This is a genomic window from Halopseudomonas oceani (assembly GCF_963677335.1).
Classification (GTDB): domain Bacteria; phylum Pseudomonadota; class Gammaproteobacteria; order Pseudomonadales; family Pseudomonadaceae; genus Halopseudomonas; species Halopseudomonas oceani.
This window is the reverse complement of record NZ_OY781932.1, coordinates 1015001-1230000: the sequence shown is the minus strand read 5'-3', so window position 1 is coordinate 1230000 and position 215000 is coordinate 1015001. Positions and strand designations below refer to the sequence as shown.

Genomic DNA, 215000 nt, shown 5'->3' with positions numbered 1-215000 from the left:
TATGGATGCAGTTCCCAGGTTAAGCCCGGGGATTTCACACCCATCTTATCAAGCCGCCTACGCGCGCTTTACGCCCAGTAATTCCGATTAACGCTTGCACCCTCTGTATTACCGCGGCTGCTGGCACAGAGTTAGCCGGTGCTTATTCTGTTGGTAACGTCAAAGTTGCAGCGTATTAAACTACAACCCTTCCTCCCAACTTAAAGTGCTTTACAATCCGAAGACCTTCTTCACACACGCGGCATGGCTGGATCAGGCTTTCGCCCATTGTCCAATATTCCCCACTGCTGCCTCCCGTAGGAGTCTGGACCGTGTCTCAGTTCCAGTGTGACTGATCATCCTCTCAGACCAGTTACGGATCGTTGCCTAGGTGAGCCATTACCTCACCTACAAGCTAATCCGACCTAGGCTCATCTGATAGCGTGAGGTCCGAAGATCCCCCACTTTCTCCCGTAGGACGTATGCGGTATTAGCGACCCTTTCGAGTCGTTGTCCCCCACTACCAGGCAGATTCCTAGGCTTTACTCACCCGTCCGCCGCTAACTCCAGGAGCAAGCTCCCTTCATCCGCTCGACTTGCATGTGTTAGGCCTGCCGCCAGCGTTCAATCTGAGCCATGATCAAACTCTTCAGTTAAATACTGATTGGGTTTTGAGAAAACCCTAAACTTGGCTCAGCTTTACAAAAAACTCTAGAATTCACAGAGTAACTTGCTTGGCTGATAATCTTTCTGATCATCGAGCACATTCAGCAAGCACCCACACGAATTACTTGATTCAAATTGTTAAAGAGCGATTCGGTCAGCGTTTCCGCCTAACCAAGGCCGCGCATTCTACGCTAACCTCATGTTCTGTCAAGCTTTTATTTGAAGTTTTTAACCGCTTCAAAACCCGCTTGAACAACCCAAAACAGCTTCCGCTTTCCGGGTCAGGGAGGCGCATTCTACAGGATCAAACCCCGCTGTCAACACCTTCCAAACAACCTGATGAGAACTTCTCATCGCACTCGAATTGGCGTCTTTCGAACACCCCTTCCGAGGCGGCGCATTCTACGCCATCTCGCCGGACTGTCAAGCTTCATTTTCGAGCTAACTTATTGATTAATAAGCGCTTTAGGCGAAGCATCCTGCCCGACGAGGAGGCGAATTATAGGCCCGTCAGATTTTCCGTCAAGCCCTAATTACTGTTTTATTACAAAGCAGTCCGAAATCACTCAGCAGAAGTAGACTTAGTGCGCTGACGCAAGCGCCAAAGCGACATGACCGGCCCGGAGATGGTGTACCCAACAAAGATTGCCCACAGTATCCGCGACGGGTCAGACGAAATGACCGCAAACCCCAGAACCACCACCAGAATGACAAAGAACGGAACCCGCCCCTTGAAATCCAGATCCTTGAAGCTGTAGTAGCGGAAGTTACTGACCATCAACAAGCCGCCAAGCGCCGTGAGAATGCCAACCAACAGAGAAATATCATTGCCGTCAACACCGAAGTCACTCAACGACCAGACCATACCGGCGACGAGCCCCGCTCCCGATGGACTCGGCAACCCGGTAAAGTAACGCTTATCGTCATCACCAATATGCGTATTGAAGCGAGCCAGACGCAGTGCAGCGCCCGCTACGTAGATGAACGCAAATACCCACCCCACTTTACCCAAATCAGTCAACGCCCAACTGAACACAACAACAGCCGGGGCGATGCCAAAAGCGACCATATCCGACAACGAGTCGTACTCGGCACCAAAGGCACTCTGGGTGTTGGTCAGTCGCGCAACGCGGCCGTCCAGGCCATCAAGCACCATGGCAATGAAAATGGCGACCGCCGCATGGGTAAAGTTGCCGTCCATCGCGCTGACAATGGCGTAAAAGCCGGAAAACAGCGCCGCTGTAGTGAACAGATTGGGTAGCAGATAAACTCCTTTGTGACGGACCTTACGGCCGTCAGGCCCTGATACCTCTTCAACGTGCTCATCAATCGGTAGCAACGCATGCGCGCCTTCCACCTCGGTGCCGTGATCGTTGTTTTGATGCTCTGTCATGGGATTACCTTGCAACATTGCCGGGCTGAACAGTGTGGCAATTTGACAAGCAAATAACCAGCTCAGCTCCGCGTTCGGACATAAAAAAACGCGGCTTAAAAGCCGCGTTTTTCACTATCGCTCGACTTAGTTTTTGGCCTTGTCGACGATCTTATTGGAAGCGATCCACGGCATCATCGCGCGCAGCTTCTCGCCAACCTGCTCGATCGGGTGAGCAGCGTTGTTACGGCGGGCAGCAGTCATCGACGGATAGTTGTGAGCACCTTCAGCGATGAACATCTTGGCATACTCGCCATCCTGAATACGCTTCAGAGCATTGCGCATGGCAGCACGGGACTCATCGTTGATGACTTCCGGGCCAGTCACGTACTCACCATACTCCGCGTTGTTGGAGATGGAGTAGTTCATGTTGGCGATGCCGCCCTCGTACATCAGGTCAACAATCAGCTTCAGCTCGTGCAGGCACTCGAAGTAAGCCATTTCCGGCGCATAGCCAGCTTCAACCAGAGTCTCAAAACCGGCCTTGACCAGTTCAACCGCACCACCACACAGAACAGCTTGCTCACCGAACAGGTCGGTTTCAGTCTCGTCCTTGAAGGTGGTTTCGATGATGCCGGTACGACCACCGCCTACACCGCTGGCATAGGACAGAGCGACGTCCTTGGCGTTGCCGGACGCATCCTGGAAGATCGCGATCAGGTCAGGAATACCGCCGCCCTTGACGAACTCGGAACGTACAGTATGGCCCGGCGCTTTCGGCGCGATCATGATGACGTCAAGGTCAGCACGCGGAACGATCTGGTTGTAGTGGATTGCGAAGCCGTGAGCGAAAGCCAGGGTAGCGCCCTGCTTCAGATTCGGCTCGATCTCGGCCTTGTACAGCTGAGACTGGAATTCGTCCGGGGTGAGGATCATGACTACGTCGGCTGCTGCAACAGCGGCCGGAACATCGCTGACTTTCAGGCCGTGGGCCTCAGCCTTGGCGATGGAGCTGGAACCAGGACGCAGACCAACGGTCACGTCAACACCGGAGTCTTTCAGGTTGCACGCGTGCGCATGGCCCTGCGAACCGTAGCCGATGATGGCAACTTTCTTGCCCTGGATGATGCTCAGATCACAATCTTTATCGTAATAGACTTGCATGAAATTCCCCTGCTTACTGAGCGGGCCGTCTGACCCGCGACCAATTAGTTTAGATACTCAAAACCTTTTCACCACGAGCGATACCCGACACCCCGGTGCGCACAACTTCCAGTACCGACGTCGGACCGATGGCCTCGATGAAGCTATTCAGCTTGTCACTGGTGCCGGTCAGCTGCACGGTATAGACACTCGGTGACACATCCACGATCTGGCCGCGGAAAATATCGGTAGTCCGCTTGACCTCAGCGCGCTGCGCGCCGGTCGCCTTGATCTTGACCAGCATCAGCTCGCGCTCGATGTGGGCACCTTCGGACAAGTTGACCAGTTTCACGACTTCGATCAGCTTGTTGAGGTTCTTGGTGATCTGCTCAATCACGTCATCCTGACCGACGGTTGTCAGCGTCAGACGCGACAATGTCGGATCTTCAGTCGGTGCAACCGTGAGCGTCTCAATGTTGTAGTTACGCTGGGAGAACAGCCCAACCACACGAGACAACGCGCCCGGTTCGTTTTCCAAAAGAACGGAAATGATATGTCTCATGATCAGGTGCGCTCCGTTTTGCTCAGCCACATATCTCGCATCCCACCACCACGAATCTGCATCGGGTAGACGTGCTCACTGGTATCAACCGCAATATCCAGGAAGACCAGACGATCCTTCATGGCAAAGGCTTCCGCCATCTTGCTCTTGAGCTCCTTCGGATCGGTAATGCGGATACCGACGTGACCATAGGCCTCAGCCAGCTTGACGAAGTCCGGCAGCGATTCCATGTAGGAGTGCGAATAACGGCTGTTGTATTGCATGTCTTGCCATTGGCGAACCATGCCCAGCGCACCGTTGTTCAGGTTGACGATCTTGACCGGCATATCGTATTGCAGACAGGTCGAGAGCTCCTGAATATTCATCTGAATACTGCCTTCACCGGTAACACAGGCAACAGTCGCCTCCGGGAAGTTCAGTTGTACCCCCATAGCTGCGGGGAAACCGAAGCCCATGGTGCCTAGGCCACCGGAGTTGATCCAGCGGTTAGGCTTATCGAAGCGGTAGTACTGAGCCGCGAACATCTGATGCTGCCCGACATCGGAAGTAATGAAGGCATCGCCGCCAGTCACTTCCCACAACGCCTCGATTACAGCCTGGGGCTTGATGATGCTGCCGTCGCCTTTGTCGTAAGGGAACAGCGCACCATCGCCACGCCACTCATCAATCTGCTTCCACCAGGTCGCCTGTGCCTCAGCATCGGGTGTCTCACCGATCTCCTTGAGAATGGCAACCATCTCGGTCAGCACACTTTCAACCGGACCAACAATCGGAATATCAGCCTTGACCATTTTGGAGATGGACGCAGGATCGATATCGATATGAATAATCTTGGCGTTCGGGCAGAACTTGGAGGCGTCCTCGCCATTGATGACGCGGTCATCAAACCGTGCGCCGACCGCCAGGATTACATCAGCGTGGTGCATGGCCAAGTTCGCTGTATAGCTGCCGTGCATACCGAGCATGCCAACAAACTGTCGATCGGTACCCGGGAACGCACCCAGGCCCATCAGTGTATTGGTAACCGGTACATTCAGCGCCTTGGCCAGCTCGGTCAGCGGGCGCGATGCGCCACCCAGAACAACCCCGCCACCGGAGTAGATGATCGGGCGTTTTGCCGCCAGCATCATCTCGACAGCTTTGCGTATCTGGCCGGAGTGACCACGAGTAGCCGGGTTGTAGGAGCGCAGCTTGACCTTCTTCGGGTAGCTGTACTCAAACTTGTCGGCAGGGTTGGTCATGTCTTTCGGGATATCGATGACGACCGGGCCGGGACGACCGCTTTGCGCCAGATAAAAGGCCTTCTTGATGACCTCGGGAATCTCGCGCGGATCCTTGACCATGAAGCTGTGCTTCACGATGGGACGGGATACGCCGACCATATCGGTTTCCTGGAAGGCATCAGAGCCGACCATGTTGCTTGCCACCTGACCGGAGATGACAACCATTGGAATGGAATCCATGTAGGCAGTCGCGATACCGGTAACGGTATTGGTTGCACCGGGACCCGAGGTCACCAGAACCACACCGGGCTTGCCGGTGGCGCGCGCGTAGCCATCAGCCATATGGGCTGCAGCCTGTTCGTGGCGAACCAGAATATGCTCTACGTCGTCCTGCCGGAAAATGGCATCGTAGATATGCAGAAGGGCACCGCCCGGGTACCCGTAGATGTATTTAACACCCTCGTCACGCAATGAGCGGACGACCATCTCAGCGCCGGATAAAAGCTCCACTTTTGAATCACCTCTAGCATGCCGACCACCAACACGGCGGGCAGCAGGATACCTGTTTACTGCTCGGCAGCGCAGAACAACGGTGGTTGTACTGCATCAGCTTTGACTACGTGCGTGGAGGCGTATTCCTGCTGTTTCGGAATCACCTCACCCAGCGCGAGGTAGCGCGTGCGGGTGCCAGGCCGAGGACGACGGGTTTCGTCTCCCGGAATGAGCAACTAAAGTCAGCCGTCTCGGATGCGGGGTGGGCTCCGAAAACAGCTGTCTCATGAGAACCACGAATTGTTTACACTCAAGGCGTACAAGTCAAGCCAAGTTGCAGAAAACCCCTACCAAGGGATATACCTTGTCAAGAGTGCCCGCACGAGTTGTCGGGTTATGATTGTTTCGCCGCACTACAAGGACGCTAGCACCATGCGCAAGTTAATGATCACCACCCTGCTCACCCTGGCCTGCAGCAGTGCCATGGCCACCCAACTATACAAATGGGTAGACGAAGATGGCGTAACCCAGTTCAGCCAGCAGCCACCGGCCGACAATCAGTATCAACGTATGAATGTCGCGCCACCGCCACAGCCGAGTTCGCCGACGCCGCAGGCGCCAGCGGAGGAAGAGACCACAGCGACTGCGGGAGAGCCTGCTCAGAAACAGATTGCAAACCCCGAATACGAGGCGGAACTGGCCGCCTACTGCGAGTCGCTGCGCAATCGGCTGACGACGATGGAAAACAACCCGCGTCTGCGACAAACACGAGAAGACGGCACAGTAGAGAGAGTTACAGAAGAAGATCGGCAGGCAATGATTAGCAAGGCAAAAGCTGACCTGCAGGCCAACTGTCAGAACTGAGCAACGTCTTTAGCCAGCATGGCAGCGCAATGGTCAATCTGACCAAGCGCTGCCAATAGCCCGCCGCGCCGCCGGCCAAGATGGGCGAATGCTTCCTCACCCATTGGTTGAATACAGCACTCACCCGGCAAAGTTTCGCCACGCTCCAACAGACTGATCACTTGCGGGATAAACACCCACTGCAACCACTGCTCAAAGGCCAGCGTATCCACGCAAAATGGCACTTCGCTTTCCAGACGCCACCGTACCGGCGGCTCCCGTGACCACAGCCCCAGCTGCCGCAACTCCATCTCGAGCTGGAGCACGGCATCAGCCAGAGCGGACCAGCCAGCGGGCATCACAGCGAGACGCGGGCTCGCTGACGCGCCTGCTCGGCCCCAGCGTTGTTACCCTGAGCCTCTCTGGCCTGCGCAACCAGCTCCCACAATCCGGCCTGCAGCGCAGGGCGGCCAGCGGCGTAGGTGAGGCCACGCTGGGCCAACTGCTCTGCCTGGGCAGCGTCACCCTGGTGCAGGCGCACCTGAGCCAGACGATAGAGTACCTGCGGCTCGCGCGGCGCGATCCGCATCGCGCGCTCCAGACTCGCATTGGCTCCGTTGAGGTCACCACTGCCTTCCTGCTGCCGGGCCGTCGTTAGCAGCGCCAGCACCGGACCCGACAATTGCTCGTCCTGTTGCAGCACCGAGCCGCCAGCAGCACCCGGCGCGGCACCACCGGTCGCATTACCGCCGTTATCCGTAGAGAACACCGGCTGACTATCCAGCGGATAGGACTGAACGGCGCTGGAGCCACCATTGCTATCGGGCACCATGACGACAACGCCAGCGTCCTGCGGCGAATTGGTCTGGGGGGCGTTACTGATGACTCGGCCGGCACCGGTACGCATATCCTCGTTGGACACCGGGCGCCCCGAGTCGACAACAGGGATATGGCCGCCGGAGCCTGCGCAACCGGACAGCACAGCCATTGTCGCCGCAACCAGGGCTGCCTTTTTGATAGTCATCACGTTTGATCCTCTACTCATTCATCAAAGCTGGAAGTACGACAGCATACTGAGCGATGCTCAACGCAGCCAGTCGCGAATGGTATCCAGCACTCGATTCGCCCCATCCTGCAGCACCTCGGTATCAATCACCGGACGACACCCCGGCCCAGGCAGGGGCTCGTATCCTGCCCGGAAATGCACTTCCACACTGCCCTCACAAGACGGGTCACTGCCAAGTCCGGTAGCCGGATCAGCCCATGCCGTTACGATTTCTGCCGGCGGCACCGCCGACAGACTTTGCGGATGTGCCTGCCCCATGAACGCATTCCACACCTGCAGCGCCCCTGTGGCACCGGTCAAACGTGTCCGATCATTGTCGTCACGGCCAACCCAGGAAACCGCAACCAAGTCGTCGGAGAAGCCGGCAAACCAGCTGTCGCGCAGATCATTGGTGGTCCCCGTCTTGCCCGCCAGTCGCACATTGGACGGTACGAAACGATAGGCGGAGCGACCGGTCCCCTCGGTCATGACATGACTCATGGCTTCCTGGATAAGAAAGATGGTCGCCGAATCAAAGCGCTGGCGCACCTCAAACGGATAGCGCTTAAGCGGCTCCCCCTCGGCCGTCAGCACATTGCGGATCGCTCGCAGCGGTGTATTGAAGCCGCCATTGGCGATTGTCTGGAACATGTCCGCAACCTGCATCGGAGTCATGGATCCTGAGCCCAGGAGCATGGCGGGATAGGCCGGCCAGTCATGATCGACGCCCAACCGACGCACCGTATTCAGGACGTTGTCCACTCCGACATCCATACCAACTCGCACCGCCGCCTGGTTATAGGACTTGGCCAACGCCAAATAGAGCGGCACCAGACCATGGCTCTGGCGATCGTAGTTCTGCGGCGTCCAGGTATTGCCGGGCTCGGCGTCCAGGGTAATCGGCTCATCATCAATCGGGGTGATCAGCGAATAGCGCTCTGGCTTCTCCAGCGCCGTCAGATAGATTGCCGGCTTAATCAGCGACCCGATTGGCCGCGAGGCATCAAGCGCCCGGTTGAAGCCGGAAAAACGCGGGTTGCTACCCCCGACCAGCGCCAGCACCTCACCGGTCTGCGCGCCAGTCACCACCATTGCTCCCTCCAGCGGTTGCTTATCCGGCGTTTCGCCAAATCGCTTGAGGGTGGTCTGAACAGCGTCCTCCGCCTTTTTCTGCAGCAGCGGATCGAAACTGGTAAAGATGCGCAGCCCCTCGCTGGTCAAGTCCTCGTCACGGTAGTCTTCGCGCAGCTGACGCTTGACCAGGTCCATGAACGCCGGGTAGCTGGTATTGGCCATACTGCCACCAACGGTCACGTCAAGCGGCTTGGCCTTGGCATCATTTGCCTGCTGCTGGCTGATCATGCCTTGCTCTGCCATCAGGTCCAGCACCAGATTGCGCCGCGTGGTGGCGCGCTCGGGGTTGCGGCGCGGATTGTAATAGGACGCGCCCTTAACCATCCCGACCAGCAGCGCGACCTGATGAAGCTTTAACTCCTGCAATGGCTGAGCAAAGTAATACTGACTGGCCAGACCAAAACCGTGCACTGCCCGGTTGCCATCCTGACCGAGGAAGACCTCGTTCAAATACGCCTCGAGAATGTCTTCCTTGCTGTAGTGCACCTCCAGCAGCACCGCCATCATCGCTTCAAGCCCCTTGCGGACGATGTTGCGGTCTGCCGACAGGAAGAAGTTCTTCACCAGTTGCTGAGTGAGCGTACTGCCGCCCTGCTGCAAGCTGCCGGTGGTCAGGTTGACGAACATCGCGCGGGCGATGCCCTTCGGCGAGACACCGAAGTGATTGAAGAAATCACGATCCTCAACCGCAACCAACGAGTCAACCAGATAGGGCGGAGCCTGATCCAGCCGGATCAGAATGCGATCTTCGTTATGCGCAGGGTAAATGCCGCCGATCATCAGCGGCTCCAGCCGCGCCATAACCAGATCGCCATTGCCACGGATGCTGCTGATCGTCGACCCGTTAAACTGGACACTGACCCGCTGGGCAGGTTCGGCCCCCTCGAAGAACTGGAAGCCACGGGTGTACACATCGATGCGGCTGCTGCCGACCGACATTTGGCCTGGTCCATCAGCCGCGTTGGTTTGCCGGTACCCCAACGCACGCAGCTCGGTCAGAAAGTCATCACGCGTCAGCGCGCGCCCGGCATACAGCTCAAGTGGCCTGGCAAACACTTTGGCGGGGACCGCCCAGCGCTTGCCTGAGAATTTCTCCTGCACAATGGCATCCAGATAAACCGCCAGCGCCCCGAGCAGCACCATTCCAACCAGCCCCAGCTTGAGCAACCAACCCCAGAGCCGACTTCTGCCTTTGGCCTTTCCCTTGCCTCGCGATCTGCGTTTATTAGCCATCTTTATCTGTGTTACTCCGCATCCGTTGTGCCCGTAGCCTGTGCTTCGGGTCATTGCCCATGGTTGGCCTCGGACCAGCCAACCCGCATAATGTTCGCATTGCCGACCAAACAAGGAAACGTCGTGAGCCAGACCCTGTTAACTGCGCTGCAGAACCCTGACCTGTATGACCACCCGGTGAGCGGTTTTACTCTGATCGAAACCCATATTTCCTGGGTGCTGCTGACCGGCGACTATGTCTACAAGGTCAAGAAGCCCGTCAACTTTGGCTTTCTGGACTTTTCCACCCTGGCCCAACGCCAGCACTTCTGCCGTGAGGAAGTGCGCCTCAACCGCCGTCTGGCCCCCGAACTCTACCTTGGCGTCGTCCCCGTTACCGGCAGCGAACAGGCGCCGGTCATCGGGGGGGACGGCCAAGCCATCGAATACATGGTCAAGACTCGACAGTTCCGCCAGGAAGACCTACTCGGCAACCTGCAACGCGCTGGCGGCCTGACAGCATCGCACATTGATCAACTGGCGGTGGTCTTGGCCCGTTTTCACGGCCAGATCGACCATGCCGAACTCGATACCCCGTTCGGCGCCCCGGAACAGGTACATGCCCCGGTTGCGCAAAACTTTGAGCAGATCCGTCCCTTTCTGAGCAGCACCCAGGACCTTGAGCAGCTCGAGGCGCTTGAACAGTGGGCGAATACTACCTATCAGCGGCTGATTCCCCAAATCGCAGAACGCAAAGCCACCGGCATGGTTCGCGAATGTCACGGCGACGTCTACCTGGACAACGTTACCCTGATCGACGGTCAAGTGACCCTGTTTGACTGCATTGAGTTCAACGAGCCGTTTCGCTGGACCGACGTCATGGCCGACGTCGCCTTCATGAGCATGGACCTTGAGGACCGCGGCCTGCACACGCTGTCGAACCGCTTCCTCAGCGCCTACCTGGAGCAGACTGGAGACTACCAGGGGCTGGCCGTACTCAACTACTACAAAGCCTATCGCGCCATGGTGCGCGCCAAGGTTGCCCTGTTCGGCCTGCACGACGACATGACCGCGGAGCAGCGTGCCGCTGCCATGCAGCGTTACTACGGCTATGCCGCGCTGGCTGAGCGCTACAGCGAACTGGCTCCGCGCTTCGGACTGCTGACCTTCGGCGTCTCCGGCAGCGGCAAGAGCACACTGGCCGTCAAGCTGGTCGAGCAGCTCGGCGCCATCCGCCTTCGCTCCGATGTCGAGCGCAAGCGCCTGTTTGGCGGTGAAGAGAGCGCCGAACTGGACTCGGGACTGTACAGCCCCGAGCGCAGCGAACAAACCTACCGTCGCCTGGCCAACCTGGCCGCCCAAACGCTGGGCAACGGTTATCCGGTTATTGTTGACGCCACCCACCTGATGCGAAGCCAGCGGCAAATGCTGCGCGACGCCATTGAGGGCCAGGGTGCTCCCTGCCTGGTACTACACTGCGACGCACCGCAGCAGACCGTCGAGCAGTGGCTGGTAGAACGCCAGCAACAGGGTACCGATGTGTCAGATGCCGGCATCGATGTCATGCGCCATCAACTGCAATCAATGGAACCTCTGACCGACGAAGAAAAGCGACTTTCGCTGAGCATCGACACCAGCAGCGAAGACGCCATGAGCGGCATTGCCGAGCAACTCCGCCAACGCCTGTAAGGCCCATCAGCCGTCGGCTGTACGGATAGGACATGGCGTTCTACACTGGGGTTCGGGAACTCTAAGAACAAAAGCCGAACCCGACGCCATGCCGCAAAAACAACTGCGCCCGGTCCCAGCACCGGGCTCCCCTCTTCGCTTGCCCGCCCAGCGCATGTGGGCACCATCCAGTAACAGCAACCAGAGCGGGAGCTGAATCATGGAAACGGACGAACTGCTGGGCCTGCGCAACCTCGGAAAGACGTCGGCGCAGTGGCTGCACGCCACCGGCATCCACACCCTTGACCAACTCCGCCAGCTGGGCCCTGTTGATGCCTACCGGGCTGTTCGCGCCCGTGGCTTTAACGCTTCAAAAGCACTGATGTTCTCTATTGCCGGAGCCCTGCAGAATGTCCACTGGAACGAGCTGGACCCGGGCTACAAGCAGCAACTGCTAGAGCAACTGGAAGGGCAGTCCGACATCGACGGCAAGCCGGATTAAGCGACCTGGCTCACACTGGCACAGCGATCATCTTGCGCCGCTTAAGGGCCGGCTTTTATGTTGGCGTCATACAGCCAGACTGCGTTAATGTAGGGCCGTCCTGCAGCGATGAGACGTCCGTCAGACCAAGGGACACCAGCAGTTCGTCGGGACAACAACAAAAGGAATTCAGCCATGTATCTGATAGGTGACCAGCCCCCGTACGCCGAAAAGCTCATCAGCTCGCTTCAGCGTATCCCGGAACTTTTGCTCGAAGGACTCGAGCCATGCGGCGAGCCTGTCGAACTGGGAGCAGTAGACGACCTCTACGAACACGTTAGCGGAGCTCAGCTCTATCTGCTCAAAAGCGGTCTGTTGCACGCCCTTATCGACGGTAAACCCCTGTTCTACATCCAGGAAGGTGACCTGATCGGCCTGCGCCAAGGGCTTAATGCGGCCCCCTGCACCTATCTCAGCGAGGAGCCGCTGGTTCTGGTGCCCTACGACCGCGAAGCGCTGTTCAAGCATATCCACGCAGACAGTCGCCGCCAGGAGCAGTTTACCCAGTACATTCTTGGCCAGGCGGCCTTGATGTCTGATGCACTCGCTCACACCAAGCAGCCAGAAGTGCGCCCGGTTACCGGCTTCCAACACTTCGCCCCAGGTGCCGAGCTGATCCGTCAGGGCGACGAAGCCGATCACGTTTTCATTATCACCGAAGGGCACGCCGAGGCCTTTGTTCAAGGCATCAAGGTTGGCGATGTCCAGAAGGACGAAATTTTCGGCGCCATGGCCCTGTTTACCCGGGAGAAGCGCTCGGCCACCGTCATTGCCAGCGTACCGACTACCGTCATGATGATTCCCAAGGAGCAGTTCCTTGCCCTGATGCAGAGCAACCCGCGTATCGCTCACAGCCTGATCGAAAGCATGGCGCGCCGCATCGACCTGATGAACAAGGAACTGACCCACTATAAGCAGCAGGCAGCAAAATAATTCGCATTTGAGCTTGACACTCAAATGATAACGTTTATCATTAGCAACAAGTCATCGCGAGATGGCTGTGATAACAGGATTGTCGCGAGACAAACGGTTATCTCCTCATCAGGCTAATCACGGATTTCGCCCGCTCACTGAGCGGGCATTTTTTTGCCTGCAGAACACAAACAAAAACGCCGCCCAACCAATGTTGGGCGGCGTTTTTTCCTACCTACCGTCGCCTAGCCTTCTGCGCTGACGGCCTGCTCGGTTCCAAGCTCGGCGAAGTCGCCACCACCCAACGCCTTGTACAGACTGATTTCACTGAGCAGCTGGCCCAGGCGATCCGAGATGACACTCTGCCTAGCCTCGAACAGCTGACGCTGGGCGTCGAGCAGGGTCAGGTAGCTGTCGACCCCGATGTTGTAACGCCGATCAGCCAGTCGGTAATACTCCTCCGACGCCTCCAGCAGCGCACGCTGCGCGGTCAACTGTTCGACGTAGGTCTTGCGCGCATCCAGACCGTCGGCCACTTCACGGAACGCGCTCTGGATAACCCCCTCGTACTGCGCAACCTGCTGGTTACGGCTGATCTCGGCATAGTCCAAACTTGCCTTCAAAGCGCCGGCCCGGAAGATCGGTACGCTGATACTCGGCGAGAACGTCCAGTACTCAGAACCGCTACCAAACAGATCAGACAACTGACTGCTTGCTGTACCAGCGGCACCGGTCAAGCTGATACTTGGGAAGAACGCCGCCTTGGCCGCCCCAATGCTTGCGTTCACCGACAGTAGTTGGTGCTCGGCCTGCAGCACGTCAGGCCGGCGATAGAGCACCTCGGAAGACAAGCCAACCGGCAGCTCGGCCAATACCTGCTCATCCAGCAACAGCGGGTTATCGGCGGTGGCGGACCACGGCTGGCCGACCAGCACGGTCAGCGCATTTCGGTCCTGGGCAACCTGGCGCTCATAGCGCGACAGCGCCACTCTGGCCGACTCGACTGCGGTACGCGCCTGCGCCAGCTGTAGACTGGATGCCACTCCAACCTCGTTGCTGCGCTTGGTCAACGCGTAGCTTTCTTCAAAAGCCTTCAGCGTATCGGCGGTTACATTCAGCAGCGCCTGATCGGCCTGCAGTGTCAGATAAGTACTGGCAACATTAGCTACCAGACTGATCTGCACACCGCGCCGCGCTTCGTCGCTGGCGAGGAAATCCTGCAGCGCCTGCTCGCGCAGACTACGAATTCGACCAAACAGATCCAGTTCCCAGGAGACACCAAGTGTGGCCGAGTACTGGGAGCTGATACGGTGCTCTCCACCATTGGACAGATCACCTGGCGTGCGTGTGCGGGTCCCGTTGCCATTGGCATCGACCTGCGGGTACACCTCGGCACCCTGGATGTCATACAGCGCGCGGGTGGCCTGCACGTTCAAGGCTGCCACACGCAGGTCACGGTTATTCTCCAGCGCCACACCGATCAGCCGTTGCAGCTCCGGATCCCGGAAGAAACTGCGCCAACCAATAAGCTGAGTCTGCTCGAGACTCTGATCGGCGCCTTCAGTCCAGTTGGCGGGCACCGGCGACGCCGGACGCTCATACTCGGGAATCAGCGAGCAGCCGCTCAGTGCGGTCAGAACCGCCAGGCTCAATACGCAGCGTTTCACTGTTCATCCTCCGCATTTTCAGTCTTGCCTTTTCTTTCGGTAAACCACTGGGTTACCAGCACATAGAACAGCGGCACCCAGAAAATCGCCAACACCGTGGCCGTCATCATGCCGCCGATCACACCAGTACCAATCGCGTGCGAGCTGCCAGCCCCGGCACCGGAAGCCAGCGCCAAAGGCACAACCCCCAGGGTGAAGGCCAGCGAGGTCATGATAATTGGCCGCAGACGCAGACGGCAGGCCTCTACCGCAGCCTTGCTGATACTCATCCCCTGTTCATGCAGATCCTTGGCGAACTCAACGATCAGAATCGCGTTCTTGGCGGTCAGACCGATGGTCGTCAACAGGCCGACCTGGAAGAACACATCATTAGACAGGCCACGCCCCAGCGTTGCCAACAGTGCACCGATGACACCGAGCGGCACCACCAGCATAACCGCCAACGGAATCGACCAGCTCTCGTAAAGCGCTGCCAGGCAGAGGAATACGACGATCAGCGACAGTGCATACAGCGCCGGAGCCTGATCACCGGACAGGCGCTCTTCGAACGACAACCCGGTCCAGGACAGGCCAACACCCTTGGGTAACTGCTGCCCCAGGCGTTCAATCTCAGCCATTGCATCACCGGTACTGAACCCCGGAGCCGGCTCCCCCTGAATCTCCATCGCCGGTACACCGTTGTAGCGCGACAGCTTTGGCGAGCCGTAGACCCACTCGCCAGTAGCAAAGGCGCTGAACGGCACCATATCGCCGCTGCTGTTGCGGACGAACCACTTCTGCAAATCCTCCGGATTCATCCGCGCGTCAGCCTGGCCTTGGAGATAGACCTTCTTGACCCGGCCACGGTCGATGAAGTCGTTGACATAACTGGAGCCCCAGGCAATCGACAGCGTCTGGTTGATGTCAGCCAGCGACAGGCCCAGTGCACTCGCCTTCTCGTCGTCGATCAGCAGCTGAAACTGCGGCTGGTCGTCCTGACCGTTCGGGCGCACATTCGCCAGTATGTCGCTTTGCGCAGACATACCCAGCAACTGGTTGCGCGCCTGCATCAGCACATCATGACCAACCCCGGCATTATCCTGCAGATAGACGTTGAAACCGGATGCGGTTCCCAGTTCCATCACTGCTGGCGGAGCAAAGGCAAACACCATCGCATCACGGAAACCGAAGAAGTGCTGTTGTGCCCGCTGTTGCAGGGCAAACACACTCAGCTCAGGTGCCTGTCGCTCTTCCCATGGTTTCAGGCCGACAAATGCCAGGCCCGCACTCTGACCACGACCAGCAAAGTTGAAACCGGTGACCGTGAACACCGAACTGACCGTGTCAGATTCCTGCTCCAGCAGGTAGGTACGCATGGCGTCAACCGTCTGCTGAGTACGCTCAGCACTCGAGCCAACCGGCGCCTGGACCTGCACATACAACACGCCCTGGTCTTCGTCAGGCAGGAAGGAGGTGGGCAGGCGGGTAAACAGGAACGCCATCAGGCCGACGATCACCAGATACAGCAGCAGATACGGTGCTTTGCGCTGCAGAATCGAGGCCACGCTGCTCTCGTAACGCTTCACACCGCGATCGAAAGTGCGGTTGAACCAGCCAAAGAAGCCACGCTCGGCTTGGGTGTGTCCCTTCTGCACCGGCTTGAGGATGGTCGCGCACAGCGCCGGCGTGAAGATCAGCGCCACCAGCACCGACAGAATCATCGCCGAGGCAATGGTGATCGAGAACTGTCGGTAGATGACCCCGGTGGAGCCGCCGAAGAACGCCATCGGCAGGAATACCGCCGAGAGCACCAGACCGATGCCGACCAGCGCCCCCTGAATCTGCCCCATCGAACGGCGTGTCGCTTCCAGCGGCGACAACCCTTCTTCGGCCATGACCCGCTCAACGTTCTCCACCACCACGATAGCGTCGTCCACCAGCAGCCCGATCGCCAGCACCATGGCGAACATGGTCAGGATGTTGATGGTGAAACCGAAGGCTGACAGCAGACCAAAGGTGCCCAGCAAGACGACTGGCACGGCCAGCGTCGGGATCAGCGTCGCGCGGAAGTTCTGCAGGAACAGGTACATCACCAGGAACACCAGAACCACCGCTTCGAACAGGGTATGCACAACCCCCATGATCGACTCGGAGACCACTGGCGAGGTGTCGTACGGGAAGACGACCTTCATGCCTTCAGGGAAGAACGGCTCAAGGTCTGCAATGGTCTTACGGATCGCCTTAGCGGTTTCCAGCGCGTTGGCACCAGTTGCCAGCTTGATCGCCAAACCGGAAGCAGGCATACCGTTATACAACGCAGAAATACTGGCATCCTGAGCCCCCAGCTCAACAGTCGCCACGTCACCGAGACGCACTTGGGAGCCGTCGCTGTTCACCTTGAGCAGAATGTCGCGGAACTGCTCAGGCGTCTGCAGTCGGGTCTTGCTCAGAATGGTCGCGTTCAACTGCTGGCCAGGCACCGCCGGCAAGCCGCCGAACTGCCCCGCAGACACCTGAACGTTCTGCGCCTTGACCGCAGTACTGACGTCACCCGGCGTCAGGTTAAAGCTGTTGAGTTTGGCCGGATCCAGCCAGATCCGCATCGCATAGGGCGCACCGAATACCTGAAAGTCACCGACACCCTGGGTCCGCGAAATCGGATCCTGAATGTTGGAGACGATGTAATCAGCCAGGTCAAAGCGGTCCATGCTGCCATCTTCGGAGACAACGCCGATAACCATCAGGAAGTTGCGCACCGATTTAGTCACCCGGATGCCTTGCTGCTGAACTTCCTGCGGCAGCAACGGTGTCGCCAGCTGCAGTTTGTTCTGCACCTGAACCTGAGCAATATCCGGATCAACCCCCTGATTGAAGGTTACGGTGATCGACATGCTGCCGTCGGAGTTGCTGTCCGAGGAAATGTAGCGCAACCCGTCGATCCCGTTGAGTTGCTGCTCAATAACCTGAACAACGGTGTCCTGAACCGTCTGCGCCGATGCCCCCGGATAGGAGACGGAAATCCCCACCGCCGGTGGGGCGATGCTGGGGTACTGGTTGATAGGCAGCTTGAGAATCGCCAACCCACCTACCAGCATGATGACCAGTGCGACCACCCAGGCAAAGATCGGGCGGTCGATGAAAAATCTCGACATGGTTCGCTTCCTTACTGATCAGCGGTGGGCTGAGCGGCGTTGTCCTGTTGCTCGGCGACATTGCCCGCCGGCTTGACGGTTACCGGCGCACCTGGACGGATATACTGCAGACCCTCGGTGATCAGTTGATCACCCTCGTTCAGACCCGACACGATCAGCCAGCGGTTGCCAACGGTGCGATCGGTCACAACGTCACGCTGCTCAACCTTGCCATCGGCGTTGACCACCATGGCGGTAGCGTTACCGCGTGGAGTGCGCGTAATGCCCTGCTGCGGAGCCAGAATGGCGTCACTCTTGGCCCCCGCAACCAGCTTGGCATGAACGAACATGCCCGGCAGCAACAAACGATCAGGGTTGGGGAAAACGGCTCGCAGCGTCACCGAGCCGGTACTTTCATCAACGCTGACTTCAGAGAATTCCAGCTTGCCCTCTTCACTGTAGGTACTGCCGTCCTCCAGTATCAGAGTGACACTTGCAGCGTTGTCGCCAGCGCGCTGCAGGCGGCCCGCTTCAAGATCACGACGCAAGTTCAGCATTTCGCGCGACGACTGGGTGATGTCCACATAGATTGGATCAAGCTGCTGAATGGTCGCCAGTTGCTGGCTCTGGCCACTGGTTACCAGCGCCCCTTCACTGACCGCAGAACGGCCGATACGGCCACTGATCGGCGCAAGAACCTTGGTGTAGCGCACATTGATGCGCGCCTCATCCAATGCAGCCTGTGCTTGCAGGCTGGCGGCGCGCGCTTCATCAAATTCCTGCTGGCTGACCGCATTCTCCTTGACCAGGATGCCGTAACGCTCTGCCAGTGAACGGGTTGAAAGACTGCTGGCTTCTGCACTCTTCAGCGCAGCACGGTAGATATCGTCGTCGATCTGGTAGAGCTGCTGTCCTTCCTCAACCTCAGCGCCTTCGCTGAACAGACGCTTTTCCAAAATACCGTTCACCTGGGGACGGACCTCCGCAATCCGATAGGCTGTAGTGCGGCCCGGCAGGTCGCTGGTCAGCACAAAGTGCTCAGCCTTGAGCGTTACCACACCAACCGGCGTAGCCTGCTGTTCCTGCTGCTCGCTTGGCTGCTCGGATTCCTGGCAGGCGCTGATCAACAGAGTGGAGACTAGAAGTGGAAGAAGAGCCGCGCGAACTGGCTTCATCGGCATGGGGAGTCCTCGTAAAAAACCGTAGTGACTGAATTCTGCGAACGCCCCTGCAACCCATCCGGGAGAGGCACGAGTGATTGGCGCACAATATACTTACATTCACACCTGTCTGTAAATTGTTTTAGCCTTACGCTAACATTAGCTCACAACTTGGCCCCCAGCGGCTTCCCAGACCAGAGACTTGCATGGCCAGACGCACTAAAGAAGAAGCCTTTGAAACCCGAGAAAGCATCCTGGATGCTGCGGAAAAGTGCTTTCACGAAAAAGGGGTTTCGCGCACCTCGCTGAGCGAGATCGCGCAGGCTGCAGGCGTTACCCGAGGCGCAATCTACTGGCACTTTCAGGACAAGGCCGACCTGCTAGATGCTCTTTTTCAGCGCATCCAGCTGCCTATGGCACCGCTCAATCAGGCCGCTCATGATGCCAGCGCAAGCAATCCGCTCGAACGCTTCCGAGAGCTGCTGGTTACCGTCTTAAAGCGTCTGGAGTCCGACCCGGCCGCGCGGCGAGTCAACGAGATTCTGCTACTCAAGTGCGATTACGTAGAAGCTCCCAGCACACAAAAGAAACACCTGCAGAGCATGAACAAGCACCATGACGACAACCTGCGCACATCGCTGCTGCTGGCTATGGCCAGTGGCGAGCTTCCGGCCGACCTGGATCTTGAGATGGCACTATTCTGCGCCCACTCCTTCATCTACGGCATTCTGCATCAATGGTTGATGCAGCCCCAGCAACTCAGCCTGGTTGAGCGTGCCGATGACATTGCCGCCACCCTGCTGGACATGTTGCGTGACAGCCCTCACCTGCGCAGCAAAAGCCCTTAATCCTCCCTCCCTTGACGCATCTGCTCACAGTAATCCTGCTCTGGCAGCGATGGCGCCAGCCAGATGTAATCAGACTGGTCTCGACCAGACAGCGCAGTGCCCACCTCTGACAACAGCACCACCACCGGCTGCGGCCCCCAGGCTGACTGCCAGTGCAATGGCACACCCAGGTCCCGGCGCGCATGGTAAGCCCCCGAAATGAGCAGTGCCGGCGCTGGAGCCTGTGCGAGGATCTCGGCCATACGTACATCTCGCGCATGCTGGATGCTGAGCATCGGTGCGACCTGCGCCGGTTCGATCAGGCCGCAATGGCTGTCGACAATGATCTGTTCAAGTTGCTGACGGACCGCTGCCGAATATCCCAGGACCTGCGTCTGGGGATCGCGGTAAAGGGTCATCAACTGGTCACGATCCAGATTGGCCGCGAGCAGACGTTGCGGTACCGCCAGCCCCCAGCGCACCAGAGGCCCGTACAGTTTCCAGTCCCAGCCCGGCTGCCAGTCAAGCCGCTCGTTCAGCTCGGCATCGGCCGGCAACAAGGCGCCTTGCAGTGCGTCTACCCGTGACTGTTGTGACGGTTGCAGCATTTCCATCACCAGCGCACCCTGCTCGCGACGTGCCCGCAATTGCTCCAGCAGCCAGAGCTGGAGCGCATGATGGTCCGGGTGATCGTGACGCTCACCGACAATCACCCGCGGCTGCTCTGCCAGCAGGTCAACCAGTTGGCTCGGTTCCAGCCAACGCTCGGCACGGGTATCCCAGACCTGCCCCAGATGCGAATCGTCGTGTCCGCCAGCCGCCTGCCAGGCGGGTAACACATCGGCGAACGCCGAGTAACTGCACAGCAGCGCGAGGATCAGTGCCAGTACTTTCATAACCACCTCAGAGAATGATCATTGGACAATCCTGCAATGGGTGCCGCTGTACCTGCACGGATACCCCGAACACCCGCCCGATACGCTCAGCCTCAAGCACCTCCCAGGGCTTCCCCAATGCATCCAGCTGCCCCTGATGTAGCAGCAGCACCCGATCAGCGAAGGCTGCTGCCAGATTCAGGTCATGCAGCACCACCAGCACGCTGAGCCCCTTAGCGGCCATAGCTCGGGCTTGCTGCATGATCAATTGCTGATGGGCAAGGTCCAGTGATGCGGTCGGCTCATCGAGCAGCAAGCACCCCTGCTCGCCGGCGTCCCAAACCTGCGCCAGCACGCGGGCCAGATGAGCTCGCTGCCGCTCGCCACCGGACAGGGTCAGGTAACTGCGCCTGGCCAGATGACTGACATCTGCTGCCGCCATCGCCTGCCCGCAGATGAACCAATCCTGCTGGGCACCCGCGGCATGGGGCATCCGGCCCAGAGCCACCACTTCCTCGACCCGAAAGGGAAACACCAATTCGGACTGCTGCGGCAGTACTGCCAGACAACGCGCACGCTCAAGCGCGGGCCAGTCGTCCAGGGCACGCGCACCCAGCTTCACCCGGCCGCTATCGGGCCTAAGCTCACCGCTCAGCGCTGCCAGCAGCGTGCTTTTGCCCGCACCGTTGGTGCCGAGCACAGCCATCACCTCTCCCGCCCGCAGATCAAACGACAGCCCCGCCAGCACGGGCCGGCCGCCGCGGCTGCAACTTAGCCCCTCTACGCCAATCATCAGAAAGCTCCCTGGCGCCGCACGCGCATCAACAGTGACAGGAAGAACGGCGCCCCAAGCAGCGCGGTGATGATTCCCAATGGCAGTTCGGCCGGCGCCAGCAGCAGCCGTGCAACCACATCCGACAGCAACAGCAAAGCCGCCCCCAGCAGCATCGAAGCGGGCAACAGCCAGCGATGATCCGGACCAAGCAACAAGCGCACCAGATGCGGCACCACCAGGCCGACAAAGCCGATCAGGCCGCAAGCGGCCACGCAAGCACCCACCCCAAGCGCCGTCAGCAGCACCAGCTCACGCTTGACCCGCTCCACTTCAACCCCCAAGTGGCGCGCCTCGGACTCGCCCAGCAGCAGCGCGTTCAAGGCCGGCGCCAGCCGCGGCAACCGCCACCACACCGGTGCACAACAAAGCGCCAGCAACCCGACTCGCGCATAGTCAGCACCGGCCAGGCTGCCCATATTCCAGAACGTCAGCGTGCGCAGCATGCTGTCATCCGCCAGATAGCTGAGCAAGCCGACCAGCGCACCGCTGATGGCGGTAATGGCGATGCCAGCCAGCAACATGCTGGCTACCGAGGTCCCTTGCATGGACTGGCCCAGCCGATAAACCAGAGCGGTACAGGCGGCACCACCAGCAAAGGCACCCAGCACGGTCAAATAGGGCTGCCAACCAGCAACCAGTGAGCCAGCAAGCACGGAACCGAGCACAATGACCGCTGCAGCACCCAGCGCCGCGCCACTGGAGATACCAATCAAGCCAGGGTCGGCCAACGGGTTGCGAAACAGGCCCTGCATGGCTGCCCCAGTCAACGCCAGCGTGGCCCCGGCAACCGCGCCCATCAGCAACCGCGGCAGGCGAATCTGTTCGACGATCAGTTGCTGGTCCGCAGGCACCGCGCTGGCTCCCAGTCGCCAGAACAGCGCCCGCAGCGTATCCGCCGGCGCAATGCTGACCGGCCCAAGCGCCAGCGATAGCAGGCAGGCCAGCAGCAGCAGAATCAATAACAATGTCAGTACCAGCCGCTTGTTGCGTGGCTGCAGCACCATGGCTAATTCCTGTTACGAGTCAGTGGCGAGCGCGCCACCGGTGAGAGGTCTGCCAGCATACCGGGCGCAGACACGTCCGTCATGACGACAACTGGCTTTCCCTTGGCTGCCAACGGATAATCAGCGCCATGTCTGACGATGACGTTAAACCACAGCCCCTGTGCCACCTGGACGACCTGCCCCTGCGCGGCAGCAAGGGTGTAATCCACCAGGGACATTCACTGTTTCTAGTCCGCCAGGGCGAGCAGGTCTATCTGTACGAGAATCGCTGCCCGCACCGCGGCATCAGCCTGGAGTGGGTACCGGACCAGTTCCTCGACAACTCCGGTCGCCTGATTCAGTGCGCGACCCACGGCGCACTGTTTCTACCGGAAAACGGCGAGTGCGTTGCCGGTCCCTGCGTTGGCCAGTCACTGCGCCAGCTGCACTGCCACATCAGCAACGGTCACATCTGGCTGGACGACGAGCAGCCGTCATAACAGCACCGGCAGCGCGCCACGCACCTGCATTCCATCCGGCTGCGGCCAGACCGACCACGCCAGCACTTCGACACCGGCTGCCGCCGCCTCGCGCAGCAGTCGGCCGTACTCCGCGTCAACCTCATCCGCAGGGCGCACCTGTTCAATGCCAGAGTGCATAACGCAGAACAGCAGACAGGCACGCCGCCCCCCCTGCACCACATCCATCAGCTCGCGTAGATGCTTCTGGCCTCGCGCGCTGACCGCGTCCGGGAAGGCGCCCACACCGTTGCCCAACGCCAGGGTTACGCTCTTCACCTCAACAACACACGCCGGCTGGGCGCCGCCTGACAACAAAAAGTCGAAGCGGCTGGTACCGCCGGGCAAACGGACCTCGGCACGCTGCTCAGGGTAGCCCGCCAACGGTGTGATTACCCCCTGCTGCAGCGCCTGCCCGACCACACGGTTGGCCCGCGCGCTGTGAATGCAGGCCAGTTGGCCTGGGCCGATCTCAACCAGTTCCCAGGTACCCGGCAGCTTGCGCCCGGGCTTGTAGTCCAGCGTGACCCAAACCCGATCGCCGGGCTGACCGCAATTACGCATCGAGCCCGTGTTCGGGCAATGCACTGTCAGCTCCTGGCCGTCCGGCAAACGAATATCTGCCAGAAAGCGCTTGTAGCGACGCAGCAGCGTTGCCTCCTGCAACGGCGTCTCGAACGGAATCAACATGCCGGCGTCCAGCTGTCCAACGCTCGGGCAATGCGCTCTACCGCCTGCTCCAACCGCTCCAGCGAGGTGGTGTAGGCCAGCCGCAAATGCTGTTCTGCAAGGTGATGACCAAAGTCCAGGCCGGGGGTCAACGCGACAAACTCGCGCTCAATCACATGTTGGCAGAATCTCGCGCTGTCGCCGCCCAAGGCCTGCATGTCAGCATATAAATAGAAGGCTCCCTGTGGCGTAACCGGCACCTTGAAGCCAAGTTCACGCACCGCAGGCAACAGGAAATCGCGCCGTGCCTGAAAGGCCCCACGGCGAATTTCACAAATCTCACGGCTCTCTTCATTGAAAGCAGAAAGGGCCGCCTGCTGCGCCATGTGTGGCGCACAGATGTAGAGGTTCTGCGCCAGTTTTTCCAGCTCGGGTACCGCAGCTTCTGGCGCCACCAGCCAGCCAAGGCGCCAGCCGGTCATACCAAAGTACTTGGAGAAACTGTTAAGCACAAAGGCGTCATCAGCCACCTCCAGCACCGACGACGCGTCAACGCCGTAGGTCAGGCCGTGGTAGATCTCATCAACAATCAACTCGGCGCCAAGGCGACGGCAAGTCGCGGACAGGGCAGCCAACTCCTCTCGCGACAGCAAGGTGCCGGTCGGATTGGCCGGCGATGCCGCCAGCACGGCAACACAGTCGCTGTCCCAGTGCTGCTCGATTAGTTCCGGTGTCAGCTGATAGTTGGTTTCCGGCCCGGTCGGCACCAGTACCGCGCGCCCTTCAACCAGCCGCAGAAAATGACGATTACACGGATAGGCCGGATCCGCCATCAACACTTTGCGGCCCGGCTCGACCAGCAGTGCGCTGACCAACAGCAACGCTGCCGAACCACCAGGTGTGACCACCACCCGCGCCGGGTCCAGCTCCAGGCCATGGCGCTGGCGATACAATCCGGCAATAGCGTCACGCAATGCAGGGAGCCCCAGAGCGGGGGTATAACCGGTGCAACCATCGGCCAGCGCCTGCTGACCCGCACGGATGATCGGCGCTGGCGTGGTGAAATCCGGCTCGCCAATTTCCATGTGAACGACATCACACCCCTGAGCCTCCAGCGCCCGGGCCCGCGCAAGCACGGCCATGACATGAAAAGGCTGAATTTCCTGAACCCGATGAGCCCAGCGCTGCTGCGACATAGAAAAATCCTGAAATGACGGCAAAAACGCCGATGATACCCTGCCAGAGCAGGGCTGACAGCGACGCTACATGCGCCGCCAAGCCTTCTGGCGGCAAACAGTAGCGCAGGCCATCAGGTTCTGGTAGTTTTGCCCGCTTGCAGGCTTTTGGCCGACGCACGTCAGGTTGAGTGGGTGGGACCTGAAACAGGAAGATAGAGCAACAAGTGAGGGGTTCTCATGCCCAGCAATGCCAAGCAGAAAACATCAATGTTGATCCGCGGCTTCGTTCCCTATCAGGAAAAGAAGGGCGAGGAATACATGAACGAGCAGCAGCTCGCGCATTTCGCCAACATCCTCAACGCCTGGAAACAGGAGCTGATGGAAGAAGTCGACCGCACCGTGCACCACATGCAGGATGAAGCGGCTAACTTCCCTGACCCCGCCGACCGGGCCAGTCAGGAAGAAGAGTTCAGCCTCGAACTGCGTGCCCGCGACCGCGAGCGCAAGCTGATCAAGAAAATTGACCAGACCCTGCAGCGCATCGAAGAGGATGACTACGGCTTCTGCGACTCCTGCGGCGTCGAGATCGGTATCCGTCGTCTGGAAGCACGTCCGACTGCAACTCTGTGCATCGATTGCAAGACCCTGGCAGAAATCAAGGAAAAGCAGGTCGGCAGCTGAGCCGGCCCGCTGTATTGCAGGCTGCCCCGCAGCCTGCAACACCCTTCCCCGCATGACCTCTCCCTACGTCGGGCGCTTCGCTCCCACCCCCAGCGGCCTGCTGCATTTCGGCTCACTGGTTGCCGCCCTCGCCAGCTATCTTGATGCCCGTCACGCCAACGGCCGATGGCTGATTCGCATCGAAGACCTGGACCAGACGCGCAGCCAACCTGAAGCAGAAGCCCAGATACTCCGCGCCCTGGAAGACTTTGGCCTTGAGCACGACGGGCAGATTGTGCGTCAGAGCGAGCGCCTGGAGCTGTATCGCACGCAGACCGAGCAGTGGCTGAATGAGGGGTTGGCGTACTACTGCGATTGCCCGCGTAAGACGCTGCTGCAACACGGCCCGATCTATCCCGGCACCTGCGCCAAGCGTCAGCTGCCTGCGGCGGCTGATCACGCAGTCCGAGTGCGGGTCAGCGATCGCCCCATAACCTGCATCGACCGTCTGCAGCCACCGTTGACCCAAAACCTGGCCAGGGAGCTCGGCGACTTCATCATCCGCCGACGCGACGGGGTATACGCCTATCAGTTGGCGGTCGTGCTGGACGACATCAATCAGGGCGTGACCGATGTCGTGCGCGGCGCCGACCTGCTGGATTCGACTCCACGACAGCTTTGGCTGTATCAGTTACTCGGCCACGCACCACCGCGTTACCTGCATGTGCCGCTGATTGTTCGCCCTGATGGCGAGAAGCTGAGCAAGCGCCTGGGTTCCGCCGCACTCCAGCGTGAGCATGCCCCGACGACGCTCTGGCGCGCGCTGCGCGCCCTGGCCCAGCCAGTCCCAGAGTCACTGCGCGGTGCACCGGTGTCGGAGCTGCTGGCGTGGGGCATCAGCCACTGGCAACCCGAGCGCCTGCCACCCACCAACAGCCTGCTGGAAGCAAACCTGCCGAGTTGATTGCTTGGCAAGCCGGGTCGCTCTGATTACCATCACGGGCTGAACCGCGACACGCCCCCTCGGGACGTTGCCTCAACAGACGGATACCCATGTACATCTATCGACTGGTACTGCTGCTGGTAATCGGCATCTACCTGTTCTCCCCAGCCATCATGGACTGGTGGATAGAACCGCAGGGTGCCTGGTACCGACCCTACGTGCTATGGCTGATTCTGATCATTGCCGGCATGCTGCTACAGAGCCCAAAAGATGCCGACGAGCTTTGATCTCAGCCAACTGCTGCTGATCAGTATTGTTTATCTGATCCTGCTGTTCGGCGTCGCCTGGGCGACTGAAAACGGCCGCGTTCCGCGCGCCATTTTGCGCCACCCTGCGGTCTACACGCTGTCCCTCGGTGTCTACGCCAGCGCCTGGGCTTTCTACGGCACCGTCGGACTGGCCTACCAGTATGGTTACGGCTTTCTGACGTACTATCTCGGCGTCTGCGGCGCCTTTCTGCTGGCACCCGTGCTGCTCAACCCGATCCTGCGCATTACCCGTACCTACCAGCTGTCATCGCTGGCGGACCTGTTTGCCTTCCGCTTCCGCAGCACCTGGGCAGGAACGCTGACGACTATCTTCATGCTGGTCGGCGTGCTGCCCCTACTCGCCTTGCAGATTCAGGCCGTCGCCGACTCGGTGCAGATTCTGACCCAGGAATCCGGCCAGGGCACGGTGGCACTCGGCTTCTGTGTGCTGATCATTCTGTTCGCCATTCTATTCGGAGCCCGCCATATCTCCGCCCGTGAAAAACACGAAGGGCTAGTGATGGCGATCGCTTTCGAATCACTGGTCAAGCTGGTCTCCATCGGCGCGATAGGCCTGTACGCCCTTTACGTAGTGTTCGACGGCCCGCAGGGCCTGCAGCTCTGGCTCGACAGCAATCAGGAGGCCCTGATCACCCTGCACACCCCTCTGCAGGAAGGCCCCTGGCGCACCCTGCTACTGGTGTTCTTCTCCGCTGCCTTCGTGATGCCGCACATGTATCACATGGCTTTCACCGAGAACCTCAACCCCCGGGCGCTGGGCACAGCCAGTTGGGGGCTGCCGCTGTTTCTGCTGCTGATGAGCCTGGCGGTGCCGCCGATTCTCTGGGCTGGCCTGCACCTCGGCGTGCGCACCAACCCCGAATACTTCTCCCTCGGCCTGGGTGTCGCCGGCGGCTCCGAGTGGCTGTCACTGGTAGCCTTTATCGGCGGCCTGTCCGCAGCCAGCGGCCTGATCATCGTCATCACCCTGGCGCTGTCGGGCATGGTACTGAACCATCTGGTGCTGCCGCTCTATCAGCCGAGTGCCGACAACAACATCTACCGCTGGCTGTTGTGGACCCGGCGCACCCTGATCGCCGCGATCATCATGGCCGGTTACGGCTTCTACCGCCTGCTTGGCGCCGAGCAGGACCTGGCCAACCTGGGTATCGCCTCCTTCGTCGCCACTGTGCAATTTCTGCCGGGTACCCTGTCAGTGCTCTATTGGCCACAGGCCAACCGCCGCGGCTTCATCGGCGGCGTCATTGCTGGCATGCTGGTCTGGGCAGTCACTCTTCTGCTGCCTCTGGTCACCGAACTGCCAGGCCTCAAGCTATTCGGCATCACCCTGACCTTCAACGCCGACACCTGGCACCTAGCTGCCATCACCTCGCTGGCGGTCAACGTGGTGGTACTGGCACTGGTCTCACTGTTTACCCAACGTTCCAGCGAGGAGCAGAGCGCCGCCGAAGCCTGTTCTGTCGACAACGTCAGTCGCCCCCAGCGGATGCAACTGATGGCGTCCTCGCCTCAGGAGTTTGCCCAGCAACTGGCCAAACCGCTCGGTAACAAAACCGCCCAGCATGAGGTCGAACAGGCACTGCGTGACCTCAAGCTGCCGTTTGACGAGCGCCGTCCCTATGCGCTGCGCCGTCTGCGCGACCGGCTGGAGGCCAACCTGTCCGGCCTGATGGGCCCATCGGTAGCGCAGGACATCATCGAGACCTTCCTGCCGTTCAAGATGGGTCGCGATGGCTACATGACCGAAGACATTCACTTCATCGAGAACCGGCTGGAGGACTACCACAGCCGACTGACCGGTCTGGCGGCAGAGCTTGACGCCCTGCGCCGCTATCACCGTCAGACGCTGCAGCACCTGCCTATGGGGGTCTGCTCATTGGCGCAGGACAACGAGATCCTGATGTGGAACCACGCCATGCAAGCGCTGACCGGCATCGATGCCGACAGCGTGATCGGTTCGCGCCTGAACAGCCTACCCACCGCCTGGCGCGAGCTATTCGAGCGTTTCGTCGATGATCAGGCCTCACACCTGCATAAGCAGAAACTGTCGGTCAACGGCCATACCCAGTGGCTGAGCCTGCACAAGGCGGCCATTGACGAACCGGGCTACGTCGGCGGTAGCGGCCTGGTACTGCTGGTCGAGGATCAGACCGAAAACCAGATGCTGGAAGAGGAGTTGATGCACTCCGAGCGCCTGGCCTCAATCGGCCGTCTGGCTGCCGGCGTCGCCCACGAGATTGGCAACCCGATTACCGGCATCGCCTGTCTGGCGCAGAATCTGCGTGACGAGTCAGAACAGTCTGAGTCACGCGAAGCGGCGGAGCAGATTCTCGACCAGACCCGGCGGGTCTCGCGCATCGTGCAGTCACTGGTCAATTTTGCCCACGTTGGCAGCCGCCACCAGAACCCCAACGAACCGGTCGACCTGGCCTCCTGTACCAACGAAGCCATTCACCTGCTTTCGCTCAATCGCAGGGGGCCGGAGGTCAAGTATGTTAACCTGTGTCGGCCTGAGCATCTGGTCGCCGGTGACTCACAACGTCTGGTGCAGGTGCTGATCAACCTACTGGGCAATGCCCGCGATGCCAGTCACAGTGGTGACACCATCACCATCGCCACGCAGGAAAACGAACATCAGGTGCTGTTGCAGGTAGAAGATCAGGGCGGCGGCATCGACAAGGAAATCATGGACCGACTGTTCGAGCCGTTCTTCACTACCAAGGAACCAGGGACAGGCACCGGGCTCGGATTGGCACTGGTCTACTCCATCATCGAAGAGCATTATGGCCAGATAACTATCGACAGCCCGGTCGACCAGACAACCCAGCGTGGCACCCGCTTCACCATTACCCTGCCGCGCTATAGCATGAGCGGTAACGGCGCCCCTGCCTGAAGCTGTAACAGGCGCCGTCACCTGTGAGGTAACTATGTCAGACATTCTGGTTGTTGAAGACGAAGCCATCATCCGCACGGCGTTAAAGCGGTTGCTGGAACGCCACCACTACCAGGTTGAGGAAGCCGGCTCGGTCAGCGAGGCCGTCGAGCGACACGACCTAGACAGTTTCAAGCTGATCATCAGCGACCTTCGCCTGCCGGGAGACCCCGGCACCGAGATGATCCGCCGCGCGCCAAATACGCCCGTCCTGATCATGACCAGTTACGCCAGCCTGCGCTCAGCCGTGGACTCAATGAAAATGGGCGCGGTCGACTACATCGCCAAACCGTTCGACCACGACGAGATGGTCGAAACCGTGCAGCGCATCATTGCCGCTGGCAGCGAACGCAAACAACAGGCAACGAGTGCACCGGCCGCCAGTCCACCGCCAGAGCAACCGAGCAAGGACGACACCGGCGGCACCGACATGGGAATCATCGGCGCCTGCGACGCCATGCAGACCCTGTTCAAGCGCATCCGCAAAGTTGCCCCGACCGACTCTACCGTCTTGATCCAGGGCGAGTCCGGCACGGGTAAGGAACTGGTCGCCCGCGCTATGCACGAGCAATCCCAACGCGCCAAGGCACCGCTGATTTCGGTGAACTGCGCTGCCATTCCGGAAACCCTGATCGAGTCCGAGCTGTTCGGCCACGAAAAAGGCTCCTTCACTGGCGCCACCAGCAACCGCACCGGTCTGGTCGAAGCAGCCGACGGTGGCACCCTGTTCCTTGACGAGATCGGTGAGTTGCCACTGGAAGCGCAGGCGCGTCTGTTGCGGGTGCTGCAGGAAGGCGAGATTCGCCGGGTTGGCTCGGTGCAATCGCACAAGGTGGATGTCCGCCTGGTAGCGGCGACCCACCGGGACCTCAAGACCATGGCGCGTCAGGGCCTGTTCCGCGAAGACTTGTATTACCGTCTGAACGTCATCGAACTGCGACTGCCGCCGCTGCGCGAGCGGGGCCGTGACGTGATGCTGATCGCCGAGGCGCTGCTGCAGCGCGCGGCACGCAACATGAATATGGAAGGCCTGCACTTCAGTAAAGATGCCGAGCGGGCGATCCTCGCCTACAGCTGGCCGGGCAACGTACGGGAGCTGGAGAACGCTATTGAGCGCTCAGCCATTCTCTGCGACCACGAGGAAATCACCGCCGACCTGCTGGGGATCGAGCTGGATGCCGAGATCGAACGTGCCTCGGAAGCCGCAAACGCGCTGGAAACCATGAAGAATGAGGTGACTCCTGGGCAGGAACCGGCCGAGGACCTGTCTCTGGAGGACTATTTCCAGCATTTCGTGCTCGAGCACCAGGACCATATGACCGAGACTCAACTGGCGCACAAGCTCGGCATCAGCCGCAAATGCCTGTGGGAGCGCCGCCAACGCCTGGGCATTCCCCGCAAGAAAACGGCCAACACCTGATCCCACCTCTCCCGCAATCGGAGGGCGCAAAAACCCTTGCGCCTTCCTCTGCGCAGCACCACCGTCACACCAATGTGTTACCTGTTACCAGGAAAGTTCCCACAAAACTGTTACCCCTAACCCACACAGAGGTAACACTTTAGTCGAATCCGCGGTAACACCTTTGGGGTAACACAGAGACCAAAAATCGCAAGCCATTGTTTTTAAAGGAATTTAAAAAGTTGGCACGGCGAATGCTTTATATCTGGCACAACAACAATAAAAACCAAAACTCATAACAAAAATAACATTCGACTCCACACACAATAAAAACAAGACGTGAGAGACGCAGCAAACTGATTTTTTTGGAGAATAGCAGTCGGATCGCGAACAGGATGTTCGATTGGGCAGAGAAGAATAAAAGTTGCTAAAGCAACCCACCGTCCAAAGCCACAAGAAGGCCGTTTCGAACCTAAGCTTCCAAAGCAATCCGTTTGTTTTGGACAACCCGAGATGGGTCAGTCGGAAAGCGGCGTTTGCCGCTTCAAACAAAAAAGAAGAACAGCTCTGATAAAAACAATAATAAAAAACCATTAGGGGGAGTTCACTACTCCCCTTGAGCTTTCTCCCCCCAAGCGCTTCATCCCGAATTATCCCCTTCCTTACCTTTCAAGACATTTCAGGCTAGAATGCACGTCAATTGCGGCCGACAGGCTATATTCGCGTTCGGCCAAGCAGCCTGTTGCGCGATCCCATTCATCAGCGCTACCGTGCAAGTCAACAGGCAGAGCAACAGCTCACGCTGATCGGCAGCCGGAACAACCCAACCCTATGATTCGAAAGCTGTTGCAGAAAATACCTTCACCCTTCGGCCATCCTCAGCGCCGTCGTACCACGCCGAGCGTTATCCCCGCCAGCCAGCACAAGTTGCGTCGAGAGCGCCTAAGCCGGCACGCCGTCAGTGTGGTCGAACGCCTGCAACAGGCAGGCTATCAGGCCTTCCTAGTTGGCGGCTGCGTACGTGACCTGCTGCTTGATATCACACCCAAAGACTTTGACGTCGCCACCAGTGCAACGCCTGAACAGGTTCGCGCGACATTTCGCAACGCGCGCCTGATCGGCCGGCGCTTCAAGCTGGTCCACGTACATTTCGGTCGGGAAATCATCGAAGTCGCCACCTTCCGAGCCAACCACGAAGCCGAGGCCTCGGAAGAACAATCGCGTCAGAGCGAGTCCGGGCGGCTGCTGCGCGACAACGTCTACGGCACCTTCGAGCAGGACGCCCAGCGCCGCGACTTCACCATCAACGCACTCTACTTTGATGTCAGCACCGGTCAGATTCACGACTTTGCCAACGGCGTGCACGACATCCGCAACGGCCTGGTCCGGCTGATCGGCCGCCCCGAACAGCGCTATCAGGAAGACCCAGTCCGCATGCTGCGCGCCGTGCGCTTCGCGGCCAAACTGAACTTCGAGATTGAGCAGCACACCGCGGCGCCTATCGAGTCGATGGCCCCGCTGCTGCATGACATACCTGCAGCACGGCTGTTTGATGAAAGCCTCAAGCTGTTGATGAGCGGCCAGGGTCTGGCGACCTTCGACCTGCTCTACCAGTACGATCTGGTCGCGCCGCTGTTCCCGGACACCGACGAAGCGATCCTCGAACGTCCTGACTACACCTTGCAGCTGGTCCGCCAGGCACTGCGCAATACCGACGAACGCATTGCCCAGGACAAACCGGTTACCCCGGCTTTTCTGTTCGCGGCGCTGCTCTGGCCAGCCCTGCCGCAGCGCGTGCAGCACCTGGAAGAACAGGGTATACCGGCAATCCCCGCCTACCAGCAGGCCGCTCACGAGTTGCTTGCAGAGCAATGCCTGCACACCGCCATTCCCAAGCGTTTCAGTATTCCGATGCGGGAAATCTGGGACATGCAACCGCGCCTTGAGCGTCGCAGTGGCCGCCGAGCTGATCAGCTGCTGGAGCATCCGCGCTTCCGCGCAGCCTACGACTTCCTGCTGCTGCGCGAAGCGGCTGGCGAGCAGACTGACGGCCTTGGTCTGTGGTGGACTCAGTATCAGGACGCCGGTCCAGACCAGCGCCGGCAGATGATTCGCGAACTCGGCGATGGCAACAAAAGCGGCGGCAAGCGCTCACGTTCACGCCCCCGCAGAAACAAGCCGCGCAAGCCGCAGGGCAACTGATGCCACGCTGTTATATAGCCTTGGGCAGCAACCAGGGCGATCCTGTTCAACAGGTCCAGACCGCCTGCCGGGCACTGCGCGCACTGCCGCAAAGCCAGCTGATCAGCTGCTCGTCGCTGTACCGCAGTGCGCCAATGGGGCCACAGGATCAACCGTCCTATATCAACGCCGTGCTCGCCCTCGACACCGAGCTGCCCCCCGAAGCGCTGCTCGACCAGTTACAGCGTATCGAGCAGGAGCATGGCCGGGTGCGCAAAGCCGAGCGCTGGGGTCCACGCACACTGGATCTGGACATCCTGCTCTACGGTGACCAGGTAATCCAAAGCAAGCGCTTGCAAGTACCGCACTATCATATGCACGCCCGCGCCTTTGTCCTTTACCCTCTGGCAGAAATCGCACCGACGCTGCAAATGCCCGACGGCACAGCACTGCATGACATGCTGCAGAACTGCCCACGCGGTGATCTGCAGGCATTGCCATTTTTTATACAACAGGCTGGTGCGCAAACGGACTTGACACCCCCGGGCTGACACGTAGGATGCGATTCCGGTGACCAGCCACGTGCTACCGGAAGCCTGCCTGGCCAAGGCTATACTCTCGCCACTGCACCCGGCGCGAGCGTCAACTTCAACGGTGCCGAAGCGCCCAGCAACAGCCACACACTGGAATCAGCCATGCCTGACGTTACTCTGACCACGCTGAACAAACTCAAGCAAAGCGGCGAAAAGATCGTTTGTCTGACAGCCTACGACGCGACCTTCGCCCACGTTGAAAGTGAAGCAGGCGTTGAAGTCATTCTGATCGGCGACTCGCTGGGCATGGTCCTGCAGGGCCACGACAGCACACTGCCAGTCAGCGTTGCCGACATGGCGTACCACACCGCCGCCGTCAAACGCGGCAACAAGGGCGCGCTGATCATGGCCGACCTGCCCTTCATGGCCTACGCCACCCTGGAGCAGGCGCTGACCAATAGCGCCGAACTCATGCGTGCCGGCGCTCACATGGTCAAGCTGGAAGGCGGTCGCTGGCTGGCAGACAGCATTGAAGTGCTGAGCCGCAATGGCATCCCGGTCTGTGCTCACATGGGCCTGACCCCGCAGACCGTCAATGTGCTGGGTGGCTTCAAGGTGCAGGGCCGTGACGAAGCGCAGGCCCGCGCCATGATCGAGGATGCCAAGGCATTGGAGGCCGCGGGCGCCGCCATGCTGCTGCTCGAGTGTGTGCCACCAGCCCTGGCCAATGCCATTACTGCGGCAGTCAACGTACCGGTTATCGGCATCGGCGCTGGCAGCGGCACCGATGGCCAGGTACTGGTGGTCCATGACATGCTGGGCCTCTCGCTCAGTGGACGCGTCCCGCGCTTCGTGAAAAACTTCATGACCGGTCAGCCCGACATTCAGTCGGCCATTCGCGCCTACGTGAATGCGGTCAAGAGCGTAGAATTCCCAGCAGCCGAACACGAGTTCTGAGCCCATGAACACTCTGCACACCATCGCGCAAGTGCGCGCTGCGGTAAGTCGTGCCCGCCAGGAAGGCAAGCGCATTGGTATGGTTCCCACCATGGGCAACCTGCACGCCGGCCATATCGCTCTGGTCGAGAAGGCACTGCAGCGCACCGATTACGTGGTGGTCAGCATTTTCGTCAATCCGATGCAGTTCGGGCCGGGCGAAGATCTGGACAGTTATCCGCGCACCCTCGCCGAAGACCAGAAGAAGCTGCTGGACGTCGGCGCCCACCTGGTGTTCGCGCCCACTGCCAGCGAGATGTATCCCGAGGGCATGGAGGGTCACACCCGGGTGAGCGTCCCCGTGGTTTCCGAAGGACTTTGTGGTGGCAGCCGCCCCGGCCACTTCGAAGGCGTAGCGACGGTCGTCAGCAAGCTGCTGAACATTGTTGGCCCGGACGTCGCCGTATTCGGCCAGAAGGACTATCAACAACTCGCCGTGATTCGCAAGATGGCGCACGATCTCTGCCTGCCGGTACAGATCATGGGCCACCCGACCATTCGCGCCGAGGATGGTCTGGCATTATCCTCTCGCAACGGTTACCTGAGCGCCGAACAACGGGCTATTGCGCCGATTCTGCAGCGGACGTTGCAGCAGATTGCCGCCGAGGTTCAGGGTGGTCGGAACGACTATGCCCAGATCATCACGGAGGCTAGCCAACGCCTCAGTGACGCGGGCATGCGTCCGGACTATCTTGACCTGCGCAACGCCGAAAACCTGGCACCCGTCAGCGACGATACGGCCGAACTGGTTGTGCTGGCAGCAGCCTATCTCGGCGCCACCCGCCTGATCGACAACCTCGAATTCAGCCGCTCCTGAGCGGCTGAATCCTTCTCCTGCGGCGTTGCGTTGCTTGCCAATAGGACCACTATTGGCTGCACATCGCGCCTTGCATCCGCACCCTTGAGCACTCGCAGAGGGCGTGTGGAATTGATCAGTGCTTCCCTAGCGGCCCGCCGATTTGACGCCACCCTCTCATACCAAAGAAGGGTTGTCTTGCCCCCCTCTGATGGCCGACGCTAAATAGCCTAAACTGACCGACCAACCCCAAGCGGTTTCGCCGGTCTGGAATCTCTGCTGCAGCACCGGACAGACCCTCTGCAGGGCCGGCTGACAAGAGACTGCCTGATTCAATAACAAGAGGGGAATACCCATGTACGCAATCGAAAACCACAAGGTGTCCGAGTCCGCTCGCGCGCACACGCATCTGGATGACGCGACCTATCAGCGTATGTACAAGCAGTCGCTTGAGCAGCCCGACCAGTTCTGGGCCGAGCAGGCCGAGCGCTTTCTGACCTGGGACAAGCGCTGGAGCAAGGTTCATGAAAGCGACCTGAGCAAAGGTCAGGCTGCCTGGTTTATCGACGGCAAGCTCAACGTTAGCGTCAACTGCATCGACCGCCACCTTGCCGAGCACGGTGACGAAATCGCCATCATCTGGGAAGGTGATGATCCGAGCGAAGATGCCCGCATCAGCTACAACGAGCTGCACGATAAAGTCTGCCGTCTGGCCAACGTGTTGAAGGAACGCGGTGTCAGCAAAGGCGATCGCGTTTGCCTGTACATGCCGATGATTCCCGAAGCGGCCTACGCCATGCTCGCCTGCGCACGCATCGGTGCGGTCCACTCCGTAGTGTTTGGTGGCTTCTCGCCAGACGCCCTGCGTGATCGCATTCTCGACGCCGACTGCCGCGCGGTGATCACCGCCGACGAAGGTGTGCGCGGCGGCAAGACTGTCCCGCTCAAAGTCAACGTCGAAAAGGCCCTGAAGGACTGCCCCGACGTTCACACCGTGGTAACCGTCAAGCGCACCGGTGCTGACGTTGCCTGGGATGAAAAGCGTGACGTCTGCTACACCGAAGCGACCACCGCAGCGAGCAACCAGTGCGCCCCCGAGCCAATGGACAGCGAAGACCCGCTATTCATCCTCTACACCTCCGGCTCCACCGGCAAGCCCAAGGGTGTACTGCACACCACCGGCGGCTACCTGCTGATGGCGGCAATGACCCACTACTACGTGTTCGACTACGTACCGGGCGAAGTCTACTGGTGCACCGCTGACGTGGGCTGGATCACCGGCCACTCCTATATCGTCTATGGCCCACTGTGCAACCGTGCCACTACCGTGCTGTTCGAGGGCGTACCGACCTACCCGGACGCGTCCCGCTGCTGGCAGGTGATCGACAAGCACCAGATCAACATTTTCTACACCGCTCCGACCGCCCTGCGCGCGCTGATGGCCAAGGGCGATGCGCCGGTCAAGTCGTCCTCGCGCGCCAGCCTGCGCCTGCTCGGCAGCGTCGGCGAGCCGATCAACCCGGAAGCCTGGGAATGGTATTACCACGTGGTCGGTGAGCAGCGCTGCCCGATCGTCGATACCTGGTGGCAGACCGAAACCGGCGCAGCCATGATCACCCCGCTGCCAGGTTCAACCATGCTCAAGCCGGGCTCAGCCACCCGTCCGTTCTTTGGCGTCGAGCCCGCACTGTATGACCCGGAAGGCAACGAGCTCGACGGCGCGACCAGCGGCAACCTGGTAATCAAGCGCTCCTGGCCGAGCCAGATCCGCACCGTCTACGGCGACCATCAGCGCCTGATCGACACCTACTTCAGCACCTACAAAGACGTTTACTTTACCGGCGACGGTGCCCGCCGCGATGAAGACGGTTACTACTGGATCACCGGCCGCGTGGACGATGTGCTTAACGTCTCCGGTCACCGCATCGGTACCGCCGAGGTGGAAAGCGCGCTGGTGCTGCACGACGCGGTCGCCGAGGCAGCCGTGGTCGGCTGCCCGCACGACATCAAGGGCCAGTGCATCTACGTCTACGTCACACCAATGAACGGGATTACCCCAAGCGAGGAGCTGGTCAAAGAGCTGAAGGCCTTTGTTGCCGATCAGGTTGGTGCCTTTGCCCGCCCCGAGTTCATGCAATGGGCGCCAGGCCTGCCGAAGACCCGCTCGGGCAAGATCATGCGTCGTATCCTGCGCAAGATCGCCTGCAATGAGCTGGACACTCTGGGGGATACCTCTACCCTGGCCGACCCGGCAGTGGTACAGGACCTGATAGCCAACCGGATCGCCCACGCCTGAGGGTGATCCAGCGTTCTGGTGCAGCCGAAAGGTTGTACCAGTGACGAGACAGCTTGTTCTGAATAGAGCGCCCCTCTATGCTTGTGCACTCGAAAAATAGTGCCTGCATAGAGGAGCCTGTTCATGCAAGAGGTCGTGATTGTTGCCGCCACCCGTACCGCCATCGGCAGTTTCGGGGGCCAGTTTGCCAAGGTGCCCGCCCACGAGCTGGGAGCCACCGTCATCCGCCGCTTGCTGGACGAGACTGAAATCGACCCTGCATCCGTCGACGAGGTCATATTCGGACAGGTGCTGACCGCTGGTTGCGGCCAGAATCCCGCTCGCCAGGCTGCCATCCACGCAGGCCTGCCGCACAGTGTTCCCGCTCTTACCCTGAATAAGGTCTGTGGCTCCGGCCTCAAAGCCCTGCACCTCGCCGCTCAGGCGATCCGCTGCGGCGATGCCGAGATCATGATAGCCGGTGGCCAGGAGTCCATGAGCCTGTCACCGCACATCATCCCCACCTCGCGCACCGGTCAGCGCATGGGCCACGGCCAGATGATCGACACAATGATCCAGGATGGCCTGTGGGACGCCTTCAACAACTACCACATGGGCATTACTGCCGAAAACCTGGTCGACAAGTATGGCCTCAGCCGTGAAGAACAGGACGCTTTCGCCGCAGCGTCCCAGCAGAAAGCCGTTGCCGCCCGCGACGCCGGCGTCTTTGACAAGGAAATCACCCCGGTCAGCATCCCTCAGCGCAAGGGCGATGCCCTGCTGATCACCCGGGATGAGCAGCCGCGCGCAGGCACCACCGCAGAGAGCCTCGGCAGCCTCAAACCGGCCTTCAGGAAAGAGGGCAGCGTTACCGCCGGTAATGCTTCTAGCCTTAACGATGGCGCCGCCGCCGTGCTGATGATGAGCGCCAGCAAAGCCGCCGAGCTGGGCCTGCCGGTACTGGCTCGCGTCGCCTCCTATGCCAACGCGGGCGTTGATCCAGCGATCATGGGTATTGGCCCAGTCTCCGCCACCCAGCGCTGCCTGGCCAAGGCAGGCTGGCAGGTTGCCGACCTGGACCTGATCGAAGCCAACGAAGCCTTCGCCGCCCAGGCGCTGGCCGTCGGCAAGGAGCTGCAGTGGGATGCAGACAAGGTCAACGTCAACGGTGGCGCCATCGCGCTGGGCCATCCGATCGGCGCCTCCGGCTGCCGTGTGCTGGTTACCCTGCTGCACGAAATGCTGCGCCGTGACGCCAAGAAAGGCCTGGCTACCCTGTGCATCGGTGGCGGCCAGGGCGTGGCGCTGGCATTGGCCCGCGACTGATCCCCGCCTCCCGCGGCGCCAATCACGGCGCCGCGCTTTTGTTTCTGTCTAGGCCCCCAGCTTATCTACACTGAACTGATCCGGGTCGGTCCGGTCATAGCCTGCGCAGCCCTCCTATTGCGGGAGTTCGCTCGGGCCTGCACCGCGCATCAGCCTGAATTGACGTTCAACCACATGAGCCCAGCATGGACAGCCAGACCAATCACTCTGCCTCCACGCCAGCCGATGTTCTTCTCATCGACGGCCTGCGTACCCCACAGATCAACGCCGCGACGTTGCAGAGCAGCGGCTTCGGCCTGCTCGACCTGGCCGTGCAGTGCAGCGCACCGTTGCTGCTGCGCTGCGCAGTTACCCCGCATCTGCTCGACAGCCTGATCCTCGCGGCTGAAGCAGAGTCACAGGTACAGGATCTGCGCAAACGTCTGCGGCTGGACACCGATACCGCGTTATACCAGTGCGACCATGGCCTGTCTGCCGTTGCGCTGGCCAGCCAGCAGATCCGCAGCGGCGATGCCGATCTGGTGTTGGTTCTCAGCAGCGACCTCAAGGCTACGCCTCAGAACGATCTGCTGACATCGACTCAACGCCTGGCCCGGCTGTTTGATGTACAGGATGAGGACGCCAGCGCCTTTGCCGAGGCCAGTCGGCTGCGCGCCGACGACGCCGAACAGGGCGGCCTGACGAACCGACACCGTACAACCCTGTTCGACAGTCAGGGCCACGCCTGCACCGAGGACCAACCGGATGCGGTGGCCGGAGCCTGCGCCCTGCTGCTGGCCTCACCCAGAGGACTGCAGCGCCTGAAACGCACGCCGCTCGCCCACCTTGGTGCCAGCAGCCATGCGCAGGCACCCGCCGAGTACCCGACATTGGCCCCCTTGTTGGCCGCCACGCGCCTGCTGGGCCAGCAGCAGCTGTCGCTGGCTGACATTGACCTGTGGGAGTTGCCGGAATCACCTGCGCTCGCGTTGCTGAGCCATCTGGCCGCCTGGCAGGACGCGGATTTCTGCCACCGCCAGCTCGGACTGGAGCAGCCGGTCGGCCGCCTCGATCCCTGCAGCCTGAACGTCCACGGCGGCAGCATTGCCCTTGGCGCACTGAGCGCCACCGACGGCTGCCGCCAATTACTGCAGCTGGCCGACAACCTGCAACGCAATCACCTTCCGCGCGGCATCGTCTGCGAGCAGCACGCAGGCGGCCACGCGCTGGCCTTGCTGATCACCCGCCCACAGGAGACCAGCGAATGACTCAAGCATCCGACACGCTCACGCTGCGCGAACGCGAACTCGGACCGTTCAACCACCTCGAATTGCAGCAGCCTGCGCAGTCGCCGTGGCAACACTGGCGCCTGCGCCGGGACGAACGTGATGTCGCCTGGCTGCTGTTCGACCATGCGGACAGCAGCGCCAACCTGCTGTCCTCTGCGGCGCTGATCGAGCTCGGGGACGTGCTGGCCAGCCTCCGCCGCGACATGCCAACCGCGCTGGTAATACGCTCGGCCAAACCATCAGGATTCTGCATGGGCGCTGACCTGAAGGACTTCCGTCAGCTCGACAACGAAGCCGATGCGGTACGGCAGCTGGTCGACGCGCACCTGCTGGCCCAGCAACTGATCGACCTACCCTGCCCGACCCTGGCCGTGCTGCATGGCGAGACCCTCGGTGGCGGCCTGGAGCTCGCACTGTGCTGCGACATGCGCCTGGCGACGCCGGACACCCGCACCGGCCTACCGGAAATTCTGGTCGGCCTGCATCCCGGGCTGGGCGCCACAGCGCGGCTACCTGACCTGATCGACCCGCTGCTGGCGATGCGCATGATGCTGACCGGCAAGGCGTTGCAAGCAGAGCAGGCTCACAAGGCCGGCCTTATTGATCACGTCGCGGCAGAGCACCAACTCAGGCCGCTGATTGATGATGCGCTGGCCGGACGCCTGCCTCTGCACCGACGCAACCTTAAAGGCCGCCCCTTCCGGCTGGACTGGGTACGGCGCCTGGCTGCGGCGAACATGCGCCGTCAGGCCAGTGCCAAGGCCGATCCACGTCACTATCCGGCGGCAGAGGCCCTGATCGAACTCTGGCAGCGCCACGGCGGCAAGCCCGACCTGTTGCTGCATCGCGAGATCTACTCGTTCGCCCGATTGATCAACAGTCCGACCAGCCGTCACCTGATTCAGCTGTTCTTCCAGCGCCAGCGGCTCAAGGATTTGACTGTTGCCAAGGAAAATCGCCGGCTCACCCACCTGCACCTGCTCGGCGACAGCGAAGACGGCATTCAGCTCGCGGCACTGGCCGCACTGGCAGGCCTACGCGTGAGTGTTGGCAGCTCGACCGCTGGCATGACGGCCTGTATCAAACAGATCAGCCAGCGGGCCCGCAACGAGGAACAACGACAACACGCACTGGATGCCCTGATCTTTGATCCGGAACACCACGGCGTAGCCGTGGCCGATGCCCTGATAGACGCCCAGCAGACTGCTTTAGAGCAACGGCGCGAGCAGCTGCAGAAACTGGAGTCGCGGCTGCGGGCACAGGCACTGGTGCTCAGCTTCGCCGAGCCAGTCGAGCCACTGCGCGCCGCACTCGGCGATGCCGGGCGCCTATTGGGGCTGCGCTTCGCCGCGCCGTCCTACGGCGCGCTGGTCGAGATTGCCGCGCACAGCACCAGCCGCAATATCAGCCAGCAACAGGCCCGCCAGTTGGTCGGCCAGCTTGGCTGTCTAGCGTTACCGGTCAGCAGCCAGCCGGGCCTGCTGCTGCGCCGGGTCCTGGCCCCCTGGCTGCTGGAAGCCATGCTGCTACTGGAAGAAGGGATCAGCGCCGATGCCATCGACCAGGCGGCGCTGGCGTTTGGCTGCAGCCGCGGGCCGCTGGCGATTGCTGAAAGCTGGGGGTTGGGCGACTGCCTCGCTCTGTTCGAGCGTTTGCACAACGAACGCGATACGCCGTTGGCGGAACCGCCCTTGATTTTGCGCAACGCGGTCGAGCAGGGGCGCACATCGTTACATGCAAAAAAACGCAGCCACTGGAAAGGCAATAAGGGCAGAGCCGCAAAACTGAACGCGGAACAGGCTGACCGGTTACTGCTCAGTCTGCTCAACAGCGCCGTACGCGCCTGCCGCCAGGGCATTGTCAGCGACGCCGACATGCTCGATGCGGCACTGGTCCTGGCCGGCTATTTCCCGCCCTTTCGCGGCGGCCCTTTGTGTCACGCACGCGAGACAGGGCATGCGGCGATCATGCAGCGCCTGCAAAGCCTCAGTACCGACCTCGGCCCCCGCTTTGCGCCGGACCCCGGCTGGCAGCCGGTGACCGAGGAAACAGACGCAGGCCAACCCTTACAGGCCGGGTAGCGGCTGGGTCTGCTGCTCGGCCCTGGCGAGCTTCTGTTCCATCTCCGCACGCATCTTTTCGGCCAGCGGTGCAGCCAGCAGACGGCGCAGGAAGGTCGGGTTCAGCCCCTTGCTGTGACAGTAACGAAAGACTTCGTTAATGCTGGGGCAGGCGCTGTCACCCGGAGTCACGACCACCGTCTGCCCAGCGCAGACGGTACCTTCCTTCAACACCCGGGCGTAGGCTCCGCAGCGCTCTGCCTTGACGAAAGCCTTGGCAAAACGGCTGTCACCAACCCGTGCCGCCAACGTTGAACAGGGAATACGCGGCGCGGTGATTTCCAGCACAAGGTCACCCAAGTGCAATTGATCGCCAATCCGCAGCTCAGGCCACCAGTGGGACAGGGTCAGATTCTCGCCAAAAAAACCGGGTTCAAGTGGACGCTGCAACTGTTCGCTCCACCAATCCATGTCGGCCTTGCTATAGAGGTAAAGCGCCTGATCCGGCCCGCCGTGGTGCTTCATGTCGGCGATAAAATCACCGGCAATACCATCGATACCGATCAGCACATCACCGCTGCGCGCCTGCTTGAAATGCCCGGTGCGGGTAAGACGCTCACCAATGCGAAGCGCCTGCGGCTCGGCAGCGTTGATCGACAACAGGGTAACGGCAGCTTCAGTCATGGCGGGCACTCATCCAGAGAAGAAGAAAGCCGTCAGTCGACCGGATTTAACCCGCAGCTGTCAACCACGCCGGTTACGGCGAACCAGATAATCCCGCGCCAGAAACAGAAAATGGGCACTGCCAATCAGCGGCAGCACCACCAGCATCAGATTCGCGGCTGGCGAGAGACTCCACTGAGTGTAAAACGTCAGCAGGCTCGCTACCCCGAGCAGCAACATGATCACGATAGCGCGTGGTGACGCTACCTCACGCGCCGGCAACGCAACCTTGGACACCAACTGGATCAACGCCCAGAGGCCGCACAGCCCGCCGAGCAACAACACGGTCAGTAGCCAGGCAAATGGCGTGTCCGCCTCGTCCGCAAAGGCCATCGGCAGCATCAACACACCCAACCCGATTAGCACTACCAGACTGCCGAAACACACCACCGCCTCCAGCAGATAGCCCCTGCCGCTGGAGCGCAGCAGACGGCGAAAAGCGCTCTCTCTCATCCCCCAAAGACCTCCGCCAGCGCGAGTAGTGTCATGGCCATCAGCACCAGCGCACCCACACTAAAGGCGCGCCGACGGGTCGGCACATGGTTGCTGCCGGTATGGACCCTTGCATGTATCACCCGACTGGCAACGAATAGCCAGGCCAGCAGTTGCGCCAGCACACCCGCAGCGCCCACACTCCAGAGCAACAGTACCAGCACGTAGAACAGCACTGGTAGTTCAAACTGGTTGCGGATGCAGTTGTTGATCTGCTGCACGGGCTCAGGCCAGGCATCATCGTAGAGAGCACGACGCGCCTCATCGACCTCGCCGGCCGCCTGCGCGCGATTCTTGGCCCGGGCAAGGGTGATGTAGAGCCAGAATGTCAGGGCAATCTGCGCCAGTACGGGAAGGAAAACCAGTTTTTCAGGCATAAGGCCGCTCTGCTCGTTGTTGTGCTCAGCGCTGCGGAGCACGGTAACGCTGTCGCGCCTGCCTGTCGACCCGCGCCACCGACGCCATATCGCAGGCACCGAACGCCTGCACATTCTTGCGGCCATCAGCCAGGGTAAGATGGTTCGGCCCGCTGACCTCCGTGGGGTCGCGTACACCGTCATCCTCCCAGAAACACACCGCGCAGATTTCGTAGCCACCCTCACTGCTGAGGCTGAAATAACCGCAGCAGGGGCAGGCAAACATCGGTTCAACCTCGTCGTCGATCCGCTCGATCACCAGTCCTCTTTCGGTCAACGCCTGAAGTAGATAATCGTTGGTCACTCCATACAGGTCTTCGACCAGGCTGGCCTGCACCAGCGGATCAAGCTGGCTGTCATTCGGGTCGGCGGGCTCGACACCGCGGCAGACCAGAGTACGCAGCGCATCAGGCAGCGCCGCGACCTGTGGATCAGCTTCAGAGAACCCGCAGAAGAACCAGAAGGCAACGACCTCGGCGCGCTCAGACGCTTCCATCTCCGCCATCATCAACCTGGCCAACTGCTGTTTTGCCTGCGCCCGCTGCATTCGCCGTCTCCCTGAGAAACATTTTCTCCAGCTCAAAGCGTAGCAGGCTGACGCGGTGGAGATAGTTCACGGGCCATGTCGGTCGCGGCAAACAACTTATGGCGCCCCACCATAGAGTGTGTCGACCCCATGACGCAGCTCCATCCCCTGCCGCACACCCCGCGGCAACCCTCGAACCACCAGGGCGTAGGAGCGATCAATCATTCGTTGCAGCTCCCCTACCGGCACGCTGCCGTCGTTACGCACGGTATTCCAGTGCCGTTTGTTCATGTGATAACCGGGGCTGACTGCAGCAAACAAGTCACGCAGACCGACAGCCTCTTCCGGGTCGCATTTAAGGTTGATGCACTCACACCCATCGCGCCGGAATACCAGTGCAAACAACTTGTTCTGAACTTTAAAGACTTGGGCGTCCGGCCCGAACGGATAGTCCTCTAGCGCCTCAGGCTTGCTGTTCAGATAGCGCTGCAGATCCATCTGCACCTCTCAGTTGACCAATTTGGGAATATGCAGGGTGAAGCAGGTACCCCGCGATGAGGAAACAAAGTCGATCTCGCCGCCCATCTGCTGTATCAGGCCACGGGCAATGGCCAATCCCAGGCCGGTACCGCCGGTCTTGCGTCGACTGGAACCATCCGCTTGCGTAAAGCGCTCGAACACCCGGGGCTGAAACTCTGGCGCAATCCCCTCGCCCTGATCAGCAACAGCCACACACCATGAACCGCCGCCATCCTCGGCATAAACGGAGATGCTGACCGTCGCACCAACCGGGGAGAACTTCACGGCATTGGACAACAGATTATCCAGCACCTGACGGAAACGGGTGGCATCAACCCTGACCCAGGCCTCAGGATGAGGATTGTCATAGACCCAGCTGATCTGCTGGCGGGAGGCAAAACCGTGGTTTTCCTCCATAGCCGCCTGTAGCAGGCTGTCGAGCCGATGGGGTTGCATGTCGAGCATGAGCTGCCCCGCCGCCAGTTTGTCGATATCCAGCAGATCATTAATCAGTCGCAGCAAGTGTTCGGCATTGCGCCGCGCCACACTGACCATGCCGTGTGCCTTGTCCGGCAACACCCCCGTCGCACCGCCGTCGAGCAGCCCAAGGGTACCTAGAATACTGGTCAGCGGCGTGCGCAATTCATGATTGATGGTAGAGATGAAGTCTGTTTTCAGCCGTTCATTCTCGGCCCACATCGCCTCGCGCTCGAGTTGCTGCCTGATCCCGTTGCAGCGCACATAGGCGATAAGCAAAAGGACCAACACCAGCACGGCGTAGAGCGCAAGGCGCAGGGTGCTCGCTTCCCGCACGGGCTTGCGGTTCTGCACCACCAGTCGCCAGATTACCCCCGGCAGATGGATTCGCATCATATGCCGGGGCTGATCGTCGTCTATCAACTCACCGCCCCAGATGGCAATCGGTTCGCCGCCAACCTGTTCGCGCTGCAGCTGGATACGCAAATCCTGCCAACGCTGTTCGGTATCCAGCATCCCCAGCACCCTGTCGGCACTCATGACTGTACTGACCAGTCCCCAGTACTCACCATCCATGATCACAGGCGCCCGGTAGATCAAGGCAGTGCTACCCTGTATCAGTTGCAGCGGGCCCGCGAGCATAGGTTCCCGGGTTTCCATCATATGCTTGACTGCTGCCCACTGCTGCGGCGATTCACGGTAGTCCAGCCCGAGCGCGGCTTCGTTGCCCTCAAGTGGGTAAATCAGCTCGATTCGATTGTTCGGCGCAATACCAATGTTTCGGATGTCGGTAGCGTCGGCGAGCATACTGGCCATCCAGCGCTCAAGGGCTTCCGGCTGGCGCAGCCCCTGCTGGCTTTTAAGGAAGGAAACCAGGCCTCGTGTCAGATAAATACCATCGCGCAAACGGGTTTCCAGTGCGCTGCGTACATCCGATGAGCGGATAATGAGGTCGTTCTCGATTTCCTCACGTTCCAGTGAGCGCAACTGCCAGGCCATGATTTCGACAATCAGCGCGCCCAGCACGGCCAACAGCAGCAGGCCGGCCGCCAGGCGCCGAAACGGCTGACCTACCGTAACCCCTAACGGCCATCTCATCGCGCCGCCTCAGGCAGGACGTACCCCCACTCGCGCGGTGTTAAAACAGATGCAATAGAGTCGGTAAACGACATCGGACGGTTTCCAGCGGTATCAGCATGGCCCTACTGTAAACCGAAACAGTCCAGCTGTGCTCAGTGCAGCCTCAGGTCGCGCCGGAAACGCGCAGGCGTCGTCGCCGTCCAGCGTCGAAAAGCCCGATTGAAGGCACTTTGCTCGGAAAAGCCCAGCAGCAACGCCACTTCGCCCAGTTGCAGCGCCGGATCGGCCAGATACTGCTCAGCCAGCTGCAACCGGGTTCGCTCAAGTAGGCCTCGCCAGCTTAGCTGGCGCTGCGCCAGCCGTCGTTGCACGGATCGCACCGACAAATGCAGGTCCAGCGCCACCTGCTTCAGCGCCACCTCCCCTTCCGGCAAACGGCGCACCAGCGCGTGCTGCAACGCTCGATCAAAGCTATCGGCAGCCGGCTGAGCCAACATCAGGGCACGCGCCTGCTGATCCAGCTGTTCACGTCCCGCCGGATCGCTGTGGGGTAAAGGTCGCCCCAACCAGGCAACCGGCAACGCAACCTCGGTCGCATCGGCAGCAAACCGAACGCGGCAGCCAAAAAAGGCATCATAGGCAGCACAGGCCGCCTCATCCGGAGCAGCGAAAACAAAGCTCACCTGCGCCATTGCCGACACGTCCGGCAGCAAGCGCCGCAGAAAACTGACCAGCGCGGCAATAGCTACCGTATCAGCCAGCGCCCCAGTGGTCGCCTCGGCGCTCCAGTACATGACGACCAGCTCACCTTGCCGCCGCACTCGGACCAGTTGCTGACCATAAAACAGCTGCTCATAGCGCTGATAGACCTGCATGGCCTCACCCAGTGTTCGGCTGGCCAGAGTCAAATAGCCAAGCACACCAACATGACGCGGACGCACCTGGGCACCAATTTCCAGCGCCGGTACAGGTTCCCCCGTCGGCAGTTCAACGGCCTGCGCCAGCAGCGACTGCCAGAATGCCAGCGGTACCGCTTCGTCTTGACGCCGGCTATCGAGCAGTAGTCGCAACGCCGGTGCCGCCAACTGGTGCACGTCGAGCCAGTCGGTCAGTTGCTGAACCCAGGCACCGGTAACCCGCATTGGTGTTGCCATGCCCTCTCCTGATTGGCGTATTTGGTCAAAAATGCGGCATAAATGGTCAATATGCAAGACTGCTGGAGCCGCATCATGCGAGTCATTACAACAAGGAGCGCACGATGGAACACCTGACCGACGCCTTCAGCCAGGTACTTGCAGAAAGCGGCCTGAGCAGCCTATGGCATAGCCTGCCTGCTTGGCTGGCGCTGGATGAGCGACAGCTGATCTTTGTCCTGGCCACTCCCGTATTCATCGGCCTTTTCGCCTGGGAATACCTGAAGATCCGCCATGATCACGCACTGGTCGATGCAGGTGAATCCGTGCGCAATTTCATGCTGGGTGCGGGCTACCAGACCACCGAGCTGCTGTTTGCCGGACTTATCGCCTTCCCGGTCCACGCGCTGGCGTATCAGCATCGGCTGTTCGATATTCCACTGACGCTCACCAGCGCTCTGGCACTCTGGGTGCTCACCGATCTGTGCTTCTACTGGATGCACCGCAGCTCACATCGGGTGCGTTGGTTCTGGGCTGCGCATGTCACCCACCATTCCAGCGAGCGAATGAACTTCTCCACCGCCATGCGCCAGAACGCGACCAACATCTTCAACGGCGGCTGGCTGTTCTATGTGCCGCTATCGCTGCTGGGCTTCAACCCGGTGTGGATCGGCGTCTGCTACGCGCTGTCACTGGTGTATCAGTTTTTCATCCACACCACCCTGGTGGGCAAGCTGCACCCGGCTATCGAGTATGTGTTCAACACGCCCAACCATCACCGTGTTCATCACGCCCGCAACCCCGGCTACATCGACACCAACTTTGGCGGCGTCTTCATCGTGTTTGACCGCCTGTTCGGAACCTTTGCCAGCGAGCGCGCCGATCAGCCAATCGAGTACGGCATCACCCGACAGATTCACAGCAAGAGCCTCTTGGTGAACTGGCTGCACGAATACATAGACATCGCTCGCGACATGCGCAAACCGGGGCCACTTGGCCTGCGCCTCCAACATCTGTGGCGACCACCGGAATGGGAACGCCCTGCCCGCAGCGAGTGACCGCAGACGCGGTATACTCCGCGACCATGAAACTCGACCGTTTTATCAGCAACAACACCCCGCACAGTCGGCAGGCCGCTCGCCTGCTGATTGCCAGCGGCCGGGTAACGGTTGCCGATGAGCGCGTCTGCGACCCGCGCTTTGAGGTCGACCAATTCGTTGCCATCCATCTGGATAACACACTGCTGCAATACCGGCCGGCGCTGTTCTTCATGCTGCACAAACCGGTTGGTTACCTGAGTGCCACTCGCGACCCGCAACACCCAACCGTACTGGAGCTGTTTCCTGCAGAGCTGCGCGAGGAGCTGCATATCGGTGGCCGCCTGGACCGCGGCTCCAGCGGGCTGCTGATTCTGACCAACGACGGCAGTTGGTCGAGGCGGCTGACCGAGCCTAGGGTCAAGCTGCCCAAGACCTATCGCGTCACGACACTGCGGCCTATCAGCAGCGACACCGCCGAGCGTTTTGCTGCGGGGATCTACATGACCACCGAGCAGCTAACAACCTCACCGGCGCAACTGGAGCAGCTCGGTGCGTGCGAATGCCGACTGACCATCTACGAAGGCCGCTATCACCAGATCAAGCGGATGTTTCATGCCGTTGGCAATCAGGTGGATACCCTGCACCGCGAAAGCATGGGTGCGATTCAACTAGACCCCGCGCTGCGGCCAGGGCAATACAGGGTCCTGACCGCAGCAGAAATTGCCTCGGTCGATCAACCGGCCGCCGGTTCCAGATCCTCATAGCAGTCCGGCACAAAACGCGGTGTGCACAGTGCCAAAAACACCAGCGCCTGCTCACCGACACAGCGGATACGCTGCGGGCAGCCAGCCGGAATGATCACCACATCACCGACACCCACCAGCCGCGCCGGCTGCTCTGCCAGCTCGAGCAGCCCCTCACCCGCCTCGATCAGATAACGTTCGGTCACCCCGTGCAACCGATGCCAACGAGTCTGCCCGCCCAGCGGCAGGCGCGCGCGAGCTACCGACAACAGCGGATCATCCGCCGCATTGGACAGTTCATGGATATAACACCCTTCGTCGAAGTAATACTCGGCTGCGGGGTCGTAACAACGAATTAATGGCTGCATCAGCCCTCCAATGGATAACGCGCCAGCACCGAGTAACGCGAGCCACCGGGGCCAGGATCACTGGCAAACAGGCAAAGCTCTGTCACCCGCCAGGGCGCCGACATCAGTCCCCGGTGCCGCTGCAGGAATCCTTGCAAAGGACCGCAGCCCGGGCCGCAGCGTGCCAGCGTGACATGCGGTACAAAGCGCTGTGGATCGGCGGCGCACCAGGGCGCGATCAGCTCGTCGACCTGCTCACGCAGCGCCTGCAGCGGCGCTGGCGCAACCACGCCGGCCCAGAGAATGTTAGGGCGCTGGGGCGAGCCGAAATAACCGACGCCGCGCAGCTGCAGTTCAAACAATGGAGCCCGCAGGGCCGTCAGCGCCAGCGACAGCTCGGCAGCCTGGACTTCACTCAGTTGCCCGATAAAGCGCATGGTCAAATGCAGCTGCGCCCGACATTGCCAGCGCAGGCCAGCAATCGGCTCACTCAGTGACAGCAGTTGTTGGCACTGCGATTCAGGCACTTCCAGGCCAAGAAAAAGACGCGGCATTCAGCCCTCCGGAAATTGAGTGCCCCAGTCTAGCCGTCACACAACCAGGCAGCACGACAGAAAATAATTGACTATATCAACCAACTCCAACATAGTTGACACAGTCAACATTATTGAAACCCAGCAAATGCAACGACCATCGCTCAGCCACGCCCTGCAACAAGTAGCCCACGCCTATCGCAGCCACATGGTGCAAACCATCCGTGACGCCGACCTGCCATTGCCCGGAACCCACGTTCGTGCCCTCAAGGCTGTCTGCTACATGGAAGGCTGTACCGCCCAGCGCATCGCTCAGCGCATGCGCCGGGACAAGGCACAGATCACCCGGGTACTCAACGACCTGCTTGAGGCCGGACTGATCAACAAAGCAAGCAACCCGGCAGACAAGCGCAGCCAACTGCTGCACCCAACGCCAGCAGGCGAGGCAATGATGCAGCGCATTCAGCAATTGGAAGAGCAGACGCTGGGACGCATGACCCGTGACCTGACCCAACAAGAGGTCGAGCACTTTATCCGTATCGCCTGGCATATGACCCAAAATCTGGAAGGCAACCTGCCACCAGACAGCTGATTGGAGAATTATCCATGGCCAAACCCACACCACGGACCTTGCAAGTCCTCCGCAAGCAGCCAGTGACGCGCAACATGCTGCGCGTCACCCTTGGCGGCGACGGCATGCTGACCTTCCCTGACGATCAGGCCGGCGCCTATATCAAACTCATGTTCCCCGGCACCGACGGCTCCTCCAGACTGATGCGCACCTACACCGTGCGCGCCCAACGACCGGGCGAAATTGATGTCGACTTTGTCCGCCACGCCGACGGCGGTCCGGCCTCACGCTGGGCAGAGCAATGCAGTCCCGGCGATACCATTCTGATTGGCGGGCCTGGGCCACGTAAGCCGCTGCTGCAAGACGCCGACGGATTTGTTGTAGTCGGTGACATGACGGCCCTGCCGGCTATCAGTGTCAATCTGGAATCCCTGCCGGACAGCGCCTGCGGAGTCGCCGTACTGGAGGTGATCGATTCGGCGGATATTCAGCCATTGAACGCGCCAACCGGTATCGAGCTGATCTGGCGGGTCAACCCCAAGCCCGGCAGCAACCCTGCGGCGCTGGTGGAGCGTCTGCGCCAGATAGACTGGCCGGCAGGTCGTGTAAACGTATGGGCCGCGTGCGAATTCGCCAGTATGCGCGCGCTGCGCCAGTTCCTGCGCGAGGAGCGCCAAATCGCCCGCGGCGACCTGTACATCTCAAGTTACTGGAAGCTCGGCGCCAACGAAGACCAGCACAAGCAGGAAAAGCGCGTCGACGCAGAACAGGACGATCAGCGCTCGACGTGACGCGCCAGCCGGTGCAGCAACGACTTGCGCACCGAGGGCCACTCGCTGTCGAGAATCGAGAACACCACGGTATCGCGCCGCGCGCCATCCGGTTCAAGTCGATGGTTGCGCAGCACACCGTCCTGCTTGGCACCCAGCCGGGCAATTGCCGCGCGCGACTGATGGTTATGCCAATGGGTACGAAACTCCACTGCGACGCAGCCCAACACCTCAAACGCCTGTTGCAGCAATGCCAGCTTGCACTGGGTGTTAAGGGCAGTGCGCTGACAGCGCGAGGCATACCAGGTGTAACCAATCTCCAGACGTCGATTCGCCGCATCGGCGTGACAATATCGGGTCGTGCCGACGACCTGGCCACTGGCGCGCTCGACGACCACAAAAGGCAGCGCACGACCGAGCTGCTGTTCTCGCAGCGCTTCGGCCACATAGCTCGCTACCGAATCGGCATCCGGCACCTGGGTGTACCACAGCTCCCACAGGCGGCCATCGCTGGCAGCTGACACCAACGCGTCCGCATCGTCCGCGTGCAGCGGACGCAGCAGCGCCAGCTCGGTTTCCAGGGCTACCGCTTGCAACCAGTCAGTCATCAACGCGCTCCTCGGCCGCCACGCTGCGCCAGGGTTTCAACACAGTGATCGATAAACGCCCGCACCGGCGGCAGCATGCCGCGCGGCGTAGTGAAAACCATATGAATCTGGCCTTCCAGTGCATGCCATTGGGGCAGAATGTGAACCAGCCGACCGGCACGAATCTCTGGCTCGCAAATATGTTCAGGCAACAACACCACGCCCTGCCCGGCGACCGCCGCCTCGCATATCAGCTGCAGATCACCACAACTGAAATGCGGAGCATGATGAAGATCGCAGGTCTCCCCTGCGTCATTAGCAAACTCCCAGCGATCCCGTTCCAGCATCTCGCCAACCGATAAGGTTGGGAAGCGGCTGAGATCCTCCAGCTGCGCTGGCGCGCCCCCCATTCGCTGCAATAGCGTTGGGCTGGCAGCCAGAATACGTGCGCCCACCCCAAGCGAACGCATTGCCAATGACTGATCAGTGTCGAAACGGGTTGCAACCCGGAAAGCGACATCAATGCGCTCGTTGATCAGGTCCACCCGCTGGCTGGACAACCGCACCTGCAAGCGCACTTCCGGATAGCGGGTCATGAAGTCGACCAGCGTGTCCCGTCCCAAGTACTCCAGCATGCCGGAGGACATGCTTACTCGAACCGTGCCGGACACCTCATCACGCGCTGTCATCGCCAGCGCCTCAGTCGCCTCCAGCCGCTGCAGTATTACTTCACACTCGCGATACAGCTCGCGCCCAAGATCGGTCACCCGAAAGCTTCGGGTAGAGCGCTCGATCAGCCGGGCTCCAAAGTGCGTCTCCAGTCGGGCAACGCGTTTACTGAGTTTGGACTTGCGCTCGCCAGTCGCACGCTCAGCGGCAGCAAAACCGCCAAACCGGACGACGCGGGCAAAGCACAACAGATCGTTCATATCCTGCATTGCACCCGCCAATAGCTTCCAAATTAGAAACAGTAAATCACGTATTCACGCACTACCGGAAAAGGCATCGACGCTCAGATAGGCATCAGTACCTCCAGCAGTCCATCGAGTAATCAGACGAAACGGCCCTAAAACTGGATCCCAGCAGTCGGATATCGACACCAACACCAATGGTTGTTTCCAAATTAGAAACTCTGTGTCATCAAAATCCTAGCTACTGCGACAGTTTGTCGCTCCCATATAGTGAGTTCAATGGCCTTGAGTACTAAGGAAAGCGTCAATCCCACGGATCTCAAAGATCAACGCCAGGGAAACAGTTTCAAAACATTTCCCGAGTATACGTTGTAATCAGGGCCACGCTCACCATCAGGAGACGCCATCATGAAAAATCTTTCTGCATTGATCGTTGCTTCATTCCTTGCCTCCAGCCCGGCAGTCCAGGCAGACGACAGCCGTCACCGCCAGCTCAATGCGAGCGATCGCACTACCAGCCAGAGCACCAGCGACTATTTTCAGGATCTGATTGCCGCCCAGGCCCAAGCCAACCTGGACAGCGACGATCCGCAGCAAGCTTGAACAGCATAAAGCACAGCCTGTCGGCGGACAGGCTGTGAAGATCAACCGGCCAACCCAGCCTGATCCAGGCGCCAACGCAGCGTATCAACCCGGTCCTGGCCAAAGAACGGCTCATCACGGAAAACAAACGTAGGCACGCCCCAATGGCCAGCCTTCTCCAACGCTCGCTGATTGGCTTCGATTTCAGTGAGTTGACTTCCCTCGGCGATTGCCGCTTCCAGCTCACCCAGATTCAAACCGGCCCGCGCCACCGCATCTGACAACAATGAACCCTGATCCCAGCCTGCAACACCACCCCAGATCAGACGCGCCACCTCGGCGGCGAATTCACACCCGAGCCCACGTCGCTGCGCCTCAACGCCCAACGCACTGAGCCGGTATATGTAGGGTTGATCCTGGGCCACCTGCAGGGTTTGACGATCTTGTACCACCGGGTCTGGCGATGGCCAGCCATGAGGCAGGCCCAAAAACTCAGCGCGACGCGCCCAGTCAAGCACGATATAACGCGCACGCTTGGCGCTATGCTCGGCAAACAGAATATCCGGGCTGCGCAGCGCGATGGGCAGCACGACTCTCAGGTTGACCTTGATACGGTAGTCACGTTGCAGCGCAAGCATGTCCGGGGTGGACAGGTACGAATAGGGGCTTCTGAAAGACCAGTACACATCAACCGCTTCCATTTGCGACTCCTGCTTATTGTTATTTTGCGGGTCGACCTGCTCAAGCAAGCAGGCGCAGCGATAGCATCAGGCCGACTGTAGCAGGCACCAGTACCAGCAACAGCACAGCCTGAGGATGCCGAGTGTGCCAAAGAGCTTTCCAGACCGCCCAGGGGGAGCAGGGGGAAGCTCCTTTCAGCCGCGGAAACAACACACTCTCCACCCCCGCGCGATCAAAAACGGCGTGCCCAGGCTGACCAAGAAATACCACCAGCTCAGGCGTTACCAGATGGCTGCGACTGTAGTGCACCTGATCCAGGGCAACGCGACATTGCCGCCCTTGCGCCTCAAGGAACAGCCATTCATCTGACACCCCTACGCGTTGCTGTGCCGCGGCCAACAGATCACGCATCATCAGCCATAATGACAATACCGCATACAGGGCCAGCACCAGCATTTGAAAGCGCAGCTGCCAGGGACCGTCGAGCAGCAGCACCCGCAGCAGCGCATAAGCCAGCGCAGCCACAACCAGCAGTATCAGCGGCACCTGCCATCGCAGGCGACGTTTGAGCCTGTTCTCCAACCAGTGAACCTGGCCACTCGGTATCGGTGCCGGTTCAGCTGCCACCAGCGGCGCGAGCGCGCGCCCGGACCAACCAGCAAACTGCGCACGCGTCTGCTCGCGTTCGAGCAGCCAGGCGGCGGCAAACCCGGCGAACAGCGACAAAACCATACCCGCGAGAAACAACCGGCCAAGCCATAGGTAACGAGTACGTTGATGCTGTGCCTGCAGCTCCAGCGACGTCAGGCTGGCGCTGCCCGTTTCGGCTAGCAGCGCCCCATGCACATCCATGCGGGACAGGTGTTGGCTCTGTGCATCAACAACCCATAGCAGATCGTTCCAAAGCTCGAACACCAGCGGGTCAACCAGCAGATCAGCAGCGACGCTGTCTACTACCTCACCTGCAGCGCTGAAACGATAAATCCGGCCATCGCGCATGCGATCATCCGCCAGATTGACCAACCAACCATCACCCTCAGCGGCAAACTGATGCGGCCACCGTAACGCTCCCTGGGGGCGCAGACTGACCTCCCGAATGACCTGACCGAAGGCCCTGCCATCACTTTCCAGCAACAGCAGCCGCCGGTTATTGGTATCGGCAACCCATAGACCCTCTTCGCTCAGGCGAATCTGATTGGGAAAGCGCAACATCCCATCGCCAATGCGCTCAGGCTGGTCGGCACCAGCGGCAAGACGGTAGATGTAAAACCCGGGGGTATCGGCGACAAACAGCGTATCGTCAGCTGCCAGCGCCAGGTGAAAGGCACTATCCAGTGCGGGCAACCCGCGACCAAAGGGTTCACATGCTAGGGCCGGCAACTCACAGCGATAGAACCCTTCTCCTACCCTCGGTGCACGTTCACTCTGTTTCCGCAACCGCAGGTAGCGGGCCAACCAATAGCTCAACCGGGCGCGCTCGGGGCGGTGATAAAGCAGCAGATCACCATTGGCAAAAAAGGCGTGATCGCCTGTCGGGACCAGGCCGGCATCAGCCAGATCAAGGTGCCGCTGCTCTCGCCCTGCAGCGTCCAACCAGATCAACTGCCGACCGAAGCGGACCGTCATCATTTCGCCCTGCGGCCGCAGAGAACCGTAACCGGGCACGTCCAGTCTGAGCTGATTCGCCCAGAGGTAGCCCAGCAGACACAACGCTGTGCACAGCACAACCACGCTTGCGGCAATCCATGACTTCCTGTCCATTTAGCATCTCGGTTTCACGCGCTCAGCCGCCAGCATCCCTCAAGCCGAATGCGAACGCAAACCTCGGGCTTTGCCGCAGGCGAAGGCTCGGCTAGAGTGGCCGGTGCTGGCACCAAGACCGGCCCCTATCCAGGAGAACAATCAGTGAACAGAATCATTGCGCTACTCGCCCTGCTGGTCAGCACCACTTGTCTGGCCAATGACAGCCAGCCGCTGCCTTCCTGGCAAGACACTGCGGCACGTCAGCAGATTATCGCCTTCGTCAGCGACGTAACCGATCCCGACTCAGCCCATCACATCCCGGCAAGTGAGCGTATCGCGGTATTCGACAACGACGGCACCCTGTGGGCAGAGCAACCGCTCTATAGTCAGTTGTTTTTTGTCGCAGACCGCATTCGCGCGCTCGCGCCCGAACACCCGGACTGGCAAACCGAAGAGCCCTTTGCGTCCATGCTCAAAGGCGACATCGCCGGCGCTTTCGGGTCCAGCCACGACGCCGCCGTTAAACTGGTCAGGGCCAGCCAGGCCGGACTCGATACCGACACCTTCGATCAGGTCGTACGTGACTGGATGCTGAACGCACATCATCCGGCCACCGGTAAGCCGTACAACCAGATGGTCTACCAGCCGATGCTGGAACTGTTGAGCTATCTGCAGAACAACGGCTTCAAGAACTTTATTGTTTCCGGCGGCGGTATCGACTTCATGCGCCCCTGGACCGAGTCTGTGTACGGCATTGCGCCAGAGCGCGTCATCGGCAGCCGCGTAGCCAAGCGCTTTGAACTGGTCGACGGCGTCGCCCGCGTGGTGCACGACGGCACGCTGGAATTCAACGACGACAAGGAGGGCAAACCGATTGGAATCAGCCAGCATATCGGCCGTCGCCCGATTGCTGCCTTCGGCAACTCCGATGGCGACCTGCAGATGCTGCAGTGGACCACCGCAGGTAGCGGCCCGCGTCTTGGCGTGATCGTCCACCACACCGACGCCGAGCGCGAGTGGGCGTACGATCGCGACTCGAGCATTGGCAAGCTGAGCGAAGCACTGGACCAGGCTCCGCAACGCGGCTGGATCGTGGTCGACATGAAGCAGGACTGGAAGCAGGTATTTCCGGATTGAGCAGCCCCGAAGCGCGACCATAAAAAAACCCGGCGCAAGCCGGGTTTTTTATTGCAGCGAGCAACGAAGGTCGATCAGACCCCGCTGGTCTCGGCAGCTTCAACGTCCTTCATGGACAGCTTGATACGGCCGCGGTTGTCCACGTCCAGTACCAGCACCTTCACTTCCTGACCTTCCTGCAGTACGTCGGTCACTTTCTCGATGCGCTCATTGGCGATCTGGGAAATGTGAACCAGCCCGTCCTTACCCGGCAGGATGTTGACGAAGGCACCGAAGTCGACAATACGCTCAACCTTACCGGTGTAGATCTTGCCGATCTCGGCCTCGGCAGTGATGGCGTCAACACGCGCCTTGGCAGCGTTGGCGGCGTCCTTGCTGGCGGCGAAGATCTTGACCATGCCGTCGTCGGTGATGTCAATGGAGGCGCCGGTCTCGTCGCAGATGCCACGAATAGTTGCGCCGCCCTTGCCGATCACGTCGCGGATCTTCTCGGGGTCGATCTTCATGCTGAGCATGGTCGGTGCGTTGGAAGAGATTTCCTTGCGCGACTCGGGCAGCACGTCGTTCATCTGCTTGAGGATGTGCAGGCGGGCTTCGTGCGCCTGCTGCAGCGCGATTTCCATGATCTCTTCGGTGATACCGTTGATCTTGATGTCCATCTGCAGCGCAGTAACACCCTTCTCGGTACCGGCAACCTTGAAGTCCATGTCGCCCAGGTGGTCTTCGTCACCCAGGATGTCGGTCAGAACAGCGAACTTTTCGCCTTCCTTGACCAGCCCCATGGCAATACCGGCAACCGGCGCTTTCAGCGGTACGCCAGCGTCCATCAGTGCCAGAGAGGCACCACAAACAGAGGCCATGGAGCTGGAACCGTTGGACTCGGTGATCTCGGAAACCACACGGATGGAGTACGGGAACTGCTCCATGTCAGGCATGACCGCCTGAACGCCACGACGGGCCAGGCGACCGTGACCGATTTCACGACGGCCAGTGCCGCCCATACGACCGCACTCACCTACCGAGTAGGGAGGGAAGTTGTAGTGGAACATGAAGGGCTCTTTGCGCTCGCCTTCCAGCATGTCGAGCAGCTGGGAGTCACGGGCAGTACCCAGGGTGGTCACAACCAGGGCCTGAGTTTCACCACGGGTGAACAGCGCGGAACCGTGAGTACGATCCAGAACGCCAACCTCGATGTTCAGCGGACGAACAGTTTTGGTGTCGCGGCCGTCGATACGCGGGTTGCCGTTAACGATGCTCTCGCGAACAGTGCGGTACTCGATCTCGCCGAATACGTCCTTGATTTCACCGGCAGCGAACTTGCCTTCCTCTTCACCAGCCAGTGCAGCAATAGCCTGGTCACGCAGCTCACCGAGACGAGTGTAGCGCTCCTGCTTGTTGACGATGGTGTAGGCGTCGGCAATACCGGCACCGAATTGACCCTTGATGGCGTTAACCAGCGCAGTGTTTTCTGCCGGAGCCTGCCAGTCCCAAGCCGGCTTGCCAGCTTCAGCTGCGAACTCTTTGATAGCGGCAATGGCGCCCTGGAATTCCATGTGGGCGAACAGTACCGCGCCCAGCATCTGGTCTTCAGTCAGCTCTTGCGCTTCGGATTCAACCATCAGTACCGCTTCTTCGGTACCGGCGACGACCATGTCCAGACGCGAGGTTGCCAGCTCTTCGTAAGTCGGGTTCAGCACGTAGCCGCGCTGATCGTCAAACGCAACACGGGCAGCGCCAATCGGGCCACTGAACGGAACGCCGGAAATCGCCAGAGCGGCGGAGGTACCGATCATCGCAGCGATGTCCGGATCGGTCGTTTTGTCGGTAGAAACGACGGTGCAGACAACCTGCACTTCGTTCATGAAGCCTTCGGCGAACAGCGGACGGATCGGACGGTCGATCAGGCGGGAGGTCAGGGTTTCCTTCTCGGAAGGACGGCCTTCACGCTTGAAGAAACCGCCGGGGATACGGCCGGCGGCATAAGTCTTTTCGATGTAATGAACAGACAAAGGGAAGAAGTCGCGGCCCGCTTCGGGCTGCTTGGCGGCCACAACGGTGACCAGAACGCTGACGGCGTTATCGATACTGACCAGAACGGCACCGGAAGCCTGGCGAGCAACGCGGCCTGTTTCCATGGTGACTGTGCTATTGCCTAACTTGAATTGCTTGATTACCGGTTTCACGGTGTCTTCTCTCTCTTCTTTTTGCCTTTGGGGGAAACTCTGGGCATGGCCGGGGATCGGACCCGGCCATGTCCAAACGGGGCTGGTCTTAGCGACGCAGACCCAGACTGCTGATCAGAGCGCTGTAACGAGACAGGTCTTTCGACTTCAGGTAGTCCAGCAGCTTGCGACGCTGGTTAACCATGCGAATCAGACCACGGCGCGAGTGGTGATCCTTTTTGTTTTCCTTGAAGTGGCCTTGCAGCTTGTTGATGTTTGCAGTCAACAGAGCGACTTGGACTTCGGGAGAACCGGTATCACCTTCAGCACGCTTGTACTCGGCAACGATTGCAGCTTTTTCTTCAACACTCAGTGACATCTCAAATTTCCTCTGAGGTAACAGGCCGGGACCAGTGTCCCGTGTTTTAAATCGAGGAATGACCATGCCTGTTGACAGCCACCCTCGTGGCGACCCGCTATCGGGTCAACTCCATGCCGAATCATACTCCCGAATGCCCGGGGATTCAGCCCAATTCTATGCGACTACTTGCCCGCGCAGACCGCAGGGTCTCAGGGCTCGAAGCGCAGTAAGCGCTTGGGCGCTACACGCGCATCGTCAGTCATTTCGCCGATGCCGAGGAAACGGCCACTGGCATCGCGCAGCCGTACTTTCCCAAACGCCGGACTGCCGGGCACGCGTACCGCCTGACCGTGGTTCAGGTAGTAGGCCGTCTGCTCGGTGAGATCCAAAATCGGCCAGTCTTCTAGACCGCTGTCCATCGGCAGCAGCAGATGATCCAGCGCCTCCGGGCCGCCCTCGGCATGCAGTGCCTCAAGCGCTTCGAGCGTGACCGACTGGGTCAGGTCAAATGGCCCTGCCTTGATCCGACGCAGCGCCGCGACATGCGCGCCGCAACCGAGCGCCGCGCCAATGTCTTCAACCAGACTGCGAATGTAGGTCCCCTTGCTGCAGTGTACTTCCAGCTGCAGACGGTCCCCTTCCAGACCAAGTACCTTCAGCTCGCTGATGGTAATGGTGCGGGCCTTACGCTCAATGGTTTCACCGGCGCGGGCCAGTTTGTACAGCGGCTGACCTTCATGCTTGAGCGCCGAGTACATTGGCGGCACCTGGTCAATCTCACCAGTAAAGCGCGGCAGCAGGGCTTCAACATCAGCCAGTGCAACATTGACCGGCTTCATCTCCAGCACGTCACCTTCAGCGTCACCGGTAGCAGTGGTCATGCCCAAACGCGCCTCGGTGACATACGCCTTGTCAGCGTCCAGCAGATACTGGGAAAATTTGGTTGCCTCACCCAGGCACAGAGGCAGCACGCCAGTAGCCAACGGATCAAGGCTGCCGGTATGGCCACCCTTGTTGGCGTTGAACAGCCAGCGCACCTTCTGCAGGGCCGCGTTTGAGCTCATGCCCAGCGGCTTGTCGAAAATCAGGATGCCGTCGATGGAACGACGCTTGCTCTTCGCTCCCGCCACGCCTTACTCCTTGTCGCTCTCGTCGTGCTGACGATCCTCGGCAACCGCACGCTCGATCAGCGAAGACAGGTGCACGCCACGGCGAATGCTCTCGTCATACTGGAAATGCAGGCTAGGAATGGTGCGCAGCTTCATCGCGCGCCCAAGCAGCATGCGCAGATAGCCAGCGGCGTCCTTGAGGATCTCAAGGTTCAGGGCGATTTCCTCGGCGCTGTCGCGGTTCATCAGGGTGACGAACACCTTGGCGTGGGACATGTCACGACTGACCTCAACTGCGGTCACGGTGACCATACCTAGACGGGGATCACGCACCTCGCGCTGAATCAGTTGCGCCAACTCACGCTGCATCTGATCCGCCACACGCTGGGTACGACTGTATTCTCTTGCCATATTAACCATCTCAAGCGACAAACTCCGGGCTGCCAGGCAGACCGGAGTTTGTCGCGAATGTCAGGCGGCGAGCCGGAAGCCCGCCGCTGTGCTGTTACAGACTGCGCTGTACCTGAACACGCTCGAAGACCTCGATACGGTCACCGGGACGAACGTCGTTGTAGTTCTTGACGCCGATACCGCACTCCATGCCGTTACGTACTTCGGCAACGTCATCCTTGAAGCGACGCAGGGACTCCAGCTCACCTTCGTAGATAACAACGTCTTCGCGCAGAACGCGAATCGGACGATTGCGGTGCACGGTGCCTTCGATAACCATACAGCCGGCCACCGCGCCAAACTTCGGCGAACGGAACACATCACGCACTTCAGCGACACCCAGAATCTGCTCGCGCACATCGCTGCCGAGCATACCGGACAGCGCCTTTTTGACGTCGTCGATGATTTCGTAGATGACGCTGTAGTAGCGCAGGTCCAGACCTTCGGTCTCGATAATCTTGCGAGCAGCCGCATCAGCACGAACGTTAAAGCCGAAGATCACCGCGTTGGAAGCCAACGCAAGGTTCGCGTCGGTCTCGGTGATACCACCAACGCCGCCGGAAACGATCTTGACCTGCACTTCGTCGTTGCCCAGGTCGACCAGCGACCCCTGCAAGGCTTCCAGCGAGCCACGAACGTCCGCCTTGAGCACGACGTTGAGGGTCTTCTTCTCGTCCTGGCCCATGCTTTCGAACATGTTTTCCAGCTTGGCCGAGTGCTGACGTGCCAGTTTGATCTCGCGGAACTTGCCCTGACGGAACAGAGCGACTTCGCGGGCCTTTTTCTCGTCGACAACGACGTTGAGTTCGTCACCGGCATCCGGCGTACCATCAAGACCGAGGATCTCGACCGGAATAGACGGACCGGCTTCCTTGATCGGCTGACCGTTCTCGTCGAGCATTGCCCGCACGCGGCCATAGTTGACGCCAGCCAGTACCACGTCACCCTGACGCAGAGTGCCGTTCTGAACCAACACGGTCGCAACCGGGCCACGGCCCTTGTCGAGGCGGGATTCGACTACTACACCACGGCCTGGAGCGGATGGCTGAGCCTTCAGCTCAAGTACTTCGGCTTGCAGCAGAACCGCTTCAAGCAGCTCTTCGATACCGGTACCGGCCTTGGCGGACACCGGAACGAACATGGTGTCGCCACCCCACTCCTCCGGAATAACCTCGCGGGCGGCCAGGTCGTTCTTGATGCGATCCGGGTCAGCGTCTTCCTTGTCCATCTTGTTGATCGCAACAACGACCGGAACACCAGCAGCCTTGGCGTGCTGAATCGCTTCCTCGGTCTGTGGCATCACGCCGTCGTCAGCTGCCACAACCAGAATCACGATGTCGGTCGCCTTGGCACCGCGGGCACGCATAGCGGTAAACGCCGCGTGACCGGGAGTATCCAGGAAGGTAACCATGCCGCGATCGGTTTCGACGTGGTAGGCGCCGATGTGCTGGGTAATGCCGCCAGCTTCGCCAGACGCAACCTTGGCGCGACGGATATAGTCGAGCAGCGAGGTCTTACCGTGGTCAACGTGGCCCATGACGGTAACAACCGGGGCGCGGCTGACTTCTTCACCTTCGTGAACCATGGACTCAACCAGCTTGTCTTCCAGATCGCTCTCGCGAACCTGCTTGACCTTGTGGCCCATGTCTTCGGCGACGATGGAGGCGGTGTCCTGATCCAGCACCTGGTTGATGGTCACCATGGTGCCGTTCTTGAACATGTACTTGATGACTTCGGCCGCCTTGACCGACATCTTCTGCGCCAGTTCGGCAACAGTGATGGTCTCACCAATTACAACTTCACGAACAACCGGACCGGTGGGTTTTTCAAAGCCATGCTGATTGCGCTTCTTGCCAGCTTTCAGCTTGCCACCGCCACCACGACGACGGGTTTCGGCTTCTTCATCAACCGAAATGCGCGGAGCGTGACGCGCCTTGTCTTTTCCACCATGACCGCCCGCACGCTTGCGACCGCGCTCTTCTTCCTCTTCGCGCGCCTTACGGCGGCTTTCTTCTTTCTTCTTGTGGTGCTCAGCAGCAGCCTGTGCAGCCTCAGTCGGTTGCGGGGCCGGAGCCGCCTCTACCGCAGCCACGGCCGGTTGCGCGACGGTAGCGGCCGCAGCCGCTTCTGCCTGACGCTTGGCCTCTGCCTCGGCTTCAAGACGCGCAGCTTCCTCAGCCTGGCGCTTGGCCTCAGCCTCGGCTGCTTGCTGACGGGCCTCTTCAGCGGCACGCAGCTGCTCCAGCTCGCGCTGGCGCTCGGCTTCCAGATCAGCCGGCTCACGTTTGACGTAAGTGCGCTTCTTACGCACTTCGACGTTAACTGTCTTGCTGCCGGCTACCTTCAGGGTGCTAACCGTTTTGCGCTTGAGGGTAATCTTGCGCGGCTCGGAGCCGGAATCACCATGGGCGCTTTTCAGGAACGCCAGCAGGGTTTGTTTCTCATCATCGCTGACCGCCTGGGCAGGGCCAGTCTGCGAGAGTCCCGCTTCTTGCATCTGTTGCAGCAGGCGCTCTACCGGAGTACCTACCTCATCAGCCAATTGTTTGACCGTCACTTCCGCCATTCACTTCTCTCCTCAGTCGGGTCCGTGCGTCACCGCAGGGGGGATCTCGTCGATTCCGACCGGTTATTCAAACCAGGGGGCGCGGGCTGCCATGATCAAAGCCGCAGCACGCTCTTCATCGATACTGTCGATGTCGAGCAGGTCGTCAACGGACTGCTCGGCCAGATCTTCCATCGTCAGGATGCCATTAGCCGCCAGCTGGAAAGCCAGCGCGCGGTCCATACCATCCATATTCAGCAGGTCGTCAGCCGGCTGCGCTTCTTCAAGCTTCTCCTCGTTGGCGATCGCCTTGGTCAGCAGACGGTCCTTGGCGCGTGCCCGAAGCTCATTAACGATATCTTCATCGAAACCGTCAATTTCGAGCAGCTCTTCCATCGGCACATAGGCCACTTCTTCCAGCGTGGTGAAACCTTCCTCAACCAGCATCTGTGCCACTTCTTCATCGACATCCAGCTCGTCAACGAAGTTACGCAGCACGTCGCCAGTCTCGGCTTCCTGCTTGGCACGGATGTCATCTTCGGTCATTACGTTCAGGGTCCAGCCGGTCAGCTGACTGGCCAGACGAACGTTTTGACCATTACGACCAATGGCCTGGGCCAGGTTGTCTTCTGCAACCGCCAGATCAATGGTCTGGGTATCTTCGTCCAGAATAATGGACGCTACCTCTGCCGGCGCCATCGCGTTGATGACGAACTGGGCCAGATTGTCGTCCCACAGAACGATATCAACGCGCTCGCCACCGAGCTCGCCAGACACCGCCTGGACTCGTGAACCGCGCATACCGATACAGGCACCTTGCGGATCAATGCGCTTGTCCTTGGAACGGACGGCGATCTTGGCGCGCGACCCCGGATCACGGGCAGCCCCCATAACTTCGATCAACTCTTCGGCGATTTCCGGCACCTCGATGCGGAACAGTTCGATGATCATTTCCGGGCAGGCGCGGGACAATACGAGCTGCGGGCCGCGATTCTCGATGCGGATGTCCTTGAGCAGGGCACGGATACGGGTGCCGGTGCGGAAGGTTTCACGCGGGATCATTTCTTCGCGCGGCAGCACGGCCTCAGCGTTGTTACCCAGATCAACGATAACGTTGTCGCGGGTCACTTTCTTGACAGTGCCGCTGATGATCTCGCCCAGACGGTCGCGGTAGGCGTCAACGACCTGCGCGCGCTCTGCTTCACGGACCTTCTGGACAATAACCTGTTTAGCGATCTGCGCGGCAATACGGCCGAACTCGACCGACTCGATTTTCTCTTCGACTTCGTCGCCGATCTTCAGATCCGCATCACGTTCCTGCGCCTGGTCCAGCGTCAGTTGAATAGCCGGATCGTCGAAGTTTTCGTCTGCCACGACCGCCCAACGGCGATAAGTGTCGTAGTCGCCGGTATGACGGTTGATCGACACGCGCACATCCACTTCGTCTTCGTAACGCTTCTTGGTCGCCGTTGCCAGTGCCAGCTCAAGCGCTTCAAAGATTACCCCGGGTGGAACACCCTTTTCGTTGGAAACGGATTCCACAACCAGCAACACTTCTTTGCTCATCGTATGCCTCGCCTAACGCCGTCCATTGGGCTTATGCAGCCCGAAATTTGTTCAATACCGCGGAATGATGTTGCCCTTATCGATCGAATCGATGGGCAGTAGGTATTCGTGCTCGTCCACTTGCAGGATGACTTCATCACCCTCCACTCCGCGAATCACACCCTGAAAATTGCGGCGGCCCTCATAGGGAGTACGCAGCCTGATCTTTGCTTGCTCACCGGCGCAGTCTGCATATTGCTGCAGGGTAAACAGCGGGCGATCCATGCCCGGAGAAGAAACCTCCAGGGTATAGTCACCGGAAATCGGGTCCTCGACATCCAGCACAGCGCTGGCCTGGCGGCTGACGGCGGCACAAGCGTCCACGCTAACGCCGTCCGGATGGTCGATATATACGCGCAGCAGGGTGTGCTTCCCCTGGGACAGATATTCAATACCCCAGCAGGTATACCCCAATGCCTCGACGACCGGGACCAGCAGGGTCTCCAACTCAGTCACTTTGCCGGACACGCTCACCGCCTATATTTGCCGCATGAATAAAAAATGGGCCTTAAGCCCATCGTGAGTCTGGCCGCTTCGCGCAGGCGAAGCCCAGAGACCGTTAACATCGCAGCCTGCACAAAAATAAAACTGCGATAGAAACCTAACAAAAAGCCCCTTAAAAGGGGCCTTTGATACTGGTTGCGGGGGCAGGATTTGAACCTACGACCTTCGGGTTATGAGCCCGACGAGCTACCAGACTGCTCCACCCCGCGTCGAATCTAGGGCGTGAATTATACGTCTGCCGAGCCAACAAGACAACCGGCACACCCATTCACCCCTGAAAAAGAAACAGGGGCCTGAGCATTCAGACCCCTGTAGATGGTGCGGAAGATGGGACTCGAACCCATACACCCTAAGGCACTACCCCCTCAAGATAGCGTGTCTACCAATTCCACCACTTCCGCAAAACTTTTACTGCCAGCACCGACGCTTATTCGGCTGCCGGCGGAACCTCTTCGCCGACCGTATCCGGCACATCCAGCGGAGCAACATCCTGCTCCAGAACCGGAACATCTTCATCGATCAGGGCCGGAGCCTGCTGTTCGACCTGCAACGCCGGAGCCGGCAAACCAGCCTCGACAGCAGCATCAGCTTTATGGCTGGCGTAATACGCCAGGCCCAGCGAGGTCAGAAAAAACACCGTTGCAAGAACCGCGGTTACGCGACTCAAAAACGTACCGGAACCCTGACTGCCGAATACGGTAGCAGAGGCACCGGAGCCAAAGGAGGCGCCAGCTTCTGCACCCTTACCCTGCTGCATGAGTACCAGGCCAACCACGCCAATGGCAACCAGCAGGTGCAGCACTACAATCACGGTCTCAATCATTACACTCGTCCAGCGGCGCGAGCTATCGCACCAAACTCTTCTGCGTTCAGAGAGGCTCCACCAATGAGCCCCCCATCGATATCCGGCATTGCGAACAACGCTTCGGCATTCTCTGCCTTAACACTGCCGCCGTACACGATGCGAACCTCCTGAGCCTGCTCATCATCAAGCATGGCCAGTCGCGCCCGAATCATTGCGTGCACATCCTGAGCCTGCTCAGGCGTTGCCGTCAAGCCCGTGCCGATAGCCCATACAGGCTCATACGCCACTACACCTTCAGCCAAACCACCCACGCCAAAGGCATCCAGAATCACTTGCAACTGCCGACCAACCACATCAGCAGTTCGACCTTCATCACGCTCTGCCTGGCTTTCGCCAACACACAGAACCGGCCGAAGACCACACGCCAAGGCCGCCGCAAACTTACGACGAACGATTTCATCCGTCTCACCAAACAGCGTCCGACGCTCGGAGTGCCCAACCAACACATAGGCACAACCTGCATCACGCAGCTGAGCGGGAGATATCTCACCGGTCAACGCTCCAGGCTCAGCCTGAGTTGCGCAGTTCTGGCCGCCCACCTTTACCGGGCAACCCTGCAACTGATCGACACAGCGATCAACATACAGCGCCGGGGGAGCAATCATCAGCTCAACCCCTTCAGGCCATTCCTGCTCTACCAGAGCTTTCAGCAAGGCATCTACAGACTGCCGTGAACCGTGCATTTTCCAGTTGCCGGCAACTAGCGGACGTCGCATGCCATACCTCTCTACCCAAGCGGGCGCCAATCTTAACCAAGTTGCATCAGCGACACAACCGCCTTTTTCATCCGTTTAATATCTGCGCAACAACATCTGCCAGAGCAGCCGCTTCGCGCTCAACCTGCGCGGCATCCTGCCCCTCAACCATCACCCGCACCAGCGGCTCGGTGCCAGACAAACGCAGCAGCACACGCCCGGCCTCACCGAGGCGCTGCTCTGCCTCAACTACCGCCGCCTTGACAGCAGACTGCTCCAGCGGCGACGTGGCGCCAGGTGCATAGCGCACATTGATCAGTTTCTGGGGGCACTTGTGCATGCTGGCACACGCCTGTGCCAGCGTCCTGCCGGAGCTCTGCAACGCCTTGAGCACCTGCAGTGCGGCTATGATGCCGTCACCAGTGGAGGTATGGTGCAGACAGACAATGTGCCCGGACGACTCACCACCAACAATCCAGTCACGCTCGCGCAGCTGAGCCATAACATAACGGTCACCGACATTCGCCCGAACGAACGGAATATCTCGCTCGCGCAGCGCCAGCTCAAGCCCGAGATTGGTCATCAGCGTTCCCGCCACGCCTCCCCTCAGCAAGCCACGCTCATGGAGATCCAGGGCAATGATGTACAGCAGCTCATCACCATCCACCTCGTTGCCAGCATGATCCACCATCAGTACTCGATCGCCATCGCCATCAAAGGCGATGCCCAGATCAGCCTCGTGCTCAACCACAGCCTGACTCAGGGCCGCCATATGCGTCGAGCCGACACCTTCATTGATATTCAGACCATCCGGGCTAGCACCGATCACCTTGACCTCAGCGCCCAGCTCGCGAAAGACGCTCGGTGCCACCTTGTAGGTCGCGCCGTGAGCACAGTCCAGAACCAGTTTGAAGCCCTTAAAGCTGGTACTGGTAGGCACACTGCTTTTGCAGAACTCGATGTATCGCCCGGAGGCATCCTCGACCCGCGAGACCTTGCCGAGCTGCGCCGAGTCGACAACCGTCATCGGCTCGTCCACCAGACGCTCGATCTCTAACTCCAGGCTATCGGGCAGCTTGCTGCCAACCGCCGAGAAGAACTTGATGCCATTGTCATAGAAAGGATTGTGCGAGGCACTGATAACGATGCCTACATCAGCCATGAAGGTACGCGTCAGATAGGCGATTGCCGGCGTCGGCATCGGTCCGAGCAATTGCACATGAGCACCTGCGGCCGAAAGCCCCGCTTCCAGTGCTGACTCGAACATGTAACCCGAAATGCGCGTGTCCTTACCGATAATGACCCGGCACCCACCATGGTGACGAAACGCTGTACCAACCGCCCATCCAAGCTTGAGCATGAACTCCGGCGTAATCGGCGAGCTGCCAACCCGACCGCGGATACCATCAGTGCCAAAGTAGCGTTTTTCCATGAACAGACTCTACTGCTTGAGATTTTTAGGATCGGCGGGCGCGGTTGACCACTTCCACCATGCGAACCACATCCGCGGTCTCGGCAACATCATGCACGCGCAATATAGCGGCACCCGCTTCTGTCGCCAGGGCAGCCAATGCGAGGCTGCCATACAAACGCTGATCCACCGGACGATCCAGCGCCTGCCCAATCATGCTTTTGCGCGATACGCCAACCAGCACGGGCAACCCCGACGGCCGCAAATCACGCAAGTGCGCGAACAACTGGAGGTTATGTTCCAGCGTTTTGCCGAAGCCAAACCCGGGATCAAGAATCAGCCGTTCCCGAGCAATTCCAGCCTCTTCGCACGCTTCAACCCTTGACTGCAGATAGGCATTCACCTCATCCAGCACACTGGCATAGCGTGGAGCCAACTGCATCATGTCTGGCTCGCCCTGGCGATGCATCAGGCACACCGGCAGACCGGTCGCCCGCGCTGCCTCAAGCGCACCTGGGCGCTCAAGTGCCCGCACGTCATTGATCATCCCGGCGCCAGCCGCCGCAGACGCAGTCATCACCTCAGGTGTGCTGGTATCAACCGAAATGACAACATCAAAGCGCGCAGCAATGGCCTCGACCACCGGCACCACGCGCTGCAACTCTTCCGCAACGGAAACCGGCTCAGCACCCGGGCGCGTCGACTCACCACCAACATCAATCAAGGCAGCGCCAGCCGCAATCATATGCTCTACATGCTGCAAGGCAGCATCAAGGCGATTGAAGCGACCACCATCAGAAAAGGAGTCAGGCGTAACATTGAGGATACCCATAATTCGGGTATGAGAAAGATCAAGCTCCCGAATGCCGCAAGGCAAACGGGAGCTTATGCTGTCAGAGAACATTCGAGCCTCAGTGCTCCCCGGCAGGTCCGCCGATGGGGCCAGAACCCTTGGAACTATCAACCTGACTGGACGTCGTGTCGTCTGGCGTGATCACCGCTCCCGGCCCGGACTTGTCGTCACCTTGCCAGTCTTTAGGCTCGCGGGGCACACGACCGGACATGATGTCGTCAATCTGCTGGGTGTCGATGGTCTCGTACTTCATCAGCGCCTCGGCCATCATGTCCAGCTTGTCGCGATTCTCCTCCAGCAAACGACGCGCAGTCGCATAGCTCTCATCGATAATGCGACGCACCTCTTCATCGATCTGCTTGGCGGTTTCGCCAGACACACCAGCCAGCCCACCACCATTGGAACGTCCCAGGAAGCCTTGATCCTCGTCCTCAGCGTACAACAGAGGACCCAGCTTTTCAGACAAACCCCACTTGGTGACCATGTTCTTGGCCAACTGGGTGGCACGCATGATGTCGTTTGACGCCCCTGTGGTGACCCCATCAAACCCGAGGGTCATTTCTTCCGCAATACGACCGCCAAACAGCGAGCAGATCTGACTGATCAGCGCCCGCTTGGACAAGCTGTAACGATCCTCTTCCGGCAGGAACATGGTCACCCCGAGGGCGCGACCACGCGGGATGATGGTGACCTTGTAGACGGGGTCATGCTCAGGCACCAGGCGACCGACAATCGCGTGGCCGGACTCGTGATAGGCCGTGTTGAGTTTTTCCTTGTCCGACATGACCATCGACTTGCGCTCGGCGCCCATCATGATCTTGTCCTTGGCCATCTCGAACTCGTTCATCTCGACCAGACGCTTGTCGGCGCGAGCTGCAAACAACGACGCTTCGTTGACCAGGTTGGCCAGATCAGCACCGGAGAAGCCCGGCGTACCGCGCGCGATCAGGGACGGATTCACATCCTCACCCAGCGGCACCTTGCGCATGTGCACCTTGAGAATCTGCTCGCGACCACGGATATCCGGCAGCCCCACTACCACCTGACGGTCGAAGCGGCCAGGACGCAGCAACGCAGGGTCAAGCACATCAGGACGGTTGGTCGCAGCAATTACGATGATGCCGTCGTTGGGTTCAAAGCCGTCCATTTCGACCAGCAGCTGGTTCAGCGTCTGCTCGCGCTCGTCATGACCACCACCCATTCCGGAACCCCGGTGGCGACCGACGGCATCAATCTCGTCGATAAAGATAATGCACGGCGCGTGCTTCTTGGCCTGTTCGAACATGTCACGCACACGGGACGCACCTACACCGACAAACATCTCGACAAAGTCGGAGCCGGAGATAGTAAAGAAAGGCACCTTGGCCTCACCGGCCACAGCTTTGGCCAGCAGGGTTTTACCGGTACCGGGCTGACCGACCATCAGGACGCCACGGGGAATATGACCACCCAAACGCTGGAACTTGCCCGGGTCACGCAGAAACTCGACCAGCTCACGCACATCTTCCTTGGCCTCGTCGCAACCGGCAACGTCAGCAAAGGTGGTTTTAACCTGATCTTCCGACAGCATGCGCGCCTTGCTCTTGCCGAAGCTCATAGGGCCGCCGCGGCCACCGCCGCCGCCCTGCATCTGACGCATGAAGAACATAAAAATGGCGATGATGATCAGGATCGGGAAGCTGGCAATCAACAGCTGGGTCCAGATGCTCTGCTGCTCCGGCTGCTTGCCTTCGATGATGACATCGTTGTCCAGCAGGTCACCGATCAGGCCATTATCCTGAATAGCCGGACGAACCGTCTTGAAGGTTTCACCGCTGCGCTCGCGACCGGTAATGATATAGCCGTCCACCGTCACGCGCTCGACCTGGCGGTTCTCTACCAGCTCCAAGAACTTGGAGTAATTCAGCGTATCCGGTTCCTTGGTACCGCTGAAGTTGTTCATCACGGTGACCAGCACTGCTGCAATGATCAACCACAGGATGAGGTTCTTCGCCATGTCGTTCAATTCGCTACCCTCTTGCCCCGCTGCACGACCGCGGGCGCCTTGCTGAGTCTTTTAACCACCTGCCAACATTACACCAGTTTAGGCCACCTCGGCATTGGCTTCAGTGTAACCCGCTATGTAACACCAGCCTCACTGACCGCCGCAGCGGGCTCCGGTTCCGGCTCGCGGAAATCGCATCACCCCTCGCCGCCCTTGTAACCACGGGCCAGCAGATAGGTCTCACGCGAGCGCCCACGCGACGCATCGGGCTTGCGCGTTACCAGCTTGTCAAACTGTCCACGCATCTCGCGAAAGTATTCGTCAAAGCCTTCACCGTGGAACACCTTGATCAAAAAGTCCCCACCGGGACGCAACACACGCCCAGCCATGTCGAGCGCCAGCTCGCACAAATACATGGCCCGAGGCTGATCAACCGCGGGCGTACCACTCATATTGGGGGCCATATCGGAAATAACAAGGTCCACCTGGGAATCGCCGATTGCAGCCAGAATAGACTCGAACACCGCATCCTCGGTGAAGTCCCCCTGAATAAAGGTCACATCAGGAATACTGTCCATGGCCAGGATATCCGAGGCAATGATCCGCCCCTTCTCGCCAATCAGGCGGGAGGCGACCTGCGACCATCCTCCCGGTGCAGCGCCGAGGTCAAGTACCGTTATCCCCGGCCTGAGAATACGGTCACGCTCCTGAATCTCCAGCAGCTTGTAACTGGCGCGCGAGCGATAGCCATCCTTCTGGGCCTGTTTTACGAACGGATCGTCAAAGTGCTCTTTGAGCCAACGCTTGCTTGTCTTGGACTGTGCCACGGAATACCTCGTGCAGCGGGCCACGCCGCCGGTTAAACTAGTGCATCAACACTCATTGAATCTTCATACGGAACATTATGGCGCTCAGCTCCGCACAGAAAAAAGACCTCAAACGCATCGGCCATCATCTCAAGCCGATCGTTATCATCAGCGAACAGGGCGTCAGCGAAGGCGTTCTGGCCGAACTGGACCGCGCTCTGAACGACCACGAACTGATCAAGATCAGAGTTACCGTCAGCGACCGCGATGCCAAACAGGCACTGATCGCCGAGGCCTGCGGCCAAACGGGCGCAGAACTGGTCCAAGTGATTGGCAAGATGGCGATCCTGCTGCGCAGGGCCAAGAAGCCCAACGCCAACCTGTCCAACCTGAAGCGCTTTCAGGGGCTCTAAAAAAGCAACGGGGCCACTCGGCCCCGTTTGCCTTACTTCTCGCCCGTTGACTCATCCGGTCGCGGCTGCACTGCCAGTACCAGTCCGGCAAACGCCACTACCAGGTAACTGATCATCGCCATCAGCGGCTGACCGACTTCGCGAAACAGAAAAAACGCGCCCACCGCTACGATCGCCAACACCATCACCTGAGCCCGCAAATCCTGCCAGATCGCGCTACGCATGCGCAGTGCCAGCATAACCAGCTGCGCCAAGATAGCCGCCGCACTGAGGCCCAGCACCGCCGGCCGCAACATAGCTGCGGCGTCATCCACCAGCAGCGGCGCCAGCCCGGACTGCTCCAGCGCCGGTAGAAAAACAAAGTGCAGACTCCAGACCGAACCAACCCAGAGGGTCAGCAACAGCTGCCAGGCCACGCGACCACCATCACGACGATCGCTACCGACAGCTGCCCGGGTCACAGGTGCTGGACCTCGACAATTTCGTACTCAACCACGCCACCCGGCGTCTTCACCGCAACGATCTCGCCTTCTTCCTTGCCGATCAGAGCGCGGGCGATAGGCGAATTGACCGACAGCTTGCGCTGCTTGATGTCCGCTTCGTCGTCACCAACGATCTGATACACCACCTCTTCATCGGTATCGACGTTGGCGATGGTTACCGTGGTTCCGAAGATGACCTTGCCGGTATGCGGGATGGTGGTCACGTCGATCACCTGCGCATTCGACAAGCGACCTTCGATGTCACGGATACGGGCCTCAACCATACCCTGCTGCTCACGGGCAGCATGGTACTCGGCGTTTTCCTTCAAATCGCCCAGCTCACGCGCCTCGGCAATAGCCTGAGTGATCTGCGGACGCAGCTCACTCTTAAGGTGCTTGAGCTCGGCTTCAAGGGCTTCGGCGCCCTGTTTGGTCATTGGATACTTCATGACTCAGATACCTTTGTGCAGATCCTGGAGGCGACGCACTGCGCGCTCCGGGCCGAATTTCAGAGCGGTACAGACAGCCTCACCGCCCGCTAGCGTAGTGGTCGAGTAGACCTTGTGCTGCAATGCATTGCGACGGATGGAGTAGGAGTCCGCGATGGACTGCCGGCCTTCAGTGGTATTGATGACCAGATCGATCTCGTCGTTCTTGATCATATCCACAATGTGCGGGCGACCTTCAGTCACCTTGTTCACACGACGAACCGGCAGATTGGCGGCTTCAAGCACCTTGGCGGTACCGGCGGTCGCAACCACCTCAAAGCCCAGCTCAATCAGATCACGAACCACATCAACCGCGAACGGCTTGTCGTCTTCACGCACACTGATGAATACCGTGCCACTGGTCGGCAGCACTTCACCGGAACCCAGCTGGGACTTGGCGAAGGCTTCACCGAAGCTGTCACCAACCCCCATGACTTCGCCGGTAGACTTCATTTCCGGGCCAAGAATCGGGTCAACACCAGGGAACTTGGCGAACGGGAACACCGCTTCCTTGACACTGAAGTACGGCGGCACCACCTCTTCGGTGAAACCCAGTTCCTGCAGCGTCTTGCCTGCCATGACACGGGCAGCAATCTTGGCCAGCGACTGACCGATGCACTTGGACACGAACGGCACAGTACGGGAGGCGCGCGGGTTGACCTCAATGACGTAGATGGTCTCGCCCTGCACCGCCATCTGGACGTTCATCAGGCCGACTACGCCCAGCTCCAGTGCCATCTTGCGCACCTGCTCGCGAATGTCGTCCTGAATATTCGCCGGCAGCGAGTACGGCGGCAGCGAGCAGGCGGAGTCACCGGAGTGCACGCCAGCCTGCTCGATGTGCTGCATGATCGCACCGATCACCACATCCTTGCCGTCGGATACCGCATCAATGTCGACTTCGATCGCGCAATTGAGGAAGTGATCCAGCAGTACCGGGCTGTCGTTGGACACCTTGACCGCTTCACGCATGTAGCGCTTGAGCTCTTCTTCCTGGTAGACGATTTCCATCGCCCGGCCGCCCAGAACATAAGACGGGCGCACCACCAGCGGGTAACCAATACGCTTCGACAGCGCCAGCGCTTCGTCTTCGCTGCGCGCAGTGGCGTTCGGCGGCTGACGCAGGGCCAGGCGCTCGACCATCTGCTGGAAGCGCTCACGGTCTTCGGCGCGGTCGATGGCCTCAGGACTGGTACCAATGATCGGCACACCCGCTTCTTCCAGCGCGCGAGCCAGTTTCAGCGGGGTCTGACCGCCGTACTGGACGATCACACCCTTGGGCTGCTCGACGCGGACGATCTCAAGCACGTCTTCCAGGGTCACCGGCTCGAAGTACAGACGATCAGAGGTGTCGTAGTCGGTTGAGACGGTTTCCGGGTTGCAGTTGACCATGATGGTTTCGTAACCATCTTCACGCATCGCCAGCGCGGCGTGAACGCAGCAGTAGTCGAATTCGATACCCTGACCAATGCGGTTCGGGCCACCACCGAGCACCATGATCTTGTCACGGTCGGACGGATTGGACTCGCACTCTTCCTCGTAGGTCGAGTACATGTACGCAGTGTCGGTAGCGAACTCGGCCGCACAGGTGTCAACGCGTTTGTAGACCGGCAGCACATTCAGCTTGTGGCGATGGCGACGCAGGTTCTTCTCACTGACAGCCAGCAGCTGCGCCAGGCGCAAGTCGGAAAAACCCTTGCGCTTGAGGCGGAACATCAGGTTGTAGTCGATATCCGCCAGTCCCAGCGTTTTGACTTTCTCTTCGTCTTTGATCAGATCTTCGATCTGCACCAGGAACCAGGTATCAATCTTGGTCAGATCAAACACCTGCTGCAGCGTCATGCCGGCGCGGAAGGCGTCAGCCACGTACCAGATGCGGTCAGCACCGGGCACGGTCAGCTCACGGGTCAGCTCGGTCATCACGTCATCCGCAGCCGGATCGACCTTGGGGTCAAAGCCGCAGACACCCACTTCGAGGCCGCGCAGCGCTTTCTGTACGGATTCCTGGAAGGTACGACCGATTGCCATGACCTCACCGACAGACTTCATCTGAGTCGTCAGACGCGCGTCAGCGTTGGGGAATTTTTCGAAGGCGAAACGCGGGATCTTGGTCACCACGTAGTCGATGGACGGCTCGAAGGACGCCGGCGTACGACCACCGGTAATGTCGTTCTGCAGTTCATCCAAGGTATAGCCGACAGCCAGCTTGGCGGCGATCTTGGCGATCGGGAAGCCGGTTGCCTTGGAAGCCAGGGCGGACGAGCGAGACACCCGCGGGTTCATTTCAATGACGACCATGCGGCCAGTATCCGGGCAGATACCGAACTGCACGTTAGAGCCGCCGGTTTCAACACCGATTTCACGCAGCACCGCCAGCGAGGCGTTACGCATGATCTGGTATTCCTTGTCGGTCAGCGTCTGCGCCGGAGCGACTGTGATGGAATCACCGGTGTGCACACCCATCGGGTCGAAGTTTTCAATCGAGCAAACGATGATGCAGTTGTCCTTTTTGTCGCGGACCACTTCCATCTCGTACTCTTTCCAGCCGATCAGCGACTCGTCGATCAGCAACTCATTGGTCGGCGACAGATCCAGACCACGGTTGCAAATTTCTTCGAACTCTTCGCGGTTATAGGCAATACCGCCACCGGTGCCGCCCATGGTGAAGGACGGACGGATGATGCACGGAAAGCCAACCTGCTCCAGCACACCATAGGCTTCAGCCATGCTGTGCGCGATACCAGAACGCGGGCACTCAAGACCGATAGCCTTCATAGCCTTGTCAAAGCGCGAGCGGTCTTCTGCCTTATCGATGGTATCGGCATTGGCGCCGATCATTTCCACACCGTACTGCTCCAGTACGCCGTGCTTTTCCAGATCCAGCGCACAGTTGAGCGCGGTCTGGCCGCCCATGGTCGGCAGCAGCGCGTCCGGACGCTCCTTCTCGATGATCTTGGCAACCGTCGGCCACTTGATCGGCTCGATATAGGTCGCGTCGGCCATGGCGGGGTCGGTCATGATGGTCGCCGGGTTGGAGTTGACCAGAATGACGCGGAAACCTTCTTCCTTCAGAGCCTTGCAAGCCTGGGCGCCGGAGTAGTCAAACTCACAGGCCTGACCGATAACGATAGGGCCGGCGCCGAGGATCAGAATGCTTTTAATGTCTGTACGTTTTGGCATAGTCGTTTACAAATCCTAGGGTGTACCGGGGTTCAGGCGCGTTTTTTCATGGCGTCGATGAAACGGTCGAACAGCGGTGCCACATCGTGCGGCCCCGGGCTCGCCTCAGGGTGCCCCTGGAAGCTGAATGCCGCTTTGTCGGTGCGCTCGATCCCTTGCAGGGTGCCGTCGAACAGCGACTTGTGGGTCGGTCGCAGATTGGCTGGCAGGCTGTTCTCGTCAACCGCGAAGCCGTGGTTCTGGCTGGTGATCATCACCACCCCGGTATCCAGATCCTGGACCGGGTGGTTAGCACCATGATGGCCGTGCCCCATTTTCACCGTCTTGGCGCCGGAGGCCAGAGCCAGCAGCTGGTGACCGAGACAGATACCGAACACCGGAATGTCGGTCTCCAGAATTTCCTTGATCGCGGCGATGGCGTAGTCGCACGGCTCCGGGTCACCCGGCCCGTTGGACAAAAAGACACCATCCGGGTTCAGCGCCAGCACCTCGGAGGCGAGCGTCTGTGCAGGCACCACCGTCAGGCGGCAACCGCGAGCGACCAGCATGCGCAGAATGTTGAACTTCACACCGTAGTCGAAGGCAACAACGTGATAAGGCAGATCGGCGTCGCTCAGCTCGGGATGGCTGTCGGTCTCGAGATTCCAGACGCTGGAGCGCCACTGATAACGTTCCTTGACCGACACTTCCTTGGCCAGGTCCATGCCCTTAAGGCCCGGAAAGCTGCGCGCCAGCTCAAGCGCCTTTTCCTCGGAGATATCATCGCCAGCCAGCAGACAACCATTCTGTGAGCCCTTCTCGCGCAGGATACGCGTCAGGCGGCGAGTATCAATGCCGGCGATGGCGACAATATTGTTATCCCGCAAATACTCATCCAGCGACTGCTTGCAGCGCCAGTTGCTGGCCAGCAATGGCAGGTCACGAATAACCAGACCGGCCGCCTGGACGGCGTCGGACTCAACATCCTCAGGGGTAACACCGGTATTGCCGATGTGCGGATAGGTCAGCGTCACGATTTGACGCGCATAGGAGGGATCGGTAAGGATCTCCTGATAACCGGTCATGGCCGTATTGAACACGACCTCGCCAACACTGGAACCGTCGGCGCCGATGGACTCACCACGAAAAATGCTGCCGTCGGCGAGTGCGAGAATGGCTGGCTTGGACAAGAAAACCTCCGAAAGAACTGACACATTTCACCAAACGCGGGCTGCACAAAAGCGGGAATGTAGTGCTGAACACAACATCCCGCTTGCAAAGGCATTGTCAGATACGCGCTGAATAGACAGATTAGCGCAATAGTTTAACCACTTGAGGTCAAAATATCCACACCGCAACCGCCCCTCACGCACCAACAAGGATCACCACCGCAGCCCCGCAATCTCTTCATTCTTAAACAACTCTGTGTTACAACAGCCGCTGAAGACCGACGGGCAGGAGCCCGCAGCAGACGGCGCAGACCGTCAAACCGGGCGCCTCTCAGCCCCCGGCATACACAAGAACAAGACAAAAAAGGACTCGGGGACTCTCACCATGCCAACGCTCTTGAAACGCCTGCTGGTGCTGCCACTGCTGCTCATCGCCTCACTATCCCATGCCGATCCGCAGCAGCTACAACAACTGCACGAATTCCGCAGCGAAGCCTTCAAGGCCGGAACCTACCTGCTGATCGACAACAACCTCTACGAACGCGTTCGCGAACCCGGCAACCGCGAAATTTACAATGGCGCGCTACAGCAGATGGATTCACTGCTGCGCCAGATGAACAACCCGGGCAACCTGCGCCAACTGTACAGCGACTTCGTTAAGCTGATTCGCGAACTTGAGGACCTGCCCGATGGCGAGGAGTACTACAGCCTGGCTACGGTGAACCGCATCATGATGGCGCACGGCAAGCTCGAGAACGCCGCCGCCGAACTGTACGAAGCCGAAGTCCCGGGCAGCCCGGCCAACCTGGTCGCCCTGCAACGTCAGAGCATCGATATCAGCCGCATTCTGCTGCTGTACGAAAACAACATGTTCAGCTCCGTTGGCGTGTACTTCCTGCCGAGTAGAGAGGGTCTGTTCGGCGAACTCGACACCCGCATCAGCGAGGGCTCAAATCAGCTCAAACAGCTCATGCCGGATCACAAGGACACCTTTGATCGACTGGACAAGCAATACAGTTTCATCCAGCCGCGCCTGATCAACTACCATTCTGACTGGGTACCCACCATCGCCGCGTTCTACCTGACCAAAAACACCCAGACCCTGGACGACCTCTCCCGCGAGCAAGCAAGCCTCGCCGAGGCCAGCGCCAGTACCAACTGAGTTTTCCGGCACAAAAAAAGGGTGGCCAACCGGCCACCCTTTTTTTGTGCCGAACTCGCATTCAGCCCTTGAGGCCAAGCACGTCCTGCATATCAAACAACCCCGCAGAACGGCCAGCCAGCCACATAGCTGAGCGGACCGCTCCCTTGGCAAACGTCATCCGACTGGACGCCTTATGGGTAATCTCAACGCGCTCACCCTCGGTCGCAAACAGCACAGTGTGATCACCAACCACGTCACCGGCGCGAACCGTCGCAAACCCGATGGTCTTGGGATCACGCGCACCGGTCTGCCCTTCACGCCCGTAGACCGCGACATCGGCGAGATTGCGACCCAGCGCATCAGCCACGACCTCCCCCATGCGCAGCGCCGTTCCGGACGGAGCGTCGACCTTGTGACGGTGATGCGCCTCGATGACCTCGATATCAGCATCATCCCCCATCACCCGCGCAGCCATGTCCAACAACTTGAGGCAAAGATTGACACCAACACTGAAGTTGGGCGCAAAGACAATTGAAATATCCTTTGCCGCCTCTGCCAACACCGCCTTTTCCTCTTCAGAAAAGCCGGTGGTACCGATCACCATCGACTTACCTGCAGCACGGCAGATCTGAAGATTGACCAGCGTCGTCGTCGGATGAGTGAAATCAATCAATACATCGAACTCATCAACCACTTGCTTGAGATCACCACTGATCACAACGCCCAGGCGGCCAACACCGGCCAGCTCACCCGCATCAGCGCCCACCAGCGAGCTGTCAGGGCGCTCAATCGCCGCCGTCAGCGCAGCGCCCTCAACCTGACCAATGGCTTCGATCAGCGTCTTGCCCATGCGCCCGGCAGCGCCAATTACCGCAATCCGTCTCATGTTGCGCCCTCGGCTCAGAATTTCATGTCTTCGAAGAAGTTCTTCACACCGTCGAACCAGCTCTTGGCCCGCGGCGACTGACTGGAACCCTCTTCCTCAAGAGTCTGACGCAGCTCCTCTAGCAGCTCGCGCTGACGCTTGGTCAGATTCACCGGGGTTTCTACCACCACACGGCACAGCAGGTCGCCGGCCGAACCGCCACGCACTGGCGTAACGCCCTTGCCACGCAGGCGGAACAACTTACCGGTTTGCGCCCCTTCCGGGATCTTCAACTTGACCCGGCCATCCAGGGTCGGCACTTCCAGCTCGCCACCCAGCGCCGCGTCGACGAAGCTAATCGGCACTTCACAATAGAGATTTTTGCCATCACGCTGGAATATCTTGTGCTCACGCACCGAGACAACCACATACAGGTCGCCTGCCGGCCCACCATTGACGCCAGCCTCACCCTCACCAGCCAGACGGATACGGTCACCGGTATCAACACCAGCCGGGACCTTGACCGACAGATTCTTTTGCTTCTCGACGCGACCGTTGCCGTGACAATCCTTGCACGGATCGGTGATCATCTTGCCGGTACCATGACAGCGCGGGCAGGTCTGCTGCACCGAGAAGAAGCCCTGCTGCATACGCACCTGACCATGACCACCACAGGTGGTACAGGTTGTCGGTGTGGTGCCCTTCTTGGCGCCGCTACCATCACAGGTTTCACAGGCAACCAGCGTCGGCACACGAATGGTTACCGTAGTACCACGCACAGCCTCTTCCAGGTCCAGCTCCAGGGTGTAACGCAGGTCACTGCCGCGCTGAACACTGGAACGACCACGACCGCCGCCACCACCAAAGATGTCGCCGAACACGTCACCAAAAATATCGGAGAAGTTGGCACCGCCGCCAAAGCCGCCCGCACCACCGCCCATATTCGGATCCACGCCGGCATGACCATACTGGTCGTACGCTGCGCGCTTGTTGGCGTCGGTCAGAACTTCATAGGCCTCGGTCGCCTCCTTGAACTTCTCTTCCGCATTCTCGTCATCCGGGTTGCGATCCGGATGGTATTTCATCGCCAGGCGGCGATAGGCCTTTTTCAGCTCGGCCTCGCTGGCGCCCTTTTCGACACCCAGCACTTCGTAATAATCACGCTTGGACATGTGTTCGATTTCCCTCAGAGAGACACTCGGCACAAACGGCAACGCGGGAGAAGCTCCCGCGTTGCCTGGCAGAGTGGTCTGACTGCACGCGAACGTACAGCCCGAACCGGTTCATCAAGGACTTACTTGTTGTCCTTGACCTCTTCGAACTCGGCATCGACCACGTCATCGGCATCATTGCCGGACTCGGCACCTGCCGCCCCTTCGGCCTGACCCGCCTGAGCCTGCTCCGCGTACATCTTCTGAACCAGCGGACCGGATGCTTCAGACAACGCGTTGATCTTGGCCTCGATCTCTTCCTTCTCACCGGTCTTGATCGCCGCTTCCAGATCAGTCAGCGCAGTTTCAATGGCCGCCTTCTCTTCGTCAGTCGCCTTATCACCCGCCTCGGTCAGCGTCTTGCGAGTAGCGTGGACCAGTTGATCGGCCTGATTGCGCACTGTCACCAGCTCTTCAAACTTGCGATCTTCCTCAGCATTGGCCTCGGCGTCGCGCACCATCTTCTCAATTTCATCGTCCGACAGGCCGGAGGACGCCTTGATCACGATGGACTGCTCTTTGCCAGTCGCCTTGTCTTTGGCAGACACGTTGAGAATACCGTTAGCATCGATGTCGAAGCTGACCTCAATCTGCGGCACACCACGCTGCGCCGGCGGAATGTCAGCCAGATCGAAGCGACCCAGTGACTTGTTCTGAGTCGCCTGCTTACGCTCACCCTGCAGCACGTGAATGGTCACGGCCGTCTGGTTGTCGTCAGCAGTCGAGAACACCTGCGACTTTTTGGTCGGGATGGTGGTGTTCTTCTCGATCAACGTGGTCATCACGCCGCCCATGGTTTCGATACCCAGCGACAGCGGGGTAACGTCCAGCAGCAGCACGTCTTTCACGTCACCAGCCAGAACCGCACCCTGGATGGAAGCACCGATGGCAACCGCTTCGTCCGGGTTAACGTCCTTGCGCGGCTCTTTATTAAAGAACTCGGCAACGGTTTTCTGAACCAGCGGCATGCGGGTCTGACCACCGACCAGAATCACGTCGTTGATGTCAGACACATCCAGCCCCGCATCCTGCATGGCGATGCGGCAAGGCTCGATGCTGCGCTTGATCAGGTCTTCAACCAGCGACTCCAGCTTGGCACGAGTCACCTTGACGTTCAGGTGCTTCGGACCGGACGCGTCTGCAGTGATGTACGGCAGATTAACGTCAGTTTGCTGGCTGGAAGACAGCTCGATCTTGGCCTTTTCGGCCGCCTCTTTCAGGCGCTGCAGGGCCAGCGGATCGTTGTGCAGATCAACGCCGTTTTCTTTCTTGAATTCGTCTGCCAGGTAGTCGATCAGACGCATGTCGAAATCTTCACCACCCAGGAAGGTGTCACCATTGGTAGCCAGCACTTCGAACTGGTGCTCACCATCAACTTCGGCAATTTCGATAACGGACACGTCGAAGGTGCCACCACCCAGGTCGTACACAACGATGGTGGAATCGCCACGCGCCTTGTCCATGCCATAGGCCAGAGCGGCTGCAGTGGGCTCGTTGATGATCCGTTTGACTTCCAGACCGGCGATACGACCAGCATCCTTGGTGGCCTGACGCTGACTGTCATTGAAGTAGGCCGGAACGGTGATAACCGCTTCGGTAACCGGCTCACCAAGGTAGTCCTCGGCAGTCTTCTTCATTTTCTTCAGTACTTCAGCAGACACCTGCGGCGGAGCCATCTTCTCGTCATTCACCTGAACCCAGGCGTCGCCGTTGTCAGCCTTGACGATCTTGTACGGCACCAGCTTGATGTCCTTCTGAACGACGTCTTCTTCGAAACGACGACCGATCAGGCGCTTGACCGCGTACAGGGTGTTCTGCGGATTGGTAACCGCCTGACGCTTGGCCGACTGGCCAACCAGGGTTTCACCATCGTTGGTGTAGGCGACGATCGACGGAGTGGTACGACCACCCTCAGCGTTCTCGATCACCTTGGCAGAACCGTTTTCCAGAATAGAGACACAGGAGTTGGTGGTCCCCAGGTCGATACCGATAATCTTGCCCATATGTTTCTCTCCAAGTCGTGCTACCGCGCTCAGTCAGCGGCATTGTTTATCTGTGCATGAGCCCTTGATGGGGGCTGCAAAATCAATTTCAAGCCTGCTCGTCAATCGAGGGTGCCGCGCCAGCCGCAGGCGCCTTGCTGACAACTACCATGGCCGGACGCAGCAGACGCCCACTCAGGGTGTAGCCCTTCTGAAACACCTTGAGCACGGTATTGGGCTCAACGGCGGTGCTTTCTTCCATCGCCATGGCCTGATGCAGCTCAGGATTGAAGGGTTCGCCCTCGGGCAGAACCGGCACTACCTGGAATCGCGCCAGGGTGTCGGCAAACATCTTCAGGGTCAGCTCAATGCCTTCGCGCATCGGCTTGATCGCCGGATCATCCGCACTGGAAAGCTCCAAACCGCGCTCCAGACTGTCGACGATCGGCAGCAGGTCATTGGCAAAACGCTCCAGCGCAAATTTGTGCGCCTTCTCCACATCCTGCTCGGCCCGACGACGTGCGTTCTGCACGTCGGCAGCAGCCCGCAGAGCCTGATCCTGAGCGGTAGCCAGCTGTTCCTCCAGACTTGCTACACGCGCTGCAAGATCGCCCTCGGGAGTCGCAACGGTCTGATCAACCATGTCGTCCTGATCCTGCAGATCCGGTCTCTGTTCCTCTGCCATGTCTTTCTCCTGTCATAGGCTGGGCGTGTGTTTGCGCGCAATCGCTGTACACGCAGTCAATATCGAACGACCGGTGCAACCGATCGGGTCTGGCAACCTATATGGGGACTGTCCACACGGCTTCAAGGGTCAATTTGCACAGGGATACAACAGAGGCGGGAGGGACTTGTCGTCCCGAAGCGAACTACTGTATAAACAACCAGAACAATTTTCTTCAGGAGCACGCGCCATGCTGGTCCATCTCGCGGTCAATAACTACGCCATCGTCGACAACCTTGAGCTCGAACTGGGTGGCGGCATGAGTGTAATTACCGGCGAAACCGGGGCCGGCAAATCCATCATGCTCGATGCACTCGCCCTGACTCTGGGCGACCGGGCAGACAGCGGCGCGGTGCGCCCCGGTGCGGACAAAGCCGACATTCTTGCCACCTTCGACATTCGCGACATCCCGGAAGCCCGCCAATGGCTTGCCGAACGCGACCTTGCACAGGACGACGAACAGGTCATCCTGCGTCGGGTGATCACCGCTGAAGGTCGCTCGCGCGGCTACATCAATGGCTCCCCCTGCCCCCAGCAGGATCTGCGCGCCCTTGGTGAAATGCTGATCGACATACACAGTCAGCACGAACACCAGTCACTGCTGAAAACCGATACCCACCGCCGCCTGCTAGACGAATACGCCGGCGCCGGCGAGCTGGCGCGCCAGGTGCAGCTTGCCGCCCAACGCTGCCGTCAAACGGAAAAAGCGCTGCGCCAGGCCAGCCAGCAGAGCGAAGATCAGACAGCACGCCAGCAATTGCTCACCTACCAACTGGACGAACTGGACAACCTCAGCCTGCAGGATGGCGAACTGAACGAGCTGGAAGCAGAACAGCGCCAACTGGCCAGCGCCGACCAGATCCTGCATTCCTGCCAGCAGGTCATCAACATCTGCAGCGAAAACGACTCCGGCAGCGTCCTTGAAGCGCTCACCGCCAGCCTAGGTAGGCTCGACGCATTCAAGACTCACAGCAGCCAACTGGGCGAAGCCAGTGACCTGATTGCCAGCGCGCAGATTCAAATTGAGGAAGCCGTTGGTGAGCTGACCCGCTACCTCGATCACTTCGAGGCCGACCCGGAACGCCAGCAGTATGTGGAGGAGCGTCTGAGCGCCATCTTTGAATTGGCCCGCAAGCACCGCGTCCAGCCACAGGAGCTGCCCGCGCTGCAGCAACAACTGATCGACGAACTGGAAGGCCAGCAACAGCAAGCCGCCGACGCCGAGCGCCTGCAGGAAGAACTGATTGCCTACCAGGCCCACTTTCGCCAACTGAGCGAAAAGCTATCAGCGCAACGCAGCAAGGGCGCAGCCAAACTCGCCAAGGCAGTAACCCAGGAAATTCAACGCCTCGGCATGCCAGGCGGACGCATTGAGCTGCAGCTGACTCCGCTGGACGCAGACAGCTACCCAATTACCGGACTGGAGACCGTCGAGTTCCTGGTCAGCGCCAATCCGGGGCAACCCGCCAAACCGCTGGCCAAGGTTGCCTCAGGTGGCGAACTGTCTCGTATCAGTCTCGGCATTCAGGTCATCACCGCGCAGACCTCACGCGTCCCGACGCTCGTATTTGATGAGGTGGATGTCGGCATCGGCGGTCCAACCGCCGAAATCGTCGGACAATTGCTTCGCCAGCTCGGTGCTCGCGGCCAGGTACTGACCGTCACCCACCTGCCACAGGTCGCCGCACAAGGCCATCAGCACTTGTTTGTACGCAAGCAGCAGACACGCAACAGCACCCGCACCTGCATCGACCAGCTTGACGACAACGCCCGCGTACAAGAGGTCGCCCGCATGCTTGGCGGCGTCGACCTGACCGACGAATCGTTGGCTCACGCCCGCAAACTGCTTAGCGTCACGCACTGAATAGCCATAAAAAAACCGGGCAGAGCCCGGTTTTCTAGCACGAGATCAGCGCTTACTTACCGCCGGCCTTGCGTACATAAAGCACCAGATTATGGTCGACCAGCTCATAACCGTGCTCTTTGACAATCTCGCGCTGACGCCGCTCGATTTCAGGGTCGAAGAACTCGACCACTTCGCCAGAGTCGACACAGACCATGTGGTCGTGATGCTCACCATCAGCCAGTTCAAACACGGCGTGGCCGCCGTCGAAATTGTGGCGCACTACCAGTCCGGCAGCTTCAAATTGCGTCAACACGCGATAGACAGTAGCCAGGCCAACGTCTTCGCCCGCCTCCATCAACGCCTTATAGACGTCCTCAGCGCTCATGTGGCGGTCGCTTGAACCGTCGAGCATTTGCAGGATCTTAACCCGAGGCAGAGTCACCTTCAGGCCAGCTTTGCGGAGTTCTTGATTTTCAACCATGTCACTATTCTCGTTCAGCGCTTCGCAGGGCGGGATGAGTCGGGTATGATCGTGGCAATACAGCCATTCCAAAGATAGCGGATGTTAGCACGTGACGCGAAAAAGCTTTAATCGAATCCTTTTCATGCTGTTATGCAGTGTCTCTATCGGTCTTCTCGGAGGCTGTGGCTTCGTCCCCGGCATCTACAAGATCGACATCCAGCAAGGCAACGTAGTCACTCAGGAAATGGTTGACCAACTACGCCCTGGCATGACCACCCGCCAAGTGCGCTACATCATGGGCACCCCGCTGATTCAGGACACCTTTCACCCCAATCGCTGGGATTACCTGTACAGCATGGAGTCCGGCCACAGCGAGCGTGTACAGGAGCGCATCAGTCTGAACTTTGAAGACAACCGTCTGGTTGGTCTGTCCGGCGACTTTATGCCGGGTCAAAGCCAGGACGAGGAAATCATGAGTTCTGACACCGTCGAAACCTACCCGGTTGATCTCGGCCCGCCGCTCGGCACCGGCGAGTAAGCGACAATCCGGGGAAGCCACCCGCGCTTCCCCGCTCTACTCTTCTCTACTTCCTACTCTTCAGCTTTTGCAGCCTTGGCCTTGGCCGCGCGCTGCTTACGAACTTCTTTCGGATCGGCAATCAGCGGACGATATATCTCAACCCGCTCTCCCGATTGCAGCACGCGCTCAGCAGGTTTAGGCACGGCCTTGCCGAAAATACCCAACGGAGCGCTATCGATATCCAGCTCGGGAAAGAGCTGATCGAGGCCCGACATTCGCACTGCATCAAGCACGCTGGTGCCCTCTGGCACATTGAGCGTCACGATCTTTTGCTTGTGCGGTAGCGCATAGGCCACCTCCACCACCATGGTCTGCTCAGCCACCCCAAGTCTCCTTGGCGCGCTCACAGAACGCATCCACCATCGCGTTGGCGGCCTGATTGAACAACGGCCCCAACGTCGCCTTGACCAGAGCTCCGGCGTATTCGAAATGCAGGTCCAAAGTAATCTTGCAGGCGGAATCGCCCAGCGCCTTGAACTCCCAGGCACCACGAAAATCGCTGAACGGGCCATCCACAAGGCGCAGCGTGATGCGCTCCCCCGGCACCAGGGCATTGCGGGTAGTAAAGGCCTGACTCATACCGGCCTTGGCAATGTCCAGACGGGCACACATCTCGGTGTCGGTCTCACTGAGAACGGTCGCACCGGAGCACCAAGGCAGAAACTCTGGATAATGTTCCACCCGGTTAACCAGGTTATACAGATGGCTCGCAGGGTATGGCAGCAGAGCCGAGCGCTGAATGTGGGTCATGCAATCTTCACTTGGTCAGTTCGGTAACGAGGATAATCAGGATCCCCGTCGGGGCCACATAGCGTAACAGCGAATAGATCAGCGGGAACAGGCGACGATGCTTGAGTGCCAGCTCATCACGAAATACCTCGCGATCCAGCACCCAGCCCGCAAACAGTACAAACAGCAGCCCGCCGAGCGGTAGCATGATACGACTGGTCAGATAATCGATCGAGTCAAAGAAGGTCATCCCGCCTTCGCTGGTCCAGCGGAACAGGTGCCAGCCATCGGCGTCGGAGACAAAGAAGCGGGCGTCAGCCAACAGGTTAAACGACAACACCGTGCCCAGACCAACCACCCAGCACAGCAGCGCAATTACCGTCGTGATCCAGACCCGGCTACGGCCGGTGCGCTCAACCCAGAACGCGACCGCCGGCTCCAGCATGGAAATCGCAGAACTCCAGGCCGCGACGGTAACCAGCACAAAGAAAACCACGCCGAACAGGTTGCCACCGGCAATATTGCCAAAGGCGATTGGCAGCGTGACAAACATCAGGCCCGGCCCCTCATTCGGCTGCAGGCCCGCCGCAAAGACCACCGGGAACAATGCCATGCCCGCCGTCAGCGCCACGATAGTATCGAGCAACCCGACCGTCAGGACGGTTGACCCGATCGACGCCTTGCGCGGCATATAGGCACCAAACACCATGATCGACCCGACACCCACACTCAGCGTGAAAAACGCATGGCCCATCGCAGCAAGAATGCCATCCGGCACCTTCGCCAGATCAAACTCAAAAAGGAAGTGCACACCTTCCATGAAGTGCCCTGTTGCCAGGCTGTAGCCCAGCAGAGCCACCAGCAGCACGAACAACATTGGCATCAGGATACGCAACGTGCGCTCCAGCCCGGCCACCACACCGCGTGCGATAACCCAGCCCGTCAGTAGCATGAACAGCGAATGCCAGACCGTAAGCCGCACCGGATCACTGACCAGACTGTCAAAACGCTGGCCAGCCCCATCACCATTGATGCCGGCAAACTCGCCGCGCAGCATCCCGACGATGTAATCCAGTGCCCAACCCGCCACAACACTATAGAAAGAGAGAATCAATAACGCGCCGGTCATCCCCATCACCGCGGCCCACGACCAGGCCGAAGACGCATTCGAGTAACGCGCCAGTGTTTTCAGGGTATTGACCGGACTCTGTCGCCCGCGACGCCCCAACAGGGTCTCGGCCAACATCACCGGCAAGCCGATCAGGCAGATACAGATCAGGTAGACCAGAACAAATGCCCCACCGCCATACACACCCGTCATGTAAGGGAACTTCCAGATATTGCCGAGGCCTACGGCAGATCCCGTCGCCGCAAGAATGAAGACCCAGCGGCTAGCCCAGATCCCGTGGATGGAGACAGTGTCTTTGCTCATGAAAATTCCCGGAGTACCCGAAAAAAGGAACGCATTGTCCAGATTTTAACCAACCACCACAAGGTCAAATCCCTGCGACCAAGAAACGCAGAAGCCTGCAAATCCGTCGATACACTATAGAAAACTACAGGTATACTGGCGCGCCTATGAGCAAGCAAAAGAAATCTCCGGCCAACAGCGGCACCATCGCGCTGAACAAAAAGGCCAAACACGACTATTTCATCGAGCAGCGCTTCGAAGCCGGCATCGCCCTGACCGGCTGGGAAGTAAAGAGCCTGCGCGAGGGTAAGGTGCAGCTGGTTGACAGCTACATCCTGCTCAAGAACGACGAGGCCTTCCTGCTCGGCGCACACATTACACCGCTGAAAACCGCCAGCACCCACGTGGTTGCCGACCCAACGCGCACACGCAAACTGCTACTGCACGCCCGCGAGCTGGACAAGCTGGTCAATGGCGTGCAAGCCAAGGGCTTCGCGTGCGTACCGTTGGCGCTCTACTGGAAAGGCCATCTGGTCAAATGCGAAATCGCTCTGGTACGCGGCAAAAAGGACTTCGACAAGCGTCAGTCCGAGAAAGAGCGTGACTGGGATCGTGAGAAGCAGCGCGTCGTCCGTGAAAACCATCGCTAATTTTTTTTCGAACCCCGGTGAACTTTCCAGCAACCGGCCCGTCATACCCTATGACAGGCTGGTCTGCTCCACCAGTCGGTTTATGGTTTAAAGCATGTAACGCCCTATACCCTGCTAGTCAGGGTATTTTTTTGCCTGCAGCATGGACGCTGTTACTGCGGGAACCTTTCGCGTACAATCGCGTCTTAGTAACAGACCTGAAAGATTTGGGGCCGATTTGGATTCGACGACGGTTACAAAACTTGAGGGGCATGCCGAGCTGGTAGCAGAACTCGTAAATTCGCTGCTGCAAACTTATAGTTGCCAACGACGACAACTACGCACTAGCCGCTTAAGCCGGCTAGCGGTCACCAGGGGATGCCTGTAAACCCGAAGTTGACCGACAGATAGAACAGGATCGCCGCCAAGTTTGCTGTAGACGTAACGGCTAAAACTTATACAGCTCGCTCCAAGCACCCTGCCACTCGGGCGGCGCGGAGTTAACTAAGTAGAGATGGCTAAGCATGTAGAACCGATAGCGGCGGACTGGCGGACGGGGGTTCAAATCCCCCCGGCTCCACCAAATATACATCTAAGGGCGTCCACGGACGTCCTTTTTTGTGCCTGAAACAACCTAAAATCAATAACTTACGATACATAGACATCCATGGGAAGCCATGCTTCCTGGCATTCCACATGGTATTCCACGCCCTCCTCTGGTATTTCTTGGAATACCAAGCCACTGATGGAATACCAAGAATGGGCGCCAAAGCTGTACGCCTCACCGAAGCCAAGATTAAAAACGCAGCAACCAAAGCATCCGACTACGTGCTAGGTGATGGCGACGGCCTTCAGATACGAGTGAGAAGCAATGGCTCTAAGCTGTGGAATTTCAACTATTACCATCCCGTAACCAAAAAACGCATCAACATGGGGTTGGGAGCCTACCCAGAGACGAGCCTTGCTCAAGCTCGAAAACTGACTGTTGATGCAAGGCAGCTAATTGCCCAAGGTCTCGCCCCCAAAGAACAGCGTGACAACGCCAGGCAGCAACTACGCGCCGCCAGCGAGCACACCCGGAGAAAGGTAGCTGAAGCCTGGTTCGATCTAAAAAAGGAAGGCGTCACCCAGGCATACGCTGAGGACATTTAGCGCTCATTGAATGGCAGCTACACACCATGACTCGCCCAGCGGAAGCTGCTACGACATGCTGGGCTGACATCGACTTTGAGCGTAAAACCTGGACGATTCCAGCCAAGCGCATGAAAAAGCGCCGCGCACATATTGTGCCTCTTACGGAACAGGCATTAGCCGTTTTAGAGGCTGTGCGACCCTATAGCGGTCACCGGGAGTTTGTGTTCCCTGCCGACCGCAACCCACGCACCCATTGCAACAGCCAGACCGCTAACATGGCATTGAAACGCATGGGGTTCGAGGGGCGGCTCGTTAGCCATGGCATGCGCTCGATAGCCAGCACTACCCTGAACGAACACGGGTTTAATCCTGAGTTAATTGAGGTAGCTCTGGCTCATGTGGACAAGAATGAAGTGAGGAGCACCTATAACCGTGCTGACTACGTAGAGCGCAGAAGACCGATGATGGCCTGGTGGAGTGCGCATATCCAGAACGCCGCCACCGGGAGCCTATCTGTGGCGGCAGACACTCCCCGCAATGTTGTGCCCATTAGAAGTTAACTGTCTGCTTTCGCCCCGCAACAGTTCCGACGCTGCTGGCACGCCATTTGTGCGAACCGTTTCCCTCACCCCAAAACCTCAAGCAGATGCACCGCATAGGCCCCCTGATCCTTGATCGGTTTCAGATCAGCCTTGAACTTGATCCGCTTCGGCTCATCCAGCCGACTGGCCAGTTCACGATATACACTGAACTCTGCGTCCAACTCAAAAACCCCATAGGGCTCGCACTGGATAGAATGGCCCATTGGCCCACCCTTGGTGCCCACCACTGTCACCTTCCCCACGTCCTTACCGGCCGCTTTGAATGTATGAGCACCGAGCACAACTGCTTCGAGCTCAATGTGAAGGCCGCCGGCACGGAGCAGCTGTATTGCTTCGTCACTAAATTCCACGTCTACCTTCCTTTCCAATTCGTCAGAACGAACAACGGTTATACAGGGCCCCTCAGCTGCATCGTCAAGCGCTGCTAATCAGCACCAAACGGCGCTTGGGAGTCTGAATCAATTCGTGAAAATCTGAGGGGGGAAACCGTCGCTGTATCGACGGATCTCACCAGTCAGTAAATCCTTTTGAAGGATTTTTGAATCGCCCCGGATTTCTTAGACACTTTCCAGGCTCAGTAAATGTCGCTTCTCAAACTCTACCGGCGACAGCTGGTTGTTGAAACCGTATCGGCGTTTTGGGTTGTAAAACATCTCGATGTAGTCGAACACATCAGTACGAGCATTCTGCCTGGTGCTGTAGATTTTTCGCCTGATTCGCTCCCGTTTCAGCAGCTGGAAAAAGCTTTCCGCCACCGCATTGTCATGGCAGTTGCCACGTCGACTCATGCTGCTAAGCAAGTTGTTGGCTCTCAGAAAACTCTGCCAGTCGCCGCTACTGAATTGGCTGCCCTGATCTGAGTGAATCATCACTTCCTGCTTTGGCTTGCGGCGCCAAACGGCCATCAGTAAGGCATCAATAGCCAAGTCGCTGGTCATCTGCGGCTTCATTGACCAACCGATTACCTGCCGCGAGAACAGATCGAGCACCACCGCCAAATACAACCAGCCCTCATAGGTGCGGATGTAGGTGATGTCCGTGACCTAGACCTTGTTGGGTTCGGTGACATTGAATCGACGATCCAGATGATTCGGTGAGGCCACTGGAGGCTTACCACCATAGCGACCCGGTCGACGGCGATACCCTGTCTGCGAGCGCAGCCCTTCCAAGCGCATCAGTCGATGCGACACGATGCTTCTCCAAGCTCACGCAAGTCGTCGTGGATTTTGCGGTAGCCGTAGACGCCACCGCTCTCTAGCCACGCGTGCTTGATCAGGCCAAGCACGCGTTGGTCTTCCTTGGCTCGTGCCGACTTCGGTTCAGCCAGCCATGCGTAGTAACCGCTGGCATGTACTTTCAGGGTCAGGCAAAGGCGGCGAACGGAGTAGTCTGCGGATAGCTGACTGATGAGGGCGTACTTCAGTCGCACTCCTTGGCAAAGTACGCGGCGGCCTTTTTTAAGATGTCTCGCTCTTCGGTCACGCGCTTGAGTTCGGCACGCAGACGACGTAGCTCAGCTTGCTGGTCATCCTCTTGCCCGCGTTGCTTTTCGGGCTTGCTGTGGCGTTTAACCCAGGCATACAGGCTGTGGGTCAACATGCCCAAACGAGCAGCTACCTCAGCCACCGGTAGACCTCGTTGGATCACCTGTTTGACTGCTTCGATTTTGAATTCTTCGGGATAACGCGGGTTGCTCATCGCAGCTTTGGATGGGCCGTATTATGGGGCCTGGAGGTGTCTACGAAACTAGGGGCGATTCAGACATTGACCTACCGGGGCCTCGCATGATCGGCACCTTTATTACGACTCTCGTATTACCGCAGATCAACCCGATCAACGAGGAAATGCGTGAGCACCTTGAGGTGATGTTCAGTAACAGCGCCGGGAGAGCTCAGAGCTAAGAATACGCCGACCTGTATACGGGGCTGCAAAAGGTGGAACAGGTCGCCGGGCGAGTGATACGAACAACCAAAGATCAGGACGCGGCCTACCTGCTGGATGACCGCTTTGGTCAACGCACGGTGCGCGATTTGCTGCCACGCTGACGGAATTCAGTTCACGATGCATGGGACACCCACGTGGAAGCCGAATAGTTGTAATGAGAATTAATATCATTTAAATTCTCCCCCCATCCATTAGCCTCCGTTTGAATTGCCTGCGATGCCTACGCGTGACTCCTCATCCGATCGCTACCTGAGCGATCTGTACACCGACAACCGAGGCTGGCTGCAGCGTTGGTTGCAGCGCAAGTCGGGCTGTTCGCAACGGGCGGCAGATTTAATGCAGGACACCTTTGTTCGCTTTATCACCCGCCCCAACGCCGAACCGCCGCGTGATGCCCAGGCGACGCTGATGGCGATCGCAAAGAACCTGCTGATTGACCATTGGCGCCGCGCCCGTCTTGAGCAGGCGTATCTGGATGCATTGGCAAGCCGTCCGGAAGCGGTTGCGCCCGGGCCGGAAGAGCATCAGCTGATTATCGAGACCTTGTTGCAGGTAGAGCGTTTGCTGGATGGGTTGCCCACATTGGCCAAGCAGGCCTTTCTGATGTCGCAGCTGGACGGCATGAAACAGGCCGAGATTGCCGGGGCACTCAGTATTTCTATCAGCAGTGTGAAGCGCTATCTGACCCAGGCCTTGACCCAATGCTACTTTGCCGAGCGGCCCTAACATGCGCACCACCCTCCTCTCCCAAGACGTAATCAATCAGGCAGTCATGCACCTGCTGGCCTATCGCGAAGCCACGGACCCTGAGCGCTATCGCGCTACCGTGATAGCTCAGTGGTGCCGCAGTCATCCGGATAACCAGCGCGCCTGGCAGCGAGTTGATGATATCAATGCGCGCTTGCAGCCGCTGCGTGGCCAGCCAGTCAAGGCGCTGGCACAGAGTCTGGATGCGCCGGGATTGTCTCGCCGCGATCTGCTGCGCGGGGGCGGCGCACTGATGCTGGTTGCAGCGGTTGGCAGCCTCGCAGTGCAGCGGCAGCCCTGGCAACGCTGGCAGGCCGACGCTCGCACCGGCAGCGCAGAGACCTTCAGCCTGCGCCTCGATAACGGCACCGAGGTGTTGCTGAACGCACGGACCACGGTGCACCAAGAGGTGTATCAGGGGCGCCTGCGGCTCTGGCTGCTAGAGGGTGAAGCCTTGCTGACCAGCCATCGCTTCCCCACCCGTGACGGCAACGCCATGCCGCTGGAGGTGATCACTCGCGAAGCGGTAATCACACCCATCGGCACACGTTTCAGCGTTAAACAGCAGTCAGGACAGACGCGTGTCGCGGTGCATCAGGGCGAGGTCAAGGTCAGCGGCGAGCCTTCGGCGTTCCATCTGCAGGCCGGAGAGGCGGCTGTGCTTCAGGCTGATGGCTATAGGCTGGAGCCCGTGGTGGCTGGGGAGGATGCCTGGCGCAATGGCCTGATTGTGGCCAACCGCATGCCCCTCGGGCACTTTGTCGCGCGCCTCAACCATTACCACGCGGGCCTGATTCAGTGCGCCCCTGCCGTCGCAGCGCTGGAGGTATCCGGCACCTACCCGCTGGACCGCTTGGATGAAGTGCTTGCCGCTCTGCATGCGACACTGCCGCTGGAAGTACAGCGCATCGGGCGGATCTGGATTCGCTTGAGTGAACGGGCCGCTAGCGCCTGATTCGTACAGCTCCAACACCGACTAAAAAAAGTATCCACCCTGCTGAGCTGATTTTGATTCTTATTCGTTAATGAGAATGAAACTCACAAATTAGTCAGGGATCAACATGCCAGCACTGCATCACTACGCGACTCAATATCCACCAGTGCGTAAACTCTTGTTGGCGACCGTGATCGGCCTAGCGATAGGCTCGCCGCAATGGGTAGCAGCGCAGGACAGTGGCGCTGCGTCAGCACAGACCTCCCAGAGTGGTCGCTTCACCCTGAATGTGCCGGCCGGCGATATGGCCAGTGCGCTGAACGCAGTCGGAGAGCAGACCGGCGTAGTGCTCTCGTTTAACGCTGGCCAGGTCGCCAGCTATCGTTCAAGTGGCCTGCAGGGTGAGTACAGCGTACAGCAGGCTCTGACAACACTGCTTGCAGGCAGCCCGCTGCAGGTTATCGCCCAGTCAGAAGGCGTGTTCCTGATCCGCATTCCGGACGAGACCGCCGCCCAGTCCGCTATGCTGCCGCTACTGCTGGTGCAAAGCGATTCACTCAACCCCGACGTCAAGGTACTGCAAGGGGGCGAATTGCGAGACGGCCTGCGTTCGGACCTGGCAGAAAGCGTCAGCGTGCTGCCCTCGGTGCGGGTCGATAATACTGCCAGCTCCAGCCTGCGCCAGGGTGACCTGAAACCAGCCGAATTTTCTATTCGCGGTGCTGCGGCCTATCAGAACAAGATCGAGCTGGACGGCGCGTCCATCGACAATCTGCTGGACCCTGCCACCAAGGAGCGCGCAGACAACTACACCAGTGTTGCCGGGCATTCCCAGGGGCTATTTATCGATACGGACTTTCTCGACCGTATCGAGGTGGTTGATGTCAACGTTTCGGCTGCTGATGGCGGTTTTGCTGGTGGCATCGTACGCGCCCAGACGCGGGCCTACGCTGGGCGCGATAGCCTGACCATCAGCCACCGGATGACCAAAGACGCCTGGACCGAGTTTCATGTTGATCCGGCGCAGGAAGGTGAATTCAGCGATGGCGCCGTGCAGCTGCCCACTGGGGTGCCGGGCGAGCTGCAGCCCAACTTCAGGAAAAGCCAGACCAGCATTAACGGCACTACCCGTGTCGGCGATATCGGCATCTTCGCCGGCATCAGCGAAAAGCGCTCGCGTATCAAACAGATGCAGCTGTCCAGCATGGATCTTGATTACCTCTCCGAGACCGGTCGTATTTTCCGGCCGAGCGAAGAGCGAGCGCTGGAGAGCCATTCGCGCTATGCCGTGGTGCGCATGGATATGCTGGAGCGCGATTATCTGCTTAACGCGTCACTGGCTTACAGTGATTACAGCGAAGATAGTTTTCTGATCAACTTTAGTGATTCAGACTTTGAAAGCCAGCATCACGGCTTGAACCTCAGCGTCAACTTTGCGCGCGACCTTGGCCCACGTCGAATGGAGCTGAACCTGCGCGGGGCCATCACGGCGGACCACCGCGAGTATGGCGAGAACGTCATGCATCAATACGACAACACCGCGTTTTATGGTGGTGGTAGCTTTGTCGGAGGTTATGGGGAGCTTGAAAACAGCCAGCGCACGCTGGGCAGTACTCTGCGATTTACTCAGCCTCTGGGCGCATCAATGACCTGGCAGTACGGTGGTGAGTTCAATTGGATTGGCTACCGTCAGGATCGCGCAAACAACTTTACCTTTAATCGCTACCGGCTTGATTTTAGCCAGCCACTCCCCCCGCAAGAGAGCCCCGGCTCCTGGTCGCCGACTGACCAGTACCTGTACCGTAACCTTGTCTACCAGGCCGGCGAGCTGAATTTCAGCAACCTGAACGCAGCGCTGTTCAGCGAACTGACTGGCGAGTATGGCCAGTTTGGCTGGCGTACCGGGTTGCGCGCCGAGCGCGATGGCTGGCTGGGCAATACCAATTTTGCACCGCGGCTACTGCTGGAATACTTCCTTGATGAAAGCCACGAGTACCGCATCAGCGCAGGCGCCAACCGCTATTACGGCAAGTCGTTCCTGTCTTATCGGCTGCGTGAGAAAGAGCGCAGCATGGTCACCATCCTGGAGCGAAATGATCCAAACGAGGAGCTGTCTGCGGTTGCTGTAGATCAGCGGTGGAGCTATACCGACCTGAAAACGCCTTATGATGACGAGTACAGCTTGGGCATCAGCGGCCCGCTGGGCGCTGGACACGCCGGCTTGCAATTTGTCCATCGGCGTGGGCGCGAGCAAGTGCGCACCTTTTTCAACAGCGATACCGACGTCTATCGTTTCACCAATGGTGGCAGCAGCGAGACCAATCAGGTTGACCTGATCTGGCAATCCAACCCGCTCAATTGGCGTAACGCGCGCTGGAGCCTGCTGACCACCGCGTCCTGGATGGACAAAAGCACCGACTCGACCTATATCGATGGCGCCGGCGGCTACCTGGCATCCAGCCGCGGCGAAACTGACGTTATTTTTGAAGGCCGTCGCATCAAGCGCAACGAGCTACCCGGCGGCGACATGGCCACACCGGTCACCGCCAACATCGATTTGATCACCCAGGCTTTTGGCGATCGTCTCTATGTGCGCAACAGCCTCACTTACACCGACGGGTATGAATCTGTGCGCGACCTTGGGCTCGACGCAGCGACCGGGCTTGACAAGTATGAAGTCGATACCCAAAGCAGTACCCTAAGCTGGGACGTTAGCATGGAGTACCAACTGCTCAAGGGCGACTCATCGCCCTATGTGCGAGTGGATGTGGCCAACCTGACCAACAACAGCAACGTGACTCGCTCTGAGGAGGGAGTACAGCTGTTCGCGGTTGGTCGCCAGTACTGGCTGGAACTGGGATACCGATTCTGATGCGACTATGCCTTGCACTGCTGTTCTGGGTCGGGGAAGTGCTCGCCGACCCAACGCTGGTTGAGCGTTACCGTCAGGGGCAAGAGCACTGGCCCGCCGCCACTCTGGATGCAGGCATTCAGGCAGAGCCCCTCGCGGCCCTGCCCACAGAACCACCCTGCCCGGCCAGTAATCCATGCACGCAGGCCAGTCGGGTGCTGGGTAAGCAGCTGTTCTTTGAACGACGCTTGTCTGGCTCCGGCCAGCTGGCATGCGCCAGTTGTCATGACCCCGATCTCGGCTGGGCCGATGGCCGCCGCCAAGCGATCGGCCATAATCGACAGGTGGGTACCATGAACAGCCCGACGGTGGTCAACAGCGGCTATCTGCAACGGCTGTTCTGGGACGGTCGCGCCAACAGCTTGGAACAACAGGCTATGGCCAGCTGGCTCAACCCAGTCGAAATGGCGGGCGATCCGGATGTGGCCATCGCCACACTGCAGCGCCTTCCCGGATACGCCGAGCTATTCACCAACACCTATGGTGATGCAACCATCAGCAGAGAACGTATCGTTAACGCGATCGCCAGCTTCAGCCGTTCGTTGACGCTGACCAACACCCCCTTTGACCAGTTCATGCGCGGCAATACCGACGCGCTGGACGAGCAGGAAATTCGCGGCCTACATCTGTTTCGCACCAAGGCCCGCTGCATAAACTGCCACAACGGGCCGCTGCTCAGCGATGAGTCGTTTCATCACCTCGGCACCTCATTCCATACCGTTGGCAATTTCAAGGGCCGTTACAGCGTAACCGGTGATGCAACCGACGTTGGCGCCTTTCGCACGCCACCATTACGAGGTGTCGGCAAGACAGCGCCCTATGTGCACACCGGCATGGCTATCGATCTGGATATGCTGCTGTCGCTATACAACATGGGTTGGTGGCAGAACGCAGAGATCATCGGCACTGGAGATGAAACGCCGCAGGCCCAGCTGTCGCCGCTGATCAAGCCGCTGGGGCTCAGCACCGGCGAGCTGGCTGACCTCAAAGCCTTCTTGCTATCACTGACCGGCGATATGCCGTACATGGCACCAACGGCGGAGCTGCCGTGACACCCAGTCGCGACCAATCAGTAGTTACTCCGTGTGGTTAAACGCTTGAATCGCGCCTAGTTTCGTAGCCACCTCTAGGTCTCATAATACGCCCCACCCAAAGCTGCGATGAGCAACCCGCGTTATCCCGAAGAACTCAAAATCGAAGCGGTCAAGCAGGTGACCGAACGGGGGCTGCCAGTGGCTGCTCGTTTGAACTCGGCCGCATTCACCTGCGCGTCCACGACTCAGGCCGAGCGACGCAGCGGGGTGACGTGTTCCTCGCGCGCCAGTTCAAACTGCAGGATGCCGTCTTCGATCGGCTCCTCCAGCAGCATCTGCGAGTCGCGTTCAAAGTGCATCATGACCTTCCACGGCAGTTTGCTGCCCTGGCGCGGCAACAGGTCCTTGGCCCGCTGCACATAACCTGAGGCGAGGCTGTCCAGTACGCCGCCACCGGTGGTGCAGCCTTCCACATCGCGAGGCATCACCACGTCAAGATTTCGCTCTTGCATATGACTGAACAGGCGGCAGAGATACTGACCGGAAAGATCTGACTTCAGCGTCCAGGGTGCGTTGGTGTAGCCAAAAATCCACGCCATGTTGGGGACGTTCTGCAGCAACAACCCCTTGTAGGTCATCGAGTCGCTGAGCTGTCGCGGCTTGCCGTCGATACGCAGCTGGATACCGCCGAGCATCTGCAGATTCAGGCCGGTCGCGCTGATGATGATATCGGCGTCAAGCTGCTTGCCAGACTTCAAGCGAATGCCGGTTTCGGTGAAGGTCTCGATATGATCGGTCTCAACCGAGGCCTTGCCATTACGCAGCGCCTTGAACAGGTCACCATCAGGTACCGCACACAGCCGCTCGTCCCAGGGCATGTACTTGGGCGTGAAGTGGGTCATGTCGAAATCCTTGCCCAACTGGCTGCGGGTACGCCAGAGCAGGAAACGGCGCATGGTCTTGGGCCAGCGGCGGCAGGCTTCGTAGAGCCAGCGTTGAATACGGATATTGCGGCTGCGGGCAAAGTTGTAGACCCACTTCTCCGGCAGAAAGCGCTGCAGCACGGCAGACATCTTGTCCAGGCCGGGCACCGAGAAAATATAGCTTGGCGAGCGCTGCAGCATGGTCACGTGGGCAGCCTTGTCGGCCATCGCCGGAACCAGCGTCACCGCTGTCGCCCCACTGCCGATGACCAGCACCGTTTTACCGCTGTAGTCCAGATCTTCGGGCCAATGCTGCGGGTGAATGCGCAGCCCCTGATACCGCTCCTCGCCGGGGAACGTGGGTAGGAAACCCGCATCGTGATTGTAGTAACCGGTACAACTGATGAAAAAGTCACAGGTGAAACGGCGTTTGGCCCCCGTCGCTTCCTCTTCGGCCTCCAGCGTCCACAGGCGATGTTCACTCGACCATTCGGCGCTGAGAATTTTCAGACCGTACTGGATCTTCTCGTCGACCTTGTATTGCTTTGCCGTGTCGGCAATGTACTGGCGAATGGAGGGGCCGTCTGCCAGTACTTTCAACTCATTCCAGGGACGAAACGCATAGCCGAAGCTGAACATGTCGGAGTCCGAGCGGATGCCGGGGTAACGGAACAGATCCCAGGTTCCGCCCAGATTCTGCCGGCGCTCGAGGAGTACCAGTTTCTTGTCGGGAAAGGCACGCTGAATGTGGCAGGCCGTGCCGATGCCTGACAGACCCGCGCCAGCAATCAGAACGTCGAAATGCTGTGTGCTCATGTTCAATCTCCGCCATGATTTATTCTTGTGCTGCCAATACTGCGCACGAACACGACGCATATCTTGATCCTGCGAGACATTCTTTTTACCCTGCGAGACATGACCGCCGTAGTGAGATCGACCGGAATGAAGGGCTACTCCGAGCTGATGCAACAGCTCGGGGTCGATCCACGCGCCATGCTGGAGCGACACGGCCTGCCACTCGACCTCGGTGAAAACCACGATGATATGGTGCCGCTGGAGCCGATCATGGCGCTGATGGAAGACAGCGCCCGCCTCACCCGCCGGGCTGATATCGGCCTGCAGCTGGCCGCCTTTCAGGACGTTCAAGTGCTCGGCCCGCTGGCCGCCGCCATCCAGAATTCAGCCAGCGTGCGCGAAGCACTGGCAACCACCTCACGCTTTATGTTCATCCACAGCCCAGCGCTGATTTTCAGCGTCCTGGAGCCTGCCCGAAGCAACTCGCGCGGCATCGAACTGCGGATGGAAATCGCCCTTGCGCAGGTCACACGGCAGCGGCAGACCATCGAACAGTGCCTTGGCGTGCTGCACCGCATGGTCAAGTTCTTCGCGGCCAGCCAATACCAACTGCTCGCCGTCAGCCTGCCGCACAGCCCGTTGGCAGACGAGCAGGCATACCGCCGTTTTTTCAACGCTCCGGTAGCGTTCGACCAGCCGCATGCCTCACTCTGGATCTCGCCACAGACTCTGGAAAGCGACCTGACCGGGGTCAACGCCAGCCTGCGCACCATCGCATTGGACTATCTGCAGCGATACTACGGCGACCAGACCCAATCAACCACCGAGCAGGTTCAGCGCGCGCTGCGCGCCACCCTCAGCACCACCGGCGGCAGCAAGGACGCGATTGCGGCCCTGCTGTTTCTGCACCCACGCACCCTGCAACGTCGGTTGAGCGCAGAACACCAAACCTTCGATGCCATCCGCGATAGCATCAGGCGCAGCGCAGCCGAACACTATCTGTGTGAAACCCATATCCCCCTTGCCCAGATCGCCGACCTGCTTGGGCTGGCGGACCAGTCGGTTCTCACCCGGATGTGCCAACGCTGGTTTTCAGCGCCCCCATCGTCCATCCGCAAGGACGCCGACAGACTGCGCATGCGTCTGCCGCAATAGCGCGGTCACAGGGGATTTCGGCAGGGACAGATCAGCGGTTTGCGGTTCAGCAACCTGGCGAGGCTGCCACCTCATCAAGGCGCCTCAAACACCCGCTTCGCCGCGTTGGCCCTTAACCAGTCACGGCACTGCTGATAATCCGGCATCACCCGCTCCACCTCGCGCCAGAAGGCCTGCGAGTGGTCGTGGCGGGTCAGGTGGCACAGCTCGTGGACTCGGCTCGTAGCGCGTCACCTTCTCCAGCAGCGTCACCGGCGCAAAGTTGCCCGCCTCGACCTTCAGACGGTAGTTGCGGCCTAGCTCGTGACAGTCAGCTACCGCCCATGACGTTCCCGTCGATACCGGCAGCCGACTTCAACATTTTCAAGATCACTAGCGCAAACGCCCGGCTCTTGGTTTCGTTATCCAACACCTCCAGCGAAAGCTTCTCGTGATCAGTCATGGCGTCGAGCACGGTATCCAACACCCGCTTGGGAAACAGGCCATGCATCACCTGCTCCACGGAATGGCTATTCACTTGGGCCATCACATCCTCTTGTCGGCTGATGCGCTTGGCGATGCCGCTGAGAAACTCCAGCTGGTCTTCATCACTCACCTCCGCGCCGAAGATATCGTTCAGCGCTTCGATGATTTCTGACAGGCGTTTCTTCTCTGGGTCATGGGGCTTGCCGCTGCCCAGCCCGGTGGCCGGGTCGAGACTGTATTCGCCGCCCTCTTCACTCAGGCGCAGCTGATGCTCGGCGCGTTTGGTCAGGCGGTAGTGGGTCAGTTGCAGCTCGCCCACGTCCACGTCTTCCTGATCCAGTCGGTCTACGCGCAGCAGCGGGTGCAGGTGCTTGGCATACACGCACAGCTGCTCCAACTCGTGATCTTCGTAAGGGATGATCTGTGAGAGAAACTCATACAACCGCACGAAGCTCTGCAGGTTCTTCTTGAACAGGTCGAGCTGATCCACCTGCTCGCCCGCTTCCTTGAGCGCCGCCTCGGCCTTTTTCAGGCCGGCGCTATCGCCGTTCTTTTCAGCAGTGCGCTTGAAGTCGAACGCCTGCTGGCGGGATTCCTGGGCCAGCTTGTAGCGCTTGGCAAAGCGCTCCTTGGCCGGCGCGCAGTAGTAGCTGAGTTTGCTGGCCGCTGCCTTGGGGTCGAAGAAGGCCATGGCGAATGCCTCCACCTCCTGCCAGTAATAGATCCCTTCGGCATCCAGTTTCTTTTGAATGTCATAGATGAGCTGCGGATCGGTTACGTCGGTCAGTTCGGCCTTGGTGTAGTACGGCAGAAAGGCGTCGAGAATGTCCTGTGCATCGTTGAAGAAGTCGAGGATGAAGGTCGGCTTGCTGTCACCAAAGGTGCGGTTCAGGCGCGACAGGGTTTGCACGCAGTCCACGCCTTGCAGCTTCTTGTCCACGTACATGGCGCACAGCTTGGGCTGATCGAAGCCGGTCTGGTACTTGTTGGCGACAATCATCACGTTGAAGTCCTGGGTGTCGAAGGCTTCCGCCAGATCACGGCCGTTCAGACCGGGGTTGAGCAGGCTGCTGCTTTCGGTTACTTCTTCAGGAATCACCTCATCCGGCAGCACACTGCCGGAGAAGGCCACCAGCGGGTGCACATCGGTATAGCCCATCTGCTGCACATACGCATTCACCGCCAGCTGATAGCGCACCGCTTCCTGCCGGCTGCTGGTGACCACCATGGCCTTGGCCTGCCCGCCCAGCAGGTGACGGATATTGGCGCGGAAGTGCTCGACGATCACCTCCACTTTCTGGCTGATGTTGTACGGATGCAGGCGCACCCAGCGCGCCAGCTTCATGCGCGCTTTTTTCGAGTCCACTTCCTCGTCGTCGCCGTCCGGGTGGGCGATCTTCCAGGCGGTGCTGTAGGTGGTGTAGTTCTGCAGCACATCGAGGATAAAACCTTCCTCAATGGCCTGGCGCATGGAATACAGGTGAAACGCCTCGGGCTTGTTGTCCGCACTCGGCGGCAAGGTCGGATCAGGTACGCGACCAAACAGCTCCAGGGTCTTCGCTTTGGGCGTGGCGGTGAAGGCGTAGTAGCTGATCCGCTCGTTGGGCGCACGGGCAGCGACGGCGGCGTCCAGTAGCTCTTCGGCGCTGATTTCTTCGACGTCCCCTTCGTTTCCAACAACATCATCGCTGCCAAGAATCTGCTTGAGCTTGCTGGCCGAGGAGCCGGTCTGCGAGGAATGCGCCTCGTCGGCGATCACCGCATAGCGGCCGCTGGCTAGCTTGGGATACTTGTCCAGGGCATCGAACAATGCCGGAAAGGTCTGGATGGTGACGATGATGATGCGCGTCTGCTCGGCCAGCGCCTCGGCCAGTTGCTCAGACTTGCTCTGGTTACCGATATCGCGGGTGATGCACTTAACCACGCCCTGGGCGTGCTCGAACTGGTAGATGGTGTCTTGCAGCTGCTTGTCCAGCACGGTGCGGTCGGTAATCACAATCACGGAGTTGAACAGGCGCCGGCCCTCGGCATCGTAGAGCGAGGCCAACTGATGCGCCGTCCAGGCAATCGAGTTGGACTTGCCCGAGCCTGCGCTGTGCTGGATCAGGTAACGCTTACCCGGCCCCTCATTGCGGGTGGTCTCGATCAGCGTGTTGACCACTTCCCACTGGTGGTAGCGCGGGAAGATCAGGGTTTCCTTGGTGACGCGCTTGCCGTCGGCATCTTCCTTCACGCTCTTCTGCAGGTGCAGGAAGCGGCCCAACACCTTGAGCCAGGCATCGGGCTGGAACAGGCGCTGCCACAGGTAGCCGGTGGCGTACTGGCTGTCATCCGGCGCGGGCGGGTTGCCCGCACCGCCGTCGAGGCTGCCGAGGTTAAACGGCAGGAAGAAGGTCTCCTTGCCCGCCAGTTTGGTGGTCATCGCCACCTCATCCTGGCTCACGGCAAAGTGCACCAGCGCGCCACGCTTAAAGGTCAGCAGCGGCTCGGATTTGCGTGTCAGCGGATCTTTTACCGGGCGGTCATAGCGGTACTGGCGCTTGGCGTTTTCCACGCTCTGCTTAAACTCGCTTTTCAGCTCCAGCGTGGCGACGGGGATACCGTTGACGAACAGCACCAGATCAAGGCGTGGGTTGTACTCGCCCTCGCGGTAGTGAGGAGAATACGACACCTCCGGCACCACGCGCAGGCGGTTGCACTGGTAGCGCTTGAGGGTATCCGGGTTCATACCGTGGTCGGGCTTGAAGCTGCAGACCTCGATCTTCACCCCCGGCAGCTTGAAGCCATGGCGCAGCACATCCAGGGTGCCGTCCTGCTCCAGCTCGCGCACCAGCTTCTGTACCAGCACCGCTTCCGGGTTGTTCGGGTTGGCCTTGGCGAACTTGTCCCAACGCTCCGGCCAGGCCTCTTTGAAGTAGCCGAGAAAGTCCTCGGTATACAGCGCCGTGCGCCGGTCATAGCCGCTGGCCGGGCCGGTGAGCCAGCCTTGGGCGACCATGGCGGTGATGATGTCCTGTTGAAACTGATATTCCTTGCTGTCCGCCATGCCTACCCCTAACCGCCATTCCTTGAATTGAAGATCGAGCCGCTTTTCTTACATATGAATTTCCTTATGTAAGAATGAGTGCCTCATCTTTACATATAACCGTTGTTGGACACCCGTTGGTCTGACTCTGCGACATCCTGCGGCGGCTTCAATAGCACAAAGTGCTCAATCAGGCGCACCATCAATTCTTTCTGCTCGGGCAAACTCTCGGCCACCAGCAAGGCCAGCGCCACCAGGGTATTGTCGTTGATCAACTGCTCTACCGGCCGCGCCAGCAGGTGCTGGTTCAGTTGCAAATACCAGAGAAACAAAAATGAGCCACTACGTTTGTTGCCATCGGCCAGCGGGTGATTCTTGATGACGAAATAGAGCAGATGCGCCGCGCGGCTGGCCACATTGGGGTAGAACCACTCACCGGCAAAGCCCTGTTCTATGGTGGCAATGGCCGAGGCCAGCCCCTCGCCACGCAACTGGCCAAACAGGTCGGTGGCCTCGCCTTTGGCCATCAGCGTGGCTTTCAGTTGCGCGATAGCTACCAGCACATCATCCAGCGCCAAAGCGCGCATGTCGGTCTGACTCGTGTTCTGCTCCTGCAGGCTTTGCTCATCAAAGCCCTGCAGCAAGGTCCAGCTGCGGGCGTAGTCACCGATCACCTGCAGCACCTCCCGCCCCTGGTCATTGACCAGTTGCTGGTTAGCCAGGGTGCGCGACAGCAGGCTCACCGCCTGCTCAAACTCAATACCGCGCTCGGCTAAACGCCGCTGATTGAGCGTGTAGCCTTCGACCAGATGCTGCCTGAGCACCCCGGTTGCCCACTGACGGAACTGGGTTGCCCGTACCGAACTCACCCGGTAACCCACCGAGATGATGGCATCGAGGTTGAAGTACTCGACCTGATAAGTTTTGCCGTCAGCCGCAGTTGTTGCTTTTTTTGCAACAACTGCCTCGCGCTGCAACTCGTTGCTGTCGAAGATATTTTTCAGGTGCCGCGAGATCACCGACTTGTCCCGCGCAAACAGCTCGGTCAATTGTTGCAGACTCAGCCAGACAGTTTCGTGCTCCAGCGCGACTTGCAGCTGCGCCTGTCCGTCGGCCGAGGTAAACAGCTGAATCTGCTGGCTCACGGCCGGCTGGAACTGGGCTTCCTTGCTGTCTGCCATTTAGTGGGCCTCTGCTACGGCTGATTCGGGTGCTTGGGTGCTGACCGATGACTGCCAGCCGCGCACATCGATTTTCCCGGTGACGGCGGCAGAGATTAGGGCGGAGCGGCGTTCTTGGAGCAATTGAGAAAGCCTCATCGCATTGTCAATTAGCTCGTCAAACTCATCGACTTGCCGACCCAAGAATTCGACTATGCAATTTTGCTCATCTATAGACGGTAAAGGCGTTGGCGTTTCTGCAATTGTTCGCAGTGAAAGATTGTAAATAGTCGTCCCGGTAAGCTGGCTTTCAAAGAAACGCTTAATCTGCCCTGAGGAAAACAGATACAGGCAAAATCTTGGAGAAAGTGATTTAGCACAATTTATGTAGGCTGCGCTTTTCCCTAAGATCACAGGCTCGCCACTGTAAAGCGCAAGATTTCCTATAGTGCCATTTATAGAAATAAGAATTGTGCTCGAATCGAGCAGCACTCGATGCTTTAAAAATTCTTGGCGATTAACTTGCCGAGTTGCTGGGGTGATACAAATCGACCCACCCACAAGATTATTCCCATTGACAAAAAAATAATCACCCGCATCGTCATACTCTGGAGTGGAGTGCAAGCCATCACCAATCTTGGTGCTGTGGTATTTGAGGCGAGAAACACTCCAATGCGCCGGCACTTCGCCCAACCACTCCACGCCGGAGTCTTTCATCGGCACCGTCGGGTCGAGGCCTTTGGTGACGGCGTGGGAGATTACGGCCTGGCGCTTTTCTTTGAGCAGTTCGATCAGGCGCTGCTGCTCTTCGATCAGCGCGTCGATGCGAGCGGTTTCGTGGTCGAGGAAGCTTGAGAGCAGGTTTTGCTCTGGAAGTGGCGGCAGGGCCACAGGAATATTCTTAAGGTCGTCCCAGCCGATAGCAGATCGATGCGCAAGAATGCCATTTCCAAACGACTGCGCAAAAGCCTGAAACTCTTTCTCCTCAAAAATCCGCAGAGCAAATCGCTCTTGAATAACGTCATCTTTTGGGTCAAGAACGATATAAACCGGGCTGCATATGCCATCCAGCGGCGAGAGCCCATATGAGCCTATTCCATAGTTCATGCTATTTATGACTAGATCGCCTTTCTTGACGATCTTGCACTTGGAGAGGTCATCGGGCTTTTTATTGCCTACATCGCCTTTGTCTTCGTATCTAATAATTCCTATATTCGCCATCAGCGAAAGATACTGGGTGACCTTTACAAGGTCGTTTTTCTCTACGCACTCATCGACAATAGCTCTGCAGGGCACGACCTCCCAATGAGCAGGAACATCCCCTAGGCGATCAGATCCAGAATTTTTATACGCTGGATAAGGTGGAAAACTCATGCCGACAGCCCCTCAATCATCTGCTTGATGCGGTCGGTGCAGGCTTTCAGATCGCGGTCGATCTCTTCCAGCGGACGCGGCGGCTGAAACATATAGAAGTGGCGGTTGAAGGGAATCTCGAAGCCGACCACGCCGACTTCGCCGTCCTGCGCATCGGTCTTGCTTTCGTCGATCCAGGCATCCGGCAAATGGGGTTTCACTTCGCGCTCGAAGTAGTCGACCACCGATTCGCCCAGCGGCACGTTCTCGTTATCGCGCAGGCCTGTGTCCGGCTCAGGTTTGCCCTTGGTGATGCAGATATCCGCCTCGGGGTCTCGCTCGCTAAGGGCGTTGAGGATGGCTTTCAGTTCGGGCGTGCTGGGCGATACATTGTGAGCGCTGAGGGTCTTTTTCAGCAGCTTGCTGAACTGGTCGCGGTTGCGGTGCAGCGCGCTGGCGTCCATGGCTTGAAGGGCGGCGACCAGTTGCTGCTGTGCCGCCGCGTCCATTTTCTGAATAGCCTTTTCATCCAGCACTTTTTCAATACGTTCAGCGTTAGCCTGAAAGTTCAGGCGCAGCGGGCGTTCGACGGTGATGCGCCGGTAGCCAAAGGCTTCGACCGGGAAGATCTTGCTCTGCGGGGTTTGCTCAAAGCGGCCATACAGGCGCACCAGATCACTGATCTGCTCGTCGGTAATGTACTGGCGCTTGCTGCCGAGAGATTTGCGCATCTTGGCAAAGTGCTGGCTGCCGTCGATCAACTGCACCTTGCCCTGGCGCTTGGCGGCCTTATGGTTGCTCAGCACCCACACATAGGTGGCGATGCCTGTGTTGTAGAACATGTCGGTGGGCAGGGCGATGATGGCTTCAACCAGATCGTTCTGCAGCAGGTAGCGGCGAATCTCCGACTCGCCGGAACCGGCGCCGCCGGTAAACAGTGGCGAGCCGTTGAGGATGATGCCGATGCGCGAGCCACCTTCACGCGGGTCACGCATCTTGCTGACCAAGTGCATAAGGAACAGCAGCGAGCCATCAGAGACACGCGGCAGGCCGGGGCCGAAGCGGCCGTTGAAGCCTTTCTCGCTGTGCTCGTCGGTGATCTGCTTCTGTACCTTCTTCCACTCCACGCCAAACGGCGGGTTGCTGAGCATAAAGTCAAAGCGGTGCTCGGGGCCGGCCAGTTGATCGTTGGACAGGGTATTGCCCAGTTTGATGCTGGTCACGTCCTGGCCCTTGATTAGCATGTCTGCCTTGCAGATGGCGTAGGACTCAGGGTTCAGCTCCTGGCCGTGCAATGACACAGTGACCTGCTGGCTGATGGACTGGATGTACTCGTCGCCCTCGGACAGGAAGCCGCCGGTGCCGGCAGTCGGATCATAGATGGTGACGATGCTGTTGGGTTTGAGCTTATCGTCCTGCCCGGTGATTACCAGCGAGGTGGTCAGGTGCACGATATCGCGCGGGGTGAAGTGCTCCCCAGCGGTTTCGTTGGAGCTTTCCGCGAACTTGCGGATCAGCTCTTCGAAGATGATGCCCATGCCGAAGTTGCTGATGCGCTCGGGGCTCAGGTCGGTGGCAGCAAAGCGCTGTACCACCTGATACAGCAGGTTGGCGGCAGAAAGCTGCTGCACGAAGTCCTCAAAGTGGAAGTGCTCGAAGATCTCGCGGGCATCCTTGCTGAAGGACTGCACATAGCTCATCAGGTCAGCGGCGGTCTGGGTATCGGACAGCGTGCCCAGGGTCAGCTTGGAGGCATTGAAGAACTGCTGCCCGGCCGCACGCAGCAACAGACGCTCGCGCACCAGATCAGGCCGGCCTTCCTGCGCATGGGACTCACTGATCACCGCTTCCTTGGTCGGCTCCAGCACACACTCCATCCGCCGCAGCAGCGTAAACGGCAGAATAATGCGACCGTATTGGGACTGCTTGAAGTCACCGCGCAGCAGGTCGGCAATCGACCAGAGAAAGGCGGCGGTCTGGGAATGGTTTTCCGTGTTCACGCAACTGCTCCTTGGGATACGCGCAAAATCGCAGTGTAACTTAAATGGTCGCGGGCAAAGCCGGTGGGTAGGCAACACGCCGCGCAGCAGCGGATGGCCGTGCTGAGCAGAATCCCATCTCTAGATCAGTTCTGCTCATTATCGGTTACAGCGCGGGGCATGCTGCCAAGCTGGGTAAGCCAGGCGCATCGTTGATGAGGTATCTCCAGCTTACGGCAGAGACGTTAACTCTAATCGACGCAGTGCTTGCGCATAAACTCACAGCGGCGCAGCGGCAGGCGTTTGCCCCGAGCTGATCGCCCAGCCGCACCTCAACCAGCAGCTGATTGCGCGCTCAGCATCTGGCTGATCGCATCGTGCAGGCGTGCGGTGTCTAGCGGTTTGTGCAGCAACAGGGCGCCGGTGCTTTGCGCCTCGCGCAGGCGATCGGGGGCGGTATCGCCGGTGATGATAAAGGTGGGCGGCAGGACGCCGAGGCGCTCACGCAGGGCTGCCACCACATCAGCGCCGGTCTGACCGTCACGCATGCGCAGAGTAGCTGACGCTTTCCAGTTTGCACCGCTGCGATGGCTGCCGGAGATCAGGGTATGGTCGCCTCACGCCGCCAGCGTGAAACTTCATGTCGGCGTAGATAAAACCTGCTTCGCCATACACGGAAATGGTCCGCTTCGCATGCCAGCAGTAAGCGGTCAACTGCGCCAGCGGATTGTCAGCATCCACCGGCCTAATATTCGCTGCCGAGCACAGAGCAACAACCAAGCAAGCGCCGATACGGGGTCGCGTGTCCATATACCCTCTCCCGCGTTCATTCCGGGAAAGGGTACGACCTGTCAGGCAAGACACCTATAACTCATAAGGACTAGCATCCACCGTGGGTAGACCCAACGGGCAACAGCTTGATCGTCGCGGGCAGCGGCTCAGGTAAGCTGCCCGGGCTCGCGGAAGTCGTCGCGCTGCAGCAGCTCCCAAGGGTCAACGAACTGGCCGTTCAGCTCTACCCAACCCATATAGGTCGTACTGCAGGACCAGCCAAGCAGACGCTGCAACTCCTCCGGAAACTGCCGCACTCGCTCCAGCGGCAGGGACAGAAAATGGTTTTCTTCCTGCCGCAGGATCGCCAGATCGTAGGCCATGGTCAGGCCTGTACGCGGCGTACTGGTACGGTTCTCGCCACCGCCGTGATAGGTCGAGCCGACCCACAGCAGCGCGTCACCCGGCTCCATCTCGGCTTGCACCGATTCGGCCTCGGTCGGCATGCGCTCGTCATCCCAGCGATGGCTGCCGGGAATCACATGGGTAGCCCCGTTCTCCCGGCTGAACGCCGACAACGCGACCATGATCTGCAGGCGCGCCTCGCGGCCATATTGTGGGTGCCGCCAGAGCCAAACGCCGTCGTCCCGGTGCAACGGCTGCTTGCCCTGCCCCGGTCGAATCTGGATCGCCTGGGTTACGCCAACCTGAATATCCGGCGCGACCTCGTGCCGCACCTCGCCACTCCAGCCACTGATCGGCGTCTGCAGAAGGGCTCTGGCGCTCTGCAGAAACAGCGGGTTCAGCGCCAGATCCACCATGTATTTGCTGCGGGCAAACAAGCGTGACAGCCGCCCAGTCTGAGCACCCGCAAAGTAGGCGTCCTCGCCGCCCGGCGTGCCCTCCAGCAGCGGCAGCAAATCCTGTCGCAGCCCGCGCAGGATACGTGGTTTCAGAAACCCGCGGATGATGACACCGCCGTCCGCACGGATGACCTCAACGATCTCGTCAATCGACGCGGTGTTAGGAAGATAACGTAAACTCATAATCGCTCCTGAAGCGTTGGGTGATTGCTGATTAAGCCCCGTTTCGGCGCAGCGCCCGGGGCGCAAGCGCAAACGCAGGCGCAGATAACCGCCAAAGTGACCAGTCCGGTCATGGTGCCACGGACGCCGCGCTAACCACGCCGCGGCGGGAAAACAGCACCAGACCAGCCCCATCGGCCTGCAATGCCGTCAGGCCAACACCATCGGAGCGCACGTCAAGCTGGAAGCTGCGCCCCCCATCCAGACTGCGCGCCAGCAAGCCATCAAGCCCGATGACATCCACCCGGCTGCCGCGCGCCGCAATCCCGGTAATCGAGCTTTTGCTGCCCAGCTCAATGGTTTTCCACACCTGCCCATCGGCACTGCCGAGCATCAGGGTGCCGCGCTGACCACCAACCAGTAGGCGCCCGTCTGCCAACGCCGCACCGGTCCAGAAACTACCGCTGTAGCCCGTATCGAGATAGCGCCAGGTCAACCCGCGATCGTCTGAACGCAATACCTTGCCGCGCTCGGCAGCGGCGTACAGTCGCCCCTGCGCGTCCGTAAACAGGCTCATCAAGTTGAGGTCGGCGCGCCTGGCCCCCGGAGGCGGAGGAAGACTCTGTTCCTGCCAGCTGCGTCCGCCGTCACGGGTAATCAGCACCTGCGACCAGAGGCCCACGGCTACGCCGTCGCGCTGATCGAAGAAGTGCACGGCGAACAGCGGGCGATCATCATCCGGCGTCAGCCGCTGGACGTGCCAGTGCTCACCGCCGTCTTCGCTGAGCAGAATGCTGCCCCAGTGGCCGACCGCCCAGCCGGTCTGGGCGTTGATGAAGCTGACCGCAGTCAGCGGGCTGGACAGCGGCACCGCAGACGCCTGACGGAAACTCGCGCCATCGTCATCGGACAGTAGCACAACGCCATGGTCACCCACCGCCACAATGCGCTCACCGGCGCGGGTGGCTGCCAGCATGGTCGCCTCGCTGGCGATCTTGCTGGGCGCAGCAGGGACCGGCTCCAGCGCACCGGCAGTGAACGACGTGAATGCCAGCACGGCCGCCAGCAACAGGGGTATCGGATTCATCCAGAACTCCTTAATGCAGCAGCGCATCACTAACCCGCAACGGCGTGCGCCGCGGTGCAATGCGCTCCAGCAGCACGGCAAATGCGGGCAGCACCGTCATCGCCATGACCATGTTGACGATGAACATAAAGGCCAGCAGCAGCCCCATGTCCGCCTGAAATTGCAACTCGGAAAACGCCCAGGTGGCGACCCCGATGGCCAGCGTGATGGCGGTAAAAATGGTCGCCACCCCCACCTCCAGCAGTGCATGCTCCGCCGCCTTCACGATCGGCTGGCCGTGACTCAGGTGCAGCTGCAGGCGGTTGTAGATGTAGAACGCGTAGTCCACGCCGACTCCCACCGCCAGCACCATCACCGGCAAGGTGGCGATGGTCAGACCGATCTGCAGCTCCTTCATGAACCAGTAACCGATGAAGGTGCCGATGGTCAGCGGCAGGCAGCAGGTCAGCACCGCCCGCCAGTCGCGATAGACCAAGAACACCAGCAGCGCGATAGCCGCGTAGACATACAGCAACATCGGCAGCTCGCTCTTCTCGACCTCTTCGTTGACCGCCGCCAGCACCCCGGCGTTACCGGAGGCCAGACGTATGCGAATACCTGCTGCCGAATGCTCGGCGCGGAACGCCTTAACCGCGTCGATCACCGTACTGATGGTCGCCGCCTTGTGGTCAGCGAGGAACAGATGCGCCGCGGTCATGCTGCAGTCCGCGCGCATCAGGCCCGGCTTACGCGCCACTTCGTTGGCCAGGGCTGAGTAGTTGAGCGGATCGACCGGCACCACGTTCATCTTCGGGTTGCCTTCGTTATAGCCCTCGTTGTACTGCCGCATGGCAGTCGAGAACGACTGCACCGAGAGCACGCCCGGCACGCCCTGCATGGCCCAGACAAAGCGATCCTGATACTGCCCTAGCGCGACCTGCTCACAGCCGCCGACGTCCTGCTCAAACACCACACTGAGCCAGTCGAGTCCGATGTCGTAGCCGCTGGCGATGGCGAGCGCGTCTTGATTGAAACGCGCCTCACTGCGCAGCTCCGGTGCACCCGCCTGCAGCGAGCCAACCACCCGGCCGTGGCTCTGCCAGACCGCCACCCCCAGCAGCAGCGCGGCGACCGTCAGCACCCACCTTGCACGCGACCATTGAGCAAGCCCGGCGACGCCGCGCAGCCAGTGGGCGCGCTGCTGGCGTGACCGCTCGGCAATCTGTGCGTAGTCCGCGCCCAGAGTCAGCATTGACGCCACCAGCGGCAGCATCAGCAGATTGGTAATGATCTTGTAGCCGACCCCCAGCGAGGCAGTGATCGCCAGCTCGCGCACCATCGGAATCGGGATCAGCCAAAGGGTGATGAAGGAAACAAAAGCGGTAACCAGTGCCAGCACGCCCGGTATCAGCAGCCCGCTGAAACTCGCCCGAGCAGCGTCGTAGGTACTCTTGCCCAACGCAATCTCGCGCACAATGAAATTGATCTGCTGAACACCGTGGGAGACGCCAATCGCAAACACCAGAAACGGCACCAGCACGGCCAGCGGATCAAGGCCAAACCCCAGCAAGCGCAACGAGCCAAACTGCCAGATCAACGACGCTAGCGAGCAGCCCAGCGCCAGTAACGTCAGGCGAATCGAGTGGCAGTACCAGTAGACTGCCAGACCGGTCAGCAGCAGTGCCAGCAGGCAGAACTCCAGCACGCTGACCGCGCCTTCGGCAATGTCGCCAACCTGTTTGGCGAAGCCGATGATCTGGATCTCGAACGCCGCATCCTCGAAGCGCTGCCGCAGCTCGGACTCCAGCAGCCGGTTGAAGGCCATGTAATCCAGCCGCTTGCCATCAGCATCAAACTCCTTGAGCTCGGCGCTGACCATCGCGCTGCGCTGATCACGCGAAACCAGCGTGCCGACAAAACCGCCCTGCGCCGTGGAGTGCGCGATGGCGGATATCTCCTCGGCACCGAGGTGCTCCGGCGTAACCGTGCCTGGTACCAGCGGGTCGGCGCGAAAGCCCTCTTCGGTGATCTCGTTAACGAAGGCGTTGGGCGTCCACAGCGACAGCACGCTGGCGCGCTGCACGAACGGCAGATAGGTCACGGTCTGGGTCACGTCGTAGAGTCGCCGCAACCCGTCGCTGCTCCAGATATCGCCGTCGCGGGCGCGCACCACCACAATCAGGCGATTGGCGCCGAGCAGATCATCGCGGTAGGTCGAGAAGGTGTCGATGTACTCGTGGCCGATCGGCAACTGCTTTTCAAACCCGGCGTCCATCCGCAGCTGCAAGGCAAACCAGCCCATCACAACGGTAAACAGCGCCAGCAGCCAGAGTACCGCTTTGCGGTACTCGAACAGTCGGCATTCCAGGCGCGACAGCAAGCCACGCGGCGTCTTGGATTGCGGTTCAGTCGGCATCGTCTGGCCCTGCATCACAGACTGCGCGACAACACGAGCCCGACATAGTCACGGTCTTCCAGCAACTGGTCATAGGGCGAATCGCCCCCACTGAACGTTGCGTAGTTGAGCGTGACCTGCCAGGTGCCCGGGTTGCGCACGAAGTTCAGGTACAGATTCATGCTGCTGGCGCCGTCCATATAGGGCGCCGCCAACGTCGGGGTACGGCCCTTGAGTGAGCGCGAATAGAACACACCCGGCGTGACCTGCCAGCCCGGAATCAACGTGCCGTCGTAGGTCAGACTGAGGTCAGCGCTGATACCAGAGGTGGTGCCGTTCCCTTGCGCCGTCGGCAGTACGGCTGGGTCCAGCATCCATGTGTTGACGCCGGCGGAGACCAGCTCGCCGTTGTACTCATCCTCAAGGTCCGGATACTCCACCACCACCAGCTCGGTCAGCACACTACCGGTGCTGGCACCGGTCAGATCCAGCAGCCAGCCGCTGTTCGATGGCACCATGCTGTACATACCTGTCAGGTGCCACTGAAACTTTTTCTCGTCCTGCCAGCACTCGCCCTGCTTACCCGTACAGCCGAAGGTCGGGTTGAGCGCAACGGCATCTTCCGGGCGATACGACAACTCGGTGCCCACTGCCCAGTCGCCGACCGGGAAGTTGGCGCTGACACCATAGAGCATACGGTCTTCGGGATAGACCCAGGTCGGCGCGAAGGTGGTCTGATCGATGAACAGCGATGGCAGCTTGTCGTGGTAACGCAGCACGTAAAAACCGAGGTTGAGGTCGGTATTGGCCGGCTGCCAGTTGAGCGAAAGCCCCCACTGACCGCTGTCCCGCGCATCACGCTCACGGTAGCCGTAGGCCTGCATCCCTTCGCCCAGCGCATTGGTGGTAGACCAGTAACTGCCTACCGGTGGCATCTCGGTCTTCTCCCAGCCGAACTGGTAGTAGGCCTCGAAGGTCACGCCCGCGCCCAGCCCGCCAGCGAGACTGAAAATCGGTGCCGGCAGCAGAGCCTCCTTCAGCTGTGTGCCCGGCGTCGACAGCGCCATCACATCGTAGCCGTTGGTTTCGTTGATGCCGCCGGAAGCGAACAGGCTTTCTCCCCAGTTGATCGCCTGATTGCCCAGTCGCGCACGCAGGGGCCGGCCACCCACATAGAAGCTCTTGCTGACCCACAGGTCGAGCAGGCGCGCCTTGAATTCAAGCTCATCCCGGGCCGCATCGGATAGGCCATCACTGTCTACCCCCGGCGGCCGATCCCAGCCCAGCGTGCCGCTGGTGCGGGTGGCGGCGAAGTCGCGCTTCCAGCTGCCGCGTACCATCACCGTGTAGTCATCGGGCAGGCGCAGCAACAGCTCGTGAACGCCCTTCAGGTAACCGGTGTAGAGATCGCCCTTGGCGTAGTTGAGGTTGCCCTGATCGCCGATGCCAGCAACCGGCGAGAGGCAGGCATCCGGCACCGAGTGGCCGTGGGCGCCCTGGGTCACCAGACCGCAGGAAGGGGTATCGGTGCGCATACCAGCACCAGCGGAGATCACCGAGTCAAAGGCACCGCTCACTTCGCCAAGCTCGAAGGTGAACGCCGCGCTCTGCGCAGACGCGCCAAGCAGCGCGATACCGGAGAGAGTGAAAATGAATTTATGCATGTTCAAGTCCTCGATTCGGCTCAGCGTTCGCTGATTACGCGCAGGTTGTCGGAGGTGTAGAACGAGCGTTTCAAGCGCGGGTTATTACCCTGTTCGGTCAGCCAGCGGTGATCGGTGCCGGAGCCCAGCGGGCTGTTATCGAACATGTAGCGACCATCAATCAGGTTGTGCTGAGCAAAGGCCTCCACGTCACAGCCACCAGTCTCGTAGACCGGAATTAGATAGCCCTCGCGCACCTTGGCGACCCGATCCTGGGCGTCATAGTCCACCGCAGCGAGCGGTGCCCAGCTGTCTTCATCCAGATAGAAGAGGCGTTTCGGCGCGGAGTGACGCATGCCTTCACGCACGCGCGCCTCGACCACCCAAACCCGATGCAGTTCGTAGCGGCGATGACTCGGCGCAATAAAATCGCGCTGCGCCACATCCTCGAAGCGCGCCTTGAAGTCGTAGAGTCCGAACGAGTTGTACGGCACCAGCAGCTCCTGCTTGCCGACCAGCGTCCAGTCGAAACGGTCGAGCTGACCAGTAAACATTGCAATCTCATCGACGTTGTACTGGTTATCCAGCCCGATCTGCGGCGCGTCGTAGGAATACGAGGGCATCCGGCGCACCCGGCGCTGGCCGGGGAAGTAGTAAAAGGTTTCCGAGTCGGCACCGGCACGGACCGACAGCACCGCGGCCTGACCGGCCAGCGCCGCAGGTTCGAAATAGGCGAAGTAACCCGCCACTTCCAGCCGGTCGTAGTCAGAGAACAGTCCGTTGGGCTGCTGCGCCCAGGGGAGGAAACTGATCTGGTCGGTCAGCATCTTCAGCCAGTCGTCGCTGCCACGGCGCGGCGAGAGTGCGGCCTGATTGCGCGGCATGGCGAAAGCCAGCCCGCGGTAGCGCATTTTCATGTTCCACATCGCCTCCACGCCGTTGCTCGGCATGGGGAAGGGAATGCCCGGCACATGGGCCTCCTGCAAGGCCAGAGCACTGTCATCGAGTTGCGCGAAGCCGACGTTCTGCCGCGTGTTCTGCGCCACGAACGCGGGCACATCGCAGCTGCGCCGGGTCTGGTAGACGTCCATGCGATAATCCGGCAACTGCTTGAGCAGCTCGACGTGGCCCGGCAGCAGCTGCGCGGCGTGCTCGGCCTGGTTCTCTGCGCTCACCGAGTACAACGGCTGGTCGCCCCGGTGCACCCAGTGCGCTGCCCGCAGCTCGCCGTAGACCCAATCACCACCCTGCGGCCCCGGTGGCGTCCAGGCCGGGATTACCCCGTCGGCCGACGCTGCCGGGTTGGCTCCGATTGGCGTAAGACTGCTGCCCAGGGCATCGGCGCCATGCTCACTCGCCCATGCGGCCCCCATCACGTACATGCCCAGCCCAAGCGCAATGCACCCTCTTGCAGCGTGCATCACCACAACCCTCATCGACCGCTCTGCAGCTAAAGGTTTCATCAGATAGTCCTCTTTTTTAGCGCAAAGGCACCCGCACGCGGTGCCCGACAACGCGCATTTCTTGTGAAGGTAATTGCCAGGCAGACCGGGACTGGCGCCGGTAAAACGTGATCAGCTCACGGGAGCAGCCCGTGCCTTAGCGCGAGCCAGCGCGCCGTAGGCGTAGTACAGCAAGGCGAACATGCAAGCCCAGGTCAGCAACGCGATATTGAAAAAGTTCAGCACCACGTTGGTCGCCTCACCCGGGATTTCGTAAAAGTCGTAAATCAACGCAATCACCAGCATGCCGACCATCACCAGCAGCACCGATAGCGCCTGTGTACGTTCGCCATAAGCCAACAAAAGACGGGCGAAATGGATCAGGTAACCGGAGAACAGCAGCCCCATCAGTACGTAGAAGTAGGGCAGCACACCGGCAAAGGCGTCGATGCGCAGCAGAAAGGTCGCAGGGATACTGATGACAAAGATCAGCACATCGACCAGCGCGCTCGGCCTGAACCCTCGCGTAACGGCCATCAGGCCGAGAATGGTAATGATGGGGATGCCGAAGCCCCGGGAAAACGCATCGAGAAACATCGAGATTTCATAACCCAACGGGTAGCCCAGCGCCTGAAACAGCAGCATGTTGGTAGCCGACACAGCGACAATCAGCCATTCGACTCCGAGCAGATAGTTCTTGTGGCGACGGATGAACAATATTCCGTAGACCAGCATGGTCAGCGCCAGCACCAGGCAACTAAGTGACAAAATCAGACTTCTTGCATCCATGAAAATACCCTGCATTTCTATGGTTTGAGCCACCGCGAGCGGCCGCTGACTCGGTTAGCAGAACTCACTCTTCGACGGCTTCCTCACGGCTCAAATACTCGACTACCGACTGGCGATCCGTGTCCCCCAGCTGCATGGCGACACTGCGCATCCACGGGCCGTGAATTGCATCCTGCTCGCTGTTGCCACGCCTGCCGCTGGCGTAATTGCGCAGCTGACGGTCCAGATAGGCGGCGTCCAGCAGACGCAGATTGGGAGACTGCAAGTAGGCATTCCCCCGGGCATCCGGCCCGTGGCAGTAGGCGCAGGTGCCCTGGTACAGCGCCGCCCCGCGACCCTGCGGTGCCAGCGCTGGCGACTCAGCTGTCGCTAGCCCCGCGTAGTGACGCGCCAGCCCCTCCAGCGCGGATTCAGGCACTGCAGTCAGCGCTGAGCGCATCAACACGCCCTGACTGTCCTGCGCGTCGTAACCACGCGCGCCGACCTTGAAGCTGCGCAGTTGCTGCCACAGATAGCTGAAGTGCTGACCCGCCAGCCGAGGCGCACCGAGCGCCGGGTTACCTTGCCCCTGAGCGCCGTGACAGGCCGCGCAGGCTGCCAGCTCGGCGCCATCCGGCGCGGCCTGCGCCCAACTGTTCAGGCCGCAGACCAGCCCCAACACAATTACAGAAGCACGCATTCTCATGGGCCAACCGACTCCTTGGCGGGCAGCACTTGCTGCTGGTTGATGCGGTCAATCAACTGCGCTCGCACCGCGTCCACATCATTGGGCACATCATGTCGCCAGCGTTGCACCTCAGCGGCGCTATAGGGCTCAAAACCCTGCGGCAACTCTGCCGCCGCATAGCGTTCCAGCATCCAGTTCAACACCCGCGCCAAGCTCTCGTCGGTCAAGCCCGAGAGTGACGAGCCCGGCACCTGAACCAAAAACTCACGGCCACCCTCCACACCGAGAAACAACCCCAGTTGCCCCGGAAAGGCCGGCACCTGTCGCTGCGGGTTGCCCATGCCATCCGGCAGATGGCACCCCTGGCAATTGAGCATGTAGTCGAACTCGGCAGGCTCAGTGGCATGGCCGAACTGAGCAGCCAGCAGCAGTGCACACCATGGCAGCAGACGTTTCATTGCTTACTCCCGCACACCGATCACGACCGACAGCGAACAGTGATATGGCATATCGGCCAAGCTGCCCGAACACCAGTTGATGTCATTTGAACTCTGCGGTCGATACAGCGGCGTGTCGCCCTCGTCACGCTGACACGCGCAACGCCCGCAGCTGCTCTTGCCGCAACAGTCGTTGTAGGAGATCACGTAGTCCTTGCCATCGGCCGGGTTGCTGCAGGTACCAATCCAGGTGATGTCCGAGCGCACGGTGCCGGGAGGGCATGAGTTCACCGAACCACCGCAGCAGCCACACAGGAAGCCGTCTATGGCGCAGTGACGCCAGTAGTCGCAGCTGTTAGGATCGCCGCTCTCGACCAGTCCGCCGGTTGTTTGCGCAAAGGCGTTACCGCGAAACACCGGTAGCAGCGTTGTTGCCCCAGCGCCGATCAGCAGGGTGCCAAGGCCGCCCAGAAACCCGCGCCGCGAACTGCTCTGCGCCACCCGGCGCGACAGCAGTTCAGCCGCCTCATCAAACCATCGAATTGCCATAGTTAGTGCACCTGCTGAAAAAGAGCGGAGTCAGCCTGCTCGGCTGCCCTGAGCGCCTGCATCGAGGCATGGCCATGTATCTGCGCTTCGAACAGGCTATCCAGATGCTCGCGCGAGTTAACCAATCCGTGGGCCACAACCGTACCGTGCGCATCAATCAGCACTGCGTAAGGCAGCTTGCTGATCTGATAAGCCATGCCTACCTCCCGCGACAGCAGATAGGGGAAGTCGTGCAGCCGCTGCGCGCTGATAAACGCCTGATGGGTCTTTTCATCGCCATCACTGGCAAGCACCACTCGCACCTGCGCACGCTGCTGATCGCGGATCGAGCGCAACGCCGGCAGCAACTGCTTGCAGACCGGACAGCTGTCGGAGAGAAAGAACAGCAGCGTCAAACGCTCGTTGCGATCACCACCGCCCAGCTGCACACTACCGCCGTTGAGGCTGGGCAGCTCAAACACCGGTGCCTTCTCGCCAGCCTTGATGGCCTTGCCAAGCGACAGCGCACCGACCGGCTGCAACCGTTGGTGCAGCAGCCCGACCTGCCGCGCCAGCGCCCACACCGCAACCGCTAAACCGATGGTCAGCAGCCAGGACAGCAGTGCCGAGGTAATCAATGCATGAGTCAGAGCCATTACAGCCTCCGCAGAAGTGAGTGATTGGAAATCAGCTGATTGGCCAACGCATACAGCAGTGCACAGCTCACGCCAGCGCCCAGCAACGAGGCCAGGTCAAACCAGCCAAGCGTGCGCGGTGCCACCGGCCAGAGCAGCATTGCAGTCAAACCACACAGCAACAGGTTACGTAGCACCAGAGCGGCACTAGGCGGCTGACGCTGCTTGCCCGGGTTGCAGCCACAGTCATCCAGTGCTGCATCTGCGCGCAGCGTGAGCGCCAGCACCAGTGTGTAAATGACGAGTAACAACAGCGCCGGCAGCGCAGCCAGCGGCTGCTGCAGGCTGTACAGCAGCCCCAGCGCGGCCAGTAGCTCCAGGACCGGCAGCAGGCGTGAAAGCGCACGTTGCAGACGCATAGGCAGCGACAGACCAAACACCCGGGCGTAGCCCTCCAGTGCCAGTGCAAAGCGCGCCTGATCCGTCAGCTTGTGCAGTGCCGCTACGGCGAACAGCAACGCCATGGCCAACATGATGGTCAGATGCACCAGCGGATCGTGTAGCCAGCCGAGCGTTACCATGGTGTGACCTTATTCAGATAGCCGAGCGGCAAATCCCCAATGCTGCGTAGGTGCTCGCCATTGTCGGCGTCATACAGGTTGATACCCTGACGCATCAAAGGCATGAGACCCGCCTCACCGCTGGTCAGATAGATCCAGGCGGTGAACAACGCCGGCATCGGCACGATCCAGTCCAGGCTGTACAGCCGCGGTTGCGCCCCCTGACTGACGCCGATCGCAGAGCTGTGCGCCTCCAATTCGATACGCGCAATGCGCTGCTCACTGCGCACGTCGTAGACCCAGACCTCGGTGCCCGGCTTCTGATAGTTCTCCGGCACATCCTTATGCATCAGCACAAAAAGCCGGCCACTCGCTTCGTGTACCGCGGTGCCATGATTGCCCGCCACACTCCAGCCGTCCGCCCGCTCGGCATCGCTGACCAGCGACCAGCGCTGGCGCCGCTCGGCCCCAGCGGCGGTCATCTGCAGGCCCCAGGCGTAATTCTGCTGAGAGACGAAATACCAGGTATCACCCAGCCGCGAAGCAGGCGTCAGCAGCAGATCCTCAAGTGGGTCGAACAACGGCGCGGTGCGCTGCTGCAGGGCCACACCACCCTGCTCATCCAGCCGCAGGTGAAAGAAGCCCCCGTTGCCGCAGATCGCGTAAAAGTCACGCGGCCCGGCCGGGTAGAGTGAGGCGCAGCCGGGAATGGCTACCTCAGTAACAAACCGGCGCTGTTCGACATCAACAATGGACACCGAGGCTGCGGGCGTAAAGTTCAGCACCAGCATAAAACGCTCGTCGTCAGACAATACGCTCAGGCCTGCCGAGAGCATTCCGGTCATGCGCTTTGGAGGGATCGAGATCTCTGCCTTCGGACTCAGCGTGCGCGCGTCATAGACCGTCACGACGTCTTCGCGGGTGCCACGTACGCCACGACTGAAGTAGATCTCGGCGGCATATAGCTCAGCACGACTGTGCGACATGACAAGATCACCCGGCCATGTGCCGGTATTCAACTGCCCAAGGTGACGGCCGTCCTCAGCAAACAGATACGCGCGACCATCAAGCATGGTGGGTGCGTTGTTGCCCCAGACCCAGAACCAACTCTGCCCCTGATAGTCATCCAACACCTCGACATAAGACTGCTCAGGCACAAAGCCGTCGTCGCTTTGCACTGCAGCAGCCCCCAGACACAGGCCGCAGCACAGCAGGTACCCCAGCGGTCGCATCAATGTTCGCATAAACGAAATTCCATACCCTTTTGCCCAAGACAGATTCCGAGCTTCGAGAACGAGAATAAGAAGCGAAAGACGGGGACGCTTGACAAGCGATGACAGCATTTCGGACAGTAGATGACAGCCCGCTTGCGCGACCAAAGCAGTAGCCGAACAACCAAGTAAGCGGCTTTGCAAATCGGCAGGCTGTCTCTAAGACAGCCCGGACAATAAGGGTTGGCACGACGCTGTCTGCTGAAAGCCCATAGCCCGTCAAGAGGTTAGGCTGATGACTTCACAACACTTGCATACCATCTACGCGGAGAATTTTTTTCGACGCAATGCGGCGGTATTCGCCCCACATTTGCAGAAGGTTGGCCTGAGCGAAGCCATTCTCAACTCGCCCGAGCTGGAGATACCGCTACATCAGTACGTCGCACTCTGGGAGCAGCTCGGCCTGCATGAGTCCCCGAATATCGGTCTTGAACTGGGCATTCAGGCCCGTTGCAGTGACTACGGACTCTACGGGCACACCGCTCGCAGTGCATCAACCATGATTCAGGCGCTGCGGATCTTGAGCCACTTTATTTCCGTGTTGATGCAGGGCACTCGCGGGGATCTGGATATCAACGACGAGTTCCTGTCACTCAGCTACCAAATCGCCGATCCACTAATCATCAACCGTCGTCAAGACGCCGAATTCACTGCGGCCTCAGCACTTAGCCTGATTCGCGAGCTTACCCAGCAGCCCGAGCTATGCCCAACGCGCGCACACTTTGAACACCCCGCGCCCGCGGACCTTGGCGCGTATCAACGCATCCTCGGTTGCCCGATCCACTTCAATCAGCCGGACAATCGGCTGTACTTCCCGCCCACGCTACTGGACACGCCGATAAAAACCGCTGACAGCCGCCTTTTTCAGTTGCTCAGCCCGCTACTGGAAGAACAGCGTGCCGCGCGCGAAGCGGATACCGATTTGCTCAGTCAGCTGCGCTTCCAGATCGCCAGCCACCTGAGCACCCACGACTTCAGTATCGAACGTATCGCTGAAAGCATGAACATCGGCGTGCGCACCCTGCAGCGCCGGCTGGCAGAGTATGAGCTGGACTACAGCCACCTGGTAGAGGACGTCCGGCGGCCGCTGGCAGAGAACTATGTTGCCCGCTCAGAGCAGAGCTTTACCGATATCGCGCTGTCGCTCGGTTACTCGGAAGCCAGCGCATTCAGCCGCGCATTCCGCCGCTGGACCGCCCTCAGTCCCCGGGAGTTTCGGCAACGCGCGCGCAGCTAGGTCGAAGGCAGGCAGAGGCAATATCCGTAGCTCTTGGGTTGCCCGCGCATGAACCTATGAAGAGCCGCAGAAACGGGAGGACCGCATCGACACAGCGGCGCGCAACACAGTGGTTGCAGAGAAGCCCTGTTGGAGATCCTGACAGCAGCATGCGTGCGTCACGGCAGTCACCTCCATTTGTTTATCATTGTTGTAGCCCTGCATCGTGGCATGAACATCAGCCTCATGACTTGGCATATAACAACAACCGGTGCCTCTGCCGCCCCTCTCATAAGCGCCCGTCACAACCCTGAAAAAGTAACCGCGAGCTGTCTGTCTCGCCCAAATCAGCCAACCGGTCGTCATTAAACAGACGTTAATTCGCCACTAAATTGCAACACCCGCCCGGCGCTGCTAGATTCCCTTCATCACCCACAACACGGAAACCTGAGATATGAAACGGATTCTCATCGGTACACTCTTCGCAGCCGCCTCTTTCAACGCATTTGCAGTTGCTCCGGGCGGCCCCGGTTGCGGCTGGGGCAACATGCTGTTCGAAGGGCAGAGCGGTCTGCCTTCCCACCTGGTAGCCACCATCACCAACGGCACCTCCGGTAACGCCACCTTCGGCATGACCTCTGGCACCAACGGCTGTGACACCAGCGGTCGTCTGACTTACAACGGCAAGCCGATGCTGGTTCTGGGCAGCATCATGAACGAGCTGTCCGAAGACGTCGCTCGCGGTGAGGGCGAAGCGCTGACCACCTACGCCGTCGTTCTGGGCATTCAGCCGGAAGATCGCGACCACTTCGCCGCCGTCACCCACGCCCACTTCAGCGAGATTTTCCCCAGCGCTGATGTCACTGCCGAGCAGGTTCACGCCGCCACCCTGAGCGTTATGCGCCAGGATGCTGTTCTGTCCAAGTACGCCGAACAGGCCTGATCGCAGCAACACCTGACAGAAGGCCGGAGCGCAAGCCCGGCCTTCTGTCTTTGTGCGTGCCGTGCTGACTCCCTCCGATGAGAGCCTCCATGCTCAGATGTCTGGTTCCACTGCTGCTCGGCAGCCTCTGCCTGCAGGCGCAGGCCAAACCGCAGCTCACCCAAGAACAACGCGATGCCCTGGCCAGTGATCGCTTCTGGCTGACGCTGGGCCACTACCAGCCCGCTCGCTGGAGCGGCTGGCGTAGCTATGTAGACGACAACGCCTTTTTCCTCGCCAGCAACGGCGCTGAATCACCCGCAGCCGAGCTGAGTGCGACCCTCGGCGGTCTGTACGCCAGCGCTGCACTGGGCAACGACCATGTGCAATGCCGCTATCCCTCACGTACCCGCTGGCTGCGTGAACAGCTGAACCTGAAAGACCTGCCGACACCGAACTGCAGCGAGTACAACGAGTGGTACGAGGACATCGCGCCGTACTCCACCGTGCTGGTGTTTCCAGACGCCTATCTGAACAGCCCGTCATCGATGTTCGGTCATACCCTGCTGCGTATCGACTCACCGGAAACCGCCGGTAGCGGCACCAGCCTGCTGACCTATGCACTCAACTTCGGGGCCATGGTCGAGAACATGGACAACGGCGTGCTCTACGCCTGGAAAGGGCTGGCCGGCGGCTACCCCGGACAGTTCTCGCTGCTGCCCTACCGCGACAAGATCAGCGAATACAGCCGACTGGAAAACCGCGACCTGTGGGAGTACCAACTTGATCTGAGCCCGGAAGAGACCGCGCGCATGGTCGAGCACGTGTGGGAACTGCGTCAGGTCCGCTTCGACTACTACTTCTTTGACGAAAACTGCTCGTTCCGGCTGCTCGAGCTGCTGGAAGTGGCCCGGCCGTCGCTGCGCCTGACCGACCAGTTCCCCCTGACCGCCATCCCCGCCGATACCGTGCGCGCAGTGCGTGAGGCCGGGCTGATCACCGACGTGAACTACCGCCCTTCACGCGAACGCGAGCTGCTGGCCCGCGCTGCGCCCCTGACCGCTGACGAAGCACAGTGGGTGACCGTGCTGGCCGGTGACAGCACCCAGCTGCAGAGCAGCACCTTTGCGGCATTGCCGCGCGAACGTCAGGCACTGATTCAGGAAGCCGCCTACCGGCTGGCGCGCTACGAGGCCAGCGGCAAGGCACGAGACTCGGCCGATGCCGCCAACAGCTACGCCCTGCTGCAGGCCATCAATCGCAACCCGCCACCGGCGCTGAACATCGAGACGCCGACCTATCCCGAGTTTGGGCACGAGTCCCGCACCTGGCAGCTGGCCGCAGGCAGCCGCGAGGACCGCGCCTTCGCCGAATACGGATTGCGTATGGCCTACCATGATCTGGCCGACAATCTGGCAGGCTTTCCGCTTGGCGCGCAGATCGAAATTGGCGACTTGAAACTGCGCCAGTACGAGGGCAATCACTGGCAGCTGGAACAGCTGGAGCTGGTCAACATCCGCTCGCTGACACCCCGCAGCGCACTGCTCAAGCCGTGGTCCTGGCAGGTTGCCACCGGCTGGGAGCGGGTCGCGGGCGAGAACGGCAAACGCCGGCTGGTGCCGCACCTCAACGGCGGCGGCGGCTTTGCCTGGCAACCGTGGGACAGCGTGCTCGGCTACAGCCTGGCCACCCTGCGGCTGGAACATCATCGTGACTTCGATGCACCGCTGAATGCCGCTGCCGGTTTCAACCTGGGGCTACTGTGGCGCAATCCGCTGGGCAGCCTGCTGGCAGAAGGCCGCGGCGACTACTTTGACAACGGTGAAGTGCGCCGCAGCCTGGCCCTGGCCCAGCAATGGGAGCTGAGCCGCAATCTGGGCCTGCGTCTGCAGGCCTCTCGCGAGTTCAGCCAGTTCAGCGCGCCGCAGACCGAGTTCGCCCTGCAGCTGCGCTGGTATCACTACTGACAGCGGGGCCACAGGGCCCCGCCGACTCACGCCCTGGCCTTGGCTGCCGCCAGATAGCTGGCCAGACGACTGCCCATCTCCTGCCCCAGCGCCTGCAAGCCGCTCAGCGGCCGCACCATCACTTCAAACTCGACGATCTTGCCGGCCTCGTTGAAGCGCACCATATCGATGCCCTTGAGCTGACGACCGTTTACCTCGGCGCTGAACTCCAGCACCACATTCAAGCCATCGGCCGTCGCCAGCTGGCGGTGATAGGTAAAGTTCTCGAACACCTGCAGCACCGTGCCGAGGATGGTCGCCACCACCTCGGCCCCCGGATATGGCGAGTGCGCCATCGGCGAACGAAACACCGCACCGGCGTCCAGCAGGCTGGGCAGGTCGCTCAGATCCTTGCGCTCAACCATCCGGTGCCAATGCTCAAGGCTGGCCGCCGCTGCGGGGTGGAGTTGCAGTTCAGACATGGAATTCTCCTTTGGCGCTGGCACCACACCAGCAAACTTATCATTGTTAAGATCGAGCCAAAAAATAACCGGCAACCTGCTAGCGCAAGCACCGGTGAACGGGCAAGTTACGACGCAATCTTAACAACGTCAAGATGACGCCATGCTAGGATGCGCCCACAGCGTCATCACCGCAGCAGAGATATCGGCTCCATGGCAAAACCCGCAAAACGCGCCCGCGACGCCTACCACGTCGGCAATCTGGCCCCGCAACTGCTGGCCGCAGCCCGCACGCTGCTGGAGGAAGTCGGCCCGACCAAGTTGTCGCTACGTGCGGTATCAGAGCGAGTCGGGGTCAGCGCAACGGCGGCCTACCACCACTTCCAGAACCGCAACGAGCTGATAAGCCACCTTGCCGCGCAGGGCTTTGCAGAGCTGGCAACGGCGCTGCAAAGCGCTTACAGCAGCGGCTCAGGGCTCGATAAGGTGCGCGGCGGCAGCCTCGCCTACCTGCACTTTGCCCGCAGCAACCCGGCGCTGTACCAATTGATGTTTGGCCCGGAGTTCACCGACGAAACCCTGATTCCGGCACTCCAGCGCGAACGGCTGGCGGCCTTTGGCGAGCTCAAGCGCATGGTGGCCGAGACCCTCGGGCAAGCGCTGGACAGCTCTGACGTACGCAAGGCGTCTGTCGCCGCGTGGTCCTACATCCACGGACTGACCTCGCTGGTCATTCACGGCCTGCTACCGGGTGCCGCAGGCAACAGCGACGAGCACTTTGTCGATCGCACACTGGAAGGCTTTACTGCGCTGGCAATCAGTTGCTCCCCGCCCATCAAATAAAAATTGTCGAATTCAAACTCAATTATTATTGATTTGTCTTTAGGCAAGCCGCGCCGCACACTCATACCCGCTTGCCTGCCAACGCCCAAAACCACACCGCTGCTCCCCGGCTGATCTGGTTGCGGCGCTGGGCAGGCGGCCTTTCATACTGCCCTGCTGCCTGTAGTCCACGACCATGAATGACCATACCCAACTCTCCCTGCCCGCCAGTCGGCAGGGCGCGCCGCTGCTCGGCGGCCAACTCGCGACCCGTCCGCGCGAATTGCTGCGCGCAACCGTTGGCGCAGCGCTGGGCCTTAGCCTTAGCGTCTGGCTCTGCCAGCAGGTATTCGGTACGGCGGTAGCGACGCTGCTAATCGGCCCGGTCGGTGCCTCAGCCATCCTGCTGTTTGCCGTACCGTCCGGCGCTCTGGCCCAGCCCTGGTCAATCCTCGGCGGCTACCTGACCTCGGCCGTGGTGGCCACCGCCGTCGCCCAACTGGGCGGGCACAGCCTGCCGATGGCCTCGCTCGCGGTCTGCCTGTCGCTGCTGGCGATGTTTATGCTGCGCTGCCTGCACCCACCCGGCGGCGCGGTAGCGCTATGCGTGGTGCTGGCAGGGCCGGCACTGCAGGCGCTGGGAGAAAGGGCCATTCTTCCAGTCATGCTCAATGCGATATCGCTGCTGACGCTGGCTGTGCTTTACAACAACCTTACCGGTGTTCGCTATCCCAAGCGTGCGGCGCCGAAGATCGACCTGCATCGCTCAGGCAACAGCCACACTGCGCTGCGCAGCGGTATTACCGGCGATGACCTGGACACGGCGCTGGAGGGCTTCGGTGGCTTCGTCGACCTGACCCGAGAGGACCTCGGCCAACTGATTGAAAGAGCGGAAAGTGCCTCACTCCAGCGCCGGGCCGGTGCAATCAGGGCCGCTGATATCATGACCCGCGAGGTGCACTGGATCAGCCCGGAGGCAACCGTGCGCGAGGGGCTGGATTTGCTTGGCGCCCAGCGCCTGAGGGTTCTGCCGGTCGTCGACAGCGAGCAGCGTCTGGTCGGCATAGTGACGCTGGTTGACCTCGCCAGCGTGCTGGATCGCGGCCGCTTTCGGCTGCTGCGCCGTCGGCTCGGCGAACGCGCGCCCATCAGCGAAGTCATGACCGCGCAGGTCACGGCGGTCCCGGCTCAGGCACCGATCACCGACCTGGTGCCGCTCCTGTCCGAGCGCGGCCTGCACGCGCTGCCAGTGCTGGAAGGGGAAACGCTGGTTGGTCTGGTAACCCAAACCGACCTGATCAGTGCCTTGCACCGCCGCCTGCTGAACCAGCGCGACTGAGTTAGAACACCGGATTCCAGCGCTGCGACCAGTCGTGGTCGCCGCATGCGGCCTCGCGCAGCAGGTCCAGTGCTTGCTGCAACCCCGCTCGGTCACGCTCGCGCGAATACACCAGCCAGGTCGGAAAGCTGAACTCCGGTGCCTGCGGGACCCGCTCCAGCACGCCACTGTCGAGGTAGCTCTGCACCACCCGCGTACGGAAGTAGCCGCTGCCGCCACAGCTGAGCAGGTACTGCAGCGCCAGCGGACCGAGATTGAAGCTGAGTTCGGCACTAGCCCGGTCGGGTAGTGCCCGGTCGTGCTGCTGGCGGAATGCGTCGCCCCAATCGACGTAGATATAGGGCTCCGGGTTACTCGGCAAACAGACCTGTATCAGCTTTTCTTCCAGTAACTCTTCCACCTGCAAACCGGGCCAGTAGGTCGGCTGGAACACCAGCGCGGCGTCCAGCGCCCCTTGCTCCAGCTTGCGCTGCAGCTGGGTGCCGTCGCCCACCTCTGCGTACACTGCGTGGCTGTCCAGACGTTTGCGCAGCAGGCTGACCCAATGCAGCATCAGCGGGTTGCACAGGCTGGGCTCACCACCAACGTGCAGCACGTTATCGATGCCGCTGAGCAGCGGCAGATCACGCTGCGCCGCATCCCAGGCCTGCACCATGCGATTGGCATAGGCAATAAACAGCTCGCCGTCACGGGTCAACCGCGCCCCGCCTCGATTGCGTACAAACAACCTGCAATTGAGCTGGGATTCCAGACTTTGAATCCGCGCGGTAACCGCCGCCTGAGTGACATGCAACTGCTCAGAGGCCGCAACCAGACTGCCACTGCGAACGACTTCCAGAAAAGTGCGGGCCAGGCTGATATCCATCGGTCATCTCATTCAGGGGAGGGTATTGCGATAGTGCCGAATTGTCCGCTGTCGCGCGAGCCGCAGCCAATCAATGCAACCGACATTAAAATGTCGAAAATGCAAAAACCCCCCCATTTATCGTCAACCACTTGTCACCTCCTGCTATAACTAAGACACTGTGCACCGTAAACAAGGAGGAGTATATGAAACACTTACGGATCAAGCTTGGTGCTACTGCGCTGGCAGCAACCTTGAGCGCGCTGCCACTAACAGCCAGCGCCAGCGATGTTGGTTTCGGTGTTGGTATCAGCTATATCTTCGGCCAGGGGCCAGCCGTCGGTATCAAGGCGTTTTCGGACGATGAAGCTGACCGGGCTGCGGCAGTATTGGGTCTGGACTACGTCTTCGCCAACGGCGGGCTGCGGCCAAATGTCGGGGTCGCCTATCTCGGCAACGACTACTACGGCGACGCTAATGTGGGCTACAACTTCGGCAACAGCCGCTTCGACTTCGGTGTCGGCGCCGGTTGGTCTGACGCCGATAACCAGTCAAGCAACCATGCCAGCGCCCCTGGCTCGCCGCAACGGCCACCTGAACCAGGTAATGGCAATGGCGAACCACCGCCACCACAGCAACCTTAAAATCCCGGTTAGCTGGCAACGCCCAGAGGTCGCAGTCGCGGCCTCTGGGTCATCAGTCCCCTTCCTCTTCAGCACAATGAATGCTGACGCTGATCAATAACCGCGCTTCGCCTCTCCGCTAAGCTCGCCGACTTTCTGTCGACCTTGCGGTACTGAATCATGCCCCACGCTCCCGAACTGCTGGCCCCCGCCGGCACCCTCAAAGCCATGCGCTACGCCTTCGCCTACGGCGCCGACGCGGTCTACGCAGGCCAGCCGCGCTACAGCCTGCGCGTGCGAGAGAACGACTTCCACAACCCGGAGGTCATGGCTGCCGGCATCCAGGAAGCACACGCACAAGGCAAAAAGTTCTATCTGGCCAGCAATATCGCCGCGCATAACAGCAAGGTGGCGACCTACCTGCGCGACCTCGAACCAGTCGTGGCTATGGGGCCGGATGCGTTGATCATGTCGGACCCGGGGCTGATCATGCTGGTGCGCGAGCGCTGGCCGGAGCTGCCGGTGCACCTCTCGGTGCAGGCCAACGCAGTGAACTGGGCGACGGTGAAATTCTGGCAACAGCTGGGGCTGGAGCGCATCATTCTGTCGCGCGAGCTGGCGCTGGAAGAGGTTGAGGAAATCCGTCAACGCTGCCCGGATGTCGGCCTGGAAGTGTTTGTGCACGGCGCACTATGCATCGCCTACTCCGGGCGCTGCCTGCTGTCCGGCTACTTCAATCACCGCGACGCCAATCAGGGTGCCTGCACCAATGCCTGCCGCTGGCAGTATGACGTAAAGCCCGCGGTCGAAACTGCCGAAGGCAATATCGAGCCAGTCGCACAGCCGGTGCAGATCATCACCCAGCACGACAAACCCGATGAGCCGATGGCCATTGAGGAAGATGAACACGGCACCTACATCATGAACTCGAAGGATCTGCGCGCGGTGCAGCACGTCGAACGCTTCGTGCAGATGGGCGTGGATTCGCTGAAGATCGAGGGCCGCACCAAATCGCACTTCTACGTCGCCCGCACGGTGCAGGTTTACCGCCAGGCGATCGATGACGCGGTCGCCGGACGCCCGTTCAACCTCGGCTTGATGGACGACCTGGAAAGCCTGGCCAACCGGGGCTACACCGAAGGCTTCTACCGCCGTCATCCACCGGGCGTGTACCAGAACTACGAGCAAGGCGCCTCGCGCATGAGCCGTCACCAGTTCGTCGGCGAACTGGCCGGGGAAGATCGCGACTGGATCGAGATCGAGGTGAAAAACCGCTTTGCCATCGGCGACCAGCTGGAGCTGATGACCCCACAGGGCAACCACAGCTTTGTACTGGAAACCCTGCAGGATCGTAACGGCAACGCCATTGAGGTGGCGCCGGGCAACGGCCACCGGGTGCGTATTCCGCGCCCGCCGCTGGCCGATCTGCAGTACGCGTTGCTGATGCGCTGGCTGGCGGCTTAATCGGCTGTCAGGCGGCTAATGACATCCGCTGTCGTCGTTACCTCGCCAAACTCGTAGGCGATGGTGCTGAGCGAGATACGTTGAATCTCCTCGGCACTGATCGCGCCAAAGCCCAGATCCGGGTAGTCCATCGCCGCATTGGCGTCGCTCAGGACAACCGCCTTGTATTCCCGATGCACGCCGTCGCGGATGGTGGTTTCGCAGCAGACGTTGGTCACCGTGCCGCAGATGATGATGGTGTCCACATCGCGGGCGCGCAGCACAGTGTCCAGGTCGGTACCGTGGAAGCCGCTGTAGAACAGCTTGTCGATGACCACGTCACCCGGCTGCGGCGCCAGCGCCTCGATCACCTCTACATTCGGCTCACTACGGGCCAGAATTTCGTCCACGTTGGGGTATAAATCGCGCATACGGCCGGTGTCACTGCCATCGCCACGCACGATATGACGCAGGTAGATTACCGGCACGTCAACGCTGCGAGCGGCATCGACCAGCGCCTGAATCGGCTGAATAATATTAGCTGTGTTTGGCACATAGAGAGCGCCGTCCGGTTCGCAGAACACCTTCTGCATGTCGACGACGATGACCGCAGCGCGGCGCGGGTTGAGGTTCCAGCGAACCAAGGGTTTGCTCATTGAAGGCTCCAGCTAACGGGAATGCATGAGCCTCGACCACAGCAAGGAGCGTACCGTCTGGTCCGCGCTAAAGCGCCTGCCCCCTGCAGCCCCTAACCAGCTTGAGCTCTGGAAACTCTGGCTCTTCTGGCAGCGCCGTCAACCTGCACCGTAGCAGGGCATCAGACCACGGATGCACCTTCGGCGGACAGCGCCTCACGCAGATAATCGATCAACAGGCGCACCAGCAATGACGCCTGCCGGTGTTGCGGATACACCGCCCAAGCGGTATTGCCCGGCAACTGGAAGGCGTCCAGCACGGCGACCAGCTTTCCGCTCGCCAGCGCGTCCTCGACAATGAAGGTCGGCAGCCTGGCGATGCCCAGCCCGGCGATGGCGGCATCACGCACCAATTCCCCATTGTTGACCCGATAGCGCCCCTTGACCGCAACCTGCTGCAGTCGGCCGGCCAACCGGAACGGCCACTCCACCGCCGCGCTGTGACCGTACAGTACACACTCGTGGCCAGCCAACTCGGCAGGCGTCTGTGGCACCCCGCGTGCTGCCAGGTAGGCGGGGCTCGCGCAGGTCACCATGCCCAGCGGCATCAACGGGCTGGCAATCAGACTGGAGTCAGCCAGCGCACCAATGCGCACCGCCATGTCGAAGCCCTCGGCCAGCAGATCGATGGTGCGGTCGCTCAAATCCAGCTCGACCGAGACCTCCGGATAGCGCAGCAGAAACCCCGGCAACAGCGGACTCAGGTGCTGAATACCGAACGACACCGGCGCGCTCAGACGTAGTGCCCCGCGCGGGCTGCTGCGCTGCGTGACAATCAGTTGCTCGGCTTCAGCCACCTCCTGCAGGATGCGCTGCACCCGCTCCAGATAGGCCTGACCAAGCGCCGTGGCACTGAGCCTGCGGGTTGAGCGGTTAAGCAGGCGCACGCCGAGCCGCTCTTCCAGCGCCGCCACGCGCCGACTGACCAGCTGCTTCGACAGGCCCAGACTGTCAGCCGCGGCGGTAAAGCTGCCCATCTCCATCACACAGGCAAACATCTGCATGTCTTCAAGCTGACTCATTGTCTACCCTGCGTTGACAGTCAAACACGGAAAAGCACCTTAATCCGTTAAATTATGGACAGTATGATCTTCCCATCAACCCCTCTGATGGAGGACAGACCATGACCCAGCAAATGACTCTGCGTCGCGCAGACGAGCGTGGCACGGCCGAACACGGCTGGCTCAGCTCGCGCCACAGCTTTTCTTTCGCGTCCTACTACGATCCACGCCACATGGGCTTTTCCGACCTGCGTGTGATCAACGACGATCGGGTGGCACCCGGTGGCGGCTTTGGCACTCACCCGCACCGCGACATGGAGATCTTTTCCTACGTGCTGGGTGGCGCGCTGGAACACCGCGATACCCTGCACAACGGCTCGGTGATCCGTCCGGGCGACGTGCAACTGATGAGCGCAGGCACCGGCGTAGCCCACAGCGAGTACAACGCCAGTCAACGCGATCCGGTGCACTTCCTGCAAATCTGGATCGTGCCGGCGCGCACCGGTCTGGCCCCGCGCTACCAGCAACGCCACGTCAGTGAGGCCGAAAAACGCGGCACGCTGCGGCTGGTCCTCAGCCCGGATGGCGCCGGAGACAGCCTGAAAATTCAGCAGGACGCACGCGTCTACGCCGGCCTGTTTGACGCTGATGAACAGGCCAGCCTGCAGCTGTCGGCCGAGCGCTACGCTTACGTGCATCTGGCCCGCGGCCAGCTGCGGGTCAACGGCCAGCGGCTGAAAGCGGGAGACGGACTGGCCCTGCGCAAGGTTCAGCGGCTGGACATCGATCAGGGCAAAGGGGCCGAGGTGCTGGTGTTCGACCTCCGCCCAGAGGCGTTGCCGGGCGGCTGATGCACCCGGCAGACAAAGCGCACGGGTTCAGTCCTGTGCGGCCTTGAGCAACGTGTTGTAGAGCTGATCCTTGAGATGGGCACGCTGTTTTTTCATCTGCTGGAAGGTGGTGTCCTCCACCGGGGATTCCCGTTTCTCCAGCCGCATGATCTCCCGATCCAGACTGGCATACTCATGCAATTGCTCTTTGAAGTGGGCATCCGCCTCGGCCAGTTGGTCGATCAGATCGCTGTACTGGGGAAACTCCCCATGCAACTCGTGGTTCGCAATACCCATCGCCTACGCCTCCGTTGATTGATCGGAACACTCCTGATGAGCCTAGCCGATTCAGCCTAAAGCGCCCAACCAGCGCCAGCCAAGGACCGCAACAGGCAACAGCAACGCGGTAAGCACGCCGAGTGAGCCCATCGCCAGTGCGGCGAACGCAGCGCACTCATCGCCTTCTTCCAGCGCCCGAGCCGTGCCCACCGCATGCGCATTCATACCGTAGGCCATGCCCCGCGCCGCCGGGTGATTGACCCCGGCGAGCTCCAGCAACGGCGGCAACATGACGGTGCCCAATACACCAGTCAACATCACCAGCACGGCGGCCAGCGCCGCCAGCCCGCCCAGTTGCTCGGCCAGCGGCATGGCAATCGGCATGGTTACCGATTTGGTCGCCAGGGTCATCAGCACCGGCAGGTCTGCCCCCAGTAACCAGGCGGCCAGCAAGGTCAACGCCACGCTGGCGCCGCCACCGACCAGCAGTGTCACCAGCACCGGCCAGAGATTGGCGCGAATACGCCGCAAATTCCGATACAAGGGCACCGCCAGCGCGACCGTGGTGGGCCCCAGCAACCAGGCGATGGGCACAACAGCTTCACGGTAGGCGGCATAATCCAGCTGCAACAGGCGGATACCGGCAATGATCAGCAGCATGGTGATCAATACCGGCTGCAGCACCAGCCAGCCGGTGCGCCGGTAGAGCCAGAGCGCAAACACAAAAGCCGCCAGCGTCAGCGCGATGGCGGTCAGTGGCGCATGGACCACCTGCAGCAGCGCGTCAGTCACCTTCCCGGCTCCCGGTCATCAGCCGCTGCATCAGCACGCCGCACAGCGGAATGCACAGCAGCAGCGACACGACCAACCCCGCGCTAATCGCAGGCAGTTGCGCCAGCAGCACATCACCGCCGAGCAGAATACCGGTCGCCGGAATCGCCAGCATCAGTGGTAGATAGCCGAGCAATGCCGCGCTCGCCTGCTCCAGCCACTCAGGAATCCGACCCAGCAGCACCAGCAACGCCAACAGCAGCAGCAAACCGATGACCGGCGCGGGCAGCATAGGCAACCAGACAGCCTGCAGTAACGCACCAACCGCCTGCATCACCACCAGCAAGAGCAACCCCTTCAGCATTCGCTGGTCCGCCGACGAAACAGCGGCCGCGGCTCAATCGCCGAGCGCCCATAGAGCACGCTCATGCCGCTCAGCCCCTTGATGGCATCCTCGACAGATTTGTCTTCGCGCACGGCAAAGGCATCAAAGCCGCACTGGCGCATGTGGCTGAGCTGATCACGCAGCACATCCCCCACCGCGCGTAGTTCGCCGGTCCAGCCGATGCGGGTGCGCAGCAGGTAAGCCTGGCTGTAGCCACGGCCGTCGCGAAAGCTCGGGAACAGCACGGCAATCAGCGGTAGCACCGCCAGATAGGGCTGCAGCCGCTCGGCCTCGTCATCGGGTTGCAGGCAGACCGCGTCCGCGCTGGATTCAAGGCCACTCAGCACCGCCTCGGACTGGGATTGCAGCCAGCCGTCCAGACTGAGAATCCGAGGACCATCGGCGGGCTCCTCACCGGTCAGCGCCAGCGTCCATAGGTCCTCATTCACCCGTTCAGGCCCATGCTCGGTGAGCCGTATCAGATTGTTCATGCGCGCACCTCCTGCGCCGGATACACCCGCGCCTTGAACGGGGCGAGGCCGATACGCGCGACGGTATCGACAAAGCGCTCGGTTCCAACCCGCTGCTCGCGGTACACCTCGGCCAGTTGGGCAATCACCTCGGGCACGTCCTCGGCACTGAAGGCCGGACCGATAACCTTGCCCAACGTGCTCTGCTTGCCCTGCGCCCCACCGATGGTGAGCTGGTACCACTCGCTGCCGTTTTTATCGACGCCAAGAATGCCGATATTGCCAATGTGATGATGACCACAGGCGTTCATGCAGCCGGAAATGTTCAGGCTGATCTCGCCCAGATCCTGCAGCAGCTCGGGGTCGGCAAAGCGCTGCTGGATGGCCTGCGCCACCGGAATGGACTTGGCGTTGGCCAGCGAACAGTAATCGCCGCCGGGGCAGGCAATCACGTCGGTCAGCAGGCCGATATTGGGTGTCGCCAGGCCGAACTCGCAGGCCTGCTGCCAGAGCGCGTACAGGTCTGCCTTGGCGACATCCGGCAGCACCAGATTCTGTTCGTGGGCGACCCGAATCTCGCCGAAGCCAAAGCGTTCGGCCATCAGCGCCACCTGCTCCATCTGCTCGGCAGTCACGTCACCGGGCGGCATGTCGGCGCCGGGCTTGGTCGACAGCGTGACCGACACGTAGCCCGGTTGCTTGTGTGCGTGGGTGTTGCGCTGCACCCAGCGGGCAAACCCGGCGTCGCGCGCCAGCGCGCTGCCAAATTCCAGGTCCACCGCTGGCTGCGGCGGGTAGCTCGGCGGCTGAAAGCTGGCGGCGACGCGCTCATACTCGTCGCGGGTCAGCTCGGCGGGACCATCCTTGATGTGCTCCCACTCGGCCTCGACCTCGCGGGCAAAAGCGTCGATGCCGAGCGCCTTGACCAGAATCTTGATGCGCGCCTTGTACTTGTTGTCCCGGCGGCCGTGGCGGTTATAGACCCGCAGCACCGCCTCGACGTAGGACAACAGGTGCTGCCAGGGCAGCGCCCGACGGATCGGCTGCGACAGAATCGGCGTACGCCCCAGGCCGCCGCCGACCATGACGTCGAACAGCATCTCACCCGCGGCATCCCGGTACAGATAGAGCCCGATGTCGTGCATCATCACCGCCGCACGGTCTTCGCTGGCCGAGCACAGGGCAATTTTGAACTTGCGCGGCAGGTAGAGAAACTCCGGATTGATCGTCGACCACTGGCGCAGAATCTCGGCCAGCGGCCGCGGGTCGAGCACCTCATCGGCAGCCACCCCGGCAAAGGCGTCGGTGCTGATATTGCGCACACAGTTGCCGGAGGTCTGAATCGCGTGCATGTCGACCGCCGCCAGCCGGGCCAGAATGTCGCCCACCTGCTCCAGCTCGATCCAGTTGAACTGAATGTTCTGACGCGTGGTGAAGTGGCCGTAGCCGCGGTCAAAGTCGCGGGCGACGCCCGCCAGCGCGCGCAACTGATCCGCCGACAGCGTGCCGTAGGGGATAGCGACTCGCAGCATGTAGGCATGCCGTTGCAGATACAGACCGTTCTGCAGGCGCAGCGGCAAGAACTCCTCCTCGCTCAGCTCGCCGCTCAGCCGCCGGCTGATCTGATCACGAAACTGGGCGACCCGCTCGGCAACCAGCGCCCGGTCATACTCATCGTAGTGGTACATGCTCACCTCTCGGCAGGCGGCAGTTCCCGCAAGCAGCAGGCCTCCCGCACAGGATCATCTAGGCGGCTACTATGCGGATGCAGCTGAACCCATACCAGCCTCAGATCCGGCAAAAAAAACCGTATCAGTTGTACTGAAAGCGCTGTTTTTCTTAAAGCGCAAGGCAACACCGCATGCGGTTGCAGTGCGGCTGTTGACCAAATACTTGAAGGATTGAGTGTGCACTGGGTTTCGTCCCGTTTACGCGGGCGAGTAGCGCAGGTTTGGCGGGAAGAAGAGCGGCAGCCTGTTTGAGGCTCGCAGAGCCGAGTTCTGCCGATCCCCGTCAAACCGAGCAACACAGCGAACCCGAAGGGCCGCGTAGTCGGGTGCCCCTTGGCTCGCCGTGAAGGCGAAAGGCTGATTCAGCAGCAGCTCGCGGGCCCTCGCCTGATGAAAGTCGGCAGGCAAACGAGAGACGCCTAAAGTTAGCCTTAGACCTTTTTGAGTCCTCGCAAAGCCTGCCGTCAGCGCCCATGAAAAGCATACGCGGACACGCCTTTGGCTTAGTCCGCACTACGGCGACGTGCATGCGCAGAAATGGCAAACACGCTACGTCGGCCAGCGGAAAGAGATACTCCATCTGATATGGTTTTTCGCATCCAATCTGAATCTGTTACCGGATCAGCCATCCGCGCATCATCGCCCCAGCCTGAAAATCCAAGAGCCGTGATGCCATGACCAGCCATATCCCCCTGAAAGACCTGACGCCCGCCCAACAGGGCGGACCCATTCATACCCGCAGCTTCAAGGGCCTGTACCGCAACTTGCGCCTGCTGGGAGCCGGCGCCCTGATGCTGCTGTTCTTCGGTACCGCCTGGATCGACTGGAACGGCCAGCAAGCCGTGCTCTGGGACCTGGACAGCAAGCAGTTCCATATCTTCGGCGCGACCTTCTGGCCGCAGGACTTCATCCTGCTGTCAGCCATTCTGATGATTGCCGCCTTTGGCCTGTTCTTTATCACCGTGGTCGCCGGCCGCGTCTGGTGCGGTTACAGCTGCCCGCAGAGCGTCTGGACCTGGATGTTCATGTGGGTGGAGAAAGTCACCGAAGGCGAGCGACACCAGCGCATTCGCCTGGACGCCGCGCCCTGGTCGCTCAACAAACTGCTGCGCCGCGGAGCCAAGCACGGTCTCTGGCTGGCGATCAGCCTGGCTACCGCCATCGGCTTCATCGGTTACTTCACCCCGGTGCGGGATCTGGTCAGCGACTTGCTGAGCTGGCAGGTTGGCGCAACCACCGCGTTCTGGCTGCTGTGCTTTACCGCCGCCACCTACTTCAACGCCGGCTGGCTGCGCGAGCAGGTATGCGTACACATGTGCCCGTATTCTCGGTTCCAGAGCGCGATGTTTGATGCGGACACCCAGTTGGTGACCTACGACGCCGCACGCGGCGAAGCCCGCGGCCCGCGCAAGAAAAACAGCGACCCGGCCGCCGCAGGTCTCGGCGACTGCATCGACTGTACCGTCTGCGTACAGGTCTGCCCGACCGGTATTGACATCCGCAACGGTCTGCAAATCGACTGCATCAGCTGTGGCGCCTGCATCGACGCCTGCAACGGCGTCATGGATCAGATGGGTTATGCCCGCGGACTGATTCGCTACACCTCGGAGCACGCGCTGGCGGGCGGAAAAACACACTGGTTGCGCCCGCGTCTGGTCGGCTACGCCAGTGTCCTGCTACTGATGATTGGCGGACTGGTCTGGGGCCTGCAGGCCCGCCCGGTGGTCGACCTGGACATCAGCCGGGACCGCAGCGTGTTCCGCGCCAACAGCAATGGCGACATCGAGAACATCTACACCCTCAAGGTGCTGAACAAAACCCAGCAGGACCGCGAGTACCGTCTGAGCCTGACGGACGCAGATCGCTTCAAGACGCAGGGCCTCGGTAGCCTGCAGGTTGCTGCGGGCGAGACCGGCACGGTTGCCGTGCGAGTCAGCCGTCGCGATGCAACAACAACCGCCGGCAGCGAGCCGCTGGAATTTGTGGTGGAGGACCTGAACGATGCAACGAGCAAGGTCAGCGACGAGAGCACCTTCGTCTCGCCGCCGGTGCGTTGATATCGCATGAGCGCGCTTGATGGCCTACAGTGGCGAACATCACCCTCAGAACCACAGGACCGGATGAAACGCTACGAAAAGCTGGCCGATGACATCGCCGAGCTGATCCGCACCGGGGTCATCGCCCCGGGCGAAAAGGTCCCCTCAGTAAGGCACGCCAGCCGCACCTACGGGGTCAGTCCATCGACCGTGTTCCAGGCCTACTACCTGCTGGAGGATCGCGGCCTGATTCAGGCCAGACCCCGTTCGGGCTATTTCGTCCACGCGCTGGCCCGGCGCCAGTTGAGCGAGCCGAACATCAGCCCCTACGCGTCCAGCAGCGTTGACGTGGACGTCAGCGAACTGGTGTTCTCGGTCCTTGGCTCGCTCAAGGACCCGGAGATGGTCGCCTTCGGCTCGGCCTTCCCGAGCCCGGATCTGTTTCCGCTGGCGCGGCTGTCGCGGTCGCTGGCCAGCAGCGCACGTGACATGAAACCCCACTCGGTGATTGCCGACATGACCGCCGGCAACCCCGACCTGCGCCGCCAGATCGCCCTGCGCTATATGGTCAGCGGCATGCTACTGCCGATGGAAGAACTGGTGATCACCAATGGTGCGATGGAAGCACTCAACCTGTGCCTGCAGTCGGTCACCCAGCCCGGCGACCTGGTCGCCATCGAAAGCCCTGCTTTCTACGCCACCTTGCAGGTGCTGGAGCGATTGCAGCTCAAGGCAGTCGAGATCCCGGTGCATCCACGCGAAGGGATCGACCTCGAGAGTCTCGCCGACAGCCTGCAGCGCTTCCCGATCAAGGCCTGCTGGTTCATGAGCAGCCTGCAGAATCCGCTCGGTGCCAGCATGAGCGACGCCAAGAAAAAGCAGCTCTATGCCCTGCTCAAACAGCATCAGGTGCCGATGATCGAAGACGATGTCTACGCCGAGCTGTACTTCAGCGCCAAGCCGCCAAGACCGGTCAAGAGTTTCGACACCGACGGGCTGGTGATGCACTGCGGTTCGTTCTCCAAGTGCCTGGCGCCCGGCTACCGGGTGGGCTGGGTGGCTGCCGGCCGCTTTGCCGAACAGGTCAGCCGTCTCAAGTTGATGACCACCATTTCCCCGTCGGTGCCCGCCCAGGCCGCGCTGGCCGACTACCTGCAAAACGGCGGCTACGACCGTCACCTGCGCAAGTTGCGCCATGCGCTGGAGAGTCAGCAGCGGGCAATGCTGGCCTCTGCCGCGCGACACTTTCCGCGCGAGACCCGGGTCAGCCGCCCCAATGGCGGGTACTTTCTGTGGTTCGAATTTCCCGAGCGGGTGGACTCGCTGCAGCTGTTCCAGCACGCGCTGGCGCAGGGCATCAGCCTGGCACCGGGGCCGATCTTCTCGGCCAACCGGCACTACCGCAACTGCGCGCGACTGAACTATGGCCACCCCTGGGATGAGCCCAGCGAGCAGGCCATGGCCACACTCGGCCGACTGCTCGCCGCCTTCTGAGCCGCTGCGACAGCCGGCCGCAGTGCACCGTGTCGCCACACTGACCCAGAGCAATATTCGGCCAATCCGGCAGGCGCAGACTGAGGGCCTTTGTTCTCAGGGAGACGCTGCGCATGAACTGCGACATTGCCATTATCGGGGCTGGCCCAAGCGGCCTGTGCATGGCCCGCGCACTGGCCGAAAGCGGCCTGAACATCGTATTGATCGAGCGCCAGAGCGAGGCCAGCCTGGCCGACCCCGTTTTCGACGGCCGCGAGATTGCCTTGACCCACGCTTCTCAGGCGCTGCTGGAACAGCTTGATATCTGGTCCAGGCTGCCCGCTGAGGACGTTGCCTTGCTGCGCGATGCCAAGGTCATGAACGGCCCGTCACCCTTTGCCCTGCAGATTCAGGCGCGCCACGCCGGCAGCGACCACCTCGGCCATCTGGTTGCCAACCGGGCCATTCGCCTGGCCGCCTGGCAAAGCCTGCAGGCAGCAGGCGGCGTCCACCTGATGTGCGAAACTCAACTGCGACAGGTGCATCAGCATAGCGGCGGCATCGAACTGGTCATGAACGACGGCACTCGACTGGAGACTCGCCTGCTGATCGCCGCCGACAGCCGCTTCTCGGAGACCCGCAGAATGCTGGGCATCGGCGCCCAGATGAAGGACTTCGGCAAGACGATGATGGTCTGCCGCATGAACCACGAAGTCGATCATCAACACATTGCCTGGGAATGGTTCGGCTACGGCCAAACCCTGGCCCTGCTGCCACTCAATGGCAAACAGTCCTCGGTCGTCGTAACCCTGCCACCGCGGGAGATGGAGCTACTCCATCAACTCGACCCGCAGGCGTTTGCCCGCGAGATCGAAAGTCGCTTCGATCACCGACTCGGTGCTATGGAGCTTGCCAGCGGCCGCAACGTTTACCCGCTGGTTGGCGCCTACGCGCGCCGCCTGACCGCGCACCGCAGCGCGCTGATCGGCGATGCGGCGGTCGGCATGCACCCGGTTACCGCCCACGGCTTCAACTTCGGGTTGGGTAGCGTGCAGCGACTCAGCCGCCTGGTAATCGACGCCCACCAGCGCAACCGCGACATTGGCTCAATCGCCCTGCTCGGCCGCTACGAGCGCCAGCAGCGACTGGCTACCTGGCCGCTGTACCAGGCGACCAACCTGCTGGTCGAATGCTACACCAGCGACCAGCTACCCATGCGTCTGCTACGCGGCGCGGCGCTGCGAGCGGCGCAGCAGCTGGTACCGCTCAAGCGCGGTATCGCCCGGCATCTTACGGCTGGCCACTAAGGTCAGCCGCCGGCCATCTGATCTGCTTTTTGCAGCAACCTCTGAGTCTGTTTTGTATTGCCACTGAGCCCTAGAGTGCAGGCGTTATCGCGACATGCGTCGCCTCACTGCTATGAAGGGCCTGAAGATGCAGAACACTGCTGCGCAGAGGTACAACTATCGGGTGGTGCGTCAGTTCACCATCATGACCGTGGTATGGGGCGTGGTCGGCATGGCCGTCGGCTTGCTGGTTGCCTCCCAACTGGTCTGGCCGGCACTCAACATGGACCTGCCGTGGACCACTTTCGGCCGGCTGCGACCACTGCATACCAGCCTGGTGATCTTCGGCTTTGCCGGCAGTGCCCAGTTTGCCGCCAGCTACTACGCTGTGCAGCGCACCTGCCAGACGCCACTGATTGCACCGCGCCTGACCGCGTTCACCTTCTGGGGCTGGCAGGCGGTCATCATCACCATGCTGGTGACCCTGCCGCAGGGCTTGACCACCACCAAGGAATACGCCGAGATCGAGTTTACCGGGGCGGTGCTCATGGCGATTGTCTGGATCGCCTACGCCATCGTCTTCTTCGGCACGCTGATGCGCCGCAAGACCCGCCATATCTACGTTGGCAACTGGTTCTTCGGCGCCTTCATTCTGGTGATTGCGGTGCTGCACACCGTCAACCACGCGGCCATTCCGATCAGTTGGTTTAAGTCCTACCCAGTCTACGCCGGTGCTACCGATGCCATGGTGCAATGGTGGTACGGGCACAACGCTGTCGGCTTTTTCCTGACCACCGGTTTTCTCGGCATGATGTATTACTTCGTGCCCAAGCAGGTCAATCGACCGGTCTACTCCTACCGCCTGTCGATCATCCACTTCTGGGCGCTGATCAGCCTCTACATCTGGGCCGGCCCGCATCACCTGCATTACACCGCACTGCCCGACTGGGCCCAGTCGCTCGGCATGGTGATGTCGCTGATCCTGCTGGCCCCGAGCTGGGGCGGCATGATCAACGGCATGATGACCCTATCCGGCTCCTGGCACCTGCTGCGTACCGACCCGATCCTGCGCTTTCTGGTGGTCGCACTCGCCTTCTACGGCATGTCTACCTTTGAAGGGCCGATGATGGCGATCAAAACCGTCAACGCGTTATCGCACTATACTGACTGGACCATTGGCCACGTGCACGCCGGTGCCCTGGGCTGGGTCGCGATGATCACTTTCGGCTCGCTTTATCACATGATTCCGAAGGTGTTCGGCACCGACAAGATGTACAGCACCGGCCTGATCAACCTGCACTTCTGGCTGGCGACCATCGGTACCGTGCTGTACATCGTGTCAATGTGGGTCAACGGCATTACCCAAGGGCTGATGTGGCGTGCCGTGAACGTCGACGGCTCGGCGACCTACAGCTTCGTCGAGGCGCTGGAGGCCAGCCATCCGGGCTATGTGGTCCGCGTAATCGGTGGCGCCTTCTTCCTGACCGGCATGTTGTGCATGGCCTGGAACACCTGGCGCACCGTACGGCAGGCCACAGCGGAGCAACGTGCAAGCAACAACCTGGCCGTCGCCAGTTAATGTAACGGAGGATAATCCGATGCTGATTGCTGAAATTTCGGGACTGCTGACCCTGCTCGGACTGTACATCGCGGTACAGGTCTGTCTGGCCAACCATCCAGGCGATGAGCTGGAGCAGGCATCCCAGCTACCGTTTGCCGAGGAGCCTGACCGTTTCGACGCCTGAACACGCGCCATGCGGCAACCAGCCACATGGCGCAGAAGGTCGCAGGGGGTGCTAGAATTCCGCGCATGAATCTGACCCGCGACAACCGCCTTTCACTCACCTTGGTGCTCTATCTGTGCACCCTGGTGAGTCTGCTGACCTGTGGTTTCCATCAGGGTCAGATGAGCGGGCAGCATCTGAGCGGTGCCGGGGTGGTGTTCTGCAACCTCGGCAGCGATAGCCTGGGTGTCGATCTCGACGATCAGAAGCAGCACCAGATGAGTGACCTGCAGTCCGGCTGCCCGCTGTGCTCTTCCATCGGCCACGGCAGCGCGGTGGCCATGCATGGCTGGTCGCTCGACTACCTGCCCGCCAGCCCGACCAGTGCGCCCTCCAGCGGCCAATGGGCTCGCCCGCCGCCGCGCTATATCTGGCCCTCAATCAATCCCCGCGCCTCACCCTCCCCGCTCGACGCTGCGCCCCGCGCCGTCTGAGCCCGCCTGCGGCCACCGGCCGTGCGTTGCGTCACACCCCACAACACCCTGACCTGATTTAGGCCCGGCGCCGACTGCGCCGCTTTGGCCACTGTGTGGATGACAACAATGCAACACGCCAACCGTTTTACCCGAACCCCTGTCAGCCTGCGCTGGCAAACCGCTTTCGCCCTGCTGTTTACCAGCCTCGGCGCTACCGCCCAAAGCCACGAAGGCCATGACCATGAAAGCAGCAACGATGTGCTGCAACTGGCGCCCGTGGTGGTGACCGCCGTTCAACAAAGCTCGCCACTGACCATCGTTGCCGACCCCAAGGACGCCCGCCAGCCGGTGCCCGCCAGCGATGCCACCGACTATCTGAAGACCATTCCGGGCTTCTCCGCTATCCGCAGCGGCGGCAGCAACGGCGATCCGGTCCTGCGCGGCATGTTCGGCTCGCGCATCAACCTGCTGGCCAACGGCGGCCAGATGATCGGCGCCTGTCCCAACCGGATGGACGCGCCCAGTTCCTACATCGCACCGGAAACCTACGACCGCCTGACCGTCATCAAGGGGCCGCAGAGCGTACGCTGGGGGCCTGGGGCTTCGGCTGGCACCGTGCTGTTCGAACGTGAACCCGAGCGTTTCGAGGAGCCGGGCAGCCGCGTGCATGCCAGCGTACTGGGTGGCAGCAATGGCCGCTTCGACAAGCTGCTTGATGCCGCCATCGGCAACCAGAACGGCTACCTGCGTTTCGCCGGCAACGACGCCCAGTCCGACGATTACGAAGATGGCAACGGCGATACCGTGCCGTCGCGCTGGAGCAAGTGGAACGGTGATATCGCCGCCGGCTGGACGCCCGATGCCGATACCCTGCTGGAATTCAGCGCCGGCAAGGGTGACGGTGAAGCGCGCTACGCCGGGCGCGGCATGGACGGTACCCAGTTCGCCCGCGAAAGCCTTGGCCTGCGCTTCGAGAAACTCAATCTCGGTCAGGTCAGCAAACTGGAGGCGCAGGTCTACTACAACTACGCCGATCACATCATGGACAACTTCCGCCTGCGCAGCCCCGATCCGACCAGCATGATGCCGATGCCGATGGCCTCGCAGGTGGATCGCCGTACCCTCGGCGGACGCCTGGCGCTGAGCTTCGATTGGGACGCGGTCGAACTGGTATCCGGTATTGACGCCCAGCGAAGCGAGCACCGTGCCCGCAGGTCCAGTTACAGCATGATGACCGGCTATACCGATGCGGACGAGTTCGCCTGGGAAAAAGACGCAGTCATGCACAACTACGGACTGTTCAGCGAAGCCACTTGGCACCAGAGCGACCTGACCCGCTGGATCGGCGGCGCACGGCTGGACCGCGCCTCGGTCAAGGACTACCGGGTGGGTATTCGCAACATGATGGGCATGACCACGCCCAACCCGACCGCCGGCCAGAGCCGCAGCGACACCCTGCCCAGCGGCTTCGTCCGTTACGAACAGGATCTGACCGCCCTGCCGGCAACCGTCTACGCCGGCCTCGGCCACGCCCAGCGCTTCCCGGACTACTGGGAGCTGTTCTCGGCCAGCCTGGCGCCAACCGGCGAGCTGAACGCCTTTGACGGCATCGAGCCGGAAAAAACCACCCAGCTGGACGTCGGCATCCAGTATCAGGACGCACGCCTGCAGGCATGGGCATCGGCCTACGCCGGACAGGTCGACGACTTCATCCTGTTCCGCTACTCGACCATGATGGGCATGCGCCGCAGCCAGGCCTACAACGTCGACGCCCGCATTGCCGGTGGCGAGCTGGGCGTGGCATATGACCTGACCAGCAACTGGAAAACCGACGCCACGCTGGCCTACGCCTGGGGTGAGAACCGCAGCGACGGCCAGCCGCTGCCGCAGATGCCGCCACTGGAAGCCCGCCTGGGTCTGAGCTACGAGCAGAACGACTGGAGTGCCGGCGCACTCTGGCGACTGGTCCGCGCGCAGAATCGGGTGGATGAAGGCGCCGGCAACGTGGTCGGTCAGGACATCGGCAGCAGCGCAGGCTTTGGCGTGTTCTCGCTCAACGGCGCCTGGCGCATGACCGAGCAGGTGAAGCTGAGCGTCGGTGTCGACAACCTGTTCGACAAGGCCTACGCCGAGCACCTGAACCTGGCCGGCAACTCGGCATTCGGCTTCCCAGCCGACCCGGTTTCCATCAACGAGCCAGGCCGCTCGCTCTGGGCCAAGGTCGATTTCGACTTCTGACCCGCGCCCGTTCTGCGCCCGGCCCAAACCGCGCGCAGAACGGCGTCCTCAGTCGCTCAAAAGCAGGGATCAAGGGTCAGCAACAGACGTTGCTGACCGTCCTTCAGGGCCGGACTGCGGTGCACAATACCGCGCTCTTCGTTGCCCACCCAACCGCTGCCCTTGAGCAGCGCCACATCCCCACAGCCCAACTGGCGGATAGCGCCAGGCTCGCGTACAGGATCAGGTTTGCCCAGATCCGGCACCCCGAGACCGCGACGCTCAACCGCCGAATCCGGCAACCACTCGCTGCCGGGGCCAAGGTAGGTGGTCACCAGTCGCACCGGCAGGTTGTCGCAGTGAAAGCGCGGACACATCGCCTTCTCCAGCATGCGCAAGCGCACCGCCACCCGTTCGACACCAAACAGGCAGGCCGTCGCTTCTGCCAGCAGTTGCACATCCGCAACCAGTGGCCCTGCCTGGCCTGGCGCCGGCAACTGCGCAGCCAGCTCACTGGCCAGCGTCTCACCGGGAATACCTAGCCAGGCCGCCTGCCAGCCACCACTACCGCCTTGCGCCAGCACACTGCTGCGCAGCGCCGGCCCAAGGCTTCGCTGCATGACCGCAAGACTGACCGCTTCCTCAAAGATCGCTGCCAGTGCTCCGAGATCACGTCCCATCGCCCAGTGCGCGGGCTCTGTCATCAGTGCGGCATTCATGGGTGCGCTCCTACCGACGCGACCGCGTCATGCGGATGCAGGCTTTCGATATGCCGAACATGGACCGCGGCATGCTGTGCACCGGCAGCACTCAAAGCCGCTCCCAACCGCCGAGCGGCGTCCTCGACGAACATCAGATTGGCCCCATTAAGCGCGGCAAAGGCCTGCTCGTCGGCGCGCTTGACCGCAGTCTGTACCGGGGTCGCCAGCGCCTGCTCAATCTGATCGATCAGCGCCAGCAGGCCCAGGCTCTCCTCTGCTGCCTGCAGGTCCACGGCAACCTTGGCTTCGCTGCGCTGGCTGTGCGGCGTCGCCAGACTCCCGTTGAGCCCAAGCCATTGGCTTACCGCCACCGGTTCGAGCTGCTGCCTACCGGCAAAAGCTTTATCAAAAGCGCTGACCAGCAGCTGCCGGCTGAGCGCAGCCGAGCACGGACAGGTCGAGGAATAGCTGACCGTCAGCTCGACACGCATTCTGAAACAGCCCTCAACCAGCGTCGCCTCCAGCCTCACCGGGTAGGCTTTCCAGCCCGACAGCTGCGGCGTAACCAGCGCCGGTCGCCGACACAGCAGACTGAACTGCAGTACCAGCCGCGCATTGCGACTGCCGCAATCGGCATGGCTCTCCACCATTGCCTGCAACAGCGCCTGCAGCACGGTCGGCGCCAGCGCCCGATCCTGACCCAACCGGTCCAGCAAGGTGTAGAGGCGCGACATGTGGATACCCTTGACCTCGGGCCGCGGCAAGTCCACCTGCAGATCGGCACGGGCATGAACCGTCTGCCGCTGGCCGGTCTCATTCAGGGTAATCGGCAGATCAATCCCCTGCATACCAACCCAATCCAGCGCGGCAGGGTCAGCAGACAGGTCACTCAGGGAAACATCGGGCAGCGCGGCAGTCATCGGCGGATTCCATCAGCAGGCACATAAAAGGATGTTAAGAACGCATTATTGTTACGTTATAACAAATGCATGCGCCTAACAATCCGTGCAAAACCCGCGCGCAGGCAAAAAGAAGCCCGGGTGATGCCGGGCTTCGGATGCCAACGCTGGTGTGTGCCCCACCGGGCGCGGGATCAGACGTCGCTGATATCGCTGGCGTCGTGCCGTTCGGCCACCTGCAGGGCTTCGTCGCCCCACACGCGGTTGACCCGACGGCCACGCTGCACAGCTGGCCGTTCGGCAATCTCGGCGGCCCAGCGGCGCACGTGTTCGTATTCGTGTACCGACAGAAACTCCGCGGCCTCATACAAGCTGCCTTCCACCAGCAGGCCGTACCACGGGTAGATCGCGATATCGGCGATGCTGTACTCGTCGCCAGCCATGTAACGGTTGTCGGCCAGATGGCGATTGAGCACGTCCAGCTGGCGTTTGACTTCCATGCTGAAGCGATTGATCGGGTATTCGAACTTCTCGGGCGCGTAGGCGTAGAAGTGACCAAAGCCGCCACCCAGATACGGCGCCGAACCCATCTGCCAGAACAGCCAGTTCATTGCTTCGGTGCGCTTGCCGTGATCCGTTGGCAGCAGCGCGCCAAACTTTTCGGCCAGATACAGCAGGATGGAGCCGGACTCGAACACCCGGGTCGGCGGGTTGGTGCCGTGATCCAGCAAAGCCGGAATCTTCGAGTTGGGGTTGATGGCAACAAAATCACTGCCGAACTGATCGCCTTCGTTGATGCGAATCAGCCAGGCATCGTATTCGGCATCCGCATGGCCCAGCGCCAGCAGCTCTTCGAACATGATGGTCGCCTTGACGCCGTTGGGCGTGGCCAGCGAATACAGCTGGAACGGGTGCTTGCCGACCGGCAGCGTCTTCTCGTGGGTTGGTCCGGCAATCGGGCGATTGATGCTGGCAAACTTGCCGCCGCTCTCGCTATCCCAGATCCAGACCTTGGGCGGTGTATAGCTGTTGTCACTCATGCGATGTCTTCCTGTGTTCTGAAACCAGACAGCAAAGGGTAGTCGACAGAGCATGTCGAGCCAGGCACACCAGGTCAATGCCGAATTCTCGCGCAGCGATGCCCGGAACTGCCGCCGCATTCCACCACCTAGAACATCAGCCGGGCACCAAAACCCACCAGCAGCGCACCAAATGCCCAGCGCTGCAGCTGTTGCAGGCGCGGCCGCTCGCGCAACATGCCACCCATCAGCTTGCCGCCGGAGACGTAAAGCAGGTCAAAGCACACGCCGACCAGCAGCACAATCAGCCCCAGTAGCGTGAACTGCAGCGCGACGCTACCGGTCTGCGGGTGAATGAACTGTGGCAGCAGCACCGAACAGAACAGCAGCGCCTTGGGGTTGCTGATGTTGGTCAGCAACCCGCGCCGGAACGCCGCGAGCGCGGTCCGCGAACGCTTGGCGCAAGCGTCCTCTGGTACCAGCGATGACGCCCTCCAGATCGAGATACCAAGCCAGATCAGATACCCGGCGCCAAACAGCCGTACCGCGTTGAAGGCCCAGGGCGCCGCCTGCAGCAGTGCCGCCAGCCCCAGCCCGGCCAGCGCGACGTGGGCCGCCCGAGCCAGTGCAAGGCCAGCAATGGTTGCAGCACTCTGCAGCCGCGAGTGGCTCGCTGCGGTCTGCAACAACAGCAGCATGTCGGGCCCCGGTACCAGATAGGCCACCGCCAACGCTCCAACAAAGATCCACAGGTCCGTCATTTCAGGGCGCTCCGGCCATCTCATTGCTCGACACAATGGTAGGGCTGTTGGCACCTGCAGGTCATTGCGAGTTTATGCCGCGCAACGCCTTTTTATGGCATAAAATGCCAGAAAATAGACTATTAAATAGGGAATATGCCAATGCAGCTGGATAACCTGGACAGACGTATCCTCGCAGCCCTGCAGCGCAACGCCCGACTGAGCAACGTGCAGCTGGCCGAAGAGGTCGGACTGTCGCCCTCCCCGTGCCTGCGGCGCGTGCGCCTGTTGGAAGATGCCGGCGTGATTCGCGGTTACCACGCCGAGCTGGATCGAAGCAAAAGCGGCCTGGGGCTGACCGTGTTTGTCGGGGTCAAGGTTGAGCGACACCATGACGCGTCGGCCAACGCCTTCCGGGCGGCGGTCATTGATCTGCCGGAGGTCATTTCCTGCCACGTGGTGTCAGGCGAGTCCGACTTTCTGCTGCAGGTGGTACTGCCGGACCTGGCATCCTATGAAGGCTTCCTGTTCAGCACCCTGCTCAAGCTACCCGGGGTCAGCGACATCCGCAGCAACTTCGCCATCTCGACCGTCAAGTCCCAGACGGCGCTGCCGCTCGATCATCTGCCGCAGGGCAGCCTGAACTGACCCTCGCGCTCAGGCGACGTCTTCGATGCCAGTCTCCTCGCGGCGGCCGTAACGCTCTGCCAGCACCGCACAGACCATCAACTGAATCTGGTGGAACAGCATCAGCGGCAGGATCAGCGTACCCAGCGCGCCGCCGGCAAACAGCACCTGCGCCATCGGCACGCCAGTCGCCAGGCTCTTTTTGGAGCCGGCGAAGATGATGGTGATCCGATCTTCGATGTTGAAACCCAGCCGGCGACCCAGCCAGGCTGTGAGTCCCAGCACCAGCGCCAGCAGCAGGCAACAGGCGACCACCAGCCCCAGCAGGTCGTGCAGCGGTACCTGCTGCCAGATACCCTCAACCACCGCGTGGCTGAAGGCGCCAAACACCACCAGCAGAATGGAGCCCTGATCCACGCTCTTGAGCCAGCCCTTGTTGCGCGCAACCCAGTCACCGATCCAGCGACGGGCGACCTGGCCGGCAATAAACGGCAGCAGCAGTTGCACCACAATCTTGCCGATGGCGTCCAGGGTGTTGGAGTCACCGGCCTGCGTGCCCATCAGCAGCAGCACCAGCAACGGAGTCACGAAGATACCCAGCAGGCTAGACGTTGCCGCACTGCAGACCGCCGCGGCGACGTTGCCGCGGGCAATCGAGGTAAAGGCAATCGCCGACTGCACGGTCGCCGGCAGCGCGCAGAGGAACAGGATACCCAGGTACAAGTCATCACCGACCAGCGGCACCAGCGCCGGCTTGAGCAGCAGGCCGAGCAGCGGAAACAGGATGAAGGTGCAGGAAAATACCAGCAGATGCAGGCGCCAGTGGGTCATACCGGAAATAATCGCCTCGCGCGACAGCTTGGCGCCGTGCATAAAGAACAGCAGCGCGATGGCCGCGTTGGTCAGTCCATCAAAGGCCACGGCGGCCTGCCCCTGCACCGGGAACAGACTGGCGGCAATCACCACCGCAATCAGGCAGAGGGTCATGTTGTCGGGTAGAAAGCGTGGTCTTGCCATGGCGGTATCTCGTTTGTCGTTATCAATGTTGCGACGCGCAAGGCAGCAGTCTAATGTCTTAACCTTCGACCGACTAACGCGATTGGAAAGCACAATGTCGATAAACGGACAAAAGCACCTGAATCTGCGTGCGGTACCTGATCTGCCCGGCCTGCCGCGTCCGCTGTATGCGCGTAGCGAGTCGCTTGCCCGCAGCACCACGACCCACTGGCACAGCCATCCATGGGCGCAGCTGTCCTACGCTATTTCCGGCGTGCTGTCGGTGCACACCCGCAACGGTCGCTTTCTCGCCCCGCCCCAGCGGGCAATTCTGGTGCCGCCCGATCTGCCCCACGCAGTCATCAGCTCGCCCGACACTGAGATGCGCAGCCTCTACATCGAGCGCGACGCCATGCCGTGGCAGGCAGGTCAATGCGCGGTGCTGGAGATCAACCCGCTGACCCGCGAGCTGATCAACCAGTTCGGTCGCATTCCGGTCGAGTACGACGAGAGTGGTGCCGACGGGCGACTGGTCGCGGTATTGCTCGACCAGTTGACCGCCGCCCGCGATACCGGCCTGTATCTGCCCTGGTCGAACGATGCGCGGCTGCAGCAGGTCTGTCAGGCACTGTTCGATAATCCGGAGCTGAACCTGACGCTGGGCGACTGGAGCGGACAACTCGGCTGTTCCGAGAAGACCCTGACCCGCCTCTTCCAGCGCAATACCGGCCTGAGTTTCCGGGCCTGGCGCCAGCGCCTGAGACTGCTCAGCGCCTTGCCGATGCTGGAACGCGGTGAGCGGGTGACCGACATTGCACTGGCCTGTGGCTACGACTCCACCTCAGCCTTTATCGCCGCCTTTCGCACGCAGATCGGCATGACACCCAGCCAGTTTGCCAGCCGTCAGTAAGGATCAGGGCGGGCGCTGCCAACCTGATTAAGACTATCAGCGTCCTGAATACCGCGCTCACTGAGCGCGAATCCTGCGCCGCCAACGGCCCGTTTAGAGCGCGCCACCGGGAATCAGCGTAAGATCTGTCCCAGTCCATTGGCACCGCGTTGATCCCGGACAATACCAACACGCTAGACAGCAGCCAGTATCCTCCTAAGCTAAGGAGGGACGACCACGTCCAAGCGAAAACAACATCCCGCAGAGGAATGCTTATGAACTTCAAGAATCCGGTCATGATTGCTGCTCTGACCATGGCAGCGCTGTTCGCCAATACCGGACACGCCACATCACCCACCCCGCCACAGCCCACCGCTGAGCCCGGTTATGAGCAACAGGCTGCCAGCGCCGCCCAGCTGCTGCACAAAGCAGTTAACGCCTACCGCGAGGAAGGCAATGCGGCCTTTGCCCGCTTCAGCCGCCAAGGGGAATTCGTTGATGGCGACCAGTACGTCTACGTCGTCGACGAGAACGGTTACATGCTGGCCAGTGGCGGCCCGTCGGCAGCGCTGATCGGTCGTGATATTACGCCGCTGCTGGACCCGGAACTGAAGGAAGCCTTCAACTCGGCTCTGCAGGCGCCGGAATCAGACACGGTTTCGAGCGCCGAATACCGCTGGATGAACTGGAACGACGGCAAGGTGGAACGCAAGCACGTGTTCTATCAGAAGGTCGACGGCAAGACCTTCGCCGTCGGTTACTACCTGCCACGCTCCAGCGAAACCGCGGCGAAGGCACTGCTGGATGACGCGGCTGCCGCGATCGAAGACGATGCAGAGGCTACCATCGCCCGAATCAACCGACTGGACCCCGAGTTCAACCGGGACGACCTGTATGTATTCGTGGTGGATATGGATAGCATGAGCATGGTCGCGCACGGCTACAGCCGGCGTTTGCTCAACATTCATTTCCCGGATCTGAAAAACCGCGATGGCCTGCGCGTCGGTCAACAGATTCTGGATGCGGTAGAGGCCGGTGAAGACAGCGTCACCTACACCTGGCCCAACCCGGTAACCGAGCGGCCGGAAGAGAAGAAGACCCTGATTCGCAAGGTCGGCAACTATCTGGTTGCGGTGGGTTACTACCAAGAGCCGGTAACCGAGTAAGCCTGAACAGGCTGGTGGCGTCCGCCATCAGCCTGCTTGCCGCTAGCGCAGCTGACTGTCCTTACTGGCGCTGCGGTTATAGCCGGAGTCAAACCGGGCGTCTTTCTCCTGCTCTGCCTGGCAGGCCAAACACAGGCGCACACCCGGCAACGCCTGATGACGACGCTCGGCAATCGGCTCCCCACAGTGTTCACAGTGACTCAGGCTTTCGCCCTTGGGCAAATCCTGCCGGGCCCGCTCGACAGCGGAGTCGAGTGTTGCGTCGATCTGCTCCTGTACCGCTCCGTCCTGAGCCCAACCACTGGCCATGATGCCTCCCGCTTTACTCGTCGAAAGCCGCTTGCAACAACGATGGCAGCACTTCGCCTGCCGCGCCAGCCAACAGCCATTCATGCCGACCACCCAACGCCTGCGGCTGCGGGTTGACGTGGACCACCGCCGCCCCGGCACGCAAGGCGACCTCAGGGACCTGTGCCGCGGGATAGACCACGCCGGAGGTGCCAACCGAGAGCAGCAGATCACACTCGGCAGCGGCTGCAAACGCGGCCTCCAGCGCATCGACCGGCAGGCTCTCGCCAAACCAGACGACGCCTGGCCGCACTTCGCCGCCGCAGCGCTCGCAACACGGCGGCGCAAGACGCCGCCCTTCGGCAGGTTCTACCGGTGGTTCGGGCGGCATGCTGAATGGCGCCGCGCACTGGCTGCACCGCGGTTGATGCAGGCTGCCGTGCAGATGGAGTACCTCGGTACTGCCGGCGCGCTCGTGCAGGTCGTCCACATTTTGGGTGACCAGCGTCAGCTTCGGCACCCGCTTTGCCAGCTCGGCAATCGCCAGATGGCCCGGGTTGGGCTGGGTGCTCAGCACCTGCATGCGCCGCCACTCGTACCAGCCCCAGACCAGCTCCGGGTCATCCTCGAAGGCCTCGGGCGTGGCCAAGCGCATGGGATCAAACCGCGACCAGAGCCCGCTCAGCGCATCGCGGAAGGTGGCGATTCCACTCTCCGCTGATACTCCGGCACCGGTGAACACCACCACATGCTGCGCATCACGCACCCGCGCCAGCAAGCCCTGATCAAACGCCATTACCGCGCCTCCACAACCCGTTTCCCTCATCGTGCATCAGGGCCGGCTCAGTCGGCAAATACAAAGCCGGCCAGCGGTACGCCCATCGCAACCTGATGAAAGTCAGTGCGACCGGGGCTGTCAGCAGCAGCGCCTGCCACCACATGCAGCGGCAGCAGATGCTCGGCATCGGGATGCGCCAGCAATGCGCCCGGCACCTGCTGCCAGTCAGCCAGCGCCGCATCGCGCTCGGCCTGCGGCAGCACAATTGCTTTCTGCAACCAGCGATCAAAGGCGCCGATGGCCGGCGCCGGCGTCGCCAGGTTGGCGCGCATCAGCGGGATATTGTGAAAGCTCATGCCGCTGCCGATGATCAGTACGCCCTGCTCACGCAGCGGCGCCAGCACGCGGCCCAACTCCAGATGGGCCTGCGGATCCATATCGGCCCGCAGTGACAACTGCAACACCGGAATGTCCGCCTCGGGCCGCACCAGCTTGAGCGGGATAAAGACCCCATGATCAAACCCGCGATGGTGGTTGAACGCGGTATCAAAACCCGCTTTGCCCAGCAGTTCAGCAACCTCGCCAGCCAGCTCCGGCGCGCCCGGCGCGGGCCACGTCAACTGGTAGGTGTACGGCGGAAAGCCGTAGTAGTCAAACAACAGGCCGGGCACGGCCTGGGTATTCAGGGTAAATACCGGTTCTTCCCAATGGGCGGAGATCACCAGCAGGGCGCGGGGGGCCACATTCAGGTTCGGCAGCAGATTGCGCAACCAGCCCTCCATACCCTGCCAGGTGTCGGCCGGCTCCCACTCCATGAAGAAGCAGGGGCCGGCGCCATGGGGAAGAAAGACCGTCGGCAGTCGATTAGCAGACATTATTCGTCCTCCATTCAGTCAATGATCAGATACGCAGACCCAAGCGGGCATCCAGCGAGAAGCGATCACCACCGCGCAGAAAGATACCGAAGCCAGTCAGCGCCCACAGCAGCGGGTATTCGACGCCGCCATTGGTCCAGAAGAAGCCATTGGCCGTGTGCACAGTCAGCGCTACGCCGAGCATGAAGGTGACCGCCAGCGCCGCCGGACGGGTCAGCAGGCCAAGAACCAGTGCCAAACCACCAAAGAACTCGACCAGACCGGCCAGCAGCGCAAACAGGATCCCGGGGGACATGCCCAGCGAACCTTCAAAGAACTGGCCGGTTGCTTCCAGACCGTAGCCGCCAAACCAGCCAAACAGTTTCTGCGCGCCGTGCGGCATCAGCATCAGGCCAGCGGTAATACGAATCAGCGGATAGCCCAGCGGGGCCAGACGCTCGAAGATGGCAAGGCCAGGGGTAACAGTGTTTTGGTTGCTCATGATGCGTCTCCAGACGTTGCGTTGAGTTGATGGAGAGCAGAGTATGTTGGTTTCCAAATTTACATAAGACTGCAAATAAGGAACCCATGGTTAACGAATCGGAAACCCTGAGCGGCTCACTGGAAGACCTTTACGCCTTCTGCGCCGTCATCGAGTTCGGCACACTCTCGGCCGCCGCCCGCAAGCGCGGTGAAACCAAGGGCAGCATCAGTCGTCGCCTGTCGCGGCTGGAGCAACGGCTGGGCGTTGCCCTGCTGGCGCGCACGCCGCGTTCGGTATCGGCGACCGAGGAAGGCACTGCGTTCTATCTGAAAGCCCGCGACGCCCTGACCTTGCTGGCCGACGCCAGTGCCAGCGCCCGCGCCGCGCAGGACGTGCCAGCTGGCCATCTGCGGCTGACCGCGCCACTGGACCTGGGCGTCGGCGTCCTACCGCCGTTGCTGACACGGTTCCGCGCGCAGCATCCACAGATCGACATCGAGCTGCTGCTGACTGACACCCCTCTCGACCTCAGCGCTCACCGTATTGATCTGGCACTGCGCGCCACGCCCGGTAACCTGCCGGACATGAGCTACCGCGCCTCGGCACTGGTGAACTTTCGCATCGTGCTGTATTGCTCACCGGACTATCTGGTCGGGCGCGAACCGCCGTGCCAGCCGGCCCAACTGGTCGATCACCAGCTACTCGCGTGCCGTGATATGGTCGGCGCCGCCACCCTGACGCTCAATGACGGCCGCGGAAAGGAAACCAGCCTGACCCTCAAGCCGGTCATGCGCACCAGCGACTACGCCAGTGGCCAGCAACTGCTCTGCAACGGTGTCGGTATCGGCCCGCTACCGGACCTGATTGCCCGCCAGAGTCTGGCACGCGGCGAACTGGTGCCGGTTCTTGCCGACTGGCAGGTGGCAACCGGCACCCTTTACGCAATCACTCTCAGCGGCGCTCAGGCGCCCGCCCGAGTCCGGCTGTTCCGCGAGTTTTTGCGCAAAGAATTGGCAACCCTGCAGCAACCGACCTGACCGCTGGCGTCATAGCCATTACACTGGCAAGAGCTGGACTCCCAACACCCAAACCGGACGCCACATGCAGATTGAGCTGATCGAGATTCGTGACCACCTGAGTCGCTTCCCGCCGTTCGACGAACTGCCCGAGGAGCTGCTGGACGACATCGCCCGGCAGGTCGACATTGCCTACTTCAAAGCGGGCACCGACATCCTGACGTTCAATCAGGAAATCCACGAGCTGCACTACATTCGCAGCGGCGCAGTCGATATTTTTCGGCGCAGCGGCGATCTCTACAACCGGCTGGGCGAAGGTGACATATTCGGCCACTTCGGCCTGCTGCGGCGCAACCGGGTACGTTTTCCCGCCCGCGCCATCGAAGACACGTTGATCTACTACATCCCGGGTACATTGTTCGATCAGCTCTGTGAACAGCACGAGCACTTTGCCGACTTTGTTGAGGCCGAGGGTCAGTCACGGCTCAAGGCCGCAGTCGAAAACGGCCGCGCCAGCGAACTGATGAAAATCAAGGTGCGCAAACTGATTTCCCGCCTGCCGGTAACCGCACCGCTAACCACCAGTGTGCAGGAAGCCGCGCAGATCATGACCAGCCAGAGTGTCTCGTCGCTGGTGGTGGTTGACCCCCACAGCCACTGGCCGAATCCGGATCGGGTGCCGGTGGCCGACGCCCAGCATGGGGTGATGGTCGGCATCATCACTGACCGCGACTTCCGCACCCGCGTACTGGCAGAAGGGTTGGCACTGGACACACCGATCAGTGAAGTCATGTCCCCCAACCCGATTACCGTGCAAGGTGACGACACTGTGTTCGAGGCCATGCTCAGCATGCTGCGCAACAACATTCACCACCTACCGGTAGTCAAGCGCCGCCGTCCGATCGGCCTGATCAACCTGAGCGACATCATCAAGTACGAGTCACAGAGCAGCCTCTATCTGGTCAGCGCCATCTATAACAAGCAATCGGTCGAGGAGCTGCAGTCGCTGCTGCCGGATGTGCGCGCCACCTTCGTCCGCATGGCCCGAGATGAGGCCAGTGCACACATGATCGGCAGTGCCATGTCGGGGATTGGTCGCGGTTTCAGCCAGCGCCTGCTGGAGCTGGCCGAAGACGAACTCGGCCCGCCGCCGGTGCCCTACGCCTTCATGGCCCTGGGCTCGATGGCACGCGACGAACAACTGGCCGTTACCGATCAGGACAACGCCCTGGTGCTTGATGACAGCTTCGACCCGGCCCTGCACGACGACTATTTCCTCAAGCTCGCGACCTTTGTCAGCGACGGCCTGGCCGCCTGCGGCTACAGCTACTGCAAGGGCGGCATCATGGCGACCAACCCGAAATGGCGGCAACCGCTATCAGTCTGGCGCAAGTATTTCATCGACTGGATCGAGCGGCCAAAAGCCGAATCATTGCTCAACAGCTGCATCTTCTTCGATCTGGATTCGGTCTATGGCGAGTCGGCCCTGGTGGAAGAGCTGCAGGAACTGCTGGCCGAACGCGCCAGCTGCAACGAGCCGTTCCTCGCAGCGCTGGCACGCAACGCACTGAACCGTACGCCTCCGCTCGGAATTTTCCGCACCTTCGTGATGGAAAAGGACGGCCGCCAGAAGAACGTGATCAACCTCAAGCGCCGAGGTACCGCGCCGCTGACCGATCTGATCCGCGTACATGCGCTGGCCTGCGGCTCGCGGGCGCAGAACTCGTTTGAGCGTCTCGACGCCATCGCGGCCACCAAGCTGATGCCGCCAGAATCGCTGGAGCGCCTGCGCTATGCACTGGAATTTCTCTCGCTGGTGCGTATCCGCCATCAGGCGCTGGATATCGAAGACGGCATCGAACCGGACAACGAGATCGAGCCGGAAAAGGTGCCGACCGCGGAGCGGCACAATCTCAAGGAAGCGTTTCAGGTTCTCAGCAACGCCCAGAAGTTCCTGCGTTTCCGCTACCCGCACCTGCCGGTAACCCGTACCCTATGATTCGTTTCAACCCCGCCGGCAACAGCATCGAAACAAGCGCACCTGACTGGCCCAGCGAATTGGCTAGACTGGCCGAACGCAGCAGCCAACCGGGTTTGCAGGCCTACTACCGTGCCGGCTGCCCCACTGGCGATACGCCGCTGGAACAAGTACCGCTGGCAGCGCTGGATATCGAAACAACCGGCCTGGATGCCCGCCGCGATGCCATCGTCAGCATCGGTCTGATTCCCTTCAACCTGCAACGTATCCGCTGCCGCGAGGCGTTCTATCGGGTGGTCAAGCCAGACATTCCATTGAGTGAGGAATCGATTACCTACCATCGCATCACTCACTCGGATATCCGCCGGGCATCCGATCCGGCCAGCACCCTGAACCTGCTGCTCAAGGCCATGGCTGGCCGCGTCATGGTGGTGCATTACCGGGCGCTGGAGCGCGCCTTCCTTGACCGCGCCGCACGCCAGTATCTCGGTGAGCCGCTGTTTTTCCCGGTCATCGATACCATGCAGCTCGAAGCCCGGATGCACCGCGGCAGCGCTCAACCCAGCTGGCTGGCGCGGCTGTTCGGCCGCAAGATCGAGTCGATCCGGCTGGCCGACAGCCGCCAGCGTTATGGCCTGCCGCACTACCACGCCCACCATGCACTGACCGATGCGGTCGCCACCGCCGAGTTGCTGCAGGCGCAAGTGCTGACCCACTATCAACCTGACACGCCGCTACGCGAACTCTGGTACTGAATCAGCCCTGCAGCGAGCGGATCTTGCCAGGGTTGAGCAACGAGTGCGGATCATTGGCCGCCTTGCTGGCGAGAATCGCCGGACTCAATGAGCCGCCGTGCTTGCCATCTTCGAGCATGAAGGTATGGCTGTTGTTGATCTTGATGCCGAGCGATTCGTGTAGCGCCATGACCTCATCCAGACGCGCATCCGAGCTATAGCGCACCAGCGGCAACCCGGTGATCAACGGCTGCAAATTGCCCAGACGGATGAACTCCAGGTGCGTTAGCACCTCGTCACCCACCACAGCCTTGAGCTCCGCCAATTGCTCCAGCACCCGATCCGCCGCGTAGTTGGTTTGCAGATTGGTAAAGCCCTTATCGTGCTTGAGCGCCTGCAGCGTCGCGTGATTCCAGCAGTGCTCCATCAGCGTCAATCCGCTCGCCTGCGCGTCGGCAAAGGTCTGCGTCCACAGCTGCGCACCGCCGTGCTCGGCCAGCAACTGTGTCAGCGGTTGGCGGCTGTGCGGCGCCACCAATGCCATCACCAGAAAATGCCCGGCCGGCTGGCTGAACGGAATATCGCGGAAGTAGGACGCAGCTTGGCTGTCATACAGCGACAGCTCACGCTTCTCGATACCGGCCGCGTCCAGCAGGGTGCGACAGAAACCGTAGGCCGCCTCGATGCTGGTGAAGTCGAACAGGTACTCGTCCCAATCCCGCGCCGGCGCCAGCGCCAACTCCAGATCCAGCAAAATGCCGTTGGTGCCGTAGGTATGGTGATAGGTGAGCAGCTCATCGCCACGTAACTCAAGCACCCGCGGCGTCGCTTCAATGGTCAGGATACGAATCGCCTGCACCGTGCCAGGGGTCGAGATCGGCCCATAGTTGATCGAGCCGATACCACCAAAGCCACCGGCAAACAGACCACCGATACTCGCCGCCCGATAGGTCGATGGCATACAACGCAGCTCCCACCGTCGCTCACGAACCCGCTGTTCAAGCTCAGCAATTTTCATCCCGGCCTGTACCTGCACCAGCCCATCGCCCAGCCACTGCAATTCGGCGCAGGCAGTCATGTCGATCACTACCCCGCCTTCCAGCGGCACCGCCTGCCCGTAGTTGCCGGTGCCGCCACCACGTACCGTCATGGGAATTCCGAACTCGACACAACGACTTACCAGCGTCGCCAGCTCTGCCTCATTGCGAGGCTTGACCACTAGGTCTGCCAACTTGTCCGCCAATTGTGGTACCAGCATCGGGCTGAACCAGTAGAAGTCTCGCGACAACCGCTTGATATGCACCTTGGAGGTGATCCAGTCCAGCTCAGGGAGCTGTTGCTGCAATGCGTTCAGCGCTTCGGTAGAAATCATTTCGTTATCCGTCCTGTTGGACCCGCGCGCACCGGAGTGCGCATGCGCGCTGTCTGGGTTAGGGCATGACCGGGTTCTGATTGACGAACTCGGTGGTATAGACGTCTTGCAGCGAAACCATGTCGGTATCGACCAACTGGTTTTCCACCAGCATGTTCCAGGTCACCTGCATGCGCGCGTCAGTGATCACGCCGATGCCCTGCGTTGCCGCATCACCGCCAGCCACCATGCCGCTGCTACGCAGGCGCTCCAGTGCAAAGGCCAACTGCTCACTGCTCATATCGGTGTTTTCTTGCTGGATCCGTGCATTGCCTGCGTCCGGGTCGGTGATATAACGCTTCCAGCCCTCACGCGACGCGTCCAGAAACGCCTGCACCTGCTCCGGATGCTGCTTGATCAGCTCGTCGCTGCAGGCAATCGAGTTGCCATAGGGCGGATACCCCTGCTGACCGAGCGAAAATACGTTGAACTCGATACCCTCGCGCTGCAGGGCAAAGGGCTCAGAACTCATATAACCCTGCTGCGCCAGCGAGTTGTCGGCGATGAAGGGTTGCACGTTGAAGGTGTAGGGACGGCTCATCGCGTCGGTGAAACCGAACTGCCGCTTGGCCCACGGCCACCAAGATGAATGCGCGCTGGACGAGATCAGCACCTTGCGACCTTCCAGCTCGGCCAGCGAATTCACATCCTTGTGCGTAATGATCACGGTCGGATCATACTGAAAGCTGCTGCCGACCATCGTTAGCGGAATACCTTGTTGCCGCGCCATCACAGTACCAATGTCATCCTTGATGATGCACTGGGCCTGGCCGGCCGCAAGCAACTGTGCCGAATTGACCTGCGGACCACCCATGCGGATGGTGACATCCAGCCCCTTTTCCGCATACAGGCCATCGGCCAGGGCTTGATAGAAGCCGCCGTGCTCCGCCTGGGCATACCAGTTGGTGATGAAGGTAAACGGCGTCGCCGCCTGCACACTGGCACAGCCAGCTGCGGCCAGCAGCGCTGTCAGTGATGCCATCCGTTTTACCCGGTGCCGCGTGTTTGCTGCTGCTTGCATGACTCATCTCCTGTCGCTTGAACGATATGAACCTGACTAAACTCAGTTACGTGACTCGATGTGGCCGCTGTACTGACTGCGGCCCCAGGTGCTTACCTCGCGCTCAACCCAGCGCGCCTGATGAACCTCGGTGATCGCCTGTGCCCATTGGCTGCTCAATTGCTCCAGCAGCTGCGCGCCCTGCTCCGGCGTCGCCCCGGTGGGATCACCTATAACGCCTGATGGCCCGAAATCGCGTGCGGTCCAGGCTGCTGCGGGGCGGCTACTGGACAACGTCGGGCAAGGAAATGGCGGCGGGTAATTCGCTTCAGCACGCTCCATCCGCAGGGTCTCGGGCGCCAGCTGCATGAGCAATGCGGTCTCACCGTGACCGGCATGCATGCCCAACTGGCGCTCCTGCTCGGGCATGAAGCTGCTATCGAATGTCACACTCCAGGCGGAGCGCGGGATCACCATGAAATCGCCGTGACGCAAGCGCAGCTCACGGGCCGCCATCTCCAGCGGCTGAGGCTGACCACCGTGGGCGTTAACCATGATCAGCTTGCGAAACCCGGCGCGGTAAACCGACTCACCGATTTCCTGAATGGTGTGCAGCAACAGCTCACCGGTCAGCGTCATGGTGCCGGGAAAATGCAGATGCTCGTCGGACTTGCCGTAGGTAATGGCAGGCAGCGCGAAGGCAGGAATCTCGGCAGGCAAACGTTCCAACGCCTTGCCTACAACACCGGCAGCGACAATCGAATCCACCGCGCAGGGCATATGCGGACCATGCTGCTCGATAGCACCAACCGGCAACACAATGACGGTATTGGCCTTATCCGACAGCGCGTCGATATCGGTCCAGCTCAGGTACGGCAGAAAGCGTTCAGCGGGGGTATATCCGTGCAGCATCATGACTCCTTGGTGCCGCCCAGCGGCAGGTAGGCGGTGGCTTCCACTTCGATCAGGACGTCGTCGGTCGGCAGCATCGCGCTGACCTCGACGACCGTAGAGACCGGCGGCTCACCGGGAAAGAAACGCCGGCGCACGCTGCTGTACGCCGGAAAATGGTCCAGGTTGCGGAAGTACTGAACCAGCTTGAACACGTCGCTCATCTGGCCACCCTCGCGCTCAATGATTTGGCGGATGGCATCCAGCACATACCAGCTCTGCGCTAGGATCGGCCCCTGCTTGATATCACTGGAGAACTCGCCAGTCCGGCCGAGGCTATCGGCAATATCGTTCGGAATGTCTTCGAAGCCGCGCACAATCAGTCGGCGGGCAGGGTCTACCGCAATCACACCTGACAGAAAGACGAAGTCGCCCACCCGCTTAGCGGCGGCGTATCGCGCCAGCGGCGCGCCATTGGTTACATCGTTACTCATCATTCACTCCTGAAGCAGCAAAGGTTTAAAGCGCCAGCGTCAGGCGCGGTGAGCGACAACTGCCGCAGCAGATCGCGATGTATTCACTGCGATCCTCATCATCCAGGCACTGGTCGCCGTGTACCGGCTCACCGTCGCACCAGGCCACCACACAGCTGCCGCAGATGCCCTGCTCACAGTTGGTTTCAGGGGCAACACCGGCCTGGCGCAGGGCCGCTAGCATGGAACTGCCGGCTGGCACTTCGATGTCTACTCCGCTATTGCTCAGGTGCAGCTGAAAGCCCGATCGCACAGTGGTCTCGCTGCCCGCAAAGGCTTCTTCATGCCACTGGTCAGCGGGCAAACCGGCACACTGCGTGCGCACCCGCTCCATCAGCCCTTGCGGGCCGCAACAGTAGACGTGAGTGTTGGCGGGTAGCGCAGCAAGCGTGCGAGAAATGTCCAGCGTTTCACGCGGGTTGTGCACCAGCTCAACAGGCCAGCCGGAACCCGCCAGCTGCGCAGCAAAGGGCGAGCCGCCTGAGCTGGCAACAGCAACCACAAAGCTGAACGGCAGCCCCTGCCCTGCGAGCCGGTATGCCATCGCCATCAGCGGAGTCAGGCCAACGCCCCCTCCCACCAGCAGGTGATGCTCGGCCTGCGGCGCCAGCGCAAACAGATTGCACGGCGCGCTGACAGCCAGTTCGCCCCCGGGGCGAGCCAGCGCATGCAATGCCTGCGAACCACCGCGACCCAGCATCTCGCGCTTGACCGCAATGTCGTAGTGGCTCAAATCACCCGGGTTGCTGCACAGCGAGTAGGCTCGGCAATACTGCTCGTTGATTTGAATCTGGACGTGGGCTCCCGCCTCGAACGGCGGCAGCTGGTCACCTTGTGGATGCTGCAGGCGCAGACGCATGACATCCGGCGTAAGCATGTCGGAGGCGGCAATGCGCAGCGGGTTGAATTCGGCTGAAAACATATATTGACCAAATAGACTGTACACTTGGTCAAACTAAATGCATAACACATGCCAGCAGAACGCTGTGGCACCAATTCAGCAGCAGATCAGGGTGCGTGAACGGAGATAATCAGGCGCGCAGACCGGCGCCAGAGAGGACAAACTGGATCAATTCCTGCTCGATTTTTTGTCGCACATCGGGTGCCGTCAACGGCGACTCCAGCAGCATTTCGGCCTGCAGGGTGTAGTCAGAGTAATACTGCGTCAGCGCCCAGATATGCATTATCAACAGCCGACCGTCGAGCGGACGTAACGCCCCCTCGGCTACCCAACTGTTGATCTTGGCGACCTTGGCATGGGTCGCCTCCATTGCGCCCGGCCAGTAGTTCTCCAGCCGCGCCCCGCCACTGAGCACCTCCATGGTAAAGATGCGCGACAGCTCCGGATTCTCCAGCGCGTAGTCCAGCTTGACCCGGACGAACTCGCTCAGCGCCTCGCGCGGTGACTGCTTGGCGTCGCTGTCGAAGACGAAGAAACTGCGCCAGCTGTCAAGCACCATGCCCAGCACCTGCGCGTAAAGCGCTTCCTTGTCTTCGATGTAATAGTGCAGCTGCGACTTTTTGAGCTGCGCCCGTTCGGCGATCGCCTGGGTCGACGCCCCCTGGAAACCGTGCTGGCTGAACTCGGCAATGGCCGCATCCAGAATCTTGCGCATGATTTCCTGCCGGCTCTGCTTGGAGCGCTCCGTCCGCATGTCTACTTTTGCCACAGTTGCACCATTTAAGTGAATTACCGATACCCTTTGCACCATTGTCAGGCCAGCTAGAGCCCTCAAGGACGCAGGCAGGCGCCTATCCTACCCTGCCAGCAACCGGAGCATAACCGGAAACAAAAAAGGGCCGCACGCCGAAGCGGTGCGACCCTTTTACTAAGCAGCCGTATCTAGCGAGGCTCGCTCATCAATCCCTTGATGATGGCGATACAGCCAACCAGCAGCACGATGGTAAACGGCAACCCGGTTGAAACGGCCATCGCCTGCAATGCCGCCAGACCGCCGCCCAACAACAGCGCAATCGCAACCACCCCTTCACCGATCACCCAGAACACCCGCTGCGGCACGGGCGCGTTGACCTTACCACCGGCGGTGATGGTGTCGATCACCAGTGAGCCGGAGTCGGAGGAGGTTACGAAGAACACGATCACCAGCACGATACCGACAAACGAAGTAATCGCGGTCAACGGCAGCTCACCGAGCATGACGAACAGCTTGAGCTCCAGCGCCGCATCCTGCACACCGGTGAAACCGTCGGTGACAAACTGGCCAATGGCAGTGCCGCCAAAGGCAGTCATCCAAAGTACCGATACCAGTGACGGCACCAGCAGTACGGCAATCAGGAACTCACGCACGGTGCGACCGCGGCTGACCCGAGCGATAAACATGCCGACAAAGGGCGACCAGCTGATCCACCACGCCCAGTAGAAGGCAGTCCAGCCCTGAGTAAAGTTGGCGTCTTCACGGCCTACCGGGTTTGAGAGCGCCGGCAGATTGGTGACATAGGCCAGCAGGTTGTCAAAGAAGCCCGTCGTAATCGCCAGGGTCGGCCCGACAATGATAACGAACAGCAGCAGAACAATGGCGAGCACCATGTTGATCTCGGACAGTCGCTTGACCCCCTTGTCCAGGCCAGCAACCACCGAGAGCAGCGCCAGACCGGTGATCCCGGTGATCAGCAACACCTTGGTGACATTGCCGGTGCCGATATCAAACAGGTAATGCAAACCGGCAGTCGCCTGCTCGGCGCCGAAGCCCAATGACGTCGCCAAACCGAACAGCGTGGCGAATACCGCCAGGGTATCGATCACATGCCCCGGCCAGCCCCAGACCCGCTCACCGAGAATCGGGTAGAAAATCGAGCGAATGGTCAGCGGCAGCCCCTTGTTGAAGGAGAACAACGCCAGTGCCAGTGCTACGACAGCATAGATAGCCCAAGGGTGCAGGCCCCAGTGGAAGATCGTCGCCGCCATGCCCAGACGAGCAGCGGCTTCGGCATCGCCGGCAGCAGCGCCGAGCGGTGCCCAGTCGGTACGCAAGCCGTCGTCGCCAACCGTCACGCCACCAAGCGACGAGGAGAAGTGCGACATCGGCTCGGATACGCCATAGAACATCAGACCAATACCCATCCCCGCTGCGAACAGCATGGAGAACCAGCCGAGGTAGCCATAGTCCGGCTTGGCATCCATTCCGCCGATACGCACCTTGCCCAGAGGCGAAACAATCAAGCCCAGGCACAGGATCACAAAAATATTCGCGGCACCAAGGAAAAACCATGCCAGGTTACTAGTCAGCCAGTCACGCAACGCAGCAAAAAGCGGTGCAACTTCAGCCTGTAGCGCGAGGGTCAGCACCACGAACAGCACAACCGCCAGTGCCGAAATGGTGAACACCTTGCCGTGGATATCTAGGCTAAAAACAAAACTGCCGGAAATGTTGTCCTGCCCGATAACGTAATCAGTATCGATCAGGTTGGCGTCGCCGGTCGGTGCCGGGATGCCGTCATGGCCGATCGGATCAGCCGCGGGGTCCTGCTCACTCAATGGTTCTTTTGCCATCTAATATGCTCCGATGCTTCAGTGCGGGCAAATGCCCGAGGACGTACCAGCCGCACTGCATCAGCAGCACAGCGGCAACAATTGACAGCCCAGAAGGGCAACGAGGTGCACACAGCGTGCGCAGCAATAACATCCATTCCGCCCTGGCGGCCGAGTCAATGCGAAGCGTTTTCCGAAGAAAAACAAACCAATGATAGCGATTTGACCCGCATTAGTGAAATCGGAGGAACAATGAGAGACAGAGTCAGGGCCGCAACTCGCCCTGATCAAGCAGGGAAACAGCCCCGCGAAACAGCATCATCACCTGCTCTTCTGCCAGCGCCAGAATGTCGCTGCGCCGCGCAGGCTCGCCCAGATAGTCAAGCGACTGAAACAACATATTGCGGTTAACCATACCGGCAACCCGCCGCACCTGTGCGGCGCTAACCCGCTCGGGAATCAGCTGCAGCTCGCGGATATCCTCGGCCATATCGTCGGCAAACTCGTCCATCTGCCGCTGCAGCTCCTCACGCAGCAGGGCCGAAGGGCCATGCAGCTCGCGCAGGGCAATCAGCACCCGATTGCGGTGCTCATGCACATAGTCGAAATACAGCCGCAGTGTCTGCCGGCAGACTGCTCGTCCTTTGCTTACGCCGGGCTCGCCAACGCCTTGCTCAACCTCGGCCGCCGCCTGCCGACGCAATGCCCGCAACGCCATGCGCAACTCGCGCTTGGACTGCCTCAGCAACTGCAGGCCGAGGTCTTCCATATCGCGGAAGTGACGGTAGAAGGTGTTGGGGTTGAGACCCGCCTCGCGCGCCAGCTCACGCAGCCCCAGGCTGGTGACGCAGCGGCTGCTGGCGGCGAGGCGCTCGGCAGCCTCCAGCAACGCACGCTTACCTGGCGGGTCGGCGTTTTTCTTCAGCTCTGCGGAGGCCACCACCTCAATTGCCCGGTGCAGACCTCAAGATCGCAAGCACCTGACGATTAGACAGTCCATACTCATCCATGAGCGCCCGCAGGGCATCGTTAAAGGCCAGCTCCTGCTGCAACCCGGAATCCTGCTTCATTTTTTCCAACTGTGCCAATTGGGCAGCCAATTGACGTTCGGCGGCGCGAAACTCGGAAAGCTTGCTCATGTCATACCTGTGTGAGTGGGAACAAGAGAACCAAAGACGAGGATACTACACCAGTTCAGCGCAAACGCCGCGTTACAGTGCTGAACCGCGCAAAAGGAACACACCATGGATGAACGCAACCGCAAGCTGGCGATGCCTCCCCGTCAGCTGACGGCGCAGGGCCCTCAACGCCGAGTCGGTGTCGAGCTGGAAATGAACGGCATCGATCTGGACCAACTGAGTGCACTGGTTGCCACCCACGGTGGCTATCAGATCGAACAACCGGGACGCTGCGAGCGACGCCTGACGGGGGATCCGGCCGGTGACTGGATTGTCGAACTGGACTCTCAACTGGTCAAGAAGATCGGCCGCACGCCCCGCCCGGAGGATCCGCGCTCGGCCGAGCTGATGGGGTCGGCCGAGGACGCTCTCATCTGGATGGCAGAATCGCTGGTGCCGGTCGAACTGGTGAGCCCACCGTTGCCACTTGATCGCTTGGACGAAATCAACGAGCTGATCAGGCAGCTGCGCCAGGCCGGTGCCAAGGGCACCAGCGACCGCCTGACCAACGCCTTCGGCATGCAGTTCAACCCGGAGATCCCAGACGCCGACAGCAGCACCCTGTGCGCTTACCTGAAAGCCTTTCTGTGCCTCTACGACTGGATGAACCAGCGTGCCGAGGTCAACCTCGCTCGCCGTATCACAACCTACGTCGACCCGTTCCCCGCCGACTACGTCAGGCTGGTCACCGACCCCGGATACTGGCCCGACCAAGCGCAGCTGATAGATGACTACCTGCTGCACAACCCGACCCGTAACCGTGCGCTGGATATGCTACCGCTGTTTCGCCACCTGGACGAGGAACGGGTGCTCGCCTGTACCCAGGACCCGCTGATCAAGGCTCGACCGACCTTTCACTACCGCCTGCCTGACTGCCGCATCGACGAGCCTGACTGGGACATGACCGAGGCCTGGAACGACTGGCTCGAGGTCGAGAAACTGGCCGCCGATCATGAGCGCCTGCAAGGCTGCTGCAAGGCCTACCAAAAGTGGCAACAACAGGGCCTGGGGCGCCTGCTGGAAAGCTGGCCAAAGGAGCTGGCACGTGACTGGCTGCCAAAGGACACCGCATGACAAAGCCCGTGATTGCCATCACCGGGCCAACCCACGGTGCCGCCGGACCGCGCTTTCTGGTCGCCAGCGCTGTGCGCCACTATGGCGGCATCCCGCTGCAACTCAAGCCGGGCGATGAGGAACGCAACCACCGCTATCAGGGTGTGGTCATTACCGGCGGACACGATGTGGACCCGGTACTCTACGCCGCCGAGCCCGAGGTCAAGCCACGCTATGACAGCGCCCGCGACCGCCTCGAGTCAGCGGTCATCGACCATGCGCTGAGTCAGGAGCTGCCGCTGCTGGGCATCTGCCGCGGCGCACAGCTACTCAACGTACGCTGCGGCGGCAACCTGTTTCAGGACCTCAGATCACGCCGCAAGCTGACCTCCCAGCGCCGCACCGTACTGCCGCTGAAAACCCTCTGCGTCGAGCCAGACAGCCACCTGGCGCGCCTGCTCGGCCGCCAGCGCGCACGCATCAACAGCCTGCACAACCAAGCGGTCAATCGGGTGGGTGACGGTCTGGTCATCAGCGCCAGAGATCTCGACCAGATCCCGCAGGCCGTGGAGGCACCTGGGAGGCGCTTTGTTATTGGTGTGCAATGGCACCCGGAATTTCTACTGTTCCTGCCGCGTCAACGCCGCCTGTTTCAGGCGCTGGTAGCCGCAGCACGAGAGTCACTCTGACCAGGCAGCGAGCGCTGCACACACCCAGTCTGGCGCCAGCCGCTCCTGCTCCAGCCGCGCCAAGCCAAATCGGCCAGCACGCAAATCCCGGAAGAGCTGAGCCTCGGTAGCCGTCAGAGCTGCTGGCTCAGCCATAATAGAGGTAGGCTCCGGCACCATACGCGCCTGATGCCGCAACAACGTATCCAAGTCCATCAGCAGCGGCTTGATATTGGGAAGTTTGCTTCTGGCGTCAGCAAGCATGGTCAGACCTTCAGAGTCGATATCGCCCCAGTAGGCCACCTGTTTGCTCTCCAACCATTTCGCCTGTAGCCAACTCAGATTCTTGCCGCCGCCGAACACCGCAATACAATCATCCAGCACCGGCAAGCCCAGGCCGGACTGCACGTTCTCTACCACCAGAATGCGACCGGCGGGCAGCGCCGTTGTCAGGAGGGTGTCGGTCGACAACTGAAGCAGCGGTAGGCCGCCCAGCGCCGCGCGACTGGACTCGCACAGCGGACGCACCCACAGCCAGCCGCGTGGGTTGGCCTGACAATTGAGCCAGCGCAACAGCCCGCCTGCGTCGCTGATCGCGCCCTGCTGAAGCACATCCAGCATCAGTTCGATAAGGCGCTGATGCTGCTCGACAAACTTGGTGTCCACCTGCACCAGCGGCAGGGCACGCAAATAAGCGCCCCCGCCCATGCTAGGGCGTAGCTGAGGCAGTAGCGCAAGCAGCAGCCCCAGATCGTTATCGCTCAGGCGCTCCAGCTCCTCCAGTTGACTGACCAGCAGCGCAAACATCGAGCGTTGCAGCGTACCGTCCTGCAGCCATGCCACCGACAGGCACCGGCTGATGCGCTGCTGCCAACCTTGTAAGGCCTGCTCAGCCGCCGGGCCAAGCAAACGGGCTAGCATGGCCGGGTCCTGTGCAACCAGATGGGTGGGTACCGGCTGGTTACCCAAGTGCCGATAGGTCGTCTTGCCCCAGCACACCGCGTGCGACGGGGCGAAGTCACGCCACGCCTGCACAAAAGCATTGAAATGCGCCAGCTCACCCAGCGCCGCCGAGCCTTTTGGCGGCCTCAGAGGAATCTTGGCGGGAAACGGTAACTCACCTGTCAGTCGCGCCTTGAGACGCCGTCGGTTGTCCCACTCACGGCGCTGCAAAAGCGCCAAGGCCTGTGCAGGTAACAGGCCCCAGCCCGGCTCAGCCATCGAACTGCACACCCAGCGTGACTGCCTCGTTCTGCAACTGAGCTTCGCGTGCCTGCGCCATGCGCTGGTCAATCTCCTCCCAGGTCAGTTCGCACAGGTGGCTCTCGTGGCTATCCGGGTTGCGCTCGGCAATCAGCAGTGAACGGGCAGACTCTCTGGCGAGGTTAAGGTTCTTGTAGGGCGTAATCAGATTGACGTGAATGTGCAGCTCGCGGAAAACCCGCAGAACGCGCCGGCTGACCGACTCGGCGGTGTTGGAAAAGGCCTCGTCGAGAAACACCGTGCAGTACACCGGTTTATCATGGCCGTCGGGCGTCAGCACATAAGCCAGACTGGCCGCCACCACCATGCCGGCAAAAGATTCTTTCTCGCCCCCGGACTTGCCGCTGGAGGAGTTGAGCACGTCACGCACATCCTCGGTGATGCTGTCGACCTCCTCGGCGTAAAAGGTCATCTGATAGCGTGGATCTAGCAGGCGCAGGCTTTCCAGAGTGCCGGCGGTGCCGGTGGAGCTAGCCTTGTCGAGGATGGCGACTACCTCGGACAGCGACTGAAAGCGCAGCTCGTGCTCATCGCTGTTGATCTGGCTGAGCGCCCGATTGAGCTTGCGCTGAAAGTCCTGCACATGCGGATACTGCTCGCGCCGCGAGCCCAGCCGCAGGTGGCTGCCAACCTTGAACTCGGAACGCCTCAACACTGCGTTGATGGTTTGTAGACGCTCCAGAATCTGCTCGCGCTCGGCGTCCAGCTTGTTGCGGATGCGCGCCAGCGACTGGGTGGCGTGGCGATTCAGGCGTTCACGGAACTGCTCCACCAGCGCCGGAAGGCCTTCACGCTGCAACGCCTGGAGGTGCGTAAGAAAGTCGCCCAGCCCGGCGAGGCCGGTCGGCCAGTCGGCTACCAAGGGCGTCCATTGATCTTTCAGGCGAAAGCCACCCATGATGCCGTTAGCGGTATTCTCAGCGGTGCCCTTGCGCCCACGCTCGGTCTCGATTAACCGATCCAGCTCGCGATCTACAGCAGCCTGGCGCTCACCGTCCTCCAGGGTGACAACACCAACGCGCTGCGCCAGCAAGGCACGCCCCTGGTCGCTAACACCCTGGGCGGCCAGTTCGGCGGCCTGCGTGTGGGACTTTTGCGCACTTTCCAACCGGCCCTGCACTTTGCCCTTGGTTTGTTGCAGGTCACCCAGCCGCTGCCCGCAAGCACTATATTCGTCCTTCGCCTGCTGCCAGCGTACCAATGCCTTGGCCAAGTCGCCGTCGGCCGACTCCAGCGCCTGCAGCTCGGTCTTCAGTGTGCTCTGACGCCCTTCCCAGTAGGGCGCATCCAGTTCATCCCAGTGATAACCCAGCACCCGCTCAAGCAGGCGCTGCCGGCCGGCCACCTCGTCCATCGACGTACGCGCCATGGCCACCTCGCGCTCCAGGTTGCCAACACTGCTCTGCAGGCGGGTTCGCTCGCCATTGAGCAGCGCCAGGCGCGCGGTATTGGAAAACCCAAGGCACCAGCGCCGACGGTCATCCACCCGCGCCTGGTCCTTCTTCTCGAAACGACCGTGCTCGCGTTGCACCAGACCTTCGCGGGTGGTCGAAAAAGGCGTGGCGTCCAGCGCCTCGGTGCTATCTACACAGTGCAGGTCATGCCGGCTCAGGTGCTGCTTGAGCCAGTCGCGGTAGGGGTGCTGACGCCAGACCAACTTGCGCAGAAAGCCGTCATCCCAGAGCAACGGCGGCGCAGCTGAGCCCGCCGCGCGTACTACCTGTACCCGCACATGCAGGCCGGTATGCCGCGCGTTCAGCCAGCGGGTAACCATCGAATAGCCCTGCGCCGGCACCAGCAGCGTGGTGCGCAGGCCACCCAGGGCGCGCTCGATAGCGCCCTGCCAGGCCGTTTCTTCACTCTTCACATCGATCAATTCGCCGATAAACACCAGCTGTTCGGCGTCCAACTCCAGCGCCGCTACCAGCTCATCGCGCAAGCGCTGGTAGGCCGGCTCGATATTGGAATTGGGCCGCGCTTCGATCTCGCGGATCTGCTCAACCGTCTCGCGTAATTGCTGCTGCGCCTGACTCAACTGGCCACTGGCCTCGGCAAAGCGGTTCTGGCTGTCTTCGCGGCTTTGGTCGATAGCCTGCAAGGCGCTGTTAGCCTCGCGCTGGTTTTCGACAAACCGGCTTTGCTGCAAAGCCTCCGGCAAACCCAGCGCACGCATGTCCTGCTGATACTGCGACGCCTTGCGAGCAATATCCTTCAAGCGAGCTTCAGCATGCACCAGCTCCTTGCGCAGCGCTTCGACCTGATTACCGCCGTGTTGCAGATAGGCCTCGTGCCGCAGCTCGACCTGCTGGGCGGCGTCGTCCAGGGCCCGCTGCGCCACCTCAAGCTGCCGTGTCACGTCAGCCAACTCTGCCTCAACGACCGCAATGCGCTCGGCCCAGAGCTGCGCCTGCGCCTCGGCAAAGTAGCTACGCAGGTCATGTTTCTCCAACCACAGCTGCTGCAGCGCCTGCTCCGCGCGCTGGATGCTGGCGGCGAGTTCGGGCAACCGCTGCAAATGTTCAACCTGAGCGCGGGCATCGCTCAGACGATCATGAATGGCCACCAGATCAGCAAACTCGTCGACCACCTCGCGCGCGTCCTCACGCACAGCGCTGGGTTCCAGCACCAGCTCGCGGATCAGGCGGGTCAGGTCATCGATCTTTTTCAGACCCAGCGCCCGTGACAGCAGCGCCGGGGCATTGCGGTTATCCATGTGCAGCAGCTTGCGGTAGAGCTCCTGGTACTCGGCAAAGTGCTCGTCACAACAGGTGATGCGCGGGTCATCACGCAGCCACTGCTTGAGCTGTCGGGCATTGCCCTCGCCAAAGGCATCCAGCATGTCCTTGAGCGCCAAGTTGCGCTTAGCCACCACGTACACCCGGCTGACATCACTCAGTGCGTTGCTGGACTGTGTGGTCCAAAACAGCGCCGCCAGGGTAAGTTCGGCACCGTCATCAGCGCGGTAAAGCGCCCGCAGGCCGGTTACCACTGCTTTGTCCCGTTTGCTTTTGACTCGCGTGCCAGCACCTTCATGGGCCGCGCCGAAGCTACCGCGCATATAAGACAGCAAGGTGCGGTCAGCGCGGTCGCCCTGGGCGGCCGCCACGTTGAAGGTCGCCTTGCCCGCGGGCAACAGCAGCGCCATCAGGCCATCGACGAAGGTGGACTTACCGGTGCCATTGTCCCCGGTAATCAGCGTGCCAAATGGGTCAATACTGGCGCTGTGCAGCCCGTCAAAGGAGCCCCAGTTGTACACCGTCAGCTCGCTGAGCCGAATCTGCCCGTGCTGAAACAGTTCCGCCGCGCTCGTTGCGTTATCCATCATCAATCATTGCCTCCCAGCAGGTCACCCTGGCTGGCACTTGGGGCGGGTGTGTTTGATGGCTTGACCGTTGAGGCCGGCAGCGCAATATCACCCTCCGCGGCCAGTCGCTGATACTCGGCCAGCATGGTTTCAAGGAAGGCGGCATCCACCACATAGCGAATCAGCGGGGTGATTTCAAAGCGGTCGTCACTTCCACGCAGCGGCGCCAGCAGTTTGCGGTCTTTCATGTTTTTCACCGCGCCATTGAGCTTTCTGCGGTCGGCGCTGGCGTGATTGGTCAGCGGCAAAAAGGGCGTGAGATAGGACTCCAGCCGCTCAATGTCCACGGTAATCTTCTGCTCCCCGGCAGCCTCTCGCTCCTGATAATGGCGGCGCAGTACCAATAGCAACAGGGTGTCGTACAGTGACAGGGTGCGCCGGGTGATCAGCGAAACGAAAGACTCGGTGCTGTCGTTGTCGTTTTCGCTGTCTGACTCATCGTTCGCCTCATCGTCGCTATCAAAGCGAGCCACAAAGCCCAGACCCGCGCGCTCATCCAATACAAGACGCAGATACACTTCGGCCAGATGGCGGCGAATCACGCCCTGATGGCGACACAAGGCCTCGTACAACTTGCCCTTTTGCGCCGCGATAATAGCGCCCTGGCGCATCAGGTAGACCAGCACCCGGCGCGCCTCATGGGGCATCTCGGCGCCGTCGCTGGCGTCCTCGGCTCCGCTCTCGCTTAACTCTGCCTCCCCGTTCTCGGCGCTGTCTAGCTGCCCTACCTCGCGCCGGCCCTGCGGCTGCACACCACTGACCATGCTGAAAAAGCTGTTATCCGCGCCGCCCTCGCCGTCATGCTCTGCCATACCTGCTCCTACAGAACCAGTTCATCCAGATTGTCCGGGAACAACTCCGCGCTCAGCAGCAGCGCCGGTACATTGGCGCGCAGCTGCGCACCGCTGCGTTCAACAATGATGACCTGTTCGCTGCGCTCCAGTGTGGCCGCGTTGACCGCCTTGGCCACCCGCACGTAGGCCACCAACTCCTCCAGCCCGGCCTGAACCGGCAACACCTCAAGCAGCCCAGCGATGGTCTGCGGGCCGCGCTGACAGAGCGTCAGATACACCTTTTCTGCCACCTCGCGCACGCGCACCGACTCCAGACTCTGGAGTATCTGTGCACTTGGCTCACGGCTATTGGTCTGCGCTTGCACACCCCGCGTATCGAGTTTCTCTTCCGGGCTGCGCAAACGCAGGCTGTCTGGCGAGAACAGCGTCAGCGCTCCGACCGGCAGATCGAGCCGAGTCTCGCTGCGCAGGCTGCAACCGCCATCCCGCAAGGCCACAGCGGCCTTCTCCAATTGCGCCAGCAATTGCTCCACCGCGCGGTTCTCACTCGCTGCGCCGCTTTCAATGTACGCGCGCAGCCCTTCCTCTGTGCGCCGTCGTACCTGAAACACACGCTCGCTCTCACGGCTCAGTTCGCGCATCAACTGCGCCAGAAACTGTTGCTGCGCGGTGGTCAGTTGCTGGGCGATGGGGCGCGCCAGAATACTGCGCAACTGCTCACTCAATTCGGTATAGCGGTTGTGATCACAGAGCAGCTGGAAGAAGCCCTCGAAGGCACTGCCCGCGTCAGTCGCCGCCAGCAGCGCTTCGCGCTCCATCACCGACAACAACACCTCACCCCGGGTATTGCCGCCCTCAATCAACTGCACGCGCAGGTCTTTATCCAGCTGGCGAATTTCATCCTCGACCCGGCGAAAGTCCCCGGTCAGCACCGAGGCCAACTGGTAAACCTCGCGAATACGCTCGCGCTGCTGTTGCTCGCTCAGCTCACGCACCACACCCGCCTTTAGCTCATCAATCTCGCGCTGCAACTCCGCCTTACGCTGCTCCAGCAAGGTAACGCGCTCATCTACATTCGGGCTGATCGCCACAGCCAGATCACGTACGGCTTCCTGCACAATACGCAGGTGCGATGCGCTGGTGCCGGTACTGCGCTCATCCAGGCTACGACTAAAACGCAGCGCCGTTTCGCAGGCATCGGTCTTGCTCAGTTGATCATCCAGCTCGCGCAGCCAGCCGGCGGCAATCCACTGATTCAGGTAGGTACCGGCCGGCGTTTCAGTCTGCCACTGCCCCAATTCACGCAAGCGCTCTATCTCAGCATCCAGCCGCACTCGCGCACGGCTGAAGGACACCTCACCTTCCTCGCTGAACAGGTCGGCGATAAACGCCAATACATAGGGCGCATTGTCGGCCCGCAGCAGCTTCCACGCAGCGCTCTCACCGTGCAGCCGGCGAAAGCGCGCCTGCAGTTCGTGAAAACTCACCGTGCCTTTCTCATGCTGGCAGGCTAACCACTTCAGCTACCGAGGTCGCAACGCGGTAATCCACCTCGCCCAGCGCCTTGAAATGCGCCTCGCCACAGTGAATTTTCAGGTTCTCTTCCAACCTGCGCTTGTCGGCGTCGTGGGTGGATTTGGTCTCACGAATCAGGTACACCTTGCTGTCCTCCTCCAGCACCACCGCCCAGTCCGGGTTGTAGGGCCCCACCGGGGTCGGGATGGTGAACCAGCGCGGCAACTTGCAGAAGAAGCGAATGTTCTCGGCACCATCCAGCGCACGTGCAGTCAGGTGCTCAATGTGCGAGTCGTATTCAATATAGTCATAGGGTGTTTGCGGGTGCTCACCGGCCTTGGCATGTTGAACCTGGTAAGCCCGGTCCAGCCAGGTTTCCAGCTCCAGCTCATCGAACTGCTCCATGCGGTAATGCTCGCCGGGCAGCTTGATGTAGCGAATATCCTTGACCAGCAATTCGTCCAGTGCCTTGTGGATATAGCGCGCCGCCTCGGTAATAAAACCCTGTGGGTTGTTCCTGAATTCATCAAGACGCCCACCGCGCTTGATGATCGCCAACAAGGTCGCGCGGGTCAGTTCGGTCTGCTCCTGCAAGGCACCGAGCAAGTCCGGCAACTCGCTGTGGGTGGTGACATAACGTGCTTTGGGCGTCTGAATCTTGCGCTCTGCGCCAACGCCGGCCTGGGTGAGACTGGCCTGGGTATGGTCCACCACCAAACTGACCGGCTGAACAGGCGGCATGGTTTGCAGTTTGTGGCCAGCCAGTTCGATCAGCTTTTGCGTATCAAAGGCAATCGCATAGCGGGTTTTCTGGCTGATTTTCGCCCACAACGCCTGAAAGTCCGGGTTCAGCTCCACTCGCTTGTTGTAGGTCACGCTGGTGCGGCTGCGCGCATCCTTGATGCGCCCGGCAAACATAAAGCTGCGCAGTACGTCGATAATCTGGTGCTCAAGCGGCTGATAGGCGGCAGGTACCTGCAATTGAAAGTGCAGATCGTCTGGCTGAAAACGCGCAGTAATGTCGCCCTTGGCATCCAGATAGCCTTCGGCTTTCAGAGCTTGCCAGAGCTGGCGCGAGCCTTCCTGCCCCAGCGGCTCGGGTTCCAATGCGTCGGGGGCTGTGGTCGCAAGTGGAGCAAAGGCGATGGCCGGTACGCGGCCAAACTTGAAGCCGCCGCCAATGTCCTTTTCCATCTCGCTTTGCAGCTGTTTTGCGTACTCCTCGAAGGACTCACTGGCGATCACCGTCAGGCGATTAACCTGTGGATCGTAGACCCGGTCACCATTGGCATCGACAGCCAGGCGCAGACCACGGCCCAGGGTCTGACGTCGTTCACGCTCGGTGCCGAACTCGCGCAAGGTGCAAATCTGGAATACGTTGGGGTTGTCCCAGCCCTCTTTCAGCGCCGAATGGCTGAACAAAAACCGCAAAGGCTCGGCGTCATCCAGCAACCGCTCTTTGTCGCGCATGATCAGCTCATAGACCTCGGCATCGCTGGCGGTGGCACCGGTGGTATCTTTCAGCTCCACCACCTTGCCCTTTTTCTTCACCTCGGCAAAGTAACCATTGTGTACCTGTTGTACCGGGCGCTTGGGTAGCTGGCTGAACTGCGGCCACTCGGCAATCTCCTGGTAGGCCTCCTCAAACCACTGCGCCAGCTTGCCGTTCTGGCGGTTGCCTTGGTCATCGTAGTAGCGGTAGTTGGCCACCTTGTCGATAAAGAACAGCGACAGCACCTTGACCGGCAGACCCCGCTTGAGCAGGTTGCGCTCCTTCTTGAAGTGCTCCTCCACGGTCTGACGAATCTGCTCTTTGAGCACCTCATCCTGAATACCGCCCTGCTCTTGCTCGGGCTCAAGGATCACATTGTTGGCAAAGCGCACGTACTCGGCGCCCGGCTCAGCATAGATCTCGTCCACCACATAACCCTGGTAGCCTGCACGGTTGGTATGGTCAGACAGGTCCAGCCCCTGCTTGAGCTTGACGTTTTTCTCCCGGGTGCCATTGGCGGTGTCTTCAAAAATAGTCACCGTGGCTGAGGGTTTTTTTGCTTTACCCTCGTAGCCGATCTTCACCAACTTGATATAGGTCGAGTTGATATTCTGCTGCGATTGGATAGACGCCACCGAAATCTGCTTGACCAGCTTCAACTCATAGGCCTTCACCGGCCCCAACTGGTAAATCAGATTGTAGGGATTCTTGTGCGTAGCGGAGTAGCGCAGGGCAAACAAGGGTTTCAGGTGATTGATGGCGCGCTGGGCCTTGGCAGTGTTATCCACCGATTGCGGCTCGTCGATGATCAGCACCGGGCGCACATCCTGAATAAATTCGATGGGTTTGGCGCCGGACATCCGGTCCTGCTCACGGTGGATCACCGACAGTTTCTTCAGCGCCTGTGGCGTCAGCGTGGCGTAATCTTCCACATCACCGGCATCACGCTGAAAGGCCTGAATATTGATGATCATGATTTGCAGGGTGTTAGCGGTGGCAAACTGGCGTACCCGTGACAAATCCTTGGAGTCATACAGGTAATGATTAAAGGGCGTGTTGTTATACAGCCCCTTAAAGTGCTCTTTCATCATCACCAGGCTGGACAGCACACCCTCACGAATCGCCACCGAAGGCACCACAATCACGAACTTGCGTAGTCCCAGGTGCTTATGCAGCTCGAAAATGGTCCGCAAATACACGTAGGTCTTGCCGGTTCCGGTTTCCATCTCCACTGAAAAATTGGGGAAGGGATAAGCATCATCGTCGGCAAACAGGCTGGCGGCCTTCTCGATAAAGTGGCGCTCCTGCACCTGCTGCAGGTTGCTCAGCAGCTTTTGCGGGTTGAGGTCCAGGATATTGGCGATGCCCTTCTCACGGTAGGCCTCACCGTCGCGTGACAGACCATCAAACACCGCCAGGGTCGACTCGATGGCGTCCTGCTGGTAATCCAGCTGGGGATTGAACTTGAGTTTCATCTGCGCTCGGCCTGCCAGTTACACGGTTTTGAAATCAATGCGCTCAATGCCGGTCTTGCCGTCATTGAAATGAGCAAAGGTTTTAACCGCATTGGTTTTCAACTGGTCGTTGCCATGGAAGGCCTTGTCCAGGCAGATAAACTGGCTGGGTGCAAGGGTTAGCACCGCGTCGATCAGCGCCTGGTCAATTTGGGTATCCAGGTACACCAGCAGGCTGCCATCGGCCACCGAGAACAGCGCCTGACCGGCCAGACTGATGCGTTCAATGCGTTCGGTCGGCTTGACCCCGGCTTTTAGCAACAGCTCATAAAGCAGGTCTTCCTGGCTGGCATTGGGGTCGACATGATCGACGGCCAGCTCCAACTGCTGAAGTAGCTCGGCATCCGATACATCCTTGCTTGGGGCTTGCCAGGGTTTGAAGTTGCTTTGGTCCAGCTTGAGGACCTTGAAACCGAGATCGGCTTGGCCATCAGTCAAAAAGCTCAGCTCCTCCGAAGCAATGTCCTTGATCCGCTGAGCAGACTTCGCCACGCGATCAATTGCCATAGCCGAGACCGTCGATTTGCGGGCTGCGACTTCAGGCAACTGAACGCCCAAAGCTCTGCGATTCCCTTGGTCTTCAGCGTTGAGTTCGAATACGGCCTCAAACAACGTTCCAGAGCCCGCAAAGAAATCAAGCACTACATCATTGCTGCTCTTGTCCGTTGCAATTTGCAGCATCCGCTTTATGAGACCAACAGGCTTGGGAGTTACAAAAAGGTCGTCACCAGATTCGGCGCCAGCCAAGCTACTAAGTGCTTGCTTAGCATTGCGGGTGCTACCAACTTCTCTCCAGCTCCAATATGTTTGTGGAATAACACCCTGACGCACTTCGGACAGAAACTTCTTAACCCCTGGCCGGTTGTCTTTGTTTTCGCCCCACCAAATACGATTGTCCTTATCTAATTCCCAGAATTTTTCTTCACTCACACGCCAATAGCTTCCGGCTGGCGGCCCCGGAATCACTTTACCTGCGGGGGTTTGAATAGAGTAAAGGCCCTTCGCGTAGTAGTTCCGAGCGGCCAAATCACCAAGCAGCCATGGGCCTCGAGGATCACCATCCGGGTTTTTGTAGCGCTCAATCATTTTTTCGGAGCGGGGTAGAAGGTTTGGCCGCCAAACATCAGCGTTCTTGGCATATAGGACAACGTAGTCATGATCTTCGCTGAAATATTTAGCCGAGTTTTTGGGGCTATCCATCTTGTGCCAAATGATGGTCGCAATAAAATTCTCTTCCCCAAAAATCTCATCGCACATCCGACGCAGGTTCTCCACCTCATTGTCATCAATGGAGATAAAGATCACCCCGTCTTCGCGCAGCAGGTTTCGCGCCAGATACAAGCGCGGAAACATCATATTCAGCCACTTGGTATGAAAGCGGCCTTCGTTGGCGGTATTGGTCGAGAAGGTACGGCCTTCGCTGTCTTTTAGCCCGGCGTATTGCAGGTAGGTGTCCAGGCTTTCGCTGAAGTTATCCGGGTAGATAAATTCCTTGCCGGTGTTGTAGGGCGGGTCGATGTAGATCATCTTCACCTGGCCGTAATAGCTCTTTTGCAGCAGCTTGAGCACTTCCAGGTTGTCGCCTTCGATAAACAGGTTCTCGGTGGTATCAAAGTCCACCGACTCGTCACGGCAGGGCTTGAGCGTTGCGTAGCTGGGCTGCTGAATCAGCCGCAGGCTGTCACGCTTGCCGGGCCAATCCATGCCGTAACGCTCGCGGCGGTTGTCGTAGAGCTCGCTAAACTCGCCCAGCTCGGCCTTGAGCCGTTCAAAGTCTATGGTCTCCACCAGCTCGCCCGCGTCATTGCGGGTTTCGGTAAACACGCCGGGGAAGAGCTGCTTGAGCTCTTGTTTGCGCTGCTGGCTGATATTCATGGATGCGCCGTTCATGGCAGTAGATGCGTCCTGTTTTGACATGCGGTTGCTACTCACTTGACAGTCGCGCTGGCCGCAGCCGGCCAACCGGAAAAATTAGGTATCGGGTTGCGCAGGTTTGCTGGCGGCGTAGATGGTCAGCAGTAGCTCGTCATCATCGACCAACCGATACTCTGGTCGTTTACCACTAAGCGCTTCGCTGGCTTTGATGATCTTGGGCACGCCCTCACCACGGCGCTCAATCAGCGCCTGGCGCCCCGCTTCTTCGCGGGCGTTGTAGTAGCGGCTGAGTAAGTTGACGATGGTTTCATTACGGGTGACGGTGTTTTCCATCAGGCCATCCAGGCTCAGGCTATTGGGCAGAGCGCCGGGGCTGTATAGCTCCAAACGGTCGGCAAACATGTGCAGGCGGATGCGTCGTCCGGTCATGGAATAATCGCGGTGCGCGACGGCGTTAACAATGGCTTCAAACACCGCACCCAGATCGTATTGGGGCAGATCCTGTCGGCCGATGGTTTTTGTGGCCGCCAGGCGCATGTTTTTACGCACAAAGGCCAGGGCATCGTTGATTTGCTGGTCCAGCGGGCCGGTGCAGTCAGCGGCGTCCAACTGGTCATGAGCATCGCGCTCGGTGCCGCTGTAGCACACGCACTGCACATAGGCATTACCGAGCCACTGGGTCGGGTTTGCCGTCAGCAGCAATACGCCGCTGATAGACAGGCCAAGCTGGCCGTGCTCGCTAGCGCTCAGGTGCAGCTTGCGCAATTGGTCAGCTTCTGGGGTGTCGGGGCGCAAAAAACGCTGCAATAAGCTGCGGTCGAGGTCATCCAGCGTGGTCGCGGGTACCAGGGTTTCATCAAAGCGGATCAGCCGCGACTGACTGCGCTGTTGAAACAGGCGCATCAGCACCTCGGGTTTCATCTCTTGCTTGGTGGAACCAACGCGTTGGTAATAGCGCCCATTGCTGGCGTGCACCATGATGCTGCGGGGAATCTCAACATAAATAACCGTTTTCGCCATGCCCGCCCGATCCGGCAATTGCAACAAACGTGTGTGCAGGGGCACCGGCGGGTTGATGGCCTGCTGGCTGAGCGTGACCACCCACTCCTCCACTCTGGCCACTTGCTCGTCAGCAATGCCCAGCACCTCACGGGTTTTGTCATCCACGCCCAGCACGATGCGCCCACCCTGGCTGTTGGCAAAGGCGGCAATCTCAAGCGCCATCTTGTCCTTATGCGGGCCGATAATACGCGTGCCATCGCACACCACCTGTTTGAATTCGATGCTGGAGTCTTCACCCAGGCGGATATGAAACAGCAGCTCTCTGGCCAAGTCCGTTTTGGTCATGCGCTTACCTGCGAGTGGTCGGTCAATGTCCAGCGGATGCTGAACAGGGTAGTGGTTTGGGTGTCGAGTTCCAGCTTGCCGCTGATCTCGTCAAGCAAGGCATCTTCCTGCTGTTCAATCTGCTTTCTTGCTTCGTGGTATTCGGTCAGGGCGTCATCGCGCTGACGCTCCAGACTGCGCAGGCCCTTTTTGGCCTGCACCTTCTCAGCGGTGGAGGCGAGCTGCCGAGCCTGTTTCTTGTAGGCCCTGATCTCTTCATCCAGCTCTTGCACGCGTAGCGACAGCGCTTGGCGACGATCCTCGGCCCAACGTTCGAGCTTGGTCGTCTCCTGCTCAAAGTAGGTTGCCAGTTGCTGCTCGGTAAGCGCCTGCAGCTCGGCCACGGCCTCTTCCAGTAACGGCTGAAATACCCGGGTATCCAACTGCACCGGGGCGCTGTCTATGCGGGCAGGCACGCACAGCAAGTGCTCGGCATTTTCGCGGCTGAGCACCTCACCGTCGTCAGAGACGGCAAGCGCCAGCAGGTGCCGACGCTGGGTATTGGCAAAGGTGAAGGTCAATTGCACCAGCTGCAAGAGCCCAGTCTGACCAATCAGAGGGCGCAGCGCGGCAAACTGCCCAGCCTGGAGGTCTGCGTAATCAAACACCAGATGAGCATCAGGTAGCGAACGCGCCTTGGCGCGCTTAACCAGCTCCCAGGCCAGATAATGTTCGGTGGTTTGCAGGCGAAAAAACTCGGAATCGTTAGCCTGCACCAACGGCCAACTGAGGTCAAAGCGCTGCCCCTGATAGACAAAATGATTACGCTCAACCTGCGCCCCCGGCAGCTCGGCGCGGGCCAAGTCCAGCAGCACCTGCTCGTGGCTGGAGAGGAAGTCCTGGCTGCTGTCGCGCGTGTTCTTCAGGGCGGCCACGACGTCACGGTCAAAATGACTTAACAGGGTTTGCCGAGCATGCTCCTCACGCACCTGGAGAATCGCCTCCATGTCGCTTTGCAGCTGGTCGAAATGGGCCTCAATCTCAGCGTCGGTACGGCAGTGCTGATAGATATCGTAGATACGCCGTTCAATGTCGATATCGTCGGCAATAGCGCCGAGAATCTCGTCGGAGGCGCCAAACACCCCTTCAAACAGCTTGAGCTTGTCGTTCAGCAGTTGGAACACTCGCTGATCGGCGGGGTTCTTGCGGTTAACGAAGTTGACCACCACCACATCGTGCTTTTGCCCGTAACGGTGCACACGGCCAATGCGCTGCTCGACCTTTTGCGGGTTCCACGGTAGGTCGTAGTTGATCAGCACTGAGCAGAACTGCAGGTTGATACCCTCCCCACCCGCCTCGGTGGAGATCAAAATGTCGGCCTGGTCGCTCTTGAAATGCTCAACCAGCGCGGCCTTCATATCGGCTGGGCGTGAGCCGCTGATGCGGCCACTACCGGCATGGCGCCGCAGCCAGGCCTGGTAAATCTGTTTGGAACTGCTGTCGCTATTGCTGCCATTGAGCAACACGGTACGGCCAGCGTAACCGTGGGCTTGCAGATGGCGGTCCAGATACTGCTGGGTACGACAGGACTCGGTGAAAATCACCGCCTTGCGTTGCCCGCCCAGGTTCTCGGTCATCTGCAGCGCGCGCTGCAACACCACTAGCAGAGCATCGCCCTTGGCATTATCGGTGATGCTGGCAGCAAGCTGCTGGTATTCACTCAGCAGCGCGATCTCTTCGGCCAAACGCGCCTGCCTGCCTTGCTCTGGCGGCGGCACTGGGTCGCCATCAACCTGTCCAAACTGGTCTAGCCAGTCGTCAGCTTCCTCCAAATCGCCAAGGCTATCTTCGGTCAGTAATTGCTGGTCGCGCAGCCGTTCAACCATACCCTTGAGCGTCTCGGCGATGGCAAAGCTGGAGGAGGCCAGAATCTTGCGCAGGCCAATGCTCACCAGATGCCGCGCCTGCTGGGAAATCGCCTGCAAATCGGGCCGCTGCAGGTAGTTGGACACTTTCTGGTAGAGCTCCCACTCGGCCTCATTCGGGGTGAAGTCCTGAGTGATGGCGTAGCGGTTGGTGAAGTTGATGCCGCCTTCCTGCTGCACCTGCTTGCGCAGGGTGCGGTGGCACAGCGGCTCGATGCGCTGCTTGAGGTCATCCAGTGCGTCGCCGCTTTTTTGCCGGTTAACGTACAGGCTGCGAAAAGACTTGGCGTCGCCAAAGTAATGCGGGTCGATCACGCTGGCCAGACCATACAGCTCCATCAGGTTGTTCTGGATTGGCGTGGCAGACAGCAACACCCGCGATTCGGCGCGCGCAGTGGCGCGCACAACGTCCTTGGCGCGTTTGTTGCCTTTGGGGTTATAAATGTTGCGCAGCTTGTGCGCTTCATCAAACACCACCAGATGCCAATCAATCAGCCCTACCCGATCTCTTTGCGCGGCCACGTACTCGTAGGAGCAAATGACAATATGGTCTGGCTGATCAAAGGGGTTGACGCGGCCCAGCTGGCGCTGCTCGCGCGCGACCTTGCTGTCGATGATGATGGACGGCAGCTCAAACTTGTCGACTAACTCCTGGCTCCATTGTTTGCGCAGCGACGCCGGGGTCACCAGCAGAATACGTCTTTTGCATTCGGCCCACTTTTGCGCAATGACTAGACTCGCCTCGATGGTTTTCCCCAGCCCCACTTCGTCTGCCAACAGCACGCCCTTGGCCAGCGGCGACTTGAGCGCGAAACAGGCGGCCGCGATCTGGTGCGGGTTTAAGTCAACCCGCGCAGCGGCCATGGTGCGAGATACCTGATTTTCCAGCCGGTCAGTCTGAGTCAGCCAGTAGGCGAAGTAGGCGCTTTGGTAAGGTGTGAAAACGCTCACTTGTGATCTCCGCCTTGCTGCTCAGCATCCAGCCAGCGGTCAATTGCTGCGCGGCCAAAACGCCATTGCTTGCCCAACTTCTGCCCCGGCACGCGGCCTTGCTGCACCAGTTTGTACAGGGTGGACTTGGGCAGCTTCAGATAGGTCGCCAGTTCGTCTAGGGTCATGACTTGACTGGGGTTGGAGTCGCTCACTGTGGGCTCTGGTTTTTAACAGTATTTAGCAGGTAATGGAGTATCGGCCAGAGCATTGCCGCGTGCAACCGTCTGCCGTGGCGCCGGGCATCATTTCTGCCAGCGCTTGCGCGCATGCAGGTAGGCGGCGGTGTCGCCATAGCCCAGACGTTCCGCAATCTGCGCCCGGGTCAGCCCCTGCAGGGCCAGATACTGATCGAGTTCGGCGCGTACCAGATCCAGCAGGTGGCGGTAGTTCAGGCCCTGATCCTGCAGGCGCCGGCGCAGCGTCCGGGTGGTCAGGTGCAAGGCGGATGCGACATCCTCCAGCGAAACCTGCACCCCGTCCAGCAGACCACGACGGACCTGCGCCGCCACCTGCCCGGCCGTACCGCCAAATTGTTGCTGCTGCGCCAGGCGTCGGTCCAGTTCACAACACACCAGCTCAAACATCGCCCGGTTGGCACCGGGATGGGCGCGCTGCATGTCCGCATCGTTAAACCACAACTGATTCTCGGCAGCGGCAAACTCCACGCACTCGCCCAGCACCGGCCGGTAGGCCTCGTAATAGTCCGGTTTCCGGTGACGCAGACACACCCGCGCAGGCACCAGCACTGTTCGCGCCGCAGCACTCATCTGGGTTACCGCCATGTTCATGTAGTGCTCAACCAGATACCGCTCCAGCCCGGCAGCCGCGTGAACCCGAATACTGACACCGGTCATACCGTCGTCCTGCACCCGCCTGACGGAATCCATGGAAGAAGCCAGCGACTGGTAACGGACCCAACAATCCAGCGACTGCTGCGGGGTATCGGCATAGAGACCGAGGCAGGCCAGCACATGCCAGTCCTGCGGTGTGAACAACGAGAACAGATGCAGACCAATTGCCGGATCGTGCTCTGCAGCCCTGTGCCAGAGCTGCTCCAGCGCCACCAGATCGAAATCTTCGCGGTCGCCACGCTCGTGCAAGAAGCGTTGCAGCACCTTGCCAAGCGGGCCGTGATGGAAGCGCTGAATAGACACCTTGGCCGATTCAACTCTGTTTTTGTCCTCTGCGCGCATGTCGGGAAAATCCAATATGGCTTTTGATTGCCAGGCAGTCGAGTTAACAAAACGCCCGCAGAGGTTAGCATGGAAACAATCACAACAAGCCTGAACCCCGCCGTTATCGTCGCCGGGATCTTTTTCTCCTTCATCCTGCTTGAACTCATCGTCGGCCGCTTCTTCCAGCCGGCTGGTCAGCGCCGTGACGCGCTGATCGAGATCATCGGCTCGACCCTGTTACTCGGGGTTACCGTCCCCTTCATCACCTTCGCCAGTGGCGCCCTGATGCAGCAGCTGGCGCCCGAGTGGCAGGGCGCCCTTAGTCAGCTGCCATGGCTCGCCGGCTTTGCCCTGTTCCTGTTGTTTGACGATATGACCCAGTACTGGTGGCATCGTCTGGCACATAAAGTGCCGTTCCTCTACGACCTGCATCGGGCCCATCACTCCGCCCAGTACATGAGCATCCGCATCGTCTACCGCAACAACAGCTTCTACTACCTGCTGATGCCCGGTATCTGGTTCTCCGGCATCCTCATCTATCTGGGCCTGGCACACGTCTACTTCGTTTATCTGATCCTGAAGATGTGCGTAATCTATGGCGCCCACAGCAGTGTGCCGTGGGACGCCAAGCTGTATCAGATCAAGTGGCTGAAGCCGGTCATGTGGGTAGTCGAGCGCACCATCTCCACCCCGTCTACCCACTCGGCTCACCATGGCCTGAGCGCAGAGGACGGCGTCACCAACTACAAGGGCAACTTCGGCAACCTGCTGTTCTTCTGGGACATTCTGTTCGGCACCGCCAAGATCACCCGCCGCCGTCCGCCCAAGTACGGCATCGAGAACCTCGGCCCGGTCAGCTGGACTCAGGAGCTGTTCTGGCCGCTGGTGCGCAAACCAAAAGCCAAACCCACCCCCGAGTTCAACCCCGAGGTCGCCAAATGAGTCGTCATATTGCCCTGATCGCCGGCTCCAGCCAGCAGAACAGCCAGAGCGCCAAGGTCGCCAACTGGCTGGCCACCAACCTGCAAGGCAGGAACTGCAGAACCAGCGTAATAGAACTCGCCCGACAACCGCTGCCGCTGTGGCCCGAGGCTGACAACAACGGCGTTTGGCCGGAGATTTCTGCGATCCTGCGCAGTGCCGACGCCTTGGTCGTCATCAGCCCGGAATGGCACGGCATGGCCAGTCCGGCGCTGAAGAACCTGTTCATGTATGCCGGCCGCGCCGAGCTGGCACACAAGCCGGCGCTGCTGGTGGGTGTGTCAGGCGGACAGGGCGGCAGCTACCCGCTGGCCGAGCTGCGCGCTTCCAGCTACAAGAACTGCCGCCTTTGCTACCTGCCCGAGCACCTGATCGTTCGCAACGTAGAACAGGTCATGAACCCGGACGAGCCCGCCAGCGAAGACGACCAGCGTATCCGCGCTCGCGCCGACTGGGCCATGGGACTGCTGCTCGATTACACCGAAGCGATGGCCCCGCTGCACGAGCGCCACCGCAGCCCGCCAGCGGACTGGATGAACGGGATGTGATCAGTTGGCGGTCGCGCCCAGGTCCAGCCCACTGATCCGCCGCACCGGCGTCTGCACCGCCGCCTCAAACACGCCGGGGCGGCTTTCCAGCAGGCTGAAGTGTTTGCTCGCACGGGTAATGGCGGTGTAGACCAGCTCCTTGGTCAGTACCGGGTTGCGCGCCTCAGGCAGCACCAGCACGGCGTGCTCGAACTCCGAGCCCTGCGACTTGTGCACGGTCATGGCAAACACCGTTTCCACCTCCGGCAGACGGCTGGGCAGCACAAAGCGAATGCCGCCCTTGCCATCGTTGCGCGGAAAGGCGACGCGCAGCGCCTCGGTCTCCGACTGACCGGCGTGCAACGCCGGTTCGCGGATGCGCAACGCAATGCCGATGTCACCGTTCATCAAGCCCAGACTGTAGTCGTTGCGGGTGACCAGCACCGGGCGCCCCTCGTACCAGAGCTTGTCGGCGTGCAGCAGACCGCGACGGCTCAGCAGATCCGCCACACGCTGATTGATGCCTTCGACGCCCCATTCCCCGCGGCGCACCGCACACAGCAGCTGGAAACGGTCGAAGGCGCGCAGCACATCGCCCGCCCAGGCTTGCCAGCAGGGATCATCGGCCATCGCATCCGCGCCCGGGCGCTGCGCCTGTAGTGTGCTCAGATAGGCGCCATAGCCTGGCAGTCCACCCTCGCTGCCCAGCACCAGCGCGGCAAACTCGGGGTCGCGCAGGTCCTGCAGGCGCCGGCTGTGAATATCGGCAAACTGCCCCCGCTGCAGCAGATCGCGCGCAGCAGTCGCGTCGCAGCGATTAACCGCGCGGGCCAGCTCACCGATGCCGCTGTCAGCACCAAAGCGGTGGGAATGGCGCAACATGGCGGTCTGCTGCTCCAGCAGATGGGTCGTCTCGTCACCGGGCTGCAAACCGCTTTCGGCCAGCGACTGACCGCTGACCTGCTGCAACCAGTCCAGCGTGGCCGCTGAGTAGCAACCGGCGTCGGCGCGTCTGCACAGGTCGCCCAGCACCGCGCCGGCTTCCACCGAGGCAAGCTGATCCTTGTCACCGAGCAATACCAGTCGCGCCTGCGGCGGCAGCGCGGCCAGCACGTTGGCCATCATTTCCAGATCGATCATCGAGGCCTCGTCCACCACCAGCACATCCAGCGCCAGCGGGTTACCCGCGTGATGGCGGAAGTGGCGGCTGTCCGGCAGGCTGCCGAGCAGGCGATGCAACGTGCTGACCTCGGTCGGGATGGCAGCGCGCACCACGTCATCAACCGGCAGCGCGCCGACCTGCCGCCCGATCGACTCGGTCAGCCGCGCGGCGGCCTTGCCGGTCGGTGCGGCCAGGCGGATACGCAGCGGCTTGCCCGCTTCCACTGCCGGCGTCTGCAGCAACGCCAGCAGCCGCACCACCGTGGTGGTCTTGCCGGTACCGGGGCCGCCGGTAATGATGCTGAAACGCCCGCGCGCCGCCAGTGCGCAGGCAATGCGCTGCCAGTCCGGGTTCTGCTGACTGCCGGCAAACAGGGTATCCAGCCGCTCAGGCAGATCCCCGGCAACCTGCAGTGGGTGCTGCAGGCGCTGATGCAGGGTCGAAACAACGTGCCGCTCGTGCTGCCAGTAGCGGCGCAGATACAGACGCTGGCCAACCAGCACCAGAGGGCAACGGCCCTGCTCTGGTTGCTGGCTGTCTACCACCCGGCTCGCCTGCAATGCCGCACGCCAGCTGTCCAGCGTAATGCCCGCCAGTACCGCCGACGGCAGCGGCGTATCGATCAGGCTCTCCCCTTCCGGCGGCAGCGACAGGGCAAAATCCGGCTCGGCCAGCGTCGCCGCCAGATCGAGGCAAACATGTCCATGACCCAACTGGTGGCTGACCAGCGCCGCCGCCAGCAGCACTGCCGGGCTGGTTTCCGCCGCCTGCTCCAGCAGAAACCCGGCGAAGGCCCGGTCCAACGCCCGCAGCCAGCCGTTGGCCAGCCAGTCGTCCAGCAGCTGCAGCAGCGCGACGCTGCTGTCCAGCTGCGTTGCGGATGCGGGCAGCGCGCCGAGCAGATCCAGTTGATCACCCTGCATGGTCAATCTCCTCAACCGGCTGGCCGGCGAACAGGCGGTCCAGCGTTTCAATCAGCTCGCGCGGCGGGCGCTGATGGCAGAGGCCGCCGTTTTCCGTTTCCACACCCCGCATGAACCAGTAAAGCGCGCCGCCGATATGACGGTCGTAGTCGTAGTCCGGCAGCCGCGCCTGCAACTGGCGGTGCAGCGCCAGCAGGTAGAACACGTATTGCAGGTCGTAACGGTGCTCCAGCAGCGCACGGCTCATGGCCGCCTCGCTGTAATCGGCCGCCGTTGCACCCAGCCAGTTGGACTTGTAGTCGAGCACGTAATAGCGCCCCTCGTGCTCCAGCACTAGGTCGATATAGCCCTTGAACAGGCCGTTCAGGCGGTCACGCTGCAGCGCCGGACGCGGCTGCCCGTCCAGCGTCATCGCCGTGACCAGCCGATCGATCTGCTGCACGTCGACCTTGCTGGCGGCAAACATAAAGGCCATTTCGCTCTGGTAACGCGACGGCGGCAGCTCACCCAGCGCCAGCTCGGTACCCGGCACCAGACCCGGGCGCTGCAGCAATTGCCCCAGCCAGTCGCTCAGGCAATCACTCCACTCACCCCAGCCACGGCGCTGACAGCGCGGCGCCAGCCAGCGCCGGCAACGCTCGGTATCCTGCAACGCCGAGAAGCCTTCCTGCGCCGCCAGCTCCAGCAGACCATGCAGAAAGGTACCGGGCTGGGGGCCACGGGGGAAGCGGTGAATACTCGGCTGCTCGCCACGACGCAGCGGCACAAAACGGCTCTGGCGCTCGTCGTCGGCAATCCACTCGGCCAGCGCGCTGTCGGTACTCTCGCCGCTGAGCGCCAGCGCACTGTAGGAGCCGATCCACCATGAATCGAAGCGACCGTGCGCCGGGCGGCGGGCATCGACCAATGCCGGGCCATCATCCAGCACCTGCAAGCGCTCGTCACGCGGCTCCGGCGCACCCTGCAGCGCGACCACCTCGCCGTCCGGCTGCCAGCGGGTCAGCCAGTCTTTCAGTTGAATAGATGATTCCAGCGCCGCGCCACCGCCCAGCAGCCAGGCAATCGCGCTGTGATGCAGCACCGACTGCTTGTTGTTGCCGCTTTTGAGGTCAGCCATGCCCAGCCAGCAGGCGTGACGCGCGCGGGTCAGCGCAACATAGAGCAAGCGCAAGTCTTCACCAAGCCGCTCGCGGTCAGCCTCGGCCACCTGGTCGGTGTTCGGCTTCAATACCCAGCCGTCGCGCAGACGCAGCGGCTGATCCGCCCGCACCGGGCGGCTCAGGCAGATAAAGGGCAGGAACACCAGCGGGTACTCCAGGCCCTTGGACTTGTGGATGGTTACCACCTTGACCAGTTCCGCGTCGCTTTCCAGCCGCAGTACCTGCTCATCCGCAGCCCCCTCGTCCGCCTGCCGAATCAGCTCGGCCAGGTGGCGAATCAGCGCCTGCTCGCCATCCAGCTCGCGGGCGGCGCGCTGCAACAGCTCAGCCAGATGCAACAGATTGGTCAGCGCGCGCTCGCCGTCGTCCTGCTGTTGCAGCCGTGCCGGCAGCTCAAAGTCGTGCAGAAGGCGGTGCAGCATCGGCAGCACACCCTGGCGCTGCCAGATACGCCGGTAATCACGGAACTGGTCGACCCGTTGCTCCCACAGGCGCTCGTCCTGATTCAACTGATCCAGCGCCTGCCAGTTGAGGTGCAGGCTGTGGCTGGCCAGCGCCGCGCGCAGCAGGCGGTCGTTGCCGGGCTCGGCACAGGCGCGCAACCAGCGCAGCACATCCTGCGCCTGTTGGGTTGCCAGCACCGAGTCCTTGTCGGACAGATACACACTGCGCACGCCGCGGGCGGCCAGCGCATCACGAATCAGCTGCGCCTCGCGACCGGTCCGCACCAGCACCGCCATGTCTGCCGGGCGCACCGGCGCAAGCGGCTGGTCGCTGCGGGCAAACCCGGCGCTGCCCTGCTGGCCTGCCTGCAGCAGCGCGGTCATCTCGCTGGCACAGCGCTCGGCCATCTCCCGTCGGTAGACATCGCCGCTCAACGGCTCCTCCGATTCCAGCAACCAGGCGGTCAAGGCCGGCGCGGGCTCACCGTTGCAACACCAGACCTCCTTTCGCCCGCGTGCCTGCACCGGCAGAAACGGCATCGGGTTGTCATCACCCTTGCGAAACAGAAAGGCGCCAGCGGCGAAGTTCTGCTCGGCCTGCTCGAAGACCCGATTGACCGCCGTGACCATCGTCTGGCTGGAGCGGAAGTTGGTATCCAGATTCTCGTGCCGCCCGGCGGTGTCGCCACGGGCGCGCAGGTAGGTATGAATATCCGCCCCGCGGAAGGCGTAGATCGCCTGCTTGGGGTCGCCGATCAGCAGCAGCGCGCTGTCCTGATCGTTCTCGGCAACCCGATAGATACGGTCGAAGATGCGGTACTGCAGCGGGTCGGTATCCTGAAATTCGTCGATCAGTGCGACCGGAAACTGCTGACGGATAACCTCGGCCAGCCGGTCGCCATTGGGGCCCTGCAGCGCCGCATCGAGCCGGGTCAGCATGTCGTCGAAGCCCATCTGCGCACGGCGGCGCTTTTCCGCCTCAAAGCGCACCGACATCCAGTCCGCCGCATGACGCAGCGCATCGCTGTCCGGATTCGGCAGCGCAGCCAGCGCCTCGCGCAGTTGCGGCAAGCCGCGCAGCGCCGGGTGATCGGGCACGGCGCCCTTCTTCCAGGCTTCGCCGAGGCCGTCTTCGCTGAGCCGGGCCCAGGCTGCCGGCGGCAGTTCAAGCTTTATCTGTTCCGGCGTCAGCGCCCATTGGCGCAGGGTCTCGAACCAGGGCGCGTAGTAGCGCTTCTGAATCTTGCGCTTGTCGACCACGCCCTGCTCGACCGCCTGATCCAGCAACGCTTCCAGCTCATCGGCCCACTGCACACAGGGCACCTTGAGCGCGGCCAGTTCGGCATCACGCTGGTTGAGTACCTGCTCCAGCAACGCCTGCAGTTCGGTAGCAGGCGCAGCGGCTGTCGGGTCGAACAACCGGCGCGCCTGTGCCAGCAACGCGTCCGGCTGGCCCCAACCGGACTGCACCCAGGCCAACGCACTGCCGTGCAGGTGATAGCAATGCAACCGCCAGTAATCACGCGCGACCTCGGCCAGCAGGTCGCGTTGGTCAGTTTCCAGCGTCTGGGTAAACAGGCTGCCGCTGTCGAAGGCGTGCTCGCGCAGCATGCGCTGACACCAGCTGTGAATGGTCGATACCGCGGCCTGATCCATCCACTGGGCGGCAATATCCAGCTTGCGCGCGGCGCTGGCGTGCTCGGCTTCAGGGATATCCGCCAGCAGGCCAGCGAGAATCGGGTCCGGTTCAGTCAGTTCACCGCGGAACGCCTGCGCCCCCTCTACCAGCCGTGCGCGAATGCGGTCACGCAGTTCCTGGGTCGCGGCCTCGGTAAAGGTCACCACCAGCACATCCGGCGGCAGCAGTTCACGGCTGAAGGCACTGTCGCCATCGCCATGCCCCAGTACCAGCCGCAGGTAAAGCGCCGAGATGGTGAAGGTCTTGCCGGTACCGGCACTGGCTTCAATCAGGCGACTGCCACGCAGCGGGCAGCGCAGGGCCAGAGGGCGTTGGTTGCTCATGTCTGGTCCTCCCCGGCCGGGGTAATCATCAACCATTCATCCTCAATCGCCTGCGCCAGCGGTTGATAGAGGGACTGTGCCCAACCGATAAACTCGTCGTTCGCCTGCAAGCTGGCAAAGTCGGGATAGCTGCGTTGCAGCGCCGGGCTGCCGTCGACCTCGCCGCGACTGAAGTCGTTGCCCTCGTAGCAGAGCCGTGCGGCACCGAGGCGCTTTTCGTCCTTGCCCTCGGTCAGCCAGGCGAAGGCGGTTTCCACGGCGACCGGCAACGGTCGGCTCAGGCCGTGCAGATACCCGAGCAACCAATCGCGCACGATACTGGCGGCGCGTTCCTGCTCCAGCGGCAGCAGCTGAATGCTGGCATCGGCACCGATCAGACAGGTCGTGAGCCGGTGACCAGAGGCCGCAGCCAGCACGTGCTGGCACAACTCGCCCAGCAACTTGCGCCAGCGCAACGCGCCCTTTTTACCGAGCAGGCTGCCGGTGACCAGCTGGACCCGCATCAGGCCGTCCAACGGAGCACAACGGCGCACGCCGGCAAGCCAGCTGACCACTTCGATAGTGGCGTCCGCTGTGCTCGCCACCGCCTGCAACAGCAACGGATTTTCCAGCGGCTGATCCCACAACAGCAGTTGCTCACGGAAGCGCTCAAGCTGTCCGCCCAAGGGCGCAACCAGTTGCGCCAGGGTCAGCTCACCGAAACCGGCCAGCGGCAGGCTGCCGCGCTGCTGCAGGCGGCTGGCCTGCTCAAGCAGCAGGGCCTGCCAGTCATCCTGCAAATCGGCCTGCTGCACCTGCTCCAGCAGCCACTGGCTGAGCTGGTGGCGCTGCAGACCGTCGAGTGCAAAGGGTTCGTCGTCTTCGCTGGTGCCGTGCTGCTCCTGCAGCCAGACCTTCAGCCGGGCGGCAAAAAAGTGCTCAACCGGGTTACGCAGAAAGCGCTGCAGCGCCAGCAGCTCGATGGGCGCCTCCAGCGTGACCGGCGCCAGCGGCTGGTCTGCATCATCGCCAGCACGGGAGTTGTGCAGCTGACGCCACTCGCGGGCATAGCTGAACAGCTCGGAATCGGCGCTGAAATAAGCGCGACTGAACGGCTGCAACGGGTGCTCGACGGTCAGCGCGTGCAACAGATCTGCGCCATCCGCCGTATGCCAGCCGGCGGCCAGATGATCACGCAGCTGGCCGATCAGCACCGACGGCGGCCGTTCACTGTTGTCGCGGATACTGCGCCCGACCCAGCTGATATGCAGGGCGTCGCGCGCTGATAGCAGCGCCTCAAGCAGCAGATAACGATCGTCCTCGCGGCGCGAGCGGTCGCCCGGTCGGTAATCACGGCCCATCAGGTCGAAATCCAGCGGTGGCTGCGCGCGCGGGTAATCGCCGTCATTCATGCCCAGCAGGCAGATGCGCTTGAACGGAATGGCGCGCATCGGCATCAGGGTGCAGACGTTGACCGCACCGGCGAGAAAACGCTGACTGAGCTGGCTCTGGCCGACACCATCGAGCCAGGCCTCGGCCACCACGTTGAGCGGCAGCGCCACGTCCAGCGCGACGCTGTCACACAGCTCCAGCCAGTCGGCCAGCCCCTCGTGCAGCTGCGCCAGCAGCAACTGATCGCGGTCACTCTCGGCGATAAAGAAGTCATCCAGCAGTTGGCGCAGGCGTTCGCCCCACTCACTCGGCACAGTCGCGCTGGCCAACCGCGTTTCGTGGCGGTCCAGTGCATCCAGCAGGCCGCTGAGCGGGCCGATCAGCGCCGCGTCCAGCCCGCCAATCTCGTCATAGGGTTCGATCTGCTGCCAGGCCTCGGCACCGCCGCTGGCGTAACCCAGCAGCATCCGGCGCAGGCCGAAACGCCAGCTGTTGGCTTCCAGCCCGTCTGGCAAACCCAGAGCGGCGCGGCGCTGCTGATCCAGCCCCCAGCGGATGCCTGCGCCCTCGATCCAGCGTTGCAGGGTCGGCAGGTCGGCCTCACTCAGGCCAAAGCGACTGCGCAGCGCCGGCACATCGAGCAGGTCCAGCACCTCACTGACCGGCAGCCGGCTGTCAGGCAAACGCAGCAGGTGCTCCAGTGCAATCAGCAGCGGCTCCTGGCCGCGCTGGCCCTGATCAGCCAGGGTAAAGGGAATCGCCCGCGGGTCGTCGCCACTGTGCTGACCAAACACCGCCTGAATATGCGGTGCGTAGAGGTTAACGTCCGGCACCATGACGATGATGTCGCGTGGTTTGAGGTCCGGGTCGGCAGCAAAGGCGGCCAGCAGCTGATCGTGCAGCACTTCGACTTCGCGCTGCGGGCTGTGCGCCAGGTGAAAGCGGATGGAGTGATCCCGTGCGGTGTCGACCGCCGGCCACAAGTCGCGGGACTCGGCCAGCGGCCGCAGCTGCAGGATGTCCTGCTGCAGTTGCTGCAGCAGCGTATCGCCAGCAGGTGCTTCAAACAGGTCAACCCGGCCACCGGCAATATTGGCGAAGCGTGCTTCGTAACTGGCGCGCTCGTCGTGCTGGTCGAGCAGGTTGATGTAGTCACGGCCCTGCTTGCCCCAGGCGGCCAGCAGCGGATGGGCGTGCTGGTGCAGGGTGTTCTCGTCCAGTTGCAAAGGCGTACCCGGCCGCCGCTGCTGGCGGCGGTACTCGTGGCGCAACAGGTCCTGATCGGCAACGATATCGCCCCAGTGGTACTCACAGGGGTTGAGCACGCAGAGCAGCACCTGAGAGAAGCGGCCGATCACCGCTAGAGCCTCCAGCGTCTGCGCCGGCAGCGACGAGATACCGAATACGATAACCCGCCGCGGCAGACTGGCTGGCCGGCTGTCACAGTCGAGCAGGTGCTGGACAAAACGCGGATGGATACCCGCCCGGCTGTCGCTCAGGCGTTCAGCGCCCACATCCACCAGCACCGCGCGCCAGAGCGCCGGCTGCCAGCGTTCCTCGTCATCCAGAGGCCGCGCGCCGGTTCGCGCCAGGCCGATATGGTCGCGCCCGGCGGCCCAGTCATTCAGCCAGTCGGCCCGGTAGACCTGATACTGATCGAACAGGTCGGCCAGCCGCACCGCCAGTTGGTAACGCTTGCGGCAATCGTGGTCATCGGCGAGAAAGCGTTTAAGCGGGGCGAAGTCGGGCTGATCCTGCAGTGCGGGCAGCAGCCGCATCAGCCGCCAGGTCAGCGGCTGCTTGTCGAGCGGCGATTGCTCGGGCACGCTGTCGCGCCCCAGAACGCCACGGTAACTATCCCATAGAAACCGCGCTGGCAGCTGCACGTCCAGCGCCGCCGCGATGCCGCAGCCGCCCTGAGCAGGGTCGGCAGCCAGCGCCATCTGCAGCCACTGGGCAATACCGTTGCTCTGCACCAGGATGACTTCGTTTTCCAGCGGCGCCAGCGGGTGCGCCCGCATCCAGTCCACCGCCAGCTCACGCAGGGTCTCCAGGCGGTTGCCGTGGATGATCATCAAACCGGGGGCGAGGCCGTTGGCGTCCTGCATGGAAGCTCCTTATAGGTGAAGAGACCGCAGTCTATCACCGGGCAGCGACAGGCGCGGTCGCAGCTTAAACCGCAAGTGGTTGAGAAGCGTTGGCGAGGCAGGCAGCGCAAGGCAAAGATCGCCGATAAGCGATCGGAGTCGCGCTCGACTTTACGAATTGTAAATGAGCACTTCGATCGGACTCGCGCCCGAGGCGATCTTTAACGCAGCGATGGCAACGCAGGTAGCTTCTCAGCGACTAGCTAGACCTGGCTGCCGAGAAAGCGCCTCTCCCACGGCGTAATTTCATCCATAAAGCTCTGCAGCTCCATGCGCTTGCTGGCGAGGAAGCCGTCAACAAACTCGGCGCCGAACAGCTCACGCGCCAGCGTGCTGCGATCCAGCCGCAGGATGGCGTCGTGCAACGTGCCGGGCAGGGTCAGCTCGTCCGGTGCCTCGAACTCGCCTTGTGCCGGAGCAGATGGCTCGCACTGGTTGTCGATGCCATACAGGCCCGCAGCCAGTGAGGCTGCCACACTCAGATAGGGGTTGGCATCGGCGCCGGGCAGGCGGTTTTCGACACGGCGCGCTTCCGGGCCGCTGGCCGGAATGCGCAGGCCGGCGGAGCGGTTGTCGTGCGACCAGCACAGGTTGTTTGGCGATGCGTACGCGTGGCAGAAACGCTGGTAGGAGTTGATGTAGGGCGCCATCAGCAACGTCAGCTCGCCCATGCACTGCTGCAGGCCACCAATGAAGTGCCCGAAATGCGCCGTGGCCTCGCCGGTGTCTGCATCGGTAAAGATATTGTTGCTGCTCCCCTGCTCCACCACGCTCTGGTGGATGTGCATCGAGCAGCCGGGCACGCGCGCCAGCGGCTTGGCCATGCACACGGCAATCAGCCCGTGCTTGAGCGCGACTTCATGCAGCGCGTGCTTGAACAGGAAGGTCTGGTCGGCAATCAGCAGCGGATCACCATGGACAAAATTGATCTCGTACTGGCTGACGCCCATCTCGTGCATAAAGGTATCGCGAGGAATGCCCAGAGCGGCCATGGTGTCGGCCAGCTCGTCGAAGAACGGCTTGAGGCCGCTGCTGGTGCTGACACTGAACGCGCCGTAACCGGCTTCGCGGCGGCCATCCAGCCCCACCGGCGGCTGGAACGGCTGGGTGTCGTCACGGTTGGGCTCGAACAGGAAAAATTCCAGCTCGGTCGCCACCACCGGCGCCCAGCCCCGCTCGGCGTAACGTTCGACTACACGGCTCAGCAGCGCTCGAGTCGACAAGCCGGACAGCTGGCCGTCCAGCTCCACGGCTTCACAGATGGCTATTGCACGAGGGCGCTCAATCCACGGCAGCACGTGCACCTGATCCAGCAGCGGGCGCAACACCAGATCGCCATCGTCGCTGCCGTAATACTGCGCCTCCGGGTAGCCACCCATCACGCACTGCAGCAGCACCCCACGCGCCAGCTGCAGCCGACGATCCGCAAGAAAGCCTTCGCCGGTCATTACCTTGCCACGAGGAATACCGTTCAAGTCCGGGGTGACACACTCAACATCGCCAACACCGGCAAGGCGTTCGGCAAGGGAACCAAGGGATACGGGGGCATTCATGGAGCGCTACCTGTGTTTACTCTGGCCAATAGGGCGTGCCCGGATCATACCCCATCCGCAGCAAAACGAGGCGAAGCCGATGAAGAGGCATGGCGCTGGTGAACACCCCTTGAAACAGAACGAACGTTCATTCATTATTGTGGCTGCCGACCAGTCACACCGTCTCGCGCACTGCGCCGACTTACAAAACCTGACTCAGCCGACCAAACAACAACAATGAAGGAGCTCGGCATGTTCCAACAGCATCTCCGCGCCTTAGCTATCTGTGCGTTTCTAGCCTTTGTCAGCGGCTGCCTGTCCGACGGCGGCGGAAGCAATGACGAGACGCCGCCTGCAGGGCCCGCGGCCTCCCGAGCAACTCCCGCCTATCTGCAGGCCGTCGGCCTCGGCGTTTCCGATCTCGACGCCGCTGTCGCTCTTTATCGAGACGGGTTGGGAATGACCGAGCGTGAGCGCCTGACGCGTGACAACCGCATCGAAGTCGTCATGGAGTCTGCCGACAAGCGCGGCGCGCTGGTCGTACTGATGGAGTTCACTGACGGCGTCGGCCGCAACGTGCAGCAAAACCCGGGCAAGCTGGCGTTCTACGTCAAGGACCCAACAACTTTTGCTACGGCCTTTGCCACCGCAGGCGGGCGCATTGTTGTACCGCCGGCTCCGCAGCCGAGTGTCGGCGGTGTAATCGTTGGTTTCGGGCGAGACCAGGACAACAACCTGATCGAAATCGTCGGTGCCAGCGACGCCACCCACTCGTACCTCAGCGCCGTCGGCATCGGTGTCTCTGACCTGGAAGCGGCCCGCGACTTCTACGCCAACACCTTCGGCTTCGAACAGGACCAGTTTCTTTCCATTCCCGGTCAATATGACGAATATATTCTGACCTCACCCGTGCCCGGCAGCTCTGCGCTGGCGCTGATGCACTGGACCAACGGCGCGCCCTATGACTATCAGAACAACCCGATCAAGCTGGAACTGGCCAGCGCTGACCCGGCACAGCTAGCCGAAGCCATTGCCGCAACAGGCCAGCCGGTAAACCTGGCGCCTGCGCCCAGTACCGATACGGACCTGAACGGCGCCCTGGTTGGCTATGCCGAAGATGCCGATGGCACCCTGCTGGAGCTGCGCCGCTCAATCCGTCCTTACCTGGCCGGCGCCGCCATTGGCGTCGCGGACCTGGACGCCGCCGTCACCTTCTACCAGGATGCCCTTGGCATGCAGGAAGTAACGCGCCGTACTCGCGACAACCGCGACGAAGTGGTATTGCGCTCGGCTGACAACAAGGGCTCGCAGCTTATCCTGATGGGCTTTACCGACGGCGAGCCGCGAGACTACGACCGCAACCCCGGCAAGCTGGTGTTCTACGCCCGCGACCCGAACACCTTTGCGCAATCGATCCGCAACGCTGGGGGCGTGATTCTGGTCGACCCCGTGGATCAGGGGCCAGCCCTAGGCAATGCGGTCGTCGGCTTTGGCCGTGATCTGGACAACAATCTGATCGAGATCGTCGGTGACGACACTGCGACCGAATCCTGGTTCGGCGCCTTCGGCATCGGTGTCAGTGATCTGGCCGCAGCCAAGGCCTTCTACGCCGACACGCTGGGCTTCAAGGTCTCGCTGTTTTTGCCGATTCCCGGCCAGTACAACGAGTACATTTTGCAGGGCTATGGCGGCTCGGCACTGGTATTGATGAACTGGACCAACGGCAGCCCGCGCAACTACACCGACAACCCGGTCAAACTCGAAATCGGCAGCCTGTCACCGGAAGGTTTTCTGGAAACCATCGACGAAGCGAGCCAACGGGTTGACCGGCAGGTGACCGAAGACCCAAGCCGCAACGACGAGCCGGTCGGCTACGCCCGCGATGCCGACGGCACCGTGCTGGAGGTGCTGCTCGCGCCTTGGGGACAAACAGCGCCGTGACGAAAAAGGCCAGCTTTTCAGCTGGCCTTTTCTTCTACCTCACCGACTCAGAAGCTCAGTGCGCGATCGCCCTGCTCGTCCTTGATCCGGGTGGGCAGGCCCATTTCGTTCAGCAGGTTGATGAACGGCTTGGGATCCAGCTCTTCGACGTTAACCATCTTGCCCGCATCCCACGCGCCCTGCGCGATCAGGATGGCAGCGGCAACCGGCGGTACACCGGCAGTGTAGGAAATCCCCTGACTGCCGACTTCAGCATAGGCTTCGGCGTGATCCGCTACGTTGTAGATGAACACTTCCTTATCCTTGCCGTCCTTCTTGCCTTTGACCACATCACCGATGCAGGTCTTGCCAGCATAGTCGGGGGCCAGTGACGACGGATCGGGCAGCACGGCCTTGACCACTTTCAGCGGAATCACTTCCAGGCCTTCAGCAGTGGTCACCGGCTGCTCAGACAGCAGGCCGAGGTTCTTCAGCACGGTGAACACGTTGATGTAGTGCTCACCAAAGCCCATCCAGAACCGCACGTTTGGCACACCCAGATTCTGCGACAGCGAGTGCACTTCGTCGTGACCGGTCATGTAGCTGGTTTGCGAGCCCACTACCGGCAGATCGTCAGTACGCTTGACCTCGAACATCTTGTTGCTGGTCCACTGGCTGTTCTGCCAGGACCACACTTGCCCGGTGAACTCGCGGAAGTTGATTTCCGGGTCGAAGTTGGTTGCGAAGTACTTGCCGTGGCTGCCAGCGTTGATATCGATAATGTCGATTTCCTCGACGCTATCGAAGTACTCGTTCACCGCAACAGCAGCGTAAGCGTTGACCACGCCCGGATCAAACCCCACGCCCAGCACCGCAGTAATGCCCTTCTCAGCGCACAGTTCCTTGCGCTTCCACTCGTAGTTGGCGTACCACGGCGGCGTCTCACAGATCTTGTCCGGCTCTTCGTGAATGGCGGTATCCAGGTAGGCAGCACCGGTCTCGATGCAAGCCTGCAGTACCGACATATTGATGAAAGCCGATCCGACATTGATCACCAGTTGCGACTGTGTCTTGTCAATCAACGCCTTGGTGGCCTCGATATCGAGGGCATTCAGGGCATGGGCTTGCAATTCACCGGCAACCTTGAGGCTGCCCTTTTCCTTCACGCTGTCGACGATGGCCTGACACTTCTCAGCGGTACGCGACGCGATATGGATGTTACCCAGCACGTCATTGTGCTGGGCGCATTTGTGTGCGACCACCTGGGCCACACCACCGGCACCAATAATCAGAACGTTTTTCTTCATTTCTCTTCCTCGAAACGCCTCCTTGGAAAGGCTGGGTAGGTTATGCCTCAGGAGAGGCTGTCCAGGTAATCCTGGAATCCGAACTCGCGCACCAGTTTCACCGAACCATCAAGCTCCCTGATCGCAATGGCGGGCATATTGACGCCGTTGAACCAGTTCTTCTTGACCATGGTGTAACCAGCCGCATCAATAAAGGACAGGCGATCGCCAATCTTCAGCTCGCTGTCAAAATTGAATTCGCCGAAGATGTCGCCGGCCAGGCAAGACTTGCCGCATACCATGTATTGATGCGGGCCAGCGCAGGGCTCCATCTTGGCCTCCTGACGGTAGATCAGCAGATCGAGCATGTGCGCTTCGATCGAGCTGTCGACCACGGCCAACTGCTTGCCGTTGTAGAGGGTGTCGAGCACTGTCACTTCGAGGGAAGTGCTCAGGGTAATCGCGGCCTCGCCGGGCTCCAGATAAACCTGAACCCCGTAGCGCTCGGAGAACGCCTTGAGGCGGGCGCAGAAACGATCCAGCGGATAGTCTTCGCCGGTGAAGTGAATACCGCCGCCCAGACTGACCCAACTCACCTGCGCAAGCAGGTGGCCGAAGCGTTCTTCGATCTGTCCGAGCATCTGGTCAAACAGGTCGAATTCGCTGTTCTCGCAGTTGTTGTGAATCATAAAGCCGGAGATCAAAGGCAACACCGCCTCGATCTTGGCTGCGTCCCACTCGCCCAGACGACTGAACGGACGGGCAGGATCAGCGATCAGAAAGTCTGAGCTGCTGACCCCGGGGTTCAGGCGCAGGCCGCGTACCTTGTCGGTCGAGGCGTCACAGAAACGGTTCAGCTGACTGATGGAGTTGAAGATGATCTTGTCCGAATGGGCCAGGACTTCGTCGATCTCGTCATCGGCATAGGCCACGCTGTAGGCATGTGTCTCCCCCGGGAACTTGAGCTTGCCGAGCTTGACTTCGTTCAGGGAGGAGGAGGTAGTGCCATCCATGTACTGACTCATAAAGTCGAACACGGACCAGGTAGCAAAGCATTTGAGTGCAAGCAGCGCCTTGGCTCCGGAGTGCTCACGCACGTAGGCGATCTTCTCCATATTGCGTTCGAGCTTGCTCTTGTCGATGAGATAGTACGGCGTCTTGATCAATTCGTTCATACCCTCCAGCTAACAGCGCCCGGTAACCGGGCAAGCGAAAGCGCGAAATTATAAATTAACGCGCCAGCGGTCGATAGGAAAAATCGCCCCACTAAGCCTAGCCCCCGATTGCTGCAGTTTCACTTCAACACAACAATAAATGCAGATAACGCATAGATTTTAAAATAAAAATGCATTGGCCATATATCGCCAGTCCCTCCTATAGTGTCTCAATGCTGGCTTCGCCGGCTATCAAGAACAATTCCGCCGCATGCACGGCGACGACACACGGAGACACCCCATGCGTTCACGCAATGTCATCCTCGGCCTCGGCGCCGTGGCCGCCAGTATCAGCCTGGCTGTCGGTGCTACCCCAAACCCGGCCACCGAGCTAACCGCCGCCAGTAATCACGCGGTCCTGGAGCAACTTCCCTTTGCCGACCAACAGGCCTTTGCTGATGCCCAGCGCGGCTTTGTTGCCCAATTACCCGACGGCAAGGTCACCAACGACGACGGTTCGGTTGCCTGGGACATGAGCGAATATGCGTTCCTGAACAACGAGACCGCACCCGATACCGTCAACCCCAGCCTTTGGCGCCAGGCACGACTAAACGCGATTCATGGCCTGTTCAAGGTGACCGACGGCATGTACCAGATCCGCGGCATGGATCTGGCCAACATGACGATCATCGAAGGTGACACCGGCCTGATCATCATTGATCCGCTGCTGTCTCCCTCCACCGCCAAGGCCGGCCTGGAGCTGTACTACCAGAACCGTCCGCAAAAGCCGGTTGTTGCGGTGCTCTACACCCACAACCACGTCGACCATTGGGGCGGCGTAAAGGGCGTCACCAGCAATGAGGATGTGGCCTCCGGCAAGACGCGTATCTATGCGCCCGTCGGCTTCATGGAACACGCGGTCTCCGAAAACGTAATCGCCGGGCCGGCGATGAGCCGCCGGGCCATCTACCAGTTCGGCGCCATGCTGCCACCGGGCGAACGTGGCCACGTCGACACCGGTCTGGGCAAGGCGCTGTCCAAAGGCGAGCGCACGCTGATTGCACCGACCGATACCGTGCCGGACAACAGCACCCTGACCATTGACGGCGTGGATATCGAGTTTCTGATGGCTCACGGTACCGAGGCCGAGTCAGAAATGATGATGTACTTCCCCGCGTTCAAGGTACTGGATACCGCGGAGATCACCAGCCAGCACATGCATAACGTCTATACCATTCGCGGCGCAGCGGTGCGTGACGCCAGCGCATGGGCGCACTACATCGACCTGGCGCTGGAGCGTTTCGGTGACCGCGCCGATATCGTGGTTGGTCAGCATCATTGGCCAATCTGGAGCCAGGAGGATGCCAAGCGCTTCCTGTCGGTGCAGCGCGACATGTACAAGTATCTGCATGACCAGTCTGTGCGCATGATCAACAAGGGCTACCTGCCGGGCGATATCGCCGAACAGCTGAAACTGCCAGCCAGCCTTGACCAGCAATGGTACGCCCGCGGTTACTACGGCACCCTGCGCCACAACGCCAAAGCCATCTACCAGCGCTACATGGGCTGGTACGACGCTAACCCGGCCAACCTTAACCCGCTGCCACCGGTGCAGAACGCGGCGAAGACCATTGAATACATGGGCGGCGCCGACAAAGTGATCGAGCAGGCACGCAAGGATTACGACAACGGCGAGTATCGCTGGGTCGCCAGCGTCATGAATCAGGTCGTCTTTGCTGACCCGAGCAACCAGGCCGCGCGTGAACTGGGTGCAGATGCGCTAGAGCAACTCGGTTATCAAGCAGAAGCCGGCACTTGGCGCGGAGCTTACCTGATGGGCGCTCAGGAACTTCGTAACGGCACCCTGCCACCGACGGTCGGCTCATTGTCGCCGGACGTGCTGCAAGCACTGGATACCGGGATGTTCTTCGACCTGATGGGCGTTCGCCTGGATGCAGCCAAGGCCGAGGGCAAACACTTGGTAATCAACTGGCAGCTGACAGACACCAACGAGAACTACCGTCTGAACCTGGAGCATTCGACGCTGACCTATCGCGCCGATACTCAGGATGACAACGCGCAGGCAACGGTCAGCATGACCCGCGATACGCTGGACCAGATCCTGCTGCGCCGCACCACCTTCCCGGAAGCGGTCAAGGCTGGGCAAATCAGGATCAGCGGTGAGCCGAATGCCTTCTTCGGTCTGCTGCAAATGCTGGAAGTGCCTTCCGGTGACTTCCCGATCGTGACTCCGGTCAGTAACTGACCTTTTAGCCCCGTTCGTACCTTGACGAACGGGGCTCTTTTTTTACGGCTGCTGCAGCGAACGCAGCAAACGCTCAGCAAAAAATCCCCGCTGCTCATTCAGGTCGAACAGACCCGGCGCAAACAGCCAGGTTTGGGTCACGCCCATTAACTGGGTATAGATCATCAAGGCAAGCTGTCCGGCCGATTGCCCCTGTGGAATCTGCCCTTGCTCCTGCGCGGAACAGGCCAGCGACGCCAGTGTTTCTATCATGCTTTGGGTCAGTCGCCGCTCACGCTCAAGCGTGCTCTGCATCGCCTCGGTCAGTTCCGTTTTATTCAGCAGAATCTCGAAGGATTGGCGAAACCAGGCGTCCTCGACCAGTAGCGCAAACCAGCTGCGGACAAATCCGCCGATTCGCTCCAGCGGAGACAGGCCACCGCTGCGCGCCTGCGCCACCAGCTTCTCCAGTGGCTCCTGCGAGTAGGCCAGTACCGCCTCGAACAGGTCATCCTTGTTCTTGAAATGCCAGTAGATCGGGCCACGACTGAAGCCGGCTTCGCTGCCGATCATCGCCAGCGTGGTGTTGGAGTATCCGTTGCGGCTGAATAACGTCAGTGCCGCTTCGATGATTTTTAAACGGGTTTTTTCCGCGTCTTCTTTGGTTCTGCGCATGGGTGTTCCAGAAGTGCTGCGGGAGCAGGCTCCCGCAGCAGTCAGACTCCTCAGAGGGCGCCGTCGGCCGCCATCTGCATGTACTCGGTATCAAACCGCAGCTTGATGTTAGCGGTATCGCCGAGGGTCTTGCCATTGGGCATCTCGATCCCGACGAAATCCGCAGAGTCAGCCCCTTCGCCCAGCAGCCCCTTCTCGAACGAGAAATGACGGACACTGTCCATGGCGTCATAGGCTTCGTCGCTGGCAATAAAGGTCAGCGCATCCGCGGGTTGCCAGAACATCTTCATACCGGCCAACTGTGCCTCGTAACCAGCCTGATCGGTCGCCGACGCTTCGCCAAGGAAGGCACGTGCCTTCTGCCCGGCTTCACTATCGGTACCCATCTCAGCCATCAGCTCAAACCAGGCCCCAACCAGCGCCTTGCCGAGTGCGGGGTTGTCGCGCAGGGTTTCGGTGTTGACGATGGTCAGGTCCTTGATATGGCCCGGAATCTGGCTGGAATCAAATACGCGATTGGCACCCGGCTGACTGAGGATTTCGTCCAGCAGCGGGTTCCAGGTCACCACATTGCGCACGTCATCCGTGTTGTAGGCGGCCACCATGTCCGCGTCGCTGGTATTGACTACGGTAACGTCACTCTCGCTCAGACCAACCGAATCCAGCGCTCGGGCGAGCAAATAGTGGGATACCGACAGTTCAACCAGATTGACCTGCTGGCCCTTCAGATCCGCCACACTGGTGCTGTCCTTCATGACGATGCCATCGTTGCCGTTGGAGTAATCACCGACGATCAACGCAGTGGTATCCACACCGCCCGCCGAGGGAATGGACAGCGCATCCATACTGGTTGCTACCACACCATCAAACTGACCAGCACTGTACTGGTTGATCGACTCGATATAGTCGTTGATCTGCACGATCTCGACACTGATGCCGTATTTATCGGCCCACTTTTTCATCAACCCTGACTCATCGATGTACTTCCACGGAATCCAGCCAGCGTAGATGCTCCAGGCCAGCTTGAAGCTGTCCTTTTCCTCTGCCTGAGCGGCTGGTACGACGGCAACCGATGCCGCCAGTGCAATCACGGCGCCTGAAACAACCTGCTTGAAACGTCGTGCAAATGGAACGGACTTTTTCATGGTTCAACTCCATATGGTTCTAGTTGGCAATGATGTGAAGGCTTGGCAGTAACTCCGCAGCAAGAACCGCGCCGTCACCGGCGCGGAACCGACTTAAAAGAACTTCAGGTAGCGCTGTAGCTCCCAATCGGAGACGTGGGTGTGATACTCGGTCCACTCCTGACGCTTGAAGCTGACAAAGCTGTCGAACATCGCATCGCCGAATACCGCGCGCGACAGCGGGTCTGCTTCGAAGGCATCGACAGCCTCACCGAGGTTTTGCGGCAACAGCTCAATGTCCATCTCTCGCACCTGCTGATCGGTGTAGTTGTACATGTTCTCGCGGTGCGGGTTACCCGGGTCCAGGCCTTCGCGAATGCCTTCAAGACCGGCAGCCAGCATCATCGCGGCGCCGAGATAGGGATTGCAGGCAATATCGGCCGCACGACACTCGACCCGGCCACCCTGTGACGGAATACGCAGCATGTTGGTGCGGTTGTTGTTGCCGTAGCAAACGAATACTGGCGCCCAGGTAGAGCCAGACATGCTCCCCTTGCGCACCAGACGCTTGTAGCTGTTGACCGTCGGCGCAATCACCGCGCTGATCGCCTTGGCGTGCTTCATCACACCGGCAATAAAGTGATACGCCATCTGAGTCACGCCGCAGCCGTAGGAGTCTTCACCATTCGCCGGATCAAACAGATTGCGCCCGGTTTCACGATCCGCCAGCGACATGTTGTAGTGCGCGCCGCTGCCAGTGCGGTTAGCCGAGGGCTTGGGCATAAAGCTGGCAAAGCCGCCATGCTTGCGCGCAATCTCGTTCGCCATCAGACGGAAGAACACCAAGCGGTCAGCCATGCCGAGGGCATCGGTATAGGTAAAGTCGGTTTCAAACTGGCCGTTGGCATCTTCATGGTCAAAGGAGTAAACATCCCAGCCCATGGCATTCATGGCTTCGACCAGCTCTCCGACGATGGGCATGTTGTCCATCAGACCGCGCGGGTCGTAGCAGGGTTTGGCCAGCGTATCGCGGGCGCTGATAGGTTCGAAGCCGCCGTCCTCTGAATCGCGAAACAGGAAAAACTCGGTCTCGATACCCAGGTTGAAGGTCAGCCCCATGTCCGCCGCCTGCGCGACCTGACGCTTAAGGATATTGCGCGAGCAGGCCTCAAACGGCGCGCCGTCCAGATACAGGTCACTGGCGAACCAAGCCAGTTCAGGATTCCACGGACAGATGGTGGCAGTCGCAGGATCAGGCATGGTCGCGACTTCATTATCGCTGATGTCCTGTGGAACACCGTCCAGCGCAGCGCCAGTGTAGAGCTCCGACCCTTTCATCATCCGCCCCAGATGATTGAGCGGAACAAACTTGCCCTTGATCACCCCGTGCAGATCGACGTAGCCACCCAGAGCGTACTTCACGCCCTTCTCTGCAAGGGACTCTTTCAATTGTTCACTGCTCACATGCTGACTCATGTTGATACTCCGCTGATTCTGTCCGCAACCGCTGCGGCGCTTGGTACGAATCTTTCATTCAACATACATGCCAGCATGCATATTTAATTGATAAGCAGACTCAATCAGCTCCCATCCATTACCTCTATGAGCCAACCAAGAGATAGCTATATGTCGACATATCAAGCAGTTAAGAAGCAATTCAGCGTTGGAGACTGGCCTCTTCAGAGCGGAGACATACTGCGCGACGCGCATCTCTGTTACCTGCAGGTAGGACAGCTAAACGCACACCACGACAACCTGGTCATCCTGCCGACGTACTACGGCGGAACACACGCAGGAAATCTGCCCTTGATTGGTGCAGACGGGCCACTGGATCCGGAACGCTACTGCATCCTAATCCCGAACTTGCTTGGCAACGGCCAATCCAGCTCGCCTTCCAACGCACACCACAGTCAACGCGGTCCTAATTTCCCCAAGGTCAGCCTGTACGACAACGTTGCTTTGCAGCACAGACTGGTTGAGGAGCACTTTGCAGGCGCGGAAGTGGCACTGGTGGCCGGCTGGTCAATGGGCGGCATGCAGGCTCTGCAGTGGGGGTGCCTTTACCCCGATCAGGTAAAACGCGTAGCCAGTATTTGTGCGACCGCCCGTTGCTGGCCACACAACCAGGTGTTTCTGGAGGGAGTCAAAGCAGCGCTGACCTGCGACGCTGCATGGGAGCACGGCCGATACATCAAGCCACCAGTTAGGGGGCTGAAAGCCTTTGGCCGAGTCTATGCTGGCTGGGCCTACAGTCAGGCTTTCTTTCGAAAGGAGCTCTATCGAGGACTTGGGTTTGACTCGATAGAGGCACTGCTGCAGTGCTGGGAGGACGACCACCTTGAGCAGGACGCCAACAACCTGCTGAGCGTCCTGCATACGTGGCGGCATGGTGATGTCAGCGCGAACGCTGTCTGGGATAGCGACTTCAGTGCAGCATTGAGAGGAATTAAAGCCAAGTGCCTGATCATGCCAGGCAGCACTGACCTCTACTTCACTGCTGAAGATGCCAGCACCGAAGCGAAGCAAATACCCAATGCGAGGTTTAAACCGCTGGAATCAGATTGGGGGCATTGCGCCGGGGCACCTGGGCGTAACCCCGCTGATACCGCGACGATCTTGGCCTCTCTGGCAACGTTAATGGCTGGAGAGTGAAAACCGGTATTTGTCGGCGCCGTCGGCACCTGGCGCGCCTGCAGCAGGGCACAACGTCGATAGCGCAAGCGTGAAACCCACCGCTGCGTCGGGGCCATTTTCCGCCCGCGCATTTCCACCCGCACAAAGAAGAACACCCCGACCATATCTGATCGGGGTGTTCGGTATAGGCGCTTGACGATGACCTACTCTCACATGGGGAAGCCCCACACTACCATCGGCGATGCATCGTTTCACTTCTGAGTTCGGGATGGGATCAGGTGGTTCCAATGCTCTATAGTCGTCAAGCAATTTGTTGCTGCCCGCTAGGCGTGCAGCTTAAAAAGCTTGGATCTGTGACAGAAGCTAAGGTATTTGCAATCTCGCAAGTTCGCGAAGTTGTTTAAATCTGTTGGCTCGATAACACCAGATTGCTTGGGTGTTATATGGTCAAGCCACACGGGCAATTAGTATTGGTTAGCTCAACGCCTCACAGCGCTTACACACCCAACCTATCAACGTCGTAGTCTTCGACGGCCCTTTAGGGGAGTCAAGCTCCCGGTGAGATCTCATCTTGAGGCAAGTTTCCCGCTTAGATGCTTTCAGCGGTTATCTTTTCCGAACGTAGCTACCCGGCAATGCGTCTGGCGACACAACCGGAACACCAGAGGTTCGTCCAACCCGGTCCTCTCGTACTAAGGTCAGCCCCTCTCAAATCTCAAACGTCCACGGCAGATAGGGACCGAACTGTCTCACGACGTTCTAAACCCAGCTCGCGTACCACTTTAAATGGCGAACAGCCATACCCTTGGGACCGGCTTCAGCCCCAGGATGTGATGAGCCGACATCGAGGTGCCAAACACCGCCGTCGATATGAACTCTTGGGCGGTATCAGCCTGTTATCCCCGGAGTACCTTTTATCCGTTGAGCGATGGCCCTTCCATACAGAACCACCGGATCACTAAGACCTACTTTCGTACCTGCTCGACGTGTTGGTCTCGCAGTCAAGCGCGCTTTTGCCTTTATACTCTACGCACGATTTCCGACCGTGCTGAGCGCACCTTCGTACTCCTCCGTTACTCTTTGGGAGGAGACCGCCCCAGTCAAACTACCCACCATACACTGTCCTCGATCCGGATAACGGACCAGAGTTAGAACCTCAAAGTTGCCAGGGTGGTATTTCAAGGTTGGCTCCACGCAGACTAGCGTCCACGCTTCAAAGCCTCCCACCTATCCTACACAAACAAATTCAAAGTCCAGTGCAAAGCTATAGTAAAGGTTCACGGGGTCTTTCCGTCTAGCCGCGGATACACTGCATCTTCACAGCGATTTCAATTTCACTGAGTCTCGGGTGGAGACAGCGCCGCCATCATTACGCCATTCGTGCAGGTCGGAACTTACCCGACAAGGAATTTCGCTACCTTAGGACCGTTATAGTTACGGCCGCCGTTTACCGGGGCTTCGATCAAGAGCTTCGCCGAAGCTAACCCCATCAATTAACCTTCCGGCACCGGGCAGGCGTCACACCCTATACGTCCACTTTCGTGTTTGCAGAGTGCTATGTTTTTAATAAACAGTTGCAGCGGCCTGGTATCTTCGACCGACGTGGGCTTATGCAGTAAATGCTTCACCCTCATCGGCGCACCTTCTCCCGAAGTTACGGTGCCATTTTGCCTAGTTCCTTCACCCGAGTTCTCTCAAGCGCCTTGGTATTCTCTACCTGACCACCTGTGTCGGTTTGGGGTACGATTTCTAGTTACCTGAAGCTTAGAAGCTTTTCCTGGAAGCATGGCATCAACCACTTCGCGTTCTAAAGAACACTCGTCATCAGCTCTCGGCCTTAGTGACCCGGATTTACCTAAGTCACCAGCCTACAACCTTAAACACGGACAACCAACGCCGTGCTGGCCTAGCCTTCTCCGTCCCTCCATCGCAGTAACTAGAAGTACGGGAATATTAACCCGTTTCCCATCGACTACGCCTTTCGGCCTCGCCTTAGGGGTCGACTCACCCTGCGTCGATTAACGTTGCGCAGGAACCCTTGGTCTTCCGGCGAGGGAGTTTTTCACTCCCTTTGTCGTTACTCATGTCAGCATTCGCACTTCTGATACCTCCAGCCAACTTCTCAATTGACCTTCACAGGCTTACAGAACGCTCCTCTACCGCTCATCTTACGATGAACCCGTAGCTTCGGTGTATGGTTTGAGCCCCGTTACATCTTCCGCGCAGGCCGACTCGACTAGTGAGCTATTACGCTTTCTTTAAAGGATGGCTGCTTCTAAGCCAACCTCCTAGCTGTCTAAGCCTTCCCACATCGTTTCCCACTTAACCATAACTTTGGGACCTTAGCTGACGGTCTGGGTTGTTTCCCTTTTCACGACGGACGTTAGCACCCGCCGTGTGTCTCCCGTGCTGACACTCACTGGTATTCGGAGTTTGCATCGGTTTGGTAAGTCGGGATGACCCCCTAGCCGAAACAGTGCTCTACCCCCAGTGGTGATACACGAGGCGCTACCTAAATAGCTTTCGAGGAGAACCAGCTATCTCCGAGCTTGATTAGCCTTTCACTCCTATCCACAAGTCATCCGCTAACTTTTCAACGGTAGTCGGTTCGGTCCTCCAGTGCCTGTTACGGCACCTTCAACCTGCCCATGGATAGATCGCCCGGTTTCGGGTCTATACCCAGCGACTAAACGCCCTATTAAGACTCGGTTTCCCTAC

183 protein-coding genes, 2 tRNA genes, 3 rRNA genes, 1 other RNA gene and 3 pseudogenes (2 of these 192 running past the window's edge) are annotated in these 215000 nt (G+C 60.4%); 67 read left to right on the top strand and 125 right to left on the bottom strand.

Annotation, left to right across the window (positions count from 1 at the left end; genetic code table 11):
- The 5 genes from ACKPCU_RS05750 to ACKPCU_RS05730 form a co-directional block, all read right to left on the bottom strand.
- A 16S ribosomal RNA gene (locus ACKPCU_RS05750) occupies positions 1–635 on the bottom strand; it reaches 902 nt to the left of the window's first position.
- Positions 636–1207: 572 nt separating this feature from the next.
- Complete coding sequence (gene pssA / locus ACKPCU_RS05745; RefSeq protein ID WP_104739361.1) at positions 1208–2038, bottom strand: CDP-diacylglycerol--serine O-phosphatidyltransferase; 831 nt, start codon at positions 2036–2038, stop codon at positions 1208–1210.
- A gap of 126 nt (positions 2039–2164) precedes the next feature.
- The gene (gene ilvC, locus ACKPCU_RS05740; RefSeq protein WP_321350600.1) at positions 2165–3181 is read right to left on the bottom strand and encodes a ketol-acid reductoisomerase; all 1017 of its coding nucleotides are present in this window, start codon (positions 3179–3181) and stop codon (positions 2165–2167) included.
- A 49-nt stretch (positions 3182–3230) separates the two neighbouring features.
- Complete coding sequence (gene ilvN / locus ACKPCU_RS05735) at positions 3231–3722, bottom strand: acetolactate synthase small subunit (RefSeq protein WP_104739359.1); 492 nt, start codon at positions 3720–3722, stop codon at positions 3231–3233.
- A gap of 2 nt (positions 3723–3724) precedes the next feature.
- Complete coding sequence (locus ACKPCU_RS05730) at positions 3725–5455, bottom strand: acetolactate synthase 3 large subunit (protein WP_321350598.1); 1731 nt, start codon at positions 5453–5455, stop codon at positions 3725–3727.
- A gap of 414 nt (positions 5456–5869) precedes the next feature.
- On the opposite strand from ACKPCU_RS05730, the gene ACKPCU_RS05725 reads away from it, so the two are divergent.
- Positions 5870–6301 carry a DUF4124 domain-containing protein gene (locus tag ACKPCU_RS05725; RefSeq protein ID WP_170063093.1) on the top strand — a complete coding sequence of 144 codons (432 nt, stop codon included), beginning with the start codon at positions 5870–5872 and terminating at the stop codon, positions 6299–6301.
- Here ACKPCU_RS05725 and ACKPCU_RS05720 read toward each other — a convergent pair.
- From ACKPCU_RS05720 to mrcB, 3 genes are read right to left on the bottom strand one after another with little or no spacing between them, the layout of a single operon-like run.
- On the bottom strand, positions 6292–6606 hold the full coding sequence (locus tag ACKPCU_RS05720) for a YqcC family protein (RefSeq protein ID WP_321350595.1): 315 nt from the start codon (positions 6604–6606) through the stop codon (positions 6292–6294). The two genes, ACKPCU_RS05725 and ACKPCU_RS05720, sit on opposite strands and share 10 nt — an antisense overlap.
- A 32-nt stretch (positions 6607–6638) precedes the next feature.
- Positions 6639–7304: a tetratricopeptide repeat protein gene (locus tag ACKPCU_RS05715; RefSeq protein WP_321350594.1), complete on the bottom strand. Its 666-nt coding sequence runs from the start codon at positions 7302–7304 to the stop codon at positions 6639–6641.
- A 60-nt stretch (positions 7305–7364) separates the two neighbouring features.
- Entirely contained in the window at positions 7365–9692 is a 2328-nt protein-coding gene (gene mrcB, locus ACKPCU_RS05710) for a penicillin-binding protein 1B (protein WP_321350592.1), read from the bottom strand.
- A gap of 123 nt (positions 9693–9815) precedes the next feature.
- On the opposite strand from mrcB, the gene ACKPCU_RS05705 reads away from it, so the two are divergent.
- The 3 genes from ACKPCU_RS05705 (at position 9816) to ACKPCU_RS05695 (ending at position 12813) form a co-directional block, all read left to right on the top strand.
- Entirely contained in the window at positions 9816–11360 is a 1545-nt protein-coding gene (locus ACKPCU_RS05705) for a bifunctional aminoglycoside phosphotransferase/ATP-binding protein (RefSeq protein WP_321350590.1), read from the top strand.
- A 199-nt stretch (positions 11361–11559) separates the two neighbouring features.
- Positions 11560–11841 carry a TfoX/Sxy family protein gene (locus ACKPCU_RS05700; RefSeq protein WP_321350588.1) on the top strand — a complete coding sequence of 94 codons (282 nt, stop codon included), beginning with the start codon at positions 11560–11562 and terminating at the stop codon, positions 11839–11841.
- 174 nt (positions 11842–12015) lie between these two features.
- A complete protein-coding gene (locus tag ACKPCU_RS05695; protein WP_104739351.1) occupies positions 12016–12813 on the top strand; it encodes a cyclic nucleotide-binding domain-containing protein in 798 nt (265 codons plus the stop codon).
- 224 nt (positions 12814–13037) lie between these two features.
- On the opposite strand, the gene ACKPCU_RS05690 is transcribed toward ACKPCU_RS05695, so the two are convergent.
- The 3 genes from ACKPCU_RS05690 to ACKPCU_RS05680 are packed head-to-tail and all read right to left on the bottom strand — an operon-like array spanning position 13038 to position 18750.
- A complete protein-coding gene (locus ACKPCU_RS05690; protein WP_321350584.1) occupies positions 13038–14459 on the bottom strand; it encodes an efflux transporter outer membrane subunit in 1422 nt (473 codons plus the stop codon).
- A complete protein-coding gene (locus ACKPCU_RS05685; RefSeq protein WP_321350582.1) occupies positions 14456–17590 on the bottom strand; it encodes an efflux RND transporter permease subunit in 3135 nt (1044 codons plus the stop codon). The genes ACKPCU_RS05690 and ACKPCU_RS05685 overlap by 4 nt, the downstream gene beginning before the upstream one ends.
- An 11-nt stretch (positions 17591–17601) precedes the next feature.
- On the bottom strand, positions 17602–18750 hold the full coding sequence (locus tag ACKPCU_RS05680) for an efflux RND transporter periplasmic adaptor subunit (protein WP_104739348.1): 1149 nt from the start codon (positions 18748–18750) through the stop codon (positions 17602–17604).
- A 185-nt stretch (positions 18751–18935) separates the two neighbouring features.
- Between ACKPCU_RS05680 and ACKPCU_RS05675 the strand changes: the two genes are divergently transcribed.
- Positions 18936–19577 carry a TetR family transcriptional regulator gene (locus ACKPCU_RS05675; protein WP_321350579.1) on the top strand — a complete coding sequence of 214 codons (642 nt, stop codon included), beginning with the start codon at positions 18936–18938 and terminating at the stop codon, positions 19575–19577.
- Here the strand turns inward: ACKPCU_RS05675 and ACKPCU_RS05670 are convergent.
- Genes ACKPCU_RS05670 through ACKPCU_RS05660 form a run of 3 tightly spaced genes read right to left on the bottom strand, consistent with a single transcriptional unit; the run spans position 19574 to position 22270 of the window.
- Complete coding sequence (locus tag ACKPCU_RS05670; RefSeq protein ID WP_321350577.1) at positions 19574–20452, bottom strand: ChaN family lipoprotein; 879 nt, start codon at positions 20450–20452, stop codon at positions 19574–19576. The genes ACKPCU_RS05675 and ACKPCU_RS05670 overlap by 4 nt on opposite strands.
- Positions 20453–20459: 7 nt before the next feature.
- Positions 20460–21224 carry a heme ABC transporter ATP-binding protein gene (locus ACKPCU_RS05665; protein WP_321350575.1) on the bottom strand — a complete coding sequence of 255 codons (765 nt, stop codon included), beginning with the start codon at positions 21222–21224 and terminating at the stop codon, positions 20460–20462.
- Positions 21224–22270 carry a FecCD family ABC transporter permease gene (locus ACKPCU_RS05660; RefSeq protein WP_104739344.1) on the bottom strand — a complete coding sequence of 349 codons (1047 nt, stop codon included), beginning with the start codon at positions 22268–22270 and terminating at the stop codon, positions 21224–21226. The genes ACKPCU_RS05665 and ACKPCU_RS05660 overlap by 1 nt, the downstream gene beginning before the upstream one ends.
- A gap of 128 nt (positions 22271–22398) precedes the next feature.
- On the opposite strand from ACKPCU_RS05660, the gene ACKPCU_RS05655 reads away from it, so the two are divergent.
- On the top strand, positions 22399–22749 hold the full coding sequence (locus tag ACKPCU_RS05655; protein WP_321350573.1) for a Rieske (2Fe-2S) protein: 351 nt from the start codon (positions 22399–22401) through the stop codon (positions 22747–22749).
- On the opposite strand, the gene sfsA is transcribed toward ACKPCU_RS05655, so the two are convergent.
- Together sfsA and ACKPCU_RS05645 are read right to left on the bottom strand one after the other, a co-directional pair.
- The gene (sfsA, locus tag ACKPCU_RS05650) at positions 22744–23451 is read right to left on the bottom strand and encodes a DNA/RNA nuclease SfsA (RefSeq protein ID WP_321351749.1); all 708 of its coding nucleotides are present in this window, start codon (positions 23449–23451) and stop codon (positions 22744–22746) included. The genes ACKPCU_RS05655 and sfsA overlap by 6 nt on opposite strands.
- Positions 23451–24632, bottom strand: coding sequence for a pyridoxal phosphate-dependent aminotransferase (locus tag ACKPCU_RS05645; RefSeq protein ID WP_321350571.1), 1182 nt, complete (start codon positions 24630–24632; stop codon positions 23451–23453). Before ACKPCU_RS05645 ends, sfsA begins: the two co-directional genes overlap by 1 nt.
- A gap of 219 nt (positions 24633–24851) precedes the next feature.
- Between ACKPCU_RS05645 and dksA the strand changes: the two genes are divergently transcribed.
- From dksA to ACKPCU_RS05580, 13 genes are all read left to right on the top strand, one after another.
- Positions 24852–25295, top strand: coding sequence for an RNA polymerase-binding protein DksA (gene dksA / locus ACKPCU_RS05640; RefSeq protein ID WP_104739341.1), 444 nt, complete (start codon positions 24852–24854; stop codon positions 25293–25295).
- Positions 25296–25347: 52 nt separating this feature from the next.
- On the top strand, positions 25348–26238 hold the full coding sequence (gene gluQRS / locus ACKPCU_RS05635; protein WP_321350568.1) for a tRNA glutamyl-Q(34) synthetase GluQRS: 891 nt from the start codon (positions 25348–25350) through the stop codon (positions 26236–26238).
- An 89-nt stretch (positions 26239–26327) separates the two neighbouring features.
- Positions 26328–26504, top strand: coding sequence for a hypothetical protein (locus ACKPCU_RS05630; RefSeq protein ID WP_090475058.1), 177 nt, complete (start codon positions 26328–26330; stop codon positions 26502–26504).
- Positions 26488–29439, top strand: coding sequence for a sensor histidine kinase (locus ACKPCU_RS05625; protein WP_104739339.1), 2952 nt, complete (start codon positions 26488–26490; stop codon positions 29437–29439). Before ACKPCU_RS05630 ends, ACKPCU_RS05625 begins: the two co-directional genes overlap by 17 nt.
- A gap of 34 nt (positions 29440–29473) precedes the next feature.
- Entirely contained in the window at positions 29474–30898 is a 1425-nt protein-coding gene (locus tag ACKPCU_RS05620; protein ID WP_321350560.1) for a sigma-54-dependent transcriptional regulator, read from the top strand.
- Positions 30899–31708: 810 nt separating this feature from the next.
- Complete coding sequence (locus ACKPCU_RS05615) at positions 31709–33079, top strand: polynucleotide adenylyltransferase PcnB (protein ID WP_321350559.1); 1371 nt, start codon at positions 31709–31711, stop codon at positions 33077–33079.
- Entirely contained in the window at positions 33079–33609 is a 531-nt protein-coding gene (gene folK / locus ACKPCU_RS05610) for a 2-amino-4-hydroxy-6-hydroxymethyldihydropteridine diphosphokinase (protein ID WP_321350556.1), read from the top strand. Before ACKPCU_RS05615 ends, folK begins: the two co-directional genes overlap by 1 nt.
- Positions 33610–33753: 144 nt before the next feature.
- A complete protein-coding gene (panB, locus tag ACKPCU_RS05605) occupies positions 33754–34548 on the top strand; it encodes a 3-methyl-2-oxobutanoate hydroxymethyltransferase (RefSeq protein ID WP_321350554.1) in 795 nt (264 codons plus the stop codon).
- 4 nt (positions 34549–34552) lie between these two features.
- The gene (panC, locus tag ACKPCU_RS05600; RefSeq protein WP_321350551.1) at positions 34553–35404 is read left to right on the top strand and encodes a pantoate--beta-alanine ligase; all 852 of its coding nucleotides are present in this window, start codon (positions 34553–34555) and stop codon (positions 35402–35404) included.
- 334 nt (positions 35405–35738) lie between these two features.
- Positions 35739–37679 (top strand): acetate--CoA ligase, encoded by a 1941-nt coding sequence (gene acs, locus ACKPCU_RS05595; RefSeq protein ID WP_321350549.1) that lies wholly within the window; start codon positions 35739–35741, stop codon positions 37677–37679.
- Between the two features lie 123 nt (positions 37680–37802).
- Complete coding sequence (locus ACKPCU_RS05590; RefSeq protein WP_104739332.1) at positions 37803–38984, top strand: acetyl-CoA C-acetyltransferase; 1182 nt, start codon at positions 37803–37805, stop codon at positions 38982–38984.
- 185 nt (positions 38985–39169) lie between these two features.
- Positions 39170–40231: an acetyl-CoA C-acetyltransferase gene (locus tag ACKPCU_RS05585; protein ID WP_321350546.1), complete on the top strand. Its 1062-nt coding sequence runs from the start codon at positions 39170–39172 to the stop codon at positions 40229–40231.
- On the top strand, positions 40228–42333 hold the full coding sequence (locus ACKPCU_RS05580; protein WP_321350544.1) for an enoyl-CoA hydratase-related protein: 2106 nt from the start codon (positions 40228–40230) through the stop codon (positions 42331–42333). Before ACKPCU_RS05585 ends, ACKPCU_RS05580 begins: the two co-directional genes overlap by 4 nt.
- On the opposite strand, the gene ACKPCU_RS05575 is transcribed toward ACKPCU_RS05580, so the two are convergent.
- From ACKPCU_RS05575 to ACKPCU_RS05545, 7 genes are all read right to left on the bottom strand, one after another.
- Positions 42319–42996, bottom strand: a complete 678-nt coding sequence (locus ACKPCU_RS05575; RefSeq protein ID WP_321350543.1) for an MOSC domain-containing protein — start codon at positions 42994–42996, stop codon at positions 42319–42321. The genes ACKPCU_RS05580 and ACKPCU_RS05575 overlap by 15 nt on opposite strands.
- Before the next feature lie 60 nt (positions 42997–43056).
- Positions 43057–43488 (bottom strand): hypothetical protein, encoded by a 432-nt coding sequence (locus ACKPCU_RS05570; RefSeq protein WP_321350542.1) that lies wholly within the window; start codon positions 43486–43488, stop codon positions 43057–43059.
- Positions 43485–43904 (bottom strand): MAPEG family protein, encoded by a 420-nt coding sequence (locus ACKPCU_RS05565; RefSeq protein WP_321350541.1) that lies wholly within the window; start codon positions 43902–43904, stop codon positions 43485–43487. Before ACKPCU_RS05565 ends, ACKPCU_RS05570 begins: the two co-directional genes overlap by 4 nt.
- 25 nt (positions 43905–43929) lie before the next feature.
- A complete protein-coding gene (locus ACKPCU_RS05560) occupies positions 43930–44490 on the bottom strand; it encodes a CPCC family cysteine-rich protein (RefSeq protein WP_321350540.1) in 561 nt (186 codons plus the stop codon).
- Between the two features lie 96 nt (positions 44491–44586).
- Positions 44587–44967, bottom strand: coding sequence for an MmcQ/YjbR family DNA-binding protein (locus ACKPCU_RS05555; protein WP_321350538.1), 381 nt, complete (start codon positions 44965–44967; stop codon positions 44587–44589).
- Positions 44968–44976: 9 nt separating this feature from the next.
- A complete protein-coding gene (locus tag ACKPCU_RS05550) occupies positions 44977–46563 on the bottom strand; it encodes a sensor histidine kinase (RefSeq protein ID WP_321350536.1) in 1587 nt (528 codons plus the stop codon).
- Between the two features lie 134 nt (positions 46564–46697).
- On the bottom strand, positions 46698–47699 hold the full coding sequence (locus tag ACKPCU_RS05545; protein ID WP_321350534.1) for a helix-turn-helix domain-containing protein: 1002 nt from the start codon (positions 47697–47699) through the stop codon (positions 46698–46700).
- 104 nt (positions 47700–47803) lie between these two features.
- On the opposite strand from ACKPCU_RS05545, the gene ACKPCU_RS05540 reads away from it, so the two are divergent.
- Entirely contained in the window at positions 47804–48736 is a 933-nt protein-coding gene (locus tag ACKPCU_RS05540; protein WP_321350532.1) for a sterol desaturase family protein, read from the top strand.
- 26 nt (positions 48737–48762) lie between these two features.
- A complete protein-coding gene (locus tag ACKPCU_RS05535; protein WP_321350530.1) occupies positions 48763–49482 on the top strand; it encodes a pseudouridine synthase in 720 nt (239 codons plus the stop codon).
- Here ACKPCU_RS05535 and ACKPCU_RS05530 read toward each other — a convergent pair.
- A complete protein-coding gene (locus ACKPCU_RS05530; RefSeq protein ID WP_321350528.1) occupies positions 49452–49829 on the bottom strand; it encodes a cupin domain-containing protein in 378 nt (125 codons plus the stop codon). The two genes, ACKPCU_RS05535 and ACKPCU_RS05530, sit on opposite strands and share 31 nt — an antisense overlap.
- The gene (thpR, locus tag ACKPCU_RS05525; protein ID WP_321350525.1) at positions 49829–50362 is read right to left on the bottom strand and encodes an RNA 2',3'-cyclic phosphodiesterase; all 534 of its coding nucleotides are present in this window, start codon (positions 50360–50362) and stop codon (positions 49829–49831) included. The genes ACKPCU_RS05530 and thpR overlap by 1 nt, the downstream gene beginning before the upstream one ends.
- Before the next feature lie 127 nt (positions 50363–50489).
- Between thpR and ACKPCU_RS05520 the strand changes: the two genes are divergently transcribed.
- Entirely contained in the window at positions 50490–50933 is a 444-nt protein-coding gene (locus ACKPCU_RS05520) for a MarR family winged helix-turn-helix transcriptional regulator (protein WP_321350523.1), read from the top strand.
- 14 nt (positions 50934–50947) lie between these two features.
- A complete protein-coding gene (locus tag ACKPCU_RS05515) occupies positions 50948–51703 on the top strand; it encodes a siderophore-interacting protein (RefSeq protein ID WP_321350520.1) in 756 nt (251 codons plus the stop codon).
- On the opposite strand, the gene ACKPCU_RS05510 is transcribed toward ACKPCU_RS05515, so the two are convergent.
- Both ACKPCU_RS05510 and ACKPCU_RS05505 read right to left on the bottom strand, forming a co-directional pair.
- Positions 51688–52290, bottom strand: a complete 603-nt coding sequence (locus ACKPCU_RS05510; RefSeq protein ID WP_321350519.1) for a GNAT family N-acetyltransferase — start codon at positions 52288–52290, stop codon at positions 51688–51690. The two genes, ACKPCU_RS05515 and ACKPCU_RS05510, sit on opposite strands and share 16 nt — an antisense overlap.
- Positions 52290–53198 carry a LysR family transcriptional regulator gene (locus tag ACKPCU_RS05505; protein WP_211287177.1) on the bottom strand — a complete coding sequence of 303 codons (909 nt, stop codon included), beginning with the start codon at positions 53196–53198 and terminating at the stop codon, positions 52290–52292. Before ACKPCU_RS05505 ends, ACKPCU_RS05510 begins: the two co-directional genes overlap by 1 nt.
- A 390-nt stretch (positions 53199–53588) precedes the next feature.
- On the opposite strand from ACKPCU_RS05505, the gene ACKPCU_RS05500 reads away from it, so the two are divergent.
- Positions 53589–53783, top strand: coding sequence for a hypothetical protein (locus ACKPCU_RS05500; RefSeq protein ID WP_104739316.1), 195 nt, complete (start codon positions 53589–53591; stop codon positions 53781–53783).
- A gap of 41 nt (positions 53784–53824) precedes the next feature.
- On the opposite strand, the gene ACKPCU_RS05495 is transcribed toward ACKPCU_RS05500, so the two are convergent.
- Both ACKPCU_RS05495 and ACKPCU_RS05490 read right to left on the bottom strand, forming a co-directional pair.
- A complete protein-coding gene (locus ACKPCU_RS05495) occupies positions 53825–54463 on the bottom strand; it encodes a 2-hydroxychromene-2-carboxylate isomerase (protein WP_321350516.1) in 639 nt (212 codons plus the stop codon).
- A 40-nt stretch (positions 54464–54503) separates the two neighbouring features.
- Complete coding sequence (locus ACKPCU_RS05490) at positions 54504–56204, bottom strand: NHL repeat-containing protein (RefSeq protein ID WP_321350514.1); 1701 nt, start codon at positions 56202–56204, stop codon at positions 54504–54506.
- 144 nt (positions 56205–56348) lie between these two features.
- On the opposite strand from ACKPCU_RS05490, the gene ACKPCU_RS05485 reads away from it, so the two are divergent.
- Entirely contained in the window at positions 56349–57323 is a 975-nt protein-coding gene (locus tag ACKPCU_RS05485) for an HAD family hydrolase (RefSeq protein WP_321350512.1), read from the top strand.
- Positions 57324–57397: 74 nt separating this feature from the next.
- Here the strand turns inward: ACKPCU_RS05485 and pnp are convergent, their stop codons facing one another.
- The 15 genes from pnp to rlmE all read right to left on the bottom strand — a co-directional run bounded on the left by pnp (position 57398) and on the right by rlmE (position 72694).
- A complete protein-coding gene (gene pnp / locus ACKPCU_RS05480) occupies positions 57398–59506 on the bottom strand; it encodes a polyribonucleotide nucleotidyltransferase (RefSeq protein WP_321350510.1) in 2109 nt (702 codons plus the stop codon).
- Between the two features lie 88 nt (positions 59507–59594).
- The gene (gene rpsO / locus ACKPCU_RS05475; protein ID WP_088276391.1) at positions 59595–59864 is read right to left on the bottom strand and encodes a 30S ribosomal protein S15; all 270 of its coding nucleotides are present in this window, start codon (positions 59862–59864) and stop codon (positions 59595–59597) included.
- 191 nt (positions 59865–60055) lie between these two features.
- Entirely contained in the window at positions 60056–60976 is a 921-nt protein-coding gene (gene truB, locus ACKPCU_RS05470; protein WP_321350505.1) for a tRNA pseudouridine(55) synthase TruB, read from the bottom strand.
- Positions 60977–60979: 3 nt separating this feature from the next.
- On the bottom strand, positions 60980–61366 hold the full coding sequence (rbfA, locus tag ACKPCU_RS05465) for a 30S ribosome-binding factor RbfA (RefSeq protein WP_104739310.1): 387 nt from the start codon (positions 61364–61366) through the stop codon (positions 60980–60982).
- 94 nt (positions 61367–61460) lie between these two features.
- Complete coding sequence (gene infB, locus ACKPCU_RS05460) at positions 61461–63971, bottom strand: translation initiation factor IF-2 (protein WP_104739309.1); 2511 nt, start codon at positions 63969–63971, stop codon at positions 61461–61463.
- Positions 63972–64034: 63 nt separating this feature from the next.
- The gene (gene nusA, locus ACKPCU_RS05455) at positions 64035–65516 is read right to left on the bottom strand and encodes a transcription termination factor NusA (protein ID WP_321350502.1); all 1482 of its coding nucleotides are present in this window, start codon (positions 65514–65516) and stop codon (positions 64035–64037) included.
- Positions 65517–65567: 51 nt separating this feature from the next.
- Positions 65568–66023 (bottom strand): ribosome maturation factor RimP, encoded by a 456-nt coding sequence (rimP, locus tag ACKPCU_RS05450; RefSeq protein WP_321350500.1) that lies wholly within the window; start codon positions 66021–66023, stop codon positions 65568–65570.
- 168 nt (positions 66024–66191) lie between these two features.
- A tRNA-Met gene (locus ACKPCU_RS05445) sits at positions 66192–66268 on the bottom strand.
- A gap of 107 nt (positions 66269–66375) precedes the next feature.
- A tRNA-Leu gene (locus tag ACKPCU_RS05440) sits at positions 66376–66460 on the bottom strand.
- A 26-nt stretch (positions 66461–66486) separates the two neighbouring features.
- Complete coding sequence (gene secG / locus ACKPCU_RS05435) at positions 66487–66882, bottom strand: preprotein translocase subunit SecG (protein WP_321350499.1); 396 nt, start codon at positions 66880–66882, stop codon at positions 66487–66489.
- Positions 66882–67640, bottom strand: coding sequence for a triose-phosphate isomerase (gene tpiA, locus ACKPCU_RS05430; protein ID WP_104739306.1), 759 nt, complete (start codon positions 67638–67640; stop codon positions 66882–66884). Before tpiA ends, secG begins: the two co-directional genes overlap by 1 nt.
- Positions 67641–67707: 67 nt before the next feature.
- Complete coding sequence (gene glmM, locus ACKPCU_RS05425) at positions 67708–69051, bottom strand: phosphoglucosamine mutase (protein WP_104739305.1); 1344 nt, start codon at positions 69049–69051, stop codon at positions 67708–67710.
- A 25-nt stretch (positions 69052–69076) separates the two neighbouring features.
- Positions 69077–69934 (bottom strand): dihydropteroate synthase, encoded by an 858-nt coding sequence (gene folP / locus ACKPCU_RS05420; RefSeq protein WP_104739304.1) that lies wholly within the window; start codon positions 69932–69934, stop codon positions 69077–69079.
- A gap of 7 nt (positions 69935–69941) precedes the next feature.
- Positions 69942–71879 (bottom strand): ATP-dependent zinc metalloprotease FtsH, encoded by a 1938-nt coding sequence (gene ftsH / locus ACKPCU_RS05415; RefSeq protein WP_321350496.1) that lies wholly within the window; start codon positions 71877–71879, stop codon positions 69942–69944.
- A gap of 185 nt (positions 71880–72064) precedes the next feature.
- Complete coding sequence (gene rlmE, locus ACKPCU_RS05410; protein WP_104739302.1) at positions 72065–72694, bottom strand: 23S rRNA (uridine(2552)-2'-O)-methyltransferase RlmE; 630 nt, start codon at positions 72692–72694, stop codon at positions 72065–72067.
- 77 nt (positions 72695–72771) lie between these two features.
- On the opposite strand from rlmE, the gene ACKPCU_RS05405 reads away from it, so the two are divergent.
- Positions 72772–73086, top strand: coding sequence for a YhbY family RNA-binding protein (locus ACKPCU_RS05405; RefSeq protein ID WP_104739301.1), 315 nt, complete (start codon positions 72772–72774; stop codon positions 73084–73086).
- Between the two features lie 32 nt (positions 73087–73118).
- On the opposite strand, the gene ACKPCU_RS05400 is transcribed toward ACKPCU_RS05405, so the two are convergent.
- The 4 genes from ACKPCU_RS05400 to carA are packed head-to-tail and all read right to left on the bottom strand — an operon-like array spanning position 73119 to position 78405.
- A complete protein-coding gene (locus ACKPCU_RS05400; RefSeq protein WP_321350492.1) occupies positions 73119–73547 on the bottom strand; it encodes a DUF4149 domain-containing protein in 429 nt (142 codons plus the stop codon).
- Complete coding sequence (greA, locus tag ACKPCU_RS05395; RefSeq protein ID WP_321350490.1) at positions 73544–74017, bottom strand: transcription elongation factor GreA; 474 nt, start codon at positions 74015–74017, stop codon at positions 73544–73546. The genes ACKPCU_RS05400 and greA overlap by 4 nt, the downstream gene beginning before the upstream one ends.
- 3 nt (positions 74018–74020) lie before the next feature.
- A complete protein-coding gene (carB, locus tag ACKPCU_RS05390; protein ID WP_104739298.1) occupies positions 74021–77236 on the bottom strand; it encodes a carbamoyl-phosphate synthase large subunit in 3216 nt (1071 codons plus the stop codon).
- A gap of 32 nt (positions 77237–77268) precedes the next feature.
- Positions 77269–78405 carry a glutamine-hydrolyzing carbamoyl-phosphate synthase small subunit gene (gene carA / locus ACKPCU_RS05385; RefSeq protein WP_321350487.1) on the bottom strand — a complete coding sequence of 379 codons (1137 nt, stop codon included), beginning with the start codon at positions 78403–78405 and terminating at the stop codon, positions 77269–77271.
- A 364-nt stretch (positions 78406–78769) separates the two neighbouring features.
- On the opposite strand from carA, the gene ACKPCU_RS05380 reads away from it, so the two are divergent.
- The gene (locus ACKPCU_RS05380) at positions 78770–79546 is read left to right on the top strand and encodes a hypothetical protein (RefSeq protein ID WP_104739296.1); all 777 of its coding nucleotides are present in this window, start codon (positions 78770–78772) and stop codon (positions 79544–79546) included.
- Between the two features lie 61 nt (positions 79547–79607).
- On the opposite strand, the gene dapB is transcribed toward ACKPCU_RS05380, so the two are convergent.
- From dapB to grpE, 4 genes are all read right to left on the bottom strand, one after another.
- Positions 79608–80414 carry a 4-hydroxy-tetrahydrodipicolinate reductase gene (gene dapB / locus ACKPCU_RS05375; RefSeq protein WP_321350484.1) on the bottom strand — a complete coding sequence of 269 codons (807 nt, stop codon included), beginning with the start codon at positions 80412–80414 and terminating at the stop codon, positions 79608–79610.
- A gap of 14 nt (positions 80415–80428) precedes the next feature.
- Entirely contained in the window at positions 80429–81565 is a 1137-nt protein-coding gene (dnaJ, locus tag ACKPCU_RS05370) for a molecular chaperone DnaJ (RefSeq protein WP_104739294.1), read from the bottom strand.
- 122 nt (positions 81566–81687) lie between these two features.
- Positions 81688–83607 carry a molecular chaperone DnaK gene (gene dnaK, locus ACKPCU_RS05365; protein WP_321350481.1) on the bottom strand — a complete coding sequence of 640 codons (1920 nt, stop codon included), beginning with the start codon at positions 83605–83607 and terminating at the stop codon, positions 81688–81690.
- An 88-nt stretch (positions 83608–83695) separates the two neighbouring features.
- A complete protein-coding gene (gene grpE, locus ACKPCU_RS05360; RefSeq protein WP_104739292.1) occupies positions 83696–84271 on the bottom strand; it encodes a nucleotide exchange factor GrpE in 576 nt (191 codons plus the stop codon).
- Between the two features lie 229 nt (positions 84272–84500).
- Here grpE and recN point away from each other — a divergent pair, with 229 nt between their 5' ends.
- A complete protein-coding gene (gene recN, locus ACKPCU_RS05355) occupies positions 84501–86174 on the top strand; it encodes a DNA repair protein RecN (protein ID WP_321350478.1) in 1674 nt (557 codons plus the stop codon).
- Between the two features lie 52 nt (positions 86175–86226).
- Here recN and fur read toward each other — a convergent pair whose 3' ends face one another.
- Positions 86227–86637 carry a ferric iron uptake transcriptional regulator gene (fur, locus tag ACKPCU_RS05350; protein WP_104739290.1) on the bottom strand — a complete coding sequence of 137 codons (411 nt, stop codon included), beginning with the start codon at positions 86635–86637 and terminating at the stop codon, positions 86227–86229.
- A gap of 124 nt (positions 86638–86761) precedes the next feature.
- Here fur and ACKPCU_RS05345 point away from each other — a divergent pair.
- Positions 86762–87121, top strand: a pseudogene (locus tag ACKPCU_RS05345) (outer membrane protein assembly factor BamE); the annotation flags it as partial.
- Positions 87122–87210: 89 nt separating this feature from the next.
- On the opposite strand, the gene ACKPCU_RS05340 reads toward ACKPCU_RS05345, so the two are convergent.
- Genes ACKPCU_RS05340 through ACKPCU_RS05330 form a run of 3 tightly spaced genes read right to left on the bottom strand, consistent with a single transcriptional unit; the run spans position 87211 to position 89360 of the window.
- Positions 87211–87522, bottom strand: coding sequence for an RnfH family protein (locus ACKPCU_RS05340; RefSeq protein WP_321350472.1), 312 nt, complete (start codon positions 87520–87522; stop codon positions 87211–87213).
- Positions 87515–87949, bottom strand: a complete 435-nt coding sequence (locus tag ACKPCU_RS05335) for a type II toxin-antitoxin system RatA family toxin (RefSeq protein WP_104739287.1) — start codon at positions 87947–87949, stop codon at positions 87515–87517. The genes ACKPCU_RS05340 and ACKPCU_RS05335 overlap by 8 nt, the downstream gene beginning before the upstream one ends.
- 7 nt (positions 87950–87956) lie before the next feature.
- The gene (locus tag ACKPCU_RS05330; RefSeq protein WP_321350470.1) at positions 87957–89360 is read right to left on the bottom strand and encodes a sodium-dependent transporter; all 1404 of its coding nucleotides are present in this window, start codon (positions 89358–89360) and stop codon (positions 87957–87959) included.
- A gap of 146 nt (positions 89361–89506) precedes the next feature.
- Here ACKPCU_RS05330 and smpB point away from each other — a divergent pair, with 146 nt between their 5' ends.
- The 3 genes and pseudogenes from smpB (at position 89507) to ACKPCU_RS05315 (ending at position 91662) form a co-directional block, all read left to right on the top strand.
- On the top strand, positions 89507–89989 hold the full coding sequence (gene smpB / locus ACKPCU_RS05325) for an SsrA-binding protein SmpB (protein WP_104739285.1): 483 nt from the start codon (positions 89507–89509) through the stop codon (positions 89987–89989).
- 208 nt (positions 89990–90197) lie between these two features.
- Positions 90198–90551, top strand: a transfer-messenger RNA (tmRNA) gene (gene ssrA, locus ACKPCU_RS05320).
- 176 nt (positions 90552–90727) lie between these two features.
- Positions 90728–91662 (top strand): annotated as a pseudogene (locus tag ACKPCU_RS05315) (tyrosine-type recombinase/integrase).
- Between the two features lie 65 nt (positions 91663–91727).
- On the opposite strand, the gene ACKPCU_RS05310 reads toward ACKPCU_RS05315, so the two are convergent.
- Positions 91728–92054 (bottom strand): hypothetical protein, encoded by a 327-nt coding sequence (locus ACKPCU_RS05310; protein ID WP_321350468.1) that lies wholly within the window; start codon positions 92052–92054, stop codon positions 91728–91730.
- A 207-nt stretch (positions 92055–92261) separates the two neighbouring features.
- A pseudogene (locus ACKPCU_RS05305) lies at positions 92262–93402 on the bottom strand (IS3 family transposase).
- Positions 93403–93638: 236 nt separating this feature from the next.
- On the opposite strand from ACKPCU_RS05305, the gene ACKPCU_RS05300 reads away from it, so the two are divergent.
- The 5 genes from ACKPCU_RS05300 to ACKPCU_RS05280 all read left to right on the top strand — a co-directional run bounded on the left by ACKPCU_RS05300 (position 93639) and on the right by ACKPCU_RS05280 (position 99292).
- Positions 93639–93749, top strand: coding sequence for a helicase C-terminal domain-containing protein (locus ACKPCU_RS05300; RefSeq protein WP_321350466.1), 111 nt, complete (start codon positions 93639–93641; stop codon positions 93747–93749).
- 115 nt (positions 93750–93864) lie between these two features.
- Positions 93865–94374: a sigma-70 family RNA polymerase sigma factor gene (locus ACKPCU_RS05295; protein ID WP_321350464.1), complete on the top strand. Its 510-nt coding sequence runs from the start codon at positions 93865–93867 to the stop codon at positions 94372–94374.
- Position 94375: 1 nt separating this feature from the next.
- On the top strand, positions 94376–95350 hold the full coding sequence (locus ACKPCU_RS05290) for a FecR family protein (protein ID WP_321350462.1): 975 nt from the start codon (positions 94376–94378) through the stop codon (positions 95348–95350).
- 106 nt (positions 95351–95456) lie between these two features.
- On the top strand, positions 95457–98201 hold the full coding sequence (locus ACKPCU_RS05285; RefSeq protein WP_321350460.1) for a TonB-dependent receptor: 2745 nt from the start codon (positions 95457–95459) through the stop codon (positions 98199–98201).
- A complete protein-coding gene (locus ACKPCU_RS05280; RefSeq protein ID WP_321350458.1) occupies positions 98201–99292 on the top strand; it encodes a cytochrome-c peroxidase in 1092 nt (363 codons plus the stop codon). Before ACKPCU_RS05285 ends, ACKPCU_RS05280 begins: the two co-directional genes overlap by 1 nt.
- Positions 99293–99519: 227 nt before the next feature.
- Here the strand turns inward: ACKPCU_RS05280 and ACKPCU_RS05275 are convergent, their stop codons facing one another.
- On the bottom strand, positions 99520–101013 hold the full coding sequence (locus ACKPCU_RS05275) for a flavin-containing monooxygenase (protein ID WP_321350455.1): 1494 nt from the start codon (positions 101011–101013) through the stop codon (positions 99520–99522).
- A gap of 63 nt (positions 101014–101076) precedes the next feature.
- Between ACKPCU_RS05275 and ACKPCU_RS05270 the strand changes: the two genes are divergently transcribed.
- Entirely contained in the window at positions 101077–102147 is a 1071-nt protein-coding gene (locus ACKPCU_RS05270) for an AraC family transcriptional regulator (protein WP_321350453.1), read from the top strand.
- 74 nt (positions 102148–102221) lie between these two features.
- Here the strand turns inward: ACKPCU_RS05270 and ACKPCU_RS05265 are convergent, their stop codons facing one another.
- From ACKPCU_RS05265 to ACKPCU_RS05180, 18 genes are all read right to left on the bottom strand, one after another.
- Entirely contained in the window at positions 102222–102344 is a 123-nt protein-coding gene (locus tag ACKPCU_RS05265) for a M48 metallopeptidase family protein (RefSeq protein WP_407651850.1), read from the bottom strand.
- 113 nt (positions 102345–102457) lie between these two features.
- On the bottom strand, positions 102458–105658 hold the full coding sequence (locus ACKPCU_RS05260) for a type I restriction endonuclease subunit R (RefSeq protein ID WP_321350451.1): 3201 nt from the start codon (positions 105656–105658) through the stop codon (positions 102458–102460).
- 89 nt (positions 105659–105747) lie between these two features.
- Positions 105748–106818 carry a virulence protein RhuM/Fic/DOC family protein gene (locus ACKPCU_RS05255; protein WP_321350449.1) on the bottom strand — a complete coding sequence of 357 codons (1071 nt, stop codon included), beginning with the start codon at positions 106816–106818 and terminating at the stop codon, positions 105748–105750.
- Positions 106819–108171, bottom strand: a complete 1353-nt coding sequence (locus ACKPCU_RS05250) for a restriction endonuclease subunit S (protein ID WP_321350447.1) — start codon at positions 108169–108171, stop codon at positions 106819–106821.
- A complete protein-coding gene (locus ACKPCU_RS05245; protein ID WP_321350445.1) occupies positions 108168–110150 on the bottom strand; it encodes a type I restriction-modification system subunit M in 1983 nt (660 codons plus the stop codon). Before ACKPCU_RS05245 ends, ACKPCU_RS05250 begins: the two co-directional genes overlap by 4 nt.
- Positions 110151–110461: 311 nt before the next feature.
- Positions 110462–110677 carry a response regulator gene (locus ACKPCU_RS05240; RefSeq protein WP_321350444.1) on the bottom strand — a complete coding sequence of 72 codons (216 nt, stop codon included), beginning with the start codon at positions 110675–110677 and terminating at the stop codon, positions 110462–110464.
- Positions 110678–111067: 390 nt separating this feature from the next.
- Positions 111068–111946, bottom strand: a complete 879-nt coding sequence (locus ACKPCU_RS05235; protein ID WP_321350442.1) for a phytanoyl-CoA dioxygenase family protein — start codon at positions 111944–111946, stop codon at positions 111068–111070.
- A 109-nt stretch (positions 111947–112055) separates the two neighbouring features.
- Positions 112056–113012, bottom strand: coding sequence for a WD40/YVTN/BNR-like repeat-containing protein (locus ACKPCU_RS05230; RefSeq protein WP_321350440.1), 957 nt, complete (start codon positions 113010–113012; stop codon positions 112056–112058).
- Positions 113013–113022: 10 nt separating this feature from the next.
- The gene (locus tag ACKPCU_RS05225; RefSeq protein WP_321350439.1) at positions 113023–115407 is read right to left on the bottom strand and encodes an efflux RND transporter permease subunit; all 2385 of its coding nucleotides are present in this window, start codon (positions 115405–115407) and stop codon (positions 113023–113025) included.
- 14 nt (positions 115408–115421) lie between these two features.
- Entirely contained in the window at positions 115422–117050 is a 1629-nt protein-coding gene (locus ACKPCU_RS05220; RefSeq protein WP_321350437.1) for a DUF1302 domain-containing protein, read from the bottom strand.
- Between the two features lie 20 nt (positions 117051–117070).
- Positions 117071–118411 carry a DUF1329 domain-containing protein gene (locus ACKPCU_RS05215; protein WP_321351747.1) on the bottom strand — a complete coding sequence of 447 codons (1341 nt, stop codon included), beginning with the start codon at positions 118409–118411 and terminating at the stop codon, positions 117071–117073.
- Between the two features lie 192 nt (positions 118412–118603).
- Positions 118604–119260, bottom strand: a complete 657-nt coding sequence (locus ACKPCU_RS05210) for a hypothetical protein (protein ID WP_321350434.1) — start codon at positions 119258–119260, stop codon at positions 118604–118606.
- Positions 119261–119324: 64 nt separating this feature from the next.
- Positions 119325–119945, bottom strand: a complete 621-nt coding sequence (locus ACKPCU_RS05205; RefSeq protein WP_321350432.1) for a c-type cytochrome — start codon at positions 119943–119945, stop codon at positions 119325–119327.
- Positions 119942–120385 carry a c-type cytochrome gene (locus tag ACKPCU_RS05200; protein ID WP_321350430.1) on the bottom strand — a complete coding sequence of 148 codons (444 nt, stop codon included), beginning with the start codon at positions 120383–120385 and terminating at the stop codon, positions 119942–119944. Before ACKPCU_RS05200 ends, ACKPCU_RS05205 begins: the two co-directional genes overlap by 4 nt.
- Before the next feature lie 3 nt (positions 120386–120388).
- The gene (locus ACKPCU_RS05195) at positions 120389–120907 is read right to left on the bottom strand and encodes a methylamine dehydrogenase light chain (RefSeq protein ID WP_407651849.1); all 519 of its coding nucleotides are present in this window, start codon (positions 120905–120907) and stop codon (positions 120389–120391) included.
- Positions 120908–120915: 8 nt separating this feature from the next.
- Positions 120916–121548, bottom strand: coding sequence for a methylamine dehydrogenase accessory protein MauD (gene mauD, locus ACKPCU_RS05190; RefSeq protein WP_321350426.1), 633 nt, complete (start codon positions 121546–121548; stop codon positions 120916–120918).
- Positions 121548–122108, bottom strand: coding sequence for a MauE/DoxX family redox-associated membrane protein (locus ACKPCU_RS05185; protein ID WP_321350425.1), 561 nt, complete (start codon positions 122106–122108; stop codon positions 121548–121550). Before ACKPCU_RS05185 ends, mauD begins: the two co-directional genes overlap by 1 nt.
- On the bottom strand, positions 122102–123331 hold the full coding sequence (locus ACKPCU_RS05180) for an amine dehydrogenase large subunit (protein WP_321350423.1): 1230 nt from the start codon (positions 123329–123331) through the stop codon (positions 122102–122104). The genes ACKPCU_RS05185 and ACKPCU_RS05180 overlap by 7 nt, the downstream gene beginning before the upstream one ends.
- Positions 123332–123593: 262 nt before the next feature.
- On the opposite strand from ACKPCU_RS05180, the gene qhpR reads away from it, so the two are divergent.
- The 3 genes from qhpR (at position 123594) to ACKPCU_RS05165 (ending at position 127463) form a co-directional block, all read left to right on the top strand.
- Positions 123594–124595, top strand: coding sequence for an AraC-like transcriptional regulator QhpR (gene qhpR / locus ACKPCU_RS05175; RefSeq protein ID WP_321350421.1), 1002 nt, complete (start codon positions 123594–123596; stop codon positions 124593–124595).
- A gap of 433 nt (positions 124596–125028) precedes the next feature.
- Positions 125029–125517, top strand: a complete 489-nt coding sequence (locus tag ACKPCU_RS05170) for a DUF3015 domain-containing protein (RefSeq protein WP_104739425.1) — start codon at positions 125029–125031, stop codon at positions 125515–125517.
- Between the two features lie 89 nt (positions 125518–125606).
- The gene (locus ACKPCU_RS05165; RefSeq protein WP_321350417.1) at positions 125607–127463 is read left to right on the top strand and encodes an Lnb N-terminal periplasmic domain-containing protein; all 1857 of its coding nucleotides are present in this window, start codon (positions 125607–125609) and stop codon (positions 127461–127463) included.
- A gap of 26 nt (positions 127464–127489) precedes the next feature.
- On the opposite strand, the gene ACKPCU_RS05160 is transcribed toward ACKPCU_RS05165, so the two are convergent.
- Entirely contained in the window at positions 127490–127924 is a 435-nt protein-coding gene (locus ACKPCU_RS05160; protein ID WP_321350415.1) for a nuclear transport factor 2 family protein, read from the bottom strand.
- 192 nt (positions 127925–128116) lie between these two features.
- On the opposite strand from ACKPCU_RS05160, the gene ACKPCU_RS05155 reads away from it, so the two are divergent.
- Together ACKPCU_RS05155 and ACKPCU_RS05150 are read left to right on the top strand one after the other, a co-directional pair.
- Complete coding sequence (locus tag ACKPCU_RS05155) at positions 128117–128746, top strand: TetR/AcrR family transcriptional regulator (protein WP_321350413.1); 630 nt, start codon at positions 128117–128119, stop codon at positions 128744–128746.
- Between the two features lie 175 nt (positions 128747–128921).
- The gene (locus ACKPCU_RS05150; RefSeq protein WP_321350411.1) at positions 128922–130064 is read left to right on the top strand and encodes an HPP family protein; all 1143 of its coding nucleotides are present in this window, start codon (positions 128922–128924) and stop codon (positions 130062–130064) included.
- 1 nt (position 130065) lies between these two features.
- Here the strand turns inward: ACKPCU_RS05150 and ACKPCU_RS05145 are convergent, their stop codons facing one another.
- Complete coding sequence (locus tag ACKPCU_RS05145) at positions 130066–130929, bottom strand: LysR family transcriptional regulator (RefSeq protein ID WP_321350409.1); 864 nt, start codon at positions 130927–130929, stop codon at positions 130066–130068.
- A 185-nt stretch (positions 130930–131114) separates the two neighbouring features.
- Between ACKPCU_RS05145 and ACKPCU_RS05140 the strand changes: the two genes are divergently transcribed.
- Together ACKPCU_RS05140 and trhP are read left to right on the top strand one after the other, a co-directional pair.
- The gene (locus tag ACKPCU_RS05140) at positions 131115–131552 is read left to right on the top strand and encodes a hypothetical protein (RefSeq protein ID WP_321350407.1); all 438 of its coding nucleotides are present in this window, start codon (positions 131115–131117) and stop codon (positions 131550–131552) included.
- A gap of 159 nt (positions 131553–131711) precedes the next feature.
- On the top strand, positions 131712–132995 hold the full coding sequence (trhP, locus tag ACKPCU_RS05135; protein WP_321350405.1) for a prephenate-dependent tRNA uridine(34) hydroxylase TrhP: 1284 nt from the start codon (positions 131712–131714) through the stop codon (positions 132993–132995).
- On the opposite strand, the gene ACKPCU_RS05130 is transcribed toward trhP, so the two are convergent.
- Positions 132992–133630: an isochorismatase family cysteine hydrolase gene (locus ACKPCU_RS05130; protein WP_321350403.1), complete on the bottom strand. Its 639-nt coding sequence runs from the start codon at positions 133628–133630 to the stop codon at positions 132992–132994. The two genes, trhP and ACKPCU_RS05130, sit on opposite strands and share 4 nt — an antisense overlap.
- Positions 133631–133791: 161 nt before the next feature.
- Complete coding sequence (locus tag ACKPCU_RS05125; protein WP_321350400.1) at positions 133792–134691, bottom strand: LysR family transcriptional regulator; 900 nt, start codon at positions 134689–134691, stop codon at positions 133792–133794.
- A 101-nt stretch (positions 134692–134792) separates the two neighbouring features.
- Between ACKPCU_RS05125 and ACKPCU_RS05120 the strand changes: the two genes are divergently transcribed.
- On the top strand, positions 134793–135521 hold the full coding sequence (locus ACKPCU_RS05120) for a pirin family protein (RefSeq protein ID WP_321350398.1): 729 nt from the start codon (positions 134793–134795) through the stop codon (positions 135519–135521).
- A gap of 27 nt (positions 135522–135548) precedes the next feature.
- Here the strand turns inward: ACKPCU_RS05120 and ACKPCU_RS05115 are convergent, their stop codons facing one another.
- The 5 genes from ACKPCU_RS05115 to ACKPCU_RS05095 are packed head-to-tail and all read right to left on the bottom strand — an operon-like array spanning position 135549 to position 139093.
- Complete coding sequence (locus tag ACKPCU_RS05115) at positions 135549–135797, bottom strand: YdcH family protein (protein ID WP_104739414.1); 249 nt, start codon at positions 135795–135797, stop codon at positions 135549–135551.
- A 51-nt stretch (positions 135798–135848) separates the two neighbouring features.
- On the bottom strand, positions 135849–136571 hold the full coding sequence (locus tag ACKPCU_RS05110; protein WP_321350396.1) for an LrgB family protein: 723 nt from the start codon (positions 136569–136571) through the stop codon (positions 135849–135851).
- The gene (locus ACKPCU_RS05105) at positions 136564–136914 is read right to left on the bottom strand and encodes a CidA/LrgA family protein (protein ID WP_321350394.1); all 351 of its coding nucleotides are present in this window, start codon (positions 136912–136914) and stop codon (positions 136564–136566) included. Before ACKPCU_RS05105 ends, ACKPCU_RS05110 begins: the two co-directional genes overlap by 8 nt.
- Positions 136908–137426: a DUF934 domain-containing protein gene (locus ACKPCU_RS05100; protein WP_321350392.1), complete on the bottom strand. Its 519-nt coding sequence runs from the start codon at positions 137424–137426 to the stop codon at positions 136908–136910. Before ACKPCU_RS05100 ends, ACKPCU_RS05105 begins: the two co-directional genes overlap by 7 nt.
- Positions 137423–139093: a nitrite/sulfite reductase gene (locus tag ACKPCU_RS05095; protein ID WP_321350390.1), complete on the bottom strand. Its 1671-nt coding sequence runs from the start codon at positions 139091–139093 to the stop codon at positions 137423–137425. Before ACKPCU_RS05095 ends, ACKPCU_RS05100 begins: the two co-directional genes overlap by 4 nt.
- Before the next feature lie 716 nt (positions 139094–139809).
- On the opposite strand from ACKPCU_RS05095, the gene ccoG reads away from it, so the two are divergent.
- From ccoG to ACKPCU_RS05060, 7 genes are all read left to right on the top strand, one after another.
- On the top strand, positions 139810–141192 hold the full coding sequence (gene ccoG, locus ACKPCU_RS05090; protein ID WP_321350388.1) for a cytochrome c oxidase accessory protein CcoG: 1383 nt from the start codon (positions 139810–139812) through the stop codon (positions 141190–141192).
- A gap of 63 nt (positions 141193–141255) precedes the next feature.
- The gene (gene mapR / locus ACKPCU_RS05085) at positions 141256–142665 is read left to right on the top strand and encodes a GntR family transcriptional regulator MpaR (RefSeq protein ID WP_321350386.1); all 1410 of its coding nucleotides are present in this window, start codon (positions 141256–141258) and stop codon (positions 142663–142665) included.
- A gap of 113 nt (positions 142666–142778) precedes the next feature.
- On the top strand, positions 142779–143951 hold the full coding sequence (gene ubiM, locus ACKPCU_RS05080; protein WP_321350384.1) for a 5-demethoxyubiquinol-8 5-hydroxylase UbiM: 1173 nt from the start codon (positions 142779–142781) through the stop codon (positions 143949–143951).
- Positions 143952–144078: 127 nt separating this feature from the next.
- Positions 144079–145509, top strand: a complete 1431-nt coding sequence (gene ccoN, locus ACKPCU_RS05075) for a cytochrome-c oxidase, cbb3-type subunit I (protein ID WP_321351745.1) — start codon at positions 144079–144081, stop codon at positions 145507–145509.
- Between the two features lie 19 nt (positions 145510–145528).
- Complete coding sequence (locus ACKPCU_RS05070; RefSeq protein WP_170063095.1) at positions 145529–145675, top strand: hypothetical protein; 147 nt, start codon at positions 145529–145531, stop codon at positions 145673–145675.
- Positions 145676–145740: 65 nt separating this feature from the next.
- On the top strand, positions 145741–146148 hold the full coding sequence (locus ACKPCU_RS05065) for a DUF2946 domain-containing protein (protein ID WP_321350381.1): 408 nt from the start codon (positions 145741–145743) through the stop codon (positions 146146–146148).
- Between the two features lie 99 nt (positions 146149–146247).
- Positions 146248–148368: a TonB-dependent copper receptor gene (locus tag ACKPCU_RS05060; protein ID WP_407651814.1), complete on the top strand. Its 2121-nt coding sequence runs from the start codon at positions 146248–146250 to the stop codon at positions 148366–148368.
- A gap of 56 nt (positions 148369–148424) precedes the next feature.
- Here the strand turns inward: ACKPCU_RS05060 and ACKPCU_RS05055 are convergent, their stop codons facing one another.
- The 4 genes from ACKPCU_RS05055 to ACKPCU_RS05040 form a co-directional block, all read right to left on the bottom strand.
- On the bottom strand, positions 148425–149066 hold the full coding sequence (locus ACKPCU_RS05055; RefSeq protein WP_321350377.1) for a DUF1826 domain-containing protein: 642 nt from the start codon (positions 149064–149066) through the stop codon (positions 148425–148427).
- Positions 149063–149968, bottom strand: a complete 906-nt coding sequence (gene folE2, locus ACKPCU_RS05050; protein ID WP_321350375.1) for a GTP cyclohydrolase FolE2 — start codon at positions 149966–149968, stop codon at positions 149063–149065. Before folE2 ends, ACKPCU_RS05055 begins: the two co-directional genes overlap by 4 nt.
- Before the next feature lie 173 nt (positions 149969–150141).
- The gene (gene yghU / locus ACKPCU_RS05045; RefSeq protein ID WP_321350373.1) at positions 150142–150987 is read right to left on the bottom strand and encodes a glutathione-dependent disulfide-bond oxidoreductase; all 846 of its coding nucleotides are present in this window, start codon (positions 150985–150987) and stop codon (positions 150142–150144) included.
- Between the two features lie 128 nt (positions 150988–151115).
- Entirely contained in the window at positions 151116–151727 is a 612-nt protein-coding gene (locus ACKPCU_RS05040; RefSeq protein WP_321350372.1) for a LysE family translocator, read from the bottom strand.
- 141 nt (positions 151728–151868) lie between these two features.
- On the opposite strand from ACKPCU_RS05040, the gene ACKPCU_RS05035 reads away from it, so the two are divergent.
- On the top strand, positions 151869–152354 hold the full coding sequence (locus ACKPCU_RS05035) for an Lrp/AsnC family transcriptional regulator (protein ID WP_321350371.1): 486 nt from the start codon (positions 151869–151871) through the stop codon (positions 152352–152354).
- Positions 152355–152363: 9 nt separating this feature from the next.
- Here the strand turns inward: ACKPCU_RS05035 and ACKPCU_RS05030 are convergent, their stop codons facing one another.
- Positions 152364–153350 (bottom strand): bile acid:sodium symporter family protein, encoded by a 987-nt coding sequence (locus ACKPCU_RS05030; protein ID WP_321350368.1) that lies wholly within the window; start codon positions 153348–153350, stop codon positions 152364–152366.
- Positions 153351–153444: 94 nt separating this feature from the next.
- On the opposite strand from ACKPCU_RS05030, the gene ACKPCU_RS05025 reads away from it, so the two are divergent.
- Together ACKPCU_RS05025 and ACKPCU_RS05020 are read left to right on the top strand one after the other, a co-directional pair.
- Entirely contained in the window at positions 153445–154239 is a 795-nt protein-coding gene (locus tag ACKPCU_RS05025) for an AraC family transcriptional regulator (protein WP_321350367.1), read from the top strand.
- 254 nt (positions 154240–154493) lie between these two features.
- Positions 154494–155384, top strand: coding sequence for a cache domain-containing protein (locus tag ACKPCU_RS05020; protein ID WP_321350365.1), 891 nt, complete (start codon positions 154494–154496; stop codon positions 155382–155384).
- Between the two features lie 42 nt (positions 155385–155426).
- Here the strand turns inward: ACKPCU_RS05020 and ACKPCU_RS05015 are convergent, their stop codons facing one another.
- From ACKPCU_RS05015 to ACKPCU_RS05000, 4 genes are read right to left on the bottom strand one after another with little or no spacing between them, the layout of a single operon-like run.
- A complete protein-coding gene (locus tag ACKPCU_RS05015; protein ID WP_321350363.1) occupies positions 155427–155693 on the bottom strand; it encodes a DksA/TraR family C4-type zinc finger protein in 267 nt (88 codons plus the stop codon).
- Between the two features lie 13 nt (positions 155694–155706).
- Complete coding sequence (locus ACKPCU_RS05010; protein WP_321350361.1) at positions 155707–156468, bottom strand: SIR2 family NAD-dependent protein deacylase; 762 nt, start codon at positions 156466–156468, stop codon at positions 155707–155709.
- Between the two features lie 47 nt (positions 156469–156515).
- Positions 156516–157325, bottom strand: a complete 810-nt coding sequence (locus ACKPCU_RS05005) for a DODA-type extradiol aromatic ring-opening family dioxygenase (protein WP_321350359.1) — start codon at positions 157323–157325, stop codon at positions 156516–156518.
- A gap of 25 nt (positions 157326–157350) precedes the next feature.
- A complete protein-coding gene (locus ACKPCU_RS05000; RefSeq protein WP_321350357.1) occupies positions 157351–157806 on the bottom strand; it encodes a DoxX family protein in 456 nt (151 codons plus the stop codon).
- Between the two features lie 86 nt (positions 157807–157892).
- On the opposite strand from ACKPCU_RS05000, the gene ACKPCU_RS04995 reads away from it, so the two are divergent.
- From ACKPCU_RS04995 to ACKPCU_RS04985, 3 genes are all read left to right on the top strand, one after another.
- On the top strand, positions 157893–158825 hold the full coding sequence (locus tag ACKPCU_RS04995; protein WP_321350355.1) for a LysR family transcriptional regulator: 933 nt from the start codon (positions 157893–157895) through the stop codon (positions 158823–158825).
- Positions 158826–158889: 64 nt separating this feature from the next.
- Positions 158890–160803 carry a DUF294 nucleotidyltransferase-like domain-containing protein gene (locus ACKPCU_RS04990; protein WP_104739391.1) on the top strand — a complete coding sequence of 638 codons (1914 nt, stop codon included), beginning with the start codon at positions 158890–158892 and terminating at the stop codon, positions 160801–160803.
- Entirely contained in the window at positions 160800–161537 is a 738-nt protein-coding gene (locus tag ACKPCU_RS04985; RefSeq protein ID WP_321350353.1) for a 3'-5' exonuclease, read from the top strand. The genes ACKPCU_RS04990 and ACKPCU_RS04985 overlap by 4 nt, the downstream gene beginning before the upstream one ends.
- Position 161538: 1 nt before the next feature.
- On the opposite strand, the gene ACKPCU_RS04980 is transcribed toward ACKPCU_RS04985, so the two are convergent.
- The 9 genes from ACKPCU_RS04980 to ACKPCU_RS04940 all read right to left on the bottom strand — a co-directional run bounded on the left by ACKPCU_RS04980 (position 161539) and on the right by ACKPCU_RS04940 (position 169980).
- The gene (locus ACKPCU_RS04980; RefSeq protein ID WP_321350351.1) at positions 161539–162888 is read right to left on the bottom strand and encodes an FAD-binding oxidoreductase; all 1350 of its coding nucleotides are present in this window, start codon (positions 162886–162888) and stop codon (positions 161539–161541) included.
- Between the two features lie 58 nt (positions 162889–162946).
- Complete coding sequence (locus ACKPCU_RS04975; RefSeq protein ID WP_104739388.1) at positions 162947–163948, bottom strand: ABC transporter substrate-binding protein; 1002 nt, start codon at positions 163946–163948, stop codon at positions 162947–162949.
- A gap of 42 nt (positions 163949–163990) precedes the next feature.
- Complete coding sequence (locus tag ACKPCU_RS04970; RefSeq protein WP_321350348.1) at positions 163991–164839, bottom strand: creatininase family protein; 849 nt, start codon at positions 164837–164839, stop codon at positions 163991–163993.
- A complete protein-coding gene (locus ACKPCU_RS04965; RefSeq protein WP_104739386.1) occupies positions 164839–165312 on the bottom strand; it encodes a RidA family protein in 474 nt (157 codons plus the stop codon). Before ACKPCU_RS04965 ends, ACKPCU_RS04970 begins: the two co-directional genes overlap by 1 nt.
- A 25-nt stretch (positions 165313–165337) precedes the next feature.
- Complete coding sequence (locus ACKPCU_RS04960) at positions 165338–166273, bottom strand: PDR/VanB family oxidoreductase (protein ID WP_104739385.1); 936 nt, start codon at positions 166271–166273, stop codon at positions 165338–165340.
- A 109-nt stretch (positions 166274–166382) separates the two neighbouring features.
- Positions 166383–167021 (bottom strand): TetR family transcriptional regulator C-terminal domain-containing protein, encoded by a 639-nt coding sequence (locus tag ACKPCU_RS04955; protein ID WP_211287180.1) that lies wholly within the window; start codon positions 167019–167021, stop codon positions 166383–166385.
- 173 nt (positions 167022–167194) lie between these two features.
- Positions 167195–168862, bottom strand: coding sequence for a BCCT family transporter (locus ACKPCU_RS04950; RefSeq protein WP_104739383.1), 1668 nt, complete (start codon positions 168860–168862; stop codon positions 167195–167197).
- A gap of 244 nt (positions 168863–169106) precedes the next feature.
- On the bottom strand, positions 169107–169784 hold the full coding sequence (locus ACKPCU_RS04945; RefSeq protein ID WP_104739382.1) for a TetR family transcriptional regulator: 678 nt from the start codon (positions 169782–169784) through the stop codon (positions 169107–169109).
- A 1-nt stretch (position 169785) separates the two neighbouring features.
- A complete protein-coding gene (locus ACKPCU_RS04940) occupies positions 169786–169980 on the bottom strand; it encodes a hypothetical protein (protein WP_088277286.1) in 195 nt (64 codons plus the stop codon).
- Positions 169981–170085: 105 nt separating this feature from the next.
- On the opposite strand from ACKPCU_RS04940, the gene ACKPCU_RS04935 reads away from it, so the two are divergent.
- Both ACKPCU_RS04935 and ACKPCU_RS04930 read left to right on the top strand, forming a co-directional pair.
- Positions 170086–171093 (top strand): amidoligase family protein, encoded by a 1008-nt coding sequence (locus tag ACKPCU_RS04935; protein ID WP_321350341.1) that lies wholly within the window; start codon positions 170086–170088, stop codon positions 171091–171093.
- A complete protein-coding gene (locus tag ACKPCU_RS04930; protein ID WP_321350339.1) occupies positions 171090–171761 on the top strand; it encodes a gamma-glutamyl-gamma-aminobutyrate hydrolase family protein in 672 nt (223 codons plus the stop codon). The genes ACKPCU_RS04935 and ACKPCU_RS04930 overlap by 4 nt, the downstream gene beginning before the upstream one ends.
- On the opposite strand, the gene ACKPCU_RS04925 is transcribed toward ACKPCU_RS04930, so the two are convergent.
- From ACKPCU_RS04925 to ACKPCU_RS04880, 10 genes are all read right to left on the bottom strand, one after another.
- Positions 171753–172961 (bottom strand): Wadjet anti-phage system protein JetD domain-containing protein, encoded by a 1209-nt coding sequence (locus ACKPCU_RS04925; RefSeq protein ID WP_321350337.1) that lies wholly within the window; start codon positions 172959–172961, stop codon positions 171753–171755. The genes ACKPCU_RS04930 and ACKPCU_RS04925 overlap by 9 nt on opposite strands.
- Positions 172954–176325, bottom strand: a complete 3372-nt coding sequence (locus ACKPCU_RS04920; RefSeq protein WP_321350335.1) for an ATP-binding protein — start codon at positions 176323–176325, stop codon at positions 172954–172956. Before ACKPCU_RS04920 ends, ACKPCU_RS04925 begins: the two co-directional genes overlap by 8 nt.
- Before the next feature lie 2 nt (positions 176326–176327).
- Entirely contained in the window at positions 176328–177179 is an 852-nt protein-coding gene (locus ACKPCU_RS04915; RefSeq protein WP_321350333.1) for a DUF4194 domain-containing protein, read from the bottom strand.
- An 8-nt stretch (positions 177180–177187) separates the two neighbouring features.
- Complete coding sequence (locus ACKPCU_RS04910) at positions 177188–178648, bottom strand: DUF3375 domain-containing protein (protein WP_321350331.1); 1461 nt, start codon at positions 178646–178648, stop codon at positions 177188–177190.
- A gap of 10 nt (positions 178649–178658) precedes the next feature.
- Positions 178659–181643: a restriction endonuclease gene (locus ACKPCU_RS04905; protein WP_321350329.1), complete on the bottom strand. Its 2985-nt coding sequence runs from the start codon at positions 181641–181643 to the stop codon at positions 178659–178661.
- 18 nt (positions 181644–181661) lie between these two features.
- Positions 181662–183599: a site-specific DNA-methyltransferase gene (locus tag ACKPCU_RS04900; RefSeq protein ID WP_321350328.1), complete on the bottom strand. Its 1938-nt coding sequence runs from the start codon at positions 183597–183599 to the stop codon at positions 181662–181664.
- Between the two features lie 54 nt (positions 183600–183653).
- Positions 183654–184904, bottom strand: a complete 1251-nt coding sequence (locus ACKPCU_RS04895; RefSeq protein WP_321350326.1) for an RNA-binding domain-containing protein — start codon at positions 184902–184904, stop codon at positions 183654–183656.
- Positions 184901–187759, bottom strand: a complete 2859-nt coding sequence (locus ACKPCU_RS04890) for an SNF2-related protein (protein WP_321350324.1) — start codon at positions 187757–187759, stop codon at positions 184901–184903. The genes ACKPCU_RS04895 and ACKPCU_RS04890 overlap by 4 nt, the downstream gene beginning before the upstream one ends.
- Positions 187756–187953 (bottom strand): helix-turn-helix domain-containing protein, encoded by a 198-nt coding sequence (locus ACKPCU_RS04885; RefSeq protein WP_407651813.1) that lies wholly within the window; start codon positions 187951–187953, stop codon positions 187756–187758. Before ACKPCU_RS04885 ends, ACKPCU_RS04890 begins: the two co-directional genes overlap by 4 nt.
- A gap of 90 nt (positions 187954–188043) precedes the next feature.
- Positions 188044–188994, bottom strand: a complete 951-nt coding sequence (locus ACKPCU_RS04880) for an AraC family transcriptional regulator ligand-binding domain-containing protein (RefSeq protein WP_321350322.1) — start codon at positions 188992–188994, stop codon at positions 188044–188046.
- Between the two features lie 69 nt (positions 188995–189063).
- Between ACKPCU_RS04880 and ACKPCU_RS04875 the strand changes: the two genes are divergently transcribed.
- Both ACKPCU_RS04875 and ACKPCU_RS04870 read left to right on the top strand, forming a co-directional pair.
- On the top strand, positions 189064–189918 hold the full coding sequence (locus tag ACKPCU_RS04875) for a sterol desaturase family protein (protein ID WP_321350320.1): 855 nt from the start codon (positions 189064–189066) through the stop codon (positions 189916–189918).
- Positions 189915–190505 (top strand): NADPH-dependent FMN reductase, encoded by a 591-nt coding sequence (locus tag ACKPCU_RS04870; RefSeq protein ID WP_104739377.1) that lies wholly within the window; start codon positions 189915–189917, stop codon positions 190503–190505. Before ACKPCU_RS04875 ends, ACKPCU_RS04870 begins: the two co-directional genes overlap by 4 nt.
- Here the strand turns inward: ACKPCU_RS04870 and recD are convergent, their stop codons facing one another.
- From recD to ACKPCU_RS04850, 4 genes are all read right to left on the bottom strand, one after another.
- Positions 190506–192569 (bottom strand): exodeoxyribonuclease V subunit alpha, encoded by a 2064-nt coding sequence (gene recD, locus ACKPCU_RS04865; RefSeq protein WP_321350317.1) that lies wholly within the window; start codon positions 192567–192569, stop codon positions 190506–190508.
- A complete protein-coding gene (recB, locus tag ACKPCU_RS04860; RefSeq protein WP_321350315.1) occupies positions 192559–196194 on the bottom strand; it encodes an exodeoxyribonuclease V subunit beta in 3636 nt (1211 codons plus the stop codon). Before recB ends, recD begins: the two co-directional genes overlap by 11 nt.
- Positions 196191–199673 (bottom strand): exodeoxyribonuclease V subunit gamma, encoded by a 3483-nt coding sequence (recC, locus tag ACKPCU_RS04855; RefSeq protein ID WP_321350313.1) that lies wholly within the window; start codon positions 199671–199673, stop codon positions 196191–196193. The genes recB and recC overlap by 4 nt, the downstream gene beginning before the upstream one ends.
- 242 nt (positions 199674–199915) lie before the next feature.
- Complete coding sequence (locus ACKPCU_RS04850; RefSeq protein ID WP_321350311.1) at positions 199916–201265, bottom strand: glutamine synthetase family protein; 1350 nt, start codon at positions 201263–201265, stop codon at positions 199916–199918.
- Here ACKPCU_RS04850 and ACKPCU_RS04845 point away from each other — a divergent pair.
- Together ACKPCU_RS04845 and ACKPCU_RS04840 are read left to right on the top strand one after the other, a co-directional pair.
- Positions 201264–201485: a hypothetical protein gene (locus ACKPCU_RS04845; protein ID WP_321350309.1), complete on the top strand. Its 222-nt coding sequence runs from the start codon at positions 201264–201266 to the stop codon at positions 201483–201485. The two genes, ACKPCU_RS04850 and ACKPCU_RS04845, sit on opposite strands and share 2 nt — an antisense overlap.
- A gap of 11 nt (positions 201486–201496) precedes the next feature.
- A complete protein-coding gene (locus ACKPCU_RS04840; RefSeq protein ID WP_321350307.1) occupies positions 201497–203185 on the top strand; it encodes a VOC family protein in 1689 nt (562 codons plus the stop codon).
- 47 nt (positions 203186–203232) lie between these two features.
- On the opposite strand, the gene ACKPCU_RS04835 is transcribed toward ACKPCU_RS04840, so the two are convergent.
- Both ACKPCU_RS04835 and ACKPCU_RS04830 read right to left on the bottom strand, forming a co-directional pair.
- Positions 203233–204471 (bottom strand): saccharopine dehydrogenase family protein, encoded by a 1239-nt coding sequence (locus tag ACKPCU_RS04835; protein WP_321350304.1) that lies wholly within the window; start codon positions 204469–204471, stop codon positions 203233–203235.
- A 47-nt stretch (positions 204472–204518) separates the two neighbouring features.
- Entirely contained in the window at positions 204519–205616 is a 1098-nt protein-coding gene (locus ACKPCU_RS04830; protein WP_321351741.1) for a carboxynorspermidine decarboxylase, read from the bottom strand.
- A 289-nt stretch (positions 205617–205905) separates the two neighbouring features.
- Between ACKPCU_RS04830 and ACKPCU_RS04825 the strand changes: the two genes are divergently transcribed.
- Positions 205906–207870, top strand: a complete 1965-nt coding sequence (locus ACKPCU_RS04825) for an alkyl/aryl-sulfatase (protein WP_104739370.1) — start codon at positions 205906–205908, stop codon at positions 207868–207870.
- Between the two features lie 42 nt (positions 207871–207912).
- Here the strand turns inward: ACKPCU_RS04825 and ACKPCU_RS04820 are convergent, their stop codons facing one another.
- The 3 genes from ACKPCU_RS04820 to glnT form a co-directional block, all read right to left on the bottom strand.
- Positions 207913–208524 (bottom strand): TetR family transcriptional regulator, encoded by a 612-nt coding sequence (locus ACKPCU_RS04820; protein ID WP_321350301.1) that lies wholly within the window; start codon positions 208522–208524, stop codon positions 207913–207915.
- A 50-nt stretch (positions 208525–208574) separates the two neighbouring features.
- Positions 208575–209669 (bottom strand): putative urea ABC transporter substrate-binding protein, encoded by a 1095-nt coding sequence (locus tag ACKPCU_RS04815; RefSeq protein ID WP_321350299.1) that lies wholly within the window; start codon positions 209667–209669, stop codon positions 208575–208577.
- 93 nt (positions 209670–209762) lie between these two features.
- A complete protein-coding gene (gene glnT, locus ACKPCU_RS04810) occupies positions 209763–211124 on the bottom strand; it encodes a type III glutamate--ammonia ligase (RefSeq protein WP_321350297.1) in 1362 nt (453 codons plus the stop codon).
- Between the two features lie 150 nt (positions 211125–211274).
- On the opposite strand from glnT, the gene ACKPCU_RS04805 reads away from it, so the two are divergent.
- Complete coding sequence (locus ACKPCU_RS04805; RefSeq protein ID WP_321350295.1) at positions 211275–212300, top strand: alpha/beta fold hydrolase; 1026 nt, start codon at positions 211275–211277, stop codon at positions 212298–212300.
- 172 nt (positions 212301–212472) lie between these two features.
- Here the strand turns inward: ACKPCU_RS04805 and rrf are convergent.
- A 5S ribosomal RNA gene (gene rrf / locus ACKPCU_RS04800) occupies positions 212473–212588 on the bottom strand.
- Positions 212589–212725: 137 nt separating this feature from the next.
- Positions 212726–215000: ribosomal RNA gene (locus tag ACKPCU_RS04795) — 23S ribosomal RNA — on the bottom strand (it continues 614 nt past the right edge of the window).

Bases quoted from the DNA above. Each gene is read 5' to 3' on its own strand.
- pssA (WP_104739361.1), bottom strand. From the start codon at position 2,038: ATGACAGAGCATCAAAACAACGATCACGGCACCGAGGTGGAAGGCGCG.
- ilvC (WP_321350600.1), bottom strand. From the start codon at position 3,181: ATGCAAGTCTATTACGATAAAGATTGTGATCTGAGCATCATCCAGGGC.
- ilvN (WP_104739359.1), bottom strand. From the start codon at position 3,722: ATGAGACATATCATTTCCGTTCTTTTGGAAAACGAACCGGGCGCGTTG.
- ACKPCU_RS05725 (WP_170063093.1), top strand. From the start codon at position 5,870: ATGCGCAAGTTAATGATCACCACCCTGCTCACCCTGGCCTGCAGCAGT.
- ACKPCU_RS05715 (WP_321350594.1), bottom strand. From the start codon at position 7,304: ATGACTATCAAAAAGGCAGCCCTGGTTGCGGCGACAATGGCTGTGCTG.
- mrcB (WP_321350592.1), bottom strand. From the start codon at position 9,692: ATGGCTAATAAACGCAGATCGCGAGGCAAGGGAAAGGCCAAAGGCAGA.
- ACKPCU_RS05700 (WP_321350588.1), top strand. From the start codon at position 11,560: ATGGAAACGGACGAACTGCTGGGCCTGCGCAACCTCGGAAAGACGTCG.
- ACKPCU_RS05695 (WP_104739351.1), top strand. From the start codon at position 12,016: ATGTATCTGATAGGTGACCAGCCCCCGTACGCCGAAAAGCTCATCAGC.
- ACKPCU_RS05685 (WP_321350582.1), bottom strand. From the start codon at position 17,590: ATGTCGAGATTTTTCATCGACCGCCCGATCTTTGCCTGGGTGGTCGCA.
- ACKPCU_RS05680 (WP_104739348.1), bottom strand. From the start codon at position 18,750: ATGCCGATGAAGCCAGTTCGCGCGGCTCTTCTTCCACTTCTAGTCTCC.
- ACKPCU_RS05675 (WP_321350579.1), top strand. From the start codon at position 18,936: ATGGCCAGACGCACTAAAGAAGAAGCCTTTGAAACCCGAGAAAGCATC.
- ACKPCU_RS05670 (WP_321350577.1), bottom strand. From the start codon at position 20,452: ATGAAAGTACTGGCACTGATCCTCGCGCTGCTGTGCAGTTACTCGGCG.
- ACKPCU_RS05665 (WP_321350575.1), bottom strand. From the start codon at position 21,224: ATGATTGGCGTAGAGGGGCTAAGTTGCAGCCGCGGCGGCCGGCCCGTG.
- ACKPCU_RS05660 (WP_104739344.1), bottom strand. From the start codon at position 22,270: ATGGTGCTGCAGCCACGCAACAAGCGGCTGGTACTGACATTGTTATTG.
- ACKPCU_RS05655 (WP_321350573.1), top strand. From the start codon at position 22,399: ATGTCTGACGATGACGTTAAACCACAGCCCCTGTGCCACCTGGACGAC.
- ACKPCU_RS05645 (WP_321350571.1), bottom strand. From the start codon at position 24,632: ATGTCGCAGCAGCGCTGGGCTCATCGGGTTCAGGAAATTCAGCCTTTT.
- dksA (WP_104739341.1), top strand. From the start codon at position 24,852: ATGCCCAGCAATGCCAAGCAGAAAACATCAATGTTGATCCGCGGCTTC.
- gluQRS (WP_321350568.1), top strand. From the start codon at position 25,348: ATGACCTCTCCCTACGTCGGGCGCTTCGCTCCCACCCCCAGCGGCCTG.
- ACKPCU_RS05630 (WP_090475058.1), top strand. From the start codon at position 26,328: ATGTACATCTATCGACTGGTACTGCTGCTGGTAATCGGCATCTACCTG.
- ACKPCU_RS05625 (WP_104739339.1), top strand. From the start codon at position 26,488: ATGCCGACGAGCTTTGATCTCAGCCAACTGCTGCTGATCAGTATTGTT.
- ACKPCU_RS05620 (WP_321350560.1), top strand. From the start codon at position 29,474: ATGTCAGACATTCTGGTTGTTGAAGACGAAGCCATCATCCGCACGGCG.
- ACKPCU_RS05615 (WP_321350559.1), top strand. From the start codon at position 31,709: ATGATTCGAAAGCTGTTGCAGAAAATACCTTCACCCTTCGGCCATCCT.
- folK (WP_321350556.1), top strand. From the start codon at position 33,079: ATGCCACGCTGTTATATAGCCTTGGGCAGCAACCAGGGCGATCCTGTT.
- panB (WP_321350554.1), top strand. From the start codon at position 33,754: ATGCCTGACGTTACTCTGACCACGCTGAACAAACTCAAGCAAAGCGGC.
- panC (WP_321350551.1), top strand. From the start codon at position 34,553: ATGAACACTCTGCACACCATCGCGCAAGTGCGCGCTGCGGTAAGTCGT.
- acs (WP_321350549.1), top strand. From the start codon at position 35,739: ATGTACGCAATCGAAAACCACAAGGTGTCCGAGTCCGCTCGCGCGCAC.
- ACKPCU_RS05590 (WP_104739332.1), top strand. From the start codon at position 37,803: ATGCAAGAGGTCGTGATTGTTGCCGCCACCCGTACCGCCATCGGCAGT.
- ACKPCU_RS05585 (WP_321350546.1), top strand. From the start codon at position 39,170: ATGGACAGCCAGACCAATCACTCTGCCTCCACGCCAGCCGATGTTCTT.
- ACKPCU_RS05580 (WP_321350544.1), top strand. From the start codon at position 40,228: ATGACTCAAGCATCCGACACGCTCACGCTGCGCGAACGCGAACTCGGA.
- ACKPCU_RS05575 (WP_321350543.1), bottom strand. From the start codon at position 42,996: ATGACTGAAGCTGCCGTTACCCTGTTGTCGATCAACGCTGCCGAGCCG.
- ACKPCU_RS05570 (WP_321350542.1), bottom strand. From the start codon at position 43,488: ATGAGAGAGAGCGCTTTTCGCCGTCTGCTGCGCTCCAGCGGCAGGGGC.
- ACKPCU_RS05565 (WP_321350541.1), bottom strand. From the start codon at position 43,904: ATGCCTGAAAAACTGGTTTTCCTTCCCGTACTGGCGCAGATTGCCCTG.
- ACKPCU_RS05560 (WP_321350540.1), bottom strand. From the start codon at position 44,490: ATGCAGCGGGCGCAGGCAAAACAGCAGTTGGCCAGGTTGATGATGGCG.
- ACKPCU_RS05555 (WP_321350538.1), bottom strand. From the start codon at position 44,967: ATGGATCTGCAGCGCTATCTGAACAGCAAGCCTGAGGCGCTAGAGGAC.
- ACKPCU_RS05550 (WP_321350536.1), bottom strand. From the start codon at position 46,563: ATGAGATGGCCGTTAGGGGTTACGGTAGGTCAGCCGTTTCGGCGCCTG.
- ACKPCU_RS05545 (WP_321350534.1), bottom strand. From the start codon at position 47,699: ATGGCAACACCAATGCGGGTTACCGGTGCCTGGGTTCAGCAACTGACC.
- ACKPCU_RS05540 (WP_321350532.1), top strand. From the start codon at position 47,804: ATGGAACACCTGACCGACGCCTTCAGCCAGGTACTTGCAGAAAGCGGC.
- ACKPCU_RS05535 (WP_321350530.1), top strand. From the start codon at position 48,763: ATGAAACTCGACCGTTTTATCAGCAACAACACCCCGCACAGTCGGCAG.
- ACKPCU_RS05530 (WP_321350528.1), bottom strand. From the start codon at position 49,829: ATGCAGCCATTAATTCGTTGTTACGACCCCGCAGCCGAGTATTACTTC.
- thpR (WP_321350525.1), bottom strand. From the start codon at position 50,362: ATGCCGCGTCTTTTTCTTGGCCTGGAAGTGCCTGAATCGCAGTGCCAA.
- ACKPCU_RS05520 (WP_321350523.1), top strand. From the start codon at position 50,490: ATGCAACGACCATCGCTCAGCCACGCCCTGCAACAAGTAGCCCACGCC.
- ACKPCU_RS05515 (WP_321350520.1), top strand. From the start codon at position 50,948: ATGGCCAAACCCACACCACGGACCTTGCAAGTCCTCCGCAAGCAGCCA.
- ACKPCU_RS05510 (WP_321350519.1), bottom strand. From the start codon at position 52,290: ATGACTGACTGGTTGCAAGCGGTAGCCCTGGAAACCGAGCTGGCGCTG.
- ACKPCU_RS05505 (WP_211287177.1), bottom strand. From the start codon at position 53,198: ATGAACGATCTGTTGTGCTTTGCCCGCGTCGTCCGGTTTGGCGGTTTT.
- ACKPCU_RS05500 (WP_104739316.1), top strand. From the start codon at position 53,589: ATGAAAAATCTTTCTGCATTGATCGTTGCTTCATTCCTTGCCTCCAGC.
- ACKPCU_RS05495 (WP_321350516.1), bottom strand. From the start codon at position 54,463: ATGGAAGCGGTTGATGTGTACTGGTCTTTCAGAAGCCCCTATTCGTAC.
- ACKPCU_RS05490 (WP_321350514.1), bottom strand. From the start codon at position 56,204: ATGGACAGGAAGTCATGGATTGCCGCAAGCGTGGTTGTGCTGTGCACA.
- rpsO (WP_088276391.1), bottom strand. From the start codon at position 59,864: ATGTCACTGAGTGTTGAAGAAAAAGCTGCAATCGTTGCCGAGTACAAG.
- rbfA (WP_104739310.1), bottom strand. From the start codon at position 61,366: ATGGCAAGAGAATACAGTCGTACCCAGCGTGTGGCGGATCAGATGCAG.
- infB (WP_104739309.1), bottom strand. From the start codon at position 63,971: ATGGCGGAAGTGACGGTCAAACAATTGGCTGATGAGGTAGGTACTCCG.
- nusA (WP_321350502.1), bottom strand. From the start codon at position 65,516: ATGAGCAAAGAAGTGTTGCTGGTTGTGGAATCCGTTTCCAACGAAAAG.
- secG (WP_321350499.1), bottom strand. From the start codon at position 66,882: ATGATTGAGACCGTGATTGTAGTGCTGCACCTGCTGGTTGCCATTGGC.
- tpiA (WP_104739306.1), bottom strand. From the start codon at position 67,640: ATGCGACGTCCGCTAGTTGCCGGCAACTGGAAAATGCACGGTTCACGG.
- glmM (WP_104739305.1), bottom strand. From the start codon at position 69,051: ATGGAAAAACGCTACTTTGGCACTGATGGTATCCGCGGTCGGGTTGGC.
- folP (WP_104739304.1), bottom strand. From the start codon at position 69,934: ATGTTCTCTGACAGCATAAGCTCCCGTTTGCCTTGCGGCATTCGGGAG.
- ftsH (WP_321350496.1), bottom strand. From the start codon at position 71,879: ATGGCGAAGAACCTCATCCTGTGGTTGATCATTGCAGCAGTGCTGGTC.
- ACKPCU_RS05405 (WP_104739301.1), top strand. From the start codon at position 72,772: ATGGCGCTCAGCTCCGCACAGAAAAAAGACCTCAAACGCATCGGCCAT.
- greA (WP_321350490.1), bottom strand. From the start codon at position 74,017: ATGAAGTATCCAATGACCAAACAGGGCGCCGAAGCCCTTGAAGCCGAG.
- carB (WP_104739298.1), bottom strand. From the start codon at position 77,236: ATGCCAAAACGTACAGACATTAAAAGCATTCTGATCCTCGGCGCCGGC.
- ACKPCU_RS05380 (WP_104739296.1), top strand. From the start codon at position 78,770: ATGCCAACGCTCTTGAAACGCCTGCTGGTGCTGCCACTGCTGCTCATC.
- dapB (WP_321350484.1), bottom strand. From the start codon at position 80,414: ATGAGACGGATTGCGGTAATTGGCGCTGCCGGGCGCATGGGCAAGACG.
- dnaJ (WP_104739294.1), bottom strand. From the start codon at position 81,565: ATGTCCAAGCGTGATTATTACGAAGTGCTGGGTGTCGAAAAGGGCGCC.
- dnaK (WP_321350481.1), bottom strand. From the start codon at position 83,607: ATGGGCAAGATTATCGGTATCGACCTGGGGACCACCAACTCCTGTGTC.
- grpE (WP_104739292.1), bottom strand. From the start codon at position 84,271: ATGGCAGAGGAACAGAGACCGGATCTGCAGGATCAGGACGACATGGTT.
- recN (WP_321350478.1), top strand. From the start codon at position 84,501: ATGCTGGTCCATCTCGCGGTCAATAACTACGCCATCGTCGACAACCTT.
- fur (WP_104739290.1), bottom strand. From the start codon at position 86,637: ATGGTTGAAAATCAAGAACTCCGCAAAGCTGGCCTGAAGGTGACTCTG.
- ACKPCU_RS05335 (WP_104739287.1), bottom strand. From the start codon at position 87,949: ATGACCCACATTCAGCGCTCGGCTCTGCTGCCATACCCTGCGAGCCAT.
- ACKPCU_RS05330 (WP_321350470.1), bottom strand. From the start codon at position 89,360: ATGAGCAAAGACACTGTCTCCATCCACGGGATCTGGGCTAGCCGCTGG.
- smpB (WP_104739285.1), top strand. From the start codon at position 89,507: ATGAGCAAGCAAAAGAAATCTCCGGCCAACAGCGGCACCATCGCGCTG.
- ACKPCU_RS05295 (WP_321350464.1), top strand. From the start codon at position 93,865: ATGCCTACGCGTGACTCCTCATCCGATCGCTACCTGAGCGATCTGTAC.
- ACKPCU_RS05290 (WP_321350462.1), top strand. From the start codon at position 94,376: ATGCGCACCACCCTCCTCTCCCAAGACGTAATCAATCAGGCAGTCATG.
- ACKPCU_RS05285 (WP_321350460.1), top strand. From the start codon at position 95,457: ATGCCAGCACTGCATCACTACGCGACTCAATATCCACCAGTGCGTAAA.
- ACKPCU_RS05280 (WP_321350458.1), top strand. From the start codon at position 98,201: ATGCGACTATGCCTTGCACTGCTGTTCTGGGTCGGGGAAGTGCTCGCC.
- ACKPCU_RS05275 (WP_321350455.1), bottom strand. From the start codon at position 101,013: ATGAGCACACAGCATTTCGACGTTCTGATTGCTGGCGCGGGTCTGTCA.
- ACKPCU_RS05260 (WP_321350451.1), bottom strand. From the start codon at position 105,658: ATGGCGGACAGCAAGGAATATCAGTTTCAACAGGACATCATCACCGCC.
- ACKPCU_RS05255 (WP_321350449.1), bottom strand. From the start codon at position 106,818: ATGGCAGACAGCAAGGAAGCCCAGTTCCAGCCGGCCGTGAGCCAGCAG.
- ACKPCU_RS05250 (WP_321350447.1), bottom strand. From the start codon at position 108,171: ATGAGTTTTCCACCTTATCCAGCGTATAAAAATTCTGGATCTGATCGC.
- ACKPCU_RS05240 (WP_321350444.1), bottom strand. From the start codon at position 110,677: ATGCGTGACGGTCAGACCGGCGCTGATGTGGTGGCAGCCCTGCGTGAG.
- ACKPCU_RS05235 (WP_321350442.1), bottom strand. From the start codon at position 111,946: ATGAGTTTACGTTATCTTCCTAACACCGCGTCGATTGACGAGATCGTT.
- ACKPCU_RS05230 (WP_321350440.1), bottom strand. From the start codon at position 113,012: ATGAATCCGATACCCCTGTTGCTGGCGGCCGTGCTGGCATTCACGTCG.
- ACKPCU_RS05225 (WP_321350439.1), bottom strand. From the start codon at position 115,407: ATGCCGACTGAACCGCAATCCAAGACGCCGCGTGGCTTGCTGTCGCGC.
- ACKPCU_RS05220 (WP_321350437.1), bottom strand. From the start codon at position 117,050: ATGCATAAATTCATTTTCACTCTCTCCGGTATCGCGCTGCTTGGCGCG.
- ACKPCU_RS05215 (WP_321351747.1), bottom strand. From the start codon at position 118,411: ATGTACGTGATGGGGGCCGCATGGGCGAGTGAGCATGGCGCCGATGCC.
- ACKPCU_RS05210 (WP_321350434.1), bottom strand. From the start codon at position 119,260: ATGGATGCAAGAAGTCTGATTTTGTCACTTAGTTGCCTGGTGCTGGCG.
- ACKPCU_RS05205 (WP_321350432.1), bottom strand. From the start codon at position 119,945: ATGAGAATGCGTGCTTCTGTAATTGTGTTGGGGCTGGTCTGCGGCCTG.
- ACKPCU_RS05200 (WP_321350430.1), bottom strand. From the start codon at position 120,385: ATGAAACGTCTGCTGCCATGGTGTGCACTGCTGCTGGCTGCTCAGTTC.
- mauD (WP_321350426.1), bottom strand. From the start codon at position 121,548: ATGGCTCTGACTCATGCATTGATTACCTCGGCACTGCTGTCCTGGCTG.
- ACKPCU_RS05185 (WP_321350425.1), bottom strand. From the start codon at position 122,108: ATGGTAACGCTCGGCTGGCTACACGATCCGCTGGTGCATCTGACCATC.
- ACKPCU_RS05180 (WP_321350423.1), bottom strand. From the start codon at position 123,331: ATGCGAACATTGATGCGACCGCTGGGGTACCTGCTGTGCTGCGGCCTG.
- qhpR (WP_321350421.1), top strand. From the start codon at position 123,594: ATGACTTCACAACACTTGCATACCATCTACGCGGAGAATTTTTTTCGA.
- ACKPCU_RS05170 (WP_104739425.1), top strand. From the start codon at position 125,029: ATGAAACGGATTCTCATCGGTACACTCTTCGCAGCCGCCTCTTTCAAC.
- ACKPCU_RS05165 (WP_321350417.1), top strand. From the start codon at position 125,607: ATGCTCAGATGTCTGGTTCCACTGCTGCTCGGCAGCCTCTGCCTGCAG.
- ACKPCU_RS05160 (WP_321350415.1), bottom strand. From the start codon at position 127,924: ATGTCTGAACTGCAACTCCACCCCGCAGCGGCGGCCAGCCTTGAGCAT.
- ACKPCU_RS05155 (WP_321350413.1), top strand. From the start codon at position 128,117: ATGGCAAAACCCGCAAAACGCGCCCGCGACGCCTACCACGTCGGCAAT.
- ACKPCU_RS05150 (WP_321350411.1), top strand. From the start codon at position 128,922: ATGAATGACCATACCCAACTCTCCCTGCCCGCCAGTCGGCAGGGCGCG.
- ACKPCU_RS05145 (WP_321350409.1), bottom strand. From the start codon at position 130,929: ATGGATATCAGCCTGGCCCGCACTTTTCTGGAAGTCGTTCGCAGTGGC.
- ACKPCU_RS05140 (WP_321350407.1), top strand. From the start codon at position 131,115: ATGAAACACTTACGGATCAAGCTTGGTGCTACTGCGCTGGCAGCAACC.
- trhP (WP_321350405.1), top strand. From the start codon at position 131,712: ATGCCCCACGCTCCCGAACTGCTGGCCCCCGCCGGCACCCTCAAAGCC.
- ACKPCU_RS05130 (WP_321350403.1), bottom strand. From the start codon at position 133,630: ATGAGCAAACCCTTGGTTCGCTGGAACCTCAACCCGCGCCGCGCTGCG.
- ACKPCU_RS05125 (WP_321350400.1), bottom strand. From the start codon at position 134,691: ATGAGTCAGCTTGAAGACATGCAGATGTTTGCCTGTGTGATGGAGATG.
- ACKPCU_RS05120 (WP_321350398.1), top strand. From the start codon at position 134,793: ATGACCCAGCAAATGACTCTGCGTCGCGCAGACGAGCGTGGCACGGCC.
- ACKPCU_RS05115 (WP_104739414.1), bottom strand. From the start codon at position 135,797: ATGGGTATTGCGAACCACGAGTTGCATGGGGAGTTTCCCCAGTACAGC.
- ACKPCU_RS05105 (WP_321350394.1), bottom strand. From the start codon at position 136,914: ATGCTGAAGGGGTTGCTCTTGCTGGTGGTGATGCAGGCGGTTGGTGCG.
- ACKPCU_RS05100 (WP_321350392.1), bottom strand. From the start codon at position 137,426: ATGAACAATCTGATACGGCTCACCGAGCATGGGCCTGAACGGGTGAAT.
- ACKPCU_RS05095 (WP_321350390.1), bottom strand. From the start codon at position 139,093: ATGTACCACTACGATGAGTATGACCGGGCGCTGGTTGCCGAGCGGGTC.
- ccoG (WP_321350388.1), top strand. From the start codon at position 139,810: ATGACCAGCCATATCCCCCTGAAAGACCTGACGCCCGCCCAACAGGGC.
- mapR (WP_321350386.1), top strand. From the start codon at position 141,256: ATGAAACGCTACGAAAAGCTGGCCGATGACATCGCCGAGCTGATCCGC.
- ubiM (WP_321350384.1), top strand. From the start codon at position 142,779: ATGAACTGCGACATTGCCATTATCGGGGCTGGCCCAAGCGGCCTGTGC.
- ccoN (WP_321351745.1), top strand. From the start codon at position 144,079: ATGCAGAACACTGCTGCGCAGAGGTACAACTATCGGGTGGTGCGTCAG.
- ACKPCU_RS05070 (WP_170063095.1), top strand. From the start codon at position 145,529: ATGCTGATTGCTGAAATTTCGGGACTGCTGACCCTGCTCGGACTGTAC.
- ACKPCU_RS05065 (WP_321350381.1), top strand. From the start codon at position 145,741: ATGAATCTGACCCGCGACAACCGCCTTTCACTCACCTTGGTGCTCTAT.
- ACKPCU_RS05060 (WP_407651814.1), top strand. From the start codon at position 146,248: ATGACAACAATGCAACACGCCAACCGTTTTACCCGAACCCCTGTCAGC.
- ACKPCU_RS05055 (WP_321350377.1), bottom strand. From the start codon at position 149,066: ATGAATGCCGCACTGATGACAGAGCCCGCGCACTGGGCGATGGGACGT.
- folE2 (WP_321350375.1), bottom strand. From the start codon at position 149,968: ATGACTGCCGCGCTGCCCGATGTTTCCCTGAGTGACCTGTCTGCTGAC.
- yghU (WP_321350373.1), bottom strand. From the start codon at position 150,987: ATGAGTGACAACAGCTATACACCGCCCAAGGTCTGGATCTGGGATAGC.
- ACKPCU_RS05040 (WP_321350372.1), bottom strand. From the start codon at position 151,727: ATGACGGACCTGTGGATCTTTGTTGGAGCGTTGGCGGTGGCCTATCTG.
- ACKPCU_RS05035 (WP_321350371.1), top strand. From the start codon at position 151,869: ATGCAGCTGGATAACCTGGACAGACGTATCCTCGCAGCCCTGCAGCGC.
- ACKPCU_RS05030 (WP_321350368.1), bottom strand. From the start codon at position 153,350: ATGGCAAGACCACGCTTTCTACCCGACAACATGACCCTCTGCCTGATT.
- ACKPCU_RS05025 (WP_321350367.1), top strand. From the start codon at position 153,445: ATGTCGATAAACGGACAAAAGCACCTGAATCTGCGTGCGGTACCTGAT.
- ACKPCU_RS05020 (WP_321350365.1), top strand. From the start codon at position 154,494: ATGAACTTCAAGAATCCGGTCATGATTGCTGCTCTGACCATGGCAGCG.
- ACKPCU_RS05015 (WP_321350363.1), bottom strand. From the start codon at position 155,693: ATGGCCAGTGGTTGGGCTCAGGACGGAGCGGTACAGGAGCAGATCGAC.
- ACKPCU_RS05010 (WP_321350361.1), bottom strand. From the start codon at position 156,468: ATGGCGTTTGATCAGGGCTTGCTGGCGCGGGTGCGTGATGCGCAGCAT.
- ACKPCU_RS05005 (WP_321350359.1), bottom strand. From the start codon at position 157,325: ATGTCTGCTAATCGACTGCCGACGGTCTTTCTTCCCCATGGCGCCGGC.
- ACKPCU_RS05000 (WP_321350357.1), bottom strand. From the start codon at position 157,806: ATGAGCAACCAAAACACTGTTACCCCTGGCCTTGCCATCTTCGAGCGT.
- ACKPCU_RS04995 (WP_321350355.1), top strand. From the start codon at position 157,893: ATGGTTAACGAATCGGAAACCCTGAGCGGCTCACTGGAAGACCTTTAC.
- ACKPCU_RS04990 (WP_104739391.1), top strand. From the start codon at position 158,890: ATGCAGATTGAGCTGATCGAGATTCGTGACCACCTGAGTCGCTTCCCG.
- ACKPCU_RS04985 (WP_321350353.1), top strand. From the start codon at position 160,800: ATGATTCGTTTCAACCCCGCCGGCAACAGCATCGAAACAAGCGCACCT.
- ACKPCU_RS04980 (WP_321350351.1), bottom strand. From the start codon at position 162,888: ATGATTTCTACCGAAGCGCTGAACGCATTGCAGCAACAGCTCCCTGAG.
- ACKPCU_RS04975 (WP_104739388.1), bottom strand. From the start codon at position 163,948: ATGCAAGCAGCAGCAAACACGCGGCACCGGGTAAAACGGATGGCATCA.
- ACKPCU_RS04970 (WP_321350348.1), bottom strand. From the start codon at position 164,839: ATGCTGCACGGATATACCCCCGCTGAACGCTTTCTGCCGTACCTGAGC.
- ACKPCU_RS04965 (WP_104739386.1), bottom strand. From the start codon at position 165,312: ATGAGTAACGATGTAACCAATGGCGCGCCGCTGGCGCGATACGCCGCC.
- ACKPCU_RS04960 (WP_104739385.1), bottom strand. From the start codon at position 166,273: ATGTTTTCAGCCGAATTCAACCCGCTGCGCATTGCCGCCTCCGACATG.
- ACKPCU_RS04950 (WP_104739383.1), bottom strand. From the start codon at position 168,862: ATGGCAAAAGAACCATTGAGTGAGCAGGACCCCGCGGCTGATCCGATC.
- ACKPCU_RS04940 (WP_088277286.1), bottom strand. From the start codon at position 169,980: ATGAGCAAGCTTTCCGAGTTTCGCGCCGCCGAACGTCAATTGGCTGCC.
- ACKPCU_RS04935 (WP_321350341.1), top strand. From the start codon at position 170,086: ATGGATGAACGCAACCGCAAGCTGGCGATGCCTCCCCGTCAGCTGACG.
- ACKPCU_RS04930 (WP_321350339.1), top strand. From the start codon at position 171,090: ATGACAAAGCCCGTGATTGCCATCACCGGGCCAACCCACGGTGCCGCC.
- ACKPCU_RS04925 (WP_321350337.1), bottom strand. From the start codon at position 172,961: ATGGCTGAGCCGGGCTGGGGCCTGTTACCTGCACAGGCCTTGGCGCTT.
- ACKPCU_RS04920 (WP_321350335.1), bottom strand. From the start codon at position 176,325: ATGGATAACGCAACGAGCGCGGCGGAACTGTTTCAGCACGGGCAGATT.
- ACKPCU_RS04915 (WP_321350333.1), bottom strand. From the start codon at position 177,179: ATGGCAGAGCATGACGGCGAGGGCGGCGCGGATAACAGCTTTTTCAGC.
- ACKPCU_RS04905 (WP_321350329.1), bottom strand. From the start codon at position 181,643: ATGAAACTCAAGTTCAATCCCCAGCTGGATTACCAGCAGGACGCCATC.
- ACKPCU_RS04900 (WP_321350328.1), bottom strand. From the start codon at position 183,599: ATGTCAAAACAGGACGCATCTACTGCCATGAACGGCGCATCCATGAAT.
- ACKPCU_RS04895 (WP_321350326.1), bottom strand. From the start codon at position 184,904: ATGACCAAAACGGACTTGGCCAGAGAGCTGCTGTTTCATATCCGCCTG.
- ACKPCU_RS04880 (WP_321350322.1), bottom strand. From the start codon at position 188,994: ATGCGCGCAGAGGACAAAAACAGAGTTGAATCGGCCAAGGTGTCTATT.
- ACKPCU_RS04875 (WP_321350320.1), top strand. From the start codon at position 189,064: ATGGAAACAATCACAACAAGCCTGAACCCCGCCGTTATCGTCGCCGGG.
- ACKPCU_RS04870 (WP_104739377.1), top strand. From the start codon at position 189,915: ATGAGTCGTCATATTGCCCTGATCGCCGGCTCCAGCCAGCAGAACAGC.
- recD (WP_321350317.1), bottom strand. From the start codon at position 192,569: ATGCAGGGTGATCAACTGGATCTGCTCGGCGCGCTGCCCGCATCCGCA.
- recB (WP_321350315.1), bottom strand. From the start codon at position 196,194: ATGAGCAACCAACGCCCTCTGGCCCTGCGCTGCCCGCTGCGTGGCAGT.
- recC (WP_321350313.1), bottom strand. From the start codon at position 199,673: ATGCAGGACGCCAACGGCCTCGCCCCCGGTTTGATGATCATCCACGGC.
- ACKPCU_RS04845 (WP_321350309.1), top strand. From the start codon at position 201,264: ATGGAGCGCTACCTGTGTTTACTCTGGCCAATAGGGCGTGCCCGGATC.
- ACKPCU_RS04850 (WP_321350311.1), bottom strand. From the start codon at position 201,265: ATGAATGCCCCCGTATCCCTTGGTTCCCTTGCCGAACGCCTTGCCGGT.
- ACKPCU_RS04840 (WP_321350307.1), top strand. From the start codon at position 201,497: ATGTTCCAACAGCATCTCCGCGCCTTAGCTATCTGTGCGTTTCTAGCC.
- ACKPCU_RS04835 (WP_321350304.1), bottom strand. From the start codon at position 204,471: ATGAAGAAAAACGTTCTGATTATTGGTGCCGGTGGTGTGGCCCAGGTG.
- ACKPCU_RS04825 (WP_104739370.1), top strand. From the start codon at position 205,906: ATGCGTTCACGCAATGTCATCCTCGGCCTCGGCGCCGTGGCCGCCAGT.
- ACKPCU_RS04820 (WP_321350301.1), bottom strand. From the start codon at position 208,524: ATGCGCAGAACCAAAGAAGACGCGGAAAAAACCCGTTTAAAAATCATC.
- ACKPCU_RS04815 (WP_321350299.1), bottom strand. From the start codon at position 209,669: ATGAAAAAGTCCGTTCCATTTGCACGACGTTTCAAGCAGGTTGTTTCA.
- glnT (WP_321350297.1), bottom strand. From the start codon at position 211,124: ATGAGTCAGCATGTGAGCAGTGAACAATTGAAAGAGTCCCTTGCAGAG.
- ACKPCU_RS04805 (WP_321350295.1), top strand. From the start codon at position 211,275: ATGTCGACATATCAAGCAGTTAAGAAGCAATTCAGCGTTGGAGACTGG.